Below are 226,090 nucleotides of genomic sequence, written 5' to 3'. Positions count from 1 at the left end.
TTCGGGGATCTCGGGCTGGAATTCGGCCTGAACCTCGGCGTCAACCTCGGGCTCATCAACCGAAGCCTCTTCTTCGTCCAGATCAGACCCTGCGTCAGGTTCGCTCGCCGTTTCCGGTTCAGCAGCATTTTCGTCGGGAACGCTGAACTTGTGGCGCAGGAACGGCATCGCCGCCACAGTATCCGCGCCAGACATGTCCTCTTCGACCAACTCGGCCATCTGGGCCTCTTCGATCTCAGGGTCAGGCTCGGATTCGTCTTCGCTCCAGTTCAGACTGTCGACAGCCCCACCGGCGTTGGCGCTGCCCTCTTCTCCGTCTTGTTCCCACTGACCACCGGTGTCCGAGATCACGGCCTCCAGTTCGGCAATGCGGGCTTCGAGATTTCGCTTGGCGCTGTCGTCAACGTCCAGATCCGCGAGTTCGTGACCTTCGACCAGTTCGGGTTCAGGCAAGTCGGTTTCGGTCGAATCATCTTCGTCGACCAGATCTGCAGTATCGGCCGAAACCATTTCCTCGGGGGCCTCGGTTTCCATCACGCGCAGCGCAGGGGTCAGCACCAACCGATCCGACGCCGCAGGCGTGGACGGTGCAACCACATCCGGGCGTTCGTCCTCTGCCACGAGCCGACGAATAGAGGACAGAACATCCTCGATATCTGCGTTGGTTACAGGATCTGACATGCCAATTTCCACTCAACCTCGGGGATCATTCTACCCCCGAGGGCGTTTTCGCTCAACCGATGGCGAAAAGTTTTATTTCTTTCCCAAACCCTGCAGCACGCGATCCAGCTGACGGCCTTGCTTGCTGAGACCCGCCGGCGCATTTTTCACCTGGTTGTAATAGGCGGCTTCGTCATAGCGCTGCACCTTTAGCTTCAGGTGCTCGGCCGTCAGAAGCCCCATGTTCGACAGCAACGAATAGGCCGCAACATATTCGTTGTTGCGGGCCGAGATCAGGTTGGATTGCGCACTCAGCAATTCCTGTTCCGCGTTCAATACGTCCAAGGTTGTGCGTGCGCCCAGCGTCGCCTCTTCCCGGACGCCACGGAAGGCGACAGTTGCGGCGCGCACCTGGCGATCATAGGCCTCGCGCGCGGATCCGGCCACGCGCAACGTGGAAAAGGCCGTGCCGACCTCGCGTTCAACGGTCTGCGTAGCCACCAGCAATTCGGCGCGCTTGGCGTCGCGATTCGCGATGGCCTGACGCAATAGCGCCGACAGCTTGCCGCCCGAATAGATCGGCGCCGATGCATCCAAAGACAACGAGAACGCACGGGTATGCGCGGGGCTGTCAAAGGTCTCTTCCAGGCTGATTCCACTGTTCAGCGACACGGACGGGCCGAAGGACGCGCGGGTGATTTCGATGGCCAGCTCGGCCGCGGTTACCTCGTGCTGCACCTTCTTGATATCGGGGTGATTGCGCACGGCAATCGCCTTGGCCTCGGAAATGGTCTTGGCGGTGGCGGGCACCAAAGGCGGCGGCGTCAGGCGCCCCGGATTGCGACCAACGGCAGCCTTGAAATACAGCTGCGCGCTGACCAGATCGCCCTGGGCCTGCGCCAATTGACTGCGCGCCGACGCTAGGCGGGCTTCTGCTTGGGCAACGTCGGTGCGTGTCACCTCACCGACTTCGAACCTGTCCTTGGCCGCGCGCAGTTCCTCAGAGATCACCCGCACGTTGTTTTCGCGCAAAGCCACAGTTTCCGAGTTGCTACGAACGCTCATATAGGCGTCGACCGCCTGCAACAGGATGCCTTGCTCGACCCCGATCAGAGCTGCTCGGGTGGCCAGAACCGCCTCTTTCTTGGCTTCGACGGTCATCTTGGTTTTGCCGCCATCCCACAGGATCTGTTCCAGCCCGAGCCCTGTGCTGACGCTGACTTCGTCCCCAATGGAGGTGCGCAACGTTCCAAAGCTGTTGTAACCCCGGTTGCGCGCCCGTGCATATTGCACCTGCCCGGTCCATCCGATGACAGGGCGTAGATCGGCCAGCGCCACCGCAACATCTTCGTCTGCAGCCCGCAAGACCGCGCGATATTGCGTCAGCAGACCCGAGTTGTTGTAGGCCGCAGCCAGCGCATCCGCCAGGCTTTCGGCCGAGGCCGCCACCGGAGCCGACACAGCCATCACCAGGGCCACAGTGCCCGCTGTCATCTGTTTCCGCAGTCTCATGATCCCCATGTATCGCTCCTGCTTTTGGCCAATCGGCCTCTACCCCAAAACGAAAAACCGCGCCCGGTGTGATCGGGCGCGGCCTGAAACTTTACGCTTACAGCGTGAAGGCCCGGTGCCGTTCAAACCCCGGCAACACAGGTGCCGCCGCATTGAAAGCAAAACGCCAGTGCATTTCACCATCAATCTTATATCCTATACGGACGGTGCCCAGTTCTCCGTCGGCGAAAATCGCGGCAATGCGACCGCCCTCTTTCAACTGGTCCAAAATAGCGCCGGGCAGATGCTCGACAGCGCCTTGCAGAATGATCACATCATAGGGACCATGGTCCTGGGCCCCTTCGGCCAACGAGCCGGTCTGCAGGATAACGTTGTCCGCGCCGGCCTCTGACAGGGCAGATTGGGCGTCCCCGGACAGCGCTTCGTCTTCTTCAACGGCGACCACGGCCGCAGCCATATGCGCGATCACGGCCGAGGAATACCCAAGCCCGCATCCCAGATCCATCACCAGGTCGTCGGCTTGCACATCCAACGCATCCAGCATCTTGGCCAGTGTACGGGCCTCGAGTACGACGCGCGCGCCGCCCAGGCTGATGTTGTCGCCCACATAGGCGGCCTCGACTTTGTCCGCAGGCACGAAATCTTCGCGCGGGACTGTCAAAAGGGCTTGGATGATCGGGAACTTGGTCACATCCGAAGGACGAACCTGGGTGTCAACCATCATGGTGCGGCGGTCTGCGTAATTGGTCATGTGCTAAACTCGTTCGTTCAAATTCTTGTCCGCAGTATTGTCACATTCCTCAGCGGGCGGCAACGGCTATGCGCACAAGCACCTGCGGCGTCGTGGCCCTGCGGTGCACCATTGTTCATCCAAGCCCAGAGCGCCGCGACATTTGGCCCGGATCTTGGGCCAATGGAAACCCTGTCAGAATGGCATGCGACGAGTGTTTTTACCTATGCCTCGAGCGCAGGGCCCCAGCGTTGGATCAGCTTGTCGATGATCTCGTCCCGGGCCTTGCGATAGGAATCCAGGCGTGCCTCGCGGCCCTCGCCCTGCCCCGAAGGATCAAAGATCGGCCAATATTCCACATCCAGATGAAACACGCGGGTCAATTGGCAGGCCGTTTCGCGACTGGTCGGTGTCAGCGCCACGATCAGATCAAACGAGGACAGCGTGTCGCCCCATTCCTCCAGCTCGTCAAAGCCCCGGGACCGATGGCGCGACAGCTCGACCCCCAATTCCTGACAAACGGCGATTGCAAATCCGTCGATCTCGAGATCGCCCTTGACCCCAACCGATTGCACATAGGTTCCGGTGCCATAAAACTTTTTCATGATCCCCTCGGCCATGGGCGAGCGAACCGAATTGTGATCACAACAAAACAAAACAGACTGAGGCAGAGCTTCGACCACGACCCTAGCCTCCAAAATGCAATACGCAGATCAGGGTGAACAGTCGGCGGGCCGTATCATTGTCGATCTCTGCCTTGCCCTCCAGCCGTTCGGTCAGAATACGCGCCCCTTCGTTGTGAATGCCACGCCGGGCCATGTCGATGGTCTCGATCTGGCTGGGCGGCAGGTTTTTCACCGCATCGAAATAGCTTTCGCAGATGGCCCAGTAATCTTTGACCACCTGACGGAACGGGGACAGGCTCAGGTGGAATTCCACTGCCTTTTCCTCGGCTTCGGTCAGGATATCAAAAACAAGCCGCTTTTCCTTGATCGACAGACCCACGCGATACGGGCCTTCGGGCACCGCCCGATCATCCCGTTTGGGCAGATCAAACGAGTTCTCCTCAAGCAGATCAAACATCGCCACCTTGCGTTCCTGCTCGATCTCGGGCGTCGGCGGCGGCAAGTTGCGATCGTCAAGTTCGATATGGCTGATATGGGACATCTGGGTCGTCCTTACTCGTTCAAATGGTTCAATCGGGCGCGAACGGACAGGCCGTGCGCCTCCAGGCTTTCTGAAATTGCCAAGGTTTCCGCAGCCGGGCCAATGGCGCGCAGCGCCGCAGGGGTCATTTTGGCCAGGGTTGTGCGCTTGACGAAGTCCATCACGCTCAGACCTGATGAAAAACGCGCCGATCGCGCCGTGGGCAGCACGTGGTTTGGCCCCCCGACATAGTCGCCAATCGCCTCGGGCGTCCAATGCCCCAGGAAAATCGCGCCTGCATGGGTGATCTTCTCGGCCAAAGCATCGGGATCCGCCACGCAGAGCTCCAAATGTTCAGGGGCCACGCGATTGGACAGGGCCGCAGCCTGATCCAGATCGTCGACCAGAACCACCGCCCCATAGTCACGCCAGCTGGCCCCGGCGATCTGGCGCCGTTCCAGCGTCTGCAAGTGACGCTCGATGGCCACCTCAACCGCCTTGGCCATGGCAGGGCTGTCGGTAATCAAAATCGCCTGCGCACTTTCGTCATGTTCGGCCTGGCTCAGCATGTCCAGCGCGATCCAGTCAGGATCATTGTCGCCATCCGCAATCACCAGAATTTCCGAGGGCCCGGCGATCATGTCGATCCCCACCTTGCCGAACACCCGCCGCTTGGCCGCCGCCACAAAGGCATTGCCCGGCCCGGTGATCTTGTCCACGGGCGCGATGCTTTCAGTGCCATACGCCAGCGCCGCCACGGCCTGAGCGCCCCCAATCCGATAGACTTCATCCACCCCGGCCAGACGTGCCGCCAGCAACACCAGCGGATTCGCCACCCCATCCGGCGTGGGCACCACAATGGCCAATCGCTCAACCCCAGCCACCTTGGCCGGAATTGCGTTCATCAATACGGACGACGGATACGAGGCCAACCCGCCCGGCACATACAGCCCCGCCGCCGACACCGGCGTCCAGCGCCAGCCCAGCTCGGCCCCGCTGTCATCCGTCCAATAGGCATCCTCAGGAATCTGACGCTCGTGATAGGCACGGATACGCTCCGCCGCCAATTCCAGCGCCGCACGCTCATGCGCCGGCACCTCGGCCACCAGCGCTTCAATCTCGGCCTCCGAAAACCGCAGGCCCTCCGGCGTCAGCTCCAAGCGATCAAACTTAGCCGTCAGTTCCAAGACCGCCGCATCCCCGCGCGCCCGCACATCGGCAATGATTTCGGCCACGATATGATCCACATCAGGGCTGTCTTCGCGCTTGGCCCCCAACAGGGCTTGAAAAGAAGCTTCGAAATCAGAATCAGCGGCGTTCAGAAATACGGGCATGGTCTCTCCGGGCAGTTCAACCCGACATATCCGCCAATGCCCCTATCCTCAAGCCCGCTTCTTTGCTCGGCCAATACTCTGGGGAGTGAAAAGCCCACTCGAACCGAGTGGGCTTGAGAGGGGCAACGCCCCTCTGAACATACAAAACCTGCGCGGGCGCAGCCCGCTCCACCGGATCAAGGGCGCAGATCAATCGTCCTTGTGCCCCGGTACCGCCCCCGAGGGCGCGCGATACGGGCGGGTGACATCCTTCAGCACCACTTCCAGCGCCTCGACCTCCAGCCGAAGCGCCCCGTCGCCCGCCAGCGTCAGCTCCAGAACACCCGAGGGCGCTTCGCCCTCGCTCCATCCCAGCGACAGCACGGACAGAATTGTATCCGCATCCCCACGCGGCACCCCTTGCGAGGCAACCTTGAGCACGTTTTCAAACGCCAGCACCGATTGCACCCGTTCGGCCCCATGACGCTCGCGGCCTTTGTCTTCCCACCGAAACCGGTTCAGCAGCAAAACAAAGCGGCGTTCCTTGGCCAGCCAGCGCATTTCCGAGGCCGGAAACACCGCATCCTGCACCAAGGCCGAAATCACCTTCAGGTCGTCCCCATCCAGCGCGCCCAGGTTCAGCGGGGCCTCGCGGCCGTCCTCGAAACGTGCGTCTTCGGTCATTGTCCCTGTACCCGCTCTATCTTGGCGCCCACATTGCCCAACTTTTCTTCGACCCGCTCGTAACCGCGATCCAGGTGGTACACACGGTTCACGATGGTCTCGCCCTCAGCGGCCAGCCCAGCCAGAATCAATGACACCGAGGCCCGCAAATCCGTCGCCATCACCGGCGCGCCTTTCAGCCGCTCAACGCCCGTCACGGTGGCCGTGCCACCATGCACGTCAATCACAGCCCCCATACGGGTCAGTTCGGGCGCGTGCATAAAGCGGTTCTCAAAGATCTTCTCTTCCAGAACCGATGTGCCGTCAGCCGTGCACAGCAGCGCCATCATCTGCGCCTGCAAATCGGTGGGAAAGCCGGGGAACGGTTCGGTGGTCACGTCCACAGCCTTCACACGCGCGCCACGGTTCTTGACGACCAAACCCTCGGGCGTTTCTGTCACCCCGATCCCCGCCGCGTCCAGTTTTTCCACGAACGAGCGCACCAGATCCAGGCGCCCGCCCTCCAGCAGCACCTCGCCGCCGCAGATGGCCGGCGCCAGCATATAGGTGCCCAGCTCGATCCGATCGGTGACCACGGGATGCGTCGCGCCGCCCAGACGGTCCACGCCCTGAATGGTGATGGTACTGGTGCCGTCGCCGTCGATCTGGGCGCCCATGCCGCGCAGGCAATCGGCCAGATCGACAATCTCGGGCTCGCGCGCGGCGTTCTTGATCACCGTGGTGCCCTTGGCCAGCGTCGAGGCCATCAGGATGTTTTCCGTCGCCCCGACCGAGGCAAAGGCCAGCTCGATCACCGCGCCCTTCAGCCCGTTCGGGGCCTTGGCGTGCAGGTATCCCTCGCGCAGCTCGATTTCAGCGCCCAGTTTTTCCAGGCCAAAGATGTGCAAGTCCATCGGCCGCGCACCAATCGCACAGCCCCCGGGCAGCGACACTTCGGCATGGCCCGTGCGCGCCAACAGCGGCCCCAGCACCAGATTCGAGGCCCGCATCTTGCGCACGATCTCGTAATCCGCGTGGCTCGAGGTCAGGTCATGGCTGGACATCGCCAGCACCTTGCCCGCCTGCAGGCTGGTTACCTCGGCGCCCAGCGATTGCAGCAACAGGCTCATGGTCTTGATGTCGCTCAGACGCGGCGCGTTGGTCAGCGTCAACGGCTCGTCACTCAGCAACGTCGCGGGCATCAGCGTCAGGCAGGCGTTTTTCGCCCCGGCAATCGGAATGCTGCCGTTCAGCGGGCCATTGCCCGTCACAATAATCGAATCCATCAGTCCTGCCCTTCGTTTTTCTGATCAGCCGCACTGCGCGCACGCGCCTGCGCCTTACGTCGGCCCATATTGGCCTTTAGCGCCGCCTTCAACCTGTCCTCGCGAGAGGTAGGTTTTTTCGGTTGTTTCTTGCCAGGTGTTTTCTGCTCCATGCGCCTGTTCTACATGAGGTAAAAAAAACCGTCCAGATGGGCTTGCGCAGCAATTCATTTAGGGCTAATCAGCGCTCCACGGTCGGACGGGCAACACCGGACGACACGAACGGCGCTGCTGTAGCTCAGAGGTAGAGCACTCCCTTGGTAAGGGAGAGGTCGAGAGTTCAATTCTCTCCAGCAGCACCATATCACATTTTTTGTAAGAATATCTCCGGATACCTTAATGGTAAGGTGGTTCTTGGTGCTCCGCACGCACCGTCCGGCGCACCGCAGCCCTCTGCATCAAGCAAGCGCGACGCGAATCTTCAGCGTATCTGTCATGCTATCGGGCGCTGTACCCTAGACCTGCTGAAACCGGACCTGCGACAGGGGGGGATGTTTCAGATCCCGCTCAGAGATTATCGGGCTCTTTACCGGCCAGGCGTGATCGATCGAGGACCACAGAACGCCCATGTCGCTGGCAGGGGCGTGTTCGCTGTCGGTGACATAATTCATGGTACAGTCATCTGTCAGCGCCAGGAACCCATGTGCAACGCCGCGCGCGGCGAAAACGACGGTGCAGGTGTCCCCGGCCGACATCTCGACCGCACAGACCTTGCCAAACCCGTCGCCGGGCCGCAGGTCGACCAGCACGTCATGCGCCCGGCCCTGACTGATCGAAACGACCTTATCGTGATCATGCGGCGGTGACTGGAAATGCATCCCACGCAGCACGTTGCGGTCAGAAATCGTGGTGAAGGCTTCTTGCGCCTGAAAATCGGGGGCGACCTGACGGATCAGGCTGCTGTTCAGGGTCTTGAAAAACCCGCCGCGCGCGTCGCGAAACATTGGCACGTCAATCGTATAGCACCCTGGCAAGGCAAGCTCGGTCCATTGCATCAGCTTTCCCCTTTGAAAATAGCGGTCAACCCGTCGCGCAGCGCCACTTGCGGCGTCCAGCCGGGCACGGTCGGGATCGAGCGGTTCAGCGCCTTGGGCGCATCCACGGGTGTTGCCGGCTGGAAACTGACCTCCAGTCCGGGGGCGATGTCATCGCGGATCAGTTCGACCAGCTGGCGTACGGGCATTTCGTCGCCCGATTTCACCGCGTAGGTCTGCAGGCCAGCCTGCGCGCGTTCGGCGGTCAGCGTTGCGGCCCGCATGATCGCTCGGCTGACATCATCGGCATGAGTGATATTGATCGGCTGCAACCCGGCCGAAGCCTTGAATGGCAGCCCTTCGACCCAATGGCGCCGTAACGAGGGGATCAGCTTGGGCCGGGTATCACCTGGACCATAGGTGTCAAAGAACACCAGCTCGGTCCCCGCAGCATCATGCTTGGACAGGTAATGCGTCAGCACCTCTAGCGAGGCGGTTTTCAGTGCCGCGTACAGATTGGCCGCCGCGCGCTCACCAGCAGGATCATACTGCCAAGCACTGCTGGCGGTGACCACGGAATGCCCCCCGGCCAGAAAATAGCCGTCATAGACCAGGGTTGAAAACCCAACTGTCCCCGACACCAGCGGGGCTAGATCGGCAGGCCCGTGGCGCGACACGAAATGCGCGGCCAGATGCACCAGAACAGGGTTTTCCAACGGCGCCAAAACCGCTGCGATCCGGGCGCTGTCACCGTCGTGCGGAGTTTCCTGCCCGTCCACCACGACGCAATCGCGGCGGATCTCGGAAAAGGCGAGGCCTTCGCGTATCATATATTGGCGCAGGTGATTGCCCAGAAACCCCGATCCGCCCGTCAACACGATATGGGGCCTGTCGGTCATCCTGCACCGTGCCCCAACAAGGCGACATAGTCATCCAACTGCTGACGGGTCAGCTGCCGCACATTTTCGGGCGCATCGTAATAGGCCTGATACCAGGCAACAGTCCACTCAATGGTCCGGTCGAAGCCCAACCCGGTTTTCCAGCCCAATTGGCTGCGCGCCGCGTCGGAATCGATCGCCAGCGTCTGTGCTTCTTTGAAGGTCTGCGCGGCCGGGTTGATCTGCAGGTCGGTGGCGCCCTGCCACGTCCGGTCGGCAATCGTCACGACTTCGCCTACGGTATGCACGTCGCCCGCGCGCGGGCCAAAGTTCCAAGGACGGGCGTTGGCACGGTCGGTCGCCACGGCCTCCGCACAGATCAGATAGCCGTTCAGCGGCTCCAGCACGTGTTGCCAGGGGCGTGTCGCGTGGGGGCTGCGGATCACCACCGGATCACCGGCCGAAAAACCGCGCATCAGGTCGGGCACCAACCGGTCGGCGCTCCAGTCGCCGCCCCCCACCACGTTACCCGCCCGGACCGACGCCAGGCGCGCCGTGCCGTCCTCTGCAAAAAAGGATGCACGGTACGAGGTGCAGACGATCTCGGTTCCGGCCTTCGAGGCACTATAGGGGTCCTTACCGCCCAGCGGATCGGTTTCTATGAAACTACGCCCGGTGCCCAGGTTCTCATAGCATTTGTCCGAGGACACGACGATCACGGGAATATCCCCGCAGTGCAACCGGACAGCGTTCAGCAGATGCGCCGTGCCCATCACGTTTGTCGCAAAAGTACTCACCGGATCGTCATAGCCTATCGAGACAATCGGCTGGGCAGCCATGTGCAGCACCACGTCGGGGCGCGCGGCTTGGATCGCCTCGGTCAGAACTGCCGCCTCGCGGATGTCGCCGATCTGGTGATGGCTGATCCGGGCGTCCAGACCCAGTTCGTTGAACAGCGAGGGCCGCGTGTCAGGAGCCAGCGAAAACCCGTGCACCTGCGCCCCCAGGGACAGCAGCATTTCGCACATCCACGCCCCCTTGAATCCGGTATGGCCGGTCAGGAAAACGCGGGTACCACGCCAGAAACTAGGATTGGGCAGAGCAGTCATCGGCGCTTACTTCGCCCAGACGGCCCAAGGCGCCTTGTCCTCGGCCCACAGGTCTTCCAGGTGGATCTTGTCGCGCAGCGTGTCCATCGGCTGCCAGAACCCATCGTGGTGATAGGCGACAAGCTGGCCGTCCTGGGCCAGCGACACCAGCGGTTCCTTCTCCAGCACCGTTTCGGGGCCTGCGATCCGGTTGATCACCTCGGGTTTCAGCACGAAGAAACCGGCGTTCACGCGATACTGGTCCGAGGCGATTTTCTCGCGGAAACCGCGCACGCAGTTTTCGCCATCAATCTCCAGCACGCCGAAACGGCCCGGAGGCGTCACGGCCGTGACCGTCGCCTCTTTGCCATGCGCCTTGTGGAATGCGATCAGCTTGGCGATGTCCACATCCCCCACACCGTCGCCATAAGTCAGCAGGAAATCCTCGCCCGGATCCAGATAATCGGCCGCGGCGCGCACGCGCCCGCCCGTCATGCTGTCCGCACCGGTTTCCACGATTGTGATCTTCCAATCCTCGCTGCGCTTGCGGTGCATCACGACAGACCCTTCGCTGAGGTCCACGGTGATGTCCGATTGCTGCAGGCCGTAGTTCACGAAATACTCGCGGATCATCTCGCCCTTGTAGCCAACACAGATGATGAAATCCTTGATCCCGTGGTGCGAGTAGATCTTCATGATGTGCCACAGCATCGGGTAGCCGCCGACCTCGACCAGAGGTTTGGGGCGGACCGAGGTTTCCTCGGCCAGACGGGTGCCCAGACCACCCGCAAGGATCATGGCTTTCATTGCATCAGTTCCTTCATAGTGGTCGCGATCTGCGTGGCGATATAGTCGATATGCTGCTCGGTCAGGCCCGGCCAGACGCCGACCCAGAAGGCATCGTTCATCAGCTTGTCGGTGTTTTCCAGGCTACTGGCGACGCGATAGTCCACGTGTTTGAACGCAGGCTGCTTGATCAGATTGCCCGCAAACAGAAGGCGGGTGCCGACCTTGCGTTCCTCCAGCTTGCGGGTCAGGTCCCGGCGGCTGACGCCGACACCGTCGCGCAGGGTCAGCAGGTAGCCGAACCAAGACGGATCCGAGCCAGGCGTTGCATGCGGCAGATGCATGTATTCTTCCATGCCTGCGGCGCGCAGTTTCTGTTCCAGCAGGGCAAAGTTCTGGCGGCGGCGTTCAACGAACCCACCCAGTTTCTTCAGCTGGCTCAGCCCGATCGAGGCCTGAAAGTCCGAGGACTTCATGTTGTAGCCGACATGCGAGTAGATGTATTTGTGGTCGTACCCCTCAGGCAGTTCGCCCAGTTGCCAGTCAAACCGCTTCCCACAGGTGTCTTCCTTGCCCGGCGCGCAGTAACAATCGCGGCCCCAGTCACGGAAGCTTTCGACAATGCGCATCAGGCGCAGGCTGTCGGTCATGATCGCGCCGCCTTCGCCGGTGGTGATGTGGTGCGCGGGGTAGAAGCTGAGCGTTGCCAGATCGCCGAAGGTGCCTACATTCTGTCCGTTGAACTTGGCACCGAACGCGTCGCAACAATCCTCGATCAGATATAGGTCATGCTGTTTGCAGAATGCGGCAATCGTGGCCACATCGAACGGGTTGCCCAGCGAATGGGCGATCATCACGGCGCGGGTCTTGTCGGACAGCGCGGCCTCAAGCAGACCGACATCCACGTTATGGGTTTCCAGGTCCACGTCGATGAACACCGGGATACAGCCGTTCTGAACAATCGGAGCCACAGTGGTGGGGAAGCCAGCAGCGACGGTGATTACCTCGGACCCCGGTTCAATCCGTTTGCGGCCCAGGCGCGGCGAAGTCAGCGAGGTAAAGGCCAGCAGGTTGGCAGACGAGCCCGACACGGTCATGCGCGACAGTTTCGTGCCAAAAACACGGGGCAGCTCGGCCTCGAAATCGTCCATGAAACGCCCGGCCGTCAGCCACATGTCCAACGAGGCATGAATGACCTGCGCGCAATCCTCGGCATCCAGGACCTTGCCGGTAGGCGGTATGTAGGTTTCCCCCGGCACAAAAGCCTTGGGTTGCAGATGGTCGTCGAAATAGGTCTTTGCCATCTCGACTATTTTTTCGCGCGCGAGCAATTCATCTGCCATTCGACATGTCCTTGATTAATCTTCCAAGCCTTCGTTGCGCCGGGCCTGTCGCTCTATGCGGCGCCGCGACGTCATCTTGCGAAGCTTGTTAAAGTGAGAAAGCGCCGCGGTAAACCGTGCCCAGGACGTAAATGCCCGCGCTATGGCTGAAATACCGTCATCCAGCAACGAAAGCTGATAGTCACTTGCCTCCAGGCAGTTTTCCAGCTCGCGGATCAGGGCGGTTTCCTGTGGGGCGGCGTGTCGGGTGTCCTCCAACCGTTGCTTGTAGGTGTCGATCATGCGTATCACGACCTTGCGCAGTTCTGCCCGTGCGGCCTTGGGGTCCTTCGAGGTGGATTTAGACAGGCTGGCCCCGTAGCGATAGTAGACCAGCGGCTTCTCGACGTAGGCAATTCGGTCCAGCAGGCGCGCCCGGTAGCAGAACACAAGGTCATCAAAGGTCCGCTCGTATCGGATCGGGCCGAACAGGCGCATCAGGTCGGGATGCCAGGCACAGGCCGCCCCGATCGCCAACCCGCGAGAGCGCGCATAGCCCTTCAGATCCAGCCTTGCCAGGGCCTCTTTCTGCGAAAAGATATTCTTGGTTGTCGTGCCATCCTCGAGCATCTTGTAAGCGTCCGAATGCACCAACAGAGGGCGGTCATGACGGAAGGCCTCGTACAGCTCGGCCGTGCGTTCGGGCAGCGACACGTCATCGCCCGGATTGTAGACGATCATTGCGCCCTGACACAGGTCGAACACCTGGTTCACATGACCGATGAAACCTCGGTTTTCGCTGTTGCGGTTCAAGCGGATAGTGTGCGGGCCCTCGTATTCCTGAGCCAGGCGTTGCATCACTTCGAACGTATCGTCATCCGAACAATTGTCCGACAGGATGATTTCCAACGGCGAATAGGTTTGGGCAAATCCCGCTCGGATGGTGGTTTCGATCAGATCCGACTGGTTGAAGCCAAAGATGATCAGGGAAACAAGCTCGTTCTCGCTTGGCTGGGTCTGGTCAACTGACATGGGGGATCCGTCCTGAAAGCTTAGAAAAACGCCGGAAATGAATGCCTCACAGGTAGCGTATCACCCCCATCAAGGCAATCGCCCTTCAGGCCCCAACGAGCATGACCATCCGCGCCGTCGCCAGACCGAACATGCCCAACATTCAAACCGCGCCATTCAGGGGCTGATCATCTGTGAATCCCGGAGGATCTTACCGCTATCTCCATGCACCCCGCATCAGCTTGGCGACAAAAGGAGAGAAATCAAGGTTCGCGCGGGGATTCACATGTCGGTCCAATTGCGGTGTCAAAGGGCCCCGGAGGACCGTCCCGTTTTGAAGATTGCGACTAGACGCCAATATTTTACGTTGCTGGCCGCCGTGTTCATATGCACCATCGGATACGGAGTTTCTTTTCCTCTACTGGCCATATCTCTTGAGCGAATGAATGTGTCTGCAGGCCTTATCGGACTGAACGCAGCGATGCCCGCTCTGGGATGGCTGTTTGCCTCAATCATCCTGCCCCGGTTGCACCAACGGTTCTCCCTGAAGCAAATTCTGATTGGATTCATCCTGACCTCGATGGTCGGCCTGATCGGACTGTGGGGCTTGCAGCACTATAACACCTGGTTGTGGGCCCGCCTGTTGTTTGGTGGTGGTATCGGAATGTTTTTCAGAACAGTCGAATTCTGGATCAACGCGCATGGAGATCACAGCAGCCGCGGGCAGATGCTGGGCGGATACTCAGCCTGTTTCATTCTTGGGATCATGATCGGAAGCATCCTGCAACCCGAATTGGGGAACGAGGGTTTGCTGCCGTTTTCGGTGATCTTTGGGTCCCTGGTTCTGACCTTGATCATGGCGGTTTCGCTCGACCTGACTTTGCCCAAACGGCAAAGGCAAACGTCCCAGAATACGCCCGCACTTGGCCGGGTATTCGCTGTCGCCCCGGTCGCATTGGCAGGGGTGCAGGTCTATGGATTTTTCGAAGATGTTCCCGCCTACCTCTTGTCGGTCTACGCACTTAAGGTTGGTTTCGCCGAAGATGTCGCCGCCTATACGCTTTCGGCTGTGGCCATGGGGATTTTGCTCTTTTCGGTACCATTGGGGTGGTTGTCAGATCGACTGGGGCGAATGACCATTCTGATTGCCGGCTCTTTTGTGGGTTTGTCCGGGGCGGTTCTCATCCCCATCATGGTCAGGAATGCCACGCTTTTCCTCGTGTTTCTTGTCATCTGGGGCGGCGCCATCGGCAGCATCTATTCCGTGAGCCAGGCCAGTATCGGGGACAAGTTCAATGACCAGGACCTCATCTCGACCAATGCCTCGTTCGGTATCATCTATGGCGCAGCCGCGCTGGTCGGCCCGCTGGCAAACGGACTGGCCATGCAGCTATGGGAGCCCAACGGTCTAATGCTGTCCAGCGCGCTGACCTTTGGTTTGTTCCTGTTGGCCATCATACCGCTTCACCGGAAAATGGCGCATGAATGACCACCTTCTGACGCTGGCAGAACGTCTGAGATCTGCCCCGGATTCCAAGATGTTCTGGGATCTTTGCCACAACGAGCTGGAACAGCAGGGTGTCTCCAGCATTCTGTATGGCGTGGTCCCGTTTGCAGAAGAGGCAAAGTTAAAGGGCACGACCGCCGCAGGGTTCTTTAAAACCACGCATTGTCGGGAATGGATCGAAACGATTGGTGAAAACCAGTTGCTCGACGACGAGTTGACCACCGAAATTCTGGTCGAACGGCCAAGCGCGGTCCTTTGGCACGACGAGAGCCAATGGGAAAATGCCACGCAGGGCCAAAAGGAACAAAACCAAATCGAATTGGATCTTGGGCTGAATGTCGGCATTTCCTTCAGCCTCGCCTTTTATGATACGGATGTTGTGGCCTCTGGGATTGGGCTGAACATGCCTGGGATCTCTGCCAAAGGTTTCACGGATTTCTGGCGCGCCACCCAAGATCACATCACCATGGTTTGCACCATGCTGGACAACGGGATGCGTAACCAACACGGCAACCTGATGGTCGGGCTAACTGCGCGTGAAAGAGATATCCTAACCTATCTGGCGATCGGGATGCAGCGTGAAGCCGTGGCCTATCGGCTGAAGATTTCAGCCAAGACGCTGGATCACCATATCCGATCGGCCAAACAAAAGCTGGAGGCAGGAACCACGGCCCACGCTGTCGCCAAGGCTTTGGTGATGGGGGTCATTCGCCCCTGAGATCCGGGCCGGACCACCTCGAGTTGAAATTTTCTGCTTGTTCCTGGGCCGACAACAATAGCGGGCAAGCGCTTTGAACATCCTCTCCGGTCCGAAAATGCGGCCCCGCCAGAACGAGCGAAAGATCACTTGGGGTCAACTGGGGATTATTCCCCAATTGTGGCGTCTGGTGCCCCGGTGTTCATGCTGTTGTGAACCCTGAAGGAGACCAGCATGAAGCTAAGTATTTTCGTTTTCGCCGCGGTGCTTGCCGCATCCGCGGCCAGTGCAGGCCAAATCGGTTCGGGCGACGTCAAATCCGTTAAGGACAATGGAATAATCGCAGGAAACCCCAGCTGGACCATCACCTGCGCCTCGGGTTGGGGCGTGGTCATCCGCAAGAACGGAAAATGGACCGACAGTTCTGGCTACAGCTATTCGGATCGCACCTGGTCTCTTTCGCTCAGAGATTTCGCACGCAAGATGTGCGGCTAGGACTTATCAGCACCAACATAGGGGCGGGCACCATTGGTGCACTGCCCAATGTATCCCCACAACGACCAACCACAGCAACTGCCCAAGGAAAGAAAAATGACCCTTCTTCAAACCGATCGCACCCTTGCCGGAGTTTTCCACAGGTTCATTTTCCCGGTTCTCGCCTTGTTACTTGTGGTTCTCGTTTCTGGCTGTGGTTCCAGCTCGGGATCAGCCTCGCGGCCCATGGGACCCCAAGAGGGCGTTTTCGTTTCGGATTCGATCAAGCTTGAAGGGGGTGTCATGCGCGGCAACAGCCTGGACGTTTGGGTGGGCTCGGGCGCGGACAGAAAGGGAACCGTCGTTCATCAGATTTCCGCGCGCGTTGACCCCTCGAAACTGAAACTGCGCAGGTTCAAGGAAGACAAGACACTCGTGCTGACAGTCGCCAGACGTTTTCTTGTGAAATATGACGTTTCAGGGGATTACATGGTGACCCGTCGTTTGCCCAAATCCGCCTACTGGGATGGGGTCGAAACAATTACGGTGTCCGCAGCCACCAACTGGGAAGGTAGCACACAGGCAGTCGTGCCCGACGTTCTTCTTGGGCGCAGCGCAAATGTTCTTGGTCTCGAGGGCTCTATGGTCGGAAAATCCATCGACAGCACCGTCACGGTTCAGTCCGTCCAGATTGCGAAATAGGCCCTGGCATGAAGTACCCTTTGTTGATTGCCAGTTGCCTGATCTGGTCCGAGTTCAGCGCGGCTTGTGCTGGCTCGCTGGACCTTGGCACTCAGGTTCAGGACGGCGTCCGGGAAGATATGTCAAAGAACCGGCAAAACGTGCGCGAAGGGCTGGCGCCGCTCGGCAGGGCTCTTGCGAATACGAAAAACTATGATGAAAGCCTGTCCTGCCTTTCTGGCGACACGTGCTATGCAATCGTCGAACGTCGCAAACAATACGTTGACCTGATCTGCATAAAGGGCCCCTACAAGGGGTCCGAGGAATGTGTCATGGTCAACAGCAAAGGATATTGGGCCAGCGGCTGTGGGTTAACGGAAACCTTTGCCTATCACTACAAAAGCTTCAAAAGAGCCGCGAACGTGGCCTGTGGACAATAGGCATCTACAGGCCAGCCGCTCGCCGCCGCAAAGTTCGGCGGCAACGCGTCTACAAATCCAGGGGCAACTCATGCCGTCAGCGGCGTGAAACGGCGCGGCAGTCCCCTTAAATTGCTCGGTCCACACCACATCAAGCCATTGATTTTAATTAGTCTTTCGAATTTTGTGCTGACAGATCGTCACCGCCACTGACCGATCAGCTGGAAACCAGCCCAGTAAAAAGGGTGGCTCAGCGCGGGCAGACGTTCGGTCTGAGTGCCCCGAGCCTTCAGCGCCACGCCGGATCTTCGCTGCTCTTGGAGCCAGGTTTCATCGCTCTGAACAAAGAGCTTCTGGGCCTCGCGCAGCGCTCGACTGCGGCTGTGTCCGGCTCGCAGGTTTTCATAGAACGCCGTCATGAAAACCGAGGTTGAACGATCCGCGACTGGCCACAACGTCGCGACAACCGAGCGAACGCCCTCCCACTGCAGGGTGGCGGCCAGGCTTTCCAGCTCGCTGCCCTTGGTCAGCGCGGTTTGGCAGGCGGACAGGACCATCATATGCACGTCGGCCAGGTAAAACTGGCCATTGCGCACTCTGGCTTTCAGGTCCCCGACAGACAGAGTTTGGCCATTGCCCAGCAACATCCGCGAACTGTCCTGGTGCTGGGTCAGATGAAAGTGGGTCGCGACATGCACCACCGATGCGCCCGACCCCATGCCCGTTGACAACGCCTGTTCGTCGAACGCATTGTCCAGCCAAACGCGGCTGCCGGCATCGGCGCCTTCCTGAACGATATTGGCCACCTCTGAACGCACAAAGGGCAAGGGGGAAAACCCGTCGCCCCCCTGCGAGGCACCGAACGCCTCGACCCGCAGGTCCGTCAGCGCTTCGTCATCCAGCAGCAAATCCCGGCTGGCCGAGGTGAACACCACGTACTCGCGCCGCCCCATCAGCCAGGTCTGCCCATCATGCAGCGCCGCGACTGGGACATTGCGCAACACCCCGTCCAGGGACAACAACACGTGCTGGGCCTGCGTGGCATCCAGCGCCTCTTCGACGCCGGACCAGATGGTGTTGTAGAAGGCCTGCGACGGGCCAAACGGGTCAGAGCGCGGATCGGACAGCGCCTTGCGCAACTGGCCAACTGACTGCTCCAGCGCGTTGCGGCCGATACGGATTTCACGGTGCTCGGTTCCTTGCCCGCTGATCACCAGGAAATGCGTCGTGTCCTGCAGACTGACCGAGTAGACCATAGCCACCCCATCCAAACGTTTCAGGCGCCCGCCCAGACGGCGAACCGACCGTGCGCTGATCTCATTGGGAATCTCGGCCTGGCTGTCCTCTCCCAGGCGTTGCACTGTTTGCGACAGGGCGTCCAGGCTGTCAGCCAGATCGCTCTGGGCCTGCTCTAACTGAAGCGCGATATCGTCGGGCTTCGCATCCACGTCATCGGCAGCGGAACCGGCCAATTCCTGACGCAATTGTATGAGCTTACCCAGCGGCAGACCATGGATCTGCTGCATCATCGCGGTCTGCGTTTTCGTCATCGGCATCGGCGCAAAAGCATGCTGGGCCAGCGCTTGATCACGGCCGCTGTAGCGATAGGTTTCCAAGTCCTTCAGCTGATCCAGCGCCCATTGCGCCTGCTCGAAATGACCGTAGCGGATCAGCAGCTCCGCCACCTTTCGGTACTGCTCCGAGATCGACTCGCGAAAGCAACTCTGGAGATCCTGAGGCAGCCCGGCCAGCTTGACCCGCGCAAGCTGCAGCTCGTTTACCGCGGCCTTGGCCAGCGTCAGGCCTGCGGTGTCTTCTCCGTATGAAAACAACAGGTTGCTGCCTTTTTGCAGCCAGCAGGACATTTCCAGATGATACTCTAGCGACCCGCTCAGATGACGCGTTTTGTCGTGCATCGCCCGTGCGAAAGCGATTGACTGATAGACCGAGGCCTTGGCTGCATCCAGCTGCCCCTCCTCGGCCTGAAGCGACGAAAGCTGCAGATATAGCGGGATAATCATCGGCGAAAACCCGGTGTTCCCGGATTTGCGCTGGATACGCCCTTGCAAGCGGTCAATTCGCTGGGTCAGGGACACCGTGGGGCGCAGGTCAACCTGTGTGGTGGCATCTGTAGACGCCATCCTGCGCCGCACCTCATCCAACAGACGCAGCATCTGCCTGGCCCCGTCCGGATCGAACCTCTCAAACCCGTTCAGCAGGTTTTCCATTCCGTCCAACGTCGCGGAATTGACCCGCGCGCCCTTGCGCAGGTTCAGCATCAGGTAAGTCAGGCTTTTGCGCATGGAATAGTCGAAATCGGCCAGTTCCAGCGGCACGTGCGTTGCGATTTGTTCCAACAGGCCCGCAGCGTCGTCAAAGGCTCCCAGAAAGGTCAAAACACTCAGCTGGCCTACGCGCGCCACCTCCGAATGCGGAGCGTTCTGTTCCAGCCAGCGCCACCCCGGCGCAATCGCTTCATCGCCATAGCGCCCGATCGCCGCCAAGGCCGCCGTATGCGCCGCAGCGTTTCGAGGCTCTCCCGCCACCGATTGTTCGAAAACCACAAAGGCCTGATCCATGGACAGGTCTTCGGACAGCCCGACCATCAGCCGCGCGGCGGCCATGTCCAGATCACGCAGCACGATACGCCCTTCGTCCGCGCGAAGCTGGTACTGCGGATGCGCGAGCAGCAGACGGCCCAGCCTGAGCTGCGCAGATTGCAGCTCCCCCGCGCGCCGATACCATTCGGCTGCACGCGCCAAATCCAGCCGTTGCCAGCTGACACGCCCACAATCCACGATCACAAGCGTGCAATCCAGGCGGGCCTCTTCATAGGCCCGTCCCACTTGTTCGAACCCTGCCGCCAGGTCCCGGTCCGGTGCAATCAACACCGCATGCAGGGGATCACCCGTATTGGCAAAGCCAGCCTCCAACCTGTCCGCTGCCTGCTGGGCGGGTCCTCCTTCCTCGGCGCCGCCTCCGTCCATCGCGTCAATCAGCAGCGCCGCGGCCCGGCGCAACGCCTCAGGGGTGCCGTCCTGAATCAGAAATTCGGCCAGGTTCACCTGAGCGTCCGCATCGTCAAGCTGCACCGCAACACCGTACCAGTGACGCGCCTTTTCGGCGTCGAACAGATCGCTGTCGGTGCGGGCATACAGCGCGCCCAGATGCCGCGCGGTCAAACGTTTCTGACTTTCGTTGCCCGCCCCTTCGGCGGCTTTCGACAACCACTCGGCCGCGGCATTCATGTTGAACGCCGACGGAGTGTCCAACATAAAGCTGCGCCCTAAAAGCAGCTGCGCGTTCAAATTTCCGTCGTTTGCCAGTGGCATCAACAGATACCTGGCGCGCTGAATATCTCTGGGGACGTCCGTCCCGTCCAACAAGAGCTCGGCCAGTGAGATAGTCGCATCCCTATGCCCCTGCGCAGCCGCATCGGCCATCAACGAGGCCCCCAGCGCAGGGTCCCAGAACCCCAACGCACCCCAGTTCACCAGCCGCGCCATACGCCACGGGGCCAAGTCATCACCGGCGTCGATCGCCAACTGGTACAGCCTTGCAGCTTCTTCGTAATCGCGAGGCACGCCACGGCCTTTTTCATAGGCGTGGCCTAGAACCTCCAGAGCGCCGGCATCCCCGTCTGTGGCCAAATCGCGAATGCGCTGCAATACCGCTGGAATGCGCGCGTCATTCAGGTCGCGCTCGACCATCCAGTACCACGCCGCCCACAGGCCAGCGCGTTCCCCGGCCAGATCGGCGCGCAGGCTCAGATCGATGGCCTTGTCGAAGTCCTTGTCGACGTACCGACCGCTGAAATGGATCGAGCCCAGAAACCGCAGGGACATCGGCTCTTCTTTTGCCACGCCCGCGTTCAGCGCCGCCACGGCCTGTTCGCCCTCACCCAGCGCGTTCCAGGCATAGTACAGAAGGTAGTTTTCAACCTCGCGCCCCTGCGCGCGGGCCAGTTCGAACAGCTTGATCGCGGCCCTGTCATCCATGGCAACACCCCAGCCATACAGGTGCATCTTGCCCAGCTGGTAGCTGCTGGAGCCATAGCCAAGCGCCGAGCCGCGCGCGAAATACTCGGCCGCGCGCGCAAGATCCTTTTCAACCCCCTGCCCCAAACGGTAGGCCCAACCCACATCATACAATGCGTCGGGATTTCCATGTTCCACGGCCTTCACGTACCAATGGAAAGCCTGATCCTCGGCGTCGCTGTTGTACAGCCGGTCCCCCTGCTGCTCCATGGCGATTCCATTGCCCAGCGCGATCGCCTGATCCAGCCAGGATTGGGACAGCGCCATGTCCCGAAACGGAGCGTCCTCTCGTTCATAGAGCAGGACCAGACGGTACATCGCATAGCTGTTCCCGGCGGCTGCCGAACGCTGCGCATAGTTCAGCGCCTTGGTCAAATCCTGCGGTACGCCCCCCATCCCGTTGTGAAAGACAACCGACAGATAGGCCATCGCATCCGGGTCATCCGTGTCGGCAATCGCCAACAGCAGGCGCGCGGCCTCGTCCTTGTTGCCAGCCTTACGATGGGCCCGCGCCAAAAAGGCCGTGCTGGCGTGATCTGAGGGATTTTCCTGCAAGGCCTGCTGACACACAGCGATAGCAGCCGGGGCGTCCAGCAACTTCCATATCACGCCGCTCTGCGCGTTTTCCATCGGCTGAGCGGCGGCGCGACACTGCCCGGCCGCACCCGCCTGCGCAGAACCCGCGCCGGACACCGCCAGGAATGCGGAAACCAAAACAGGTTTTATCAGCTTAAATTCTGATCCAAACATGCGCTCAGCATACAGGACCGCGCCGATTTTCCGAATGACAAATTCTGTTGTCTCAAGGGGGGAGCCGAGATCCGAGGTGGGCCTGAATGAGGGGCTAGAGACTAGATGCCAACCGACGTGAAGGCTCGGAAAGTAACTTCGGACGACAAGACGCTGGCGGTTGGGGGCGTGAAAGGTTTGTACCTGCGCGCCGGCACCAGCAAAGGCACAGGGAAGGTCTTCTTGCGTTTTGTGTCACCCGCGACAGGCAAGCGTCGGGATATGTGGCTGGGCTCCTACCCTGCATTTGGCCTGGCTGAGGCGCGACGCTTTTCGATGCAGGTCCATCGCCGGATTGCCGATGGCGTCGATCCGATCGAGCAGCGCAACCAAACGGCCAAGGAAGCGGTCCAACCGAGCATCGCTCCGACGTTTCAGGACGCGCGGAACGCACCTACGCAGCGCTCGAGCCTTCGCTGAAGAACGCCAAACACATCGGGCAAAAGCCCGTGGGCATCCTGACCACGGATGATTTCGCACGCCTTTTGGCGCCAATCTGGCTACCGAAAGCTGAAACAGCGGGTCAGGTGCATCGCGTTCCGTTGAGTGAACAGGCAGTCCAACACTTGGAGAAGCGCGCCATGCTGCGCGACGGATCCCTGGTGTTCTCAAACCGCAGCGATACGCCGTTGAGCGATATGACGCTAATCAAGCAGCTGCGTACATGCAAGTTTCCCAGCCACACACCCGGGCGCATCGCTACGGCCCACGGCTTTCGCTCGAGTTTCCGCGACTGGGCTTCGGAAAACGGATACCCGTGCGATTTGGCCGCGCGCGCCCTCGCGCACACTATCCACAACGCCACAGAGGCTGCCAACCACCGAACCGATCAACTGGAGCAACGTGTGGTCTTGATGCAGACTTGGGCGGACTTCGTTGCTCCACCTGATTAGGCATGGGGAAACACCCGCCTTGAACATTCAAATGCTGTGCAGCGTCTGGCACGAATACGACAGGGCCGGCGGAGAGCCGTCATTCGCTGCGCCATGGTCGAACGACAGCAATGCGCGAAGAATCAGCCTTGCGGAGTTTCGATAAAGGCCCAGAGCTGACCCTCTCTGAATTGTCTCGGCCTGTTCTCTCAGTCCGCAGCTGACAACGAGGCATTTCATGATTTGGGGGTACTTATTGTGCCGCCGCGAGTGGTTTGGCCCAGTCTTCCCAGCCAGTACCCGTCGAGATCACCGGCCCGTCCCAGGCAAAGGGAATTTGATGGATTGTGGTGTCGTCGCCATCAATCATCAGCACAAAATAGGCGGGATCCATTGGCGCGCCCTTCAAAAGCTCGGTCTCGGTCAGGTCCGGCAAAGACTGGTTGCCCGTCGAGGGCACACTGGCAAATGGAACCCCTGCAAAACGCCCGTGGATAGGGGCGTGGACGTGACCGAAATGGAGGTAGTCGATGCGCGTGCCATAGGCCCGCAACAGGGTTTCAAACGGCGCGCGGTCTTCGGGCACCAGCGCGATCTTGTCTTCGGCGGGCAGGCCCAGAAGCATCGGGTTATGATGCATGAAAATGCGGGCGCGATCTGCCCCGGCAAGTTCTGCCTCAAGCCACGCGCGGCGGTCGGCACAAAAATGGCCTGCATGGGTCTTGTGGCCGACGCTATCAAGATAGATCATCCGGACGCCCTCCACCGTTTCAGCGTGATTGACAAAGCCGTTCGCATCAATGGGGTGGTCGTTGAACACGCTTAGGAAGGCCCCACGGTCATCGTGGTTTCCGATCATCAGACGCACCGGAACAGAGACATCCGCCAGCGCGGTTTTCAGCGCCTCATAGGCAGCCTTCTCGCCCCAATGAGCAAGATCGCCCGTTATGACGATCCGATCGGCGTCCGGATGGTTTTCGGCCACATCTGCCAGGGCACGGGCAAAGCGGGCATGGGGGTCAAGCCCGCCCATCTCCTCGCCGGGGATGGTCAAGTGAATGTCGGAAATATGGATGATTTTCATGGGATGTCCTGCAAAGGTCAGTTGCCCGCACGGATACGGGCAACCGGGGATCATTTAGCCGTTGGGCAGCAGATCGGCGACTTCTTCGACCAGCTCTTGCTGCAGCTCTTTCATGTCGGTGGCGTCGCCGGTGACGATACGCTCGATGCCGTCATAGATGACCTGAGTGATGGCCAGACCGTTGTCACCCGGATAGGCCAGCCAATCGCGCAGCAGCGGCAGCTGATCCACGGCGGTCTGTTTGTTGGGGTTCTGGTCGTAGAAATCGGCCAGGATCACCTCGTTGGCGGCTTTGTTCGGCGGCATGTAGCCGGTGGTCTTGGCCACTTCGGCCGCGCCTTCACCCGAGGTGATAAACTTCAGCCAAGCCCAGGCAGCTTCTTGCACCTTGGGGTCATCCGAAGTCGAGGTCAGCATCGCAGCGTTGCCACCAGCGGGCAGACCTTTGGGGGTTTCGCCCATGCCCGGGAACGGGCCGGTGACCAGTTCAAAATCACCCTGCGAGCGTTCAACAGCGCCCAGCGCCGAGGTCGACCAGAACATCATGCCGATCTCACCCGCCGAGAACGAGGCCAGCGCGGCTTTCCATTCCAGGTTCTGCATTTCACACTTGGTGAAGATTTCCTGCATCTGCTCCATGGCAGCCAGCGCCTCGGGGCTGTCCAGGGTGACGTTGCCGTTTTCGACGATGGCCTTGTCCTGCGACCACATCAGGGCCTGCATGAACCAGTTGCCAGTGATGTTCCAGCCCCAGAAGATCGGGTTGTCGATGCCATTGGCCTTCATGGTTTCACAGGCGCCGATCACTTCGTCCCAGGTGGTGGGCATTTTGTCGATGCCACCGGCCTTCAGGATGTCCATGTTGTAATACCCAACCGGCAGCGACACCGAAAACGGCAGGCCGTGCACGTTGTCGCCGAAGGTCGACAGGCTCAGCATGGCGTCGTGATAGCCGTCTTTGGCAAAGTCGGCTTCTTTGGCGATGAAGGGTTCCAGCGACTTGGCGATGCCTTTTTCCACCAAGATCTGCTGGCGGTTCAGGCCCTGCATGGTGACGTCAGGCAGGTCGCCCGAGACCGCTTCGCGCAGGATGGTGTTGGTGCCATCTTCATAGGATTCATAGGTTGCGCGGGAGTTCACCTCGATGTTCGGGTGGGCTTCCTTGAAGGCCGGCATCATGGCTTCGTAGGTCACGTCAAACAGGTGGCTATAGGGGTAAGCAAAGTCGATGGTGACGGTTTCTTCGGCCATCACGGCGGTGGCGGTCAGCGCCAAAGCCATTGCGGACAGGGTCGTTTTCATGGAAAGGTCCTCTCGTTCCTGACAAGGAGCGCATGTGTTTGGCGATGCACGCTCCGGGTTTGATCCCTTGCGGGATATCGGGCGGGTGCGGGCCGTCCCGCACCCGAAACTCATTTCATACCGCTTAGGGTGATCCCCTCGATGAAGCGCTTTTGCGCGATCAGAAAGGCGACGATCAGTGGGGTGACGATCACGGTGGCGGTGGCCATCATTGGGCCAAAGAAACTGCCATCCGCGTCGCCTTTGAACTCGCGCAGGCCCAAAGGCGGGGTGAACAGATCGCGGTTGCCCGAGATCACGATGCGCGGCCAGAAATAATCGTTCCAATGGGCCACGACGCTGAAGATTGCAAAGGCCATCAACGCGGGCACGGCGGTGGGCAACATGACGCGCCACACGATCGCTAGTTCTGACATCCCGTCCATGCGCGCAGCATCAATCAGGTCATCCGGCACGGTCACAAAAAACTGGCGCATCAGGAAGATGCCAAAGACCGAGATCGTCCAGGGCACCACCAATGCGGCATAGCTGTTGGTCAGCCCCAGCTTGGCCAGCATGATATAAAGCGGCAGCGCAATGGCGTGGACCGGGATCAGCAGGCAGAACAGCACCAGCCCGAACACCGCTTCGCGTCCCCAGAACTTCAGCTTGGCCAGCGCATAGGCCGCAGGCAGCGCCACCACCACCTGGATCAGAAAGATCGACGCCGTCACGATCACCCCGTTCAGCAGGTAGCGCAGCAAAGGCGCCTCGGTGAAAGCTTTGGAATAGTTGAACACCACCGGGCGCATGGAACAGTCTGCTTCAGCCTCGGCCACCAGGGCCGCGCGAATAGAGGCGTCCGTCTGACCGGGGAAGCGCGGTGCGGCGGCGGCGATGTCATCGCGGCTGGGATCGCGCAGCTTCACGCAGCGTTCATCCACCATCATCTCTTGGCGACCAAAGAACCCGCCTTCGCCGCGGTCAATCTCGCCCGGGCTTTTGAACGAATAGCTGACCATCATATAAAACGGCGCGATGACAACGATCACACCAAGGATCAGGATCAGATGTTTCCACCAGTCGCGGGTCATCCGTAATGCACCTTTCGTTCCACCAGCCAGCGCTGGATCAGGGTCAAAAACATCACGAAAACCAGAAACAGCATGGTAATGGCCGAGCCGATCCCGATGAGGTTTTGCTGCACGCCCTTTTCAAAGATCGCGAACATCATGACGTATGTGGATTTGTTGGGGCCGCCGCCCTGGGGCCAGAAGGCCTCGATCGTATCAAAGACCTGAAAGGCGCGGATGCAGCTGATGGTGACCACAAAGACAGTGGTCGGGCCCAGCGCGGGCCATGTGACCAGTCGGAATCGCTCCCACGCGGATTTCGCGCCGTCCATCTCGGCGGCATGATACAGCTCTCGGTGTACGCTTGTCAGACCCGCCAGATAGAGCACCATGTTGAAGCCAAAGCCCTGCCAGATGCCGATAAAGCTGATCACCCAGATCGCATAGCGTTTGTCGCCCAGCCAAACCGGGAACCGTCCGGCACAGCTTTCGGCCATGAAGGGCCAGAGGCTCTCGATGAACGTGCCGCAGCCCATTTCCAGCGTGCGGTTCACCATGCCAATGGTCGGATGCAGCATGAACTCCCAGGCGATGGCCATGGCCAGCAAGGTCGCCATCACCGGCAGGAAATAGATGGTTTTGTATATCTCGCGAAACCGGCCCAGCGCATTGATCAGCAAAGCTGCGCCCAACCCCAGCCCAACCGAGATTGGCACCACCGTCACCACATAGGTGAAGGTGGCGATGAACATCTTTTCATAGGTCGAACGGGTGAACAGCCGGTCGTAATTCTTGATCCCGACCCAGTCGAACCCGCTGTTGCCCAGCGAATAATTGGTAAAAGACAGCACCCCCGCGATGACAACGGGCACCAGAAGGATCAATACCATCAGCGCCAAGGCAGGGGCCGTCAGGAACCACGCGGCGCGTCGTTCCTGGCTTGCGGCCGAGGCGGCGGGTTTGGGGAGGGTTGTGTCGGCCAGCGCCATCTTACGCCACCTCGACGTGCGACGGCTGATGGTGCCGAACGTCACGCACCCGCAGCCCGTCCGGGCCAAACAGCAGCGCCTGAGCCGCATCAAACGTCAGACCCACAGGTGCACCCAGGGCCAGCGCCTGCCGGTCACGCGGTGCCGCGCGGAACGTCAGGGGGTGACCCAAACCGGCCACGTCGACCTGCACGAACAGCTCGGCACCCAGGTTTTCGCTATGCACAACGTGCCCCTTGATGGGCGCGTCCTCGCCAGTAAGGCGCAACGCCTCGGGGCGCAGACCCATGGACATCACGCCCTTGCCGTGTCCCTGCGCCAACAGATCCAGCTTGCGGTCCAGCAGGCTGATCTCTCCGGTCTCGGCCACTTCGACCGGCAGGATGTTGATCTTGGGCGAACCGATAAACTCGGCCACTTCAATCGTATCAGGATCATCGTAAACTACATCGGGGGCAGCGCATTGCAGGATGCGCCCGCCCATCATCACCGCGATCCTATCGGACATGGTCATCGCCTCGACCTGATCATGGGTGACATAGATGAACGTCGCTTCTAGCCGCCGGTGCAGTTGCGCGATCTCGGCCCGTGTCTGAACGCGCAGCTTGGCATCAAGGTTCGAAAGGGGTTCGTCCAGCAAGAACGCCGCCGGATCGCGCACCAAAGCCCGACCGAGCGCCACGCGCTGGCGTTGCCCGCCCGAAAGCTGCCCAGGCTTGCGGTCCAACAAATGCGCGATCTCCAGCATCTCGGCAGCGTCGGTGATCTGGTTGTCAATCTCAGCGGTCTGATGGCGCATGCCGGGCATGAATCGGCCCAACATGGGCAGACGCTGCAGGGTGCTCAGGCGGCGCATCTTAAGCGGCACAGCGATGTTTTCGGCCACGCTGAGATGCGGGTAAAGCGCATAGGACTGAAACACCATCGACAGGTTGCGATCTGCGGCGCGGCGGCCCGCGACAGGCGCACCACCGATATAAATCTCGCCGCTGCTTTGCTCTTCCAGCCCGGCGATGATCCGCAGCAAAGTGGATTTGCCACAGCCCGAGGGGCCGACGAGGGACAGGAATTCACCATCCGCAATGTCCAAAGACACGCCCTTGAGCACATCCGTTTCGCCAAAGCGTTTGGTGATGTTCTCAATCTTCAGCCCAGCCATCTGATTCCTCCATCTGACACGGCGGGTTTAGTCAAATGAGCCTGCAATTTTGTGACGTCATATTAGCGAGACTAATGCCCCCTATGACTGCGGGTGAAAGGAACACAAATGCGCGCCAACCATCACCGTTTCGTCGCCTTTGCCTATGTGGTGCGCGAGGGCAGTTTTTCGCACGCGGCCACCCGGCTTGGCGTGACGCAATCCGCGGTGACGCAGCACGTCGCCAAGCTTGAAGAACAAGTAGGCTCGCAACTTTTGCTGCGCAGGCGCGATGGCGTGGAACTGACCCGAACCGGACAAGAGCTCTATAATCTGGCGGATCGTCTGGTGACGCTGGACACTGCGATCTCAGAGCGGCTTGAGGGCTTTGCCGCGATGGAGCGCGGGCATATCAAGGTCATCGCCAACGCGCCGCTTCCGGCCCTGCGCGCAATCAGCCAGTTCCGTCAAATCTATCCAGAGGTCGAGATTGATTTTGCGCTCTATGCCTGGACGACGGCTGTGCGCCTGTTGCGGGAACGCCGCGCGGATGTGGGCCTGATCACCGATCCGCCGAAATCGGACGATTGGGAACGCGTGGCCATTCAGCAGGTCCGTTACGTGGCTTATCTGTTGCCGTCCTCGCCTCTTGCAGATCGTCGTGTTCTGACTTTCAAAGACTTGAAGAACGAAACGCTCATCCTGCCGGAAACTGGTTCTCTGACCGAGCGTGTCGTGCGTGAAGCACAGGAAAAACATGGCGCGACGTTTCAACACGCCCTGAAGATGACCACATTCCCCCTGATGTGCGAGGCCGTTCTTCAGGGCGCGGGCATCGCCATCTTTCTTGCCAACAGCGGGCTGATTTCCCGCGGCCTGGTCGAAGTGCCCGTGGCAGAATTGTCCGAGACGCACGAAACTGCGGTCGTCGCCCCCAAAGACCGCTCGCGCCTCAGGTTGGTCAAAGCCTTCATCGAGGTCGCTTCGTCCTCAGATTTTCGATAGCGCGGTGAAATCCGGTCGATGCCGTTGGCATCATCTGGCGATGGGGCCGTGCGACAGCTAGTCAACAAGTCCCGTAGCCGCCAGATAGGCAAAGCCCTTAGGGATGTCGGCCTTTCGACGCAATTCCAGCACCAAATGAGGGGCGCTTTGGCATTCAGCCAAGGCGCGGAACACCTCGGGCCAGTGGATTTCGCCCTCGCCCGGGGCCCAGTGTCGGTCCGCGTGGCCATCCAGATCTTGCAGATGCACGTGCCGCAGCTGGTCGCCCGCGTCGCGCACAAAATAGTCCACGGGCGGCGCGCCGGACATGCGGCGGGCAAGATGGGCGTGGCCTGTGTCAATCGACAGGGCCACCGCCTCTGACCCGAAACTGTCGACCATCATCCGGCGGCTGGCGGGATCAACATCGAGAATATTCTCGATCACCAGGGTGATGCCTTTTTCCTCTGCCGCTTTTACGACGGGCGCCATGACGTCGTGAATACGCGCCAGCTTGGTTTCGTCATATCGCGGCTTATTCAACCGGTTCCACTGGTACCAGCGGGTATAAGGCGAATGCAGAACCATCTGCCGCGCGCCGACACGTTCTGCGGCCTCCAGTGCCTTCAGAAAGCGGGCGGTGATAAGGGGGCGCAGTTCAGGATCTTTGTTGTCCATATCCAGCCCCTCATAGGGGCCATGGATGCCGAGCCGGCCCGTGTGCCCGTCCAGCGCGGCTTTGGCGGCCGCCACGCACGCGTCCAGCTCGTCGGTCAGGGCTTTGAAGCTGCCGAAATCCTGAAGCTCGATATCGCGCTGAGCGTCGAACAACCAATCCCGGTGATCGGCGATTTCATGGGCGTTCAGACAGGCACCGATCTTGAGACGGGTCATACTTGGGTTTCCTTGGATCAGGGATGAAAACATAGGTTGCAATAGCGCCGCAAAGGCACACTGCCATGACAGCAAAGGACCACCAGCCGTCATGGGCCTGGGTCAGCCAGGCGAACACGAATGGCGCCGACGCGTTGAGCGCCATCGAGGCCGCGGAAATCCAGCCCAGCCGAGCGCCAAAGCCTTTGCGGCCGAACAGGGCCAAAGGCAGCGTTCCACGCGCGATGGTCTTGATCCCGTCGCTCATGCCGTACAATGCTGCCGCCAGCATCACGCCCGGCACTGTGAAACCGACGGTCAGCAAGACCGCAAACCCCGCCAGCGACAGGCCCATCGCCAGCGCATAGGTCACCAAAGGGTACATGTTGCGACTGACCAGCATCTCGAAAAACCGGCCAACCGTCTTGAACGGCCCGATCACCGCCCCGGCGATGGCCGCAAGGGCTGCGCTGTGGCCCAGATCCTGCACATTCGTGACCCAAAGGGTCATGACAGCCCCCATCACGTAGCCGGAAAACAGGAAAGAGACGACCATCCAGAACATGCCGGTCTTGCGCGCGTCGCCAGACAGCTCTGGCCAATTTTGGGTGTCGTGTTTGGGTGTGGCATGCGGATTGTGCTCGGGGCCGCGTAGCACCAGAACATGTATCGGCAGGCACACAACCAGATAGGCCACGCCAAGGATGATCCACGTGCTTTGCCAGCCAAAGCCATTAAACAGCGCCAAGGTCAGTGGCCAGAAAATCGTCGAGGCCACGCCGCCAAACAGGGTGATCACCGAAATAGAGCGCTGCGGCGGCACCCCAAGTTCAAGCCGCGCGACCGCCGCGAAGGCCACATTGTAAAGCACGAACATGCCCGCGCCCTCGGCAAGCAGGATGGCCGCAAACAGGCCAACCCGTCCTTCCACGAAGGCAAGACTGATCAGCGCGCCCCCGGCAATCAGCGATCCGCCAGTCATCACCCAGCGGCCACCAAACCGGTCCACCAGCCTGCCAGCCAGCGGTGCGGCCAGCCCGCCAAAGAACAGCCCGGCAGACAGAACCCCGAAGGCCTGCGACAGCGACAAGCCAAGGTCCTCGGCCATCCGGGGCAGCAAGATGGCATAGGCATACATCAAGGTGCCGTAGCCCATGATCTGCGTAATCCCCAACCCGACCGAGGGGATGTAGTCACGCAAGGCTGCGGCCTTGGTCATCCGGCGGGCACGCCGCGAAAGGCACAGCGCCCCGCGACCCAAGTGCCCTGAATTGCGGGGGCCTGCCCCTCGGGCCAATCAACAAGCACAAGATCAGCCCGCTTGCCGACCTCAATCTTTCCTCGGTCATGCAGGTTCATCGACTTTGCTGGGCCCTCGGAAACCAGCGACCAGATGGTGCTGCGATCCGCGCGTTTTTCCTGATCCAGCCGGGCCACGGCGGCCAGCATCGCCGGATAGAAATAGTCCGACGCCAGCACGTCACAAAGCCCCGCCTCGACCATGTCGCCAGCCCCGAGCGAGCCGATGTGGCTGCCGCCGCGCGTGGCGTTTGGGGCACCGAATACGATCAGATCCCCGTTGTCGCGGGCCGATTGCGCGGCTTCCAGCACCATCGGAAATTCCGACACATAGGCGCCGTGCTTGCGAAAGAACTCGCGGGTTTGCGGCTGGGTGTCATCATGGCTGAGCATTGGCGCCCCGGCCTTGCGGCCCATTTCGGCGACGCGCGCGATGGTCGCTGGCACGTCGCTTCGGCGCTCCCAGACCTGCCCCAGCAGTTTGACATAGTCGTCTTCGGCCAACCCGGCCCGATGCGCCTTGGAGGCCGTGCGCTTTTTCATGCGGTCATCATCAAGGGACGCAATCGAGAAATCCGGCGACAGCTCGAACCCGCGATCCTGAATCGGCACGTCATATGCACGCATGGTCATCGAGGTGTGATCGTTAAAGGCAATCGAGGGGGTAAAGGGCGACGAGAGCGCCCATTCGATCACATCCAGCGCCTCAAAGGCGAAGGTTTCCCAGCGCAGCTGCACATGGTTTTCAACCAGCAGTCGCGGGGCAAGATCCAGTATGGCCTGCATCAACGACCGCCCCCGTCCCACGTCGCGCAGGCCTGGCTCCCAGCCCAGCGTGATCGCGTGATAGGCGGTCGCAATACCGTTGGCCGCCAGCTGCCGGTCGGTGTCCAACACGGCGACGTCGAGCGGAAAATAGGTATTGGGCCGCGGCATGACCTGACGCTCGAATGCGTCGCCATGAACGTCGATCAGGGCGGGGGCCAGGATCAGCCCCCGCGCATCGATCACTTCGCCCTGGGCCGGGCCGCCGATCTCGGCGATCTTACCATCGGCGATGGTGACGTTGGTCGTTGCGATCTCGCCGGGCAGATAGACCTGCGCGCCTTCAAAGGTCTGCATTACAGGCGCTCCATCGTCAGATGCCAGTGATACGAGCCGGGCTTTTCATGCTCGCGATCCGAAAGCTCCAGACATTCAAAGCCCGAGAAAAGCGCCAGCAATTCAGCAGCCGAGCAGAAATAATGCGGGTGGATTTTATCCGTGCCCGGCGCGTCAAAAACCCAGGCATTGCGGCTGATCTCGCGGCCCGGGTATTTGGCTTGCTCGTGCGGAAGACGGCGCTTGGACAGCATGGTGCCCAAATAGGTGCCACCGGGTTTCAGAATGCGGCGGATCTCGGAAAGGGTGCGCAACAGGATGTCTTCGTCGCCGTGGTAAATGACATTCCAGCTAAGCACGTGGTCAAAACTGGCGTCCTCGAATGGCAAATCATGCATTCGGCCCAGAACGGTTTCCACGCCCCCGGCCTTGTCGATCTCGGCCAGACCTTCGGGCGCGGCATCCAGCGCGACCGCCTGATGCCCCTGCCCAGCCAGCCAAAGCGCATGGCGCCCCACGCCAGCGCCCAGATCCAGCACCCGCGCGCCGGGTTCAAACCCCGCAGCCCAGTTGATCACATCGGCTTCGGGGGTCAGCCATTTGCTGCCCTCTTGGATGGCGGCCCACTGGTCGTTCCAGTGGTTGTCGGCGGTGTCGGTTTTCAACGTTGTTCTCCGATGATCTTGGTGCGGGCCCAGCCGCTGAGTTGTTCAATTGCGATGACCACAACGGCGATCATCAAGATGACGGTCATGGCGGTTGGGTAATCGAACAGGTCAAACCCAACCTTCAGTTCAATCCCGATCCCGCCTGCGCCAACCAGCCCAAGGATGGTTGACGAGCGCACAGCCTTTTCCAGCGCAAACAGCGAGGTCGAAATAAACGCCGGCATCGCTGCGGGAATGGTGGCACAGGCCACCACGTCCAGCTTGCGCGCGCCCGTGGCGGTCAGGCTTTCGGCCGGGCCTTTGTCGGCGGCTTCCATGTCGTCTGCAAAGAACCGGCCGCAAAAGCCGATTGTGTCTATGGCAATGGCCAGCATCCCTGCAAAAGGGCCCAGCCCCACGGCAACGACAAAGACCAGCGCCCATGCGATGTCGGGTACGGCCCGAATAAAGCCCAGCACATTGCGCACGATCTGGTTGACCCACAGACCGGCCACCAGCCCGCGCGCGGCCAGCAAGGCAATGGGCACCGACAAAATCACGCCAATCACCGCGCCGGCCACGGCAATTTGCAGGGTCTCCACCATTTTCAGCCCCAGACGCGACAGGGTCTTTGGGTCGATGTTCGGCGGAAAGGCGCGGTCCAGAAAATCGGCGAAACGTGGCGGCGCGGTCGTGATCTTTTCGATCGAAAACCCCGCCCCGGCCAGACACCAGACAATCAGCGTCAGCCCAAGCACATAGCCCAAAAAGGCAAAAACACTGGGACGTTCAATCCGCCCAGGTGCGTAAATATCAGTCATAGAGCCCCCGAAGGTCTGCGGCGTTCAAAGAAGCAGCCGTGGCATCCAGTTTCAGATCCCCATCGGCCAACCCCAGCACCCGATCGCCATACCGCAAGGCGTGTTCGATGTTGTGAGAGGTAAACACGACCGTCACACGCTCTTCGCGCGCCAAACGAAAGAACAGCTCCATCACGTCTTCACCCGCAGACGGGTCAAGTGACGCGCAGGGCTCATCCGCGATCAAAATCTCAGGTCGGCCAACAATGGCGCGGGCGATGGCCACACGCTGGGATTGCCCGCCCGACAGACGGTCGGCACGACGCAAAGCGAAATCGGCCAAGCCGACCTTTTTCAGCGCCTGCATTGCGGCCGCGCGCGACTCGGCAGGGGCAAAACTGTGGTTCCAATGGCGCAGGCCCGGGTTGCGTCCCAACAGGCCCTGAACCACGTTCGACAAAACCGAAAGCCGCGACACCAGATTGTGTTTTTGCGACACCAGCCCCATCCGGGCGCGCAACGCACGCAGGGTGGGCCGATCGGCGCCAGTGGCGTCTTCGCCCAGCAAGGTCACCTTGCCCTCGGTGGCGGGAATAAGGCCCATCATGCAGCGCAGCAGGGTCGATTTCCCCGCCCCGTTCGCCCCGACCAGGGCCACCGTTTCCCCCCGGGCCAGACGAAAGCTCAGCCCCGAAAAGATGACATTGTCACCAAAGGTCTTGCCGATCTGATGCGCCTCGATATCAACAGGCGAAACCGGGAGGTACTCCCTCCCGGTTGCCTTTGGCCGCGCGGGCGCGACCTTATGGTCCAACAAATCACTCACCGATGAAATTGTCGAACTGCGGGTAGCCCGCGTTGGTGTACATCGCGCGCACATAGTCGTAGGCGCTGTCTTCGATGGCGACCAGATCCATGCCGATATACTTGTCGTTCTCTTCATGGGCGGTGATGCCAGCGATGACCTGTGCTTTGTTCTCAAGGATCGCAGCCTTGACCATCTGGGCGGTGTCGGCAGGCACATGGGCGCCGACCATGATCATGTCGTTGGGCAGATCCCCCGAACGGGCGATGATTTTGAACGCGCCATAGGGCAGTTCGGTTTCCTTGGCGCGCAGGCCAACCCATTTGCCGGCGTTCATGCCCATGGCATCCACATCGCCCGCTTTCAGAGCTTCGAACGCGATGTTGCGCGAAGTGTGGGTTTTCTGAACGTCATTCACCGGATCAACACCCTGATCGGCCAGAGCCTGCATCGGGCACAGCATGTTCGAGGTCGAGCCGATATCCCCAAAGGCCACTTTCTTGCCTTTCAGGTCGGACGGCACGTTGATGCCGCTGTCTGAACGCACGATGATTGCACAGTGATAGTCAGGGCGACCCAGACCGATCAGCGGGGTTGCTTTGGTCAGCTTGTTGATGACCACATATTCGGCGGGGCCCGTGACGACAAAATCGACGGTTTCGCCGCGCAGGGCTTCGGCCGCTGCGGTGCGCGAGTTCACGGCGTAAAACTCAAAGGTTTCGCCTGTTGCGGTTTCCAGTGCCTCTTTAAAAGGGCCCCATTCCAGCTGAAGGCGCTCCATGCCTTCAACGTCGGTTACAGCCAGCTTCCAGGTTTCAGCCGTGGCGGCAACTGCGGATGCAGCAGCCAGGCCAAGGCCCAGGATCAGAGATTTGAATTTCATGACAGCCTCCAGAATAAATTCGTTCGAATGTTTCGGAGCGGCGATTGGCAAACAGCCAACAGTTTCATGAAAGAAATACGAAGATCGGTAATCGGTTGTCGCTGACATGGCGCTGTCATAAACAGCCGATAGCTGAAAATCATTCGGATGAATTACGATAACTCATAACAAGTGGCGCGACATATGCGCGGAGATGAAGCAAGACATCATGGACGGTGTATTGGAAACGGGCGCAAAGCTCCCGACAGAGCCTCAGCTGGCCACGCTTTATGCGGCGGGTCGGCATTCTGTACGCCGCGCGGTCTCAGAGCTAGCGAAAGAAGGGTTCCTGAGCGTCGAACAGGGTCGCGGGACCTTTGTCCAGCCCCATACCTTGCTGGAGTATTCCATCGGCACCCGCACCCGTCTGCGCAAAAACCTGGGCGCGCAGGGCGTCGATGTGTCGGGCCAGAGCCTGGGCGTCGAACATCTTGCGGCGACCGAGCGCGTTGCCACCAACCTTGGCCTTGAGGTCGGCGCACCCGTGATCGCCAGCCATCGCATCACCATGGCGGATCGCGTGCCTGTGTCGTTCGGAACGATCTATCATGACGCCGCGCGTTTCCCGGATTTCCCGGAACGGCGACAGGCGATGGAGTCAGTCAGCGCGGTCTATGCCTCTTATGGGATTGACGACTACCTGCGTGGCAGCACCCAGATGCATGCCCGCCCCGCGCGCCGGGACGAGGCCCAGACCCTCAACCAACACCCCGACATGACGGTCATCGTCGTGCGCGCCGTCGATACGCTGACCGATGGCACGCCGATCTCTTATAGCCAGGTGATCTGGTCCGCCGCGCGGGTCAAATTCACCATTTCCGACGAATAGGATCCCATCATGCCTGACCCGCTGAGCCTGCCAACTTATCCCCATGACGCGATGCTCAGCATTTTAGCGCGGGCCGATGTGGACAGGTTGAAAACCTTTGCCGAGGGGTTGATCCCGCATCTGGGCGACATTGAGGTGCAGCAAAACCGCACGGGGCTGGTGATGCTGCCGATGCGGGACACGGCGCAGGGCACCCACTTTCATCTGGGCGAAGTGCTGGTCAGCGAGGCCCGGATCGTGGCCGCAGGTCAGGACGGCTATGGCATGCGCCGTGGCCGCGACCTCGAGGCCGCCATGGCCATGGCACTGATCGATGCTGCCGTGGCGGCGGGCATTCATCATGACGCCTGCACGGATTTCATCGCGCATGAACAAACCGCGCAGGCCGAGGCCGATCAGGACAGGCTGCGCCGGATTGAGGCCACGCGCGTCGACATGGAGACCTTCTGATGACAGCCCACCCGACCCCGTCCGCATTTGAGAGCCGCACCAATGCCGCCTACGAGGCACTGATGTGGGCCTTGTCACGTCCCGGCCTGGCGCGTCAACTGCCCGAGGCGGGGTCCGAGGTTATCATCGAAACGCTGCTTGATCGCGAATGTGCAGTCTATTGCGACAGCACCGCCCTGTCCGACGTCGCCCGGCGCACCGGGGCGCAGCTGACCGATCCGGCCCAAGCCGATCATCTGTTCCTGACCCAAGCGCCTGCGCCCGACCTGATTTCGACGATGCGTCAGGGCACAGACATGTACCCCGAAGATGGCGCTACCCTGATCATTCCGGCCCAGTTGGGCGGCGGTGAACGGCTGCGCCTGACCGGCCCGGGGGTAGACGGGCATATCGACATTCTGGTTGGCGGGGTGCCCACGACACTCTGGGCGCAGCGCGCCGCCACCATGCGTTACCCCATGGGGTTTGAGATGTTCCTTCTGGACGGCGATCAGGTTTTGGGCCTGCCGCGGTCCACAATGATTGAGGTGCTGTGATGGCCTATGTAGCGACCCGGGGTGGCGAGCGCGCGATTGAACAATCCCAGCGCCTGTTCCGCGAGGAAATGGGGGCCATAAGCCCCGCGCGCGTGCAGGAAATCCGCACTGCCATGCCCTATCTGATCGACCGCGTCATGGGCGAGGCTTCATTGTATGACGAAGATCTGGCCGCACTGGCGCTGGCGCAAACCGGAGGCGAGCTCTACGAGGCGATCCTGCTTTTGCGCGCCTGGCGTACCACGCAGCCACGCCTGGCCGTGGCCGCGCCGGTAACGCAGGACGGGTTGTTTACCCACCGCCGGATCTCGGCTGCGTTCAAGGATATTCCCGGCGGGCAGGTTTTGGGGCCGACGCTGGATTACGCGCATCGCATACTGGCGACCGAGGTGCTGTCGGGCGAAACGCATCAGCCACCTGCCGTCGAACCGGCGGCGCAAGCGGCGCCTGCGCATCAGCCCTCGGTCGCGGCCTGGCAGGCTGAAAATGAGCTGCTGACAGCCCCCATGCCAGATGCAACCTGCGGCGATGACATCCCCGATGTCACCCGCGAGCCGCTGCTGTTTCCGGCCAAACGCGCGCACACGTTGCAAAGCCTGGCGCGCGCTGAAACCGGCGGCGTTCTGGCCTTGGGTTACGCCGCCCAGCGCGGCTATGGCAAGGCCCACCCAACAGTGAACGAACTACGTCTGGCCGAGGCCGAGGTCAGGGTGACCCACCCGCGTGGAACGACGTTCAGCGCGGGCCGTGTGAAGATCAGCCAGGCCGAGGTGGTCAACAAAAAGGGCGATCAGCTGGATCTTGGCTTTGCGGCCACCATGGGCTGGAACGAGGTCAAAGTAATCGCCGCCGCGACATTGGATCTGAACTCGGGCGATGCGCCCAAGGGGTCTGCGACCGAAGAAGAGTTCTTTTTGTATCACACCGAGGGCGTCGAAAGCTCGGGCTTTTGCATCCACTTCAAGCTGCCCCACTACGTCACCTTCCAATCCAGCCTTGATGCGATGCGCGACGCCAAGGCCAAGAAAGCCGCGCAAGCGCAGACAAAACCGCAGACGGAGCCGGCGGAATGAGCCTCAAATCCCTGACCAAAGACTGGGAGCCGATGTCCTATGGCTTCCTTGACGGATCCGCCAAGCGCGAGATCCGGCGCAAGGCCCTGAAAGCCATCGCCGTACCCGGATGCCAGATGCCCTATGCCAGCCGCGAGGTGCCCATGGCGCGGGGCTGGGGCACCGGCGGGTTGCAGATTTCGTGCACGCTGATCAACCCTCAGACAACGATCAAGGTCATCGACCAGGGCGCCGATGACAGCGTCAACGCGGCGTCTATCCGGCGGTTTCTGGCGCGTGTGTCGGGGGCGCCCACAACCACCGACACGCTGAAGGCCGATCTGATCCAGTCGCGCCACCGCATTCCCGAAGAGGTGCTGCGCGAGGATCAGGTGCTGGTGCTGCAAGTGCCCAACCCAGAACCTTTGCGCCCGGTGCAACCAAACATGTCGATTGCCCGCCAGATGCATGCGGATGCCGATTACGGGCGGATGTGGCTTCAGCTCTATGAGCAAATCGTGCGCTCGGGCCGCGTGATGCAGGGCGCCAGCTATCCCAGCCTGGTGCACGGGCGCTTTGTGATGACGCCTTCGCCCATCCCGCGCTGGGACGTGCCCAAGATGCATATGGCCAAGCACCTGACCATCCTGTCCGCGGGGCGCGAGAAACGCCTGCACGCGGTGCCACCGTTCACGCGGGTCGAACCGCTGGTCTTTGACGATGTGCCCTACTTGGTCGAAGACCACGGCGGCCTGACTTGCACCCGCTCGGGCGCACGCGGCTATTTTATGAATGAAATCCCGCAAGACGATGGCAGCTCGACCTTTGAGGTGTCGGACAGCGAGCTGGGCGTCAAAACCATCCGCAAATCAGACGGTGAAACGGTCGAGATCGGCGCCACCTGGTACAAAAACGGAGAGATGGCCCAATGATGGACGCCCCTCGGATCGTCAAGACCCGCCCGTTGTTGATCGCGCGCAATGTCTCCAAGGCTTATGGCCAAGTGCAGGCGCTGCACGATGTGTCTGCCACCGTTTATCCCGGCGAGGTTCTGGGGATCGTTGGCGAAAGCGGCTCGGGCAAATCTACCTTCCTGCGCAGCCTGAACCTGGAAGAGCAACCCGATACCGGCAGTTACACGCTGGACCTGCCGGATGTGCAGGGCAACCTGTTCGATCTGGACCGCTATGCGCGGCGGATGCTGTGCGCCACCCGCATCGGCATCGTCTATCAAAATCCGCATCTGGGGCTTTTGATGACCCATTCGTCGTCGGGCAACGTCGCAGAACGCTTGTTGGTCGCGGGGGAACGCCAGTTCTCGGGGCTGCGCGAGAAGGCGCAAGATGCGCTGGACGCGTCGGAATTTCCGCTCGAACGCATGGACGCCCCACCGATCGAGCTGTCAGGCGGGATGCAACAACGTGTTCAGCTGGCCAAGGCCATCGCCCTGGAACCCGCGCTTTTGCTGTTGGACGAACCCACCACCGGGTTGGATGTCAGCATTCAGGCGCTGGTGCTGGACACGCTGAAAAAGCTTCAGCAGGAGCGCAAAATCACCATGGTCATCGTCAGCCACGATCTGGGCGTTATTCGCACCCTGTCGGATCGGGTCATGGTGATGCGCCGGGGCGAGGTGGTCGAGGCCGGCCTTGCCGATCAGGTGTTTCAGGATCCGCAACATGCCTATACGCAACAATTGGTGCACGCAAAGCTATGACTGTTCTTGATGTTCGCAGCCTGACCAAGGGCTTTACCATGCACCATCTGGGCACCCGGATGGGGGCGTTTCAGGATATTTCCTTTACCCTGAACGCGGGCGAGTTTTTGCTGCTGAAAGGGCGCAACGGGGCGGGCAAATCGACCCTGCTGCGCACGCTCTATCGCAGCTATCTGGCGCAAAGCGGCGCGGTTTTGTTTCACTCGGACCACGGCGTGATTGATCTGGTGCGCGCCGCCGATGTGGATGTGACCTTTTTGCGCCGCACCGAGATCGGGTTCGTCACCCAGTTCCTGACGGCGCGTCCGCGCGTCAGCGCCGAGGCACTGGTGGCCGAACCCCTGCGCCTGGCGGGGCACAACGCGGATGGCGCCATGGAACAGGCCCGCCATTGGCTGGACACCTTTGGCGTCAAATCCGAGCTCTGGGCCGCTTATCCCACCACCTTTTCCGGGGGCGAGCAGCAAAAGGTCAATCTGGCCCGCGCGCTGATCCTGTCCCAACGCCTGTTGCTGCTGGACGAGCCCACGGCCTCGCTAGACGTCAATGCCCGCGCCGCCCTGGTGAACCGTCTGGCCGAGCTCAAGGCCCAAGGCACCGCGATGATTGGTGTGTTCCACCACCTCGGCGACGTGGCCACGCTGATTGATCGCGAAATTGACCTGACCCCCGATGCGCACCCCCAAGAGGATCGAAACGATGTGGTTGTCTGACTTTACCCTTGTCCTGCCCGACCGCGTTGTTCCCGGCGGATCGGTTCTGATCGAAGGCGGCAAAATCGCTGACATCAAGGACCACGTGGTTCCCGGGGATATTTCGGGCCATGGCAAGCATCTGTTCCCCGGTTTCATCGACATGCATGGCGATATGATCGAGCTGGAACTGGAACCGCGCCCCAATGTGGATTTTCCGATGGAAGTGGCGGTCGGCCACCTTGATGCCCGGCTTGCGGCGGCGGGGGTGACAACGGCCTATGCGGGCGTGTCCTTTTCGCGCAACGCCAAGGATGGCGACCGGCGCTCGTTCGCACATACCAGCAGCATCATCCGCGCGCTGAAAGACAGCCTGCGCGGCTTGCGGGTGGATCACAAAATTCATGCGCGGTTCGACATGACCTATACCGATGCCATCGCCGCGCTGGATGGGTTGCTGCAGGCAGGGGCTGTCGATCTGTGCTCGGTCATGGATCACACGCCGGGTCAGGGCCAGTATCGCAATCTGGAAAAGCTGATCGCCTATCGCCTGCGCAGATCGGACCTGTCCGAGGCCGAGGTGCGCGCCGGGATCGAAACCCGGATCGCGGCGGCGACCTCAAGTGACCAGATATTGGAGAACCTGCAAGAGGTCTCGCGGCTCTGTGCTCAGTATGGTGTGGCGATGGCCAGCCATGATGACGATACGGTCGAAAAAGCCAATCTGATGGCAGATATCGGCGCTGTGATCAGCGAGTTTCCGGTGACGATCGAGGCCGCGCAAATCGCAGCGGATCGCGGGCTGATGATCGCCATGGGCGCGCCGAATGCGATGCGAGGGCAAAGCTATTCGGGGAACCTGTCAGCACGCGATGCCCATGCCGCCGGGCTGCTGCACATCCTGGCGGCGGATTATCACCCCGCGGCGATCTTGCCCGCGGTTCGTATTCTGGCCGAAACCGACCCGGATGGGCTGGCGGGGGCGACCCGGCTGGCCACGGCCAATCCGGCCAAGGCTCTGGGCCTGCATGATCGCGGCGAGATCACCGTTGGCCGCGCCGCCGATCTGTTCATCGCGGATGCGGCTGACCGCGTGGTGGCCACCTTCCGCAACGGTGAAACCATTCATTCCAACGGAACGCTGCAAACCACAGCTGAACGCCTGCGCACCGTCGCCTGAGGTAGTAAAACTGTCATGTCAGGGACTCTCGGATGTTACCTGATTTTCTTAGAAAGAAGCTGTTAAATTCATTCGGATGAATCGGCATGAAACAGCTTCTGACACTTTCAAACGTCACCCGTGCGTTCGGTGAAACCAAAGCGGTCGACAATGTCTCGCTGAATATTGAACCCGGGCAGTTTGTCGGCGTGATCGGCCGTTCGGGAGCGGGAAAATCCACTATGTTGCGCCTTATCAACCGTTTGACCGACCCCACTTCGGGGTCGATTTCGTTTGATGGCGTGGAGGTCACTTCTCTCAAGGGCAAAGCCCTGCGGGAATGGCGTCGCGATTGCGCGATGATCTTTCAGCAGTTCAATCTGGTTGATCGTCTGGACGTACTGACCAATGTTTTGATCGGTCGTCTGGCCGAGCACGGCTTCTTGTCGTCGATGGCGATGCAGTTCTCGGATGAGGAACGCGCCATGGCCATTCAGGCGCTGGACCGTCTGGATCTGGTGCCGCAGGCGCTGCAGCGGGCGGGCACTCTGTCGGGCGGGCAGCAACAGCGCGTGGCCATCGCCAAGGCGCTGGTACAAAAGCCAAAAATCATGCTGGCGGACGAACCGATTGCCTCGCTCGATCCGGCAAACACCACGCTGGTGATGGATGGCCTGAAAACCATCAACACCCAAGACGGCATCACCGTTCTGGTCAACCTGCACACGCTGGACACCGCCCGCGCCTATTGCGACCGGATCATCGCGATGCGTCAGGGCCGGGTGTTCTTTGATGGCACCGCCTCCCAGCTGACCGACGATGTGGTCCGCGACATCTATGGGCTGGAAGGCCTGCGCGCATTCAACGAGGCGGTCACGTCGACCTCGGTGCGCAGACCCGTCCCAGCCGCCTGATCACCCCATTTATCGAAAGCGCAAACAAGGGGATATCCACATGCGTTTCATCACTGCTACCGCTCTTGCGGCCCTGATTGCAGCCCCGGCCATGGCCGACGGTTGGAAAGACGACTACCAGGTTCTGAAGTTCGGCGTTCTATCGAGCGAGAACGAAAAAGACCGCATCGCGCGCTACACCCCGCTGGAGGTCTTCCTAGAAAAAGAGCTGGGCGTCGAAGTTGAGATCTTCACCGCCGGCAACTATGACGGCGTGATCCAGGCGCTGGCCGCTGACCAGATCGAGATCGCACGTCTGGGATCGTCGTCCTACGCCGCGGCCTATACCGCCACCAACGGCGGCGTTGTGCCCACCCTGACCGACATCAAGAAAGACGGCACTACCGGCTATTACTCGATCGTCGTGACCCGCTGCGACAGCGGCATCAAATCGCTGGCAGACGCCAAGGGCAAAGTCCACGCCTTCGCCGACCCCGACTCCACCTCGGGCTATGCTGTTCCTTACTGGAACATGGTCAACAAAGAAGGCTTCAAGCCCGAAGAATTCTTCGGCACCATAACTTTCGGTGGCAGCCACGAAGCCGACGTTCAGGGCGTGTACAACGGCACCTTTGATACTGCCTCGACCTATCAGAACAACGACGTGAACGGCATCTACCAGCGTATGGAGAATAAGGGCATGATCGAGCCCGGTCAGATCTGCAAGATCTGGCAGAGCCCGGAGATCACCACCGGCCCCTGGACCTTCCGCAAGAACCTGCCTGAGCAGATGATCGAAGATGTCACCGCCGCCATCGAGAAATTCCCGCTGGAGGACGATGCGGGCTTTAAAATGTACTCGTCCTACGACCCCGAAGACGACAACAACAAAGTTGGCTTCATGCGCGTCGACGCCGAGCGTTACCAGTGGATCGTAGAAATGCGCCAGTGGATCAAAGAACAGCGTCGCGGTTCCTAAGCGACACAGTTGGAAAAGGGGGCGGGTCATCTGCCCCCTTTTGCCGTGCAAGCGTTCTCTTGACGAGGTTCCCATGACCACCACCGCCGATCCCATGGCGTCGGGCCTGCCCGTGCCCGACCGGATCACCGATTTCGAGGCCGAGTTTGCCCAAAAGCGCCGCATCGCCCGCCGCAACTGGGCGCTGGGGACGGCCCTGTTTCTGATGCTGTTCGCGCTGGCCGCGTGGATGGGGGATTTCTTCAAGGTCACGCAGGTGACGCTGCCCGATGGGTCGCGCGACTGGCGCTGGATCATCCCGGCGGGCATCCCGCGACTGGGGGATTACCTGACCCAAACCTTGCCAACCCTGCGATGGGACAGTTTCTGGGCGGATTTCGGTGAATGGTTCTGGCGCTGGAAAATCTGGCTGCGCCTGTTGCTGGAAACCGTGCTGATCGCCTTTGTCGCAACGATCTTTGGCGTCGTGGGTGGGTTCTTGCTGTCCTTCCCCGCTGCGCGCAATCTGGCGCCCAATACATGGGTTATGTGGATCACCCGCCGCTACCTGGAGATCGCCCGCACCGTGCCCGATCTGGTCTGGGCGCTGATTTTTGTCTTCTGTTTCTCGGTCGGACCCATGGCCGGAGTGCTGGCCATCGGGCTGCATTCGTGCGGCGCGCTGGGCAAGCTTTATTCCGAGGTCAACGAAAACATCGACATGAAACCGCTGGAGGGTGTGAAAGCCGCCGGCGGCACGTGGTTTGACCAAATCCGATACGGCGCAGTGCCGCAGGTGCTGCCGAATATCATCAGCTACACGCTGCTGCGTTTTGAGATCAACGTGCGGTCCTCCTCGATCATTGGCTATGTCGGCGCCGGCGGTCTGGGGCAAGAGTTCCGCACCGCCATGAGCTTTCAGGAATATACCGACCTGTCGGCGCTGTTCGTGATCATCCTTGTCACTGTCATCATCATCGACTTCGGCTCTGAGAAGCTGCGTCACCGGATCATCGGTATGGAGGACCGGACATGAGCCTGACCCAAGACCAAATCGAGGCCGCCCGCGCCCGCGTGCCGCTGGCCTTTCAGGCGCCGTTACAGGTGCGTCTGACGCGCTATGCCCTCTGGGCAGGCTTCGCCCTGCTGATGGGCTACAGCCTGTGGGCGTTTAACTTCAGCCCCGCGCGTATCTGGGCCGGGCTGGGCCGTCTGAGCGATGTGCTGTCGTTCATGTTTCCGCCCTATATCTGGAAAACCTGGGCTGAGTTCTCAGAGATCCTCAAAGGGCTGGGCGAGACCTTGTCGATTGCCTTCATGGGCACGATCCTGGGGGCGATCATCGCCTTCCCCTTATCCTTCCTGGGCGCCAAGAACATCAACCGGCTGAACTTCATGCGCCTGAGCGTGCGCCGGGGCTATGACGTGATCCGGGCCTTTGAAACCCTTATCCTGGCACTGATCTTCATCCGCGCCTTCGGCCTTGGCCCGCTGGCCGGTATTCTGGCCATCGCCGTGTCTGAAATCGGGACCTTCTCCAAGCTGTTTTCCGAAGCGATTGAGAACACCTCGACCAAACCGGTGGAGGGGGTCAAGGCCTCGGGCGGGTCACGGTTGCAGCAAATCCGCTTTGGCATCGCGCCACAGGTCAGCCCGGTGTTCCTGTCGATCCTGCTGTATAACTTCGAATCCAACGTGCGGTCGGGCACCATTCTGGGTATCGTGGGCGCAGGCGGCATCGGCTTTCTGCTGTCTGACCGGATCTCGGCCTATAAATGGGAAGAGGCCTGGTCGATCATCTTTCTGATCATCGCTATGGTCTATGTCATCGACTTCCTGTCCGGCCTGATCCGGGCGCGGATCATCGGCACATGGGATGGCACGAAATGAGCGGGGCCGGCGCCAAAAACCATCTGTCCGAGGCTCCAACCATCCACCCTGAGGCCAGCGTGACAGGGTGCGAGCTGGGCGTCTGGACCGAGGTGGGCAAAGGCACCGTGATGAAGGAGGCCCAGATGGGCGATTATTCCTACATCACGCAAAACTGCCATGTTGTCTGGACCACAATTGGCAAGTTTTGTTCCATCGCCAATGCAACGCGGATCAATCCGGGCAACCACCCCACCTGGCGCGCGGTGCAGCACCACTCGGTTTACCGGGCCGAGGCTTATGGTCTGGGCGAGGATGATAATGACTTCTTTGAATGGCGCAAATCAAACTGGGTCACCATCGGACATGATGTGTGGATCGGACACGGGGTGACCGTGACGGCAGGCGTGACCATCGGCACCGGAGCTGTGATCGGCGCGGGTGCGGTCGTCACACGCGACGTCGATCCGTATACTGTGGTGGGGGGCGTCCCGGCGAAACCCATCAAACAAAGGTTCACCACGGCCCAGGCCGAGGCTTTGCAAGAAATCGCGGTCTGGGACTGGCCGCGCGATAAATACCGGGCCGCCCTGCCAGATATCCGGGCGCTCGACATCGACGCGCTCATCGAAAAATACCAACGTGGCGACTAGGGGCGCTTTGCCTCTGGATCGCTGGGGGCAACAGGCCGCGACACTCGCTCTGGTGGGGCGTCGGCCCGCGTGGTGGCGCGCGCTTTCGTGCTGGGCCTTGGGGCTACAATTCTGATGCTCGCTGTAACGTTGGCTTTTGCGCAGATGCTTGCAAATCCGCTTGGGCAATCGACACAGCAGATCGTCCTGGCCTTCGCCCCCGGCGGTTTGACCGAGATGAGCCTGGTGTCGCTCGCGATGGGCTGCCGAAGTTGCCTATATCGCCATGCTCCATCTGGTTTGGGTGGTGACACTTTTGGCCATAGCTGCGACCATCTTGGCGGCCATCGCGCGCTGGGTAAGGCCAAATCAGGCGATGCGTGTCTTCGTGGGGTCAGACCCGCTCAAGCGGCAAGAAGGGCTCGGGCGGCAGCTCGACCTCGATCTTGTCGCCCGGTTTCACAGTGCCACTCGATCTTACAACGGTCATGATCCCGGACTTTCGGATCAATGTGCCGTCGCTGCCCTTCACCAGGACCGCATCGAGCAGACCCGGCATGAAATTCTCAATCTGGGAACAGGGATTGCGCAACCCCGTCACTTCCAGGCGAACGTCGACACCAATGCGCAGGATCGCATGTCGCGGAAGCGAAAGCAGGTCAATCCCGCGTGTGGTAATGTTTTCACCCAGATCCGCTGCATGCACCGTGAAACCGCGTTCTTTTACTTCCTCAAACAACTCCTCATGAATGAGGTGCACCTGCCGAAGGTTGGGCTGATCCGGGTTCGCGCGCACGCGCGAGCGATGCTGCACCTTGATGCCAAAATGCGCGTCACCCTCAACCCCATGATCCTTGACGATACGGATTTCTGGAACCGGCGTTTTCGAGAAACGGTGAGCATCGTCATGGGCTACGCAAACTACGTCCATCGTATTCTCATGCATTGCGGTCAGTCAGGTCTTGTCAAATTCCCCATCAGGAATGAAGCGCACAGCTTCGATCCGCAAGGCCGCGGCCCAAACTTTCGCAAAAGTGTCGCGAATGATGACCTGAGCCCCTGAATCTCCTCCAGTTTTGTGTAGAGTCCCCCCAACTTAAGGACGGACGAAAAAAGACGCAATTCACTGACGAACAGATCATTCAGATGATCAAGGAACAGGAAGCATGCGAGAAGACGGCTGACGTGTGCAGGCGCCATGGGATCAGCCAAGGCACCTTCTACAAATACAAGAGTAAGTAGGGCGGCATGATGCTTGAAGAGAGCTGAAGCGGGGCAATGTCCCTTTGCGCAGCACCTCAGGTGATGAAAATATCATCGGCCGTCAAGATCGGGGCCCCCTCGAACACGGCCACATCAACCGCAGCTCCCGCACCATCGCCATCCGCGTCATAGCGCAGGGTGGTGCCGTCGAACAGGAACCGATGTGCGGCGGTTTGGGCTTCGGTGCCGAGGTGGAAAGCCGTATCGTCCAGCACGCCAGCGGCCACATTGACCAACGCGCCTTTGATCACGATGCGGTCCTCTTGGGTCGCGAAATCCGTAATCAGATCCGCATGCTGCGCGCCAAGCGTGTCCGTAAAGATAAAATCATCCGCCCCCGCGCCGCCCGTCAGCGTGTCGTTCCCGGTGCGGCCATTGAGGCTGTTGTCCGTCGCGTTTCCCTGCACCAGATTGTCGAGGTTGTTGCCAATGGCCGTCAGCCCGTTCACCGCATGACCGTTCTTGCCGAGGACATCTTGCAGGACAATATCCTCGATCCCAAGCATCAGCTTGAAGCTGTTGTGGGCGAGCACGGTGTCATGGCCGCCTTCCTCGGCGCGCAGGGTTTTCTGGCGAGCGTTCAGACCGACCTCAACAGCGGTGTCGTCCTTGTGGCGCAGGATGTAGGTGTCGTCGCCATGGTTGCCGGTCAGGGTGTCAATGCCGCGCCCGCCGTCGAGGGTGTTGGCGGAGTCGTTACCTTGGATCGTATTGTCCAACGCATTTCCAATTCCCAAAACCGCGCTTCCGGAAAGGGTTAGCCTTTCTACTGCAATGCCAAGCAACGAAAAGTCGATTTCAGACGCAACAGTGTCCCCCCAAACAGAATTTTCCCAGCTCGCCCGCTCAATGATTACATCATCAGGACTATCCACAGCGTAATAATCATCCCCAACGCCCCCAATCATGAAATCCGCACCAGAGCCGCCTAGAAGAAAATCATGACCAAGACCTCCGAAGAGTAAGTCATTCCCTTCGCCTGCAATCAGCACTTCTCCGCTGGTTTGTTTACCTGCGCGAAGGACGTCATCTCCCTCCAAACCTGAGATCTGATTCCTTTGGCCGCTAAAGCCTCTAATCTCGTCGTCCCCGTTTGTACCTGTCCACTCATAGCGGACGGACCCAGAATTGCTTACTATTTTGGTAAATGTCACGGTTCGCATAAATAATATGCCTCCTTTGAGTGCGAAGCTATCGACAGGAATCCTAAGTTTTGTAGAGTGTCGAGTGATCAGCCCCACCTTGGCGGTCCAATTTGATTGTTAGTGCATGACCGGCCTTGGGTCCATCTGGACGATGGTTTCCGGGGCTGGTGGGCGGTAGCCGAGAGCACTGTGGGGTCGTTTGGTGTTGTAGTGTTTTCCCGCTGACCGGCAGTGCATTCCGAAGGAATGTCACGAGAGGGACCATTGTTCGATCAGGATTTGTGCCTCCCTCAGGCTGTAGAAAACTTCGCCGCCAACCTGCCGGAACTTCGTGACAATCTCTTCCGGCTTGTGGCGTTTGATTCCCATCTTTGATCCTCCGTTTCCTAACTATAGGGGCGGACCACTTCAGTTGGGGGAGGATCATTTCGCTTTCACTTTTCACAATACCCGCGGGAAATGCCACCGGGGGTCTGGTTTCCGGCCATCTGATCGGCGCGTGCGGGAAACACCTCAAATTGAAGCGGTGTGTAAGTCATGCGTCTACCCTTCGTTCAAGGTAAAGTCTGGCACGTTCTATGCTGCAGCTACTGGTTTCCATAGCGATCGGCGACCCCGATCACGATTCTGAAGCGGCGTGTCACGATTTAAGACGACTCAAGACATAGGTTTAATAGAAAATTATCGCCCAAAAGCAGCGGGAAAGATTTGTGGGGCCAAATGTGGGGCCAGATTGGGTGCTGGAAATTTTTGTTAATAAATTTCAAACAGATAAACGAACAAGTGGCGGACCTAGAGGGTCCGAATTCGAACACTTTATTCGAAGTGTTGGAGGAGTGGAACACCGTCCTATTGGCTGAACGCCACCTGTTGGAGCAAGCTTTGGCTTCGAGCCATGAGCCGCACATTGCGGAAAGCCAGCTTTGCCTAGATTGCAGCGGTGATCAGCGCTGCGAAAAATCTGTGGATAAGACGCCCGCCGATCCACCTGCTGCCCCCAAGGGAACAGCCAAGGTACGGGGGATGAGCCAATGAGATGGACAGGACAAGAGCCGGTCATTTCATCGGCATTCAACAAAGCAGCAATTCAAAAGCCCCTAAAGAAGCGGAGCCACAAGCCGCGCCGAAGCGGTACACGGCGCAGCGATGTGTCGCCTGTCACTTTGCGTCTCACGGCGGAAGAACGAGAACGGCTGGAAGAACTGGCGGTCGGGATGACGCTCAGCGCCTATATACGGGCCTGCGTGTTTGCCGAGGAAGAGAAACGGCGCAAGCGTCGGCCCAAGGATGCTGTGGCGGACAAAAAGGCTCTGGCCGAATGTCTGTCCCTGCTCGGGCAATCCCGCATGGCCTCTAATCTAAACCAATTGGCTTATCAGGCGAATATTGGCGCTCTGGTCGTTGATGACGACACCAAGGCGCAGATCACCGAGTCGTATGAGGCGATCAAAGAGATGCGCGCCTTGCTGGTTCAAGCGCTGACAGACTGAGAATACCGATGATCTTGGAAGGCAATGCCCGTGGCCACGGGGCCGAACTCGCGCGGCATTTGATGAATGCCCGTGACAATGAGCATGTGACTGTACATGCCATTGATGGCTTCGTGGCTGATGAACTGGCGGGGGCATTCGCGGAAATCGAAGCTCTCGCTCAAGCCACGCAGTGCCAGAAATATCTCTTTTCCCTGTCGTTGAACCCGCCGCCCAACGAGTCTGTGCCGGTGGACGTTTTTGAAACGGCAATCAAAGACATTGCTCAGAAACTCGGCCTCGCCGATCAACCGTGCGCGGTGGTGTTCCATGAAAAAGAAGGCCGCCGCCATGCCCATTGCGTCTGGTCCCGTATCGACGCGGACGAGATGAAAGCGATCAACCTTCCGCATTTCAAGCGCAAGCTGATGGCCGTCTCGCGGGAACTCTACATTGAACACGGCTGGGACATGCCCGCCGGGTTTGAGGATTTCCGCCAGCGTGATCCGTTGAATTATTCGCGCGAAGAGGCCCAGCAAGCCAAACGGCTCGACCGCGACCCCAAAGTAATGAAGGCCCTGTTTCGTGCGTGCTTTGAACGCTCCAACTCGCGGCAAGCCTTTGCGTCTGCGCTTTGGGAACATGGGTTTGCCTTGGCCCGTGGGGAACGCCGTGGGTTTGTCGCTGTCGATCACGACGGCAAGATTTGGTCCCTGTCCCGCTGGTGTGGGGTCAAACCCAACCAGCTTAAGGAACGTCTTGGCGATCCGCACAGCCTGCCGTCGATAGATGAGGCAAAAGCGCTTCTGGCACGGTCCCACGCGCCCGAAACGCCGAAACGGGTCAAGGACAGTGACACCTACCAGACCGCGCTTGCTGAACTTGTTGCCCAGCAACGGCAGGAGCGCGATGCGCTTCACGCCATGCATCAAGAGCGTCAGGCCGAAGAAACGTTGGCCCGCAATGCCCGTGCGCCGCGCGGCATGTCATTGATTTGGGCACGCCTGTCCGGTGCCTATGGGCGTTTGGTGGAAGATTTTGCACAGGAAAAAGCCGCTTGTGACGCAAGGGATCGTGCGGAACGTCAAACGCTGATCGACAAACACCTGAACGACCGCAAAGCGTTTGAGCAAGAGGTGCAGCGCCTGCATGTCGGTGCGGATCGCGCCGAAAGCTATGGCCAAAGCATCAAGATTGATCCGCGCCAAGCGCTCCATTTGCCACCAGAAGATGGTCCGTTTTCCTCGGCACAGATACAGCGCAATCCCGCCCTGATCCTGCACGCGATTTCTGAGAAAGAAGCTGTGTTTGACGCAGACACAATCAAGCGTGGTCTCGCGAAACACATTGACGATCCCCACGCGCTGCGGATTGCGATTGATACTGTGTTGTCTTCGTCAGAATTGGTCCGTGTCGGCGAAGGTGATGCGCAGGGCTTCACCACGCGGGACTATCTCAACGCCGAAACCAAACTATTGGGTGCGTCTCACCGAATGGCGGCCGGAACTGGCTATCAGGTATCCAGTGACTCTTCGTGTGCGGCGATATCCCGGCAGAATGCAGAAATGAAACGCCGCTTTGGCGGTCGTCTCAGTGATGAACAAGTCGATGCCATTCATCACGTTCTCTGCGAACGGCAACTGTCCCAAGTGGTCGGCCTCGCCGGGGCTGGGAAAAGCACGATGCTGGCGACCGCCTATGAGGCGTGGTCTCGCGAAGGTGTCAAAGTCCACGGGGCCGCGTTGTCTGGCAAAGCGGCTGAGGGGTTGCAGACCTCTTCCGGCATTCACAGCCGCACGCTCGCATCGCTGGAACTCAGCTGGGCCAATGGCAACCAACCGGTGAAAAATGGCGACGTGTTGGTCATTGATGAGGCCGGTATGATCGGCACCCGTCAGATGCATCGCATTATGAGCCGTATAGATGAGATTGGTGCGAAGCTGGTCTTGGTGGGCGACCCTGACCAGTTGCAACCCATTGAGGCCGGAACACCGTTCCGCAAACTGGTCGAAGAACACGGCGCGGCGCGCCTCACGGAAATCCATCGACAAAGAGATGATTGGCAGAAACAGGCGTCTCGTGATCTGGCCGAAGGCCGTATCACAGAGGCTGTTCAGAGCTATGAAACCTATGGCACCGTGCGCAATTCGGCGCATCGAGACGCTGCGCTCGGGGCCTTGGTCAACGATTACATGGCAGATGTCAGCGAGAACGGCGTGGATGCCTCTCGATTGGCCTTTGCCCATCGCCGCAAGGATGTACATGCGCTGAACCAAGCCATTCGCGGTGCTATGCAAGGCGCGGGAAAGATCGGGCCAGAGACGATGTATCTGACCGAAACCGGATACCGAGCCTTTGCGAAAGATGACCGGATCGTCTTTACCCAGAACAACCGCGAGATGGGCGTGAAAAACGGCATGCTCGGCGCTGTCACCCGTGCCGATGAAAATGGGCTGTCCGTGCAACTGGACACGGAAGACGGCCAACGCCGCTTGGTCACGATCAACCCGCACCATTATCGCAGCTTTGATCACGGCTATGCCGTGACCGTCCACAAATCCCAAGGCGCGACCGTGGATCGGTCATATGTGCTGGCGTCCAAATCCATGGATCGGTCTCTGGCCTACGTCGCCATGACCCGCCACCGCGACGACATGAAACTCTACCTCAACGCCAAAGACAAACCAGTCTGGGCAGAGGATCAGAGTCCGAACTTGAAACAACAGGAGGTGCAACAAGCCAAAACTCAAGAAACCGCCGACCCACCAGAACCGAAAACACCCACGCAACAGCAAACCCGCAAACGCCCCGGCCCATCGCGGTAATCTCCACTTCAACAAAACAGAAAGATAAAACAATGACTCACGACTATGACGAAATCGACCACGCCTACGAAGCTGAACAAGCTGAGGAACTGGCAACGTTTCTTAGTGATATCAATCCTGACATGGGCGAACCTCTGACAGCCCGAGACCGGGCGGTTTGGCCTGAATACGATGGGGTTATCCTTGACGATCCCGTTGATCTCCACATCCGACTGGAACGCCCGGTCTATGAATGGATGGTCAAGTTTCTGAAAGCAGAGGAAGGCAACAGCTTCTTTTGCACGTTCGAAGAAGCCATCAGCACTATGATCCGCGCGATGGCCTCGGGCGACTCGGGTCTCGACGATCTCAAGTCCATGGTAGCTGCGGCAGATTTTAATGAGAAGATTCGATCAACAAACTAGCTCCATAGCACAACACCCGCAGCTCAAATTACGCGCCTCTTAAATTTACTTCTCACCCACGCCCCCCAGAGCAAAGCGCCGGCAGCTCTGGGGGATATGAGAATGGCAACACTTAAAAGTACGAATTGGTCTTATCGGAAAGGTGACAAAGAGGCGTCGTGGGCAAAAGTGATTTCTACATAATCGTCGTCACTTTCGCTGTTATCCGTTAGGGCAATGGAGGAGATGGTCTGGCCATTCATCAAAGCAGTCGCAAAACGGTTGCCGTTTGGCCAACCGTGATCGCGATTGAACTCCTCCAAGCTCACTTCACCAGCAAGCACTCGATGCAACGCTCTCGCTGAAATCTCGATTTTGCTACCAGACACCTTGTATCCTCCCCATGCGCCAATCCCATAGTCCCTATTCAAACAATTCGCCGCCGCAGATACCGCGTTTGCGGATGGCTTCGGCAGATTTCGCCCAAATTCATTGATAATCTGCTGGATTTCGGTGGCCGCATCAGAACCTGCCCTTCCTGCTTTCAGAAACGCTTCCTTTGCGGCCCAAGACCAATGGTGCAGCATGTGCGACTGCCCAAATGGTTGCAACTCATCATTGACTGTCATCGAAATAACAATGTCGATGCCAGTTTCGCGTCTCAGGAAGTCGTTAACGATTTCGTCGCGTCCAATTTCCGCCCCAAGCCCCCGTTCGCGCATTGCCTCGCAACCGCCGTCGCAGAGGATGAGCAACCGAACAGCACCCTCAGGCGCTCCTCTTAGTTGATTTGCCTTGGCTTTGAGCGCGTTCCAAACTGGGTTTCTGTCGACATGCAAGACGTTGGTAAAACTGGGATGACTGTACGAGGAAAACTGAGATTTTGGCTTGAACGTTACCTCAACTGTATAGTTTCCAGAGTTAAATAGCTTTTTGTGTCCATAGTCCTGTTTCCTCAGTCGCTCTGAGATATAAGGAGTTAGCTCTTCTTTTAGAAACTTTTGCCGTTCCGCACCTTTAGGCAGATCAAGAACAACTTTTCGCTTGTGATAATCGCCTTCGTCATGCGCCTCTACGCGGACATCGAACTGACTGCGATCAGAGCCATGCTTTTTTGCAATCCGATTGACGTCTTCAAGTAGGTGTTCGATTGGGTTGTCTTTCTTTGGCCCCTTATCTGAGACACTCGTAACATCGCCGACCACAAGGGTGTCAGTCTGACGAAGGAGGAACTGAAAGTCTGGCTTGCGCCCGTTTTCGAGCGGTTCTTCATGAGAAAAACTGGGTTGATCCATGAAACACGTTAAGACGACGGTTTCCCACATGGCAGCAAGCCGATCTGGACTTCTCCGGTTCAATCTGGCTACCAAATCTGAGTGCTGCCTGTCCGAAAGAACAACTCTCAGCTTGTCTAAACATTGCTGTATGAAGCGTCTTGAAAAAATGAAAGGCATCGTGGTTCAAACATCAAAACTGTTTGTAGAAGTAAGACTGGCCGGTTTGACCAGCCGGATGGACGTCAAGAGAATGTGGCAAACCATGTAGTTGACAGCACTCTGCACAAAGCTTTTGCTCATTCCGAAATATCCAATCCGAACACACAGACCATAATTTCGGGGCGTTCTGAGACGATTTCAGCAGCTATTTCTTGGAGCCAAGAGACTAGCTGCGCCAAATTCATCTTCTTTCCAGTTTCAGGATGTTGCCAGTGTCTCTTCTCGCGTTGGACAATCAGCAGGCAGCCAGAACGGCAGCGCTCGTGAGAAAGATACTTGCCGACGAGTTGATCTCGTAACGCCTCCTCTAAATTTGCTCCACTCCAACGACCTTTGCTGTCATCCAGCTTTAGTTCAATAGCCAACTCAAGATCGACAGCAGTAGCATTGAGCCGAATATCGGTTCGGTTTTCGTTGACTTTGACCGCTTCCTGATTGACGCGGTACATGCCTCTGCTGTGGTCATTTAACCAACTCGCGATATTTCTCCGGAGTTCCGTTTCTTGTTCGACAAGTCGGAGCGTATTGCGATTGGAAAACTCGCTATGTTGAAGAAAATGCTCGTAATCCGACAGTCGGTTGAGCATCGTTGTATGCAACATTTCGGTATTTTCTGGTGTCAGTGATCCTGACAGGTCAAACTGGACTACGCGTTCGATTGGCATGGCAGTTGGTTCGCTGGCAGATGCGGCCAATTCTGTTCGCATCTCCAAAAGCCTAGATTTCATGTGATCAAATTCGGGTAAGGCCGAAAACCTCGCGAATGCGTGATGTGTTTCCGGGCATTTAATCTCTCCCAACCTGTCGAAAAGGTATCGACGGGCTTTCTCCGCGTAATCGCGGCGTCCAGGGCTGTGCATTCCGTCATGCTTGATATCGGTTGAAGGGTGAGCAACGCGATAAGCGGTTTCCACAAGACTTGAGATCAGTTCTGCTCGTTCGCTCTGCGGTAAGATTGCAAAGTCTGGCTTTGCGCCGGAATAGTCTCGCTCGCCGAAAATTTTACCTAGTAAGGAAAATCCGAACTCGACCTCCGTTGAAGAGCTATACGCGTTCAGAGTTTCGACAACATGTGCACAGCCCGCTTTAGGTGCTAAAACCGCATAGGCTCTCAGCCAAGCAGCTTGGCCAATGCTGAGCGGACTGCTCTCGGCCAATCGTTGTTGCACCAATCGTACAACGTCCTGTCGCTCCTCGGGTTCAGTGCCCCCCACCGCTAAGTCTACGGCTCGCACCAAAGCTTCATTTGCGCCTTCGGTAAACTCTGTCGGAAACAAATCAAACTTGTCGAGCAGCCAATGCGCTACGATGGTTTTCAGAGCTGGAGCATCCAAGTAGTGCAGATCCCCCAAGAGAGGTGCGTTTTCTGTGTCGTCCAAATTGCTAATCTGTCCGCTCAACTCCTCAGTCAGAACGAACGCGACTGGAACGGGATGAGTATAGGCAAGCGCGGGAAGAAAATCTGCAAATCCGTTCAGTTCAACCATCGAAAGTTTGGTTGCGAGTTGGGCTTCTTCGGCGGACAATTGATCTGCCCAACCGTCGGTCGTTGTCTCACTTTTGAGAGCGCTGAGAGCATTTATTGATCGGCTACTGGTTTGGTTCTTCTTTTCTTTTTCACTCCAAGTCTTCGTTTCGTCTGTCCGCCAGAACTCTGAAAGCACAGGCTTCAATTGGCTGATAAGCGTCTCCGAAAACGTGTTGCGAAGGGTCTCTTCTGACCAACCGCCCCAACTGGTAGGGCTCCGCGTCGCCATCGCCATCCAGTTAAAGAAATCATACAGATTGCCTTCCTTGGCTTCTCCGACAAAAGCCGCTGCCGGATCGTCCTCCAATTCCAGTCGCCATTTATCCCATTGTGCGAGGCGGGTGGCTTCTTTGCGTTCACGTTTTTGTTTGCGTTTAGCACTTTCGCGTTGGTATTTTTCGTGCGGCGAGGTTTTGGGCGGGTTAGCGAACTTGTCATATTCGACAACAAGGTCAGGCAGGTCGGCAATCGCACGTCGAATGCGAGAAGCCGTTTTTTCGTCGCGCTTAGCTCTCCAGCAAAGGATCGCGGCATAGAATGCCACCCCCCTTCTTTCTGGCAAGGAATGATCTTCCATAGCCTCGAACAGCCAAGGGTAGTCAGCTTCTGTGATGGTTCCCAGATAGTTTTCGCTGTCGGTGCTGTGGTATCTGCTCCATGCATCTTTTTCGTTGTCGAGTGCGACTGACAACTCAAAAGTCGCCCAGAAAAATCGAGATCGAAGTTCGGGGTCAGTTCTCAACCGCTCAATGATGATTTTTGTGTCAATCGGCATTGAAGTTTGACCCCCTATCGGCATCCAATATTGACCCCCTTGGTGGTGAGCAGGCCCGGCGCTGCGTAGCCCTCACATAGCGCAGCGGCGGCGGGCCTGCGGGGTTTCGGGTTGGCGCTATGCGCGGTTCTTGAAGCGCCAGCTTTCGTTACCGGTTTCGACGATTTCGCAATGGTGGGTGAGCCGGTCGAGCAGTGCGGTGGTCATCTTGGCATCGCCGAAGACGCTGGGCCATTCGCCGAAGGCCAGGTTGGTGGTGACGATGATGGATGTGCGTTCGTAGAGTTTGCTGATCAGGTGGAACAGCAATTGGCCGCCGGTCTGGGCGAAGGGCAGATAGCCGAGCTCGTCCAGGATCAGGAAGTCGAGGCGGGAGATCAGGTCGGCGGTCCGGCCCTGGCGCTCGGCGCGGGCTTCGGCATCGAGCTTGTTCACCAGGTCGACCACGTTGAAGAACCGGCCCCGGCGCCCTGCCCGGATACAGGTCCGGGCGATGCTGACGGCAAGATGGGTTTTGCCGGTGCCTGTGCCGCCGATCAGGACGAGGTTGCGCTGATGGTCGAGGAAGTCGCCGTTGGCCAGGTCGCGGATCAGGGTCTCGTTAACCTCGGCGGCCTCGAAGTCGAACTCCTCCAGTTCCTTGGCGAGCGGCAACTTGGCGATGGTCATTTGGTATTTGACTGACCGGGCCTGCTTCTCCCTGATCTCGGCGGTCAGCAGGTCACCAATGATCTGTTGCGGCTCGTGCTGGCGTTTGACGGCGGTGGTCAGGACCTCGTCATAGGCGGCCCTCATTCCGTAGAGCCTCAGCTTTCCCATCGCGTCGATTACCTCGGATCTTTCCATTCTGTGTTCTCCTCAGGCTGTCATATCGGTTGCAGTCGGCAATGGGCTCGCAGGCCAGCTTCAGCGCATCCGGGGTGGTGATTGTCAGGGGTGGTGGCGGCTCGCGGTGCCGGGCCAGGATGTTCAGCACGACGCCTGCGGAATGGACATTGTGCGACAGGGCTTCGGCGCAGGCCGCCTCGACCGCATCAATCCCGTCGGTCAGCACGGCGCTCAGGATGTCGACCATCTGCCGGTCACCGCCCGGCTGGCGTTCCAGCTTGCGCCACACGCGGCGGATTGGCACCGGCAGCTCCCATTCCCTGAAGGGCGCCCCGTTGCGAAGGGCGCCGGGTTTGCGGGCCAGAACGGGGATGTAATGCAGGGGATCGAAGATGGTTTTGTCCCGCCCGAAGGCCCGCTCATGCTGGCCAACGATTTGCCCATCCTGCCAGCATTCCAGCCGGGCGGCATAGGCCCTGATCTCCACCGGCCGCCCGACCGCCCGGGCATCGACCGAGTAGCGGTTCTTGTCGAACCGCACGAGGCAGGTCTTGGACACCGATGCGGGAACTGCATGGAATCCATCGAAAGGGCCGACGTAAGGCACAAGGCTCGGGCGCTCGTCCTCGAACACCTCCCAGATCGTCTTGTCGCGCAACTCTGGATGTTTGTTCGCCTTGGCATAGGCCAGGCAGCGATCCTCCAGCCAGGCGTTCAACTCGGCATAGGATTTGAACTTCGGACGCGGCACGAAGAAGCGCCGGCGGATCACGCCGACCTGGTTCTCGACTTGGCCTTTCTCCCAGCCCGAGGCCGGGGTACAGGCCACCGGGTCGACCAGGTAATGGCCGCACATCTGCTGGAACCGCCGGTTATAGGCCCGATCCTTGCCAATGAAGATCGCGTCAACGGCGGTCTTCATATTGTCGTAGATGCCCCGCGCACAGGCCCCACCGAAGAAGGCAAACGCCTTGTCGTGGGCGTCGAACACCATCTCCTGTGTCTCTCTGGGATAGGCCCGCACAAACGGCATCCGGCTGTGGCTCAGGCGCACATGCGCAACCTTCACCGTCGTGGTCACGCCGTCAATCAGGACAACCTCATGGCTCCAGTCGAACTGATAGGCTTCGCCCGGGTCGAAGCTCAGCGGCACGTAGGCAGCGGCGGAAGCTTCCCGGGTCGCCTTCGACCAACTCGCCGCATAGCGCCGCACCGCATCATAGCTGCCGTCATAACCCCGGTTGCGCAGCTCTTCGTAAATCCGAACCAGTGTCAGCCGCTGGCGTTTGGGTTGCCGGTCATTCTCAGCCAGCATCTCATCCAGATCGGACCGCCACGGGTCGATCTTGGGGCGGGGCTGCGTGGACCGGTCATAGCTGAACTCGGTTGCCCCGGACCGCACCACCTTCCGCACCGTGTTCCGTGATACCCGCAGCTCCCGGCAGATCTGCTTGATCGACTTCCCCTGGATGAAATGCGCCCGCCTGATCTTCGCAATCGTCTCCACAACCAACATCCCCAAATCGCTCCCTCAATCCTTTGAGGAAGCTTCTGAACAGAAATATCAGGGGGGTCACTTTTGGACGCCGATTACCCCAATACAGGGGTCAATCTTGCATGCCGGTTCACAGATTTTTGTCTCATCCGCAGCGATAATGCTCTGCTTCCGCTCACCAAAGTGGAGTGCGATCATAGCATCCCAAACCCAATCCAACGGCAGTTGGTCTGTGGGAAGAGCCGCTTCGCGGGCGCATCCAGACAATACCGCGTCAGTAAAGTGATCGTACTTTGAATGTGCTTGAAAGGTTTTTGCTCCCTCTAAGCGGTTTTCCCAAATCGAACTAGCTAGTGCGTGAGTCAATTCGCGCACACCCGTCGCGGGCAATTCTGGTTTTTTCAGGGTGCCATAGAGAGAGTAGTTCAGCCCATGAACAGTGTTTGGGGCTTCTTGGGTTCGGCACGCAAGTTCGACAAATGAACTGAGGTCAACGGCATCGGGCGACAGGTAAGGAATAAGAGTGCGAACGATGTCGTCGCCCCAGTCCTTGCCCAGAATGTCCACCCCTAGGCGTTTCCTTTCATCCAGCGTCCCTAGCTCCAGAACAATGCGTGCTGCGTAAACACGGTGTTGGTACTCAGCACCATCATCCAGAGCCACCTCAAAACCGAGATCAACACAATCCGGTATTGGCGTGAAAAGAATAAGTTCAAGCAGTAGCTCAAGGGTATCACTTCCGGTCTTCGCCTGCTCCCAAAGGTTGCGAATTGTGGCCGCTAAGTCGGGGTGCCCCAATCGGGCCACATCCTGTATGCGAACCCCGACACTACGCCAATCGCTGTTGCTATACTTGTCAACAAAGGCACTAAGAAGGTCTTCTCGCATACTGATCGGCATCGAATATGGAAGACCTTGTTGAAACAGAAGCTGGGGCTTTCTTGCTCGAACCTCAACAAACACTTCGTTGTGCCAAAGGGCCAACCATGCGGCAATTGGTTCAATGTATGGCCGGATTATCCTTTCGCCCCAAAGGTCGCTGAAAAGCAGTGGCTTCAATTCTCGCCAAGGCAAACCATTCTTGAGTTTGTTCGAAATGCGCTTGGCGGCTAGAAATTCTGACGTTGATCTATGATGAAAGCGAACGGCGTTCACACCAGACGGGTCAAAAAGTGGTCGACTTAACAGTTCTTGCTGCTCTGACGCAGACCAGTCTGTCAAAACGTCAGTAACGCACAAGGCACCGTCACTCTGTTCAGTACGATCAATTTGCAAGGTCCGTCGCTTGGTGAGAGTTAGGGCCAATGCCAAACGCTCAGCACCATCAAGGGCACGGGCATTAGACAGGCTTGGTCTACCGGGGCGTTCTGGGCGTTCGGCAAGTTTGAGCGAAATGCCCGCACTTTTTTGTTCCTCAAGCGATCCCAATCGCCCTTTCGAACGCATTAGAGCAATGCCATCAATGACGTCCGATGGCGTTTGAAAAAGCGGCCACGTTTCTGTTTTTTCAATTTGTTCCTTGAACCCCTTCGAGGAAACAGGATCAAGCACCTCCGCAAAGTCAGCAACTTGGGTTGGGGTCAGAGGCAAAAGTGCATAAATCGCAAGCGTTTGTGGTGCCGCCTCTGGCTTCTCTGATTGCTGGCTTTGATCCTCACCTTCACCTCTGGTTAAGGTCGAACGAAAAAACTTCTTTGGCGGAGGCGCAATGACTCTCTCGTTTTCGGAAGCTATCGGAAATAGCTCGTTGAAATCTGTCGCGTCTATTTGCTGCCGCCAATCGGCTGGGCGGCACGAGACAATGAGATGCGCGAGATTGCTCTTCCCCTCGATTTTCCGGCCTAAATTTCGCAACGCGTTTCGGAAGCTTCCATCACGAAGTTTTAGCTCATCCACTGCGTCAAGAAAAAACCACGCTTCATCCTCTGATTTTAAACTTAACCACTCATCAAGCGCTCTTTCGTCGGAGGGCGAAATTGCATCCTCTATGGTGCTGTCATGAAGTCTTTCGAGAGGTATGAAGACACTGCAACGACCTTCGGCTCTAAGGTGCGCCGCTTGTTGCTTGAATTCATGGGTCTTACCTGACCGCCCTTCACCAAGGATGATCGCCCGTTTGCACTTTAGGATATCATCCCAGCTGCTCGTCTTGCATGCGTAATATGATCCCAGATATCTCTGGTAGTCGAAATCCCTTAGCTCCTCTTCGCTAGGCTTCGCAAACCGCCGATCAACTGGAACATGTGCCTTTGTCAATTTCTATCCTGTTCTGCTTGTTTTTGTGAAGCGCGGAAAACATGTTCAACGAAGGGTACTTTCTTGAACATATTCAGACTATTGCAGCTTCGCGATGAATTTTAGCGCCTGATGTTGTATAGCGTCAATCCATGCATACGACATTTTGTAGTGACTAAGCCTGAACGAAACTAAAGTGCGTGCTCACTTTCATTGGACCCATGGCATTGGGGCATTTCAACTCGCCCGATAGACCAACCGTTCGTCAGCTACGTCGATTTCAGAATATTCAACCGCCAAGTCACGCGCGATGGCGTCATAGTCGATGTAAAACTGTAGCTGCTCGGGGATGTCGCCAAACAAACCATCTTCAACAAATTGCTCCGCCAACTCGCGCACGCTATCGACGTGATACACGTCAACGCCGTGATGGTCGGGATCGACCTACGGGTCGAAGTCATAACCGCATTCGCCCACGGCTATGATCACGTTGATCTTCTGCCAGTCTTCCCACGCCTCCGCACATTCAAGAAAATCCCGGAAATTGGCTTGGTTGAGGCCGATGGCCTTGGCCAGTTGGCAGTCGATACGCTCACCATCAATGAACTGAATTTCAAACTCTTCGACCTCATCACCGTATGCATTCCGAAGGTTTTGCGCCTTGGCCTCGTACTCTTCGGCTGATTCAAAGTAAAATCCAGTGGCGCTGATGTCATAGGGTTGGGCATGAAGTGCAATCGTCATTTTGGTCTCGCTTTCGTATCTGGTTAAAAGCGACGAAGTCTCAAAATCTCTTCTTCAACCTCGCGCTTGAACCCTTGCCCAGCGGCGAGCGTCCAAACGAAAATCCAATCAAAAATGCCGCCCAACCTTCTCAGGTGGGCGACATGATTTGGACGTCTCGGTCACATTCCGGGGATGGGTCAATTGTCTTCTCGGGAGACCATGCTTGTCATGGCGGAAGATGATTGACGCACAGCGCCAGCGTCGCCGGATGTGATGTAAGCTGATCTTGGGGTTCCCAAGCGTCGTAGACGCTACGCCTGCGTCATACCTGCGTATGTCGCATTGTCGCCGTTCTGCCTTTGCTGTGGGTTGTTGATCTGACCGTATCGACAGCCCCTCTGCTGATGCAACTTGCTCGGCAAATTGCCGTTCCCAAGTCTTTCTCGATGTTGCAGCCCAAGAATGGGTGCATCAGCAAATCTGTTGTCGAATCCTGTCTCCCCACCAACGCCAAGCAAAGGAGACCGCAATATGCCAAAACTTCGAACAGCATTCGTACCAGCCAACCATCGCCGCGATGTCCTTTTGGGGCGTTTGCGCAAGGCACATCGAGATTTGGCGCGAGCTGAAAGCAATCTCGAAGCACGACGCAAAGCGCTGATTGCCATCGAAGAAACCGAACAAGCCCTGTGGCAGGTTTGGTGAAGCCGGGTCTTATCCAAGGCCCGCATCTTACCGGGGGATCAAACGGGGGCAGGATGTCCCCTTTGCGAGCGTTTTGTAATACAAAACACAGCTTGCCTTCGCTCGCCTTCGCTCGTTAGCGCACAACTTGCGTTCGCCTGTGAGCGCAACGCATTTGAAACAAGCTTCGCCCATTTGACATGAGTAGTACAAGCTCCAAAGAAGTCTTTCTCTCCAGCTAATAGAACTAGAGGTCACAGGACAGTGATGCTGAAATGGCGGTCGACAGAACAACACTTTTCAGTTCTTTTTCAGGACACATATAAGCTTTGACTGTATAACAGGCTATAGCACACTTTTAACCTAGCTTGGAGGTATCAAGTTTGAGCGTTTTGATCAGCGAAAGCTTTCGCGTTGGTGAACGAGAATACCACGTTTCAATGTCTGAGGACGAACTGCTATCTCTCCAAGATCAAGTCTATGAAGTCAGGGCGTTTTGTTTGGGTCCAGACGGCGAAAGACAGGCGTCGATCATCGTTAAGATTTCTCTTAATGTAGAACAAAGGACAATCAAAATATCGGCGAATGGCGGGGAACCCGTGACCGTTGGTATAGGTGAACTCCCTGAAATTGAAGCCGAAGATAGCGGTGATGGGCCATTGGACGCGAATGAACCGGATGACAGTGTTTTAATTGAGGAACTACTTGACGCTTTTCCTTCTGATTTGTTGACTTGCTTGGCAAAAGGGGCTGCCACTACCTTACTTGGTCAAATTGTACGTTGTTGGAGACAAACGCCAAACTTGGACAGCATCTTGGAAACAGTTTCTGTTATCAAAGCCTGCATTGCGCAGCATTCTTGGCAAATGGCACGTAAGTTCATTTTCAAGGCTAGCCGCTGTGTATGGCGGTTGGGGATGTAGAAATTTGACAAACAAAACACTGTTGTGGTAGTTTTTCTCTTTTTTTTTAACAAGGAGGTGCAGTATCACACAAGAAGACTTAAAGCGCATAAGTCTGGAGTTTATCAATCAAGCGATGGACATAACAGATGATGAAAATTGGGACGAAAGAATTGCAAATCGTGGTGGCCCATTGGTCGAAGAGTGTTTTTCACTTATCATTGAGTTCGCCCAAGCCAGCCACGAAGACAGATCAAGAAGCACCAACACTTTGGCAGATAAACTCGCTGAATTGTTCATGACGGTTTCTAACGATTTGGTGTCGGCTCGACCGGCAGTCAGAAATGCGTCGAAGGTTGCAAAAGCCTACGAAGAAGCCGGATATCACAGCTTGGCCAGATACTTTCGACTATGATGGGGTTTTGTCTCTTTTAGAGCTCCAACCCATACAAATCCTGTATCTCAGCCTCCTGAATACACAGGTACTCAAGTGTCTGAGCCTGCGTGCTGTGGCCGAACGCTTCCATGAGTAAGGGAATGGGCGTGTCCTTTTGAACCCGTTGATGGTAGCCCCACGTCTTGCGCATGGTATGCGAACCGTAGTTTCCCTTTAGATCGATTTTATTGCACCAGCGTTTGATCAGCTTGTGGACCGCAGAAACCGACAGCGCAGCGCCGGTTTTCTGAGACATGAACAGTGGCGCGCCCGCTACTGGATCAGGATGATGCGCTAGCCACAAGGCAAGACCATCAGCAACCGCGCGGTTGACCGTGATCGCGCGATACTTGCGGTTCTTGGGTTGTTTGAGTTCCAAGCGGTCTCCGGCTTTGACATGGGCCACATGCCCCACCTTGAACGACAGGATTTCACCTGCGCGATAAGCTGTGTTGATCCCGAATGTGAACAGACAGAGATTACGTGGCTGGTCTTCAAGCAGTCGCTTGATCCGAGCAATCGCCTCTAAATCGCGGATCGGTTCGAATTTGATCGACGATCCTTTGCGCGGGCGGTTGGTGTTGCGTGGTGCTGGCATGGCGTAGGCTTTCCTCTCTGCTCGGCTGCTCAGAAGGGAATGTAAGGTTATGTTTTTACGCCTATATTTCTTTCGACTTGCTATGCCAAGATTTTCACAAAACTTGGCATAGCTTGATTTCTGCCGTACCGTCAAGGCTCTTATGACAACGAATCCGATCTGAACCCAACTCAAACTAAGCCGTTCTGCGCCCTACGGCGGAATGCCAAGTTTTGTGAAAAAGTTGCAATGTTTGTCGGGGTTTCAGCTTGCACCAATATTGCCGCTGAGCGGCTTTTTCCTACCTGTTCGCCTGCCCATCGAGTATTATTTTTGGTGCCTAATCCTTTGCTCATATTCTCTCAAAGCACATCCAAATGAATGCTGAACTATCCGATTTCATGACAAATTTGCTGGCGTCTTCCAGCACAGAAAAAGCTGGCCAAACCTTCATAAGGTTCGCGCAGCGTGCGGGTGCATGCGTCGTGCATACGTTTTTTGGCACGGCTCCTGAAAAGCAGAGTGTGTCAACGCTTCCAGCGGCCTACACGCAGGAAGAAGGGCGCGCGGCTCTACGGCAACGCAACCATATAGTTGAACCAGTCAGGGCTGGTGTTCCCCGGAATTTCTGGGGGTTGGATTTTGAACATTTGGCCGTCGCACCAACAGAGGTAGGAACAAGAACCATCCACGCACGGTTTGAAGACTTCCGTCAGAGATCATCCGTTACGTTTTCAATGCCAAATGCCGACAACACATACAGTGGCGCAGGAGTTGGGATTGGTTTTGAAGACTCGGGAAAGCAGCTTCTCACGAGGTTTGAACATAGTGGCGGAATATTCGCCGTCGCTGCTCACGCAGCATATTCGCACATGCTCAGATTTGAAACCAAACCCAATGATCCGTCGCCGTTGTCTCCAAGGCAGGCTGAGATTTTGCAGCTTTTGGCTTCTGGTCATCGTTTGGGTGATATTGCGGACATGCTCACGATCAGCGATTCAGCCGTCAATTTGTATCTTTCCAATCTGCGGGCAAAGCTGGGTGTACGTACCAAAGAACAGGCGCTTGCCATGGCGATCCGCAGTGGCTGGATCGAGCCTTAAACGACACCATTATATAGAATTCTCTATATCGACAGCGCTTTGGCGAGAGGTTCTAGTAGGCTGAAACTGGAGAAAACCACACCGAGTGCCGTCACTTAGTATGCATGTGCCCGCTCTTTATGAACGGCTTTTTCTTTTTTGGGATGACTGGGATTGGGGCATTTTATTGGGGGATTAAATATTGCTTTTGCCACTCTATTTCCGGCTGTTTTATTTGGTCGTAACGCCCGCGTTTTTTGTCTATTGGGGCATCCGCGAAGGGCGGCGCAAGCCAAAACATAGGAACACCTCATTGACGTTGGGCATGTTGCTGGGAGCAACAATCGCAACGGCGATCATCTCCTATGGAACAACCTCTGCTCTGTTTCGTGGTGATATCATCTACTCTGTTCTGTTCTTCTCGACGGCTAATGCGCTGCTCTTTTGGGGCGCGCGCAACCTGTTCAATGCCCATCGAGAATCAATGGCAGATTGGTTTCAAGTGGAAGAAACAGCAAGCGGCTACCAGCTGCGTGTACGCCAAGGAACCGGGCGAAGAGCAAAACGGTTTTTCACACTTCTTGGGCTAACGGTACTTTCGGCTGTTTGTGCTGTAGTGGGGATGAACTCTGGTCTTGGCGCTATGACCTTGCTGGGTGTGTTAGGGTTCCTCGTTTGTGCCTTTGCGACTGCCTTCGGTGTATTTCCCTATGTGTCAAGTTTGACCACCCAATCGGTTGTTACCCTTGAAGCGACCCAGACGGCTTTTGAATTCGGTGAGAACACCGCAAGCTCCATCCCTTTTGCCGAAGTAACAGAGATAGTTGTGCGTTCCGCGAACGACGAGAGTTTTGCAGTATCGCCGAAACGAACTGAAAGAGACATTTTCGTAGGAGGCACTGGCGCGACCGGAACCGCCTTTGCAGCAGCATCTGTCGTTGGTGCGGGAACAAAGGCTGTTGGAGAAATTGCCGGACAGTCAGCGCTGATTGGAATTCATATCGTGCGGAGTGGCAGCGACTTTTCGGTTGAGATTGCCCACGCAGGTTCAAGGAGCGTGGTTGCCGCTTTCCTAAGCAAGGATGAGGCACAGTATCTGGCTCAGTATCTGGCCGATCTTTCGGTCCCTAAGGCAGCCTGAGAGAGCACGTTTTCTGAGGAGGATTCGCATGAGCCGATTGGTTCTTTCAGCTTTGGTTTCCCTTTTGGCTCTTCCGGCTTTCGCTCAATCATGGACGCATAGCGGGGATCGAGCGACAGCACCGCCATCAATCGCGGGGGATGCAACCGGGTCTCCTCGTATTGGTGGCTTTGAAGTCATCTGCCATTTGGGTGACTGGTACATGTTTGTGTTTTCCGCCGCCGCTCCCAACGAAGGTGGCACGGCATCGACGATCACGGTGGACGGAACCGAATATACCGCGCCCATTGATCGGTTTGGCCTTGGCGATGTTGGTTTGGGGCTGAACCAGCCCATCATTGCGGCGATGAAATCTGGCTCTCGCGTTGAAATTGCCTATCCCAGCGGAATCGCGCAATACCGCGCGACATTTTCCCTGCGTGGGTCATCCCGTGCCCTAAGTGCGGTCGAAGCGGCTTGTGCCTATCCGACGCCGCAAAACACGCCGCAGAGGTTTTTTGGCCCTGCTGGTGAAAGCACGTCCGATGCCGTCGCACTTGCGCAGCGATTGCTGGCGGATCGGTTGCAAACCATGCGCCAAGAGGCAAGCAAGCCAGACATAGACGTGATCGGCGCTTGGACGGTCAGGCTAGACGATGGTTGGCAGTTCCTCAAAACAGATGTCGGCCCGTCCAATTTCCATTTTGGAATTTCTCAGTTCGGAACGGTCGTGTTCGCCAGACCTCCGGGTCGGGACTGGCAGCAGATACTCTGGCTGGTGTCAGGTGCCACCGTCAGTTTTGACATTGGACAACGGGTTGATGGATGGCCAAACATCGTTCTTCGCAATGTGCGGGGCGTGAACCAGCCCTATGCGCTCTGGACGTGGAACGGCGGTGAGTATGTGTTCAATAGGACCATTGAAAACTGAGAATTAATCGCCACCAGTTGCAGTGTCTAGGTGCCCGACGAACTCGATGTCTATCGCGTGAATGGTGAGGTCAGCTTTGGGAAGTTCACTCAGATACCGTGTCAGAAACCCGATCTCGGTGCGGCTAAGTGGAATACAGTCCATCAGATTTGCGTAGATGAACTCCGGGAACGCCGTCATGGATTGGATGAGCGTGAAACGGTTTCCGCCATGATCATGGTTTTCAGCCATGACGTCGAGTTCCCCATTTTGAAGGGGCTGGGGCATGTAAATCGCTTTGCCGTCTTTCAAAGGCGCGGCTGGCACCACGGCCCATCCCTGCGAGTTTTGTTGCAATCCGACGAAGTGCTTCGCGCGTCGAGCCATTGGGAATTCGATCCGAAAATCTGCGCCAAGCGGCACAAACTCATCGGGTTCAATGACGGTCGCCAATTTTAGCGTGACCATCAATTTACCAGATATCCTTTTGAGTTTTTCTCGCTCTTCACGTAACGCGCGGCACTTGACGGCGGCTGGGGAGGTCTCTTCCAAATCAACAACTAGCCGCATTCCATCGAATGATGCTTTTCGGTCAATGAACTCAGCCAGACCTCGCTTAAATGTTGTGAAGAATGCGATCTCCATATCGTTGATAGGACCTTCAAGCAAATCGATTACTGCTGCCTCAGACAGGTGAGGTAAGTGCGCGCAAAAAAGACGAATGACTGGCTCACGTCCTTTCTTTGAGATTGTACCTTCCTTTCGACCTGTATGGGGCACCGTCCATGATCGCAACGTGGATTCCTTCACGTCCATTTCATCGGCAATAGCAGCGATGTTCTTGAAACCAGCATGCCGTGCGAGAAGGTCCAATTTCTTCTTAAAATCAGGTGCATAGAGACGGATCACAATAACTTCCTTGCTGCAAAAAACCTAAACTCATCAAAACGCAGTTTTTGCTGGTGACGATTTTTCGCTGTTTTCGCCATGATTCCTCCAGATCGCAACCGCTTTTGGAGTAACAACATGAACCTCTTCAAACACAGTCCATTTTTGTCTGACGAGCATGACGAAGACGGCATGCCTGATATGACGGTCAATCCGCCGAATTGGAAGGATTTGATTGTCCTGCCCATGGACAAAAACTGCCTCGCGCCCTCTGACGAGGCGCTTGGTGTCGCCTTTGATCACTACTGCGATGAATTGGCCGCGCCGTTCCACGCTCGGCAAGCCGAAATGGCCGCGCTCTATGCCGATATTCTCGGCGGGATCGCGGATTTGCAGATCATCGCACCGGACTTGCTCGACAGCGTTTTGTCTCCTGACGAAGAGGAGCTTGTTTGATGGATATCTTTCCTGCTCTCACCCCGCAGCATTTGCAGCACGCGACAAAAGTGCTGTCCCAAGCAAAGGGCAATCTTCAGCAAGATGCGGCGCGCAGACGCGCGGCCATAGCCGAAACCCTGATCTGCTTGATCCTTTTCGGGGCCGTTTTGGCACTGGAAACCGGCATGGCGGCGATGATGTTCTCGCTCTTGCAAGTCGAAGTTCTGGGCCATGTTGTCTCGGGCGCGGCCTTCGGCCTGCTTGTGCCGGTCGTGATCGGTGCGGCGCATGTGCAAAAGCATCGTGACGGTGATTGGCTCACGCAAGCTTGGATGAACCGTTTGGCTAGCGTCGGGATTTTGCTCTTCGTCTTGGGCATTTCCAGCATGGTTGGCTTTTCGGCTTGGCAGGCCGGTCAGGACGCGATGGCTGACTATGCCAGTGGTCCCAGCGGCATGTTGGGTGGTCAAACACTGTTTGATCCCAATGCGACCACCGGGGCGGCAAATGAAAACGGCTTTGGCGCAATACCGAACATCCTGCTCTTTCTGGGCCTGAGCTTTGGCATGGTCATCTCGGTCTATTTTGCAAGCTTCTGCCTGGGCCGGGTTTTGCAAGGTTGGGCAACGATCACCAAACCGCCTTTGGCGGGCAAAGCAGCAGTCGCCAAGATCAATGAGATTCAGGTCCACGTCAAAGAACTGCATCATCTGTTCTGTGCAGAAAAGGCAGCGAAACTTGCCGCACCGAAGAACCTCAAGCAGCGCTTTGCGCGGGAAGCCGGGCAGCTTTGCCAAGAGGTTGCGAGGGCCAAGCTCGTCGCCGCAGATCGCAAGTTTGATCCGCTAAAAGCCGACGGTCCCTTGGCGCATGTCGCCCGCGACAAAGGCGCAGAGACCTTGCCCGCTCGGTTCAGCACGGAACCCGAATTCCTCCAACACATGACCGCGCAAATCGCCGTCACAAGCACTGATCACATCCTGCGCGTCCTGAATGCCAATCCCGATCAAGGAGACAAGAAATGAAAGCCTTTAATCTGAACAAACTGAAATCCGCCGCCGTTGCATTGTGTATGTCTCTGTTCGCTCTTCCAGCCTCTACCCAAGCGGCAGAACGCACAATCATCGGCGTGGATATCTCTGGCTCCAGTACATTCAGCACGGAGCAGCATTCAGCAAATGAAGCTGGCCGCTACGTGACTGACTATGTGCTGGGGCTGGAGACCCTCCCTCATGACTTGATGCTTGTTTCATTGGGGGATGCGGGTCTGGCGCAACGGGCCATTGATGTGCGGGTCACGCTCACCAATCGGAGGGCAACCAGCCCAAGGCGGATGGGGCCGGATTTTGGTGGCTATCTCAGCGCGATCCCCGGCCTGCTGTCCTCGGGCCAATTGCAGGCAGATAACAGCACCTCGCTCGTGTCTTTCTTTCGGTCCTTGGAGCCGGTCTGCGCCTCTGGCGACAGCACCATCATGCTCTTCACCGATGGGATTGAATGGTCGGATGAGGTGCAAGGCAGAGGGTTCCTTGATGGCCGTATCGGCCTGCCTGCGCCAACCCATCCCTTCCTTCAAGGCTGCTCTGTCCAGATGCAAGGGCTTGGGCAATTGCGGGCGGATCAAAACGCCGCCGGACTTGAGGAACGCCTGATCCCGATTTGGCGGGATTGGCTGACCGCAGCGGGCGCAGACGATGTGCGCGTGACCGGCAGCTTCTTCAACTTCTAAGAAGAGGATCAACCGATGGTCTATACCCGCCCAACATTTGGCACCGTGTTCCGCGTCAATTGGCGGTTTCTATGGGCCTATTTCTGGGGCTGGCTGGCAACCGCCTGCTGGTCCTCGGACACCAACCTCGCGCAACATTTTGAGGGTCCAATGCACTGGGCCTTCTATGGCCTCTCTGTCCTATGCGCGCTGATCTGCTGGTCGCTTCTCACCAGCAACATCAGCCGGATTGCGACCAACCTCAAACGGGATCGGGAAGTCGCAAAGTTCAACACATACGGACACGCCCCTCGCAGTGACCGGATGGCCAACCGCAACGATCTCAAAAAAGGAGGTCTGATCAGATGATGTTCTTTAGAAATCTTAGAACCCAGCTTCAGGGCCACGACCCAATGGGACAGCGCCTGATCGGTACAACCTTTGCAGGCGAGCCGCTGTGGGCACCCAAGGGACATTCCTTGCTGCTTGCTGCCAATGGCAGCGGCAAGACCACGAGTGGTTTGATGCCGTCGCTCTTTTCTCTGGTCGCCTCTTCGAACCGGCCTGCGGTTCTGGTGATGGATGGCAAGAATGGTGAAATCGCTGCGCAATGCGTGCCGATGTTGCAAACCTACGGCGTGCCGGTTGCCGTCATTGACGATATGGGCGTGCGGTCAAACCTTGGCGGCCAAATTACGCTCAATCCGCTTGGGGCGCTGATCGGTGCAAGGCCGGATACCTCCGTCTTTGCCTCCGAGAAAATCACCCACGCGCTGACTGCTGATCCGCCCGATGGCGATAGCAAGAACCAATTCTGGCGGGATGGTCCACGCGGCTTGATTGATTTTGCGGCGGAAAGCCTCATCCATCGCACACCGCATCTGGCCACGCCGGGTGGGGTCTGGGCAATGCTGGCCAATCCTGAATTGCTGAAACAGGCTGCTGAACTGGAAGCAAACAGTGCAACCGGACGGCTCAGAACGCTGGGCCAGAATGTGTCCGCGCTTTTCGGCACAGAATACTTTCCCCAGCATCGCGAAGCGGCCTTGAAAGCCCTCAACATTTTTGCGGTGGGGTCCAAGCTTCACGACGCTGGTGCGAATGTGGGGGCCGGTGTGCGCTCAACTCATGCCGGGTTGATCAAACAGCGCGCGGTCATCTTTGTCGTCGGGCCACAGGAATATATGAGCCGGATGAGCGCCTATTTTGCGCTGCATCTGATGGGTTTCTTGGATGCGCTCTACCGTGAGGCTGGGCCGCTTGCCATTCTCAACGACGAGTTCACCAACACACCGCTCAAGAGCTTTGTCGAGGCGCTCACCACCATTCGGGGATTTGGTGGCGAGGCGCACAACATCGCGCAAAGCCGCTCTGAGATCGTGCGCAAATTCGGGGAACGGGAATGCCAGACCATCGAGGACAACGCCATTGTCAAACAATGGTTCGGGTTTTCCAGCTTTGACGAAGCTGAACGGGTTAGCAAGGCCATGGGCCAAGTGGTTTCTATCGAAAGCAGTTTCAATGCTGATTTGATTGATGCCGAAAAGCTCGGCTTGTCCAACAGCTTTGGCCGTCAGGCGCAGATGAGCGCGTCAGAACTGATGGCCATGCGACGGGATGAACAGCTTATCCACGTCAAAGGCGTCGGATTCCTGCGGGCCAGAAAACTCGGGCAGAACCAAATCGCACCCTTCTGCCATGATCTCGCGCCTAACCCGTTGGAAGGCGGCGTGCTGCCGCCTGAACCCATCCTCAAACTGAACATGCAGAAAGGAGGCCAGCTATGAAACGCCCATCCATTTTTGCAGGACCATATCTCGCGATGTGGCTTTGGTTGTTCGTGCCGCTCACACTGCACGGGCTGATGCCGCTCGGGATCATACCCAAGTGGAGCATAAACCTGCATGTGGGTGGCTGGATGGAAGAGGTCACAGGCACGCATAGCATGGGCGAAGCGTTCCGGGTTATGCGTCGGGACCGCACGTACAGCCAATGTCGCTATGTCCGTATCGAAGCGGAGCGCACATCCGTCATCCTCCTCCCTCCCGACGGCCAACACTGCGCCTTTATGCGCCTGACGCGGCCCGGTGTTGGTCATGTCGTTCGCAGTGCTTCGAATGCTGATCTGATCGGATTTGTTTTGGAGCTGAACAGATGAGCCAGACCAACGCACAGAACTTGCAGAACAAACCTAATCAGTGGGGATACGTCCAATGACCGCGCGCTCTTTACTTTTGAAATCACCTTATCTCGACATTTGGATCAGTTTTCTGGCGCTGTCGCTGGCTTACGCGGTGCTGTGGTGGCTTGCAGCCTCAGACCTGTATCTCGGCCTCCTGATCGGCCCTTGGACGGACGTTGAAAAGCCGAATGCGAGCCTTGGAAACGCGGCTCAATTCCTGAACAGGCCACCGCTCTCATCCATCTGCGAATATCTCCGCTTCAATGCTGAAAGCATTGTGTACTTGGAAATCGCGCGCGACGGAGAACACTGCCCAATCCTCCGGTTCTTGTCCGAAGGCGATGGGATTGTCGTCGATGAAAAACGCAGCGCTGACCCCAGCATCATATTCTCAAGAGACTTCCAATGACCCAATCCATAGCGCAGCAATTGGAAAGCGCCTATGCACAGGCGACCTTGCGCGAAACGGCCAAGCGGATTGAAACACCGCAGGACTGGCAGCGCTTTCGGGATATCAAACAACACAGCGCGCAGATGCGGCAGCGGGAACAGGAAAGTTTCCGACAGGAGTATCCTGCAAGGCTTGCCGACGCCCGCGAGGCTGTTCTGAAAGAACGTGCTGCTTGCCACTACACCCATCCAGCACCGCAGTCAGCCACGCGACAGGATCGCTTCAACAAGGATCAAATTGAACGCCAAGCCCATCTGCGTGTGCACTACGCCCATCATCAGGCCTTGGCCAAGATCGATGTGCAGGAAAACCGTGAGGTCAAACAATTGCTAGAGCAACGCCAGTCAGGACTCGCCCCTCAGTTCAAAACCGCAAATCAATCCCAGCAACATCTGATCAAGCGAGAGCGATGATGTCCCGGTCTCACATGCCATGGCATGTAATCTTCTAAAAAGTATGGCGAAATTTGAATTTCAGATTCGCTCTATGGTAGAATTGCATTCGTGGAACAGGCCACAATGTCGAGTATTTCCGAGCAGGAAGGAGTAACCATGTCCCGTCCAACCCCACCAACAGACACCAACAAAAACAAAGACCAACCACCCTCCAATTCGTCGAACAACACGCCGGGGTTGACCTTCGATTGGCGGGACTGGCTGCCCTATTTCGAATATCAGGACATTCCAGAGGCGCAAAAGCGGGAACTGATCGAAACGCTGTGGCAGATCATCGTCGCCTTTGTTGATCTTGGTTTTGATCTGAATCCCCATCAGCAAGCTGAACAAAAAAGCTGTGGACAAAATCTCGATCTCAAAATGCTGCTGGAAGCTGCCGTGTTAAAGTCTGCGGCTGTCCAAGAAGCTAATGACCGCAAACCCAAACAGAAGGAGCCAACACCATGAGTGACAAGAAAAACATCCCCAAGGGCGGCACCAAGGCAGTGATCTACTGCCGGGTGTCCTCCGTCGCCCAGCTAAAGAAGGGCGATGGCCTTGCCAGTCAAGAAACCCGTTGCCGTGAGCACGCGAAATTCCGGGGCTATGAGATTATCGAAGTCTTCCATGACAACATGACTGGCGGCGCAATTGATCGCCCGGCCATGAAAGCGCTGATTGCCTTCTTGCAGAAACGCAAAGACGACACGGTTGTACTTATCGACGATATCAACCGTTTCTCGCGTGATGTGCAGGTGCATTGGCAATTACGTGCCCTGATCGCCGAGGCAGGCGGCAAGCTGGAAAGCCCCTCGCTGGAATTTGGCGACAACTCGGATTCGGTACTGGTCGAAAACCTTCTGGCCTCGGTGTCACAGCACCAGCGGCAAAAGAATGGAGAGCAAACCAAAAACCGCATGCGCGCCCGCGCCATGAATGGATATTGGGTGTTCCACGCGCCCGTGGGCTTCAAATATGAGCGCGTCTCCGGTCATGGCAAACTGCTGGTCCGCGACGAACCAAACGCCTCTTACGTGCAGGAAGCGCTTGAAGGCTTCGCCTCTGGTCGTTTTGAAAGCCAAGGCGAAGTGAAGCGTTTCCTCGAATCCTGCCCGGAGTTCCCCAAGAACGGGCGGGGTGAAGTGCGCTATGAAGAGGTCATTCGTCTGATGCGTCGTCCGCATTATGCGGGCCATATTGAAGTGCCGGAATGGGACGTAACGCTGCGCAAAGGGCAGCACGAGGGGCTTGTCAGCCTTAAGGTTTGGAACGCCATACAAGAGCGCCTGAACGGCTCTGTGCGTGCGCCTGCGCGTTCGGATATCAATGAGGACTTCCCGCTACGTGGCTTCATCTGTTGTGACGATTGCGGCAATCCCCTCACGGCAAACTGGTCCAAAAGCAAGACGGGCAAGAAACATCCTTATTACATGTGCTTCACAAAGGGCTGTGAGAGCTATCGTAAGTCCATTCGACGCGATGTGCTGGAAGGTGAGTTTGTCGAGCTTCTGGAAGGCATGCAGCCCTCTCAGAGCCTTTTGACGACCGCAACGGCGATGTTTGCCAATGCATGGGACCAACGCATTGCGCGTGCTGGTGCCGTGTTCGCCACGCTCAAGCGCGACATTGCAAAGGTCGAAAAGCAAATCGACGGCCTCTTGGACCGAATTGTCGAGGCCAGCACGCCATCGGTGATCTCAGCCTATGAAAAGCGGATTGCGAAAATGGAACGGGAAAAGCTCGTTTTGCAGGAAAAGCTCGAAACCGGGCCAAAACCAAAGGCTACCTTCGACGAATTGTTCGAACTCGCCCAAGCTTTCCTCGCAAACCCTTGTAAAATATGGGGTTATGGGCATCTGGCCCTACGCCGCACAGTGCTGAGATTGGCCTTCACAGAGCGCCTGAACTACAGCCGGAAAACAGGACTTCGAACCCCGGAATTATCCACTCCTTTCAAACTGTTAGGAGGAAATAACATGCAAAGTTGTTTAATGGCGGAAGCGGTGGGATTCGAACCCACGAACGAGTTTCCCCGTTGCTGGTTTTCAAGACCAGTGCCTTCAACCACTCGGCCACGCTTCCGTTTGCTGCCCTGCAAATGTCTCTAGGGCAGTGTTGTGCAGAGGTAATTGGAAGCCCGTCCAAGCTCAAGCCCATTTCCGCGCAAATGCACCCTGCAATTCATTCAAGCGCCAAATTGTGAAAATCCGCCGAGCGTCGCAGCCGGACTTTCCTTGACATCGGCATCCCGCTACACTGCGCGCAACGTACACGGCCAGCTTGGCATCTGAAAGATGCGCCTGCCATGTACACGGGGACAATGGTGGGTGAACCACGAGAGCAGGCAATAGGCAGGGAAACATGATTTCAGGGGTGAAACGCTCGGGGATGCGGGTGGCGCTGGTGCTAGGGGTGATGACCTCTTTGGCGGCCTGCGAAGACGGTAACTTCCAGTTTTTAAATAGCAAACCCGATGGGGACGCCTCCTCGAAAGCGTCGCGTTCCGTGAAATTGATTGAACGCGATGTCGAAGCGCCTGATGTGTTTCAGGTTACCGAAGCCGGGCTTTGGGACGGGCGGCCTTCTTTGGGTGGGGTCTGGGTGGCGCATCCGGACGTGATCGAGCCCGAGCGCGTGATCATTCGCAACACCACCAATGACAAATTCGTTATCGGCGCGTTGTTCCGCCGCGAACGCGAAAATCCGGGGCCGCGTTTGCAGGTGTCTTCGGATGCGGCGGCGGCTTTGGGGGTGTTGGCCGGCAAGCCTGTGCAGCTGAACGTGACCGCTTTGCGTCGTGAACAGATCGAAGAAACGCCGCCTGAGCCTGAACCAAAGGCCGAGCCCAAACCAGAAGCCAAGGCAATACCCGCCCCCGCCGACGGGAAAATCGAAGAAAAACCCCTGGATCCCATCAAATCGGCCGAAAAAGCGATTAAAAAGGCCGAAGCCAAGGCCAAGCCCGCCCCGGCACCCAAGCCCACCAATCCGGGGCTGGAAAAACCTTATGTCCAGATCGGCATTTTCAGCGTCGAGGCAAATGCCAAATCTGCGGCCAAGACGATGAAGTCGGCGGGTCTGAAGGCACAGGTGAAAAAGCAGACCTCGAAGGGAAAAACCTTCTGGCGCGTGATCGTAGGACCGGCCAAAACGGCCGCCGAGCGCACCTCGAACCTGAAAAAGATCAAGGCCAAGGGCTTTGGCGACGCCTACGCCGTCAAGGGCTGACACCGGACAAAGAACAAAGGAGCACGGCATGAAACGCGTTCTGCAGAAACTGGTTGGTCTGGCGCTGGCCCTGGGGCTGCTGGCCAGCCCGGCGGCGGCGTTTGACACCCGCGCGACCTCGGCCTTTGTGATCGACCAGACCACTGGCACGGTGTTGTTGAACAAGGACGCGGATGTGCCCTTGCCCCCGGCCTCGATGTCGAAACTGATGACGCTGTACATGGCGTTCGAGGCCATCCGCGATGGCCGCCTGACCCTGAACGAAACCCTGCCCGTGTCGCAGCACGCGATGAACTATGGCGGGTCCACGATGTTTCTGGACACCACAGATCGTGTCCGGGTCGAGGACCTGATCCGTGGCATCATCGTTCTGTCCGGCAATGACGCCTGCGCCGTGCTGGCCGAGGCCCTAAGTCCAGACGGCACCGAAGCCGGGTTCGCCCGCATGATGACCACCCGCGCGCGCCAGATGGGAATGGAGAATTCGACCTTCACCAACTCGAATGGCTGGCCTCAGGCCGGGCACCGCATGTCGATGCGCGATCTGGCGATTCTGGCCAATCTGCTGATCAGCGATTTCCCGGAATTCTACCCGCTGTTCGCCGAGCGCGAGTTCGCCTTTGACGGCCGCGCGCCGCAGAACAAGACCAACCGCAACCCGTTGCTGGGCCTTGGAATCGGTGCGGACGGGCTGAAAACCGGCCACACCCAAGAGGCCGGCTATGGGCTTGTTGGCTCGGCCAAGCAGGGCAACCGGCGTGTGATTTTCGTGATTTCCGGCCTGCCAAGCGCCAAAGCCCGCGCCGAAGAATCCGAGGCCATCGTGAACTGGGCCTTTCGCCAATTCGTTCAGCGCCCCGTCGCCAAGGCCGGCACGGTAATCGCCCAGGCCGACATTTGGATGGGGGATGAGCCTCGCGTTGGGCTGGTTCCTGCCAAGGACGTTACCGCGCTGTTGCCCGCCCTGAATGCCAAACAGGTCGAGGCCGAGGTGGTGTATAACGGCCCCATCGCAGCCCCCGTGACCAAGGGGCAGGAAATCGCGACGCTGGTTCTGAAACCCGCCGACATGACCCCGGTCGAGGTGCCTCTGGTGGCGGAACGGGACGTGGCCAAGGGGGGCTTTATCTCGCGCGTGGCCACCGTGGCGCAAATCCTGCTGGGCCGTTTGAACGATGGCCCCGAGGGCGCCACTTGACCGGACTATTCATCAGTTTCGAAGGCATCGACGGATCGGGCAAGTCTACGCAGGCCCGATTGCTGGCCGAAACCTTGCAGGCACAAGGCCGCGAGGTGGTGCTGACGCGCGAACCTGGCGGCAGCCCGGGGGCCGAGGAAATTCGTGCGCTGGTTCTGCAAGGCGACCCGGATCGATGGTCCGCCGAAACCGAACTGCTTCTGTTCACCGCCGCTCGCCGCGATCATCTGGAACGCACCATCCACCCCGCCTTGGAGGCAGGCAAAGTGGTGATCTGTGACCGGTTCGCCAACTCGACCCGCATGTACCAGGGCCTCAGCCGCGGGGATTTGCGAACGACCGTGGACACACTCCATGCGCTGATGATCGGGCAAGAACCTGACCTGACCGTGCTGATCGACATGGACCCTGCCGTGGGGCTGTCGCGCGCGCTGTCACGACAAGGCGTCGAAGAACGCTTCGAGTCCTTTGGCGAGGATCTGCAATTGAAGATGCGCGCCGGGTTCCTGGCGTTGTCCCAGGAATTCAAAGACCGGTTTGTGGTGATCGACGGGGACGCCTCGCCCGAGACCGTGGCCGCCCGGGTCTTGTCCGCAATCGAACCGCGCCTGCCATGACCGATATCCCCCAAGCTGATCAGATCGAGGGCGCGCCCCATCCGCGTGAAACGCTCCAGGTGATCGGGCAACAGGCCGCGCAGGATGACTTCCTACAGGCCTATAACGCGGGCCGTTTGCATCACGGTTGGCTGATCACCGGCCCGCGCGGCGTGGGCAAAGCGACCCTGGCCTGGAAGATCGCGCGCTTTTTGCTGGCCACCCCGATGGAAGACGGGAACGATATGTTTGGCGGCCCGCCAGCGCCAGACAGTCTGGATATATCCCCCGATCATCCCGTTGCGCACCGTATGCTGGCCCTGTCCGAACCGGGCCTGTTTCTGTTGCGCCGTGGCGGGGCTGGCTCGACCGACGCGGATCGTGAAAAGAACCTGCATGCTGGCAAATTCGCCTCTGAAATCCGTGTGGACGAAGTGCGCAAGCTGGCGAATTTCTTTCACATGTCCGCCAGCGATGGTGGGCGCCGTGTGGTGATCGTGGACGCGGCGGATGAAATGAATGTGCAGGCCGCCAACGCCTTGCTGAAGATGCTGGAAGAGCCCCCCGCCAACACCACGCTGTTGCTGGTCTGCCACCAGCCAACGCGCATTCTGCCGACGATCCGGTCGCGCTGTCGCGAACTGCGCCTGTCGCCCTTGTCCCCGCCCGACATGGCCTCTGCGCTGCACCAGGCTCAGGTTGAGCTGCCTGAAAACCCGGAGGGCCTGGCCGAGCTGACCGCAGGCTCTGTCGGCGAGGCCATCCGCCTGATCAATCTGGGTGGGATGCAGATGTATCAGGAGTTGGTCGGTCTGTATTCAACCCTGCCGCAACTGGATCGTGCCCGCGCCCTGAAACTGGCCGAAGCCGCCGCAGCGCGCGGCGCCGAGGCCAAGTTGGACCTGCTCTTGGGCCTGAATGACCTGCTGATGGTGCGCCTTGCCCGCGCCGGGGCCCTGGGCCATCCCCCCTTAACCGAGGCCGTCCCGGGCGAGGCCACCCTGCTGACCCGTCTGGCCCCTGATCCGCACAAGGCACAGGCATGGGCGCAGACGGCCCAGCAGATCAGCGCCCGGATGCAGCATGGCCGGGCGGTCAACCTTGACCCCACCGCATTGATCCTAGATACGGTTTTCAAGATACAGCAAACCGCCGCGGGCTGATCTGCGCACCAGGGGCCTTATGACCAACACGATCCAAATCACCGACAGCCACTGCCATCTGGATTTTCCTGACTTCGATGACGAACGTGCTGATGTGATCGCCCGTGCGCTAGAGGCCGGGGTAACCCGCATGGTCACCATCTGCACTCGCCTGAAAAACGAACCACAGGTGCGCGCCATTGCCGAGGCCCACGCGCCCGTATTTTACGCCGCCGGCACCCACCCGATGAGCGCCGCAGACGAGCCCATGGTAACGGTCGAGGAACTGGTCGCGCTGGCCCAGCACCCCAAATTCGTGGGCATCGGCGAAACCGGGCTGGACTACCACTATACCGCCGACAGCGCCGAGCTGCAGAAACAATCCCTGCCCATTCATATCGAGGCCGCCCGCCAAACCGGGCTGCCGCTGATCATCCACTCGCGCGATGCCGATCAGGACATGGCCGATATCCTGTCCGCCGAACACGCCAACGGGGCCTTCAGCTGTGTGATGCACTGCTATACTTCGGGGCCGGACCTGGCGAAATGCGCGCTGGACCTTGGGTTCTACCTGTCGATGTCCGGCATCGCCACCTTCCCCAAAAGCCAAGAGGTCCGCGACATCTTTGCCAGCGCCCCGGTGGATCGCATCCTGGTGGAAACCGACAGCCCCTACCTGGCGCCCAAACCCTTCCGCGGCAAACGCAACGAACCCGGCTATACCGTTCACACAGCACAGGTGGGCGCACAGGTCTTCGGCATGGAGTATGCTGACTTCGCCGCGCAAACCCAGGCTAATTTCGACCGGCTGTTCTGGAAAGCCGCGCAATACGAGGTCGCCGCCTGATGGCCGAGCTGAAGTTCACCATATTGGGTTGCGGCTCGTCCGGCGGGGTCCCCCGCCTTGGCGGGCATTGGGGCGATTGCGATCCCAACAACCCCAAAAACATACGCCGCCGCTGTTCCCTGCTTGTCGAACGCATCACCCCCGAAGGCACCACCGCTGTGCTGATCGACACCACCCCCGACATGCGCCAGCAATTGCTGGACGCCAATATCGGGCGGCTGGACGGCGTGGTCTGGACCCACTCGCATGCCGACCACGTGCACGGCTTGGACGATCTGCGCATGATCGTGTTCAACATGCGCCAGCGCCTGCCTGTTTGGGCCGACGGCGACACGCAAAACAACCTGTTTTCGCGTTTTGGCTATGCGTTCATTCAGCCCGCCGACAGCCCCTACCCCCCGATCCTGGACATGCACACGATCAACGGCACAGTCACGATCCCCGGCCCCGGAGGCGACATCGCCCTGACCCCGTTCAAGGTCAATCACGGCGCCATCGACTCGCTGGGCTTCCGTATCGGCGATCTGGCCTACCTGCCCGACGTCGCCCAAATCTATGACGAGGCCTGGGACACGCTAAAAGACCTGGATTGCTGGATCCTGGACACTTTGCGCCGCACGCCCCACCCAACCCATTCCCATCTGGAACAATCCCTGGAATGGATCGCGCGCATGGCCCCCCGCCGCGCCATCCTCACCAATATGCATATCGACCTCGATTATCAAACGCTCGAGGACGAAACCCCCGACCACATCACCCCGGCATATGATGGCATGACCATCTCCTACCAGATCTAAGCGCCTTTCTTTGCTCTGCAAATACTCATGGCGCTGCCCTCTCGAACTCTCCAAGGCGCGTTGCGATGCATGACCTGCTAAACGTCGTTCTTCCGGTCTTTCTGGTCATCGGGTTCGGCTACGCTGCCACGTGGCGCCGCCTGATCACGGCCGATCAGGTCGACGGGCTCATGATCTTTGCCCAGAACTTCGCGATCCCAAGCCTGCTGTTCCTGGCGATCTCGAATCTGGACCTCGCGCAGAGCTTCGATCTCAAGCTGCTGGCGTCTTTCTATGGGGGCGCCAGCCTGTGTTTCGTGCTGGCCATGTGCGGCGCGCGGTTCCTGTTTGCCCGCCCCTGGGAGGACAGCGTCGCCATCGGATTCGTGGGCTTGTTTTCAAACTCGCTGCTGCTGGGCCTGCCCATCACCGAGCGCGCCTATGGCCCCGACAACCTGGGGGGCAACTACGCGATCATCGCTGTCCACGCGCCGTTTTGTTACATGCTGGGCATCACCGTAATGGAGCTGGTCCGCGCCCGCAGCCGCGCGCCGTTGGCGCTGGCGCGACAGGTCGTCAGGGCCATGTTCCGCAACGCCCTGGTGTTGGGCATTATCCTTGGCTTTTCCGTGAACCTGACCGGCGTAACATTGCCGGGGCCGCTCATATCTGCTTTGGACCTTATGGTGCGGGCCGCGCTGCCCGCCGCTCTGTTCGGCCTGGGAGGGGTGTTATTCCGCTACCGCCCCGAGGGCGATCTGAAGGTGATCACTTTTGTATTGGTCATCGGGCTGATGGTTCACCCTCTCTTGGTAATGGGCCTGGCCAGGGGGCTGGATCTGTCGGTGGTTGGCCAGCGCTCGGCCGTGATGACAGCGGCCATGGCGCCCGGCGTGAACACCTATCTGTTCGCGAACATGTATGGCGTGGGCAAAAGGGTCGCAGCCTCTTCGATTCTGCTGGGCACGATCTTATGTATCCTGACAGCATGGGTATGGCTGCAAATCCTGCCGTAGGGCTGCGCGCTATTTGCACTGGTTCGCGCGGACAGATCGGCTAGGCTATCCCCAGTTGAATAGGGGGCCATCATGACCAAACCCTCCGCGACCCCGGCATTCGCCACCAAGGGCCTGACCAAGACATATGGCGAAGGCGCAGCGGCCGTGCACGCTTTGCGAGGGGTGGATCTGACCATCCCAAGCGGAGAATTTGTGGTGCTGCTGGGCCCCTCGGGCAGTGGCAAATCCACGCTGCTGAATATTCTGGGCGGGCTGGACCGCCCCACCGATGGCAGCGCCCATTTCCAGGATACCGAGCTGACGGCGCTGTCTGATGCCGATTTGACCCGGTATCGGCGCGATCATGTTGGGTTCGTCTTTCAGTTCTACAACCTGATGCCCAGCCTGAACGCCCGCGAAAACGTTGAATTGGTCACCGAAATTTCCAGCGATCCGATGGACGCGGGCAAGGCGCTGGCCTTGGTTGGGCTGGATGAACGCGCGCATCACTTCCCGTCCGAAATGTCGGGCGGGGAACAACAGCGCGTCGCCATCGCCCGCGCCGTGGCCAAGCAGCCAACCGTGTTGTTCTGCGACGAACCCACGGGCGCCTTGGACAGCGCTACGGGCCGCGCGGTGCTGAAGGTGCTGACCGATGTGAACGAAAAGCTGGGCACAACGGTGATCATCGTGACCCATGCGGCCAGCACCGCCGCCCTGGCCGACCGGGTGATTCACTTTGCCGATGGTGGCATTCGCGAGGTCATCACCAACGACACCAAGCTGACAGCGGAAGAAATCGAATGGTAAGCCCGCTGGACAGAAAACTGTTGCGCGATCTGTCCCGGATCAAGGGTCAGGCCGCAGCGATTGGCCTGGTGATCGCCGTCGGCGTGCTGATGCTGGTGATGATGAAGGGGCTGGTGAACACGCTGGATGAAACCCGGCTGGCCTATTACGACCGCTACCGCCTGGCCGAGGTGTTCGCCCCTGTCACCCGCGCGCCGGAACGGATGCTGGACCGCCTGGCCAAAATCCCCGGGGTCGCCGCCGTCGAAGGGCGCGTCAGTGGTGGCGCCTTGATTGATATCGGGGATCGCGAGCTGCCGGTGCGCGCGCAGGCATTGTCTTTGCCCGATACCGGCCGTCCTCGGCTGAATGACGTCTATCTGACGGCCGGGCGGTTGCCCGCCCTTGGCCGTTCAGACGAGATTTTGCTGCTCGAAGGTTTTGCCAAGGCCGGCGATCTGGCCCTGAATGACCAACTGACCGCCACGATGAACGGCACCCGGCGCAGCTTTCGCATCACCGGATTCGCGCAATCGCCTGAGTTCCTGTACTCGACCGCGCCGGGGGAAATGGTCCCGGATGACGCCCGTTTCGCGGTGTTCTGGATGCGGTTTTCGGCGCTTGCCGCCGCCTATGACATGCAGGGCGCCTTCAACGAGGCGATCATGTCGCTGTCACGCGGCACCAATCCACAATCGGTAATCCTGGCTGCGGACGAGATTCTTGCTCCTTACGGTGCCGTCGGGTCCTTTGGGTTGGAGGACCTGATTTCAAACCGCTTTGTGTCCGAGGAAATTCGCGGACTTGGCAGCACCGCCAACGTTGTGCCGCCCATATTTCTGGGCGTGGCGGCGTTCCTCTTGTACATCGTCATCAACCGCATGGTTCAGGCCGAGCGCGAACAGATCGGATTGCTGAAGGCGTTCGGATATTCCTCGGTCGAGGTCAGCCTGCATTACCTGAAACTGGTCCTGGTGATCGCCGTTTTAGGCGCCATTGTCGGCAGTATCGGTGGCATCATCGCGGGCAGTTCTCTGGCCAAGTTCTACCAAATTTACTATAAATTTCCGTTTCTTGTGTTCACCGTCGACCCGCGCAGCTTTGTCACCGGCTTTGCCGTGTCGATCCTGACCGCCTCGGCTGGGAGCCTGTTCGTGCTGAAGGGCGTGTTCCGCCTGACCCCGGCGGTCGCGATGCGCCCCCCTGCCCCGCCGGATTACTCGCGCAGCTTTGATCTGGCGGCACGGTTGAAACATTGGCTGGACCAACCCAGCCGCATGGTTCTGCGCCGCCTGACCCGCTATCCGGGGCGCATGATGGGGGCCGTGATCGGCATCGGCACCGGCTTGGCGCTGTCCGTCAGCTCCCTGTCGCTGATGGAGGGGTTTGACACCACGCTGGACCTGAGTTTCAACGTGATGAACCGCGGCGACATGGCCGTGACCTTTACCATGAAACAAACCGATAAGGCGCTGCTGGAACTGGGGCGGCTTGAAGGGGTGGAGCATGTCGAGCCCTCGCGAGCAGTGCCAGCGGTGTTCCGAAATGGCACCCACAGCTATCGTGGTGCGATCGAGGGACGGCCAGAATTTCCGGTGCTGAATCGGGTGATCGATTCCGATGAGACGCCGATCGCCATGCGTTCCGAAGGGGTGATCCTGTCCAAAGCGCTGGCCGAAATTTTGCATCTGGAGGGCGGGGATATTCTGACCGCCGAGATCCGCGAGGGGCACCGCCCCGTGCTGTATCTGCCGGTGATTGGCGTGGCTGAAACCTTGATGGGCGCGCCAGCCTTTATGGAGCTAAGCGCCCTGACCACCGCGATGAACGAGCCCGGTCAGGTTACCGGGGCCATGCTGACGATTGACGAAGCACAGCTGGAACCACTGACCGACGCGCTGAAAGAGATGCCGATGATCGCGGGTATCTCTTTGAAATCCGACATCCGCGAAGCTCTGGTCGAGATCATGAACCAAGGCCCCGGCGCGGTGCGCTTCATCATGCTGGCGATTGCGGCGATCATCACCTTCGGGATCGTTTACAATTCCGCCCGGATTGCCTTTGCCGAACGGGCGCGCGATCTGGCCAGCCTGCGGGTGATGGGCTTTTCCAAATCCGAAGCCTCGTTCGTGCTGCTGGGGGAACTGGCCGTGGTAACGCTGGCCGCGCTGCCGCTGGGGATCGGGCTGGGCTACGGTTTGACCTATCTCACGGTCAAAGGCTTCTCGACCGATATATACCAGATCCCAGTCAGCTTTAGCGCGCAGGGCTACGGAATGGCGATCAGCGCCGTTCTGGCGTCGGCGGCGGTCTCGGGCTGGCTGGTCAAACGCGAGCTGGACAAAATCGACATGGTCGCAGCACTGAAAACAAGGGACTAGAGGGAAATGGCACAGAAAAAACGCTCTCGTATGGTGGTGACGCTGGTGGTGCTGGCCGTGATCGGTGGGGCCCTGACCTATGCGTTCTGGCCCCGCCCGGTGCTGGTGGACATGGCCCAGGTTGCGCGCGCCCCGATGCAGGTCACGATTGACGAAGAAGGCCGCACCCAGGTCCACGAAGCCTATGTGGTGTCGACCCCCATCGCAGGCCGGTTGATGCGCCTGACCGTTCATGCCGGGGACAAGGTCGCGGCTGACAGTGTGGTTGCGCGGATGCTGCCGACCTCCCCTGCCGCACTGGATGCCCGCACCCGCGAACAGGCCAGCGCCAATGTCAAAGCCGCCGAGGCCGCCCTGCGGGTCGCTGAGGCGGACGTGAACAAAGCCCAGGCCGACCGCGATCTGGCCGAGGCCAATCTGGAACGCACTCGGCGCCTGTTCGACAGCGGTATCGTCAGCAAGGCCGCGCTGGATAATGTTGAACGCGCAGCCCGTGCCGCGAATGCTGCCCTGGATACCGCGCGCGCTGCGATCTCGATCAGGATCGCCGAGCTGAACAATGCCCGCGCCGCACTGATCTCGTTCGAGGACACGGGCGAGGCTGGCGACAATGTCCTGTCGCTGGTCGCCCCTGTGCAGGGATCGGTGTTGCGGATCATGCAGCGCTCGGAAATCACGGTGCCAGCGGGCACGCCCATTCTGGAAATCGGGAATATCGAATTTGATCTCGAGGTCGTCGCTGAACTGCTGTCCACCGATGCGGTGCAAATCGCGCCAGGAGACGCCGTGATCATCGACAACTGGGGCGGCGCGGACGTGCTGATGGGCACCGTTGCACGGATCGAACCCTGGGGCTTCACCAAGGTGTCCGCGCTGGGGGTCGAAGAACAGCGGGTCAAGGTCACCATCGCGTTCAGCAGCCCCTTTGAGGACCGCGCCGCGCTGGGGCATGGCTTTCGGGTAGAAACCCGGATCATCACCTGGACGGACGACGCCGCGCTGACCGTGCCCGCCGGAGCACTGTTTCGCAACGGCACCGAGGGCTGGGCCCTGTTCGTCGTCCGGGACGGCATCGCTCAGCTGACCCCGGTACAGGTCGCGGCCAATAACGGGCTGACGGCCGCCATTGCCGAAGGCGTGGCCGAGGGCGATCCGATCGTGCTGTATCCGCCCGCAGGGTTAGAGGACGGGCAGACCGTGGCCAAGCGCAGCGCCTATCAGTAACGCCCGCGCGGCATAAACCTGCCAAATCATCGTGTACTTGGGGAAATGCGCGTGTACATCGACGCAGGCAGGCCTATCCTGCGCCCGAACGTCCTTTGCACACCGAGACCCCGAATTGCTGATCCGATCCTTCCTGTCCTTTGGCGTGGCCGCGTGGCTGGTCGCCTCTCCGGTCGCCGCGCTGGAGTCGCTGACGATCCGCCTGAGCGGAGATCAAAACGACAGGCTCGAGAGAACCTTGCAGTCGGCCTCGTTGCTGCGACTGGCGCGCGACGAAGGTGTCAGCGACCCCCAAGACCTGTTCTCGACCGCACAGGCTGACTATCAGCGGCTGTTGGAAACGCTCTATGCCGAGGGGTATTATTCCGGGGTCATCTCGATCCGGCTGGACGGGCAAGAGGCCGCGACGATTCCGCCCTTGGACGCCCCCAAATCGGTCGGTGAAATCACCGTCACCATCAACCCGGGCAAACCGTTCCGTTTTGGCACGGCCCAGGTGGCCCCCCTGCCGCCAGATACGTCGTTGTCCGAGGAATTTGCTCGGGGGCAACCCGCGCGCTCGACCGTGGTGTTGCAAGCCGTCGATACCGCCGTGGATGCCTGGCGGCTGGCCGGCTATGCCAAGGCGCAGCCCGCGCACCAGCATTTGTTGGCCGATCATCGCGCACAGCGGCTGGACGCCAAGGTCACCATCGCGCCGGGGCCCAAAGTGACCTTTGGAAATCTGCGCATCACCGGCGAAACCAATGTCAGCCAGCGTCGGATCGCCCGGATCGCGGGCCTGCCAACGGGGCAAACCTTCAGCCCCAAAGAGCTGGACAAGGCCGCCAACCGATTGCGTCGCACCGGGGCGTTTCGCTCGGTCAGCCTGACTGAACCCGAACGCCTTGGTCCGGGCGACACGATGGATATCACCGCGCAGGTGGTCGACGAGAAACCCCGCCGCTATGGGCTGGGCGCTGAGGTGTCGAACTATGAGGGCATCACCCTGTCCGGGTTCTGGATGCATCGTAACATTCTGGGTGGCGCAGAACGGCTGACCCTGGATGCCGAGGCCTCGGGCATCGGCGGCACAACGGGCGGGCTGGATTACAGCCTTGGGGCACGGTTCGAACGCCCCGCCAGTTTCGGCGCCGATACCAAGCTCTATGCCTATCTGGAACTGGAAAGCCTGGACGAAAAAACCTATCGCGCCGATCAGGGGGCGGTCGCCATCGGGGCCACGCGCGGCTTTACCGATCATCTGGAGGGCGATCTGGAGCTGGTGTTCAGCTATGCCGACACGCGCGACGCCTTTGGGGACCGCACCTTTACCCTGTTCAGCACCCCCCTGGCGCTAAGATGGGATCACCGTGACGATCTGCTGAACCCGACAACCGGGCACTATGTCAGCACCAAAATCACGCCGTTTATGGGGCTCGATGGCGAGGCCTCGGGGGCGCAAACCACACTGGACGCGCGCCTGTATCGTGGCCTGGGCGACAACCTGGTCGCGGCGGGGCGGCTGCAGATGGGATCGGTCATGGGGCCTGCGCTTGCCGGCACGGCACCTGATTTTCTGTTCTATTCAGGTGGCGGTGGTACGGTGCGTGGCCAACCCTATCAATCGCTGGATATCGACCTTGGGGGGGGCAGCTCGATTGGTGGGCGCAGCTTTGTCGGCCTGTCCTCAGAGCTGCGGGCCAAGATCACCCCGTCCATCAGCCTGGTCGGGTTCGCCGATGCGGGCTATGTCGGCCGCGAAAGCCTGTATGACGGCAGCGGTTCCTGGCATTCCGGCGCAGGGGTCGGGTTGCGCTATGACACCAGCGTTGGCCCCATCAGGTTGGATATAGCCGGACCGCTGACAGGCAAGACCGGCGACGGAATTCAGATCTATATCGGGATCGGGCAGGCCTTTTGATGAAACGTTTTTTCCTGATCCTGTGCCTGATTTTACCCCTGTCACTGCAGGCCGAAACCGACGATCGCGGTTTCCTTGAGGGCCTTCTGGAGGACAATCTGTCCGGTGCCGGTCGCGACGTACAGATCGAGGGGTTTCGCGGGGCGCTGAGCTCGAACGCGACCATCGACAGCCTGACCATCGCCGATGATGACGGCATCTGGCTAACGCTGAAAGGCGTGACGCTGAACTGGAACCGTGCGGCATTGCTGGGTGGCGAACTGGACGTGACCGAGCTGTCGGCCAAACAGGTTCTGATGCCGCGCAAACCGGCCCCCAGCTCCAGTTTGCCCAGCGCCGAGGCCACGCCGCTGCAAATTCCAGAGCTGCCCATCGCGGTGCGGATCGCGAAATTTTCCGCCCCCCACGTGGTTCTGGGCACCGAGATCCTGGGGCAAGCGGCGCAACTGAATATCACCGGATCCGCCAATTTGGCGGGCGGCTCGGCCTCGGTAAACCTGTCAATTCTGCGCAATGGGGGCGAGTCTGGAAAAATCACGCTGGTTGCGGGCTATGACCGCGAAACGCAGGACATCGCGCTGGATTTGACGCTGCAAGAACCCCAGGGAGGGTTGGCTGCCAACATGCTGGCAATCCCCGATGCGCCCCCCATTTCGCTGAGCATATTGGGGGCCGGGCCGGTCTCGGATTTTCGGGCCGACATCAACCTGCGCTCGTCTGAACAAACGCATCTGACAGGAGAAGTGATCCTGGGGGCCGATGAGAACACAGTCGGGGCCACGCGGTTCTCGGCGCGTTTAGGAGGGGATTTTGCACCGCTGCTGCCCCCCCAGCATCGTGCGTTCTTTGGCACCAATCCGCAGCTTGACCTTCAGGGCAGCCGCGCGGCTGACGGCTCAATAACGCTTGACCGGTTTCAGTTGGCCTCCGCCAGCCTAAAGGCCCTGGGCCAAGCTGCGATCGCAGCGGATGGCACGCCGGAAAAATTGATCCTGAATGCGGATCTTGGCACGGTTGATGGGCCAGCGGTATTACTGCCATTGTCCGGTGCGCCCAGCTATGTCCGGATGGGGCGGTTTGCCCTGACCCTGGACACAAAAACCACCGAGAAATGGACGCTCAGCGCGCAATTGTCGGGCCTGTCGCGAGACGATCTGACCCTTGAAGCGGCCTCGTTTTTGGCCGAGGGCACCTTTGCCGATGGGCGTGTCGCAGGACAGATGCGCGCCGCCCTGAACGATCTGATCCCCAGCGACGCGGCGCAGGCGCAGGCCATCGGTCGGACGCTTGCCGGGCAAATGACCCTGGACTGGTCCAAGGGCGCGCCTGTCTCTCTGTCCGATATTGACCTGATTGGGGACCATTTCAGAGCTTACGGAAACGCAAGAATTGCCCGTCTGAGTGGCGCGGCCGAGCTGGATACCTGGCTTGATTTGACGGCGAAGGTGAACAATCTGCAGCCTTTCTCGGGCCTTGCGGGGCGGGACCTGGCGGGCCAGGCACAGCTGTCAGTTGCGGGGACCATCCAACCGGTTTCGGGTGGGTTTGACCTGAAAGTCGACGGCACCACCCAAAATCTGAGCCTGAACGAACCCCGACTGGATCCCTTTCTGACAGGACAATCCAGCCTGACGCTAAGCACCACGCGCGATGCAAATGGAACGACTTTGTCGTCTGTGCTGATCAGCGAATTCGCCCGGATGGAAAGCAATCTGGCGCTGGCCGAGGAAACCGGAACGGTGGCCGCCAAGCTGACGGTTCCCGACCTCGCGCCGGGCCTGCCCGAACTGCCGGGACCAGCGTCGATAGAGCTTCAGGCGCAACAGCAGGCGCAAATTTGGGATGTCAGCGCAGTTTTGGCGCTTCCGGGGAGGAATACCGGCACAGTGCGGGCCCGGATCGACATTCCAAACACTGAAAGTATTGCGATTGATGCGGGCGTGACGCTGGCGCTTGAACAGCTCAGCCGGTTTTCTGCGCTGGCCGGGCGCACTCTGGCTGGCGAACTGACGGGGCAGATCGACGCGCAGGCACAAGTGTCTGACCAGAGCTTTTCCCTGGATGCGAATGTGACCGGATCTGACCTTCAAACCGGGATCGATGCCGTGGATACCCTGCTGCGCGGGACGGCGACGGCTGGGCTTCAGGCCTCGCGCGATGGCGAGGGCACCCTGAAGGTTCAAAGCCTGCGCCTGCAGTCAGAGCAGGGCGACGTCCGTGTCGCCAGCGCAGGGACCAATCGACTTTCAGTGCGCGCCAAATTGCATGACCTGGGCGTTTTGGCCCCCGAGCTTGGCGGCGCGGCCAGCCTTTCGGGCGAGGCGACACTGACGGAGAAAAACTGGCATCTGGACCTGCAGGGCCAGGGCCCGGGGGGGCTAATCTGTCGGCGCAGGGCTGGATCGCAGGGGATGGTCAGAGCTCGGATCTGCGCCTGTCGGGCACGTCTCCTCTGGCGTTGATCAATTCGTTCATCCGCCCGACAAACCTGTCCGGCACGGCCCGCTATGATCTGACCGTGAAAGGCCAACCAAGCCTGAAGGCCACCAGCGGACAGATTTCCGCCCAAAAGGTCCGGCTGGCCTTGCCAGATCAACGTCTCGCGCTCGAGGATATTGCGGCCGAGGTTACACTGGCCGGTGGCGCGGCCAATGTATCGCTGAGCGCGCGTTCGGCGGCAGGCGGAACTCTTTCGTTGACCGGGCCAGTGCGGCTTTCCAGCCCCTATGCGGCGGATCTGGCGCTACAGTTGTCGCAGGTCGTGCTGACGGACCCCGCATTGTTCGAAACCACGGTCAGCGGCCCGCTGAGCCTGACCGGCGGCCTGGCAAATGGCGCACGGATTTCCGGGCAGCTTGCGCTTGGCCCGACCGAATTGCGGGTTCCAAACCCTTCCGGCTCGGAACAGGCCGATCTGCCCGGCCTGCGCCACGTGAACACGCCCAAAGCGGTGCAGCAGACCCGCAAATATGCGGGTTTGGTTCAATCCGACGCGACCAGCAGCGCCTCAGGCACGGCGATCGCTCTGGATCTGTCCATCCTGGCGCCAGATCGCATATTTGTGCGCGGGCGCGGCCTGGATGCCGAGCTGGGCGGCGTGTTGACCCTGAAAGGAGATACAAACAATGTCTTGCCTCAGGGCCGCTTCGATCTGATCCGGGGCCGTTTGGATATTTTGGGGAAACGTTTTTCTCTGACCGAGGGTTTGGTTCAGTTGCAAGGCGCGTTTGATCCCTTTATCCGCTTTGCCGCCGACACCGAAGCCGGCGGCACCACCGCGACGATCCTGATCGAAGGTCAGGCAAGCGCGCCAGACCTCAGCTTTACCTCCTCTCCCAGCCTGCCGCAGGACGAGGTGCTGGCACTGATCCTGTTTGGCAAAGATCTCAGCACGATTTCACCCCTTCAGGCCGTGCGTCTGGCGGCAGCTGTGCGCACCCTGGCCGGCAAAGGCGGAGAGGGCGTCAACGGCAAAGTGCGACAGGGGTTGGCCCTGGATGATCTGGACGTCACCACCAGCGACACCGGAGCGACCGAGGCACGCGCAGGCAAATACATCAGCGAAAACATCTACTCCGAGGTCACCGCAGACACCGAGGGCAATTCTCAGATCAACTTGAACCTGAACATCAATCGCGCAGTGACAGCGCGCGGACGGCTGGCCTCGGATGGGGAAACCGGGATCGGTGTCTTTATCGAGAAAGACTACTGAGGAGTGTGCAACGTCGAGGGTCTTTGGACCCATTGATCGACATGTCCTCTTTCAGTTCGCAGGCACATACTCCAGTTGGAATGGTCTAGTTTCTGCGGCTGTCCCGAAACTCGGCAATCCGGTCATCGATCCGCATGATGAAACGCGCCAGGACCCCGTCGAGGTTGGGGTAGAGCCCCCGCAACGCAAAGGTGACGCGGACCATCCAAGGGGCGTAGACCCGCGCGCGGCGTTGATGGATCCCGTCGAGGATCTTTGTCGCAACCTGGTCTGCGCTTGGCAGTGGTTTGATCCCAAGCGGGCGACACGGCAGGCTGTCGACAGTCTTGGAGACATACGCGTCCGAGAAGATCCTGTCTGCCATATCGGTCTGCACGAACCCGAAATAGGCCGCCCCTGCCGTTGCCCCTGTGCCGGTCAGCTCCATTCGCAGGACGCGCATCATCATGTCCACGGCCGCCTTAGATGTGGAATAGGCCGTTGCCATCGGAAAAGGGATCAATGCCGCAATGGAAGAGATCGCCAGAACATGCCCTTTGCGCGATATGACCGAGGCCAGCGCAGGTTGCAGGGTGCGATAGACGCCCTGGATGTTGGTGTCGAGAACGACCTCGAAAAGCTCAGGAGGCATATCGACCGTTGGCGCAACCCGTTCGATCCCGGCGTTGGCGATAACGATGTCAATCCCGCCGAAATCGCGGATCGTCTGTTCGGCAATCGCTGTCATCTGCGCCGCATCTCGCACGTCGGCGATATGTACGGCACCGTTGCCGCGGATCTGCTCGGTCAGCCCAGCTTCGAACGCCGGATTGAATTCGACAGCTATGGGCCGTCCCCCCGCCTGAGAATCTCGGTGACCAAGGCGCGTCCAATTCCCTGCCCTGCGCCTGTAACCAGGATGATGGCGTCTTCGATTTTCAGCTTAATTGGCATTGGAATAATACTCCGCATAGCGCGCGCGCAGATCGGCCTTGAGAACCTTGCCGGTCGCGCCCAGGGGCAGTTGATCGGTGAACACGATGTCAGGCACCTGCCAAGAGGGCAGTCGCTTGGCAAAAAGCGCTTTCACATCGGCGGTTTGCGGGTCTGTCGTGGCGTCAGACACGCAGACCACAAGGGGGCGTTCATCCCATTTCGGGTGGGGTACGGCGATGGCCGCGGCTTCGACCACGTCCGGATGGGTGACCGCGGTTTCTTCAAGCTGCACCGAACTGATCCACTCGCCACCCGATTTGATAAGGTCCTTGTCGCGATCCGTGATGGTCATCACCGCGTCGGCATCGAGGGTCGCGATATCGCCGGTGTCGAACCAGTCGTCTTTGGTTGCTGGTTCCTCCTGGCCGAAATAGCGGTCGATCACCCAATGGCCACGGATTTTCAGATGTCCGGCTGACGTACCATCGCGTGGTTGGGCTTCAGCTCCGCCGTTCTCGACCCTCAACTGAACCCCGAAGGGCGCGCGGCCCTGCCGTTTCAGAAGTTGAGTTGCTGCGTCGGCCGAAAGCCCCTTGGCCTCTTTGGCGGTCAACGCGTTGATCGCGCCAAGTGGCGCAGTTTCGGTCATGCCCCAGCCGTGGATCACCTCGACCCCATGTGTCTCGCGAAATGCACGGATCATGTGCTCAGAGGCCGCAGACCCGCCAACAATGGTGCGTGTCATAGTCGAGAAGCCTTTGCCAGTTTTCCGGGCATGGTCCAGCAGCGCCTGCCAGATCGTCGGCACACCAGCAGAAACGGTGGTGCCGGTCTGTTCGAAGAGCTCGTACAAAGCGTCTCCGCCAAGGTTCGACCCTGGAAGCGCAAGGGACGAGCCGGATATCGCGGCGGCGAAGGGGATCGACCAAGCGTTAACGTGGAACATCGGAACGATTGGCGCGACAACGTCATCGCGTGTCAGGGCAAGTGCATCCGGGCCGATGGCCGTCATGGACTCAAGCACCAGCGACCGATGCGAGTAGAGCACCCCTTTGGGCATCCCTGTGGTCCCTGACGTGTAACAAAGTGCTGCCGCGCCATGTTCGTCCAGTTCTGGCCAGTCAACGATTGGCGCTGCGGCCTCGATCAGCAACTCATATCTCTGGTCCGTCCAGCGTGGCTTTTGCGGGGCTTGGGACAGCTGCACCCAATGCCGGACGGTCGGACATAGCGGTTTCAGCGTTTGAACCAGCCCCGCAAAGGTGCCGTCAAAAAAGACGACCTGATCCGCAGCTTGGTTGATCATGTAGCTGAGGTGTTCCAGCGACAGGCGCGGGTTGATCGTGTGCAGGACCGCTCCGATGCCCGTGACCCCGTAATACAGCTCCAGATGGCGATGCGTGTTCCACGCGATCGAGGCGACTCGGTCGCCCTCTGAGACACCCAGTTCAGAGAGAGCGCTGGCCAGCCGTCGCGCTCTTTGCCCCGTCTCGCCCCAGCTCTGAACGTGCAGGCCACCAACCTCGCCCATCTCCTCGGGGGCTTCGCGTGACCAGATCTTTGTGGTCGGATGATTGGCCTCTGCATGGGTCAGGAGCGAGGAAAGTACCAGAGGATGATATTGCATTTGACCGAGCATCTTGGCCCTCTTCTTGAAGTGTGGTGGATAGCGTCCGTCGGTGTTGGTGGTCACATCGGCCACGGCCTTTGCGACCGGTTTGGGGGTCGCCAGGTCTTCGCCCAGCACATCGCGCCGGAGCCAGTTTTCAACGAGGATCGCCGCGTCCTGCCACCGGTCATCAACGGTCAACATGTGCGAGGCGAGCGGCAGCATAATCGGTGGGACGCGGTGAAACCGGGCGGTGGCGTTAACGTTGCCATGGCTGATGATCTGGTCGAACTCTGCCCCGATCACAGTGATTGGCACATCGCGCATGGACCGCTTGCGAACCGGGCTGAACAACATATCGATGAGCGCGCGAAAACTCTCGGATTTCAGGTGCTTAAGAAGGTGATCCTTGTCCGTCCGGCTTTCATCGCGCGAAAACAGCAACCCGCGCGCGGTGTCGGGGTCAGCCACCACTCCATACAGATCAAGGGTGGCCAGCGTTCGCAAAAACGCCAAAGGGCGCTCTTGCAAAATACGCATTAGGGCGTACCACACCCCCCAAGGCGGCACAGACGCCAGAAGCGCCAACCCACGCACGGGGTATTTCGCAGCATATTTCTGCGCCACGAAACCACCCATGGAATGACCAATGACAACCGGGTCGCTCAGATCCCGACCGGCCATGGCGACATCTTCGACATAGGCGCCGATCGAGGCCCATCTTACACGCCCTTCGGACCTGCCATGCCCGCGCAGGGACACCGCACGACAGCGATAGCCCCGTTCGGCAAACCACGGCAGGAAGAAGGTTTCCCAATACCAGCTGGACGACCATGCGCCGTGCACGAACAGCAGGTCCGCCTTCGGGCTGGCGTTGCTCGGCTCAAGGGTCACACAGTCCAGCGCGCCAGCCCGACCTGCCAGGCGCAGATCCGACCGGACGATAGATCGCAATGTCATGGCGCCTATTCCGCCGCGATGCTGACGGGACCCGAAGACCGGCGCTCGGTCATCGGCGCAGGCTTGGACCGCTTAAGATCAGCGTGAAGCCGTTTGCGGAATTCCAGATCGTTGACGGTGATCGTGTGACGGGGCGAGTTGACCTGATGCACGTCCGGGTTCGCCAGTTCGTGATCGATCAGTTTTGACAGGCTCTTTTTGGGCGCCCAAAGGCCAGCAAGGTGCCGCGCAGCCAGTTTGGCCTGAAGCTCGGAGCCCGGCCAAATGCAGCCCAGCGGCTGGAACAGACCGATAAAATACAGGTTCTGAGCCAACTCGGGGATCATTTTCTGATAGAGCCGGACAGGCGCTTTGGACAGGTCGATTACAGATTTATCCAGAAACGGATGGGTGATGTGAAAGCCCGTGCAGGCCACAACCGTATCAAAGTCTTCGCTGGAGCCATCCTTGAAGCGCACGGTTTTGCCGTCGAAACGCTGGATATCGCCTTTGGGGTGGACCTTGCCGTGACGGATGGCGTGGTAGAGGTCGGAATTCAGGGTCGGGTGGGTGGCCATGATCTGATGATCCGGGTCCGGCAAGCCGATGTTGCGGTTCTTGCCCTGAAGCAGATTCAGGATGAACTTGAGACCAGCCAGTTGGATGAATCCCGGGAATCTTCTGAAGCGATAGAAGAACTTGTCCACCGGTTCGCCCATGATGAATTTGGGGATCAGCCAATAGCCCCGCCGCCAGCTGATCGAGGTCTTGGCCGATACGCGGGATGTTTCGACGGCCACGTCACAGGCGGAATTCCCGCCGCCAATGACCAGAACGCGTTTGTCGCGAAACGGCTCGGCGCGTTTGTAGTCGTGCGAATGCAGGTATTCGCCCGTGAATTCACCCGGATAGTCAGGCCAGCGTGGTGTGTGGTGGTGCCCGCTTGCGACGCACAAGGCATCAAAGACAGCGCTTTCAGAGGGCGCTCCTTCGGTGCTCCATGTGACTTTCCAACGCCCATCCGAAAGCTGTTCTGTTTTTTCGACAGTGGTGCGGAAATTGATGTGATCGCGCAGATTAAACTCGGTCGCATAGCCGACAAAATAGCGCAGAAGCTGCTCGTGAGACGGATAATCCGGCGAGTCCTTGGGCAGCGGATAGTCCATGTATTCCGACGTGTATTTCGAGCTGATGATATGCGTGGTTTCAAAGACGCTCGAATGGCCCGTTGCGTCGTTGAAGCGCCAGTTGCCCCCGACGTCTTCGCATTTATCAAAGGCTGTGACCTCGAACCCGAAGTCGAGAAAGTTTTTGATCGTAGGCAGCCCTGCAGGGCCAGCACCGATTACGGCGACAGTTTTTGCGGTCATTAGATTTCCTCCCTGAGAGAGGAAGGTTTCACTTCGTGACACATGTGTCAATAAAAAATACGACACCCATGTCATGAAGTTCGAGGACCCTTGGCCTTCGGGGAATTTCGTTTAGAAAACAAAGCATGAAGCAGCAGCGAATCCCTCACGCAGAAACCCGAAGACAGAATCGCGAGCAAATCCTCACGGCCGGACGCGTGGTTTTCGCGACCATCGGCTATGATGGGGCAACGATCCGCGACATCGTCCGCGAAAGCGGTCTGGCGCAGGGGTCGTTCTATAACTACTTCAAAACAAAGCAGGATGTCTTTGAGCAGGTCGTCGAAGACATCATCACGCCGCTGATTCCCATCCTGCGAGAGGCCCGCGCGAGCGCCGACTCTGCACATGACTTCATGTATGGCGCGTATGATGCCTGCCGGATGCTGCCGCGTCAGAACCCCGAAGCCGCCGCGATCATCGCCCGGAATCAATCGGCGTTCCGCGAGATTTTCTACCTCGGCGATGGACAGAACAAGATCACGACCGATCTGATCGCCGACCTGAAAGCCGGGCAGGATGCTGGGTTTCTGAAACAGACCGACGCGGATTTGATGGCCGAAACCATGGTCGCCCTTGGCATGGATCTGGTCATTCAGGCCGCACAGCACCCGCAAGAAGCCAAACGCCGGGTCGCGTTTTTGACCCAGCTATTCGTAGATTCGATCGGCGTGCGATGATGGCGTACTCTTCCGCGTGCGCCACGTAGCAGAGCAGCAGCAACAGGCGGTTTCGCGGTCTGGCCAGCGAATCTGACCCGCGCACGATAAATGGGGAAAAACCGCCAATGGCACGACAATGGTGCCAAATCGTAAAACAACGTGTCGTCTATTCAAGGGGAAAGTGGCGGACCGAGGAGGATTTAGTATATACAATATATCATTTACAATCAAATACTTAATAGGATATTTCGGAAAAAATGTTGCGGGATTTGTTGCGGGATCAGATGAACCCCTCAGACACTTTTAGTGATAAAGCGGGCGCGCTCGAGCAATTCATCGAAAGTCAAAATATCCACCGTCCGGTTTTCTTGGCGAAACAATTCAAATGTGTCGCGTTTTATTTGCGCTGCTCTAAAGTTCTCCGCTTCATCAAACTCACTTCGCGATCCGATGACCAAGATTGTTTTTGCGTTGCGCGTTCGCGCCTCAAGTTTTTCCGTTCCGGCCCTATTGTAATGATCGCCACTTTGAGCCGAGGCCAACCACTCGGCCTTTTGCTCAAGGACCTGAGAAACAGCGCTGGTAAACTCAGAACTAAACTCCCAGGTTCCAGCCCTGCCGCCTTTGCCTGATTTGAAAATTCGCGTGTTTGGCCGTTTGATTTCCACCAAAACGGAATAGTCAGTGAAGTTTAGCAGAAAATCGACAACGGGTTTGTTCTGGTTGTCCGTTCCACCTCCTCCAACGGTCATTTCACGATCAAATTGACGCATGATCCGATAATCGAGGCCGTAGCCAAATACCCATTGATGCTTATCGAAGAAGTCTTGCCAGTGGGCTTCGGACCAACTCCCAGAAGCGATCTGCGCTTCAAATTCCTCAAGACCTTGACGTCTTCCCAATAGGATATTGATCTCCTCACTTGTGAGGTCGGCTTGCAAAGCACGAACAACTGATTTTCTCTGGTCATTGCTTAGCAACTTGATGCGTTCGACTAACCCACGGTCAGAGGCGTCAATAATCGCTTTCGGACCCGATTGAGTGGAAATGTCCTCAATCTGGAAGTTGTCTTCGTTGGAAAGGTCAATGAACTCAATTTGCCCCAAGAACGACAACAGGCGCTTGAACTCATCTTGCCGGAAAGTAAACTCGTTTTTCTCGTATGCCTGTATCCAATCACCCGCGCGAGTTTGAAAACTCTGCAATGTGATACGACGCACTTGCTTTTCGTCTTGGGTTACTAACGCCGTCACCTGTGTTTTTCGCTTTTCGCCGGTCAGACGTAAACATGCCGCCCCCTCAACTTCACCAAGTTGCAAACTATCGGAGCCCTCGATTACCATTCGCACCTGCCGTAGTCTTTCAGGTGAGCGGTCGCTGAAAGAAAAGACCTTTGAAATGTATGTCTTCAATTCTTTTCTTAGTTCGAAAAATTTTTGTTCATCATCACTCATGTCGGCAGTTTGCGTTGATAACCACTACGGCACAAGATTCTATCCCACGCCGGAGCAAACAAGGTGCATTCAAAAAGAAATGTTGCGGGATTTGTTGCGGGAAATGGAAATGTTGCGGGATTGCCTAGAAAATAGGCGAGACAACATCAATCAACGCATTGATATCGTTGAACATTTTATTTCTCATGGGAATTTCCGCCTTGGGAAGTGGCGGACCGAGGAGGATTCGAACCCCCGACCCCCTGATTCGTAGTCAGGTACTCTATCCAGCTGAGCTATCGGTCCGTGGAGGCGGGGTTTAAGCCTTGCGGCGGGTATTGGCAAGGGCAAAAGTTGCACAAATCGCGAAGTTTTTTCGCGCGTCGCTGGCGCCCGAAAAATCCCCATATTTTATTGGGCTTGGATCAAAGATCGGCCCCGCCACGCGGCAGAATGATGTCAAAGGCTGTGCCCTCGGGGCCGGTATGGGCCAACATCAGCGTCCCGCCATGGCCGCGGATCAGCTCTTGGGCGATGGCCAGCCCCAATCCGGTGCCACCTTTGGACACCCCACCCTGGAACGGCTTGAACAGGTGTTCTTGAGCCTTGGCCGGCAGGCCCGGCCCGGTGTCAGAGACGCGGATCAGCCAGTGGCTTTCTTCCTCTTCCGCATGGATCGAGATCTCACCACCCTCGCCCGATTGGGTGATGGCCTGGCGCGCATTGCGCACAAGGTTGAAGATCACGCGATACAGCTGTTCAGAATCAGCGCGGACCTGCAGCGTGTTCGGCACGTCCTCGGCAAACGAGATATCGTGCTCGCCCACGGACAGGCGCTCGCTGTCGACCACATCGCTGACGAGATCCGCGAGATACAGGCGTGTCAGTTGCGGTGCCGGTTCCTCGGCCTTGCCAAAGGCCAGCGTGGATTCGCACAGATGAACCGCGCGGGTGATCGAATTCACCAGCTTGGGCGCCAGACGTTTCACACCGGGGTCCTCGGACATCTCGATCCGGTCGGTGAACAGCTGGGCGCTGGTCAGGATATTGCGCAAATCGTGGCTGATCTTGGCCACGCTGCTGCCCAGCTGTGCCAGGCGTTCCTTTTGCTTCAGCGCGCCGGTCAGCTCGGTCTGCATGGTGGCCAGCGCGTCTTCGGCCTCGCGCAGCTCTCGCAGGGTGGATTTGGGCGAGATAATGCGCCGCGCGTCCTCGGGGTTCGAGGCATAGGATTGCATATCGCGCACCACGCCCTTGATCGGCCGCACCAGGAACATCCGCACCGCCATGAACAGCAAGACGGCGGTGAAGATCGAGATCACCGCCGACAACAACAAAATCCGCAAGCCATAGTCGATCATCGCCATCCGCAACGGCGCGGTTTCCAGCGTGACCTCGATCAGCAAACCGGCATCGCGCACGGGGCTGCCGATCACCCGGATCACGCGCGGGTCCGGATCGAACAACCGCATCGAGGCATCGCGGATCAGGTCAAACGCCGGGGCCTCGCGCAGATCATAGGTCGCATCAATCGGGCGCGGCAGTGGTGAGGACAATACCAACTGGCGCGCCTCGTCCCGACGCAGCACCACGTTGAACACCTCGGCATTGCGCAGCAGCTCTTCTTCCAGATCGGCGGTGATCATGTCATCGGCCAACAGCGCCAATGACGCGATCTGTGCCCGTTCCAGCCGCGACAGCAGGTAATCCTCGCGGAATTGCGCAATCGACGGGACAAAGATCAGCACTTCGGCCAGCATCACGAAGATGACCGTCAGTATCAGGAATTGGCCCGAAAGCGAGTTCAGCATATCTGCTCCGTTATCGGGTCATGGCAGCCAGCGTTGGACGAACCGCACCACCCGTTTGACCTTCATGTTATCAAACAGTTTAGGAGAGAAATAGGCACCCGCTGCGCGCTTGTTAACCTCGGCAATGGTCGGATAGGGCGCAATCATCGCAGAAATCCCCGCCATCTTGATGCCATTGGCGATGGCCAGCGACCAGGTGGCGATCAATTCGCCCGCCTGATGCCCCACGATCGAGGCCCCAACAGGCCGCCCCTTGACCACCATCACCTTGATCAGGCCCTTGGTCTGGCGAATGGCGATGGCGCGGTCGTTGTGATGGTATTCGAACCGCGCGACCTCCAGCTTATCGCCGTATTGTTCGCGCGCTTGCGCTTCGGTCAGGCCGACTTGCGCCATTTCGGGGTCGGTATAGGTGGCCCAGGGGATATGCGCGGTTTTCACCTTTGCGGGCAGGCCGAACAGGACCTCTCGGATGATCAGGCTCGCGTGATAGCCCGCGACATGGGTGAATTGCAGCCCACCGGCGACGTCCCCGATGGCATAGACCTTCTTGTTCGAGGTCTGCAGGCGGTCATCAACGGTGATCCCGCTGCGTTCGTACTCGATTCCCGCCGCTTCCAGGTTCAGCTTATCGATATTGGGTTTGCGCCCGACGGCCATCAGCAGATGGGTGCCCTTGAAGGTCCCGGCCGAGGTTTCCACGGTGATGTCACCCTCCGAGCCGCTGATCTGCTGCGCCAGCGCGCCTTCGACGATGTCTACGCCTTCCTCGCGCAAGGCCTCCAGCGCGATGGCGGCCAGCTCCGGGTCATCCTTGCCCAGCGCCTTCATGCCCTCGATCACCGTCACCTTACAGCCCAAGCGGATATGCGCCTGCGCCATCTCCATCCCGATGGGGCCACCGCCGATGATCAGCAGATGCTCGGGCTTTTCGCGCAGATCGAACAGGGTTTCATTGGTCTGATAGGGCACGTTGTCCAGCCCGGGGATCGGCGGCACAAACGGGGACGAGCCCGTGGCGATGATCACCCGGCGCGCGGTGATGGTATGCGCGCCCGCCTGAACGGTGCGCGGGCCGGTGAAGCGGCCAAACTCGCGGATGACGCGGACGCCCAGCCCTTCGAAGCGTTCCTGACTGTCGACCGGGGCGATGGTGTCAATCACGGCGGCGACATGATCCTTGGCCTTGGCGTAATCCACCTGCGGCTCGACCGGCGTCACGCCCATGGCCGCGCCAGCCTTCATCGCATGGGCCGCGTGACCCGCCGCCAGCAGCGCCTTAGAGGGCACGCAACCATAGTTCAGGCAGTCCCCGCCCATCTTATGGCCTTCCAACAAGGTCACATCGGCCCCCATTTGCACGGCCCCAGCCGCCACGGACAACCCGCCCGAGCCCGCGCCAATTACCAGCAAATCCGTCTTGATATCCGCCATCAGGCACCTTTCCGGCCACGCAGGGCCTTGATCACGATGGGCAGCGCCGCCAGCGCGCACAGGCCCAGAATTGGAAGCAGTATTTGGGGCTCGAAGATGATGCCCAGGTTGGGGGTCTCGCCACGCTCGAACACCTCGCCCAGTCCGGCACCGACCGAGGTATAGACGACCCCGCCCGGAATGATGCCCAGAAAGGTCGAGATCGCGAACCGGGACAGCGGCACACCAACCAGTGCAGGGACAAGGTTGGCCACAAAGAAGGGCACGGCGGGCACCAGCCGGATCAGGAACAGCATGGACCACTGATTCTCGTCTATGCCATCCTTGATCTTTTTGACCGCACCCTCGCTGCTTTCCATTTTGGCGGCCAGACGTTCGCCCAAACCCCAGCGGGCCGCCAGAAAGATGCCCACGGCGCCAATGGTGGCGGCGGTGATGTTGAAAAGCGCCCCGGGGAAGGTGGCGAACAGAAAGCCGCCCGTCAGCGTCGCGATCGAGGCTCCGGGCAAAGAAAACGCCACGATCAGCACGTAAACGGCCATAAAGACCAACACCGTCGCCACGTAATTCGCATCCCGGAACTCCACCAGGGCCTGACGGTTGTCGCGCAAGGTCTCAAAGCTCAGATAGTCGCGCAGCAGATAGCCCCCGACCAGCGCCACCACCAGAATCACCAGCAACGGCAGCAGGCGCCCCCAGCTTCGGCCTTGTTTTTCCTGTTTGTTTTCCACAATCTTCCCCAATCTCGGTTGCAGCCAAGATGCGGGCAGGACGCGCCAGATGATAGGGTGATCACGCCGGGTTGATCGCTGGTGACGTGTAACGCCGCGTTTTCACGGGTTTTGCCGCGGCTTGAAACATTTGACCCCGAGAAGAGCCATATTTTTGTTGCAAAAGCCCGTCGGGGGATTTGACATAGTCCGGACCTGCCCCTATAGGACGGGCTTCGGATACCACGGGCCGGGCGAATCCGCTTGTCCAGCCCCCAGATGATTTGGAGACGGAGCGATGAAACGCACCTACCAGCCCTCGAACCTGGTTCGCAAGCGCCGCCACGGATTCCGCGCCCGCATGGCCACCAAAGCCGGTCGCAAGATCCTGAACGCACGCCGCGCACGCGGCCGCAAGTCGCTGAGCGCCTAAGCTTAGCCGACCTGACGGACATGACACCGCCGGAGGCCCCTATGGATGGCACTGCCAGCCCTGGGGACATGCCCCCGGCGGTTTCCGTTTGTCTGCAGGTTCTCAAAAACCGCTCGGATTTCCTGCGCGCGTCGAAGGCACGGCGCCAGGGCACCAAGGGTATGATGGTTCAGGCGCGCAAACGACGCGCAGACGAGCCCACGCAGGGAATCCGCGTGGGCTTTACCTGTTCCAAGAAGGTCGGCAACGCCGTGGCCCGCAACCGCGCCAAGCGCCGTTTGCGCGAGGTGGCCCGGATGGTGCTGCCCACCCATGGCCGCGACGGATGGGATTACGTGCTGATCGGGCGCGCGGAAATGACCGCCCAGCGCCCCTTTGCGGACCTGCAGGGCGATCTTATCTATGCGCTGAAAAAGCTGCATCAGGATCGCACATGACTCCGCTTGCCCATATCGCAGCCCTGCCCGTCCGGGCATATCGGCTGATCTTCAGCCCCTGGGTCGGGCACAATTGCCGGTATCAGCCCACCTGCAGCGCCTATGCGCTGGAAGCACTGGAAAAACACGGCGCGATCCGGGGCAGCTGGCTAACGATCCGCCGCATCGGGCGCTGCCATCCTCTGGGCAGCGATGGCTATGACCCGGTCCCCGACCCCAAGCGCAAAGACTAGCGCAACAAACAACTGGCAGGGCCCGTGGCAACGCCAACATACCCGCCGCCACGATAGCGCGCACTGCGCTGGCGCAGGACCGAAGTTTGTGGGTCAGCAGGGTAATTCGCGACGAAATATTCGGTCCAACTCCAGCTTGCCTCGCCGCCATGGGCGCGCAGGAACTGCTTGTCTTGTCCTCTGGATGCCGCCCCACCGTTCGCGAACAAGGTGTTCTGCCAGTTCACCACGACCTCATACAAAGTGGTGCCTTTCCCAGCCTTGTAGTCAAACAGATTGCCGCCGATGTGCCGGATCGCATGCGCCGTCATGACAAGATCACCGATCAATTTATCCTCGATGCGCACACCCCAGTTATCTGGCAGCTTCCCCCGATACGGGGCCCGCAGGGTTTGATCGTCGTAGAATTCTGCCAAGGTGCCATTTGCCTTGAAACTTTTGACCACCTTATCAAAATCGCGCAGCCCCTCGGTAAAGGCGCGTTTGTTGTGGCTGGCGATCCCCCAATAGACATAGGCCGTTGCCGCCGCTGCAACCGTATCCGGCCAGCGATCGCTTTGACGCGCGCCCCATGCGGTAAAATGCGAGGTTTTCCAAAGCGTATCGCCCCATTTCACGACGGCCTCGCGCTGACCGGGCGACCAGCCGCCGCGATGATCGATCACATTCACCGCGATTGCGACGTTCTTCAACAGAACTGACGCCCAATGAGCCGGATTTGATCCTGAGCCGCTCCAATCCTGCTTGGTGTAGGCCCGGGCCTGTGCCAGCACCGTCATCTCTTTGGCGAGGGCCTTGGCCTGCTGCGGGCTGGCGACAGCGCTCGAAATCGCTTTGTTGAACCATTGCAGCGTTTCATTCAGCTTGCGCGTATGGCTGCCGCTATGGCCCGTTCGTGGGATAAGAACCGAACTGGGCGCTGTGCGAATACTTCTGTTCGGGCAAAAGCGTTTGCTTTCAAAATTGAACAGCACCGCTGGTTTTTTGCTTTTGACCAGCGCGTTAAACGCTTTGCCTGCCCCTGATCCGCTCATCGATCCAGCGTTCAACACCTCAGCCATCGCCACGAACGCGAGTACCAAAACAGGCAGCAATCTCATTTTCCAACACCCATGCAAAACACCTATGATTGACATCCTAGCGGACGGCACACGTTTCCCCAAACGCATTCAAACGCCTTGAATTGCCGGGCCTTGCCCAGAATGGTGAATGCCAGTAAAGCACTGTCCATGCTGGACGACCAAGACGACATCCACCCGCTGTTTCACGGCGCGCCGAAATCGGCTGATTTCAAGAAACTGCGCAAGCGGATTGTTCGCTATACCCGCGAGGCGATCGAGCAATACGGCATGATCGAACCGGGCGCTAAATGGCTGGTCTGCCTGTCGGGCGGCAAGGACAGCTATACTCTGCTGGCCGTGCTGCACGAGCTGAAATGGCGCGGCTTGCTGCCGGTTGAACTGCTGGCCTGCAATCTGGATCAGGGTCAGCCCGGTTTCCCCGCGACGGTCCTGCCGGAGTTCCTGGAAAAGATGGGCGTGCCCCATCGGATTGAATACCAGGACACCTATTCGGTGGTGATGGACAAGGTGCCTCAGGGGCGGACCTACTGTGCGCTGTGTTCACGCCTGCGGCGCGGGAACCTTTATAGAATCGCGCGCGAAGAGGGGTGCTCGGCCGTGGTTTTGGGTCATCACCGCGATGACATTCTGGAAACCTTCTTCATGAACCTGTTCCACGGCGGGCGTCTGGCCACGATGCCACCGAAATTGGTCAATGAAGAGGGCGATCTGTTCCTCTATCGCCCGCTGGCCCATGTGGCCGAGGCCGATTGCGAGAAATTCGCCCGCCTGATGAATTATCCGATCATTCCCTGTGATCTGTGCGGGTCTCAGGACGGGCTGCAACGCCAGCAGGTCAAACAAATTCTGGATGGATGGGAGAAGAACGCCCCCGGTCGCCGTCAGGTGATGTTCCGCGCGCTGATGAATGCCCGTCCCTCGCATTTGCTGGACCCGAAACTGTTCGATTTCGCCGGGCTGGAGCTGGGTCAGAACAATTTTCAACAAATCGACGCTGATTTGCCGAAGCTGCGTTAAGGCAGCGTTGAGTATTGGGGCCCTAGCTTTCCTTCGGATCGCAAGGAAAGGGTTCCCATGTCTCATCCCCGGCTGCAGGCCTTGGCACATCTGCGTGTGAAACTTCGTCAGGCACTGACGGGGCCACAAATGCTGGCCTTTCTTCCCGCAACCGTCCTCAGCGCCTATTGGATCGGAGGCGAGGCCTATTTGCTGGCTGTGTCCCTTGGCTTTCCCGTGATCTACGCCGCTGTGGGCGGTTTCGGACAGATGTCTGCCCCGACGCCACCTGAACTTCCTCCGCTCGAGGTCTTGCTGGAACAACATCTGGCCGATGCGCATCAGCAGAACAAATCCTTTGCCTGCTATATGGTGTCACTGGACGACTATGACGAATTGCTGGACCGGTATGGCCGGATTGCGGTGGATCGCGTTCTGGATCGCATTTCCGACCGAATCGGTGCTGTTCTGCGTCACGGCGATATTGTCCTGAAACCCGAGGACGGCGTGATCCCTGTTGTCATGGCTCCCGTCCGTCTGATGGACCTGGAAATGGCGATCCAATTGGCCCGCCGATTGCAAGCGGCCGTTGAAGAACCCGTTTCACTGGAAGCCACCAGCATCTATGTGTCTTGTTCCATCGCCTTCAGCCTAAGCCAGCAGAACACCCATCGCAACGGGTTGAAGATGGCGCAAAATACGCAGGCCGCGCTTGAGGATGCCCGTGCCAACGCCCCGTCTGCGATCCGCGCATGGACCGAAAGCCTGAAATCCGCCCGTCTCAGTCATTCCGACCTGACCGACCAAGCGGTGCACGCCCTGGAAAACGGCCAGATCCAGCCGTGGTTCCAGCCCCAGGTCTCGACGGATACCGGTCATATCACCGGGTTCGAATCCCTGGCACGCTGGGTGCATCCAGAACAAGGGATCGTTCCCCCGGCCAGCTTTTTGCCTGCCCTGGAAAAGGCAGGAATGATGGAACGTCTGGGCGAGGTCATGCTGTGCCGGTCCCTGGCTGCGATAACGGACTGGGACCGCGCTGGCGTGCACATTCCAACGGTCGGTGTCAATTTTGCCGAACAGGAGCTGCGCAATCCGAAGCTGGCGGAAAAAATCAACTGGGAACTGGACCGATTGGAACTTGCCTCGGATCGCCTGACAATCGAGGTTCTGGAAACTGTGGTCGCTGAAACCCCGGATGATATCGTTGCGCAAAACATCAACGAACTGGCGGCTCAGGGCTGTCATATCGACTTGGACGATTTCGGTACCGGTCATGCCTCGATTTCCTCTATCCGACGTTTCGCCGTGCAACGAATCAAGATCGACCGCAGTTTTGTCATGAAGGTCGACAAAGATGCCGAGCAACAGCGCATGGTGACCGCAATCCTCTCGATGGCCGAGCGCCTAGGGCTGGACACATTGGCGGAAGGTGTCGAAACCCCGGCAGAACACGCGTTGCTGGCGCAACTGGGATGCGGTCATGTGCAGGGGTTTGGAATTGCCCGACCGATGCCCTTTGAACAAACACTGGATTGGATTCGCGCCCACGAAGCCCGCGTAAAACAGCCCCCCCTGATCGGGCGCAAACAAATTTGACCCCAGAATACCCGCAGTCATCCTTGTTTTCGAGTGAAACTGCTTGACCTTTTGGGCCGCACTCTGTTGAACCAGCCTGAACTTCGAAACGACAGGCTTTGATCAGATGGACTTCTCAAAACAAGAACCTCATCCTGGCGACGGCGCTCAGCTTTGTTGTCATCCTTGTATGGTTCATCCTTTTCCCGCCCCCCGAGGCCGAACCGACCGATCCCAACGCTCCGGTCGCGACCGCCGACGGGGTCACCACACCGGCGGCCCCGTCTGCGCCAGCGGCGACTCCGGCGGCCCCAGCGCAGGATGCGCTCGAAGCCACCGACAGTGATGCCCCCCGCCTGGCCATCGACACACCGCGCGTCGAAGGCGCGATTTCACTGTTGGGTGGTCGCATTGATCAACTGGCGCTGAAAGATTACCGCGAAGAGAACGAGCCCGGATCAGCCAATGTGACCGTCCTGTCGCCCGTTGGCAGCGAAAACGCCTATTACGCCCTGTTTGGCTGGGCCGCTGGCGCGGGCCTGTCGCCAGAGGCAGTACCTGGGCCCAACACTCTGTGGGCGATCGAAAACGGCACAGTCCTGACCCCCACAACCCCGATCACGCTGGTTTGGGACAATGGCGCAGGCCAGACCTTCCGCCGGACCATCAGTGTTGATCAGGATTATATGTTCAGCGTGAACCAGTCGGTGACGAACGCGGGGTCCAGCACCGTGTCGCTTGCCCCCTATGGGATTCTTGCCCGCCATGGCGAGCCCGCCAATGCCAAGAACTTCTTTATCCTGCACGAGGGCACCGTTGGCATGGCCGATGGAGAGCTGACCGAGACCTCGTATGGCAATCTGGAAGACCTGGATTTCAATGCGCGCGAGGGCACCCGCGCCGAAGTAACGCAAGTAACCGAAAGCGGCTGGATCGGCTTCACCGATCACTATTGGATGTCGACCCTGATCCCCACGGCGGGAACGCCCTTTAAGTCGGTGATCAAATACGACGAGGCGCGCAATATTTTCCAGGCCGAGGCGGTTCAGCCGACGCAAACCCTGGCCCCTGGCCAAACCGTCAGCGCCGATACACAGCTGTTTTCGGGCGCCAAGGAATGGGAAGCGATCCGCAACTATGAAAACGCCGGCGTTGCGAAATTCGTCGACTCGATCGACTGGGGTTGGTTCTTCTTCCTGACCAAGCCGATCTTCCAGGCGCTGCACTTCCTGAACATCTACATCGGCAATATGGGGTGGTCGATTATCGCCCTGACCATCGTGATCAAGGCGGTTGTCTTCCCGCTGGCGTATAAATCCTATGCCTCGATGGCCAAGATGAAAGAGCTTCAGCCCAAGATGGAAGAGCTGAAGAAAAACGCAGGCGAAGACCGTTCCAAGATGCAGCAGGCCATGATGGAGCTGTACAAAAAGGAAAAGGTAAACCCCGCCTCGGGCTGTTTGCCGATCCTGATCCAGATCCCGATCTTCTTCTCGCTGTATAAGGTGATCTTTGTCACGCTGGAACTGCGCCACGCGCCCTGGCTGGGCTGGATTACCGACCTCAGCGCGCCTGACCCCAGCTCGATCCTGAACCTGTTTGGCCTGCTGCCTTACGCAACCCCGGCGCCCGACAGCATTTTCGCCCTTGTCAGCCTTGGCATCCTGCCGATCCTGCTGGGCATCTCGATGTGGCTGCAACAGAAACTGAACCCGGCGCCCACCGATGCGACCCAGGCGATGATTTTTGCCTGGATGCCCTGGGTGTTCATGTTCATGCTCGGCAGCTTTGCCAGCGGTCTGGTCCTGTACTGGATCACCAACAACACGATCACCTTTACACAGCAGTATCTGATCATGCGCAGCCACGGGTACAAACCTGATGTGTTCGGCAATATCAAGAACAGCTTCAAACGGAAGAAATGAGCCGTCTCGCCTATATCGTCCGTCACCCGATCAAGTCGGTCGGGTACGAAGAGATCGAAAGCGCGTCCCTGACCCAGGGGCGCGCTCTTCCCTTTGATCGGCACTGGGCCATCGCACACGAGGCCGCCAGTTTCGGTGCTCAGCCAACCGAGTGGGCCTCCAAGCGCAACTTCGTCCGGGGCGTGGCCGGCCATGGCCTTATGGCTGTGCGCGCAAAGACGGACACCCAAGCCGGGATCGTCACCCTCAGCCATCCGCGCGCCAAGTCCCTGACTGTGGACCCAACAGCGCAATCTCGGCAACTGATCGACTGGGTGCGCCCCTTGTGGCCCGAAAATCGCCCTGCCCCCGCGCATGTGGTGCATTTGCCGGATCAGCCTTTTGGCGATATGCCCGATCCTTTTCTGTCGCTGCTCAGCCTCAGCTCTTTGCGCGCGCTTGGGCACCGCACCGGCCAGGATTTGTCCATCCACCGCTTTCGCGGCAACCTGTGGGCCGACCACTGGCCGCCTTTCCACGAATTCGACCTGATCGGCAAAACGATCCGCATCGGCGGGGCCGAGCTGCGCATCGTCGAACGGATCACCCGTTGCCTGGCCACCACCGTGAACCCGAAAACCGGCCGCTCGGATGTGGATACACTGGCCGCACTGGACAAAGCTTACGACCATCAGGATTTCGGCGTTTACGCCCTGGTCACGAAATCCGGCCCCATCGCCATCAACGACGACATCGAGGTTCTGTGATGCAACTCCCCTTCCCCCTGGCAGAAGAGCCCGACGACATCACCCGCGAAAAAGGCCGCTTGCTGTTCGCCGGCGAAACCGAGTTTCTCAAAGGCGTGGTCGCCATGAACGGCCTGCCCCCCGCTGACCGGATCGAGGTCTGCTTCGCGGGCCGCTCGAATGTCGGAAAATCCAGCCTGATCAACGCCCTGACGGGTCGCAAAGGCCTGGCCCGCGCCTCCAATACCCCCGGCCGCACGCAGGAAATCAACTTCTTCACCGCAGGCGAGGATCACTACCTTGTCGACCTGCCCGGCTACGGTTTTGCCAACGCCCCGGTGGCCGTGGTTGAAAAATGGCAGCGCCTGTTGAAACAATACCTGTCCGGCCGCCAAAACCTGCGCCGCGCGTTCGTTCTGATCGACGCGCGCCACGGCATCAAAAAGGTCGACGAGGAAATCATGTCCTTGCTGGACAGCGCCGCTGTCACCTTTCAATGCGTCCTGACCAAGACCGACAAGGTAAAACTCAAGGACCGGGACCGCGTCCTGGCCCAGGTCCGCGAGCGTCTCTCCAAACACCCGGCTGCCTTCCCCGAGATCGTCCTCACGTCTTCGGAAAAAGGCGACGGCATTCCGACCCTGCGCGCGATCATCGCCACGCTGATCTGACAGGGTCGCCCAAGGCAAAGTTCCCTCCCCAGAAGGGGAGGGTCAGGGTGGGGGTCAAGCATCGTGCCACGCCGCAGGCGTGCCCGTTGGATCACGGCCTCAGACGTGCTGCCCGCCATTCACCTCGATCTCGGTCCCCGAGATATACGAGGACGCATCATTGCACAGGAAATAGATCGTATCGGCGACTTCCTCGGTTTGTCCCAACCGGCGCAGTGGGATTTCCTCGGCCAGTTTATCTGTCCCGGGCGACAGAATTGCGGTTTCGATCTCACCCGGTGCAATCGCGTTCACACGCACGCCCATGGGCCCGAAATCATTGGCCATTTCCCGTGTCAGCGCCTTCAGCGCCGCCTTCGAGGTCGCATAAGCCGCGCCGGCAAACGGGTGCACCCGGTATCCCGCGATCGAGGTCACGTTCACCACGGCCCCTTTGGCCGCAGCCAGCTCCTCGCGCAATCCACGCGCCAGCACGACCGAGGCAAAGAAGTTCACATGAAACACATGCCCCCAGGTCATCAGATCGGTGTCGATCGTATTCAGCCGCTCTCCATTCGGCCCCTTGGGTGAGATCCCCGCATTGTTCACCAGCGCATCCAGGCGCCCATCCAGCCGGTCACGGATCTCTTCGACCTTGTTGATCGTGTCGGTGGGGTCCGCCAGGTCGATCTGCACGTGGTTTTCTTCGCCCCCACCCCAGGGACATTCCTGCGGAAACGGCGCGCGCGAACAGGTGATCACCCGCCAACCGGCACGATTGAACCGCCGGACCGTGGCGTGGCCGATCCCTCGGCTGGCTCCGGTCAACAGCAGCGTTTTCTGACGCTCTGCCATCTGACTACCTCTGACTGATTTGCCTTGACCCTAGCACCATCGCGGGCAAGTTCAACGTAACACTTGGCACGCGGGCGCGAAGCCTGTAACACAGCACGAATTTCGGGACGCAGATGATGAAGAAGCAGAACATGAACCGCGACTGGATCGCCACCGCCCGCACCCTTTCCGAGGCTCTGCCCTATCTCCAACGCTTCACCGGCGCGCAGGTTGTCGTCAAGTTCGGCGGCAACGCCATGGGCGACGATGATGCCATGGCCGAGTTCGCCCGCGACATGGTGCTGATGCGCCAGGTGGGCGTGAACCCGGTGATCGTGCATGGCGGCGGCCCGATGATCAATGACATGCTCAAACGTCTGGGCATCGAAAGCGATTGGGTCCGCGGCAAGCGTGTCACCGACAAGGCCACAGTCGAGGTCGTGGAAATGGTGCTGGCGGGCATGGTCAACAAGCGCATCGTGCAAGCCATCAACGACGAAGGCGGTCGCGCTGTCGGCATCTCGGGCAAGGACGATGACCTGATGGTCTGCGTCGCTGACGACCCCGAACTGGGTTTTGTGGGCCGTCCGGTGCAGATGAAGGTGCAGGTGATCCGCGATCTGTGTGACGCAGGGATCATCCCCGTCATCGCCCCCATCGGCACCGGCGTTAACGACAATGAAACCTTCAACGTGAATGGCGACACGGCCGCTGGCGCCATTGCCGGTGCCTTGCAGGCTGACCGTCTGTTGCTGCTGACCGACGTGCCCGGCGTGAAGGGCGCAAACGGCGAGGTAATGACCCAGATCAGCCCCGAGCAGGTGCGCGAGATGATCGAAGACGGCACCATTGCCGGCGGCATGATCCCCAAGACCGAAACTGCGCTGGACGCGCTGGATCGGGGTGTGCGCGCCGTGGTGATCCTGGACGGGCGGATGCCCAATGCGACCTTGCTAGAGCTGTTCACGGAACACGGTGCGGGCTCGATCATCCGGTCCACCAAACCACGCGTGAAACCGCACACCGAGGACGAATGAGCCCGTCCTATGACGCCATTCAGAATGCCGCCCTTGGGCGGCATTTGTGCATTCGCGGCGGGCTTTACCCCGATGATCTGGAGGGCATCGGCACCTTGATCCTGCTGGGCCCGGACGAGCCCGCCTTCTGGCCCGCTTTCACCCAAAGCGCCGAGTATCTGGACGGCCTGCCCGACCCGATGGACCGCTGGTCGACCCGTGTAATTGACGATCTGGCGACCCAGCTTGGCGCGACGGCCCTGTTTCCCTTTGGTGGACCGCCCTGGCATCCGTTCTTTCGCTGGGCGACAGACAGCGGGCGCACCTGGTCCTCGCCGATCAACTTGCTTGTGCACGAGCAGGCGGGGCTGTTTGCCTCGTTTCGGGGCGCATTGGGATTTGCGCATCGGATAGCGCTGCCTCCGCCCCCGGACAGCGCGCCTTGCACCGATTGCGCAGCCCCCTGCCTGACCGCCTGCCCGGTGAAGGCACTGACGCCCGAGGGGTATGACGTTCCCACCTGCAAAGCGTATTTGCGAACCGAGGACGGGCGCGACTGCATGGAAAACGGCTGTGCGGCGCGGCGCGCTTGCCCGATCAGTCAGACCTATGGCAGGCTGGCGGAACAATCCGCCTTTCATATGAGGGCCTTTCTGTGAGCCTGCGCCTGATCCTGATGCGCCACGCGAAATCCGACTGGGGAGACCCCCTGCAACCCGATCATGCGCGCCCGTTGAACGGTCGTGGGCGCAAATCCGCGCGGGCCATGGGGGATTGGTTGCGCGAGCGGGGCGAACAGCCTGCTCTGACGCTGAGCTCGGATGCGCGGCGCACGCAGGAAACGGTTGAAGGCGCTGGATTTGGCGGCCCGTGCACGTTTACGCGCGACCTGTACCATGCAGGCCCCGATGTGATGCTGCGTGTGCTGCGCAGTGCAGGGACGGCGCCAAGTGTTCTGATGGTCGGGCACAACCCGGGGATTGCGGATTTCGCGGCCAGACTGGTGCAAGATCGCCCCGCTCATCCAAGATTTTATGATTATCCCACCTGCGCGACGCTGATTGCAGAGTTCGATTTGCCCGATTGGGGGGCGCTTGGATTTGGTGTAGGGGCCACGGTCGCGTTCGCCATTCCACGCGAAGTGCTGGGCGGATAGCGCCGGATTTTGAGTATTTTCAGAGCAAAGAAAGAGCGCGCCCCGCAGATCACGAGGCGCGCTGATATTTTGGATCAGTGGCCCAGAATCTGCGACAGGAACAGCTTGGTCCGGTCAGATTTGGGGTTGTTGAAGAACTCTTCGGGTTCGTTCTGTTCCACGATCTGGCCCTGGTCCATGAAGATCACGCGGTTGGCGACCTGACGGGCAAAGCCCATCTCGTGGGTCACGCACAGCATGGTCATGCCTTCCTCGGCCAGCTCGATCATGGTGTCCAGCACCTCTTTGATCATCTCGGGGTCCAGCGCCGAGGTGGGTTCGTCAAAGAGCATGATCCGCGGCTTCATACACAGCGAGCGGGCGATGGCCACACGCTGTTGCTGACCACCCGACAATTGGCCGGGGTATTTATTGGCCTGGTCGGGGATCTTTACCTTTTCCAGGAAATGCATCGCGGTGTCGATCGCCTCTTTGCGGGGCGTTTTACGGACCCAGATCGGGGCCAGCGTGCAGTTTTCCAGGATGGTCAGGTGCGGGAACAGGTTGAAGTGCTGGAAGCACATGCCAACCTCGGAACGGATTTTGTCGATGTTTTTCAGATCCGAGGTGAGCTCGGTTCCGTCCACGACGATGCTGCCGGCCTGGTGTTCTTCCAGGCGGTTGATGCAGCGGATCAGGGTGGATTTCCCCGATCCGGACGGGCCCGCGATGACGATACGCTCGCCCCGGTTCACCGTCAGATTGACATCGCGCAGCACGTGGAAGGTGCCATACCATTTGTTCATGTTGGTGATTTCGATCGCGACCTCATCCGAGACCTGCATCTTGGAGCGGTCGATATCACGTTCAATAGCAAGATCAGACATTTGGTGATCTCCTTAATGATGGTCAGTTCTGAGCTTGCGCTCGAGATACATGGAGTAGCGGGACATGCCGAAGCAGAAGACGAAGAACATCAGCGCGATGAATCCGTAAAGCTCCCATACGACGCCGTTCCAGGCCGCGTCGGCGCGGATGGCATTGCTGAGCCCCAGCGGGTCCAACAGGCCGATCACCGACACCAGGGTGGTGTCTTTGAACAGCCCGATAAAGGTGGACACGATGCCGGGGATCGAGATTTTCAGCGCCTGGGGCATGATGATCAGGCGTTGGGCCTGCCAATAGTTCAGACCAAGGCTGTCAGCGCCTTCGTACTGTCCCTTGGGCAGGGCGGCCAGACCGCCACGGATCACCTCGGCCATGTAGGCAGAGGCAAACAGCGTGGCCATGATGATCACCCGCATGATGATGTCAAAGTTCGTGCCCGGCGGCATGAAGATGTTCAGCAGGGTCGACGCCACGAATAGCAGCGTGATCAGCGGAACGCCCCGGATGAACTCGATAAAGCCCACGCAGATGGATTTCACGATCAACAGGTCCGACTGACGACCCAGCGCCAGCAGGATGCCGATGGGCAGCGAGCAGGCGATGGCGACGACGCCGATGGTGATCGACAACATCATCCCGCCGAAATTCCGGCTTTCGACGGGTTCCAACCCGATGGGGAGGATGCTCCCCAAGGCGCCGGCCACGAGTGAGGCCAGGACCAGCCACCAGATCACCGCTGCCAGAACGCCTGCGATGAAACCGGCCAGGCTGCCTGCGGCGTTGTCCACCAGCTTGTAGACGCCATAGCCAATCGCAAAACCGGCAGCGGCGGCCAGCGGCCCCCAGATCGTTCCACCCCACAAAAGCCAGGGCATGATGAACGGATAAACGGCCGTGAAATAGATCAGCTGCGCCGGGACTTTGTCGGCATACAGCACCGGTGCCAATGCAACACCCAACAGGATGAACGCCAGGATCGGGCGCCAATACAGATCAGCGGGGTAGAAGCCAAAGATCAACTGCACCCAGCGGTCCCGGATCACACCCCAGCAGGCGCCGTGGCCTTCGTGGCCAAGTCCTGCCAGAATTTCGCGGCACTCGCTCAGCGAGGTTGCGCTCCAGGTGGGCGACCAGGCCCAGCCCAGCAGGAAGATGGCGACATACAGGATAAAGATCCCGCCGACCACCGTGATGATCGAGTTCAGCCAGCCCGAGAACAGGTTTTCGCGCGCCCAGCCGATAATACCAACCGATGTGGACGGCGGTTCTTGCTGCGGCAGCATTTCCGTGCGGACGAAAGAAATATCGCTCATATCACCGCTCCACCAATTTGACGCTGTTGTTGTACCAGTTCATCACCACCGAAATGGCCAGACTGATCGCCAGATAGATCAGCATCCCGATCAGAACCGTTTCCAGCTCGCGGCCGGTCTGGTTCATGGTGATGCCCATCAACGTGCCCGTCAGGTCCATATAGCCAACGGCGATGGCCAGCGACGAGTTCTTGGTCAGGTTCAGGTATTGCGAGATCAGCGGCGGGATGATCACCCGCAGCGCTTGCGGCAGGATCACCAGGCTCATGACGCGTTGCGGACGCAGGCCAAGGGCCGCGGCGGCCTCGGTCTGACCTTTCGAGATCGCAAGGATACCCGCACGGACGTTTTCCGCGATAAAGGCCGCCGTGTACAGCGACAGGGCCAACCACAGCGCAATCAACGAGTTGCGCATGTAGATACCGCCCTTGAAGTTAAAGCCCTTCAGCTCGGGATAACCCAGGTGGAACCCCAGCGCGACCAGCACCACAACCAACGGAACCAAAATGGCCGCCAGGCTGAAATACCAGGTGGTCGGACGATCGCCCGTGGCCTCTTGGATGGCATTTGCGCGTTTGTTGATGAAATGACGAACGGTAAAGCCGATAGCCAAGGCGATCAGCACCACGATCAGATCAATCGAGATATCAAAGCGCAGGCTGGATTGCCCAAACAGATGGATGTTGCCCAGGCTGTTGGAAAACAGCGGCTCGGGGACGTAAAAGCCCCGGTTTGTGGCCACGACGGCCCCGGTCTCCACCCCTCGGAACGCCCGTGGCGCTGGCAGGGTCTCGATCAGGATCGCCATACAGAACACGATCCACAGCAGGACCGGCACGTTGCGGAACATCTCGACATAGACGGTCATGATGCGCGCGATCAGCCAGTTCTTCGACAGGCGCAACACGCCAATGATCACGCCCAATACGGTGGCCGTGATGCAACCCATCACCGCCACCAGCAAGGTGTTCAGCAGGCCAACAAAGGCCGCACGGAAATGGGTGTTCTGGTTGTCGTAATCAATCAAACGCTGGTTGATGTCATAGCCCGCGGGCTCGCCCAAGAAGCCAAAGCTGGGCTCTTTGCCCAATTCCAGCAGGTTTTTGGCGGTGTTGTTGAACAACCAGAAGAATAGAAGCAAGAAGCCGATCATCGCCACGACCTGAATGGTCATCGAACGATACCGGGTGTCGTATATCAGCATAGACAGCCGAAACGACTCCTTCGGAGGGTCGGTCAAAGTGGTCATAAGGATTCCCCGTCCTCGGCCTTGTTTTTTGTCCGGGTCCACAGGGGCCCGATGGCCGAATTATTGGATTGGTAAGAGGAGAGAAGGGCGCGGATGATCCCGCGCCCTTCTTTCATTTCAGTATCTTAGCGGAACGGCGGAGCGTACAGCAGACCACCGTCGGTCCATTGTGCGTTCAGGCCGCGCGCCAGGCCAACCGGCGAGCCGGCGCCGATGTTCTTTTCAAACACTTCGCCATAGTTGCCACCAACCATGATGGCCGCTTTGGCCCAACCAGCGTCCAGGCCCAGCATCTCGCCCAGGCTGCCTTCGGTGCCCAGCAGACGGTTGATTTCCGGGTTGTTGGTGCCGGCCGCCATTTCGGCGATGTTCGCCGAGGTGATGCCCAGCTCTTCGGACGCGATCAGCGCGTTCAGAGTCCAGCGCACAACATCGCCCCACTCGTTGTCACCGTGACGGACCAGCGGGCCCAGCGGCTCTTTCGAGATGATTTCAGGCAGAACCACGTGTGCCGAGGGATCTTCGAAGGTGGCACGAGTGGCCGCCAGACCCGACGCATCGGTGGTGTAAACGTCGCAGGCACCGGCCAGGTACTGCTGCTGAATCTCAGCGTTGGTTTCCACCGGAACGGGTTCGTAGCTGATGTTGTTGGTGCGGAAGAAGTCCGCCAGGTTCAGCTCGGTGGTGGTGCCGGTCTGGATACAGACCGTCGCGCCGTCCAGTTCCTTGGCCGAGGACACGCCCAGCTCTTTGGGAACCATGAAGCCTTGGCCGTCATAGTAGTTCACGCCGACGAATTCGAATTTCAGATCTACATCGCGCGAGAACGTCCAGGTGGTGTTCCGGGCCAGCATGTCGATTTCACCCGATGCCAGCGCGGTAAAGCGCGTTTTACCGGTGGTCGGCACGAATTCCACGGCGTCCCCATCGCCCAGAACCGCAGCCGCGACAGCACGGCAAACGCCAACGTCAAAGCCGTCCCATTTACCATTTGCGTCCGGCGCCGCGAAACCTACCAAGCCGGTGGTCACGCCGCAACGCAGTTGACCGCGTGCTTTCACGTCATCCAGAGTCCCAGCTGCTGCAGCACCAGCGGCCAGCCCAGCGACGGTGAGCGCGCCAAAAAATACGGATTTTTTCATTTTTACCTCATCCTGATTTACCGCCTGATATGGTCGGCGGTTAGACTGATCTTGAGTGATCAGACGCACAGCTGAAAAGGCTTTTCCCCTCTCAGTGATGGAAGTTTGGGCAAATTCAGACCAAAAGGTCAAGGGACTGATCAGGAATTTGGCAGGGCCACCTAAGGTTGACGCAGGGACACCCTGCGTTTTCTGATCAAATCAGCTGTGCTGGCAAAGCTCATAGAATCGCTTGGCGCGCAGGAACTCTTCTCGTTTCGCGGCGGCCTGTTCTGCGGCCTCGTCATCGACGCCCCATTGCTCGATCTGCCAGTTCTCATCCAGGCGCGACAGGTCCCAGATTTGCTCGATCGGCAGGTGGTTGTGAATGGCCGCAAAACCCAGAATCAACGACCCGCTGATCCCGACCAGATCGTGGAACGCGGCCAGTTCGAACGGAGTCATCTGCCGCACCAACTCGTGCAGTTTTTCCAGCGCTACCGCGTCCTGGGACACGAACATCACGCCCTGAGCGCTGGTCAGCCGCGCACCCAGTTCTGTCGCGGCCCAGTCCAAAATCGGATCCCAGGCCTGGGCCTGACGTTCGATCAGCTCTTTGGGGCTTTCGGCGCGATAACACAGCAGATCGGTCGCGCCGTACTCGGCCAGCATCGCGGCGACCTCGTCAAATTGAAGCGTCACCTTATCCAGCGCCGCATTGGCACCGCGCATCACCGGCATGGTCAGCGGTTGGACTTCTTCTTCCTGCGCCTCCCATTCAGCCGCGATCGCCTGTGCCATCGTCATTGTCGGCACGACAAGCGGGGTTTTCGCGGGGGTCTTCACACTGCGACCGTCCAGCAATACGGAAAAACCACCCTCGACCTCGGCTGCCTTGGTTTCTTTCCAGAATTGTTTCGCTTTCCACGCGCTCATGGCTTACCCCCAAACTGTCCGGATCGCTCCGGGAAGATCGGCCACGCTATGGACCAGTTTGTCCGCCGCGTCCAGCCGATCCGCCGTATGATAGCCCCAACTGACCCCAATCGCGCGTATACCGGCGGCTTGGGCCATGGCCATGTCGAATTCGGTGTCGCCGATCATCACGGCTTGGTCTGCGGACAGGCCAGTTTCGGCCAGCGCAGCCTCTAGCATCGCCGGATGCGGTTTCGAGGGATGGTGATCCGCCACCTGCTGCGTCAGGAAAAGCCGTTCCATCTGATGCCCCGCCAACAACGCATCCAGCCCCCGCCGGGATTTGCCCGTCGCCACACCCAGCAGAAATTCGGGCACCGCGTTCAATTCATCCAGAACGGCGCGGATACCGGGGTACAGCGGGCTGCTTTGCTGGGTGCCCTGACTGGCGCGCAGCTGCATATAGGCGGATTTATAGTCCTCGACCATGCGCGCATAGGTAGCACCACCCAACCCGGGAACTAGCTGCGGCAGGGCCACGTCCAGCGACAACCCGACGATCGATAGGATCTGCGCGCGGTCAGGCACCGGGTGGCCCTCGGCCTCAAACGCGGCTGTCATCGAGGCGACGATATCCCCCTGACTGTCCACCAGGGTTCCGTCCACATCAAAGATGATCAGCCGCAGATCGGCGCTCATTGCAGGCTCTCGAAAGGATCATCCGCCGCCAGGTCCTCGGTCCAGCCGAAGGTGTCCCAGCTTTGCGCCATGTGATCGGGCAAGGGGGCAGTGAATTCCATGATTTTGCGGCTGACGGGGTGTTCGATCTGCAAACGGCGTGCGTGCAGGTGCAGTTTCTTGCTGATGATCCCGCCCAATTGCGCGCCCCAGCCATCGCCCATGTTTTCCTGACCCGAGCCACCATATTTCCCGTCGCCAATGATCGGATGCCCGATCTCGGCCATATGCGCGCGCAGCTGATGCGTGCGCCCGGTAATAGGCTCCATCGCCACCCACGAGGCCCGCCCGGCCACCCGATACAACGTCGCATACAGCGTATGCGCACGCTTGGCACCTGGCGTGTCATTCATGTCGCGCGGATGCACGCAGAACATTTTCTCGCCCTCACCGCCGCGCCCATGCCCGGGCGCCTTGACCAGACCGTACTTGATCTCGCCCAAATAGGGCGTGGGCACCCCGGCCACCAAGGCCCAGTAGATCTTGCGCGTTTCACGGTGCCGAAACGCCGCCGTCAACGCCGAGGCCGCCGCACGGGTCCGCCCCAACACCAGCACACCGCTGGTGTCCTTGTCCAGTCGATGCACCAGGCGTGGCTTTTCCTCATAGTCAAAGCGCAGCGCCTCGCTCAGCCCATCCACGTGGCGGGTTTGCTTGCTGCCCCCCTGAACGGGCAACCCCGCTGGCTTGTTCAGCACGATGATGTCATCATCCTTATAAAGCACCGCATCCTGCATCATCTTGGCATCCGCCGCCGAAACGCGCGACTGCTGCACGGGCTTGGGCGCGCCCGGATCCGGCAAGGGCGGAATCCGCACCTCTTGGCCGACCTCAATGCGCGTGCTGGCCTTGCACCGCGCACCATCCACGCGCAGTTCACCCTTGCGGCACATCTTTTCGATCCGGCCCTGACCCAGCTGCGGAAACGTCCGCTTCAGCCAGCGATCCAAACGCTGGTCGCCCTCGCCCGGGCCAATCGTGACCATTTGAACCCTGCTCATTGAACGATACTCCGCGCGAAAATCAGCCCCAAAACGATGGCCAGCAACGACAAAAGAACCGAAGCCCCCACATAGATCGCCGCCGTCACCACCTGACCGCGCTCCCACAAGGTGACCGCATCCAGCGAAAAGGCCGAGAAGGTGGTGAACCCGCCCAGCACCCCGGTCATCAGCAAAGGCGCAAACCGATTGGCGCTGTAGTGCCCCAGAACCACCACGACCACACCCATCACGAAACTGCCAACGATATTCACCGTCAACGTCCCCCAAGGGAATCCGGGCCCCATCAGGCGGCTGGCAGCCACGCCCGTCAAATAGCGCCCGCTGGCACCGATCGCGCCCCCAAGGGCCACTTGCAATAGCGTTGTCATCATCGCCACACCTCTGGGCGCGGACCGGCAGAATGTCAAGGATGGCTGCTTTTTCTTGGCCCAAATACCCTCGCCGAAGGCTTCCTAGCCCCGCCGCTCGCGCAGACGGGCGAAATAGTCCAGCCGCTTTTTCAGTTCGCGCTCGAATCCGCGTTCGACAGGCTGGTACAGAACGGGCCGTGCCACGCCTTCGGGGAAATAGTTCTGGCCAGAAAATCCGTCCTCGGCATCGTGGTCATAGGCATAGCCATCGCCATAGCCCTGATCCTTCATCATGCTGGTCGGCGCGTTCAAAATATGTTTGGGCGGCATGGCCGAGCCGGTCTTCTTGGCCATACGCATCGCCGCCTTATACCCTGCATAGGCCGCGTTGGATTTCGGTGCCAGGGCCAGATAGGTCACCGCCTGGGCCAGGGCCAGCTCGCCTTCGGGGCTGCCAAGGCGTTCATAGACCTCCCAGGCGTGCAGGCAGATGGATTGCGCCTGCGGATCGGCCAGACCGATATCTTCGACCGCCATGCGGGTGATGCGCCGCGCCAGATATCTTGGGTCTTCGCCACCTGCCAGCATCCGCGCCAGCCAGTACAGCGCCGCATCCGGATCCGACCCGCGCACGGATTTATGCAGGGCCGAGATCAGGTTGTAATGCTCGTCCCCGCCCTTGTCATACTGCGCGGCGCGACGCATCAGGCGGGTCGCCAGGGCTTGTGCATCCAGTTTGGCATCCACATTCCAGGCCATGATCTGCTCGATCAGGTTCAGCAAGGCCCGCCCATCGCCGTCGGCCATCTCCAACAAGGCCTCGCGCGCCTCGCCTGTCAGGGGCAACGACCGGTCCAGCTCTTTTTCGGCCCGCTGGGCCAGACGTTCCAGATCAGCCAGCGACAGGCGTTCCAGCACCAGCACCTGCGCCCGGCTGAGCACAGCAGCATTCAATTCGAACGAGGGATTTTCCGTGGTCGCCCCCACCAGCAGAATCGTGCCATCCTCCATAAAGGGCAAAAACCCATCCTGCTGAGCCTTGTTGAAGCGGTGAATCTCGTCGACGAACAGCAGCGTCCCCTGCCCGTTTTGACGACGGATACGCGCGGCTTCGAACACTTTCTTCAGCTCGGCCACGCCGGAAAAAATCGCGCTGATCTGGACGAAATGCAGGTCGGTTTCATCCGCCAACAACCGCGCGATGGTGGTTTTGCCCACACCAGGAGGCCCCCACAGGATCAGCGACGACAAGGCCCCCGAGGAGAGCATCACGCCCAGTGGCGCCTCGGGTCCCAGCACCTGTTCCTGTCCGATGACATCGCCCAAAGATTGCGGCCGCAGCCGATCTGCCAGGGGGCGCGGCGCGTTCGCGCCCTGCCCCGCATCTGGCGCGCCTGGAGTGTCGAAAAGGTCAGCCATCGCTCACAATCTGAACCGCAAGCGCAGCCGCTGCAAGCCACGCTTTATCTCAATATCCAGCACACGCATGTTTTCGGTCAGCGCCTGCTTGGCCTGAGCCGCGGTTTCGATTGGTTCGCCGTTGATCTGTTGCAGAATATCGCCAGGGTGCAGACCCACCCGCGCGCCATACGGTCCAGGCGCCTCGACCACCACGCCGCTCGCGGACAATGGCAGGCTGTACTGCGCGACCACGGCCGGGTTGACGTTGGACAGTTGGAGCCCCGGCAGGGCCGCCTCTTGGCCCAGTACCATCGTTTCGCGGGCTGGCGTTTCCGGTGCCAACATCATCGCAACCTGGGAAAATTGCGGATCCGCACCGCGCATATAGCCAATACGTGCGTCCTGCCCCAAACCTGTGACGCTCATCCGAAACAGCATCTCGGCAGGGGTATTCACCGGCTCGCCATCCACGCTGATCACCACATCGCCCTGTTTCAGCCCCGCTTGCAAGAACGGGCTATCGCCATGCAGATCCGAAATCACGACACCGCCCGGACGATCAAGGCCCAGGCTTTGCGCCATATCCGCATCCACGACCTGCCCGCCGATCCCGGCCCAGGGGCGCTGAAACGTGGCATTGCCCGCGCGCGCCTGTGTCACGAATTGCGAGACCAAATTTGAAGGAATCGCAAACCCAATTCCGTTCGACCCGCCCGAGCGCGACAAAATCCGCGTGTTCACCCCAATCAGATGCCCGCTGACGTCGATCAGCGCCCCGCCCGAATTGCCCGGATTGATTGGCGCGTCGGTCTGGATGAAATAGCCCCAGGCGCTGCCCGTCGCGATGCCCGAACGCGCCAGCCCCGACACGATGCCGCTGCTGACGGTTTGGCCCACGCCAAAGGGGTTGCCGATGGCCAGGACCAGCTCGCCAACTTCGATCTCGTCACTGTTGCGCAGCGACAGATGAGGCATATCCGTGGCGTCCTGCAAACGCAGAATCGCCAGGTCCGAGTCCTCGTCCGCAAGCATCACCTGCGCGTCAAATTCGCGCCGGTCGTTCAGAACCACGCGAATTTCGGTTGCCTCGCCAACCACATGGAAATTCGTCACCACGATCCCATCCGCAGACAGGATCACCCCCGAGCCCAACGAGTTCTGAACACGCTGCCGGGGCTGGCCCGACTGACCAAAGAACTGGCGAAAGAACGGGTCGTCCATGAACGGGCTGCGTTGCTCGACCACGCGTTTGGCATAGATGTTCACCACCGCCGGAGCCGCCTGTTTCACCAAAGGCGCAAACCCAAGGCTGATCTCGGCTTGGTTTTGCGGGACACGCGTTTGCGCCAGCGCGGGCAGGCTGGTCAGGACAACAAGGCACGACGTCAACAAAAAGCGGATCATGGGACCTCCTCGATTGCTGCCCATGATATGAGCGGACTGCGGCTCGAGTACAAGTCACGATAGCTCTAGCGACGCAGGCGGTCCTCGACTGTTTTGGGCAGCGTGACCCGTTCAAACAGAACATCCGCCAGTTTGCGCAGGCCGACCCCGGTGCGGATTTCGAATTCTTCATAGCGGAACCGCCGCGACGACACCCCGTGCTTGGCAAAGCCATCCATCAAGGCCTGACGCATGGGTTTCGGCCCACAAAACGATACTGTCAGATCGTCCCCGCTCAGGCCGGTCAGCGCCATGATTTTGTCAGCCGAGGCGCGGCCATCTTGCGAAGAAACGTGCACATTCAAGTTCAGGTTCGCAAGAGCATCGGCACGATCCCGCAGCTCGTCCAGATGGGGGGCCTCGTCTTCGCTGCGCACACAATAGACCAAATCCGCCGTGCCATCGTCGGGCGACATGCTTTGCGCCCACGCCAGAAACGGAGTAACCCCGATTCCCGCAGCGACCCACAGTTGGGGGGCCTTGGATTTGGGGCGTTCGAAATGACCAAAGGGGCCTTCGATCCGCGCCGGGGTGCCAATTTCCAACGCCCGGTGCAAACGTGCCGTATAATCCCCCAGGCGCGCGACGCTCATGCGGATGCTGCCATCGTTGGATGGGGCCGACGAAATGGTGAAGGGATGCGGCTCTGCCCCGGCAAAGCTGACAAAGGCAAACTGGCCAGCGCGGTGGCGCAGCGGGCGTCCATCAGGGACCATCGTCACCGCCAGCGCGCCACCCGTTTGGTCGATCTTGGCAACGGTATAACGGCGCGACGGGCGCACCCCTGCGGGCAACAAACGCCAGCCAAAGGCCAGCGTCCCCAGCAGACAGAAGGCCGCCACGTACAGACCCAGCGGATCGCCATTCTTGAAGGGTTTCAGAATGAACAGATAGTGCAGCGCCCCGGCCAGAAAAAACCCACCCATGATCCGATGCGTCCAGCGCCACAGGTGATAGGGAATAAACGTGGCCACAGTGATCACGACCAGGATCAACAACCCATAGAGGCTAAGCTCGCCCAGGGTTTCGGCCAGCTCTTCGATCATGTTCTGATTGCCAAGCCCGCGCATTTCAGCGTCGACCGTGTCGTGGATCAGCAGGAACACCATGGACAGAATGCCCAGCCATTTATGTACCACATAGGACCGATCCAGCCCGCCAAACAGCCATTCCACCACAGGCAAACGGGTGGCGATCAGCTGAACAATCGCCATACCAATCAACGAGGCGATTCCCATATATTGGCTGAACAAGGCGATCACGTCGCGGCCCTTGGCGATTTCGGGAAACCAGATGAACGGAAACAGCAGCGCAATCGCGCTGAGAATGATACCCCAAGGTCGCATGAATTGATTTCCCCAACAGTCCAGTTCGCGCGCGCAGTTTCCCGAATGCGCCACGTGGGTCAACCGGTTAAATCGGATATCCGGGCCCATAAACAGAAAAGGCCCCGCTCGGGATCGAGCGGGGCCAGAAAGCGGGCGATATGCCCGAAATCTTATTCTTCAGCGTCGGCAGCAGCTTCTTCAGCTTCCAGGCGGGCCTTGTCGGCGGCGCCTTTGGCCGAGACGTCGCGATCGACGAATTCGATGATGGCCATCGGGGCCATGTCACCATAGCGGAAGCCGGCTTTCATGATGCGGATGTAGCCACCCTGACGGTCTTTGTAGCGCGGGCCCAGAACTTCGAACAGCTTGGCAACGTCTTTGTCTTGCTTCAGCTGAGCAGCGGCCTGACGGCGGGCGTGCAGATCGCCGCGTTTGCCCAGGGTGATCAGTTTTTCAACGATCGGGCGCAGTTCTTTGGCCTTGGGCAGGGTGGTTTTGATTTGCTCGTGCTCGATCAGCGAGCCAGCCATGTTTGCGAACAGGGCCTTGCGGTGCTCATGAGTACGGTTCAGGCGGCGGTAACCACGTGCGTGACGCATTTTCTATCTCCTAACTTGCGTTTTGCTTTGTCCGTCCGGCGATGCGTGTCACCGGCTCTCCTTGGGGCGTTGGCCCATATGTTCCCCGCCAGTGCGGGCATTGTTGGGGCGGGCCACTGGCCCACCCCGTAGTCCTTAGAAGCTGTCTTCGAACTTCTTGGCCAGATCTTCGATGTTGTCCGGCGGCCAGTCCTCGACGTCCATGCCCAGGTGCAGACCCATGCCCGACAAGACCTCTTTGATCTCGTTCAGCGACTTGCGGCCGAAGTTCGGGGTGCGCAGCATCTCGGCTTCGGTTTTCTGGATCAGATCGCCGATGTAAACGATGTTGTCGTTCTTCAGGCAGTTTGCCGAACGGACCGACAGTTCCAGCTCGTCCACTTTCTTCAGCAGCAGCGGGTTGAATTCCAGACCATCGTCCTCGTCCTGGCGGCCAGCGGCTTCGGGTTCGTCGAAGTTGACGAAGATCGACAGCTGATCCTGCAGGATGCGCGCAGCGTAAGCCACAGCATCGTCAGGCGAGACCGACCCGTCGGTTTCGATTTTCAGGGTCAGTTTGTCATAGTCCAGAACCTGGCCCTCGCGGGTGGGCTGCACGTCATAGGACACCTTCTTGACCGGCGAATAGATCGCGTCGATCGGGATCAGGCCGATGGGGGCGTCTTCGGGCTTGTTCTTGTCAGCCGAAACGTAGCCTTTGCCGGTGTTGACGGTCAGTTCCATGTACAGGTCCGCGCCGTCATCCAGGTGACAGATCACGTGATCCTTGTTCAGGATTTCGATACCGGCGCTGTCGCTGATGTCACCAGCGGTGACGGCACCAGGTCCTTTGGCCGAAATCGACAGGCGCTTGGGGCCTTCGACTTCCATGCGCAAGGCAACCTGCTTGAGGTTCAGGATGATGTCGGTGACGTCTTCACGCACACCAGCAACGCTGGAAAACTCGTGCAGAACATTGTCGATCTGAACGCTGGTGATGGCCGCGCCTTGCAGCGAGCTCATCAGAACGCGACGCAGCGCGTTGCCCATGGTCAGACCAAAACCGCGCTCCAGAGGCTCGGCGACAACAGTCGCCTTGCGCGACGGGTCGTTGCCAGGCTTTACGTCCAGCTGGGTGGGTTTGATCAGTTCTGCCCAATTCTTGTGGATCATGCGTCCCTCCATTCCTGTCTTGTCCCCATGTCCAAAGGCCAAGACGCCCGAGGTTTCAAAATGACGGAATGGGGCCGTGCGCGTGCACAGCCCCAAAACAATACTGTCGGATTAGACCCGGCGGCGTTTCGGCGGGCGGCAGCCGTTGTGTGCGATCGGGGTCACATCACGGATCGAGGTGATGTTGAAACCGATTGCGGCCAGCGCGCGCAGAGCCGATTCACGGCCCGAACCGGGGCCCTGAACTTCGACTTCTAGGGTTTTCACGCCATGATCCTGGGCTTTCTTACCCGCGTCCTCGGCTGCCATCTGAGCAGCGTAAGGGGTCGACTTGCGCGAACCTTTGAAGCCCATGGTGCCGGCCGACGACCACGAGATCGCGTTGCCCTGCACGTCCGAGATCAGGATCTTGGTGTTGTTGAAGCTGGAGTTCACATGTGCGACGCCAGCTGCGATGTTCTTGGAGGCCTTTTTCTTGCCGCCACGACGGGTATCACGTGCCATTGGTGCTGCCCTCCCTTACTTCTTCTTACCAGCGATGGCCTTTGCGGGGCCTTTGCGGGTACGTGCGTTGGTGTGGGTACGCTGACCGCGTACGGGCAGGCTGCGGCGGTGACGCAGGCCACGATAGCAACCCAGGTCCATCAGACGCTTGATGTTCATCTGCACTTCACGGCGCAGGTCACCTTCGACGGTGTAGTTGGCGTCGATGTGTTCGCGGATGGCCAGAACTTCGGCGTCCGACAGCTCGTTTACACGGCGGGTCGACTCGATGTTCACAGCTTCGCAGATGGCTTTGGCCGATGCAGGGCCGATACCGGTGATGTAGGTGAGGGCGATAGGGACCCGCTTTGCAGTGGGGATGTTTACGCCGGCGATACGTGCCACGTGTCACTTTCCTTTTCGTTGCGGTTCCGTAGTTCCAGAACCTTTTTTCACAACGTAAGCCCGACGATTTTTCCGCCGGGCCTCAGCTGTACCAGGTGATATGATCATCGGTGCATATGACCACCGAGAATCAGTCTTTGAATAAAGATGGTGCTGGGTATGTGGAAAAAAGGGGGCCGTCAAGCCCCCTTCCCTATTCCTGTCCCGATTAGCCCAGGATCTCGGCGATGGCGCCCTGAACTTCGTCGATCGTGCCCAGGCCGTCGATCGAGGTCAGGTTGCCCTTGGCGTGGTAGTACCCGATCAGCGGAGCCGTCTTTTTATAGTACTCCATCAGCCGGAAACGAACGCTTTCTTCGTTGTCATCCGCGCGGGCGGTGCCACCGGCGGCGACAGCTTCGGCAGCGCGGTTGACGATGCGCTTGACCAGCACTTCGTCTTCGACCTGCATCTCGATCACAGCGTCCAGGGTTTCACCCTTTTCGGCCAGCAGCTCGCCCAGGGCGTCGGCCTGGGCCAGGGTGCGGGGGAAGCCATCAAAGATGAAACCGCCCTTTTTGTCGCCTTCCAGTTTTTCACGGATCAGGCCGATCACGATCTCGTCGGTGACCAGGCCACCGCTGTCCATGACCTTGGCAACCAGCTGACCCATTTCCGAGCCGCTTGCCTTAGCTTCGCGCAGCATGTCGCCGGTGCTCAGCTGGATCATGTCACGGTTTTCGACCAGGAAAGCGGCCTGAGTTCCTTTGCCCGCGCCGGGCGGTCCAAGCAGAATAATGTTCATCGACGTGCGGGTCCTTTACGCGTGCGTTTTTTACCTTTGCCGCGAAGCTGCGACTTCTCAATCAGACCTTCGTACTGGTGCGCCAGCAGGTGGCTTTGGACCTGTTGAATAGTGTCCATGGTCACCGAAACGACGATCAGAACCGAGGTGCCGCCAAAATAGAAGGGGATCGCCAATTGGCTACGCAAAATCTCGGGCAAGAGACAAACTGCCGCAAGGTAAGCCGAGCCCAGCACCAAGATACGCACGGCCACGTATTCCAGATATTCGGCCGTTTTCTTGCCGGGGCGGATACCGGGAACAAAGCCGTTCTGGTTCTTCAGGTTGTCGGCAACCTCGTCCGGCTTGAACGACACGTTGAACGTATAGAAGTAGGCAAAGAACACGATCATCGCGACGAAGAACAACAGGTACAGCGGCTGACCGGGGCCAAAATAGGCCAGCAGGGTCGACATGACCGGACCGGTTTGCGAGCCCGAGAACGTGCTGATCGTGGTCGGCAACAGCAGCAGCGAGCTGGCAAAGATCGCGGGGATCACGCCCGACGGGTTGACCTTGATCGGCAGGTGCGAGCTGCCACCGTCATAGACCTTCATACCGACCTGACGGCGCGGATACTGGATATGGATCTTGCGCAGGGCGCGCTCCATGAAGACCACAAAGGCGATCACGGCCACGACCATCACGAACACACCGATGATCACGGCGGGGCTGATGGCGCCCGACCGGCCCTGGCTCAGGAACTGGGCCAGTGCGGCGGGGACCTCTGCGATGATGCCGACGAAGATGATCAAAGAGATACCGTTGCCGATGCCACGGCTGGTGATCTGGTCACCCAGCCACATCATGAACATGGTGCCGCCCACCAGCGTGATCACGCAGGAAACGCGGAAATACAGACCAGGATCGGTCACCAGCTCGCCTGCCTCCAGCGACACGGCCAGACCATAGGCCTGCATCGTTGCCAGCAGCACGGTGCCATAGCGGGTGTACTGGTTGATCTTTTTGCGGCCTGCATCGCCCTCTTTCTTCAGCTGCTCCAGCGAGGGCACCATGGCCGTCAGAAGCTGCACGATGATCGAGGCAGAGATGTAGGGCATGATCCCCAGCGCAAAGATCCCCATCCGTCCCAGCGCACCGCCGGTAAACATCGACAGGATTCCGCCCAGACCAGCGGCCGCGCCTTCCATGAAGTCTTGCAATGCAAGCCCATCAATGCCCGGAACCGGGATAAAGGTCCCGACGCGACACACGATCAGAAGCAGGATGGTGAACAGGATGCGGCTGCGCAGGTCCGACGCCTTGGCCAGCTGTCCCCAGCTGGTGTTCGCGGCCATTTGTTCGACTGCAGATACCATATTCGGTCTCTCTTATGTAGCAACGCCGCCCAGAGCGTTTTCCAGCTCAGGCGGCGTTCTTAGGAAAACTAGGATGTATCTAAGCGGCCAATGCGCCACTCACAACCCGTTATTCAGCGGCAGCCGCAACCTTCAGCGAGCCACCGGCCTTTTCAACGGCTTCGATGGCCGATTTCGAGGCACCGGTCACTTCCAGGTTCACAGCGGTTGCGATCTCGCCTTTGGCCAGAACGCGGATGCCGTCCAGCTTGCGGCGGACCAGACCCGAGGCGATCAGCGCATCTTCGGTGATGGCGGCCGAAGCGTCCAGTTTGCCGGCTTCGATGAACTTGGCGATCAGGCCCAGGTTCACAACGGCGTATTCTTTGCGGTTGGGCTTGTTGAAGCCACGCTTGGGCAGACGTTGGTACAGGGGCATCTGGCCGCCCTCGTAGCCGTTGATGGCCACACCCGAACGCGATTTCTGACCTTTGATACCACGGCCACCCATTTTACCTTTGCCCGAACCCGGGCCACGGCCAACGCGTGTACGTTTTTTGGTTGCGCCTTCGTTGTCGCGCAGTTCATGCAATTTCATGTCGCTTCTCCTTTGCCGGAACTGACCCACGAAGCGGAAGGGGCCAAACACGGCTTTTCTTGATTGATTCTTTTGCGGCCTACAGGCCACCGGGGGCGTATAGACCTGTCGCCTTTGTGAATCAAGCGTTGTGACGTCTCTTGGGAACGACAAAGCGCCCCGGGGGTCCGAGGCGCGTTCACATTGGCGCGAGAGGGCTCAGCGTGTTTGGCGCAGATACTCTTCCCAGCAGGGAACCGGGTTGGTCACGGCCTGGGCCAGCTTGACGAAAGAGGCGCGGATGGTCTTGGCGACCAGAACGGGGGTGTTTTTAACGACGGTCATGATGGGGTCCAATAGGCTTACGTTTCGTTAGGGGCCGAATAAGGCAGCGAACCTGCCCTAGCCAGCGCCAAACGCGAAACCCCGCAATGCACAGAGTGCATAGCAATTAGGCAGAATGAAAACTTCGCCAAAAGAAAACACCCCGCTGCGGCGCAACGGGGTGTTTTGATGTCATTCAGGCGCAAGGCCCAAAGATCGCTTAGTCGCGCTCTTCGATGATTTCGACCAGGTGCGGGATTTTCGCTACCATGCCGCGGATCGAGGGGGTGTCCTCCAGTTCGCGGGTCTTGTGCATCTTGTTCAGGCCCAGACCGATCAGGGTCTGACGCTGGATGGCGGGGCGACGGATCGGCGAGCCGATCTGTTTCACAACGATGGTTTTAGCCATGTCTCGCTCTCCTTACGCTTCTGCTTCGGCGGGGGCCGCTGCTTCGTCCTTGCGCAGGATGTCAGCAACTTTCTTACCGCGACGCGCAGCAACCGAACGGGGGCTGGATTCTTTTTTCAGCCCGTCGATGGTGGCGCGGATCATGTTGTAGGGGTTCTGCGAGCCGATCGACTTGGAAACCACGTCTTTCACGCCCAGCATTTCGAAGACGGCACGCATCGGGCCACCTGCGATGATCCCGGTACCTTCAGGCGCGGTGCGCATGACCACTTTACCGGCGCCGTGACGGCCTTCCATGTCGTGGTGCAGGGTACGGCCCTCTTTCAGAGGCACGCGAACCATCTGGCGCTTGGCTTGCTCGGTGGCTTTGCGAATGGCCTCGGGGACCTCTTTCGCTTTACCTTTACCAAAGCCAACGCGGCCTTTCTGGTCGCCGACAACCACCAGAGCGGCGAAGCCAAAGCGCTTACCACCCTTCACGGTTTTCGAAACACGGTTGATCGCAACCAGGCGATCTGCAAATTCCGGGGTTTCTTCTTCGCGGTTGCGACCGCGGCCCCGGCGGTTTTCACGTTCTGCCATTTTGGACAGTCCTTTCATGGTGGCGCGGCTGCGCCGTTTGTCTCAATCCTGGTGCCCTGCGCGGCATGCGCGCAGAACCCGGATCATCGGGAGGGCGACAGGCGCCCTCCACAAGTTGCTTAGAACTTCAGACCGCCTTCACGCGCGGCGTCGGCCAGTGCCTTCACCTTGCCGTGGAACAGGAAGCCACCACGGTCGAAGTAACATTCTTCGACACCGGCTGCCTTGGCACGTTCTGCGATCAGAGCACCCACTTTGGTGGCTGCTTCGACGTTGTTTTTGCCGACCACGCCCAGATCTTTCTCCATCGAGGAGGCCGATGCCAGGGTGACGCCTTTGACGTCGTCGATCAGCTGAACGCTGATGTTCTTGTTCGAGCGGTGAACCGACAGGCGCAGCTTGCCGACGTTCACTTTCCGCTGTTTGTTCCGAACGCGCAGACGGCGCTTCAGGAACAGGGTCCGTTTGCTGTTTGCCATTTTGCTCGTCCTTACTTCTTCTTGCCTTCCTTGCGGAAGATGTACTCGTCTTTGTACTTGATGCCTTTGCCTTTGTAGGGCTCGGGCTTACGCCATTCGCGGATGTTGGCCGCGACCTGGCCGACGAGTTGTGCGTCATCACCTTCAACGATGATAATGGTGGGCTTCGGTGCGGTGACGGTCACGCCGGCAGGCACTTCGAAGTTCACCTCGTGCGAGTAGCCCAGGTTCAGTTTCAGGACATTGCCCTGCATCTGAGCCCGGTAACCAACACCGTTGATCTCCAGCTCTTTTTTGAAGCCGGTCGTCACACCGGTGACCATGTTGGCCACCATGGTGCGGGACATGCCCCACTGTTGACGCGCACGCTTGGACTTGCCACGCGGGGTGACGACAACCGAGTTGTCCTCAACCGTGATGGTCACGTCGTCCGATGCGGTGAAGCTTTGGGTCGCCTTGGCGCCTTTGACTTCGATGGTCTGGCCGGACACCGACGCGGAAACGCCGCTGGGCAGCTCGACCGGTTTTTTACCAATACGAGACATTGCAGACCTCCTTAGAAGACGGTGCAGAGCACTTCGCCACCAACATTGTTGGAGCGTGCGCTTGCGTCCGACATCACACCTTTCGGAGTGCTGACAATCGACACACCCAGGCCCTGACGGACTGTTGGGATGTCATTGACGCCCATGTAAACGCGGCGACCGGGTTTCGAAACCCGCTTCAGTTCGCGAATGACAGGGGTGCCTTCGTAGTATTTCAGGCTGATTTCAAGGGTCGGGTGACCGTTGACATCAGTGCCCTTTTCGTAGCCGCGGATGTAGCCTTCGTCAGCCAGGACATCCAGAACCCAGGCACGCAGTTTCGACGCAGGGGTCGAAACGACGGACTTGCCTCGCATCTGAGCGTTGCGGATACGGGTGAGCATATCGCCGATAGGATCGTTCATAATATCTCTCCCTTACCAGCTGGATTTCACCAGACCGGGGATCTGGCCATTCGAGCCCAGTTCCCGCAGCATGATACGGCTGACCTTCAGCTTACGATAGTAAGCGTGGGGACGACCGGTCAGCTGACAACGGTTGTGCAGACGGACAGCCGAGCTGTTGCGCGGCAGTTTAGCAAGCTTCAGCGAAGCGCGAAAACGCTCTTCCATCGGCTTGTCTTGATCGTTGATGATCTCTTTGAGACCAGCACGCTTAGCGGCGTATTTAGCCACCAGGCGTTCGCGCTTCTTCTCGCGCTCGACCATGGATTTTTTAGCCATAATTCTCTCTCCCGCGCTTAGCTGTTGAAGGGCATGTTGAAGTGCTTCAACAGTGCCTTAGCTTCCGCGTCGGTATTCGCGGTGGTGGCGATCACGATGTCCATGCCCCAGGCAACGTCGACTTTGTCGAAGTCAATCTCGGGGAAGACGATGTGCTCTTTCAGACCCATGGCATAGTTGCCACGACCATCGAAGGATTTGCCCGACACGCCGCGGAAGTCGCGGATACGAGGCATTGCGATGGTGATCAGACGGTCCAGGAATTCGTACATGCGGTCAGCACGCAGGGTCACTTTCGCGCCCATCGGCATACCTTCACGAACACGGAAACCAGCGATCGAGTTACGAGCGACGGTGGTCAGCGCCTTCTGGCCCGCGATTGCGGTCAGATCTTCGACGGCCGACTTGGCTTTCTTGCTGTCTTTGACAGCTTCTGCGCCACAGCCGATGTTCAGAACGATCTTGTCCAGCTTGGGGATCATCATCTCGTTCTTATAGCCGAACTCTTCTTTCAGAGCGCCGCGGATCGAGTCCTTGTACAGGGTCTTCAGACGCGGGGTATAGGTTGCAGCATCAAGCATCGATCACGTCCCCCGTGGTCTTGGCGAAGCGAACCTTCTTGTCACCTTCCATGCGGAAGCCAACGCGGGTCGGTTTGCCGTTTGCGTCCAGGTAAGCCAGGTTCGACAGTTGGATCGGCAGAGCCTTGGGCAGGCGACCGCCCTGTTCGGTTTGCGACTGGCGGGTGTGGCGGATGGCGATGTTGATGCCGTCCACAACAGCTTTGCCGGCTTTGGGGTCAACCGAGGCGATCACGCCTTCTTTGCCCTTGTCTTTGCCGGCCAGCACGACGACCTTGTCGCCCTTTTTCAGTTTAGCAGCCATCTTACAGCACCTCCGGCGCGAGCGAGATGATCTTCATGAAGTTCTTGGCACGCAGTTCACGAACAACCGGGCCGAAGATACGGGTACCGACGGGTTCGTTGCTGTTGTTCAGGATAACAGCTGCGTTGCGATCAAAACGGATCGCGGTGCCATCTTCACGACGGACTTCTTTGGCGGTGCGTACGACGACGGCCTTACGGACGTCACCCTTTTTTACGCGACCACGCGGGATGGCTTCTTTGACCGACACCACGATGATGTCGCCAACCGAAGCGTATTTACGCTTCGAGCCACCCAGAACCTTGATGCACTGAACTCGGCGAGCGCCAGAGTTATCAGCAACATCCAGATTGGTCTGCATCTGGATCATTTGGTTTCTCCCGACCTATGGGGGGACATGCAGCGTCCATTTCCCCAGGGTTTCGCTAATAAGCGTCGGGATCGTCTAAGGCTAGCTTAGGCGATCACTTCCCAACGCTTGGTCTTCGACTTCGGTGCACATTCCTGGATACGGACGGTGTCACCAACGTTGAATTGGTTGTTCTCATCGTGAGCCCGGTATTTTTTGGACTTACGGATGGTTTTCTTCAGAACGGGGTGCGTAAAGCGGCGCTCGACCTGGACGGTAACGGTTTGTTCGTTGGCGTTCGAGGTCACGGTGCCTTGGAGAATACGTTTGGGCATCTGTCAGGCTCCTTATTCTGCTGCTTCAGCGGCTTTGGCGTTCAACACGGTCAGGACACGAGCAACCTCGCGACGCACGGTTTTGACGCGTGCAGTGTTTTCCAGTTGACCGGTTGCTTGCTGGAAGCGCAGGTTAAACGCTTCTTTCTTCAGGGTGGACAGCTGCTCGCGCAGTTCGTCCAGCGATTTTTCACGCAGTTCAGTGGCGGACATGTCGCCATTTCCTTCTTTCTAACACCAGTGGGCGCCTTATGACGGGTGACCCAGTCTCTGGTGGAATCAAAAACAAACGCGCAAATCCCGGTCACCCGGAATCCGCGAGATGCCGCTCTATAAGGGGGTTGCCCTTTGGGAGCAAGGGAAAACTGGGCTTTTAGACCGCGATCCCTTTACCCTGAGCAATCTGCGCCATTCCGGCCCCTTGAGCCAGCTGGCCAAATACGTCAGACCAGTTTCAATCACTGCCTCAGGAGGCCTCAATGTCCCAGATCGAATCCCTCTTCGTCACCCGCCTGTATCGCGCTGCCCTGTCCGAGTTCGCCCCCAAGATCGACGCGGACGAGCTGGAGGCGTCCTGTTATTCCATCGCCGAGGATGACGAGGCCGGCCAGCAATGGTGCGAGGACAATGGCTATCCCGGCTATACCTCCTATGCCTCGCTGACCGACCTGGGCTGGCGCTTTCCGATCTTCGACGACCTGATCAAATCGCTGGACCAGCACGTCGCCGCCTTTGCCCAAGACCTGGAGTTCGATCTGGACGGGCGCAAACTGGTGCTCGAGGACCTGTGGATCAACATCCTCCCCGAGGGCGGCACCCATTCCTCACACCTGCACCCCCATTCGGTCATCTCCGGCACCACCTATGTGGCCATGCCCGACGGCGCCAGCGCGCTGAAACTGGAAGACCCCCGATCGGGGCGGATGATGGCCGCCCCGGCCCGGCGCAAAGACGCCCGGCGCGACCTGCAACCCTTCATCTACATGGCCCCGAAGGTGGGCGACGTGCTGCTCTGGGAAAGCTGGCTGCGCCACGAGGTGCCCCTGAACCGCTCGGAATACGATCGGGTCTCGGTCAGCTTTAACTATAAGTGGGAATAAGTCGCAGCGGCGCCTCTGCCCTTGCGCCAACACTCTGACTAAACCACCGCAAAGCCCACTTCTTTGCTCTGCAAATACTCAAAAAGAAAACCCCCGCCGATTGCTCGACGGGGGTTTTGATTTTCTAGGCTGGCGCTGGCCAGAAAGCGCTGATGCGCTTTCGACCTTTACCAGTCTTCGCGAACCACGACGCGGGTTTTCACCGGCAGTTTCATCGCGGCCAGGCGCAGGGCTTCACGTGCGATATCTTCGTCGACGCCGTCGATTTCGAACATGATGCGGCCAGGCTTCACTTTGCAGGCCCAGTAATCCACCGAACCCTTACCTTTACCCATACGAACTTCGACGGGCTTCGAGGTCACGGGGACATCGGGGAAGATACGGATCCAGACACGGCCCTGACGTTTCATGTGACGCGTCATGGCACGACGAGCGGCCTCGATCTGACGCGCAGTCACACGCTCGGGCTGGGTGGCTTTCAGACCGAACGAACCGAAGTTCAGGTCAGAACCGCCTTTGGCCAGGCCTTTGATACGGCCCTTCTGCTGCTTGCGGAATTTAGTACGCTTTGGCTGAAGCATTGCTCAGATCTCCTTAGCGGCGGCCGCCAGCGCCACGGGGCGCGGGACCATCCTGGATTTCCTGGGCGCGACGGTCACGAGCCTGAGGATCGTGTTCCATGATCTCGCCTTTGAAGATCCAGGTTTTGATGCCGATGATGCCGTAGGGGGTCATGGCCTCTGCGGCGGCGTAGTCGATGTCAGCACGCAGGGTGTGCAGCGGCACGCGGCCCTCACGGTACCATTCGGTACGCGCGATTTCTGCACCGCCCAGACGGCCAGCAACGTTCACACGGATGCCCAGGGCGCCCATACGCATGGCGTTCTGCACGCCGCGCTTCATGGCACGACGGAAGGACACACGGCGTTCCAGCTGCTGAGCGATCAATTCAGCGACCAGCTGAGCGTCCAGCTCGGGCTTGCGAACTTCGACGATGTTCAGGTGCAGTTCGCTGTCGGTCATGGCCGACAGTTTCTTGCGCAGAACTTCGATGTCAGCACCTTTTTTGCCGATGATGACACCCGGACGTGCGGTGTGGATCGTGACGCGGCACTTTTTGTGCGGACGTTCGATGATCACACGGGCCACGCCGGCCTGCTTGCACTCTTCCTTGATGAACTCGCGGATCTTGATGTCTTCCAGCAGAAGATCACCATAATCTTTCGAGTCCGCGTACCAGCGGCTGTCCCAGGTGCGGTTGACCTGCAGGCGCATGCCGATCGGATTTACTTTCTGACCCATTAGGCTTGCTCCTCAACTTGGCGCACGGTGATCGTGAGTTCCGAGAACGGCTTCATGATTTTGCCAAAACGGCCACGTGCCCGAGGACGACCGCGTTTCATGGTCAGGTTCTTACCAACGTAAGCTTCTGCCACGATCAGTTCGTCCACATCCAGGTTGTGGTTGTTCTCAGCGTTCGCAATGGCGGACTGAAGGCATTTCTTCACGTCCTGAGCAATCCGTTTTTTCGAGAAGGTCAGGTCGGTCAGAGCCTTTTCCACCTTCTTGCCACGGATCATTGCGGCGACCAGGTTCAGTTTCTGCGGGCTGGTGCGAAGCATGCGCACTTTGGCCATTGCTTCGTTATCTGCCACGCGGCGGGGGTTCTTTGCCTTGCCCATGACTTATTTCCGCTTCGCTTTTTTGTCAGCCGCGTGACCATAGTAGGTCCGGGTCGGCGAATACTCACCGAACTTCTGGCCGATCATGTCTTCGGTGACGTTCACAGGAACGTGTTTCTGGCCGTTATACACACCAAAGGTCAGACCCACGAATTGGGGCAGGATGGTGGAACGACGCGACCAGATTTTGATGACTTCGTTGCGACCCGACTCGCGAGCTGCTTCGGCTTTTTTCAGCACGTAAGCATCCACGAAGGGGCCTTTCCAAACAGAACGTGCCATGTCTTAACGGCCCTTCTTCTTGGCGTGACGCGAGCGGATGATCAGCTTCTGCGACGCCTTGTTCTTGTTGCGGGTACGAGCACCCTTGGTCGGTTTACCCCACGGGGTCACAGGGTGACGACCACCCGAGGTCCGGCCTTCACCACCACCATGGGGGTGGTCGATCGGGTTCATGACAACACCACGGACGCTGGGGCGGATGCCTTTGTGACGCATACGGCCAGCTTTACCGAAGTTCTGGTTGCTGTTGTCGGGGTTGGACACGGCACCAACGGTGGCCATGCATTCCTGACGCACCAGGCGCAGTTCGCCCGAGGACAGGCGGATCTGAGCGTAGCCACCGTCACGACCAACAAACTGAGCGTAAGTACCAGCAGCACGGGCGATCTGGCCGCCTTTGCCGGGCTTCATCTCGATGTTGTGGATGATGGTACCGATCGGCATGCCCGAGAACGGCATTGCGTTGCCAGGCTTGATGTCAGCCTTGGCCGAGGCAATCACCGTGTCACCAACAGCCAGACGCTGCGGTGCGATGATGTAGGCCTGTTCGCCGTCTTCGTATTTGATCAGTGCGATGAACGCGGTGCGGTTGGGGTCATATTCGATCCGCTCAACCGTTGCAGCAACGTCGAATTTGTTGCGCTTGAAGTCCACGATACGATAGAGGCGCTTTGCCCCACCGCCTTTGCGGCGCATCGTGATCCGCCCGGTGTTGTTCCGGCCGCCGTTCTTGGTCAAACCCTCAGTAAGAGATTTGACCGGACGTCCTTTCCACAGCTCCGAACGGTCGATCAGAACCAGCCCACGCTGGCCCGGCGTCGTCGGTTTATACGACTTGAGTGCCATGCTTTCTGTCTTCCGTTTTGTGAGGCAGGCCTGCGGCCCACCCGATGTTATAGCCCCCTGCCCGTTTGTTCCCCGGAAGCTTTCGCCAGGAAACGCCCTACTAAGGTGGCCGCTTTGCTAGGGCCCCGAAGGTCCCTTATTCCAAAAATCACCGGCCCCGGAACGAATCCGAGGCCGAAGAGATGCGCGTCTTTAGCAGGGATGGGTATGGGTAGCAAGCTGCTTAAGCAGATGGCCGATAATCAAAGTGGCGCATGCGTCACTGCGTATAGGTTGTAAGCTTCGCAAGTTGCACCAGGCGGGACGGCCAAGCAGCGATATAGTTATGCCCTGGCAATGTCTTCATCCACGCCAGCTTTCGCTCTCCAAATTCCAATATATCCCCAAACCGCCCGGCTTGGGTCAGAATTTCCAACGCTTCCTGCAACGTCGCGTCCAACGCACTCGCGAAACCCTTCTCGGCCAGACCCAACCTCGACAAAACCAATGGGGATAGCGGCACGTCATATGCCGACGCTAGTGGCGCCCGCGGTCCCATACGCCATTCAAAGCTGTGTTCTTTGGCCAAGTCCTTATTATATGCAATCTGACTAGCACCCGGCACCCATTTTTCAGTCAGACCCTTTAGAACTTGATCGGTATTCTTGAATGGCACAGGCGCCCTAAGAGACAATTCAAGAAGATCCCCATCCAACAATGGAGACAAAGCCATGCCATTTTTTTCGGCGCGTTTTGTGAGGCTGTCCCGAAAATGAGCCCGGTTAACGTGAAAGAAGAAAACGCTTTCCATCCTCTGCGCTAGGGTTTCCCCCGGCAGTTGCGAAAGCTCTTCCAAAAAGGCCTGCTCCATCAACGCTTCTGCATCTTTGCTCAGCTTTCCTGAACAAAGGCGTTGAAACATCTCTTTCCCGGTCTCGTTGGAATACGGAAAACTGTAGAACGGCAACTCCGCAAATCGCTTGCCATAAGCGGTCCGGTGCACTTCTCCGCCCGCGCCACCTACTTTCAGGCAATCGGGCAAAAACATATCTAACTTCAGAGACTTGATATCGTTGGTGACACCAAAGTTTTCAACCAGTTCCCTTTCCAACATATTGGCCATGGCTTCGTCCGAGAATTCGGTCTCGACAAAGTCCGTCACAGGCCGAACGCCATACTTCTCGCCAAGAAAATGCGCGCCAAAGCTATCAATCGGCTCTTTCGGGTTTAAAAACCGAGACATGCGTTCCGAGCCAACAGCACAAAGCGCAAGAGAAAACGCACTACGACTATCAACTCCGGCGGTCAGAGACACGGTGATTTCGTCAAAGTACTCGGCCGCCCTGAAGAACTTGTTGGCCATGCTCTCGGCACAACGGGTCAGGCCGTCATTGTATTCCTCGAACGACATCATTGATCGGTTCGCTTGAAAAGTCTCAACCGAAAGTCCCGCTTTCGCATCCAATTTGACAGTTTCGCCAGGACGCAGACAGAACATCCCTTCAAACACAGACCTGCGGGTCAGCGGCTGCTTCCCAAGCGAGGTCTCCGAGAAAAACTGCATGTAAGTTGCACCTTCATCCAAAGACAACTTCTTGCCGATGGCTGAAAAATACTCTGCGAACAGCAACAATCTGTTTGTTACAACTAACGTTCCATCAAATTCGCCGTAGAAAACGAAACCTTGGCCAAAACGGTCCATTGAAACCCGGTAGCCGAAATCCTCTTTTTTCAGGCGCAAATGGCAGCCAACACTGCTGCGCAATGCCGCCGAATCCACGTCGTCGGGCAAGTCCCAAAAATGGCAGCCATCTTCAAGAATTGCCTTACCCCAAAAAAGACCCGTCAGCGGATTAGTGCCTTCGACATTGCAATACGCCAAACAGTTACCGTCCCGGAATTTTTCGAAACCGACGAGGTCAGGGGTTTTCGGATCTTCGTGGCTCGAATTTTGGAGCAGAAGAAAGCTCTCAACCCCTTCAAAAGAAGTTTGCCCATCAAAAAAGCTCAATTTACCGGATCTCCAGAGATCGACACCAAAAGTCACAATAAGAATGTTCAGGTCAAAGTCTAAGATACAGACAATTGCATTATCAATGCAAAAAGCCCCTTGGCTGGCACCAAGGGGCTTCTCAATTTAACGAACGCTTAAAGCTTACAGACCGGTCGATGTGTCGATCGTGTTGCCCTCTTCCAGGGTCACGTAAGCTTTCTTTACGTCTTTACGCTTACCCAGCTGGCCGCGGAAACGCTTCTCGTTGTCTCCAAGGAGCTATGACGATGATGACTCCGAGCCTTTCACACACACGGGTTTTGATTGATCTGAAAAGTGGCGAGCCGTGGAGGACTCGAACCCCCGACCTGAGAATTAGAAGTTCCCTGCTCTAATCCAGCTGAGCTAACGGCCCGCATTCCGACGATGCGCTTAGCCCGCGCATCGGGGAGTTTCAAGAGTCAGTGCGTCCTTAGTGAGTCCACGGACCGCGACGGTTGGTGGCGAAGTTTTCGCCATAGCCACCAGCCCGGATATTGGGCTTGCGGGTTTTGGGTTCGGTCACGGTGACCTCCAGGCCATGCTCTTCGGCGTAGTCCAGCGCGGCCTCTTTGCTAGAGAATTTCATCTTGACCTGCGATTGCGTGTCCGAGCTGGAGGTCCAGCCCATCAGCGGATCCACCTCGCGTGCCGACGCAGGGGCAAATTCCAGGACCCAGTCCTTGGTTTTCGCGGTCCCCGAGGACATTGCGGTTTTGGCCGGTTTGTAGATACGCGCAAGCATGACGTGACTCCTCTATTCACTGGATATATCGGCGAAAAAGGGGGGGACGGCAAGAGCAGACCGTCCGTATCCCATGCAAATTTGCCCAGGAAAGAAGGACGTTGGTCGCCATTTGGCCCGCAGGGAGCGAGGGGTGGGTGAACGCGGACCCCATGGCGACCAAGCCTGCTGCTTGCTGTCTAGAATCATACCTGCCAATTGCATCTATTCGCAAGCGATTCCGGTTACGAAATTACAAAACCAATCCACTTTTTGTTCAAATATTTCAAACTGGATAAACTTTATGACCAATTCATTACGTTAACATGTTATTCCGCATAGCGGACGCGGAGCGCGGCAATATTCCACAGTGTCTCTTGCGGGAATCAATCGCCGGACAGGGGTTGAAGTAGAACAAAAACAGATCAAATCTGGGGCAGATTTCGGAGACACCCATGCCCCACGCCCATTCTGATTCTTCCATGCCGATGATGCACGCTCAGGCGCCGGACGTGAAATCCCGTCCCAAGCTTGAAGGCGGCAAGAAATTCGTCATGCATTCCGAGTTCGATCCCGCGGGCGATCAGCCCACCGCGATTGCTGAGCTGTCCCAGGGTGTGATGGACGGCGAACAGGATCAGGTGCTGCTGGGGGCGACGGGCACCGGCAAGACCTTCACCATGGCCAAGGTGATCGAACAGACCCAGCGCCCGGCCATCATTCTGGCCCCGAACAAAACGCTGGCCGCGCAGCTGTATGGCGAGTTCAAAGGGTTCTTTCCCGACAATTCTGTCGAATACTTCGTCAGCTTCTACGACTACTATCAACCCGAGGCCTATGTCGCGCGCTCGGACACCTATATCGAGAAAGAATCCCAGATCAACGAACAGATCGACCGGATGCGCCACGCGGCCACGCGGGCGTTGCTGGAACGCGATGACGTGATCATCGTGGCCTCGGTCAGCTGTATTTACGGGATCGGCTCGGTCGAAACCTATGGAGCGATGACGCAGGACCTGAAGGCCGGAGACGAATACGACCAGCGCGCCGTGATCGCCGATCTGGTCGCGCAACAGTACCGCCGCAATGATCAGGCCTTCCAGCGCGGCAGCTTTCGTGTGCGCGGCGATGTTCTGGAAATCTGGCCCGCTCACCTGGAGGATCGCGCCTGGCGGTTGTCCTTCTTCGGAGAAGAGCTGGAGACGATCACCGAATTCGACCCTCTGACCGGGCAGAAAACCGATGAATTCGAACAGATCCGGATCTATGCGAACTCGCACTACGTGACGCCGAAACCAACGATGCAGCAGGCGATCCAAAGCATCAAGGTCGAGCTGCGCCAGCGCCTGGACCAGCTGATGAACGAAGGCAAACTGCTCGAGGCCCAACGGCTGGAACAGCGCTGCAACTTTGATCTGGAGATGCTGGAGGCCACCGGCGTCTGCAACGGTATCGAGAATTACAGCCGCTATCTGACGGGGCGAGCGCCAGGCGAACCACCACCCACATTGTTCGAATTCATCCCGGATCATGCCATCGTTTTCGCGGATGAATCCCACGTGTCCGTGCCTCAGATCGGGGGCATGTATAAAGGGGACTATCGACGCAAGTTCACCCTGTCGGAACACGGGTTCCGCCTGCCCTCGTGCATGGACAACCGGCCACTGAAATTCGAGGAATGGGATGCGATGCGCCCACAGTCTGTATTCGTCAGCGCCACCCCCGCCGCGTGGGAAATGGAGCAGACAGGTGGCGTCTTCACCGAACAGGTGATCCGCCCCACGGGCCTGCTGGACCCCGAGGTCGAGATCCGGCCCGTCGAAACCCAGGTGGACGATCTGCTGGACGAAATCCGCCGCGTGACGGCGGATGGTTACCGCGTGCTGGTGACCACGCTGACCAAACGCATGGCCGAGGACCTGACAGAATACCTGCATGAACAGGGCATCAAGGTGCGCTATATGCACAGCGACATCGACACGATCGAGCGCATCGAAATCCTGCGGGACCTGCGGCTGGGGGCGTTCGACGTGCTGATCGGCATCAACCTGCTGCGCGAGGGGCTGGACATCCCCGAATGCGGACTGGTCGCGATTCTGGACGCGGACAAAGAGGGCTTTCTGCGCTCGGAAACCTCGTTGATCCAGACAATTGGCCGGGCCGCGCGAAACGCCGAAGGCCGCGTGATCATGTATGCCGACCGCATCACTGGCTCGATGGAGCGGGCGCTGGCGGAAACCAACCGCCGCCGCGCCAAACAGATCGCCTATAACGAGGAACACGGGATCACGCCCGAAACCGTGAAAAAGAACGTCGAGGATATCCTGGCCGGGCTCTATCAGGGCGACACCGATCAATCCCGCGTCACCGCCAAGATCGACAAGCCGATGCATGGCGCCAATCTGGAGGCTCATCTGGACGGGCTGCGCGGCGAAATGCGCAAGGCCGCCGAGAACCTGGAATTCGAAGAGGCCGCCCGCCTGCGCGATGAAATCAAGCGGCTGGAGGCCGTGGATCTGGCCATCGCGGATGATCCGCTGGCGCGTCAATCCGCCGTCGAAGCCGCGGTCGAGGCCTCGGCCGCCAAGGCAGGCCGCTCCATCGCTGGCCGTCCGGGGCAACGTGGTGGCGTGAAACGGCGCCGGGGGCGCTGACAGATGCGTTGAAAACTGCGGACCGCTTGGGCATACTGCGCCGACAGGTAACGCACTGTTCAGGGGACAACGGAAAATCCGGGCCTTGGGCAACAATCGAGGCAGTAGGACATGACACGCATTCTGGCCGGGCTCTTGGTGGTCTTCGGCACTCTCACCGCTCCGCAGGTCGCGCAGGCTGGTCCGATTGAACGGGCCTGTATCGCGGCGGGGCGCCAGGCGGCCTCGGGGCGATTGTGCCGCTGCATCCAGCATGTCGCCGATCAGACCCTGACGCGCGCTGATCAGCGCTTTGCGGCAAAATTCTTTGGTGACCCGCACAAGGCGCAGGAAATCCGGCAGTCTGAGAACGACCGGCACGAAGCTTTCTGGCTACGTTACAAAGAGTTCGGCATCTCAGCGGCTGCGCTTTGCGACTAAGCGCATCTATTGCCACACCGCGCCGCTTGGGCCATGATCCCCTCTAAGGAGAACGGTCGATGCGTAAATTTCTGGTGATCCTCGATGACAGCCGCGAGTGCCTGAACGCGATGCGCTTTGCCGCCATGCGCGCAGCGAAATCGGGTGGTGGGGTGCAGATCCTGTCGGTGATCCCCCCCGAGGAATTCAATCACTGGATTGGCGTCTCCGACATCATGCGCGAAGAAGCCCGTGAACGGATCACGGTGCATTACGAGGTCTTCGCCAAATGGATGCGGGGCCGGCAGAACATCGATCCGGAACTGGTGATCCGCGAGGGCGAGGCCGTCAGTGAAATCCTGGCCCAGATCAAGGATGACCCGGAAATTGGCGTGCTTGTGCTGGGCGCGGGCACGGATCGCAAAGGGCCCGGCCCCCTGGTCAGCCAGCTTAGCCGCAGCGCAGGCGCTCTGCCGGTCCCAATCACCATCGTGCCCGGCGACCTGTCCAAGGACCGGCTGGAGGCCATCACCTAATTCTCGCGACCCACAAGGAGCCATCATGATCTCTGCCCTGTTTGCCGTCTTCTCTGCACTGATCATCCTTGCAGCCCCGGTGGCCGCGCAAGAACTGGACGAACCGTTCAAACCCGATTGGCTCAGCCAGGAAGAGGCCCGATACCTGCAGACCGGCCTGACGCTAGAGGGATTATATGTCGGTCTGATCGACGGCGATTGGGGGCGCGGTAGCCAGGCTGCGTTGGACAAATTCATGGCCGGACGCACCTCGGGGGCATTGCGGTACCGCGATCTGGCGCCCTTGGTTCAGCGCACGCAGCAGGCAATCCAGACCGATTTCTGGGTCGGCATCAACGATTTTCCCAAACGCGCCACCTTTCTGGCCCCGATGGCGATCCTGCAACAGGACGTCGGATCCGAGCTGTTCACCCTGCACGCGCCGGACAATAGCCTGAAAGTCCGCCTGATCGACAATGACAAGGACAAAACCATCGAGATGCACCAGTGGCTGATCGACAATCACAAGGGCACCAAACAAGAACTGTATCAGAACTATACCGAGCAGCGGCTGGTGACCTCGGGCGTGTTGAAAAGCGGAAAAACGGTCTATCTACGCTCGGAATACGCCAAGTCGAACATCATCGTGACAGTACTGGTTCAATACGAACCCTGGCAGAAAGAACGCGGGGCGCTGATCGCGGCCTCGATCAATTACCAGGGTTGGGGCATTGGTCTGGCGCTGCCCGATTACAGCCCGTTGGCGCGCTTGCTGTCGCAACCCGGTGGCGGCGCCGCGCGCCCGGCAGAACCTGTGACGCCCGTGACCGGAGGCGGGGGCGGAGGCGGAGGCATTTCTCGTTCGGAACCGGGCAAAAGCAATCCCCAGCCCGCGCAACCCGGAGGAGGCGGCGGCATTGCCCGCAGCCAGCCCGGGACAGGCGGATCGGGCGGTGGCACACCCGGGATAGGCTCGGGCGGATCCGGGGGTTCGGGCGGTTCTGGTGGCGGCATCGCGCGCCCCGCGGCCCCCATTGCAGCCAACAGCCTCAGCTTCAGCATCCCGCCGCAGCCGCCCGCAAATCAATAACCCACAACTTAGAATCATTCCAAACCTTGACTCTGTCCTCCCTCGGGCGCATATCCAAGGGAAGCCATAAAAGGTACCGCAGACATGTTTATTCAGACCGAGTTGACCCCGAACCCCGCAACCCTGAAATTCCTGCCCGGACAATCCGTGCTGGAGGCAGGCACCGCTGATTTTCCAACCGCAGATGCCGCCGAAAAATCACCTCTGGCGCAGCGCATCTTTGCTGTTGATGGTGTTTCGGGCGTGTTCTTCGGGACCGATTTCGTCACAGTGACCAAGTCTGATGCTGTCGAATGGGATCACATCAAACCTGCAATTCTGGGCGCCATCATGGAGCATTTCCAGTCCGGTCAGCCGGTAATGGCAGGCGAGGCTGGCTCGACCGGTGGCCATGCGGATCACGAAGGCCCGGACGGTGAAATCGTTGGTCAGATCAAAGAGCTGCTGGATACCCGCGTGCGCCCGGCCGTTGCGCAGGATGGCGGTGACATCACGTTCCACGGTTTTGATCGCGGCGTGGTCTACCTGCATATGCAAGGCGCCTGCGCGGGCTGCCCCTCGTCGACGCTGACGCTGAAAATGGGCATTGAAAACCTGCTGCGCCACTACATCCCCGAAGTGACCGAGGTCCGGCCCGTTGCCGTCTGATCCCCTCATTTTGGCATTCGACACATCGGCCGCGCATTGCGCGGCCGCTTTGCTGTGCGGCGACAGTATTCTGGGATCAAAGACCGAAGAAATGGGACGCGGACAAGCCGAGCGTCTTATCCCCCTTCTGGAAGACTTGCTAACGGAAACCGGGCATACCTGGTCCGACCTGGATGCCATAGGCGTTGGCGTTGGCCCAGGCAATTTCACAGGCATTCGTATCGCTGTTTCAACCGCCCGAGGGCTGGCTTTGGGATTGAATATTCCGGCGATCGGAGTGAATAGCTTTGACGCGGTCGAACACGATTTGGCCGGGGCTGCAATTGCGATAGTTCCCGCCCCACGGGACAGTGCCTATGTCGCGCTGCATGGGGCGGAACCGTACATGGCCAGCAAAGAAGACCTGCAAGACATGTTGCAGGAGGCTCCTTTGGTTTCACCTTCGGCGGACACAATTGCCCAGCAAATCGCGCAGGTCGCGGCAACTCGGTTTGGCGAACCACAGCCAGCCCCGGCCCCGCTATATGTCAAACCCGCGGACGCCGCCCCGGCGCGGGACGCGCCTCCGGTGATTTTGGATGACGCCTGAGCACCTGTCAGACCTGCACACCAGCGCCTTTGCCCGGCAACGCCCTTGGACGGCGGCCGAATTTGCCGCGCTGTTGGACTCGCCGACCGTCTTCTTAGTGCAATGCGATCACGCCTTTGCCCTGGGGCGTGTTATCGTGGACGAAGCCGAGCTGTTGACCCTTGCGACGGCTCCGTCCCATCAACGGCAGGGGCTGGGCGCGCGGATGCTGGCGCAGTTTCACGCCACCGCCCAAAGCCGGGGCGCCACACGCGCATTTCTGGAGGTGGCGGCAGACAATGCCCCGGCAATCGCGCTCTATCTGGGGGTGGGATACGCCCAAGACGGCCTGCGCCCCGGATACTATCACCTGCGCGATGGCCAGACGCAGGACGCTGTGGTCATGTCCCGCGCATTGCCGCAGGGTTAAGCACACCTGAACGCGCCGATGGCGCAATTCCTCTCAGTTTCCTGTTGACCGTTTGGTCAAAGCAAAGTCACATTTCCCCTAGTACAAGAGTGTCTGCAACCGAAAGGGTCCGGTATCCGCGACCCTGACAGCAAACTGTGGGAGAGAACAGATGACCCTGATGAGCAAATTTTGGGGGGCCGCTGCTGCCGTCGCACTAAGCGCCGGAGCCGCGATAGCCGATCCGGCGCTGATCTTTGATCTGGGTGGCAAATTCGACAAGTCGTTTAACGAGGCTGCCTTTAACGGTGCGACCCGATGGGCCGAGGAAACCGGCGGGACCTTCCGCGACATCGAATTGCAGACCGAAGCCCAGCGTGAACAGGCCCTGCGCCGCTTTGCCGAGGCTGGCGCCAATCCGATCATCACCATGGGCTTTGCCATGGCCGACCCGCTTTCCGCCGTTGCCCCTGATTATCCTGACACCAAGTTCGTAGCGGTAGACGTGACCTGGCTGGATGTGCCGAACATCCGCCAGATCGGCTTTGCCGAGCACGAAGGCTCGTACCTTGTTGGCATGTTGGCTGCGATGGCCTCGAAATCCGGGACCGTCGGGTTCGTCGGCGGCATGGATATCCCGCTGATCCGGCACTTTGCCTGTGGCTATGCCCAAGGGGCGCTGGCGGTGAACCCAGACACGAAAATCGTCGCCAACATGACCGGCACGACCCCCGCTGCGTGGAACGATCCGGTAAAGGGGTCGGAACTGACCAAGGCCCAGATTAGCCAGGGTGCTGACGTGATCTATGCCGCTGCGGGTGGCACCGGCGTGGGCGTTCTGCAAACCGCTGCGGACGAGGGCATCCTGTCCATCGGCGTGGACAGCAACCAGAACCACATGCACCCGGGCAAGGTTCTGACCTCGATGCTGAAACGTGTGGATGTCGCCGTGTATGACGCGATGAAAGCCGGTGTTGATCTGGAAACCGGTGTGTTCAACATGGGTCTTGCAGAAGAGGGCGTTGGCTATGCTCTGGATGAACACAACGCCGCGCTGATCAGCGACGACATGCAAGCCGCAGCCGACGGTGCTCGTCAGAAAATCATTGATGGCGAGATCGAAGTTGTCAGCTACTATACCGATGACAGCTGCCCGGTTCTGGACTTCTGAGGTCTTCGAACCAATCGAACCCGGGCCGCGCCAAACTGTTGCGCGGCCCTTTTCATGAACGGGATACCGATGACCGACACTATCGAGACATTTTTCGAGGCATGGGGCGAAACGGACGCGGATTCGCGTGCATCCATGCTGCGCGCCACCCTTTCAGAGACCTTCGAATACCTGGATCCGCGCACTCCGGACCCTGTCACCGATATCGACGCCCTGATCGCCTATGTGGCGATGTACAGTGACTACAGTCCTGGCGCGACGGCCAAGGCGGTGCATCTGTCCCAAACCGGGGTGCATGCGCGGGCCACGGTTGAATTCGCCATGCCGGACGGGAAAGTTCAGCATGGCCAGTATTTTGTGACGCTTGATGCAGGCGGGAAATTGACCCGTCTGATCGGCTTTGTGGGATTGGGAACACCTGAATGAGCGAACCAGCGATCGAGCTGCGCGGCATCTCCAAGGCCTTTGGGCCGGTGCAGGCGAACAAGGACATCTCGATCCGGGTGATGCCGGGCACAATCCACGGCATCATCGGCGAAAATGGTGCGGGCAAGTCCACCTTGATGTCGATCCTCTATGGGTTTTACAAGGCCGACCGCGGCGAGATCTATATCGCCGGTCAGAAAACGCAGATCCCCGACAGCCAGGCCGCCATCGCGGCGGGCATCGGTATGGTCTTTCAGCATTTCAAACTGGTCGAGAATTTCTCGGTTCTGGAAAACGTGGTTCTGGGCGCCGAGGACGGTCGGCTGCTGCGCCCCTCTTTGGCCAAGGCGCGGCGCGCGCTGACCAAACTGGCCAAGGAATACGAACTGGACGTCGATCCCGACGCGATCATCCAGGACATCGGCGTGGGCATGCAGCAACGGGTCGAAATCCTGAAAGCGCTATACCGGCAAGCCGACATTCTGATCCTGGATGAACCCACCGGCGTGCTGACTCCAGCCGAGGCGGATCAGCTGTACCGCATCCTGGACCGGCTGCGCGACGAGGGCAAAACGATCCTTCTGATCACGCACAAACTGCGTGAAATCATGGACATCACCGACACGGTCAGCGTGATGCGGCGCGGCGAGATGACAGCGACCGTGAAGACCTCGGATACCAGCCCCGAAGAACTGGCCGAACTCATGGTCGGACGCAAAGTGTTGCTGCGCGTGGACAAGGCGCCAGCCTCGCCCAAAGAGGTGGTTCTGGATGTTCAGGGATTAAACGTCACCGACAGCAAAGGCGTGCACCGCGTGAAGGATGTGTCGCTGAACGTGCGCGCCGGAGAGATCCTGGGCATTGCGGGCGTGGCAGGAAATGGCCAGTCCGAACTGCTGGAGGTTCTGGGCGGTATGCGTTCTGGCACTGGTCGCATCTCTTTGAATGGAAAAGATATTCCCCTGCATGGCCCCGGCGCAGATGGGCAGGCGCGACGCGCGGCAGGCATCGCGCACGTCCCCGAAGATCGCCAACGCGAGGGGCTGATCATGGATTTTCACGCCTGGGAGAACGTCGCCCTGGGCTATCACAATGACCCGGCCTACAATCGCGGTCTGCTGATGGACAACGCCACCTTGCGCGACGATACCGCCGCCAAAATGAACAAATTCGACGTGCGCCCGCCGGATCCCTGGCTGGCCGCCAAGAACTTCAGCGGGGGCAATCAGCAAAAGATCGTGCTTGCCCGCGAGATCGAGCGCCATCCTTCTTTGTTGCTGGTCGGGCAGCCCACGCGCGGTGTGGATATCGGCGCGATCGAGTTCATTCACAACCAAATCGTTGCTCTGCGCGATCAGGGCGCGGCGATCCTGCTGGTCTCGGTCGAACTGGACGAAATCCTCAGCCTATCTGACCGCATCGCCGTGATGTTTGACGGGCGGGTCATGGGGGAACGCCTGCCCGGCCAGACCGATGCTGGCGAGTTGGGCCTGCTGATGGCCGGTATGAACGGAAAGGCCGCCTGATGGAAAAAATGCCAAAATGGGCGGATGTGGTCCTGATCCCCGCGATCTCTTTGCTGCTGGCGGCGGCGCTGTCGGCGCTGGTTATCCTGGCCATTGGCGAAGATCCGGTGGCCGCAGTCAAAATGATGGTTCAGGGGGCCTTGGGCTCGACCTATGGCTGGGGCTACACGCTGTACTATGCCACGAATTTCATGTTCACCGGGTTGGCGGTGATGGTCGCGTTTCACGCCGGTCTGTTCAATATCGGCGGCGAGGGCCAGGCGATGCTGGGTGGGCTGGGCGTCGCGATCGTGTGCCTTTACGTGCCATGGCCGCATTGGACGGTCGCGATCCTTGCAGCCACCGTCGGGGCGGCCGTTTTTGGCGCTTTTTGGGCGTCGATCCCGGCCTATCTGCAGGCCAAACGCGGCAGCCACATCGTGATCACCACGATCATGTTTAACTTTATCGCCGCGGCGGTGCTGAACTATGCGTTGGTCAACGTGATGCGCCCCCAGGGCGCCATGGATCCGGCCAGCGCGCGCTTTCCCGAGGCGGTGCATCTGCCCACTTTGCATGAATTGCTGCTGCCGCTGGGCATCAAGTTTTCCAAGGCGGGGCCGGCAAATGTCAGCCTGCTGATCGCGCTGATTGCCTGCGTTCTGGTTTGGGTGCTGATCTGGCGCACGTCTCTGGGCAACCAGATCCGCACGTTCGGGAAATCCGAACGCGGGGCGCGCTATGCTGGCATTTCGGCCACGAAAATCACCATCGTGGCCATGCTGATCTCGGGGGCGTTGGCCGGGTTGATGTCGGTGAACGCGACCATGGGCGAAAGCGAGCGCCTGATCCTGAACGCGACCGAGGGCGCCGGGTTCATCGGGATCGCGGTGGCCTTGATGGGACGAAACCATCCCTTCGGAGTGCTGCTGGCGGCCATCTTGTTCGGGTTCCTGTATCAGGGCGGCGCTGAACTGGCGTTATGGACCTCGATCCCGCGCGAGATGATCGTTGTCATCCAGGCGCTGGTCATTCTGTTTACCGGCGCGCTGGACAACATGGTGCGCATACCGCTGGAACGACTGTTCCTGACCTTGCGTCGCAAAGAGGGATAAGGGCCATGGATTATCTGACTCTGTTGCAGGTTCTGGATTCGGGTGTTCGCCTGGCAACTCCGCTGCTTTTGGCCTGTCTGGCCGGGCTTTACAGCGAACGCGCGGGTGTTTTTGACATCGGGCTAGAAGGCAAGATGCTGGCAGCGGCGTTTTTCTCGGCGGCGGTGGCCTATGTCACCGGCAATGTCTGGTTGGGGCTGCTGGCGGGGATCGGCGCGGCCGTGACTTTGGCCATGCTGCATGCTCTGGCCTCGATCACATTCCGCGGAGATCAGCTGATTTCCGGCGTCGCCATCAATTTCCTGGCCGCTGGCATGACCGTAGTGATCGCGCAGGACTGGTTCAAACAGGGAGGGCGCACGCCATCGCTGATGGGCGATGGCCGGTTCGAGCCCATCACCCTGCCCTTTGCGGACTCGCTGCAGGGCATCCCAATTCTGGGCCCGCTTTATTCCGAGCTGATCTCGGGTCATACCTTCCTGGTTTATCTTGCGCTGGCCTGCGTGCCGCTGACCTGGTGGGTGCTGTATCGCACGCGGTTCGGCCTGCGCCTGCGAGCGGTGGGGGAAAACCCGGCAGCGGTGGATACCGCGGGAGTATCGGTCGTTGGCATGCGCTTTGCAGCCGTGGCGATCTGCGGGTTACTATGCGGCATCGCGGGGGCCTATCTGGCAACTGCGCTTCAGGCCGGGTTCGTGCAGAACATGACCGCAGGCCGAGGATACATCGCCCTAGCCGCGCTGATTTTTGCCAAGTGGCGGCCCTGGTATGCACTGATGGCCACGATGCTGTTCGGACTGCTGCAAGCGGTTGCGCTGCGCTATCAGAACATCGAACTGGGGCCTGTAACGATCCCGGTTCAGGTGATGGACGTGATGCCCTATGTGCTGACAGTTGTGATTCTGGCCGGATTCGTGGGCAAGGCCATCCCCCCCCGCGCCGGTGGCGAGCCCTATGTGAAAGAGCGTTAGATCAACACCGATATACCTTAGAACGACACCGATATGGGCGGCTGTATTTTTCCCTTGGATACATAGGTTTTAGCCGCCCGGAACGCTTGCCAAGCGACATCTCGTCGCTGTAGGAAGAGCCATGCAAATTTATCTGCCCATTGCCGAAATCTCGGTGAATGCCTTCCTGCTCTTGGGATTGGGCGGGATTGTGGGCGTGCTGTCAGGCATCTTCGGGGTGGGTGGCGGTTTTCTCATCACCCCGCTGTTGTTCTTTGTCGGTATTCCGCCCGCTGTGGCCGTTGCCACCTCGGCCAACCAAATCGTGGCATCCTCTGTTTCCGGGCTGCTGGCGCATTTGAAACGCAAGAACGTGGACATGCGCATGGGGTGGGTACTGCTGGGCGGAGGCCTGGCCGGATCGGCCGTGGGCGTCGCAGTGTTCAACTATCTCAAGGCGTTGGGTCAGGTCGATCTGTTGGTCCGGCTTTGTTATGTCGTCTTTCTGGGTGTAATCGGCAGCCTGATGCTGGTCGAAAGCCTGCGCGCGATCCAGCGCGCCCGCAAAGCAGGCGGTGTCGTGATCAAGAAACGCAGCCGCAACTGGGTGCACACCGCCCCGCTGAAAATGCGGTTTCGCACCTCGGGTCTGTATATCTCGGTTATTCCGCCTGTTCTGGTTGGCTTTTGCGTTGGGATGCTGGCCGCCGTCATGGGTGTTGGGGGCGGGTTTATCATGGTGCCTGCGATGATCTATATTCTGGGCATGCCAACCAAAGTGGTCGTAGGCACCTCGCTGTTCCAGATCATCTTTGTCGCTGCGTTCACCACCTTGCTGCATGCCATCACCAACCACACGGTCGATCTGCCGCTGGCCCTGTTCCTGCTGGTCGGAGGCGTGTTGGGCGCACAGATCGGAACGCGCATCGGGGTCCGCCTGAAGGCCGAGCAACTCCGCGTTCTGCTGGCCCTGCTGGTCATCACCGTTTGCGCCAAGATCGCGCTGGAACTGCTTCTGGAACCCTCCGAGCTCTATTCGATCGCAGCGAGGACCGGATCATGATGCTGCGCCTGATTGCAATGCTGGTTCTCCTGCCGACGCTGCTGTGGGCCTCGGATGAAGAGGTCGTGCTGGGCCTCAGCCAAGACCGGGTGGCAATCACCGCCCGGTTTGATGGATCGGATATCCTGATATTTGGCGCCGTGAAACGCGAGAGCGCGATCCCGGATACGCCTTTGGATGTGATCATCGCCATTGCTGGCCCCGTCAGCACCGTCACGGTTCGCCGAAAGGATCGCAAATACGGCATCTGGGTCAATGCAGCCGCCGTGAATGTGGGCTGGGTTCCCAGTTTCTATGCGGTGGCGACCAGCGGACCCTTTGATCAGGTTTTGTTGGCCAGCGAGGACCAAAACCGCAATATCTCGATCGAGCGCTCAGTTCAGGCCATTGTGACCCCCGGCATGAAGGAAAACGCCAGCGACTTCACCGAAGCGTTGCTGCGTATTCAGCGCGACGCCGGGGTGTATCAAATGCTCGAAGGCGCGGTGGATGTGGACCAGCAGACGCTGTTTCGCACATCTATCGCCCTGCCGTCGAACCTGACCGAGGGCGACTATAAAACCCGGATTTTCCTGGCGCGCGAGGGCAAGGTGATCTCGTCCTTTGAGACCACGATCGAGGTTCAAAAGGTCGGGCTGGAACGCTTCCTGTTCAACCTGGCCCAGGATCAGGCCACGCTGTACGGGCTGCTTTCATTGGCCCTTGCTGTGATCGCCGGCTGGGGGGCCTCGGCGATTTTTCAGCTGATCCGACAGGGCTAGCCCCGTCCGATATAGGGCATTTTCGTCGCCATGATGGTCATGAACTGCACATTGGCCTCGGGGCCCAGTTCAGCCATTTGCAGCACGGCCTTGGCCACGTCCTGAACGTTCATCGACGGCGGTGGATTGTCGGGGTTTTGGGCAATAATGCCCTCTAGCAGCTCGGTCCTGGCATTGCCGATATCAATCTGCCCACAGGCAATATCAAAGGCGCGCCCGTCCAAACTCAGCGTTTTGGTCAGCCCCGTGATGGCGTGTTTCGTGGTCGTATAGGTGACCGACCCATCGCGCGGCGTATGCGCACTGATCGAGCCATTGTTGATGATGCGCCCTCCCATCGGGCTCTGACGGCGCATCTGACGAAATGCGGCGCGGGCGCACAGAAACATCCCGTCCAGGTTCACGTCCCGCACCTGCCGCCACTCCTCGACGCTCAGCTCGTCAATGGGGACCGCCCGTCCGAACATTCCCGCGTTGTTGAACAGCACATCCAGTCGGCCTGCGGTTTCTGCAAATGCATCAAAGGCCTGATCCACCTGATCCGGGTCCGTCACATCGGCCGCCAGGACCACCGCATTCGGATCGCCATTCGCCACGTCGTTCAGCGCCTCGGCCCGGCGTGCCAACAGGCCCACACGCCATCCTTGGGACAGAAATTTTTGCGCGCAAGCCGCCCCGATTCCAGAACTGGCCCCGGTGATCAGGATAGATTTCTGGGTCATTCGCGAAGCTCCTGTGATTGCAAGACCAAGGGGGCGGCGGGCGCGGCCCGCAGATCATCCACCACCAACGGTCCACTGGGTTTTGCCAACCGGTTGCGCACCACCCAGTACAACCGTTCCTGAGCGCGCGTGATCGCCACATAGGCCAGACGTTTCCACAACGGTTGGCCGGCCTCGACCCGCCCCATCCGAGCCGCCACAAACAGGTCAGGCGCAAACACTTGCACGTTTTCCCATTGGCTCCCCTGGGCCTTATAAATCGTCACCGCCGCCCCATGCAAAAACGCAGCGCCCATACGCGCGGCGAAGGGAATAAATGGCTCTTCTTCGTCGGGTTTTTCGATCTTGATGATCGAGGCCACGTTGACCTGCGGATCTTCGGCGCCCATCACATGCATCCGGGAAAACCCCGGCTTGCGCCCCGGCCCCAGATACACGACCTGAGCGCCCTTGATCAGCCCTCGCGCCTCCAGATCGACACGCTTTTTCCGGTGCTTCAACGGCAGCTCGATCCCGTCGCAAATCAGAGGTTCGCCCTCCAGCAGGGCATCCTCGGGCGCGCCGTAAACTGTGCGAAACGCGTTGATCAGCCGTATGCGCGTCGCATTGCGCCAGACCAGAACCGGGCTGCGCGCCATCAGATCCACCTCGACCCGCTGGGCCAGGACCACACGATCATCCTTGCGCGAGGCCTGTTCGACCAGGCGTTCAAAATCCTCGAACCCCAAATCCGGATCAGACAAAGCATGGGCCAGATCCAGGATCGGATTGTCGGCATCCTGCCGGTGAATGCGCTGCAATTCCTGCTTTGCCACCGACGGCAGCGCGTCGAAAACCATCTGGCCAGACTGACCGACAGGAGCCAGCTGCGCCGGGTCCCCAAACAGGATCAAAGCTGGGAAAATCTCTTTAAGATCTTGAAATTGTTTGTCATCCAGCATCGAGGCTTCGTCGACAAAGCCAATATCCAGCGGGTCATCCCGCCGTTTCCAGCCGGTGATAAAATCGCTGCCACGCAGGCCCGCAGCGGCCAGCGCCCCGGGGATGGATTTGTTCAGCTGGTAAAAGGCATGCGCGCGATCCAGCGCTTCGTCGGTCAAGCCCTCGATCTCGGGGCGCTCTCCATTGCCCGACAGCCACTCTGCGATCTTTTCGTATTCGGGGTCATAGACCGGCGTGTACAGAATGCGGTGGATCGTCGTCGCGGGCACGCCGCGATTGCGCAACACGCTGGCCGCCTTGTTCGTCGGGGCCAGAATAGCAAGGGTCCGACTTTCTTTGCGCCGCTTGGCTTCGTAGTCGCCCGACACAATATCTACGCCCGCAGTTTCCAAAGCCTTGGTTAATTCCGACAACAAAAGAGTTTTGCCCGACCCGGCTTTGCCCAACACCGCCATGACCCGGGTTTTGCCCTCGGTCGGGGGCGTCAGAACCCCGTTGTCCAGATCGACACCAAAGCCGCGCAAGGCTTCGGTGATGTGGTCATAGGCCTCGGCCTGATCATGCGAGAATTGGAGAGCTGGCACCGTCATGGCGCGACCCTACAGCCTGTCCGCAACAGGCACCAGCGTCCAATCGTGAGATCAGCCCGTCATGGCAAACGGTGGCTGCGATCCGGGCTTGAAGGCCTGTTTAAACCAGGATTCTGAAAGAGCCTCGGACAGCCCCGCCTGACGGGCAACCCGCGCCTTGGCCTCGGGCGAGAATTCCCACAAGCCGACACTGATCGCCTCCCGACCCGTTCCCGAGCTGCCCAGCACCGTGGGCGAGGACCCAATCCGCCGATAAATCCGCACCATTCGCGCGTCAAAAACCCCAACAAAATGGCGCAGTCCAAAACGATCCAGGATCTCGCCGCCCCCCAGCATCAGGGCAGCGGCCACCGTGGGCTCGGCCCTGCGGGCCAGGCAAAACCGGGTACATTCCCAGATAAGTGGGCTTTGGATACGCACCCCACCGGTCAGGTCCAGAAAGTGGTCATTCACCATACATCGCCCGGTCGTGGGCAGAAAACGCATGGATCCGCCATGCGTGCCATCCGGCCGCTGCCAGATGACATAGAGTGGGTTCAACTCGTCATACTCGTCACGTTCCTCGCCCTGCTCGTTTACGGTCACGTCCCAACCCAGTCGGGTTTTGAACTGATCGGCGCGATCCCGAAACATGGTGTCGCGCAGCAAGGGAGTTGTCTTCAGGTCTTCTGCATATAAATAGCGCAGCATCGTCCAGCCTCCGAGCGTCGTGAATGCTACGCACGCTAGGGAAGCAAGGTTAACGAATCCCCCCAAGGCATGGACGTTTTAGTTAATAAATTCATAATGTTAGCAAAAGGTTAAACCACGATCAGGCCACGACTGATCGCCCGCGCCACAGCGTGGGTCGTGTTCAAAGCCCCCAGCTTGAACCGGGCGCTTTCGATATAGACGCGCAGGGTGTGCTCGGAGATCGACAGCGCATCAGCAACCTGCGCACGGCTTTGCCCAAGTGCAATCAGGGTCAGGGCATCCACTTCACGGGGTGACAACGCCTGCGCCGGAGCGGGGGTGCGACCTGGTTCAAATTCCAGGGCCTTTTGATTGCAATAATAGGCCATCAGGATCAGCCCGCTGCGATGCATGTCGGTGAAACGGGCCCAAATCTCGTCCTCGCAGGTGTGGTTCACTGTGAACAACGCAAACTGCCCGTTGGGGCCCCGGATCGGCACCGAAAAACCCTGGTTGCCAACCCCATACGCCATCGCATCTGCGCGAAACGCTTTGGCGGCGCGGCTGGTCCAATCCAGATCGTTCCAATCCACGGGATGAAAGCGCTGGAAACAGCCCTGCACGACAGGGTCGATCCTTAGATAGTCTTTTTCCTGATAATGTGCGGCCCAGGCCGGGTCATAGGTGCCGCATCCGTATTGCTCGCCGGCCGAGTTTACCCAGTGATAGACAATGTGATCAACTCGGTAATGGTCGCGCAGATCTTCTAGTGCGGTTTGCAGATCCTCAAGACTGGTAGCGCGCTCCAGCTCTTCCAGTATCTGCTCTAGCCGCGGCTTCATCGCCGTGTATTGCAAGAGTGCCCCCCGTGTCGGCGGATGCCATCTCGACCGCAGCGACCAACCGGGCCTGCGCGAGTTGCTCGGCAAGCAAGGCATGACCATTCGACTGAGCGAAATTTTTCAGGTCCGAGAGAACATCCAAGATCCAGTCGTTCTTCATGGTTAACACTCTGCCGGTTAAGTTAACGAAGGGTTAACACAATCATAGCACGAGCCCATTCCACCGCGAAATTCACGAATTTCAACTCCCCATAAATAGCGAGGCTGCAGAAATAGCAAAACCGCCGGAGGCTTCCCTCCGGCGGCTCACAAAGTCAGATGAAATTGGCTTAGGCTTTGCCAGCTTCCAGCACATCCTCGACGGTGCGCAGACCGGTCTTGGGCGACTGAACCAGCACGGCCATGTTGCCCGGCTTGTGCTCGTTGTTCATCATTTTCATGTGCGCGGCGGGGATTTCATCCCACTCGAACACTTCGGACATGCAGGGGTCCAGACGGCGCTCGCACATCAGGCGGTTGGCGCTGGCGGCCTGTTTCAGGTTCGCGAAGTGCGAACCCTGCAGACGCTTCTGGTGCATCCACATATAGCGCACGTCAAAGGTGGTGTTGAAACCCGAGGTCCCGGCGCAGATCACAACAATACCGCCTTTTTTCACAACCAGGGTCGACACAGGGAAGGTCGCCTCGCCGGGGTGTTCGAACACCATGTCGACACTGACGCCTTTACCGGTGATGTCCCAGATGGCCTTGCCGAACTTGCGCGCTTCTTTCAGCCACGCGTTATATTCAGGCGAGTTCACCGTGGGCAGCTGACCCCAGCATTTGAAGTCTTTCCGGTTGATGACGCCCTTGGCGCCCTGATCCATCACGAACTGGCGCTTGCTCTCGTCTGAGATCACGCCAATCGCGTTAGCACCCGCAGTGTTCGCCAGCTGGATCGCGTAAGACCCCAGACCGCCCGACGCGCCCCAAACCAGAACGTTCTGGCCCGGCTTCAGCTCGTGGGGGTGGTGGCCGAACAGCATGCGGTAGGCAGTGGCCAGAGTCAGGGTGTAGCAGGCGGCCTCTTCCCAGGTCAGATGCTTGGGACGCGGCATCAGCTGCTGCGCCTGCACGCGGGTGAACTGGCTGAACGAACCGTCGCCGGTCTCGTAGCCCCAGATCCGCTGGGTCGGCGAGAACATGGGGTCACCACCGTTACATTCTTCGTCGTCACCGTCGTCCTGGTTACAGTGGATCACGACCTCGTCGCCCACTTTCCAGTTCTTGACCTTGTCACCGACGGCCCAAACGATACCCGAGGCATCCGAACCCGCGATGTGATAGTCTTGGCCATGCACGTCGAAGGGCGAAATCGGAACGCCTTTGCCGGCCCAGACACCGTTATAGTTCACGCCTGCGGCCATCACCAGAACCAGCACTTCGTGGCTGTCGATCTGCCAGGTGTCCACGACCTCTTTTTGGAACGAGGTGTCCGGATCGCCATGACGTTCGCGGCGGATCGCCCACGCGTACATCTTTTTGGGGACGTAACCCAGAGGCGGCATTTCGCCAATTTCATACAGATCTTTTTCCGGTGCGTCGTAGGGTGCAATGCCGGTTTCGGTGTCCAGAGCCATGTCAGCCTCCATCTTGAATCTCTTGCCGCGACGCAGAATCGTCGCTTCCTGAGGATGGAATATCGGTCGCCACGAAATAATGCAACGCCATTTATTATGATTTTGTAATTTTATGACCTTGCGGTCGCAGAAATTTCCGGCCAATTATGCTGCAACAGCGAAAAACATGTAGCTGGGACATAGAATTAGCACTTTGCGTCGCTGCGGCGCGATCCGTCAAAGAATCAAGCGTCTGCGACCTATGTCTCCCCCTGCCATGCCAGCGCAGCGGGCGCGTCGTTGCCCGTTTTCCTGTCAAATCCCGCGCGATCCTTGCGATTTCACCGATTTTTGCCGCTTCGCAGCGACAATCGCGCGTAACATTCCCTAAATGCCGCGTCGCGGCGAATTGACAGAGGCATAAAATTCCAAGTATCAACACTCGAACGCAAGAATATTGCCCAACATGATTCACGAGGCCGCCATGACCGAGATCCAGAAAGACCGCCCCTGGTTGTTCCGCACCTATGCGGGCCATTCGACCGCCAAAGCCTCGAACGCGCTGTACCGGACCAACCTGTCCAAGGGTCAAACCGGCCTGTCCGTCGCCTTCGATCTGCCCACGCAAACCGGCTATGACAGCGATCACGTTCTGGCGCGTGGCGAGGTTGGCAAGGTTGGCGTGCCCGTCTGCCATCTGGGCGACATGCGCGCGCTATTCGATCAGATCCCGCTGGAGCAGATGAACACCTCGATGACGATCAACGCGACCGCGCCCTGGCTGCTGTCGCTGTACATCGCCGTGGCCGAGGAACAGGGCGCTGACGTGTCCAAACTGCAAGGCACCGTGCAAAACGACCTGATCAAGGAATACCTGTCGCGCGGCACTTATATCTGCCCGCCCAAACCATCGCTGAAGATGATCGCGGACGTGGCCGAGTATTGCTATGAAAACGTGCCGAAATGGAACCCGATGAACGTGTGTTCCTATCACCTGCAAGAGGCCGGCGCGACGCCCGAGCAGGAACTGGCCTTTGCGCTGGCCACCGGCATCGCCGTTCTGGACGCTCTGAAACCGCGCGTTCCGGCCGAGGACTTCCCCGCGCTATGTGGCCGGATCTCGTTCTTCGTGAATGCAGGCATCCGCTTTGTCACCGAGATGTGCAAAATGCGCGCCTTCGTGGATCTGTGGGACGAGATCCTGGAAACCCGCTATGGCGTCGAAAACCCGAAATATCGTCGCTTCCGCTATGGTGTGCAGGTGAACTCGCTGGGTCTGACTGAACAGCAGCCGGAAAACAACGTCTACCGCATCCTGATCGAGATGCTGGCCGTGACCCTGTCGAAAAAGGCCCGCGCCCGCGCTGTGCAGCTGCCCGCGTGGAACGAAGCGCTTGGCCTGCCGCGCCCCTGGGATCAGCAGTGGTCGCTGCGGATGCAGCAGATCATGGCCTACGAAACCGACCTGCTGGAATACGAAGACCTGTTCGATGGCAACCCCGCCGTGGATCGCAAGGTCGAAGCCCTGAAAGAAGGTGCGCGTCACGAGCTGGCCAACCTGGATTCGATGGGCGGGGCTGTTGCCTCGATCGAGTACATGAAATCGCGCCTGGTGGAATCGAACGCCGACCGTCTGAACCGGATCGAAAAGAACGAAACCATCGTCGTTGGTGTGAACAAATGGACCGAGGCCGAGGAATCGCCGCTGACTGCCGGGGATGGTGGCATCATGGTCGTCGATCCGGCGGTTGAGGCCGAGCAGATCGACCGCCTGAACGAATGGCGCGCCGATCGTGATCAGGCCGCCGTGGATGCCGCGCTGGCCGCGCTGCGCGAAGCCTCGACTAAGGGCGAAAACGTCATGCCCGCCTCGATCGCGTGCGCCAAGGCCGGTGTCACCACCGGGGAATGGGCCGCCCAGATGCGTGTGGTTCATGGCGAATACCGTGGCCCGACCGGCGTGTCGAAATCGGTGTCCAACAAGACCGAGGGTCTGGACGACATCCGCAACGCTGTCGACGCGGTTTCCGACCGTCTGGGTCGCCGCATGAAGTTCCTGGTGGGCAAACCGGGGTTGGATGGCCACTCGAACGGGGCTGAACAGATCGCCTTCCGTGCGCGCGATTGCGGCATGGATATCACCTATGACGGCATCCGCCTGACCCCCGAAGAACTGGTGAAAACCGCCCGCGAAGAGGACGCCCATGTTGTGGGTCTGTCGATCCTATCGGGCAGCCACATCCCACTGGTCGAGGACATGATGGTGCAAATGCGCGAGGCCGGCCTGGGCCATATCCCCGTGATCGTGGGCGGCATCATCCCCGATGATGACGCTCAGCGTCTGCTGGCGATGGGTGTTGCCAAGGTTTATACCCCCAAGGATTTCGAGCTCAACACGATCATGATGGACATCGTGACCCTGGTCGACCCGCAGCAGGTTGCCGCCGAGTAATCCCGGAAATCAACCAATCTTAAGCCGCCCGTGGTTGCCATGCCGCGGGCGGTTTTGCATTCTGGGCTGGCAACGCAAAGGACCCGCCCATGACCTTGGAAATCCGCCCCCTTCTGGCCTCGGATCAGGCCGACTGGCGCCGTCTGTGGACCGCCTATCTGGACTTCTACGAAAGCGCGATCAGCGAAGAGGTGTATGCCGCGACCTTTGCCCGACAAATCTCGGACGATTACCCCCATCAGGGCGCCTACTTGGCCCTGCTGGACGGTAAAGCCGTGGGGTTGGTTCACTACATCCTGCACGCCCATAACTGGCGGGTCGAGGACGTGGTGTATCTGCAGGACCTCTACGCCGACCCCGAGGTCCGCGGTCAGGGCATCGGACGCGCTTTGATTCAGCAGGTCTATGATTTTGCGGACAAAAACGGCACACCAACCGTGTATTGGATGACCCAAGAGTTCAATTCCACGGCCCGGCAATTGTATGATCGCATCGCCCATGTGACCCCGTTCATCAAGTATCAACGCTAAAGGACAGCCCATGACCATCCATATCGGTGCCAAACCCGGCGAGATCGCTGAAACCGTCCTCATGCCGGGTGATCCCTACCGTGCAAAATGGGTCGCCGAGACCTTTCTGGATGGTCCCAAACTGGTCAACGAGGTACGTGGGATGCTGGGCTATACCGGCACGTGGCAAGGCAACCCGGTGACGATCCATGGCTCGGGGATGGGGATGCCCTCATTGTCGATCTATGCCAACGAGCTGATCCGAGACTACGGCGCCAAGACCCTGATCCGCATCGGGTCATGTGGTGGGATGCAGAGATCGGTGAACCTGCGCGACGTGATCCTGGCGATGACGGCCTCGTCGATCTCGACCCCGTCCGTTGGTATCTTCAAAGAGCTGAACTTTGCCCCCTGCGCCGACTATAGCCTGTTGCGCGCGGCGGCGGATGCGGCGGCGGCCAAGGGAACGCCGACCCATGTGGGCGGGATTTACTCGGCGGATGTGTTTTACGACGAACGCCCGGATCTGAACGAGCAAATGACCCGACACGGCATTCTGGCCGTCGAGATGGAGGCCGCCGAGCTGTACAATCTGGCGGCGCGCTATGGCGTCCGGGCCTTGGCTGTTCTGACGGTTTCGGACAACCTTTTGACCGGCGAGGCCCTGCCCAGCGAAGACCGCGAAAGCTCGTTTGCGGACATGGTAGAGATCGCGCTGAACGCCGCCTTTGCCTAGCGCCCGTGGCTGCGGTCATACCCGTTGATCGGCGGGCTGTGCCAGCCGACCAGCGCGCCTTCAGCCGGGGCGAAGATCTCGATCAGCAGCGGGTGACAGGCGACCGTGTCCGAGCTGTGCTCGGATGAACAATCCCCGCCCGGACAGGCCGACAAGGCCCCCAACAGGTTGATCTCGGCGAAGAATTCCAGGTAATCACCGGGCCGCACCGGGCTGGCCTTCATGAAATACTGGCCCGTATCGCGGGTGAACCCGGTGCACATGAACACATTCAGCACGTCATGCACATGCGGTTCTGCCTGCGCCAGGCTCAGCCCGGTGGCGTCCGCCAAGGCACGCGTCAGGTTGGAGTGACAGCAATGGTGATACTGCCCACCCGCCAGCAGGTTGTTCGTGTACGGGTCGCAGCGCGTGCCGATCACATCATGGACGGACCCGCCGAATTCGTCGATCCTGTACCAACCCAGCGTATCCTCGACAATCGTCGCCATCGGACGCAGCGCGGGAAACGAGGACCACATCCGCTCTCCGGCGGTCAGATGCGTGCCATGCAAGGCGCGGCTTTTGCCCGAGTAGAAACGCTCGGACAGATCATCTGCGTTCCACAGGTTCAGATCGCCGACCTGGGGCCCTTCGACGCTGGAAATCCGAAAAAAGTGGCCCGCCGGAACGCGAAAATGCGCGGCCTCGCGAGGCGCGGCGATTACCTCGTCCACTTTGCGGGCGGTGCGGCGCGCAGTGCGATACAGATCCAGCGGCGGCTCCGGCAGCGAGTCGTTCGGATAGCAAATCACGGGCGCGATCGCGCGCCGCTGAGCAGCGTCGGAGGGTTCGGTCATTCAGGGCCTCTTGGGTTTCACGCCCCTAGTTCGGGCCGCGCCCCCAAGCTGTGACAAGGCCTGACGACAAAGTCAAACCCTGCCTGCAAACGCCCCCTCGTGGCACGAGAGGGCGCCATCAAGCGCACAGGAATGCGGTCGTTTCTTAGGCGGCCGCCGCGTATTCATAGTACTCGACAGGCTCGTCTTCGGCCTTAACCGGGACGTATTCGGCAGGCGAATAGTATTCATAGGCCTGTTCCAAAGCTTCCAAAGCCGCCAATTGTTCGGGGGTTTTCAACGTGTTGGACATTTTCGTACCTTTCGGTGTTTGAACGTCCTCCCTGCATGCGAATGTACGCTTTTTGAAACGCAGGACATCCCCCAAAACAGAAATGCTGCCATGCAGCATTTGCAGATTTACCAAGCGGAAACAAAAAGGGCCGGCGCAAGGCCGACCCTTTGGTTTGATCAATTTGTCCGGATCACACGGTGCGGTTAACCATCATGTGCTTGATCGAGGCAATCGCCTTGGCCGGGTTCAGACCCTTGGGGCAGGTCTTGGCGCAGTTCATGATGGTGTGGCAGCGATACAGCTTGAAGGGATCCTCCAGGTCGTCCAGACGCTCGCCAGTGGCTTCGTCGCGGCTGTCGATGATCCAGCGATAGGCATGCAGCAACGCGGCCGGGCCCAGGTAACGATCCGAGTTCCACCAGTAGCTGGGGCACGAGGTCGAACACGAGGCGCACATCACGCATTCATACAGACCGTCCAGTTTCTTACGGTCCTCGATCGACTGCTTCCACTCTTTCGCGGGGCGGTTGGTCTTGGTTTCCAGCCACGGCATGATCGAGGCATGCTGCGCATAGAAGTGGGTCAGATCGGGGATCAGGTCCTTGACCACCGGCATGTGCGGCAGCGGGTAGATTTTGACGTCGCCTTTGATCTCGTCCATGCCATAGATACAGGCTAGGGTGTTGATCCCGTCGATGTTCATCGCGCAGGACCCACAGATGCCCTCGCGGCACGAGCGGCGGAAGGTCAGGGTGGGGTCGATCTCGTTCTTGATCTTGATCAGCGCGTCCAGGATCATCGGGCCGCACTTGTCCATGTCGACGAAATAGGTGTCGACACGGGGGTTTTCGTTTTCGTCCGGGCTCCAGCGATAGATCTGGAACTTGCGCAGATTGGTCGCGCCCTCGGGCTTCGGCCAGGTCTTGCCGGTCTTGATCTTCGAATTCTTAGGAAGCGTGAATTGAGCCAAAATACTGTCTCCTTGTTGCGCCGCCTGCCACGAAAGGCACCGAGCGGTACTTGGTTCCCGACCGTTGTGACATGGGTCGGAACTTGAGGGCGCCCCCCATCAATTGATGGACAGCGTATTGCGGTTCAGAGGCCCTCATTGCAGGGCCTCCTGTGAAAACGGTGTGCCAGACGCGATTTTGGTCAGCACGTTGGCGTCGCCCGGAAAAAAATCAGACAAGCGCGTCATCAGCAGCGGATCGCACGCAGACACCTGCAGGACGGCTTGATACAGGGGATCGCTCAACATCTGATGCCAGCGCTGATGCGTGTTCAGCTCTGAGGCCGAGCTGGCGTCTTTCTGAAACGACGAGCCCCCGCCATACCGAGCCACATCGCCCAGTGCATTGTCGGTCTGGGGCAGGCCCAAATCTGACAGTTTGCCCGCGCGATAGGCGTCGTCCACACACCAGGAATCATACGAAATGGACTGAATATCCAATTCCATGCTGATGCTGTCCAACATGTCCCGATACAAGTCGACACTGCGCATCAGAACCGCCACTCGCCGTGTGATGCTGTAATCTGTGTTGCCTTCAAGCTTCTTGGAGATCGAGGCAATCCAGTTCAAAAAACTGCGATAGATCACGATGTTCATGGACACCGCGCTTTGGTCGAACGCCCCACCCAGAGGTTTCTTGGCCGTGTTTTGCTTGGGCGACAGATCTTCATAAGAAATCATCAACATGGCGCCATCGCCGAGGCCTTGTGCCTCACGTGCCAGATCCTGCTGCGCATCTTTGATCGAAATCCGGCGTCCGTTCACCTCGGCCGAACCGAATTGAGACAGCGGGTCCTCTCCGCGGCGGCAATTGTTCAGAAACAAGACGCCTTCATCGGGCGCATTGCGCTGCAGCCAATTGGTAATCGCGTGATTTCCCGACCGGCGCATCCCGAACAAGCGCAACACCTTGCCGGGTTTGAACCCCAGACGCGATTCCAAAGTGGCCGCCTGTTTTCGTTTGCGCGGCGCCGGTTTCGGTTTCCCAACGGCCGACCGATCCAGCCAGCTGGTGTCGTTCTCATATCCGAGCTTGATCAGGGCATCCCCAAAGCGGTCGCAATAGGCCTGCGCCACGCGATCCGACATCTTGCCGGGCCATTGCCGCGCCGCACCCGAGCTCACATGTCCGGCCACCGCAGCGTTGCGCTGCGCCGGGTCGGCCATGCCGCCAAACAGGCTGTTGTCCCAGAACGCCTGCACACCGGCCTCCACCTGATCCGGGGACAGTCCAAAACGGGTCAGGGCCGCGCGGAACAACGTGCAATCGGTGTCAGTGATCAGGTCCTCATAACGCCACTCTATGCTGTTGGGATTGTCATAGTCCCAGTCCAGCATCTGCTGCAGCGTCTCGGCGTGCTTATGCTCCATCTCGAACAGGATGCGCTCTTCGGGGTCGGCGATGCTCAGCAGTTTTTGCTGATAGGTCATCCCGCCGAAATCCGCGCGCGGTTCATGCAGCCAGCCCTCTTTCCCGGCGGGTGCCGTTTCGTGGTAGCGCGCGCCAGACAGCAGCACGTCGCGCGGATCCCGAATGATATGCAGGAACAGAACGTCGTCCCGTTCGTTCAGCTCGGCCGGAAAGGCAAAATCCCAGTTGGTTCCCAGAACGCGCCCCCCGGTCGGAAGCCGTTTAACTGCGCGTTTCCACATCGAGAATTTGGGCAGGTCCAGCGCCGCAGACAGGGCCTTGAAGACCTGCTGCATCCAGATGGTGCCGGTTTTATGGTGGGTCCCGACGCACAGGATACGCGGAGCGGTGGGACTGGTCCCCTGCCCTGCCTGATCCATTTTGTGCGTCATCTGGTTCATACCTTGGATACCCTGGGTGAAAGGGACAGCCCCACCGGGGCCATCCCAATCTGGCTTAGAAGGTCCGCGCTTTGGGCGCGATTTTCTTCAGGTTGATGCCGCCTTGGTCTTCGGTGGTCAGCGGATCCTGGATGACCGGGCGATAGCTCAGATCAACCTTAGTGCCAGCCTCGTCGATGCGGCTGACGGTGTGGACACGCCAGTTTTCATCGTCACGCTCGGCAAAGTCCTCGTGCGCGTGGGCGCCGCGGCTTTCCTTGCGGGCTTCGGCGCTGACGATGGTCGACAGGGCCGAAGGCATCAGGTTGGTCAGTTCCAGCGTTTCCATCAGGTCCGAGTTCCAGACCAGCGACTGATCGGTGACTTTGACATCGCCCATTTTCCCGGCGATTTCGGTCATCGCTTCAACGCCTTCGGCCATGGTCTTGGCGGTACGGAACACGGCCGCGTCGCGCTGCATGGTTTTCTGCATTTCCAGACGCAGTTCTGCGGTCGGGATCGCACCGTCGGCATAGCGCAGGCCATCAAAGCGGGCAAAGACCTTCTCGATCTTGTCTTTTGATGCGGTCGGGATCGCGGCGTCGCGGTCGACAACCTGACCGGCGCGGATCGCCGAAGCACGGCCAAACACCACAAGGTCAATCAACGAGTTCGAGCCCAGACGGTTCGCACCGTGCACCGAGGCACAGCCAGCCTCGCCCACGGCCATCAGGCCAGGCACGATCGCGGTCGGGTCTTCCTCGGTCGGGTTCAGCACCTCGCCCCAATAGTTGGTGGGGATACCGCCCATGTTGTAGTGCACGGTCGGCAGAACCGGGATCGGTTCCTTGGTCACGTCAACACCGGCGAAAATCTTGGCGCTTTCCGAGATACCGGGCAGGCGTTCGGCCAGAGCGTCGGCAGGCAGGTGCGACAGGTTCAGGTGGATGTGATCGCCTTCGGCGCCCACACCGCGGCCTTCGCGGATTTCCATGGTCATCGAACGCGAGACATAGTCACGCGGGGCCAGGTCTTTGTACTGGGGCGCGTAACGCTCCATGAAACGCTCGCCTTCCGAGTTGGTCAGGTAACCGCCCTCGCCGCGCGCACCTTCGGTGATCAGGCAGCCCGAACCGTAGATGCCGGTGGGGTGGAACTGAACGAACTCCAGATCCTGCATCGGCAGGCCAGCGCGCATCACCATACCGCCACCGTCGCCGGTGCAGGTGTGGGCCGAGGTGGCCGAGAAATAGGCACGGCCGTAACCGCCGGTGGCCAGAACGACCATCTTGGCGTTGAAGACATGCATAGTGCCGTCGTCCAGCTTCCAGCAGACAACACCCTGACATTCGCCGTCATCGCTCATCAGCAGGTCGATGGCGAAATATTCGATGTAGAATTCAGCGTTGTTCTTCAGCGACTGACCATACAGCGTGTGCAGGATCGCGTGGCCGGTCCGGTCGGCGGCGGCACAGGTCCGCTGCACGGCGGGGCCTTCGCCAAATTCGGTGGTGTGACCACCAAACGGACGCTGGTAGATCTTGCCTTCTTCGGTACGGCTGAAGGGCACACCATAGTGCTCCAGCTCGTAGACGGCCTTAGGGGCTTCACGCGCCAGGTATTCCATCGCGTCCGTGTCACCCAGCCAGTCCGAGCCCTTGACGGTGTCATACATGTGCCATTGCCAGTTATCCGGGCCCATGTTGGACAGCGAGGCCGCGATACCCCCCTGCGCCGCAACAGTATGCGAGCGGGTCGGGAACACTTTGGTCACACAAGCGGTGCGCAGGCCTTGTTCAGCCATACCCAGGGTCGCGCGCAGGCCAGCACCGCCAGCACCGATGACGACCACGTCATATTCGTGGGTTTCGTATTCGTAAGTTGCCATTTCTTCTGCTTCCTTACAGCGCGATCTTGGCCAGGGCGAACAGGCCCACGGCGATCAGGACATAGGACAGGCCGGTCACAAACATGACCGCCATTTTACGGGTGGTCCCTTTTGTGTAGTCTTCGATCATCATCTGGGCGCCCTTGGCAAAATGGCGCATGGCGACAAACAAGGTCAGGCCGGTGATGACGGCGGGGATGGGGCGCGAGAACGTCTCGAGCACCTCGGCATGGCTGCCCCCCAGGGCGCGGCCAAAGACAAACACGAACAGCGGCACCAGGAAGGCCAGGCCAACGGCGCTGACGGTCATGTACCAATGATGTTCGGTTCCGGTATGCGAGGCGCCTTTGCCCTCGGCGCGTTTGCGTGCGGTCAGGTAACGCATTCTGGCCTCCTTACACGATCACGATGGTCAGGACGGTCAGAACGACCGAACCGATGATGCAGGCCCAGCCCAGCTTTTCGGCTGTCGGGATATCCAGCCCCTTGCCAGCGTCGAAATACAGATGACGCAGACCGGCCAGGTAGTGATACCAGACGCCCAGGGCCGACAGGGTAAAGACGATATCGCCGAACCACGAGGTCAACACGCCATTGGCAATGTCATAGTACTCGGCGCTTGTCGCGGCTGCCAGCAACCACCATACAACCAGAAGCGCGGAAACGATCAAAGCGTTCCCGGTGATGCGCGTCAGGATAGAGGTCATCGAAGTCAGCTGCGGGCGATAGATTTGAAGATGCGGCGAAAGCGGGCGCTCGACCTGTTTCACATCGGCCATATCAGATCCTTTCAGGGTTCCCTTGCTTGTTGGGTTTATGGGACTTTTTTTGCCTTTTGTCACCAGTTACGACGCAACGCAGCACGGCAAAATTCACATAAATGTCAGAAAAAATCGCGTATGTGATCACACAAATCCTGTGCGTGATCACAAATTGAATTTAGAGTCTTTTTGTCGGGATTTTTGGCGATTCCTCAGCTATACCGCTAACATTTTCGCCACAAGAGGTGTCAGGGCCACAAAAAATGCAGCCCTGATCAGCATCCATCAGGTTGGCATCAGCGCCCAATAATCCAGATCCAGCAGAACCTCGGGCTTGTATTTGCCATCTTCGCCCTTCAGCTCGAATGGCTCTCCACCACTGGTGGCCACCAGACGCAAGCGGATCGCACCAACACCCGGCGCATCGGTTTCGGCCTTGTCCAGAACCTCGGACCAGGCCTTGACCGTCAGGCCACTGAAGCAGGGGTTCGCATGGGCCCCGCCGTTCAGGCCCACAATCATCTGCGCGTTGGCCAGCCCATTAAAGGACAGCGCCCGCGCCATCGAGATCACGTGGCCGCCATAGATCAGCCGCTGCCCATCAGGGCGGAAGGTCGCGTCGAAATGCACCTTAGCCGTGTTCTGCCACAGGCGCGTGGCGATCATGTGCTCGGCCTCTTCGATGGTCACGCCATCCACGTGGTCGATTTTCTCGCCCACTTCGTAGTCGCCCCAGCGATGCGGTTCGCCCGCCTGAACGAAATCGTAGTTCGAGAAATCCAGCCCCTCGGGGATCACCAGATCCGTGGCCGGGATGACCTTGTTCAGCTCGGGGATGACGGTTTCGGGCGCAGGCGCGTCCAGATCGCGTTTGCGCACCATCACCCAGCGGACGTATTCCAGAACGGCCTCGCCCAGCTGGTTGATCCCGCGCGTACGCACGTAAACCACGCCCGATTTCCCGTTCGAGTTCTGCTTGAGCCCGATCACTTCGGACACCGAGCGCAGCGTGTCCCCGGCGAACACTGGCTTCAGCCAGCGCCCTTCGGCATAGCCCAGGTTGGCAACGGCGTTCAGCGACACATCCGGCACGGTTTTGCCGAACACAACGTGAAAGGCCGCCAGATCGTCCAGCGGGCTTTCGGGCAGGCCACTGTCACGAGCAAACTCGTCCGAGGAGTACAGCGCATGACGCGCCGGATACAGCGCGTGATACAGAGCGCGCTCGCCTTCACCCACGGTGCGCGGTACGGCGTGGCTGATCACGTCGCCGATTTTGTAGTCTTCGAAAAAGCGACCCGAATTGGTTTTCGCCATCAGTGTTCTCCAAGCTTCGTATCTGGGGTGTAGGTGCCCTCGACCTCTTTCACGACGGCCTGACCACAGCGCATGACACCGTTGGCAGCGTCAAAGGCATAGGTCGGTTCCCCGTGCAGTTCCCACCCCTTGTTCAGGGCGGCGGTGACTTTGTGGCAGAAGGCCGAGGTGTCATCCTCGGTCAAAAAGCGGTATAGTTTCATTGTCTTATCCATATGGAACATAGCCAAGGCCCTTGTGAACCAACACAAGGCCGACATAGATCACGATTGTGCCCAGCACCCCGCGGATCTCTTTTTTCATGGGGGCGGGTTCGGGTTTTACCCACTCGGTCTGGCGGTTCAACAGGATGACCTCGACCACCGCCCAGGCCAGCAGCCCGCCAAACAGGATGAAACTGGGCACATCCCCGTTCACCAGCAGATGCGCCACCGCCCACAGCTTGACCCCGGTCAGTTGCGGGTGCCGAACGTATCGCGCCAGCCGGGTTTGCAGCCCCGACACCGCGAACATATAGACCGACAGGATCATCAACAGGTTGTTGATCCCCACCAGCGCCGGGCTGCGCCCCCAAAGGAACGCACCCTCAGCCCCGCGATAGCCGATGACCATCAACACAACAGCTGCAAGCAGCGCCAGGGCAACGGGCCCTTTGCCCTTGTCCCCCATCGCGGCCCGTGCGCCGGGGGCGACCCGTTTGAACAGATGCGCGCCCGACCACAGCAGCACGCCCAGAATGAGCCAGATCATATGCATTCTCCGTATTTATCCTGGGCGACTATAGTGGGTTAACCGGCCAGTTCGGCAATAGCGGCGGCCTTGGCCAAGGTCTTTTTCGCAGTTTCGACGTGCAGGTTTTCCACGATCTTGCCGTCGACAACAGCCACACCCTGCCCTGCGGCCTCGGTTTCCTCGAAGGCGGCGATTTGGCGTTTGGCCAGGTCGATCTCGGCCTCAGACGGAGCAAACGCTTCGTTCGTGACGGGTACCTGCGCGGGGTGGATCAGCGTCTTGCCGTCATAGCCCATGTCCCGGCCCTGATCGCATTCGAATTTCAGGCCTTCGTCATCTTTGAACTGGTTGTACACACCGTCGATAGCAATCACGCCATGCGCGCGAGCGGCCAGCAGGATCATCTGCAACGAGGCCTGCATCGGCAGACGGTCGGCGCGGAAACGGCTGTTCAGCTCTTTCGCTAGATCATTCGTGCCGGCAACGAAACCGGTCAGCTGCGGGTGGGCGGCGATTTCCAGCGCATTCAGGATGCCCAGCGGGGTTTCCATCATCGCCCAGATCGGCTTGCCATTGCCCAGCAGGTCGGCCAGCGCCTGCACGTCCGCGGCCGAGTTCACCTTGGGCAGCAGAAACGCGTCGGCATCGGCATCGCGCAGCGCCTCGACATCACCTTTGCCCCATTCCGAATCCAGACCGTTGATGCGGATGATCTTGGCGCGGTTGCCATAACCACCCTCGGCCAGCGCGGCCTTCAGCGTGTCACGTGCGCCGACTTTGGCGTCGGGGCTGACGGCATCCTCGAGGTCGAAAATGATCGCATCAACAGGCAGCGTGCGGGCTTTTTCCAGGGCGCGATCCTTGGAACCGGGAATATAAAGAACCGAGCGATACGGGCGGGCAGTCATGTCCATGAGTCTTGTCCTCGTAATAATCTTGCGCGGACATGGCCAAATTTCTGCGAAAATTTCAAGAGGAATGTCGCCGCAACGCAGAATTTCTGGGCGTCGCCCCCCGAAAACGCCTGAAAACCTAGACTAAAGCATCCCAAATCAGCTTGATCCCGGTCAGCGTCAGCAGCGCGTAAGTCAGTCCGAAAAACAGCCGCTCGGGCACCATATGGTGCGCCTTAACCCCCAGCCATGCGCCCAGAATTGCAAAAGGCGCCAACATCAGATCGGCCCACAAGGTCTGAGCCGTAAAGATCCCCAAGAAGCTGTAGGGCACAAATTTGGCCACGTTGATCGCCCAGAAAATCAGTACGGTTGACGCCTGATAGGTCGTTTTCCCAAGCCCGCGCGACAACAGATATACTGCAGCGGGCGGCCCGCCGGCATGAGAGACAAAACTGGTGAAGCCAGCCGTCGCCCCAGCCAATGCGCCCCCCCAGGCCGGCATCTCGTTCGCGGGCGGTCGGATCAACCGCAGCTTCAGCCCCATCTGCCAAGCCACAAAGGCCAACGAGATCCCCCCAATCAACAGACGGAACACATCCGCATCGGCGATTTGGTACAGCCAGGCGCCCAGCGCTACGCCCGGCAACGCCCCAATGATCAGCAGCTTGGCATCCGGCCAGGACCACTTTTTCCAATAGGGCCGCAGGGTGGTGACATCGATAAGCATCAGCAGTGGCAGCATAATTCCCAAGGCTTGCCCGGGTTCCAGCACCAGCGCCAGAATCGAGGCCGACGCAAAGGCCGCCCCCGACCCAAATCCCCCCTTGGAAATGCCCGCAAAGGTGACCGCTAAAGCGGCAATGAAAAAAATCTCTAGATCCAGCAGCATGTCGCCGACTCGCATAACTCCCCGTTCACGCACAGCTTTAGCGATAACAATCGTCACATCCCAGTCACAAATACAAAACTGCCGCAGCGCAGCAGGCTTGAATTGAACGCGCGAACAGACTACCCCATGCGCGATTTTCATTCGGACCGGAGATATATTCCATGGCCAGACCCAAGATTGCCCTTATCGGCGCCGGCAACATCGGTGGCACGCTTGCTCACCTTGCAGCACTGAAAGAACTCGGCGACGTCGTTCTGTTCGACATCGCAGAAGGCCTGCCCGAGGGCAAAGCTCTCGACATCGCGGAATCGGGCCCCTCGGAAGGCTTTGACGCATCCATGTCGGGCACCCAGTCCTACGAAGACATCGCGGGCGCAGATGTCTGCATCGTGACCGCCGGTGTGGCGCGTAAGCCGGGCATGTCGCGCGACGACCTGCTGGGCATCAACCTGAAGGTCATGAAATCGGTTGGCGAAGGCATCGCCGCCTACGCCCCTGACGCATTCGTCATCTGCATCACCAACCCGCTGGACGCGATGGTTTGGGCCCTGCAGAAATTCTCGGGTCTGCCCGCGAACAAAGTCTGCGGCATGGCTGGCGTTCTGGACTCGGCTCGCTTCCGTCACTTCCTAGCAGAAGAGTTCAACGTGTCCATGCGCGACGTCACTGCCTTCGTTCTGGGCGGCCACGGCGACACCATGGTGCCGTCGGTGCGTTACTCGACCGTTGCCGGTATCCCCCTGCCCGACCTGATCGAAATGGGCTGGACCACCCAAGAGAAACTGGACGCGATGGTTCAGCGTACCCGTGACGGCGGCGCCGAAATCGTTGGTCTGCTGAAAACCGGTTCGGCTTACTATGCGCCCGCCACCTCGGCGATCGAAATGGCCGAAGCCTACCTGAAAGACCAGAAACGCGTTCTGCCCTGCGCCGCTTACTGCGACGGTGAGATCGGCGTGAAGGACATGTATGTTGGCGTGCCCACCGTGATCGGCGCGGGCGGCATCGAGAAGGTCGTGGACATCAAACTGAACAAAGAAGAGCAAGTGATGTTCGACAAGTCGGTTGACGCGGTCAAAGGCCTGGTCGACGCATGTAAAGAGATCGACCCCTCGCTGGCCTAAGCCATCGAACATTCGAGATTGCGAAAGGGCACCTTCGGGTGCCCTTTTTCTTTAACTACGCGCTATTTCATCCCCCCGTTACGTCCGTGTCGGATTTCCGTCTTGTCCCCGTCGTAGTCCGCGTGCAGACGACATCGGGGACCCCACTCATGACCCACCTGCGCACGGGACTCTGTTCTACACCTTTGGCCTGCATGGTTTTTCTTGCGGGATTTGTCCTGCTGATATCCGGTCGAAACGTCGAACGGCTGGGGGATCATTTCCAGATCGCGCTGCCTCTGGCCGGGTTGGCCTGCGCCTCGATGGAGGGGCGCTCGATGCAGTATCTTGGCCGCTACGTGCTGCTGGAAACCATCGTCAAAGGCTCGAAATTCGGGCTGGGGGACGCGCCCATCAACCAGCGCCCCAATGGCGGCAACAAAGGCTTCCCTTCTGGCCATACTGCCGCGGCATCGTTCGGGGCCACGGCCTTGATTTCGACCTGTCTGAAATCCAGTCACGCCGCGCAGATGGTGGCCGTGGTAGCGGCCGGTTTCGTCGGCACGTCCCGCGTGGATGCCGGCAAGCACACCCCCTGGCAGGTATTGGCGGGCGCTTTGGTCGGTTGGGCAACGCAAATTCTGGCGCTGACGGCATTTGACCGTGCCTTTCGCCGGGCGATGCGTTGGAGCGGCCGCCAACTGCGCGCCGGTCTTGGGGCGTGCCGCAAAGGTCTGCGCTTGGCGCAATTCCATACCCGTCGCTTGCCGGTAACCCGCACCTATCGCAACGTCCTGCGCGCGATGACCGCCTTTCTGGCAGCAATTCTGATCTCGGGGGGCCTCCCCGCTTCGGCCCAGGGATGGAGCATTTCGATCTATACCGGCCCGCAAAGCGCCCCGCATAGCAAGGTCTCGGGGCATGATCCTTTGGGCGTGGGATCGTTTGATTTCACGGCTGGCTGGAAAGGTAAACCCTTCGCCATGCCGCCCCATTACGGGCTGCGGGCAACTTGGTGGCGCAGTGAAACACTCGGCTTCACCGCGGATTTCAATCACACCAAGGTCTATGCAGATTCTGCCACGCTGGGCGCAACCGGAACATCCGGGGGCTTCGATCATCTGGAGTTTTCCGATGGTTTGAACAACCTGACATTCGGAGTGCTGCGCCGTTGGCCGCGTCACTGGAACATGCTGACGCCTTATGCGGGTGCCGGGGTCGGCGTCGCCATTCCTCATGTCGAGGTCCAGACCACGCCCACGGCACCTCGCACCTTTGATTACCAGATCGCGGGACCTTCGGTTTCACTGATGTTTGGCCTCAGCTATGGCCTAAACGACCAATGGGACATTTTTGGGGAATACAAAGGCACCTTCAGCCAGGTCCGCGCAGACCTGATTGGCGGTGGAACTTTGCGCACCGACATCATCACCAATGCACTCAACTTCGGTGTGACCCGGAATTTCTGATCTCTGGGCCATATTCGCCATTGCAATGCAGCAACTTGATGCTGCAGGGCAGCATTTGCGCTGTTAGAGTTAACAAACCGAATCATTTTTCTGCGCCAGCAGCGCGTTTGTGATCACACTCTGAAAAACTGTGATCACAAACCAATGAAAATAGGCAAAATTCGGCTTTTCTTGAAGAAATTGCTTAGGCTCGTCCGCAAGTTGAGGGTATAGATTCCCCCAATCGTAGCAAGACGGGACAGTTTTCATGAACATCCATGAATATCAGGCGAAAGCACTTCTTCGCGAATACGGCGCCCCGGTTTCTGAGGGACGTGCCGTCCTGAAGGCCGAAGACGCCAAAACCGCCGCAGGCGAGCTGGACGGCCCTCTGTGGGTTGTCAAAGCACAGATCCACGCAGGTGGTCGCGGCAAAGGCTCTTTCAAAGAAGCCGAAGCTGGTGAAAAAGGCGGTGTGCGCCTGGCCAAGTCGGTGGAAGAAGCCGCTGAAGAAGCCAAAAAGATGCTGGGCAAGACCCTGGTCACCCACCAGACCGGCCCCGCCGGCAAACAGGTGAACCGCATCTACATCGAAGCGGGCTCGGACATCGAACGCGAACTGTACCTGGCCTTCCTGGTCGATCGTCAGTCCTCGCGCGTGTCGATCGTTGCCTCGACCGAAGGTGGCATGGACATCGAAGAGGTTGCAGAATTGGCCCCCGAAAAAATCCTTTCCTTCGACATCGATCCGGCCACTGGCTACATGCCCTATCACGGCCGTCGCGTTGCCTTCTCGCTGGGTCTGACCGGCGGTCAGGTGAAACAGTGCGTTGCGCTGCTGGCGAACCTGTACCGTGCCTTCATCGAGAAGGACATGGAGATGCTGGAAATCAACCCGCTGATCGTGATGCCCGATGGCAACCTGAAACTGCTGGACGCCAAGCTGGGCTTTGACGGCAACGCTGTTTACCGTCACCCCGACGTCGCCAACCTGCGCGACGAAACCGAAGAAGACCCCAAAGAGCTGGCAGCGTCGAAATACGACCTGAACTACATCGCTCTGGACGGTGAAATCGGCTGCATGGTGAACGGTGCGGGCCTGGCGATGGCCACCATGGACATCATCAAGCTGTACGGCGCTGAACCGGCCAACTTCCTGGACGTTGGCGGCGGCGCCACCAAGGAAAAAGTGACCGAAGCGTTCAAGATCATCACCTCGGACCCGAACGTCAAAGGCATCCTGGTGAACATCTTCGGCGGCATCATGCGCTGTGACGTCATCGCCGAAGGCGTTGTCGCCGCGGTGAAAGAGGTCGGTCTGCAGGTTCCGCTGGTTGTGCGCCTGGAAGGCACCAACGTCGAAGCGGGCAAAGAGATCATCAACACCTCGGGCCTGAACGTGATCGCCGCCGACAACCTGTCGGACGGTGCAGAGAAAATTGTGAAAGCGGTGAAGGGCTAAGACCAATGGCAGTTCTTATTGACGAAAACACCAAAGTCATCTGTCAGGGCTTCACCGGCTCGCAGGGTACTTTCCACTCGGAACAGGCGATCGCCTACGGCACCAAAATGGTTGGCGGCGTGACCCCCGGCAAAGGCGGTTCGGACCATCTGGGTCTGCCCGTGTTCAACTCGGTCCACGAAGCCAAGCACGTGACCGAGGCCAACGCCTCCGTGATCTACGTTCCCCCGCCCTTCGCGGCTGACTCGATCCTCGAAGCGATCGACGCCGAGATGGAGCTGATCGTTTGCATCACCGAAGGCATCCCGGTTCTGGACATGATGAAGGTCAAGCGCGCCCTGATGGACAGCTCGTCGCGTCTGATCGGCCCGAACTGCCCTGGCGTGATCACCCCGGACGCCTGCAAAATCGGCATCATGCCCGGCCACATCCACCAGCGTGGTTCGGTCGGCGTTGTGTCGCGTTCGGGCACCCTGACCTACGAAGCGGTGAAACAGACCTCGGACATCGGTCTGGGTCAGTCGACCGCCGTCGGCATCGGTGGTGACCCCATCAAGGGCACCGAGCACATCGACGTGCTGGACATGTTCCTGGACGACGATGAAACCACCTCGATCATCATGATCGGTGAAATCGGTGGTTCGGCCGAAGAAGAAGCCGCCGAATTCCTGGCAGAACAGCGCAAAAAAGGCCGCTGGAAACCCACCGCTGGCTTCATCGCTGGCCGTACGGCGCCTCCGGGCCGCCGCATGGGTCACGCTGGTGCCATCGTTGCCGGTGGTAAAGGCGACGCGGAATCCAAGATCGAGGCCATGAAATCGGCCGGTATCGTGGTTGCCGACAGCCCCGCCACTCTGGGCGAGGCCGTGCTGAAAGCGATTGAGCTGGGCTAACATGCTGACCCGGCTTGCATATCGCACCGCGACTGCGCCTTTTCCGTTGGGAAGGGCGCTGTCCGCGATCCTGGGCCGGGCCTCACACCAGGTGGCAGCGCTGGCAACGGCGCTGCTGCTGATCTTTCTGCCTGGCGCGGCCGCTGCGCTGGACATGGGCAAGCTCAAGGGCTCGGTCTATGGCACGGGCACCCGCAATCTGATCGTTATTCTGCACGGCGATAGCGGCCCATCGAAGGGCTATGACGCCTACGCCCGCTCGCTGGCGCAGCGCTATGCGTCGGTCACCGCCGTGGCGCTGACCCGCCCCGCCTTTACCGGCCCCACCGGGCGCAGCCCGGGCCAGAACCCCAAGAAAGACCACTTTACCTCGCGCAACAACAAGTTGCTGGCCGAATCCCTGGCCGCCATGAAGGCCGACCTGACCCCCCGGCAGCTGATCGTGGTCGGCCATTCGGGCGGGGCCGGCATGATGGGCACCATCGTGGGCCGCTTTCCCGGCATCGTTGATGTCGCCATCCTGGCCGCCTGTCCCTGCGATGTGCCCAACTGGCGCAAGCACCGCCGCGGCAAAAACAACTGGAAGCAAAGCCAGTCGCCCCATCGCTACGCCAAGAAAATCCCCGCCAACACGCGGGTGATTGCCATCACCGGCACAGATGACGAAAACACCCTGCCCCGCTTCGCCCAGCTTTATGTGAAACTGGCGAATGAGGCCGGGGCCAATGTGGCCCTGCTCAGCCCCAAGGGGGTGACGCACGGGTTCCGCTCGCTCAGACCATACGTCGACAAGCAGGTCGTTAAACTGCTCAAATAACAACAACATAACAACATTCGACGAAAAGATCGGATATGCCATGACTGACCAAAGCCCTAACGACCTCTTCCACGCCTCCAGCTTTATGCAGGGGCATAACGCGGAATATCTGGAGCAACTGCATGCCCGCTGGGCGAACGATCCCAACGCGGTGGATGCCGCCTGGGCCGAGTTCTTCAGTCAGCTGGGTGATAGCGAAATGGACGCCAAGGCCGAGGCCGAGGGCCCCTCTTGGGCACGCCCTGACTGGCCTCCGGTTCCCAATGACGATCTGACTGCCGCGCTGGACGGTCAGTGGCCCGCCGCCCCCGCCGAGGCCAAAAGTGCTGGCAAAAAGATCGCCGCCAAGGCCGCCGAAAAGGGTGTCGAGGTCAGCGACGAAGCGATCAAACGCGCCGTTCTGGATTCTGTCCGCGCGCTGATGATCATCCGCGCCTATCGTATTCGTGGCCACCTGGTCGCAGACATTGATCCGCTGGGGATGCGCGACAAAACTCCGCATCCCGAGCTGGACCCGAAATCCTATGGCTTCACCGAAGCCGACATGGATCGCCCGATCTTCATCGACAACGTGCTGGGGCTGCAGGTCGCGTCGATGCGTCAGATCATCGACATCGTCAAGCGCACCTATGCAGGCACTTTTGCGCTGCAATACATGCATATCTCGGATCCCGAACAAGCTGGCTGGCTGAAGGAACGGATCGAAGGGTTCGACAAGGAAATTAAGTTCACCCGCGAAGGCCGTAAGGCCATCCTGAACAAGCTGGTCGAGGCCGAGGGCTTTGAAAAGTTCCTGCACGTCAAGTACATGGGCACCAAGCGTTTCGGCCTGGATGGTGGCGAAAGCCTGATCCCCGCGATGGAACAAATCATCAAACGCGGTGGCAACCTGGGGGCTCAGGACATCGTCATCGGCATGCCCCACCGCGGTCGTCTGTCGGTGCTGGCCAACGTGATGAGCAAACCCTACCGCGCGATTTTCAACGAATTCCAGGGTGGCTCGTTCAAGCCCGAGGAAGTCGATGGTTCGGGTGACGTTAAATATCACCTGGGCGCCAGCTCGGACCGTGAGTTTGACGGCAACAAGGTTCACCTGTCGCTGACTGCCAACCCCTCGCACCTAGAGGCGGTGAACCCGGTGGTTCTGGGCAAATGCCGCGCCAAGACCGATCAGCTGAACGATCCTGAACACCACTCGGTCATCCCGGTACTGCTGCACGGGGATGCGGCCTTTGCCGGTCAGGGTGTTGTGGCGGAATGTTTCGCCCTGTCGGGTCTGCGTGGCCACAAAACCGGCGGCACGATCCACATCGTTGTGAACAACCAGATCGGGTTTACCACGGCGCCGCACTTCTCGCGCAGCTCGCCCTATCCCACCGACAACGCGCTGGTGGTTGAGGCCCCGATTTTCCACGTGAACGGGGACGACCCCGAGGCCGTGGTTCACGCCGCCAAGGTCGCCACTGAATTCCGCATGAAGTTCCACAAAGACGTGGTTATCGACATGTTCTGCTATCGCCGCTTCGGTCACAACGAAGGCGACGAGCCCATGTTCACCAACCCGATCATGTACAAGAACATCAAGAAGCACAAAACCACGCTTCAGCTGTACACGGATCGCCTGGTCAAGGACGGTCTGATCCCCGAAGGCGAGATCGAGGATATGAAAGCCGCGTTCCAGGCCCATCTGAACGAAGAGTTCGAGGCCGGCAAAGACTATAAGCCCAACAAGGCCGACTGGCTGGACGGGCGCTGGTCGCACCTGGATCGCGACGCCGAGGACAACTATCAGCGGGGTCAAACCGCGATTTCCGAAGACACGCTGAAAGAGGTCGGCACCGCGCTGGCCCGTGTCCCTGACGGGTTCCCAACCCACCGGACCGTCGCCCGCCTGCTGGACGCCAAGGCCAAGATGGTCGAGACCGGCAAGGGCTATGACTGGGCCACGGCCGAGGCGCTGGCCTTTGGCTCGCTGCTGACCGAAGGCTACCCGGTTCGCCTGGCCGGTCAGGACTGTACGCGTGGCACGTTCTCGCAGCGTCACTCGGGCCTGATCAACCAGGAAACCGAAGAGCGCTACTATCCGCTGAACAACATCCGTGAAGGTCAGTCGCGCTATGAAGTGATCGACTCGGCCCTGTCGGAATACGCGGTGCTGGGCTTCGAATATGGCTACTCGCTGGCCGAACCCAACGCGCTGACCATGTGGGAGGCCCAGTTCGGCGATTTCGCCAACGGCGCCCAGATCATGTTTGACCAGTTCATCAGCTCGGGCGAAAGCAAATGGCTGCGGATGTCGGGCCTGACGGTCCTGCTGCCCCACGGCTACGAAGGCCAGGGCCCCGAGCACAGCTCGGCCCGTCTGGAACGTTTCCTGACCATGTGTGGCGGCGATAACTGGATCGTTGCGAACTGTACGACGCCTGCGAACTACTTCCACATTCTGCGCCGTCAGCTGCACCGGACCTTCCGGAAACCGCTGATCCTGATGACGCCGAAATCGCTGCTGCGTCACAAGCTGGCCGTTTCCGACGCCGAGGATTTCCTGACCGGATCGTCCTTCCACCGCGTGCTGTGGGATGACGCCGAAAAGGGCCATTCCGACACCAAGCTGGTGGCCGACGACAAGGTCAAGCGTGTCGTGATGTGTTCGGGCAAGGTCTATTATGACCTGCTGGAAGAACGCGACGCCCGCGGCATCGACGACATCTATCTGATGCGGATCGAACAGTACTATCCGTTCCCCGCCATGACCCTGACCAAGGAACTGGCGCGCTTTAAGAACGCCGAAATGTACTGGTGTCAGGAAGAGCCCAAGAACCAGGGTGCCTGGTCCTTTATCGAACCCAACATCGAATGGGTCCTGACCCGCATCGACGCCAAGCACACCCGCCCGGTTTATGCCGGTCGCGCTGCTGCGGCCTCGCCTGCCACCGGTCTGGCCTCCATGCACAAAGCACAACAACAGGCGCTCGTGGACGAAGCGCTGACCATCGAAGGAAAGTAACCCATGACGACCGAAGTTCGCGTCCCCACCCTTGGCGAATCCGTAACCGAAGCCACGGTCGCCACCTGGTTCAAAAAACCGGGCGAGGCAGTCGCAGCCGATGAAATGCTGTGCGAGCTGGAAACCGATAAAGTCACCGTCGAAGTGCCTGCCCCCGCCGCTGGCGTGCTGGCCGAGATCGTGGCCAACGAAGGTGACACCGTTGGTGTTGATGCCCTGCTGGCCAATATCAGCGAAGGCGGCGAAGCGGCGGCTCCGGCCCCTGCGGCCGCAACCCCAGCGCCTGCCGCTGCCCCCGCTGGCGGTGACAGCGTTGACGTGATGGTCCCTGCCCTGGGCGAATCCGTCACCGAAGCCACCGTTTCGACCTGGTTCAAGGCCGTCGGCGACGCCGTTGCCCAAGACGAAATGCTGTGCGAACTGGAAACCGACAAGGTTTCGGTCGAGGTTCCGGCCCCCGCCGCTGGTGTTCTGGCCGAAATCGTTGCGCCTGAAGGCACCACCGTGGATGCCACCGCCAAACTGGCCGTGATCTCGTCCTCGGGTGCTGCTGTGGCCGCTGCCCCGGCTGCTGCTGCCCCTGCCGCAGCCCCCGCAGCCGCCGCTGGCAAAGACATCAAGGACGGCCCCGCCGCCGAGAAAGCCATGGCCGAGGCTGGCATCAGCCGCGATCAGGTCACCGGCACCGGCAAAGACGGCCGCGCCACCAAAGCTGATGTTGCCGCCGCTGTGGCCTCGGCCGCTGCGCCTGCACCTGCCGCGGCCCCCGCTGCTGCGCCGCGTGCCCCGGTTCCCGCAGATGACGCTGCCCGCGAAGAGCGCGTGAAAATGACCCGTCTGCGCCAGACCATCGCGCGCCGCCTGAAGGATGCTCAGAACACCGCTGCGATCCTGACCACCTATAACGAGGTGGACATGACCGAGACCATGGCCCTGCGCAAAGAGTACAAAGACCTGTTCGAGAAGAAACATGGCGTCCGTCTGGGCTTCATGTCCTTCTTCACCAAGGCCTGCTGCCACGCGCTGAAAGAGGTCCCCGAGGTCAACGCTGAAATCGACGGCACCGACATCGTGTACAAGAACTTTGTCCACATGGGCATCGCTGCGGGCACCCCGCAGGGTCTGGTGGTTCCGGTCATCCGTGACGCCGACAAGATGTCGTTTGCCGAGATCGAAGCCGCCATCGCCGAAAAAGGCAAACGTGCCCGTGACGGCAAACTGTCCATGGCGGAAATGCAAGGCGGCACCTTCACCATCTCGAACGGTGGTGTCTACGGCTCGCTGATGTCCTCGCCGATCCTGAACCCCCCGCAGTCGGGTATTCTGGGCATGCACAAGATCCAGGACCGTCCCATGGTCATCAACGGCGAAATCAAGATCCGCCCGATGATGTACCTGGCCCTGTCTTATGACCACCGCATCGTCGACGGCAAAGGCGCCGTGACCTTCCTGGTGCGCGTCAAAGAAGCGCTGGAAGATCCTCGTCGCCTGCTGATGGATCTGTAAGACCCCTTGGGTGGGCGCCAAAGCCCACCCTTTCCCACACCTCGCTGATATGATCGCGCCGACAGGACTTTGGATCTTGGCAAGATGTTCAAGCAGCGAATTTCATTGCATTTCTTGAGTGGGATCAAAGCATAGACAAAGCATCGGGATCAATCTGGTCTCATCACTGAAAAAGGAGGCGAACAATGGCTACCCATATTCTCTGGCAAGCTGACGTCGCAGATTTCGATGCTTGGCTGACCGTATTCCATCAGGACAAAAAGACCCGTCAGGCGTCGGGGATCGTCGACATGAATGTCTGGCGCGATCCGGATCGCGAAAACCACGCGGTTGCGCTGTTTGCGGTCTCGGATCTGGATAAAGCCCGTGCTTTTCTGGAATCCGAAGAACTGGCGATGCATCGCGAACGCGATGGCGTTGCAAACATCGTTCTGAAAATGCTGATACCGGCCTGATGGCCACACGACAGGGCGCCTTCATCGGCGCCCTGACCCGCAAACCAGCGCCCAATGCGGTGCAACGAATGAAACGAACTGGACCCAAAGAGGTGGCCACATAGTGCTTGTTTCTGGCCCGTATATCCCCTCGCAGAGGCACGCACACGCCGACGGGCAGACCGCCCCTCTTTTTCCCCCGCGCATATATACACCAACACCAAGATCTGACGGAGAACCCCATGGCACAATATGACGTCATCGTAATCGGCGCTGGCCCCGGCGGCTATGTCGCTGCCATCCGCTGCGCCCAGCTGGGCCTGAAAACCGCCTGTGTAGAGGGCCGCGAAACTCTGGGCGGCACCTGCCTGAACGTGGGCTGTATCCCGTCCAAGGCGCTGCTGCATGCCAGCCACCAGCTGCACGAAGCCGAGCACAACTTTGCCACCATGGGCCTGAAGGGCAAATCGCCCTCGGTCGATTGGAAGCAGATGCTGACCTACAAATCCGACGTCATCAAGGGCAACACCCAGGGCATCGAGTTCCTGTTCAAAAAGAACAAGATCGACTGGCTCAAAGGCTGGGGCTCGATCCCCGAGGCCGGCAAGGTCAAAGTCGGTGACGAGGTCCACGAGGCCAAGAACATCATCATCGCCTCGGGCTCCGAAGCCTCGCCGGTGCCCGGCGCAGACGTGACCGTGGATGAAAAAGTCGTCGTGACCTCGACCGGCGCGCTGGAGCTGCCCAAGATCCCCAAGAAAATGGTCGTGATCGGCGCGGGCGTCATCGGGCTGGAGCTGGGCTCGGTCTACAAACGTCTGGGCACCGAGGTAACCGTGGTCGAATTCCTCGACAACATCACCCCCGGCATGGACGGCGAGATCCAGAAGAACTTCTTGAAAATGCTGAAAAAGCAGGGCTTGGATTTTGTTCTGGGTGCGGCCGTTCAAAAGGTCGACGCCACCAAGACCAAGGCCAAGGTCACCTACAAGCTGCGCAAAGACGACAGCGAGCACGTGCTGGACGCTGACGTGGTTCTGTGCGCCACCGGCCGCCGCCCCTTCACCGATGGTTTGGGCCTCGAGGCTCTGGGCGTGGAAATGTCGCCCCGTGGCCAGATCAAGACCAACGCCAAATGGCAGACCAACGTCCCCGGCATCTATGCGATCGGTGATGCGATCGACGGCCCGATGCTGGCCCACAAAGCCGAAGACGAAGGCATGGCCGCCGCTGAATGCATCGCCGGGAAACATGGCCACGTGAACTATGACGTGATCCCCGGTGTGATCTACACCGCCCCCGAGGTCGCCACCGTCGGCAAGACCGAGGAACAGCTGAAAGAAGAAGGCGTCGCCTATAAGGTCGGCAAGTTCCCCTTCATGGGCAACGCCCGCGCCAAGGCCGTGTTCCAGGGCGAAGGCTTCGTCAAAATGCTGGTCGACAAGGCCACGGATCGTATCCTGGGCTGCCACATCATCGGCCCGGGCGCCGGTGATCTGATCCACGAGATCTGCGTCGGCATGGAATTTGGCGCCTCGGCCGAGGACATCGCCCTGACCTGCCACGCGCACCCCACCTTCTCCGAGGCCGTGCGCGAAGCCGCCCTGGCCTGCGGCGACGGCGCAATCCACGCCTAAACACATCTTGGGGCCATCCGTTCCGCGGGTGGCCCTTTTTCCACAGGCACCGCATGCCCCGCCCAGTTTATTTGTTTTTCGTTGTTTTTATTGGGCTTTTTTCGGCCTCGGCGGTCGCGCCCTGCTGGATCACGCCTTTGCCAAAAGCAAAGCCCAGCAAGTCGCAGAGCTCTTCGAACAGATCTGCATCAAGGGCGAACCCGCCCGCGATTACCAAAGCCGTATCCCCGCCCGCATGGTCCGCTCCGACAGTTTCGGCCCCGACGCGCGGATCTGGATCGACCCCGTCACAAAGGTATTTCTGGACCTCAAGGGCACCCAGTGTTCCATGAACCTCAATGGCGACGCGTCATTCATACAGGACGACATGGGCCACGCGCTCTTGTCACACATGACAGAACTGGTCAGCAGACACTTTCCCCAGCTCAAGATCGACCCCAAGGCGACGATGAACCCGGTCGACCTCTTCGTGGCGTGGAGCAATTGGGAAAATGCCAAGCGTTTCACACCCCAACGCGGGGTAGTCAGCCTTTGGATTCACGATCATGGGGAAAAATTCACACATCTTTCCGTGTCCCCTCGCTCAGACGGCACCAGCCTGAACCCCACCACGCCGCTCTAAAAAACACGCCCAAGCCCGCCAGGGCGACAGGCGCGCGCGAGGGCTAGGGCGGGTCCGGGTGGGACGCCCGAGCGCGCGCCTTCCCCCTCAAAACCCGATAAACCGCGCCGTTTCCTCGACCGACCGCCGACGCGAGCGCACCCCATTGGCCGCAAACTCCTCATCCGGCCACCCAAGCGCAACACAGGTCAAAATCACCTCATCCTCGGGAATCCCGGCCACCTCGCGCACCACCGGCGACTGCATAATTCCCTGCCCATTGATTACCGCACCCAACCCGCGGTTCCACGCGGCCAGAACCAACCCATAGGTCACCGCGCCCAGATCAAAATGCGCAATCGTCCCCTGATCCTCGATCATCTTGTCAAAGGTCACGACAATGGACACAGGTGCATCAAACTGCCGGAACCCGCGCATCACCCAATCCTGACGCATCACCTTATTCTCGCGCGCGATCCCCATCGCCGCAAACAGCTGCTTGGCAATCTCCACCTGCCGCTCTCGGTGCACCCCCACATAGGCCCCGTGGTCCGGGATCTCGCGGCTGACCGGCACCCCCGCCAGCATCCGCTCCGAGTTCCCCTGACGCACGCGCTCCAGGGGCTCACCGGTCAACACATGAAAATGCCACGGCTGCGTATTCATTGATGAGGGCGCACGATTGGCCAGCTCAATGATCTCTTCCAGTAACTCGCGCGGCACCGGGTCAGGCTTGTACCCCCGAATACTGCGCCGCCCGTTGATCACGTCGTCCAAATCCATGATGTCCTCCCTCTTCCCAACACAAGCAGGGTCAGGGAAAGCGACGCACCGGTCAATCACACGCTCAAGGGGAAACGCAACGTCATCGCCTACAGCTGATCCGCCGTCGCGCCGCTCATCTCGCGGAATCTTTCAAACATCATGACATATTCAGGTGGGATATCCCTGAACGACAAGACCCCTACAACCTTGTCGCCATCGACAACCGGCAGATGCCGAAACGCATCCCCCAACCGCGCCGCCAAAGTATCCGAGACCGCATCCTCCAACCCCACCGTCACCGGATCAGGCGTCATCACTTCGGCCACCGTGGTTTCGTCCGAGCGCAAACCCGACGCCACCGCCCGAAACACGATGTCCCGTTCAGACAAGATGCCCACCAATACGTCATTCTCCAGAACGACCAACGCCCCTGCCCGATGTTTGGCCATCACACGCGCCGCATCCCGCAACACCGCATCCGGCGCCACGCTATGGACCTCTCGTCCGTCCAGAATCTTTCGTATTGTCGTGCTCATGGGGTCCTCTTCACTTGGTCTGAACATCAGCATTTCGGCAAAAGACGCGCCTGTCGATGACATGGATCAGAAAATCACGCCCCAACCCGAGCCTGCAAAGGCGAGAGAGGCGCGCGAGGGCTCGGGCGGGTCTGGGTGGGACGCCCGAGCGCGCCTCTTCTACCACAGCGTCTTTGGCAATCTCGCGGCCAGTTCAGCGTCATACTCCTGACCACCCACGTCCCCATCCGTGATTTCGGCCAGGATCTGCCCAAGCGACGGCAATCCAGCACTATCATCCCGTGTCCATACCCCAGACCGGATCGTGGCCTTGGCACATTGGGAATAGATCTCGTCAATTCGCACCAAAATGACCGTGGCCGGGTGCTTCCCCCCGTGCTCGAACTTTGCGCGAAATGCGTCATTCGCTGTCAGCTTGGCCCGACCGTTCACCCGAACAACAGTATTGGATCCGGGAACCATGAACATCAGCGAAACACGCCCGTCCAGAACGATATTGCGCAACGAATCCAGACGGTTATTCCCGCGCCAATCCGGCATGGCCAAGGTCTTCTCATCCAGCACCGTCACCACGGGGCCATCATCCCCGCGCGGGCTGCCATCGGTGCCATCCGGCCCAACAGTGGACAGAATGCAGTACCGGCTGGTCTCGATCCATTTGCGATACAACGGAGTCAGAGCGGGCACCACCTTGCGCAAGGCCGGGGCCTTGGGCGATCCGTACAGCGCCTCTAACGCCTCGATACTTTCGATAAAATCACTCATGCGCGTCGGGGTCGAACCCCGCCTCACGCATCAACGCATTCGAGGCCGTTTCGACCTCGGACTCCAGCCGGGCCATATAGTCGTTGCGCCCCAGCCCTTGCTCGATCACGGGCAGGAACTCGACAATCGCCAGTCCCGGTTTGCGATAAATCCCCGATCGCGGCCAGAACACCCCGACATTCGTGGCCACCGGCACACATTCCTGCTTCAGCTGGCCATACAGAACGGCCGTGCCGACCTTATAGGGCGCGTCCACCCCCGGCGCGACCCGTGTGCCCTGGGGATAGATCACCAGCTGCCCGGGCTGCGCCGCGCCGCGCTCGACATCCGAAACCATCTTCTGAATCGCTTGCCCGCGCTTGCCCCGGTTCACAGGCACACAGCCGATACGATAGGCGTATTGGCCGATAACGGGCGTGAACAACAGCTCTCGCTTCATGATGAACTTGGCCGTGGGCAAGGCGTTAAAGATCATCAGGATATCAAAGAACGACTGATGCTTGGCCGCCACCATTACCTCGCCAGTGGGCGGAGTGCCGCGAATCTCGTTGCGCAGACCCAGCATGATATGGGCCAAGCCCATGATGATCCGCGCATAGGTGCGACAGACCCAGCGGGTTCCGTCCCGGCTGACCAGCGCCACAGGAAAGAACAAAATCCCCATGACCCCCATAATGGCATAGACCAAAATCATAAACACGAACGAGCGCAGCCAGCGCCATGCATAAGCCATCAGGGCAACTCCCTTAGTGTTTTCTGGGCCGCAGCGCGCGTGGCCAGAAAGGCAACTATCGCCGCCAAAGGCGGGATCAGCAGCGGCACGAACCAATGCGCCCCCTGAAACCCAAGTCCGGTCAGAAATCCGACATCCTCGGTGGCCGAAGGCAGCAGGAACATCGCCAGCCCACCCAGAACCGTCCCGGCGGCTGACCCGCTGAGACCACGCAGGGTAAAGCGCCGTACAAAGGCCTGCGCGACATAGCGATCCGTCGCCCCGACCTGACGCAACACGGCAATCACGCGGGCATTGGCCGACAGGGCCGCATTCGCCGCCAGTGTGATCATCGCCGCCAGCGCCGCCCCGATCAGCAGGATCGACATCCAGCCCAGCAAGCGCAACCGACTGGCCGCCTGGATCAAAGGTTTGCGCCAGCGGGTGTGATCATCCAGCACGGCCCCCGGCACCTCGGCGGACAGACGCAAGCGCAACCCGGCGGCGTCATATCCGACACTGTCTTCGGTGATCTCGATCAGTTGTGGGATCGGTAGATCGCCCAGGGGCAGGTCTGGCCCGAACCAGGGCTCCAGCAGGGCCCCGTGTTCCTCGGATGTCAGGGCACGCGCCGAAGCGACCCCGGGTGTGGTGTCCAGCACCCGCAAGGCGGCCTGGATCTGCGTTTCAATCTGGTCCGATGGCGCAGAAATCCGCAAGGTCGAGCTGCGCACCAGCTCGCCGCCCCAGCGATCCGCCAACCGCCCCGTGGCCAGGGACAGCGCCAGCGCAAAGACGCACAGAAACGACATAGCCGCTGCGCTGAACAGCGTCAGGTTCGCGGTAAAGCCAGACGGAGGCACGCTGCGATCCGCCTGCGCGTCCCCGACGACAAAGGACATGAACCGGCCCAGCGCGCTCATAGATCCGCCCCCGCCAGTTGCAGCCGTCGGTTGGAAATCCGCAGCACCCGCGCCTGAACGTGATGCTTAGCGGCTCGGATCAGGTTCAGATCATGGGTCGCCACCATGATGGTTTTCCCCATGCGATTCAGTTCGACCAGCAATTGCAGCAGCCGCTGGGACATCTCCCAGTCGATATTCCCTGTCGGCTCGTCTGCCAGGATCACATCAGGCGACATGATCACCGCACGCGCCAGCGCCGCCCGTTGCCGCTCCCCACCAGAGAGTTCGGGCGGCAATGCCTCTGCGCGTGATTGCAGCCCCACCCATTTCATCAGCTCGCGCAGATTGTTGAGCTCTTGCAAGGTGTCATGCCCGGCTACAGTCAGCGGTAGGGCAACGTTTTCCTCGACGCTGAGGTGATCCAGAAACTGACAGTCCTGATGGACCACACCAACCCGCCGACGCACCAGCGCCGTATCATCGCGGCTCATGTTGCGCACATCCGTCCCGAACACCCGCACATCCCCGGCGGTGGGCACCAAAGCGCCATAGCACAGCTTGAGAAAAGTGGTCTTGCCCGCGCCCGAGGGGCCAGTCAGGAAATGGAACGATCCGGGTGTCAGCTTAAGCGAAATTTCACTCAGCAGCTCGCCCCCACCATAACTATAGGCAACATTGTCCAGCTCGATCACGGATCGCATCCCTTGTTCATGCCTTCTTCTGCAACAGTAAGGACACAGTTGCAATGCAGCAGGCACATGATTGCTTTGCACTTTTCCGCCAAAGGCGTACACCGTATAGTGACGCAGGAAGCCACCGCACAAGGTGGCCGATGGTGGGAAATGGTTCCGAGGGAGCAGTATGCGGCTGATCTGCCCGAATTGTGGCGCACAATATGAAGTCCCTGACGGGGTGATCCCGGAACAGGGCCGTGACGTGCAATGTTCAAACTGCGGGAACACCTGGTTTCAGGCGCACCCCGATCATGATGCAAAACTGGCCGAAGAGCTGGGCCAAGACGTCGTGGCCGACACGCCCGAACCGGACCCTATTCCCGAACCTGAACCAGACCCCGCGCCCGAGCCCGAACCTGAACCCGCAGTGCCCAAGGCCCGGCGCGAGCTGGACCCAGCCATTGCCGACCTTCTGCGCGAAGAGGCCGAATTCGAAGCCCGCCAACGCGCCGCCGAGGCCGAGGTGGATATGCAAACTCAGCCCGATCTGGGCCTGGATGCCCCGGCTCCTACTCAGGCCCCAACTCCGGCCACTCCCCGGGCCACTCCCCCGGCCCCTGACGAATCCGCGCGCCGTGCCGAAGAGGCCCGCCAGCGCATGGAAAGCCGCAAAGGCCCCGCACCGGACCCCGAGCCTGAACCAGAGCCCGAAGAAATCGAAGAAGACCTGAGCGAACATGTTGGCTCGCGTCGCGAATTGCTGCCCGATATCGAGGAAATCAATTCCTCGCTGGACGCCGAAGTGCGCAAACCCGCCCAGTCGGATGATCACGCCACCCCGGGAACCGAAGGCATCCCGACGCGTCGAAAATCCAGTGGCTTTGGCGGCGGGTTCCTCTTGGGCGTATTGGTGATCGCGCTGCTGTGGTCTGTGCATGTTTTCTCGGGTCAGATCGCGGCGCAGGTGCCGCAACTGGCCGGGCCGCTGGAAAGCTATTCCAGCACGATCAACAAGGGGCGGGACTGGCTGGATGGCCAGGTGAAAACCCTGCTGGTTAAGTTGGATGAACTGGCCGCTGCGAGCGAAGAATAAGCGCTAGATCGCCTTGAACAGCTTGGTTAAACGAGCGGCCTCGTCCTCCAGCCCGTAGGGCGCGTTTACGATGAACATCCCCAACTCGATCATCCGATGCCCGTCGCGCGCGGGGGGAAATTTCACCTCGTGGCGCAGGGTTTTGGGCAGGTTCAGAGTCTCGAGCGCGGCCAGCATCGGCCCATGTGCCCCCGAGGTCAGGATCGGATACCACAGCGCGATCACGCCCACATTCCATTTGCGATGCAGCTTGGCGATGGCCTTGGGGATGGCGTCGTAATCGGCTTTGACCTCGTAACTGGGATCAATCAGCAAAACGCCCCGGCGCGGATCGGGCGGCGTTAGCGCCTGCGCCATCGCGAACCCGTCCTGTTTCAGAACCCGCGCATTCGTTACGGACATGGCGTATTCCAGGGCCGCGTTTTCCTGAGGATGCAGCTCAGCCAGGGTGATCTTGTCCTGCGGGCGCAGACATTCGGCGGCCAACAGCGGCGATCCGGGATAGGCCCGATCCCCATGCGCCGCCCGCACCCGCGCCAGTGCGGCCAGATAGGGGTGGTCATCCGGCAGCAACCCACGCGACAGGATCAGCTCGATACCGGCCGCGGCCTCGCCGGTTTTGACGGCTTCGGGCGCGTCCAGCTGATACAGCCCCCGTCCCGCATGGGTTTCCATATAGCTGAGCGGTTTATCCTTGCGCGTCATGTAGTCCAGCATGGCACACAGCAAGGCGTGTTTCTGCACGTCCGCCAGGTTTCCCGCGTGATAGATGTGCTGATAGGACAACATGGCCAAGCTCCGCTGTTTCAACCCGCTGATAATCCAGGCAGTTGACCGGATGCAATCACTGCCCGGCTTCTGTGGGGCAACCAGGTGGCAAAATCGCGCTGATTTGACCTGTTTCCGAGGGGATCGGGCCTTTTCCATTCAGCCCCCCACCCCTATAAGGGCATCTGGTCCCACTGGCAGAGTCGGGGCCCTTTTGGGGAATACTCGAGCGCGGGATATCACGCATTATGGCTTTGTTGGAAAAAATGCCTGGCCTGTTTTCGTCGGACATGGCGATTGACCTGGGTACAGCGAACACGCTGGTTTACGTCAAGGGGAAGGGCATTATCCTCAGCGAACCCTCGGTAGTGGCCTATCACGTCAAGGATGGCGTGAAAAAAGTGCTGGCCGTAGGCGAAGACGCCAAGCTGATGCTGGGCCGGACCCCCGGCTCGATCGAGGCGATCCGCCCGATGCGTGACGGTGTCATCGCTGATTTCGACGTCGCCGAGGAAATGATCAAGCATTTCATCCGCAAGGTGCACAAACGCTCGACCTTCTCAAAGCCCAAAATCATCGTCTGCGTCCCCCATGGCGCGACCCCGGTTGAAAAACGTGCGATCCGTCAGTCGGTTCTGTCCGCAGGTGCGCGTCGTGCTGGCCTGATCGCCGAGCCCATCGCGGCCGCCATTGGTGCAGGCATGCCCATCACCGATCCCACCGGCAACATGGTCGTGGATATCGGCGGCGGCACCACCGAAGTGGCCGTTCTGTCGCTGGGCGATATTGTCTATGCGCGCTCGGTCCGCGTGGGCGGGGACCGCATGGACGAGGCGATCATCAACTACCTGCGCCGTCAGCAGAACCTGCTGGTGGGCGAATCCACCGCTGAGCGCATCAAAACCAGCATCGGCACCGCGCGCATGCCCGACGATGGGCGTGGGGCCTCGATGCAGATCCGCGGGCGTGACCTGCTGAACGGTGTGCCCAAGGAAACCGAGATCAGCCAGGCCCAGGTGGCCGAGGCATTGGCCGAGCCTGTGCAGCAAATCTGCGAGGCCGTGATGACCGCGCTGGAGGCAACTCCGCCTGATCTGGCAGCCGATATCGTGGATCGCGGTGTGATGCTGACCGGTGGTGGTGCGCTGTTGGGCGAGCTGGACCTGGCCCTGCGCGAACAAACCGGTCTGGCCGTTTCCATCGCGGATGAAAGCCTGAACTGCGTGGCCCTGGGCACTGGCAAGGCGCTGGAATATGAAAAACAGCTGCGCCACGCGATTGACTACGACAGCTAACATGCCCAACTTTCCCTGAAAGGGGGACGCTTGGCCAAGGACAAGACACAAGGCGACGATTTCATCACCCCTCTGAAGCGGTTGCTGACAGGGGTGGTTGTTCTGTGCCTGATCGGGATCTTTCTGGTTTGGCGGATCGACAGCCCCCGGGTTGAAAGGTTCCGCGCGCAGGTGATTGATACCGTGGTGCCCAGCTTTGACTGGGCCATGGCGCCGGTGACGGGCGCGGTGAATCTGTTGCGCGATTTCCAGTCCTACCAACGCATCGTTGAACAGAACCGCGAATTGCGCCGCGAACTGCAAAAGATGAAAGCCTGGAAAGAGGCCGCCGGACAGCTGGAACAGGAAAACGCCCGTCTGCTGGATCTGAACAAGGTCCGTCTGGATCCACGCCTGACCGTGGTCACAGGCGTGGTGCTGGCTGACAGCGGATCACCCTTCCGGCAATCGGTGCTGCTGAATGTGGGGCAGCGCGACGGGATCATTGACGGCTGGGCCACGATGGATGGCATCGGGCTGGTGGGGCGGATCTCGGGCGTGGGGCAAAACACCAGCCGGGTGATCCTGCTGACGGATGCGTCCTCGCGTATTCCGGCCCAAATCCAGCGCTCGGGTCAGACGGCCATCGTCAGCGGCGACAACACCCTGGCCCCCCTGCTGTCCTTTGTGGAGAACCCCGATGCCGTGCGCCCCGGGGATCGGGTGGTCAGCTCGGGTGATGGCGGTGTTTTCCCCGCCGGGCTGCTGATCGGGCATGTGGCGCTGGACCCCGGAGGGCGGCTGCGCGTGCGTCTGGTTGCCGACTACGAGCGGCTGGAATTCCTGCGCGTGTTGCGCAATCCCGGCACCGAAGTGATCACCGACCCGGGTGCGCTGTTGGCCCCCACTGTGGACGAGGCCGCCTATGACTGAGTCCTCCACAGCCCGGCTTTGGATCATGCGCGCTGGTTATCTGGCCGTGGCCCTGGCCGTCATGTTCTTTCAACTTCTGCCGCTGGAAACCGTGCCACGTCGGTTTACGGGGCCAGACCTGTTGTTGGCTTTCACGCTGGCTTGGGCAGTCCGACGGCCGGATTATGTGCCTGTCCTCAGCGTTGCCGCCGTTGCGTTGTTGTCTGATTTTCTGTTGCAACGACCGCCGGGTTTGTGGGCCGTTCTGTTGGTTCTGGCCAGTGGCGCCGCCAAGCGACGCTCGGCCAGTTTGCGCGATCAGACCTTTGCGGTCGAGTGGCTGAATATCTCGATACTGATTATCGTTTTGATGCTTGTGAACCGGCTGGTCCTGTCGCTTTTGCTGATCCCGCAAGCCCCCTTGGGCCTGACCTCGATCCAGACGCTGATGACCGTCGCGACCTATCCGCTGGTTGCCCTGATCACCGTGTTTGCCTTTGGCGTTCAGCCAGTCCAACCCGGGGATGGCGACACCTTGGGAGGCCGCGCATGAAACGCCCTAACCGGAATACCGCCGAAAGTGCGCGCCGCGTCTCGCGCCGTGCCTTGTTCGTGGGGGGGCTTCAGTTGGGCTTTGTCGGGCTGTTGGGCGCGCGGATGCGGTACTTGCAGGTCGAACAGGCGGATCAGTTCCGCCTGCTGGCCGAGGAAAATCGCGTCAATGACCGTCTGATCCCGCCCGCTCGCGGCGAGGTGTTTGATCGCCATGGGCTGGTCATCGCGCGCAACGAACCCAGCTATCGCCTGACCATCGTGCGCGAAGATGCGGGCGACGTGGACACCGTGATCCGCCGTCTGGCCGCCCTGGTTGAACTGGACGCCGACGATCTGAACCGCGCCATGACTGAGATGGAGCGCTCACCCCCGTTTTTGCCCGTTACCATCGCCGACCGGGTCAGCTGGGACGATATCGCGCGGGTGTCCGTCAATGCCCCCGCGCTGCCTGGCATCACCCCCGAGGTTGGCCTGTCGCGTCTGTACCCTTTGGGGCCGGATTTCGCCAATGTGGTGGGCTATGTGGGGCCGGTTTCCGATTATGACCTCTCCAAGATCGACAACCCGGACCAATTGCTGCGCATCCCGCGCTTTCAGATCGGCAAGGTCGGGCTGGAGGCCAAGATGGAGGACCGCCTGCGTGGCAAAGCCGGCACCAAACGTGTCGAGGTCAACGCCGTGGGCCGCGTTATGCGCGAACTGGACCGCGTCGAAGGCCAGCCGGGCGCCAAGCTGCAGCTGACCATTGATCACGAGTTGCAAAACTATGTGCAGGCCCGATTGGGGAACGAAAGCGCCGCGGCCGTCGTGATTGATACGCAAACCGGGGACCTGCTGGCGATTGCTTCGGCGCCCAGTTTTGACCCAAACCTGTTTGTCCGCGGCATTTCTGTCAGCGATTATAAGGCATTAACAGAAAATAAGTACCGCCCCCTGGCCTCTAAGTCGGTGCAGGGGCTGTATCCGCCCGGGTCGACCTTCAAAATGGTGACGGCCCTGGCCGCGCTCGAGGACGGCGTGATCTCGCCCGAGGAAACCGTCTGGTGCCCAGGCCATGTTGAAATTGCGAACCGGCGCTTCCACTGCTGGAAACGCGCGGGGCATGGCCATGTAGATCTGAAGGATTCCCTGCGCGAAAGCTGTGACGTGTATTACTACGACATCGCCCAGCGCGTCGGGATCGAGAAGATCAGCGCCATGGCTCAGCGTCTGGGCCTGGGTCAGCGATACGACATCCCGATGTCCGCCGTCGCCCGGGGCCGCGCCCCGACGAAGGATTGGAAGCGGTCGAATTACGGTCAGGACTGGGTGATCGGCGACACGGTGAACGCCTCGATCGGGCAGGGCTATGTGCTGGCCTCGCCGCTGCAACTGGCGGTGATGAGCGCGCGCATCGCCACGGGCCGCATGATCACACCGCGCCTGCTGAAATCGGTGGATGGGGTCGAACGGCCCACGGGTGCGGGCGAGTCTCTGGGGCTGAACGAAAACCACCTGCGCCAAATTCGGCGCGCCATGTTCGAGGTATCGAATTCGCGCCGGGGTACGGCCTATGGCAGCCGCATTTTACCTGACGAGCTGCGCATGGCGGGTAAGACCGGCACCAGCCAGGTGCGCAACATCACCGCCGCCGAGCGCGCGCGGGGCGTCACCAAGAACGAGGACCTGCCCTGGGAACGTCGCGACCATGCGCTGTTCGTCAATTTCGCTCCGTTCGACAATCCGCGCTATGCGGTGGCCGTCGTGGTCGAGCACGGCGGGGGCGGCTCTAAGGCGGCAGCGCCCATTGCGCGCGATATCACGCTTCAGGCGCTGTACGGAGAAGACCCGCCGCTGGACGCCTATCCAGCAAAGGATCGCGACCGCATCAAAGCTCTGCAAGACCGCCTGAAGCGCGAGCGGCCTGATTTTGGCTCGGTTGGGCGGGTGCGCACATGAGTTATCTTGAGTACTCGGTCAAATCCGTCCCCTCTGGGCTGCGCAAATTGTTGTTCCTGAACTGGCCCCTGACCCTGTTGCTGATCACTGTGGCCTCGGTCGGGTTCTTGATGCTGTATTCGGTTGCCGGCGGGTCGTTTTCTCCGTGGGTCGAACCGCAGATAAAGCGCTTTGCCCTGGGGCTTGGGGTGATGCTGTTCGTGGCCATGATCCCGATCTGGTTCTGGCGCAACATGGCCGGGGTCGGCTATCTGCTGTCTTTGGCGCTGCTGCTGTTTGTGGAATTCTTCGGCACCGTGGGCATGGGGGCGCAACGTTGGATCGACCTGGGCTTTATGCGGCTGCAACCCTCTGAGCTGACAAAGATCACGCTGGTGATGCTGTTGGCCGCCTATTACGACTGGCTGCCGTCCAAGAAAACCTCGCATCCGTTATGGGTGTTCATCCCTGTGCTGTTTATCATTTTGCCCACGGCGCTGGTGCTGAAACAGCCCGACCTGGGCACCTCGATCCTGCTGGTCACGGCGGGCGGAGCGATGATGTTCTTTGCCGGGGTGCATTGGGGGTATTTCGCGGCCGTGATCGCCGCCGGTGTCGGCCTGGTGGTCGCGGTTTTTCAATCGCGCGGCACCGGGTGGCAATTGCTGAAGGACTATCAGTACAAACGTATCGACATCTTTCTGGACCCCGCCCAAGAGCCATTGGGGGCGGGATATCACATCACGCAATCCAAAATCGCCTTGGGGTCCGGAGGCTGGGCCGGGCGCGGGTATATGCAAGGCACCCAGTCACGCCTGAACTTTTTGCCCGAAAAGCACACCGATTTCATTTTCACCACGCTGGCCGAGGAATTCGGCTTCATCGGTGGCATGTCGTTGCTGGTTCTCTATGCCCTGATCATCGTGTTTTGCGTCGCTGCGGCGATGGCGAACAAGGATCGCTTTGCCTCGTTGATGACGCTGGGGATCGCGATGACCTTTTTCTTGTTCTTTGCCGTGAACATGTCGATGGTCATGGGGCTGGCGCCGGTGGTTGGCGTGCCGCTGCCCATGGTCAGCTATGGCGGATCGGCGATGTTGGTGCTGATGGCGGCTTTCGGGCTGGTTCAAAGCGCGCATGTCCACCGCCCGAGGTAACCCATGATCAACGTCTTATTCGCCGGACATCCCTCGCGCTGGCCGATCTATGATCAGCCCTTGCGACGGGCGTTCGCCAAGGCCGATCTGAAGGTGAACCTGCACACCGAAATCGCGCCCGCACAGGTGGAGTACATCATCTATGCGCCCAATTCGCCCTTGCAGGACTTTACCCCCTATACCCGCTGCAAGGCGGTCCTGAATCTGTGGGCCGGGGTCGAGGCGATTGTGGGCAACAAAACCCTGACCCAGCCCCTGACGCGGATGGTGGATTTCGGGCTGAAACAAGGGATGACGGAATGGGTGGTCGGGCATGTGCTGCGCTATCACCTGGACATCGACTTTTTCCTGGCGCGACAAGACGGCGAGTGGGAGCCCAAGGTCCCACCTCTGGCGCGCGATCGTCGCGTCACGGTTCTGGGGCTGGGCGAGCTGGGGGCAGCCGCGGCCCAAGCTCTGGCCACGCTGGGGTTCAATGTGACAGGCTGGAGCCGTTCAGCCAAGGACATCCCCGGCATCCGTTGTCTGCACGGAGATGATCTGGAAATGGCCCTGACGGGGGCTGAAATCGTGGTTCTGCTACTGCCCCGGACCCCCTCGACAGAAAACATTCTGAACGCCGATACACTGGCCTTGTTGGCACCGGGGGGCGCGATCCTGAACCCCGGGCGCGGGCCTTTGATTGATGATGACGCGCTGATCGCTGCGCTGGACAGCGGACAGGTCGGACATGCCACGCTGGACGTGTTCCGGGTCGAGCCCTTGCCCACAGATCATCCCTATTGGGCGCATCCCAAGGTGACGGTGACGCCGCATATTGCCTCGGAAACCCGGCCCGAAACCGCCTCCGAGGTGATCGCGGAAAACATCCGTCGCGGGCAGGCGGGCGAGCCACTGCTGTACCTGGTGGACCGCGAACAGGGCTATTGATCAGCGCAGGATCGGTGGCTTTTCCGGGTTCGAACCGGGCGCGGCGCGACCAACTTCTTGCGCTTCGGCGGGTTGGGGCAGGTCGAATTTCAGGCCCCATTTGGCCAGCGTCGCCGCCATCGCATCCGACGAGCGCGCAAAACTGACGTCCAGCGCCCCGGCCTCGATGCCCGAAAACACCAGCGCCTCGGACACAGCCTTGGCCAGCGCGCTTTCGGCACCGGGCACCACGTCGATAAAGGTCAAAAGATGCGAGCGCACGCCGTTGTCATAAGTCACACCAACCAGATAGGCGCTGTGGGCCAGCCCGGCGGCGGTGGCCAGCTTGGTATCAAGGCCCGTCAGCAGCGCCTCGGGCAGACCAGCGGGGGTGGTGATTTCCTCGATCTTGGCCTCGGCCTCGGATGGGGCGTTGCCCAGCGTCTGGTCCAACCACGCAATCGCAGGCGGCGGGATCAGGATCGAGGAGGGCGCAACCTCGAGGTTCAGACCCAGCCCCATGCCCTGCTGCGCCAGCAGGTTGGCGATGATCCGGCCAGACAGGGCCGCAAAAGGCGCCACATCCCCGACGAATTCGGCCAAACGTTCCTCGCGGTCGAAGACCAGCACGAAGGATTGGCCGTCCACCTCGAACACCTGAGGCGAAACGTTTTCGTCAACGGGTTCCTCGGTCAGCAGCAGGAACAGCTCGCAATCGGCCAGCCGTTCATAGAACCGCAGGCGAGCGGCGTCATCGCCTTCATCCGCCATCATCTGGCCATGGGCGATATCCAGCGGGGTGTCATGCGGGGTCTGGGTCATCAAGGATCTTTCGGACTTGGGCGCGCAGCTGGGGCAGAAGATCGGCCTCGAACCACGGGTTTTTTCGCAGCCAAGCGGTATTGCGCCAGGACGGGTGAGGCAAGGGAAAAAGCCCGGGCGCATGGTCGCGCCATCCCTGCACACGGGCAGTCACCGACATGCGTCCCGGCAGATGAAAGGCCTGCGCATAGCCGCCCACCAGAACGGTGAGGCGGACATTGCTTAGCGCTTCGATCACCTTGGGGTGCCAGGTCTGCGCGCAGATCGGCGGTGGCGGCAAATCCGATCCACGCGCGTCATAGCCGGGAAAGCAAAACGCCATGGGCACAAAGGCAAACAGGTCGCGGTCATAAAACCTATCGCGATCCACCCCCAGCCAATCGCGCAGCCGATCCCCCGAGGCATCATTGAACGGCAGACCGGTTTCGTGCACCCGCATGCCCGGCGCCTGTCCGGCCACCAGAATCCGCGCGCGGGGATGGAACCAGGCCACGGGACGGGGCGAATGGTGGCTGGCCGTGGCGCTGAACCGCTCGGCGCACAGCCTGCACCCAAGGATATCCTGCGCGATCATGACCATACAGACGTGGTAAGAGCGCTTGCACCATGGCGCAACCCGCGCAAAGATATTTCTTTGCAGGCCTTGGTTTGCTGGGATTTTTTGTCGGTTTTCATTGCCCCAGCGCGCGTGATGACCTACTTGTCGGGGCACAAATAAAAACATGATGGGGAGACGCATGTATCGCGTTTGGAATTTCGTCACCAACTATTCGTTGTTGCTGATCTTTGGTGCTTTGATCGCTCTGGTCTGGGCCAACACGAACCCCGAAAGCTATCACCACTTTGTCGAGTTCAAGATATGGGACCACGCGCCCATCGGCCATTACCATGACGGCCACAGAACGCTGACACTGCATTATCTCGTGAATGACGTGCTGATGGCCTTCTTTTTTGCCATCGCTGCAAAAGAAGTGTGGGAGGCCGTGATCCTTGAAAACGGCTCGTTGCGCGGCAAGAAGGCGGCAACACCGCTGATCGCCACCGCGGGCGGAATGTTCGGCCCCATCGCTGTCTATCTGGGCCTGGCCATGGTCATGGGTTCGGACACTTACGAAGCCGTCAAGAACGGCTGGGCCATCCCCACCGCGACGGACATCGCGTTCTCGTATCTTGTGGGTCGTCTGGTGTTCGGCGCGGGTCACCCGGCGGTGCGTTTCCTGCTGTTGCTGGCCATTGCCGATGACGCGGCTGGCCTGATAATTCTGGCGATTTTCTATCCCTCGGCCGAGCTGGCCCCTGAATGGCTGCTGGCCTCGTTGGGGGCGGCTGTTGCCGTGTTCGTCCTGGCCAACTGGCTGCCGCGCTATCTGGATCGGGGCAATCAAGCGCGCCCGAATTCGACCTGGGTGCGCAAGAAACTCAGCTACTGGCCCTATCTGATCGCGGGCTGCATCAGCTGGTATGGCTTTATGCGCGCGGGCATCCACCCGGCCCTGGGTCTGCTGCCCATCGTGCCGACCATTCCCCATGCGGACCGGGCTTTTGGCTTCTTCAGCGAGGCCGAGCAGTACCTGCATGATCTGCTGAACGATATCGAGCACGCGCTGAAACACCCGGTCGAGGTCGTGCTGTTCTTCTTTGGTTTGCTGAACGCGGGGGTCGAGTTCTCGTCGATCGGTGATCCGACCTGGCTGGTTCTGGCGGGGCTGTTGATCGGCAAACCCTTCGGCGTGCTGCTTATGGGCGTGCTGGGGGCGCATGTCCTAAGGCTGGGCTTGCCACAGGGGATGCGAACGGTGGATCTGTTTGTGATCGGCTGTGTCTCGGCGATCGGGTTTACCGTGTCGCTGTTCGTGGCCACGGTCGCCTTTCCTGCGGGCGAAATCCAGGACGCGGCGAAAATGGGCGCCTTGCTAAGCTTTGGTGCAGCCATCGTTTCGATCATCGCCGGCATTGTCTGTCGCGTTGAAAAGCGGTCGCTATAACCCGCTCATACAGTCACAAATCCGCGAAACCGGTTCCAAAGGGGACCGGTTTCGGCTTTTATGGGCCATAATTTAGTCAAGAAAACATGCATTCTGTTTCATATGATCTGACCGGCGGTTCAAGAACTTGGTTAAACAGGTCGTAAGACTAAGCCGCTAATCAGTAAGGCAGGAGCAGCAAGAGAACCCATCATGTTGGAGTTCGACAACGTCAGTAAGTCCTTCTGGACAGGTACCCAGCGCAAGGTGATCCTTGATCGCGTGTCTTTTCGTGTGGAGATCGGAAAATCCATGGGCATCCTGGCCCCGAACGGCACCGGCAAGACGACTTTGATCAACATGATGGCGGGTCTGGAAAAACCGGATGAAGGCGTGATCCGCCGCGAATGCAATATCAGTTTCCCGCTGGGCTTTATGGGCGGCGTGGTTGGCAAACACTCGGCCGTGGAAAACAGCCGCTATATCGCCCGGCTGTACGGGCTGGACCCCGACTATGTCGAGGCGTTCTGCCGTTGGCTGTGTGGTCTGGGCGAATATTTCGATCAGCCGCTGGGGACTTACAGCTCGGGGATGCGGGCGCGGTTTTCCTTTGCGCTGATGCTGGCGCTGGATTTTGACATTTACCTGATTGACGAGGGCATGCCGTCCTCGACCGATGTCGAATTCAACAAGAAAGCCGGCGATCTGCTAAAGGAACGGTTGCGCACCACGACAGTGATCATCGTATCCCACCAGCCCCGCACGCTGGAACAATTTGCGAGTACCGCGGCCGTTCTGATGAATGGTAAACTGCATATGTTTGACACCTTGGAAGAGGCGAAGAGGCTGTATGACTACGAAACCCAAGGCTAAAAAGTTCCGGATTCGCCGGGGGCAACCCCTGGCGATGGGACATCCCAGCGTCAACGAAGCCGCGCCTGTGCCTCCTGCTCAGGACGAGCCCGAACGGCACCTTTCCCCGGTTCGCCCCCCCAAACCTGCCGCCCCCGAGGCCCCGCCAGCGGATATCGCCTCGCCGCGTCAGACCGCCGCCGAGAACAGTATCGACGCGATCCGCCGCGAAGGTCTGACCGGGCGCCAGCTGCGTATGGCGCGGCGTGTGGCCCAGAAAAACGGGTTGTCGCCCACCTCGGATTTCGACGCGGTGCGCCTGCTGCGCGCCAAGGGGATCGATCCGTTTCAACGCACCAATATGCTGGAGCTTGTCGTCCCGCAGGATCAGGCCCCGGCCACCACCGAGCAGCCCGTGCAACTGCCCCAAACCGTGCCCGTCGAAAAGGCGCAGCTGCCCTCGACCGAGCTGAGCCCGGCGGAACGGCGCGTCCAGGAAATCTCGCAAATCCAGCGCGATATCGCCAAGCGTCGCCGCCGTAAATCGCTGGCGCTGCTGTCACGCCTGTCCTTCTTTGTATTCCTGCCGACCTTTCTGGCGGGTTGGTACTTCTTCGCCGTGGCCACCCCCATGTACGCCACGAAATCCGAGTTCCTGATTCTCGAGGCGGATGCCGTCGGCGGGTCTGCCCTGGGTGGACTGCTGAGCGGCACGCAATTCGCCACCAACCAGGATGCGATCGCGGTACAATCCTATTTGGAATCGCGCGACGCCATGCTGCGGCTGGAAAACGACATCGGCTTTAAGGCGCATTTCAGCCAGGATTGGATCGACCCGATTCAAAAGCTTGAAACAGGTGCCTCGGACGAAGCGGCCTATAGCATTTACAAGAACAACGTGAAGATCGGCTATGACCCGACCGAGGGCGTTATCCGGATGGAGGTCGCCGCCGCTGACCCGCAGGTTAGCGCGGAATTCTCGCAACAGCTGATTTCCTATGCCGAGGAAAGGGTCGACGACCTGTCGCGGCGCAAACGCGAGGACCAGATGAAAGAGGCCCGCGCCAGCCTGGAAGAGGCCAAGCGCGAGCGCCGCGAGGCCCAGGTGCGATTGGTGCAACTGCAAGAGGGCACCCTTCTGGACCCCGAAGGTGAAATCGCCAGCATCCGCGCCCTGATGAACAATGTCGAATTGCAGCTTCAAGAAAAAGAGCTGCAATTGCAGACCCTATTGAACAACCCGCGCCCGTCCAAACCTCGGGTCGATGCGCTGCGCACGGAAATTCGCCTGCTGCAGGCCGAACTGGAAAAGCAAAGCAACCGTCTGACGCAGGCAACGAATGGCGATACCTCGTTGGCCGCGAAGGCCGCGCAGATCCAGATTGCTCAGGCCGATCTGGCCACCGCTGATCTGTTCTTGCAATCGGCCCTGCAAAACGAAAAACAAACCGCGCAAGAGGCCAACAGGCAGGTGCGTTACCTGACGACCAGCGTGCGCCCGGTCCCGCCCGATGATCCGACCTATCCGCGGGCGTTTGAGAACACGCTTCTGGCCTTCCTGATCTTCTCGGGGGCCTATCTGATGGTGTCTTTGACCGCCTCGATCCTGCGCGAACAGGTCTCGACCTGACGCACACCTATTGATATGCCAACGAAATCAGCACGACATTGCAGCGTGCTGATTTTTGCATCGCAAGAATGTTGTATTCCCGCGCTATGCTGGGCATACCAGTGAAAGCTTCAAACTAATTTCAGATTTCAAAAAGTGAGATCAAAGTGACCAAACCAATTTATGACGTCACCCCGAACACCTGGGAATTCCTTAAATCTCCGATGATCAAACCGACCGGGTTTCGCGAATATGACGCCCGCTGGAAATTCCCGGACGAGATCAACCTGCCGGGCATGACCGCCCTGGGTCTGGGGATCGGAACGCAGATGCGCAAACATGGGCTGGAGCCTGTGATTGCCGTTGGCAACGATTACCGCGACTACTCGCTGGCGATCAAAAACGCGCTGGTGATCGGCCTGATGCAGGCCGGCATTCAGGTTAAGGACATCGGTCCCTGCATCACCCCGATGGCCTATTTCAGCCAGTTCCACCTGGATGCGCCTGCCGTGGCCATGGTCACCGCCAGCCACAACCCCAATGGCTGGACCGGTGTCAAAATGGGCTTCCAACGTCCGCTGACCCACGGCCCCGACGAAATGGCCGAACTGAAAGACATCGTGCTGAACGGCAAGGGCGAACCGGCCCCGGGCGGCAACTATGAATTCGTCGATGGCGTTCAAGAGGCCTATATGGACGACCTGGTCGGGGACTTCAAAATGTCCCGCAAGCTCAAGGTCGTCTGCGCCAGCGGCAACGGCACTGCAGCCGCCTTTGGCCCGGCCCTGTTCGAACGTCTGGGCGTCGAGATGGTGGATAGCCACAACCGGCTGGACTACACCTTCCCCAACTACAACCCCAACCCCGAAGCCATGGAAATGCTGCATGACATGGCCGACAGCGTCAAAGCCTCGGGCGCCGATTTCGCGCTGGGTTTTGACGGCGACGGCGACCGCTGCGGCGTTGTGGACGACGAGGGCGAAGAGATTTTCGCCGACAAGGTGGGCGTCATCATGGCGCGTGACCTGGCCAAGCTCTACCCCGGCTCGACCTTCGTGGCGGATGTGAAATCCACCGGTCTGTTTGCCTCGGACCCCGAGCTGCAAAAACACGATATCAAGGCCGACTACTGGAAAACCGGCCACAGCCACATGAAACGTCGCGTTCATGCCCTGGGCGCATTGGCGGGCTTTGAAAAATCCGGCCACTACTTCCTGTCCGGGGACATCGGTCGCGGCTATGACGACGGCATGCGCGTCGCGGTCGAGATCTGTAAACTGATGGACCGCAACCCCGACATGTCTATGTCGGACCTGCGCAAAGCCCTGCCGAAAACCTGGTCGACCCCAACCATGTCGCCCTATGCTGCCGACGAAGAAAAATACGATATCCTCGACCGTATCGTGCAAAAACTTGTTGCCAAGGCCGAGGCAGGCGACACCTTCGCAGGCCAAGCCGTCAAAGAGGTCGTTACCGTCAACGGCGCCCGCGTGATCCTGGAAAACGGCTCCTGGGGGCTGGTGCGCGCGTCCTCAAACACGCCAAACCTGGTGGTGGTCTGCGAAAGCAGCGACAGCGAGGAAGAGATGCGCGCCATCTTCGCCGAGCTGGACGCGGTGATCCAAACCGAACCCGGTGTCGGCGAATACGACCAGAAAATCTGAACAAAAAAGGCCCGGCAAACATCGCCGGGCCTCTTTCTTTGCTCTTCAAATACTCTGGGGGTGAATGGCCGCAGGCCAGAGGGGGCAAAGCCCCCTCCCCTTACGCTGCCAATCCACGCCCCTTCAACAATGCCTCCACCCCCGGCATCCGCCCCCGGAACGCGGTGTACAACGCCTCGGCATCCACAGATCCGCCGGTTGACAGGATATTCGCCTCCAACGCCCGCGCGGTGTCAGCGTCAAATGCGCTGCCCGCCTCTTCAAAGGCAGCAAAGGCATCTGCGTCCATCACCTCGGACCACATATAGCTGTAATAGCCCGAGCTATATCCATCCCCTGCGAAAACATGCGCGAAATGCGGCGTGGCGTGACGCATGGCGATCTGTTTGGGCATACCCAGCCCATCCAGCACCTGCGCCTGCCGCTCCATCACATCCTTTGGTGCGACACCGCGATGGAACGCCAGATCCACCAAGGCCGAGGCAACATATTCGACCGTCGCAAACCCCTGATCGAAATTCGCAGCCCCCAGTACCTTATCCAGCATCTCGGCGGGCATCGGAGCGCCGGTATCAGCATGGGTGGCGAATTCAGCCAGAACCTCGGGCACTTCCAACCAGTGCTCGTACAGCTGACTGGGCAATTCCACAAAATCCCGCGCCACAGACGTCCCCGAAATGCTTTCATAGGTCACGTCCGACAACATCTGATGCAGCGCATGACCGAATTCATGGAACAGCGTGCGCGCATCGTCATAGGACAGCAGCGCCGGATCGCCCTTGGCGAAGTTGCACACGTTGATCACGACCGGCGCCTGCACCTTGGGGAACTTGGCCTGCGCCCGCATCGCCGAACACCACGCGCCTGACCGTTTGGATCCGCGCGCAAAATAGTCGCCGATGAACACAGCCACATGCTTGCCGTTTCGGGTCACCTCCCACGCGCGACAATCGGGGTGGTACAAGGGCACATCCAGCCGCGAAAACTCCAGCCCGAACAGGCGGTTGGCGCAGGCAAAGGACGCCTCGATCATCCGATCCAGTTGCAGGTAGGGCTTCAGCGCAGCTTCGTCCAGATCGTGCTCGGCCTTGCGACGGCGGGCCGCGTAATAGTGCCAGTCCCACGCCTCGAGATCGCCATTGATGCCGTCTGCATGCATCATGTCTTCCAGCACCTTGGCGTCCGCCTCGGCCCGGGCTTTGGCGGGTTCCCACACCGCCAGCAACAATTCCTCAACGCGTTCGGGCGTCTTGGCCATTTCGGTTTCCAGCTTGTACTCGGCAAAACTGTCATAGCCCAACAGCTTGGCCCGTTCTTCACGCAGCGACAGGATTTGCGCAGCGATTTCACGGTTGTCCGTATCGCCCCCATTGGCCCCGCGCGCCACAAAAGCCGCATAAGCCTGTTCGCGCAGATCGCGCCGCGGCGAGAACTGAAGGAAAGGCGTGATGATCGAACGTGACAGCGTCACCACCGGCCCCGAGGTGCCTTTTTCCTGCCCAGCTGCCCGCATCGCGGACACCACGAAATCGGGCAGACCGTCCAGATCGTCCTCGGTCAGTTCCATGAACCAGTCGCGTTCATCCGCCAGCAAGTTCTGCGTAAAGGCGGTGCCCAGGCTGGCCAGTTTGCCCTTGATCTCGGCCATCCGCGCGTCTTCGGCCCCCTCCAACCCCGCGCCCGAGCGCACGAACCCGCGATGGGTCAGCATCAAGACGCGTTGCTGTTCGCCCGTCAGCTCCAGCGTGTCCTTTTGCGCCCACAACGCGGCGATCCGCGCAAACAGAGCCTTGTTCGAGGAAATTGCCGCGAAATGCGCCGCCAGTTTCGGGGAAAACTCGACCTGCAACTTTTCGCGCGCGGGATTGCTATCGGCCCCGGCGACCGTGAAAAACACCGAAAGCACCTTGTCCAGCGCAGCCCCCGCCGCCTCCATTGCTTCGATCGTGTTGGCAAAGCTGGGCGCGTCAGGATTGTCGGCAATGGCGGCAACCTCGGCCTGATGCGCGCTGAGCGCGTCATCAAAGGCCGGAGCGAAATCCGCATCCTGAATTTCGGAAAACGGCGCCAGCGCAAAGGGCGTATTCCAATCGGACAAAAGCGGGTTGGTCATGCAAAATCTCCTTTGAACTCACAGGTAGGCACGCCGAGCCAGCGCGTCCAGATCGGTCAGGCGCTTTCGCCACAAACCGGGCAATCAGCGCGTTTTTTCAGAGCGATTTTCCGGGTTTCGCCCCAGAGCGCGTCATAGATCCGCATCTGACCCCGCAAGGGCGCGCCCGCCCCGGTGATCTGCTTTACGGCTTCGACCGCCATCATGGTGCCGATCACGCCAGGCAAGGGCCCGATCACCCCGGCCTCGGCGCATGAGGGCGCAAGTCCAGGTGCCGGAGCCTCGGGAAACACGCATTGGTAACAGGGCCCATCCTGGGCAGGGTCGAACACGCTGATCTGGCCCTCCCATTGCGACAAAGCCCCGGAAATCAAAGGCTTGCCAGATTTCACCGCAGCCTCATTCACCAAATAGCGTGTGCTGAAATTGTCCGTCCCATCCAAGATCAAGTCATATTCATCGAACAGATCGTGGGCCAGTTCAGGCGTCAAACGACGATGATAGGGCCGCACCTCGACAAAGGGATTTTGCGCTTCCATCACCTTCTGAGCCGAAAACACCTTGGGCATTCCGATCGTCGCATCCGAGTGAATCACCTGCCTTTGCAGGTTGGAATTGTCGACTTCATCGTCATCGATCACGCCAATCACACCCACCCCGGCCGCAGCCAGATACAACAGAACAGGCGAGCCCAGCCCCCCCGCACCAATCACCAGAACCTTCGCCGATTTCAACCGTCGTTGCCCCTTGCCACCGATCTCTCGCAGAACGATGTGGCGGGCATAGCGGTTCAGCTCGACCTCGGAAAACGTGCCCTGCGGCTGGGCCTTGGGCGTTGTGTCAACAGCCCGCGCCCTAAGCAACCGCAACCCGGCGCGATACAACAGAACCAGTCCGGCCAAACCCCCGAAGATCAGCCAAGGCGCAGCCTCGCCCCCAGTCGCCACACGCAAAGGATGCCCCTCCACCAAGACAAGATGCACCAGTACGACCGCGCCCCACAGAACAACCAGCATGATCAGACGCACCCGTATCGGAGCCCCCATCAGCATACCGATCCCCCAAAGAGCCACGGCGACAATCAGGATCAGCGCCATCAGCCCCGCCCGGTCGAGCCAAACCCGCCCTCACCACGCGCCGTCTCAGACAGCCCGTCAGACAGCTGAAACACCGCCTGTATCACCGGCGCCACAATCATCTGCGCAATGCGATCGCCATGCTGAATGTGAAACGACTCGCTCCCGGCATTCATCACGATCACGCCCAATGGCCCCCGATAATCACTGTCGATCGTGCCAGGGCTATTGGGCAGAGTGATCCCGTGCTTCAGCGCCAAACCAGATCGGGGCCGCAGCTGCACCTCATACCCCAACGGTATCTCCAGCCGCAGCCCCGTCGGGATCAAAGCCCGCGCACCGGGCTGCAACTGCACGCCCAAGTCTCGTAAATCCGTGCCAAAATTGGCCCGCAAATCCGCGCCGGCCGCCCCCTCGGTCTCATAGCTGGGCAATGCCAAATCGCGATCCGCTTCTTCGGTCCAGGTTAACGCAACAGTCACCATCCCCGCCACATCCCTTTCTTTGCTCTGAAAATACTCAATCCAACACGTCCGCGATCCGCGACGCCAGTTTTTGCGCGACGGCCTCTTTAGCCATCTTTGGCCAGTCCTCAACACCCGCGTCGCTGATCACATGAACGGTGTTTTGCGCCCCACCGAAAGTGCCTGTTGCAGGGGACACATCATTGGCCACGATCCAGTCGCATCCCTTGCGCTTGCGCTTCGAAATGGCGTTTTCGATCACGTTGTCGGTTTCTGCCGCAAATCCAACCACCAGCCCGGGGCGCCCTTTGGACATTTGGCTCACGGCAGCCAGAATATCGGGGTTCTCGGTGAAGCTTAGCGTCGGTATCTCGCCGTTTTGCTTTTTCATTTTCGAGCTGGCCGCGTCTGTCACCCGCCAATCGGCCACGGCTGCGGCAAAAATCGCGGCATCGGCAGGCAGAGCCGCCTGAACGGCCTCCAGCATCTGAACCGCCGTTTCGATCCGCACCACCTCAACTCCCTCCGGCGGAGCGACATCTGCGGGACCGGTCACAAACACCACCTCGGCCCCCAAGGCGCGCAACGCCCGGGCAATCGCCGTTCCCTGCGCCCCAGACGAGCGGTTCGAGATATAGCGCACCGGGTCGATCGGTTCTTGCGTCGGCCCCGATGTCACGATCACGCGCTTGCCTGTCAGGGGCCCGTCAGACAGAGCAGCCTCGGCGGCGGCCACGATTTCCAGCGGCTCTGCCATGCGGCCGGGGCCGAATTCACCACAGGCCATGTCGCCCTCGTTCGGGCCGATCAGTCCAATTCCGTCCGCTTGCAACGTCGCCAGATTGCGCTGCGTCGCCGGGTGATCCCACATGCGCACATTCATTGCAGGGGCAATCATCACCGGCGTGTCCGTCGCCATCAGCAGGGTCGAGGCCATATCATCCGCGTGCCCCCCGGCCATCTTGGCCATCAGATCCGCTGTGGCTGGCGCGACCACGATCAGATCGGCACTGCGCGACAGCTGGATATGCCCCATCTCGGCCTCGTCCGTCAGGTCGAACAAGTCATCATAGACCTTCTCTCCGGCCACCGCGGACAGGCTAAGGGGGGTCACGAATTCCTTGGCGGCGCGCGTCATCACAGGGGTCACAGCGGCCCCACGCTCGCGCAGGCGCCGGATCAGCTCGGGCGTTTTATAAGCCGCGATTCCCCCCCCAATAATCAACAAGATACGCTTGTTTGCCAGCATCATTGCCCCCTTGGATTGACCCGGCTGACACTAGGGCGCAGCGGCAGGACTGACAAGAGCGCTCACCTGAACGCGGCACAGGGATCAGGGCGATCGACGGGCGCAGCGGCCAGGACCAGATCAAAGGCCGGATCGGCCTGCGCTGTGCCTTCAACCTGGGCCAGCGAAAACTGAGCAACCTCGGGCCGGGCAAAGGCAACATAGCTGGGCGCGCCCCAATCCGCGCGCGCATGGCCGTTCCCTGTGATCACAACAACCGGACCACCAGTTTCATCCAATGCCTCCAGCGCCGCGCGTGCCAGCATCGCATCGCGCAGGCGCTGCAGATCAACCATCCCCGGTAACAACGATTCGGGTAAAGCATCGCAATGCGCAGACATTTGCAGGGCCTCTCGCTCGGCCTGCTGATCGGCTGGCAGGGCCTGGGTCAGACCAAAAACCTCGGCCTCTTCACCAAAGCTCTCAACGATTCCCTGTGTCATCGTAGCACGCGCCTGATCTCGCGGCAGGGCGGCCCCGTATATGGCTGCGGACGTCGCCTGAAAGATGGGGAAATACATGCTCAGATCGGGCCATCCCGATTGCGACCATTCCGTCGCCTGATCAAAGGCCTGCGCCGAATCCAAATCAGTTGGCTGCACCCCAGCGGCGACGTCGGCCGTCAGCATTTCGTAGACCACAGCCGTGGGGCGCAACGCGGCGACATAGCGGGCTTGCGTTTCGTGATGGGCCGGATTGTCGTGGATTTCGCCCAGAAAAACGATCTGGGCCGAGCCCATTTCCGACGGCACGTCCTCCGCCACGGCGGGTGCCGCGCACAATACTGCCAGACTGTAGAACAGGATTCTCATCCCAACAGGTCATGCACCTCTTCGGATTTGTCCTCAAGCTGTTTGCGCATCTTCGCAAATGCGGCGGCCTCCAGCTGGCGCACGCGTTCCTTGGACAGGTTCAGCTCTTGCCCCAGCGATTCCAGCGTCCGCGCCGGGTCGCGCAGCTTGCGTTCGCGAATGATGAACTGTTCGCGCTCGTTCAGCGCGCCCATGGCCTCGATCAGCCAGCCACGCAGGGCTTCGCGGTCGTGTTGTTCTTCGACGATCTGGGCGGATTGTGCGCCGTCATCCTCCAGCGTGTCGATCCATTCGCGGCCTTCGTCCTCGGAGGATTGGGTCGCATTCAACGAGAAATCCGACCCGGACAGGCGCCCCTCCATCATCTCGACATCGCGCAAGGGGACCCCGATTTCTGTCGAGATCATGTGGCGCAACTGGTGGCGATCCAGCGCTTCGCCGCGGGCCATGGCCTCGCGTTCCAGCCGCGCCTGAACCCGGCGCAAATTGAAAAACAGCGATTTCTGCGACGAGGTGGACCCGGTCCGCACCATCGACCAATTGCGCATCACATAGTCCTGGATCGAGGCCTTGATCCACCAAACCGCATAGGTCGAAAACCGCACGCCGCGATCCGGGTCGAACTTGTCGGCCGCCTTCATCAGGCCCACGCCGGCCTCTTGGATGAGGTCGTTCATCGGGGCGCCATAGCGTTTGTATTTTGACGCCATCGAGATCGCCAAGCGCATATAGGCCGTGATCAACCGATGCAGCGCAGCCTCGTCCCGGTCATCGCGCCAGGCATAGGCCAGTTTTTGCTCGGTTTCGGCATCCAGCAGCTCGGCCTTCATCGCAACGCGCGAAAGCGACAGGTCATTGGGATAATCAAGTGCCATTTCTAACCGCCAATCTGTGTGCGCAGCGCACACTCTTTCTAATTAGGGACAGGAGTGTTACGCACGGCAAGGCTGAATGGTTCACAATAAGGTGTATGAAATATGCTTGATAAGCTGACGCTTGTGCTGGGCGGGGCCGGATCAGGCAAATCCCTGTGGGCCGAGACTCTGGTCAAGCGCGGCGCAGAATCTCGAATTTACCTAGCGACAGCAAGGGTTTGGGACGATGAAATGCGTAGCAAGGTGGATCAGCACCGCGCCCAACGTGGCCCCAAATGGACCACGATCGAAGCCCCACTGAATGTTTCAGCGCCCCTGTCACAGGCAAGACCCGACCAGGCCGTTCTGCTGGATTGCGCGACGATGTGGCTGTCCAATCACCTGCTGGATGGGAATGATCTTGCAGCCCAAGAGACCGCGTTTCTGGCCGATTTAGCCGCCTGTCAGGCCCCAGTCGTGGTGGTTTCAAACGAGGTTGGCATGTCCGTGGTGCCCGAGAATGCGCTGGCGCGTCAATTCCGCGAGGCCCAGGGGCGCTTGAACCAAAAACTCGCCGCCCAGGCCGATCTGGTCGTCGCCGTTATGGCCGGATTGCCGCTTGCCTTGAAAGGAACCCTGAAATGAGCCGCTTTTTCTGGGTCCGCCACGGCCCGACCCACGCCAAGGCCATGGTGGGGTGGACCGACCTGCCTGCGGATCTGTCCGATCAGGCGCAGTTGGATCGCCTGCACGCGCATCTGCCCTCCGAGGCGCTGGTGATCTCGTCCGATCTCAGCCGCGCCTCGACCACCGCTGACGCCATTGCCCGGCACCGCACCCGCCTGCCGCATGATCCCGACCTGCGCGAAATCAACTTCGGCGCCTGGGAAATGAAGGGCCCCAATGACGTCGAGGATCAGGACCATCTGCGCGCCTATTGGGAAACCCCAGGCGAGGTTCGCGCCCCCGACGGAGAAAGCTGGAACGATGTGACCACCCGCGTGAACGCGGCCGTGTCGCGCCTGCTGGCCTCCCATCCCGGCCAAGACTTCGTGGCCGTCGCCCATTTCGGTGTGATCCTGACGCAGGTGCAAGTGGCCCTGAATCTGACCGCCTATCAGGCGTTCTCGCATAAGATCGACAACCTGTCGGTAACCGAAATTCGCCTGTCAGATGGGCAGTGGCACGCGGGCGCGATCAATCATCTTCCGTGATACGTGAGCGCAAAACAATTCATTTCAGCCTTGCACGGCTTCTGTCCTAACCTACCGCAAACGCAACAAGAAAGGACGCGGAATGGGGTATGAATTGTTTATCGGTGATCAAAGTTTTTCCAGCTGGTCCCTGCGCGGCTGGTTGTTGTTTGAACAATTCAACATCCCCGTAACCACCAAGCTGGTCGGCCTGTATGACGGCACCATGGCCGAGGATCTGGCAGACCTGGCCCCGGCTCGATTGGTGCCGACCATGCGGATCGATGAAACGATTGTGGTGGGGGAAACACTGGCCATGGCCGAGACCCTGGCCGAGCGCCACCCCGAGGCCGGTATGTGGCCCAGCGATCCCGCCGCGCGGGCCTTGGCACGTTGGCTGACCTCGGAAATGCATGCCGGGTTTTCAGCTTTGCGCAACGAATGCCCGATGCAATTGTTGCACCAATACAAGGGCTTCACGCCCAGTGCGGCGGTGCTGAAGGACCTGGCCCGGATCGAAGAGCTCTTTGCCCTGGCTCGCACGCGGCACGGGAACGCAGGTCCGTGGCTGTTTGGTGAATACTCGATCGCGGATGCGTTCTATGCGCCCGTTGCGGCCCGAATCGCGGGTCATGCGTTGCCGGTCAGCGATTTGGTTCAGGCCTATGTGGACACCACGCTTGCGGATCCGGCGTTCTGTCGCTGGCGCGCAATGGGGCTGACGAAGTCCTATGATCCAGTGCCCTATGCGATGGATCTACCTACGCGTCCCTGGCCTGGGCCAAATGCCTAACGCGCCTTTCGGGTGTTAACCATTCTTCAATCCTCCGGTGCTTAACCTTTGTTAACCAAGGTGGATTGGGGAGTTTCATGGTCGCCAGGGCCTATACCGTCGCGTTCGAGGGCGTCAGCGCCCGCCCGGTCGAGGTGCAATGCGCCGTCACCCCCGGCATGCCCGCGTTTTCAATCGTCGGCTTGCCGGACAAGGCCGTATCCGAAGCGCGCGATCGCGTGCGCACGGCGCTCAGTTCGCTGGCCATTGCGCTGCCGTCAAAACGCATCACGATCAACCTGTCCCCAGCGGACATGCCCAAAGAGGGTAGCCATTTCGACCTGCCCATCGCCTTGTCGCTGTTGGCCGCGCTGGAAATCATCCCAGAGGACGCCATCGAAGGCACCACGGCCTTGGGCGAGCTGTCGCTGGATGGCTCGTTGGTGCCCGTCATCGGCGCGTTACCGGCTGCAATGTCCGCCGCCGAAGAGGATCGCACCTTGCTGTGCCCCAAAGCCTCGGGATCCGAAGCCGCCTGGGTCGGTGCCTGCCAGGTGATCGCCGCGAACGGGCTGGCCGATATCGTGCGCCACTATACCGGCCAATCCCCCCTGCCCCCGGCCCAACCCGGCGAAGTGGTCGAGGACCCGCTGGGCCGCTGCATGCGCGATGTCAAAGGCCAGGAACGCGCCAAACGCGCGCTGGAAATCGCGGCGGCCGGACGTCATCACCTGATGATGGTGGGCGCGCCCGGATCCGGAAAATCGATGCTGGCGGCGCGTTTGCCGGGCATCCTGCCTCCTCTCAGCGCGGCCGAGGCGCTGGAAACCTCGATGATCCATTCGCTGGCCGGGTTGCTGGACGAGGGTGGCATTTCGCGCGCCCGCCCCTTTCGCGAACCCCATCACACGGCCTCGATGGCTGCGATTGTCGGCGGCGGGCGCGGCGCGAAACCCGGCGAGATCAGTCTTGCGCATAACGGCGTTCTGTTCATGGATGAATTCCCTGAATATGCCCGCACTGTTTTGGAAACGCTGCGCCAACCGCTGGAAACCGGAGAAGTGATGGTCGCGCGCGCCAATGCGCATATCAAATACCCCTGCCAATTCATGCTGGTTGCTGCTGCAAACCCTTGTAAATGTGGGTATCTTTCCGACCCGGCGCGTGCTTGTGGGCGGGCACCTGTTTGCGGTCAGGACTATCTTGGCAGGATCAGCGGGCCCCTGATGGATCGCTTTGACCTGCGGGTTGAAGTGCCACCAGTTGCCTATTCCGACCTGGAACTACCCGCCGACGGCGAGATCTCGGCCGATATTTGCGAGCGCGTGACCAGCGCGCGCGCCGTGCAGACGGCCCGCTACTCTGAATTCACCAACATGCGGGCAAATGCAGATATGGAGGGCGAGATCCTCGAGACGTTCGCCACACCAGATGCCGAGGGCACGGCCCTGCTGTTGCGTGTCGCCGACCGGTTCGGACTGTCCGCACGCGGCTATCACCGCATTCTGCGCGTCGCCCGAACGATCGCCGATCTGGATGGCGAGACCCGGATCCTGCGTCATCACATGGCCGAAGCGATTTCGTTCAGAATCAACTGCTGACCGATCCCAAACCCTGGATCAGGCCCGTTTGGCCTCGATCGCTTCCCAGATCAACTTGGCCGTGTTGGTGCCATCGAAGCGTTCCAGTTCCTGAATACCAGTGGGCGAGGTCACGTTTATTTCGGTCAGATAGTCGCCGATCACGTCGATCCCAACGAACACCTGTCCCTTTTCCTTCAGGCGCGGCCCGATGGTGGCGCAGATCTCCAGATCGCGTTCCGTCAGACCGATTTTTTCGGGCCGTCCGCCAACATGCATGTTCGAGCGGGTTTCACCGGCCTGAGGCACCCGGTTGATCGCCCCCACGGGTTCGCCATCGACCAGAATGACCCGCTTGTCGCCAGCGGCGACGGCAGGCAGGTATTTCTGCACGATCAATGGCTCACGAGAGAAACCCGTGAACAATTCATGCAACGAGCTGAGATTTCTATCGCTCTCAGTCAGTCGGAACACACCCGCGCCGCCATTGCCATAAAGCGGTTTAAGGATAACGTCACCATGCTTATCCTTGAAGCTTCGGATCGTCGTCAAATCTCGCGCAATCGTGGTCGGAGGCATCAGCTGCGGAAAATCCAAAATCATCAGCTTTTCCGGGTAGTTGCGCACCCAAAACGGGTCATTCACGACCAGCGTTTCCGGGTGAATCCGCTCCAGCAGATGGGTCGTCGTGATATAGAACATGTCGAAAGGCGGGTCTTGACGCAGCCACACGACATCATATTCGGCCAGGTCGACGACCGTTTCCTGGCCCAAGGTATAGTGGTCTCCTTCAACCATCTGAACGGTCAGCGGCCAGCCACGCGCAGTCACCCGTCCCTCTTCATAGGCGAGCTTATCAGGGGTATAATAAAACAATTCGTGTCCGCGCGCCTGCGCTTCCAACGCGATACGGAAAGTACTGTCTGCGGTGATGTCGATCGGTCCGATCGGATCCATCTGAAAAGCGATTTTCATCTGCGGTTTCCTTGCTTGCTTGCCTTTACATGGCGCAAGGGGCGCAGCGAGGCAATTCAGAAATGCCCAAACGCGTTTTCAAATACCTGTGGGTGCCCCGAACCATCACAACAGGCCAGATCAAATCGAATGTTGGTCAAAGATCCTGTCGGAACATGCTGCAAGTATTCTTCGGCGCTGCGTTGAATGCGGGCGATCTGCCTCGGGCGCAGACTGCGCATGGCCTGATCCATCGTTTTTGAGGCTTTGACTTCGACAAAGACCAAGTCTTCGCCGTCCTGAATGATCAAGTCGACCTCGCCCGCCATGCCCCGCCATCGCCGTTCCATTACCCGGGCTTGGCGCCTTTCATAGTCGCGCGCCACCTGGTCTTCGGCGCTTTGACCAAAAAGATGCGACATCTGTCCACGATGATACCGAGAGTTGCGCAGCGTCATACTAACCTTCCTGGCTTAAACTCAGCGCCAATTGATAAACCTTGCGCCGAGGCAAACCTGTTTTCTGCGCCACTTGGTCCGCCGCATCGCGCACCGACCCATCCTGCAACGCCTTTTTCACCAGTGACGTTAAATCCTCTTCACTAACAGAGGGTGAATGGGCGCGGTCAATCAGGACGACGATTTCGCCCTTCAGGGAACGTTCTTCACAGATCTGGGCCAGCTCGGCCAGAGGCGCGCGGATGACCTCTTCGAATTTCTTGGTTAATTCGCGACACACGGCGGCTTGGCGCTCGGGCCCCAGAACCTCGGCTGCATCGCGCAGCATCTTGGCGATCCGCTTGGGCAATTCGTAGAAAACCAGCGTGCCAGGCACGTCCCGCAGCGCTGTCAGGGCGGATTTCCGCTGTCCTGCGCTATTGGGCAGGAACCCATTGAAGAAGAAGCGATCCGTTGGCAGTCCGCCTACTGTCAAAGCGGTCACCACCGCCGAGGCCCCGGGGGCCGAGACGACCGGATGCCCGGCCTCGCGCGCAGCGCGCGCCAGATCAAAGCCGGGGTCGGCCACCATTGGCGTTCCGGCCTCGGAGGCATAAACCAGCGATTTTCCGTCCTCTAACAGGCCCATCAGGCGTGGGCGCATCTTGTCGCCGTTGTGGTCGTGATAGCTCAGCACCGGACGGTCCCCCAGCGCGATGCCGTGTATCTCCATCAGGCGACGCAAGCTACGCGTGTCCTCAGCCACCAGCACGTCCGCCGAGGCCAGAATGTCCAGTGCGCGCAAAGTGATATCCCGCGCGGTCCCGATAGGTGTGGCAATCAGGTACAAGCCTGGCGGCAGCGTTGCGATTTGCGGATTTAACACTGGACCCCTTCCTTATGGTGTCTATTATTGCGCCCAAAGATACCAGGCGCTGAATGCCAGCCCTCAGGGAGTGAAAACCAGTCTATGTTCGCCGTTTTATCGACCCCCCGCAACCTGATCGCCCGCCTTTTTGCAGTGCTGAGCCTGATTGTTCTGGCCGCATGCGAGCCCGTTTCGATGGGCAGCGGCCAGATGATCAACACCTCGGCCCCGGTTCCTGTGGCGCTGCTGGTGCCGCGCGGCAGCGGCAATGCAGGAGATGACATACTGGCTCAAAGCCTTGAAAACGCAGCCAAACTGGCGATCACGGACCTGGAAGGCGTCAAGATTGATCTGCGGGTATACTCGACCGCCGGGGATCCGGGCACCGCGCAACAGCAAGCCATCAAGGCTGTTGGCGATGGGGCCAAGATCATTCTGGGCCCGGTCTACAGCGCCGAAGCGAACGCCGTTGCCGTGGGCGTGGCCTCGAAGAACGTGAACGTGCTCAGCTTCTCGAACAACTCGACCATCGCGGGTGGCAACCTGTTCATTCTGGGGCCGACCTTTGAAAATACCGCCAAGCGGATGGTGCGGTTCGCCGCCACGCAGGGCAAAGGCAACATCGTGATCGCGCATGACACCAACCTGGCCGGTCAGTTGGGCAAAAACGCGATCCAAACCGCGATTGGCCGCACGGGCGGGGCCTCGATGGCGGCTGCTGTGGGCTATGAGTTCTCGCAGCAAGGCGTTGTCGCCGCCATCCCCGAGGTGGAAAAAGCCGTCAAAAGCGGCGCGGCAAATGCCGTGTTCCTGACGGCCAATACCGATGGTGCGCTGCCGCTGGTCACACAGCTGCTGCTGGAGGCCGGGGTGAACCCGCAAAGCGTCCAGTATATGGGCCTGACCCGTTGGGATGTTCCGCCTCAGACGCTGGAATTGCCCGGTGTTCAGGGGGCCTGGTTTGCGATGCCTGACCCGACGATGACTTAACGGTTCTCGGATCGGTATGCATCGGTTTATGGGGCGCAGCCGCACTCGATCGGTGGGCTGGCCTATGACGGGATCGCCGCGATTGGGGCGCTGGTTCAGGCCGGGCATAAGGATGCCTTGACCGTGTCGGCGCTGACCCAGGGGGCTGGCTTCCAAGGAGTGAACGGTATCCTGCGCCTGCGCGGGGATGGTACCAACGAACGCGGTCTGGCCATTGCCCAGATCCAGAACAAGAAGGTCGTGATCATCGACCCCGCCCCCCGAGCCTTTGGCGGTGGCGGACTCTGATAAAGAAGACGAATGAAAGACATGCCTGATGCGCCGGACAGCCTGATCTGTCCGGCAGAAACCATTTTCGACACCACCAAAGTAAGCGCCCAGATTGCCGAGGCGACGAACGGCCTGTCTGATGCCTCGGACATCCGCGCGGCTGTGGTGCCGATCCTGACTCAAGCGCGCAAAGACGGGATGGAGGCCATCGCCAAGGCCTTTGCCGCCGATCCATTTCGTGCGCGCCCGACCACGCGGGCCTATACTTGGCTGACAGATTGCCTGGTGATCGCATCGCGCGATGTGTCGATCAACCTGATGAATGCCGGCGGAGGCAAAAACGAGCGTATGGCTCTGATCGCTGTCGGGGGCTATGGCCGCGGTGAAATGGCCACCTATTCAGACGTCGACCTGCTGTTCCTGACACCAAAACAGATCACGCCCTGGGCCGAGGCCGTGATCGAGGGGATGCTGTATATCCTGTGGGATTTGCGGCTGAAGGTCGGGCATGCCTCGCGCACGATCCGCGACTGTGTGAAGCTGGGCAAAGAAGATTACACCATCCGCACGGCGTTGCTGGAACATCGCGTCTTGGCGGGGGATGTCGCCTTGGCCAACGAGCTGGACGAGCGCCTGAACGCCGATCTGTTCAAGGGCACCGCTGCCGAATTCATCGAGGCCAAGCTGGCCGAGCGCGATGCCCGCCACAAACGCCAGGGCGGCGAACGCTATGTCGTGGAACCCAATGTCAAAGAGGGCAAAGGCGGCCTGCGCGATCTGCAATCCATGTTCTGGATCGCGAAATATGTGCATGGTGTGCAGAACTCGGCCGAATTGGTCAAACTGGACGTTTTCACCGAGGACGAGTTCCAAAGCTTCAAAACCGCCGAAGATTTCCTGTGGTCGGTCCGCTGTCAGTTGCATCTGATCACCAATCGCGCCACCGATCAGCTGAACTTTGACCTTCAGGTAGAGGTGGCTGAACGTCTGGGCTATGAGGACACGGCCGGGCGGCGCGGGGTCGAGCATTTCATGCAAGACTATTTCCGCTATGCCACCGAAACCGGGGACCTGACCCGCATCTTCCTGACCAAACTAGAAGCCATGCATGTCAAAAACGCCCCGCTGCTGGAACGTATTTTCCGCCGGACTCCGCGCGTGAAGGCGGGCTACAAGGTGGTGCACAACCGCCTGAATGTGGACAATCCAGAAGACTTTCTGTCGGACAAAATCAACCTTTTGCGGGTGTTCGAAGAAGGTCTGCGTACGGGCATGTTGATCCATCCCGACGCGATGCGCCTGGTCAAGGCCAACCTGCATCTGATCGATGACGATCTGCGCAACGACAAAGAAGCGCGCCGCCTGTTTCTGGACCTGCTGCTGAAACACGGGAACCCCGAACGCGCCCTGCGCCGGATGAACGAACTGGGGGTGCTGTCGGCCTTTATTCCCGAATTCGAACCCATCGTGGCGATGATGCAGTTCAACATGTATCACCACTACACGGTCGACGAGCACACGATCCAATGTATCAAGGTGCTCAGCCAGATCGAGCATGACGAGCTGATCGAGGAACTGCCCGTTGCCAGCGGCATCCTGAAACGCGGTGTGAACCGGCGCATCCTGTATATCGCGCTGCTGCTGCACGACATCGGCAAAGGGCGCGACGAGGATCACTCGGTTCTGGGCGCTCAGATCGCTCGCAAGGTGGCCCCGCGTCTGGGCCTGAACAAATCGGAATGCGAAACGGTGGAATGGCTGGTGCGCTATCACCTGCTGATGTCCGACATGGCCCAAAAACGCGACCTGTCCGATCCGCGCACCCTGCGCGACTTTGCCAAGGCCGTGAAAACCCGCAAACGGCTGGACCTGCTGACAGTGCTGACCGTCTGTGACATCCGCGGCGTTGGTCCGGGCACCTGGAACAACTGGAAGGCTATGCTGCTGCGCCAGTTGCACAAGGAAACTTCGCAGGCCTTGGAACACGGGCTCGAGGATCTGAACCGCGAGAACCGGGGCGCCGAGGCTCGCCGTCAGCTGCGCGACGCCATGGACGGGTGGGACCCGGCCGCGCTGCGCCACGAAACCGGCCGCCATTATCCGCCCTATTGGCAGGGTCTGGACACCGCAACACATGTGATCTTTGCCAAGCTGTTGCACGATATCCCGGATGACGAGGTGCGCATCGACCTGCACCTGGATGCCGACCGCGACGCGACCCGCGCCTGTTTCGCAATGATCGACCATCCCGGCATTTTCTCGCGCCTGTCGGGCGCGCTGGCTCTGGTCGGGGCCAATGTGGTGGACGCGCGGACCTATACCACGAACGATGGCTATGCGACTGCGGTCTTCTGGATTCAGGACGCCGATGGCCACCCCTATGAGGAAGCCCGGCTGCAACGCCTGCGCCAGATGATCCAGAAGACCCTGAAGGGCGAGGTCGTGGCCACCGAGGCGATCAAATCCAGGGACAAGATCAAGAAACGCGAGCGCGCCTTCAAGGTGCCCACCTCGATCACCTTCGACAACGAAGGGTCGGAAATCTACACGATTATCGAGGTCGACACCCGCGACCGCCCCGGCATTCTGTTCGATCTGACGCGCACTCTGGCCAACAACAACGTCTATATCGCCAGCGCGGTCATCGCGACCTATGGCGAACAGGTCGTCGATACGTTCTATGTGAAGGATATGTTCGGGCTGAAGTTCCACTCGGCCGCGAAACAGAAATCACTGGAACGTAAACTGCGCGAGGCAATCACCAAAGGGGCCGAAAGGGCCAGCGCAGAATGACCCTGAAACGTCCGCTGCAACCGATGCCCCAGGACATTGCTGTCTTGTTGGATACGCGCCGGTTGCGAGCGGCCTATGACGCGCGCCCTCCGTATCAGCGCAACGACTGGCTGGCGTGGATTGCCCGCGCCAAACGCCCCGAAACCCGGGATCGTCGCATTGCTGCGATGATCGGGGAACTGGAACAGGGCCATGGCTATATGGGCATGGACTGGAGACCCAAGACATGAAACCGATCCGCCTGATCTCGGGGTTTCTGACGGTTGGCATGTGGACCCTGGCCAGCCGTATCCTGGGTTTCGTGCGCGATGCGATCATCCTGGCCTATCTGGGCACCGGCCCCGCCTACGAGGCCTATGTGGT

At 59.5% G+C, this 226,090-nt stretch carries 230 protein-coding genes, 4 tRNA genes and 6 pseudogenes (2 of these 240 cut by a window edge); 115 read left to right on the top strand and 125 right to left on the bottom strand.

Annotated features, from left to right (window positions below):
• From ACXADQ_RS10170 to murA, 8 genes are all read right to left on the bottom strand, one after another.
• Positions 1–681, bottom strand: the 5' portion of a protein-coding gene (locus ACXADQ_RS10170) for a hypothetical protein (RefSeq protein ID WP_475319787.1). It extends 228 nt beyond the left edge of the window; only the first 681 of its 909 coding nucleotides appear in the window; it begins with the start codon at positions 679–681; the stop codon falls past the left edge of the window.
• Positions 682–753: 72 nt separating this feature from the next.
• Positions 754–2,181: a TolC family outer membrane protein gene (locus tag ACXADQ_RS10165; RefSeq protein ID WP_475319783.1), complete on the bottom strand. Its 1,428-nt coding sequence runs from the start codon at positions 2,179–2,181 to the stop codon at positions 754–756.
• A gap of 88 nt (positions 2,182–2,269) precedes the next feature.
• Positions 2,270–2,923, bottom strand: a complete 654-nt coding sequence (locus ACXADQ_RS10160) for a protein-L-isoaspartate O-methyltransferase family protein (RefSeq protein WP_475319780.1) — start codon at positions 2,921–2,923, stop codon at positions 2,270–2,272.
• A gap of 203 nt (positions 2,924–3,126) precedes the next feature.
• The gene (locus ACXADQ_RS10155; RefSeq protein WP_475319777.1) at positions 3,127–3,585 is read right to left on the bottom strand and encodes an arsenate-mycothiol transferase ArsC; all 459 of its coding nucleotides are present in this window, start codon (positions 3,583–3,585) and stop codon (positions 3,127–3,129) included.
• A 4-nt stretch (positions 3,586–3,589) separates the two neighbouring features.
• Positions 3,590–4,069, bottom strand: coding sequence for a UPF0262 family protein (locus tag ACXADQ_RS10150; protein ID WP_475319774.1), 480 nt, complete (start codon positions 4,067–4,069; stop codon positions 3,590–3,592).
• A gap of 11 nt (positions 4,070–4,080) precedes the next feature.
• On the bottom strand, positions 4,081–5,382 hold the full coding sequence (gene hisD / locus ACXADQ_RS10145) for a histidinol dehydrogenase (RefSeq protein ID WP_475319769.1): 1,302 nt from the start codon (positions 5,380–5,382) through the stop codon (positions 4,081–4,083).
• 189 nt (positions 5,383–5,571) lie between these two features.
• Positions 5,572–6,045: a DUF2948 family protein gene (locus ACXADQ_RS10140; RefSeq protein ID WP_475319766.1), complete on the bottom strand. Its 474-nt coding sequence runs from the start codon at positions 6,043–6,045 to the stop codon at positions 5,572–5,574.
• A complete protein-coding gene (murA, locus tag ACXADQ_RS10135) occupies positions 6,042–7,310 on the bottom strand; it encodes a UDP-N-acetylglucosamine 1-carboxyvinyltransferase (RefSeq protein WP_475319764.1) in 1,269 nt (422 codons plus the stop codon). Before murA ends, ACXADQ_RS10140 begins: the two co-directional genes overlap by 4 nt.
• A 266-nt stretch (positions 7,311–7,576) precedes the next feature.
• On the opposite strand from murA, the gene ACXADQ_RS10130 reads away from it, so the two are divergent.
• Positions 7,577–7,651 (top strand) — tRNA-Thr (locus ACXADQ_RS10130).
• A gap of 153 nt (positions 7,652–7,804) precedes the next feature.
• Here the strand turns inward: ACXADQ_RS10130 and ACXADQ_RS10125 are convergent.
• From ACXADQ_RS10125 to ACXADQ_RS10100, 6 genes are read right to left on the bottom strand one after another with little or no spacing between them, the layout of a single operon-like run.
• Positions 7,805–8,344, bottom strand: a complete 540-nt coding sequence (locus tag ACXADQ_RS10125; protein ID WP_475319762.1) for a dTDP-4-dehydrorhamnose 3,5-epimerase family protein — start codon at positions 8,342–8,344, stop codon at positions 7,805–7,807.
• Complete coding sequence (locus ACXADQ_RS10120; RefSeq protein ID WP_475319760.1) at positions 8,344–9,222, bottom strand: NAD-dependent epimerase/dehydratase family protein; 879 nt, start codon at positions 9,220–9,222, stop codon at positions 8,344–8,346. The genes ACXADQ_RS10125 and ACXADQ_RS10120 overlap by 1 nt, the downstream gene beginning before the upstream one ends.
• Positions 9,219–10,310, bottom strand: coding sequence for a CDP-glucose 4,6-dehydratase (gene rfbG / locus ACXADQ_RS10115; protein ID WP_475319758.1), 1,092 nt, complete (start codon positions 10,308–10,310; stop codon positions 9,219–9,221). The genes ACXADQ_RS10120 and rfbG overlap by 4 nt, the downstream gene beginning before the upstream one ends.
• 6 nt (positions 10,311–10,316) lie before the next feature.
• Positions 10,317–11,096 carry a glucose-1-phosphate cytidylyltransferase gene (gene rfbF, locus ACXADQ_RS10110; RefSeq protein ID WP_475319756.1) on the bottom strand — a complete coding sequence of 260 codons (780 nt, stop codon included), beginning with the start codon at positions 11,094–11,096 and terminating at the stop codon, positions 10,317–10,319.
• Complete coding sequence (rfbH, locus tag ACXADQ_RS10105; RefSeq protein WP_475319755.1) at positions 11,093–12,418, bottom strand: lipopolysaccharide biosynthesis protein RfbH; 1,326 nt, start codon at positions 12,416–12,418, stop codon at positions 11,093–11,095. The genes rfbF and rfbH overlap by 4 nt, the downstream gene beginning before the upstream one ends.
• 15 nt (positions 12,419–12,433) lie before the next feature.
• The gene (locus tag ACXADQ_RS10100) at positions 12,434–13,429 is read right to left on the bottom strand and encodes a glycosyltransferase (RefSeq protein WP_475319753.1); all 996 of its coding nucleotides are present in this window, start codon (positions 13,427–13,429) and stop codon (positions 12,434–12,436) included.
• Between the two features lie 37 nt (positions 13,430–13,466).
• Here ACXADQ_RS10100 and ACXADQ_RS10095 point away from each other — a divergent pair, with 37 nt between their 5' ends.
• The 5 genes from ACXADQ_RS10095 (at position 13,467) to ACXADQ_RS10075 (ending at position 17,207) form a co-directional block, all read left to right on the top strand.
• Positions 13,467–14,897: an MFS transporter gene (locus ACXADQ_RS10095; RefSeq protein ID WP_475319751.1), complete on the top strand. Its 1,431-nt coding sequence runs from the start codon at positions 13,467–13,469 to the stop codon at positions 14,895–14,897.
• Positions 14,890–15,633: a response regulator transcription factor gene (locus ACXADQ_RS10090; protein ID WP_475319749.1), complete on the top strand. Its 744-nt coding sequence runs from the start codon at positions 14,890–14,892 to the stop codon at positions 15,631–15,633. The genes ACXADQ_RS10095 and ACXADQ_RS10090 overlap by 8 nt, the downstream gene beginning before the upstream one ends.
• Positions 15,634–15,846: 213 nt before the next feature.
• Positions 15,847–16,107 carry a hypothetical protein gene (locus tag ACXADQ_RS10085; RefSeq protein ID WP_475319747.1) on the top strand — a complete coding sequence of 87 codons (261 nt, stop codon included), beginning with the start codon at positions 15,847–15,849 and terminating at the stop codon, positions 16,105–16,107.
• Positions 16,108–16,203: 96 nt separating this feature from the next.
• Positions 16,204–16,788 carry a hypothetical protein gene (locus ACXADQ_RS10080; protein ID WP_475319745.1) on the top strand — a complete coding sequence of 195 codons (585 nt, stop codon included), beginning with the start codon at positions 16,204–16,206 and terminating at the stop codon, positions 16,786–16,788.
• 8 nt (positions 16,789–16,796) lie between these two features.
• Complete coding sequence (locus ACXADQ_RS10075; protein ID WP_475319744.1) at positions 16,797–17,207, top strand: hypothetical protein; 411 nt, start codon at positions 16,797–16,799, stop codon at positions 17,205–17,207.
• 179 nt (positions 17,208–17,386) lie between these two features.
• Here ACXADQ_RS10075 and ACXADQ_RS10070 read toward each other — a convergent pair whose 3' ends face one another.
• Positions 17,387–21,973 carry a CHAT domain-containing protein gene (locus ACXADQ_RS10070; RefSeq protein ID WP_475319740.1) on the bottom strand — a complete coding sequence of 1,529 codons (4,587 nt, stop codon included), beginning with the start codon at positions 21,971–21,973 and terminating at the stop codon, positions 17,387–17,389.
• Positions 21,974–22,078: 105 nt separating this feature from the next.
• Between ACXADQ_RS10070 and ACXADQ_RS10065 the strand changes: the two genes are divergently transcribed.
• Both ACXADQ_RS10065 and ACXADQ_RS10060 read left to right on the top strand, forming a co-directional pair.
• On the top strand, positions 22,079–22,432 hold the full coding sequence (locus tag ACXADQ_RS10065; RefSeq protein WP_475319738.1) for an Arm DNA-binding domain-containing protein: 354 nt from the start codon (positions 22,079–22,081) through the stop codon (positions 22,430–22,432).
• Between the two features lie 29 nt (positions 22,433–22,461).
• Complete coding sequence (locus ACXADQ_RS10060; RefSeq protein WP_475319735.1) at positions 22,462–22,905, top strand: tyrosine-type recombinase/integrase; 444 nt, start codon at positions 22,462–22,464, stop codon at positions 22,903–22,905.
• A 232-nt stretch (positions 22,906–23,137) separates the two neighbouring features.
• Here ACXADQ_RS10060 and ACXADQ_RS10055 read toward each other — a convergent pair whose 3' ends face one another.
• The 5 genes from ACXADQ_RS10055 to ACXADQ_RS10035 all read right to left on the bottom strand — a co-directional run bounded on the left by ACXADQ_RS10055 (position 23,138) and on the right by ACXADQ_RS10035 (position 28,470).
• On the bottom strand, positions 23,138–23,968 hold the full coding sequence (locus ACXADQ_RS10055; protein WP_475319732.1) for a phosphodiesterase: 831 nt from the start codon (positions 23,966–23,968) through the stop codon (positions 23,138–23,140).
• A gap of 54 nt (positions 23,969–24,022) precedes the next feature.
• Entirely contained in the window at positions 24,023–25,270 is a 1,248-nt protein-coding gene (locus tag ACXADQ_RS10050; protein WP_475319728.1) for an ABC transporter substrate-binding protein, read from the bottom strand.
• 110 nt (positions 25,271–25,380) lie between these two features.
• Positions 25,381–26,343 carry a carbohydrate ABC transporter permease gene (locus ACXADQ_RS10045; protein ID WP_475319723.1) on the bottom strand — a complete coding sequence of 321 codons (963 nt, stop codon included), beginning with the start codon at positions 26,341–26,343 and terminating at the stop codon, positions 25,381–25,383.
• Positions 26,340–27,311 carry a carbohydrate ABC transporter permease gene (locus ACXADQ_RS10040; RefSeq protein WP_475319720.1) on the bottom strand — a complete coding sequence of 324 codons (972 nt, stop codon included), beginning with the start codon at positions 27,309–27,311 and terminating at the stop codon, positions 26,340–26,342. Before ACXADQ_RS10040 ends, ACXADQ_RS10045 begins: the two co-directional genes overlap by 4 nt.
• A gap of 1 nt (position 27,312) precedes the next feature.
• Entirely contained in the window at positions 27,313–28,470 is a 1,158-nt protein-coding gene (locus ACXADQ_RS10035; RefSeq protein WP_475319717.1) for an ABC transporter ATP-binding protein, read from the bottom strand.
• 108 nt (positions 28,471–28,578) lie between these two features.
• Here ACXADQ_RS10035 and ACXADQ_RS10030 point away from each other — a divergent pair, with 108 nt between their 5' ends.
• Positions 28,579–29,454 carry a LysR family transcriptional regulator gene (locus ACXADQ_RS10030; protein WP_475319713.1) on the top strand — a complete coding sequence of 292 codons (876 nt, stop codon included), beginning with the start codon at positions 28,579–28,581 and terminating at the stop codon, positions 29,452–29,454.
• A gap of 57 nt (positions 29,455–29,511) precedes the next feature.
• Here ACXADQ_RS10030 and ACXADQ_RS10025 read toward each other — a convergent pair whose 3' ends face one another.
• Genes ACXADQ_RS10025 through ACXADQ_RS09995 form a run of 7 tightly spaced genes read right to left on the bottom strand, consistent with a single transcriptional unit; the run spans position 29,512 to position 35,841 of the window.
• Positions 29,512–30,327: a sugar phosphate isomerase/epimerase family protein gene (locus ACXADQ_RS10025; RefSeq protein WP_475319711.1), complete on the bottom strand. Its 816-nt coding sequence runs from the start codon at positions 30,325–30,327 to the stop codon at positions 29,512–29,514.
• Entirely contained in the window at positions 30,287–31,525 is a 1,239-nt protein-coding gene (locus ACXADQ_RS10020; protein ID WP_475319709.1) for an MFS transporter, read from the bottom strand. The genes ACXADQ_RS10025 and ACXADQ_RS10020 overlap by 41 nt, the downstream gene beginning before the upstream one ends.
• Complete coding sequence (locus ACXADQ_RS10015) at positions 31,522–32,727, bottom strand: alpha-D-ribose 1-methylphosphonate 5-triphosphate diphosphatase (protein ID WP_475319707.1); 1,206 nt, start codon at positions 32,725–32,727, stop codon at positions 31,522–31,524. Before ACXADQ_RS10015 ends, ACXADQ_RS10020 begins: the two co-directional genes overlap by 4 nt.
• Positions 32,727–33,371 (bottom strand): class I SAM-dependent methyltransferase, encoded by a 645-nt coding sequence (locus ACXADQ_RS10010; protein WP_475319703.1) that lies wholly within the window; start codon positions 33,369–33,371, stop codon positions 32,727–32,729. The genes ACXADQ_RS10015 and ACXADQ_RS10010 overlap by 1 nt, the downstream gene beginning before the upstream one ends.
• Positions 33,368–34,174: a phosphonate ABC transporter, permease protein PhnE gene (phnE, locus tag ACXADQ_RS10005; RefSeq protein WP_475319699.1), complete on the bottom strand. Its 807-nt coding sequence runs from the start codon at positions 34,172–34,174 to the stop codon at positions 33,368–33,370. The genes ACXADQ_RS10010 and phnE (ACXADQ_RS10005) overlap by 4 nt, the downstream gene beginning before the upstream one ends.
• Entirely contained in the window at positions 34,167–34,979 is an 813-nt protein-coding gene (locus ACXADQ_RS10000; RefSeq protein ID WP_475319695.1) for a phosphonate ABC transporter ATP-binding protein, read from the bottom strand. The genes phnE (ACXADQ_RS10005) and ACXADQ_RS10000 overlap by 8 nt, the downstream gene beginning before the upstream one ends.
• A complete protein-coding gene (locus tag ACXADQ_RS09995) occupies positions 34,972–35,841 on the bottom strand; it encodes a phosphate/phosphite/phosphonate ABC transporter substrate-binding protein (protein WP_475319691.1) in 870 nt (289 codons plus the stop codon). Before ACXADQ_RS09995 ends, ACXADQ_RS10000 begins: the two co-directional genes overlap by 8 nt.
• Positions 35,842–35,992: 151 nt before the next feature.
• Here ACXADQ_RS09995 and phnF point away from each other — a divergent pair, with 151 nt between their 5' ends.
• From phnF to ACXADQ_RS09925, 14 genes are all read left to right on the top strand, one after another.
• A complete protein-coding gene (phnF, locus tag ACXADQ_RS09990) occupies positions 35,993–36,709 on the top strand; it encodes a phosphonate metabolism transcriptional regulator PhnF (protein ID WP_475326067.1) in 717 nt (238 codons plus the stop codon).
• Positions 36,710–36,718: 9 nt separating this feature from the next.
• Complete coding sequence (gene phnG, locus ACXADQ_RS09985; RefSeq protein WP_475319687.1) at positions 36,719–37,159, top strand: phosphonate C-P lyase system protein PhnG; 441 nt, start codon at positions 36,719–36,721, stop codon at positions 37,157–37,159.
• The gene (phnH, locus tag ACXADQ_RS09980; protein ID WP_475319683.1) at positions 37,159–37,695 is read left to right on the top strand and encodes a phosphonate C-P lyase system protein PhnH; all 537 of its coding nucleotides are present in this window, start codon (positions 37,159–37,161) and stop codon (positions 37,693–37,695) included. The genes phnG and phnH overlap by 1 nt, the downstream gene beginning before the upstream one ends.
• Positions 37,695–38,768 (top strand): carbon-phosphorus lyase complex subunit PhnI, encoded by a 1,074-nt coding sequence (locus ACXADQ_RS09975; RefSeq protein ID WP_475319680.1) that lies wholly within the window; start codon positions 37,695–37,697, stop codon positions 38,766–38,768. Before phnH ends, ACXADQ_RS09975 begins: the two co-directional genes overlap by 1 nt.
• Positions 38,765–39,679, top strand: a complete 915-nt coding sequence (locus tag ACXADQ_RS09970) for an alpha-D-ribose 1-methylphosphonate 5-phosphate C-P-lyase PhnJ (RefSeq protein ID WP_475319678.1) — start codon at positions 38,765–38,767, stop codon at positions 39,677–39,679. Before ACXADQ_RS09975 ends, ACXADQ_RS09970 begins: the two co-directional genes overlap by 4 nt.
• The gene (locus ACXADQ_RS09965) at positions 39,676–40,464 is read left to right on the top strand and encodes an ATP-binding cassette domain-containing protein (protein WP_475319676.1); all 789 of its coding nucleotides are present in this window, start codon (positions 39,676–39,678) and stop codon (positions 40,462–40,464) included. Before ACXADQ_RS09970 ends, ACXADQ_RS09965 begins: the two co-directional genes overlap by 4 nt.
• Positions 40,461–41,177 (top strand): phosphonate C-P lyase system protein PhnL, encoded by a 717-nt coding sequence (locus ACXADQ_RS09960; protein WP_475319673.1) that lies wholly within the window; start codon positions 40,461–40,463, stop codon positions 41,175–41,177. The genes ACXADQ_RS09965 and ACXADQ_RS09960 overlap by 4 nt, the downstream gene beginning before the upstream one ends.
• Complete coding sequence (locus ACXADQ_RS09955) at positions 41,164–42,336, top strand: alpha-D-ribose 1-methylphosphonate 5-triphosphate diphosphatase (RefSeq protein WP_475319671.1); 1,173 nt, start codon at positions 41,164–41,166, stop codon at positions 42,334–42,336. Before ACXADQ_RS09960 ends, ACXADQ_RS09955 begins: the two co-directional genes overlap by 14 nt.
• An 86-nt stretch (positions 42,337–42,422) precedes the next feature.
• On the top strand, positions 42,423–43,229 hold the full coding sequence (gene phnC, locus ACXADQ_RS09950) for a phosphonate ABC transporter ATP-binding protein (protein ID WP_475319668.1): 807 nt from the start codon (positions 42,423–42,425) through the stop codon (positions 43,227–43,229).
• 40 nt (positions 43,230–43,269) lie between these two features.
• Positions 43,270–44,187: a phosphonate ABC transporter substrate-binding protein gene (phnD, locus tag ACXADQ_RS09945; RefSeq protein ID WP_475319665.1), complete on the top strand. Its 918-nt coding sequence runs from the start codon at positions 43,270–43,272 to the stop codon at positions 44,185–44,187.
• 73 nt (positions 44,188–44,260) lie between these two features.
• Positions 44,261–45,202 (top strand): phosphonate ABC transporter, permease protein PhnE, encoded by a 942-nt coding sequence (gene phnE, locus ACXADQ_RS09940; protein WP_475319663.1) that lies wholly within the window; start codon positions 44,261–44,263, stop codon positions 45,200–45,202.
• Positions 45,199–46,056: a phosphonate ABC transporter, permease protein PhnE gene (gene phnE / locus ACXADQ_RS09935; protein ID WP_475319659.1), complete on the top strand. Its 858-nt coding sequence runs from the start codon at positions 45,199–45,201 to the stop codon at positions 46,054–46,056. The genes phnE (ACXADQ_RS09940) and phnE (ACXADQ_RS09935) overlap by 4 nt, the downstream gene beginning before the upstream one ends.
• Entirely contained in the window at positions 46,053–46,688 is a 636-nt protein-coding gene (locus ACXADQ_RS09930) for a DapH/DapD/GlmU-related protein (RefSeq protein WP_475319656.1), read from the top strand. The genes phnE (ACXADQ_RS09935) and ACXADQ_RS09930 overlap by 4 nt, the downstream gene beginning before the upstream one ends.
• Positions 46,689–46,709: 21 nt before the next feature.
• Positions 46,710–47,159: an AbrB family transcriptional regulator gene (locus tag ACXADQ_RS09925; RefSeq protein ID WP_475326066.1), complete on the top strand. Its 450-nt coding sequence runs from the start codon at positions 46,710–46,712 to the stop codon at positions 47,157–47,159.
• Here ACXADQ_RS09925 and ACXADQ_RS09920 read toward each other — a convergent pair.
• Complete coding sequence (locus ACXADQ_RS09920) at positions 47,062–47,598, bottom strand: MOSC domain-containing protein (RefSeq protein WP_475319653.1); 537 nt, start codon at positions 47,596–47,598, stop codon at positions 47,062–47,064. The genes ACXADQ_RS09925 and ACXADQ_RS09920 overlap by 98 nt on opposite strands.
• Before the next feature lie 128 nt (positions 47,599–47,726).
• Between ACXADQ_RS09920 and ACXADQ_RS09915 the strand changes: the two are divergent.
• A pseudogene (locus ACXADQ_RS09915) lies at positions 47,727–47,906 on the top strand (transposase); the annotation flags it as partial.
• Positions 47,907–47,965: 59 nt separating this feature from the next.
• Here the strand turns inward: ACXADQ_RS09915 and ACXADQ_RS09910 are convergent.
• From ACXADQ_RS09910 to ACXADQ_RS09900, 3 genes and pseudogenes are all read right to left on the bottom strand, one after another.
• On the bottom strand, positions 47,966–48,649 hold the full coding sequence (locus ACXADQ_RS09910; RefSeq protein WP_475326065.1) for a hypothetical protein: 684 nt from the start codon (positions 48,647–48,649) through the stop codon (positions 47,966–47,968).
• 174 nt (positions 48,650–48,823) lie between these two features.
• A pseudogene (locus ACXADQ_RS09905) lies at positions 48,824–49,093 on the bottom strand (hypothetical protein); the annotation flags it as partial.
• A 99-nt stretch (positions 49,094–49,192) separates the two neighbouring features.
• Positions 49,193–49,393 (bottom strand): annotated as a pseudogene (locus tag ACXADQ_RS09900) (integrase core domain-containing protein); the annotation flags it as partial.
• 830 nt (positions 49,394–50,223) lie between these two features.
• Between ACXADQ_RS09900 and ACXADQ_RS09895 the strand changes: the two are divergent.
• Genes ACXADQ_RS09895 through ACXADQ_RS09885 form a run of 3 tightly spaced genes read left to right on the top strand, consistent with a single transcriptional unit; the run spans position 50,224 to position 53,773 of the window.
• Entirely contained in the window at positions 50,224–50,565 is a 342-nt protein-coding gene (locus tag ACXADQ_RS09895; protein WP_475319649.1) for a hypothetical protein, read from the top strand.
• An 8-nt stretch (positions 50,566–50,573) separates the two neighbouring features.
• Entirely contained in the window at positions 50,574–53,369 is a 2,796-nt protein-coding gene (locus ACXADQ_RS09890; protein ID WP_475319646.1) for an AAA family ATPase, read from the top strand.
• A gap of 32 nt (positions 53,370–53,401) precedes the next feature.
• Positions 53,402–53,773: a hypothetical protein gene (locus tag ACXADQ_RS09885; protein WP_475319643.1), complete on the top strand. Its 372-nt coding sequence runs from the start codon at positions 53,402–53,404 to the stop codon at positions 53,771–53,773.
• 131 nt (positions 53,774–53,904) lie between these two features.
• On the opposite strand, the gene ACXADQ_RS09880 is transcribed toward ACXADQ_RS09885, so the two are convergent.
• From ACXADQ_RS09880 to ACXADQ_RS09850, 7 genes are all read right to left on the bottom strand, one after another.
• The gene (locus ACXADQ_RS09880) at positions 53,905–55,077 is read right to left on the bottom strand and encodes a hypothetical protein (RefSeq protein ID WP_475319639.1); all 1,173 of its coding nucleotides are present in this window, start codon (positions 55,075–55,077) and stop codon (positions 53,905–53,907) included.
• A 248-nt stretch (positions 55,078–55,325) separates the two neighbouring features.
• Entirely contained in the window at positions 55,326–57,551 is a 2,226-nt protein-coding gene (locus tag ACXADQ_RS09875) for a hypothetical protein (protein WP_475319636.1), read from the bottom strand.
• A 117-nt stretch (positions 57,552–57,668) separates the two neighbouring features.
• Positions 57,669–58,397: an IS21-like element helper ATPase IstB gene (gene istB / locus ACXADQ_RS09870; protein WP_083783480.1), complete on the bottom strand. Its 729-nt coding sequence runs from the start codon at positions 58,395–58,397 to the stop codon at positions 57,669–57,671.
• Complete coding sequence (istA, locus tag ACXADQ_RS09865; protein WP_008335500.1) at positions 58,330–59,895, bottom strand: IS21 family transposase; 1,566 nt, start codon at positions 59,893–59,895, stop codon at positions 58,330–58,332. Before istA ends, istB begins: the two co-directional genes overlap by 68 nt.
• A gap of 57 nt (positions 59,896–59,952) precedes the next feature.
• On the bottom strand, positions 59,953–62,130 hold the full coding sequence (locus ACXADQ_RS09860) for an NACHT domain-containing protein (RefSeq protein WP_475319633.1): 2,178 nt from the start codon (positions 62,128–62,130) through the stop codon (positions 59,953–59,955).
• 216 nt (positions 62,131–62,346) lie between these two features.
• Entirely contained in the window at positions 62,347–62,526 is a 180-nt protein-coding gene (locus tag ACXADQ_RS09855; RefSeq protein ID WP_475319629.1) for an antirestriction protein ArdA, read from the bottom strand.
• 27 nt (positions 62,527–62,553) lie between these two features.
• The gene (locus ACXADQ_RS09850; RefSeq protein ID WP_475319626.1) at positions 62,554–62,853 is read right to left on the bottom strand and encodes a hypothetical protein; all 300 of its coding nucleotides are present in this window, start codon (positions 62,851–62,853) and stop codon (positions 62,554–62,556) included.
• A gap of 444 nt (positions 62,854–63,297) precedes the next feature.
• Between ACXADQ_RS09850 and ACXADQ_RS09845 the strand changes: the two genes are divergently transcribed.
• From ACXADQ_RS09845 to ACXADQ_RS09835, 3 genes are all read left to right on the top strand, one after another.
• Positions 63,298–63,540 (top strand): hypothetical protein, encoded by a 243-nt coding sequence (locus ACXADQ_RS09845; protein ID WP_475319623.1) that lies wholly within the window; start codon positions 63,298–63,300, stop codon positions 63,538–63,540.
• Positions 63,541–63,902: 362 nt separating this feature from the next.
• Positions 63,903–64,442: a hypothetical protein gene (locus tag ACXADQ_RS09840; RefSeq protein WP_475319620.1), complete on the top strand. Its 540-nt coding sequence runs from the start codon at positions 63,903–63,905 to the stop codon at positions 64,440–64,442.
• A gap of 115 nt (positions 64,443–64,557) precedes the next feature.
• Positions 64,558–64,836: a hypothetical protein gene (locus ACXADQ_RS09835; RefSeq protein WP_475319616.1), complete on the top strand. Its 279-nt coding sequence runs from the start codon at positions 64,558–64,560 to the stop codon at positions 64,834–64,836.
• Positions 64,837–64,852: 16 nt separating this feature from the next.
• Here ACXADQ_RS09835 and ACXADQ_RS09830 read toward each other — a convergent pair whose 3' ends face one another.
• Positions 64,853–65,455, bottom strand: coding sequence for a tyrosine-type recombinase/integrase (locus tag ACXADQ_RS09830; RefSeq protein ID WP_475319613.1), 603 nt, complete (start codon positions 65,453–65,455; stop codon positions 64,853–64,855).
• A gap of 356 nt (positions 65,456–65,811) precedes the next feature.
• Between ACXADQ_RS09830 and ACXADQ_RS09825 the strand changes: the two genes are divergently transcribed.
• From ACXADQ_RS09825 to ACXADQ_RS09815, 3 genes are all read left to right on the top strand, one after another.
• Complete coding sequence (locus ACXADQ_RS09825) at positions 65,812–66,537, top strand: helix-turn-helix transcriptional regulator (RefSeq protein ID WP_475319610.1); 726 nt, start codon at positions 65,812–65,814, stop codon at positions 66,535–66,537.
• 181 nt (positions 66,538–66,718) lie between these two features.
• Positions 66,719–67,657, top strand: coding sequence for a hypothetical protein (locus ACXADQ_RS09820; protein ID WP_475319607.1), 939 nt, complete (start codon positions 66,719–66,721; stop codon positions 67,655–67,657).
• 28 nt (positions 67,658–67,685) lie between these two features.
• Positions 67,686–68,567: a hypothetical protein gene (locus ACXADQ_RS09815; protein ID WP_475319604.1), complete on the top strand. Its 882-nt coding sequence runs from the start codon at positions 67,686–67,688 to the stop codon at positions 68,565–68,567.
• Positions 68,568–68,570: 3 nt separating this feature from the next.
• On the opposite strand, the gene ACXADQ_RS09810 is transcribed toward ACXADQ_RS09815, so the two are convergent.
• Positions 68,571–69,455, bottom strand: a complete 885-nt coding sequence (locus ACXADQ_RS09810; protein ID WP_475319602.1) for a hypothetical protein — start codon at positions 69,453–69,455, stop codon at positions 68,571–68,573.
• 117 nt (positions 69,456–69,572) lie between these two features.
• Between ACXADQ_RS09810 and ACXADQ_RS09805 the strand changes: the two genes are divergently transcribed.
• The 10 genes and pseudogenes from ACXADQ_RS09805 to ACXADQ_RS09760 all read left to right on the top strand — a co-directional run.
• The gene (locus tag ACXADQ_RS09805; RefSeq protein WP_475319600.1) at positions 69,573–69,890 is read left to right on the top strand and encodes a hypothetical protein; all 318 of its coding nucleotides are present in this window, start codon (positions 69,573–69,575) and stop codon (positions 69,888–69,890) included.
• Positions 69,890–70,897, top strand: a complete 1,008-nt coding sequence (locus ACXADQ_RS09800; protein WP_475319597.1) for a hypothetical protein — start codon at positions 69,890–69,892, stop codon at positions 70,895–70,897. Before ACXADQ_RS09805 ends, ACXADQ_RS09800 begins: the two co-directional genes overlap by 1 nt.
• Complete coding sequence (locus ACXADQ_RS09795; RefSeq protein ID WP_475319593.1) at positions 70,894–71,601, top strand: hypothetical protein; 708 nt, start codon at positions 70,894–70,896, stop codon at positions 71,599–71,601. The genes ACXADQ_RS09800 and ACXADQ_RS09795 overlap by 4 nt, the downstream gene beginning before the upstream one ends.
• Before the next feature lie 15 nt (positions 71,602–71,616).
• The gene (locus ACXADQ_RS09790) at positions 71,617–71,949 is read left to right on the top strand and encodes a hypothetical protein (RefSeq protein ID WP_475319591.1); all 333 of its coding nucleotides are present in this window, start codon (positions 71,617–71,619) and stop codon (positions 71,947–71,949) included.
• Between the two features lie 44 nt (positions 71,950–71,993).
• Positions 71,994–73,367 (top strand): type IV secretory system conjugative DNA transfer family protein, encoded by a 1,374-nt coding sequence (locus ACXADQ_RS09785; protein ID WP_475319589.1) that lies wholly within the window; start codon positions 71,994–71,996, stop codon positions 73,365–73,367.
• A complete protein-coding gene (locus ACXADQ_RS09780; protein ID WP_475319587.1) occupies positions 73,364–73,738 on the top strand; it encodes a hypothetical protein in 375 nt (124 codons plus the stop codon). Before ACXADQ_RS09785 ends, ACXADQ_RS09780 begins: the two co-directional genes overlap by 4 nt.
• A 55-nt stretch (positions 73,739–73,793) precedes the next feature.
• The gene (locus ACXADQ_RS09775) at positions 73,794–74,171 is read left to right on the top strand and encodes a hypothetical protein (protein WP_475319585.1); all 378 of its coding nucleotides are present in this window, start codon (positions 73,794–73,796) and stop codon (positions 74,169–74,171) included.
• Entirely contained in the window at positions 74,168–74,626 is a 459-nt protein-coding gene (locus tag ACXADQ_RS09770) for a hypothetical protein (protein ID WP_475319583.1), read from the top strand. Before ACXADQ_RS09775 ends, ACXADQ_RS09770 begins: the two co-directional genes overlap by 4 nt.
• A 138-nt stretch (positions 74,627–74,764) precedes the next feature.
• The gene (locus ACXADQ_RS09765; protein ID WP_475319580.1) at positions 74,765–75,115 is read left to right on the top strand and encodes a hypothetical protein; all 351 of its coding nucleotides are present in this window, start codon (positions 74,765–74,767) and stop codon (positions 75,113–75,115) included.
• Positions 75,112–76,146, top strand: a pseudogene (locus ACXADQ_RS09760) (recombinase family protein); the annotation flags it as partial. The gene ACXADQ_RS09765 and the pseudogene ACXADQ_RS09760, both read left to right, overlap by 4 nt.
• Positions 76,147–76,639: 493 nt before the next feature.
• Here ACXADQ_RS09760 and ACXADQ_RS09755 read toward each other — a convergent pair.
• A tRNA-Ser gene (locus tag ACXADQ_RS09755) sits at positions 76,640–76,729 on the bottom strand.
• Between the two features lie 279 nt (positions 76,730–77,008).
• Here ACXADQ_RS09755 and ACXADQ_RS09750 point away from each other — a divergent pair.
• The 13 genes from ACXADQ_RS09750 to ACXADQ_RS09690 all read left to right on the top strand — a co-directional run bounded on the left by ACXADQ_RS09750 (position 77,009) and on the right by ACXADQ_RS09690 (position 93,441).
• Positions 77,009–77,875, top strand: coding sequence for an SPOR domain-containing protein (locus ACXADQ_RS09750; protein ID WP_475319578.1), 867 nt, complete (start codon positions 77,009–77,011; stop codon positions 77,873–77,875).
• Between the two features lie 28 nt (positions 77,876–77,903).
• Entirely contained in the window at positions 77,904–79,073 is a 1,170-nt protein-coding gene (locus ACXADQ_RS09745) for a D-alanyl-D-alanine carboxypeptidase family protein (RefSeq protein ID WP_475319576.1), read from the top strand.
• Positions 79,070–79,690 carry a dTMP kinase gene (gene tmk / locus ACXADQ_RS09740; protein ID WP_475319573.1) on the top strand — a complete coding sequence of 207 codons (621 nt, stop codon included), beginning with the start codon at positions 79,070–79,072 and terminating at the stop codon, positions 79,688–79,690. Before ACXADQ_RS09745 ends, tmk begins: the two co-directional genes overlap by 4 nt.
• The gene (locus ACXADQ_RS09735; RefSeq protein ID WP_475319570.1) at positions 79,687–80,832 is read left to right on the top strand and encodes a DNA polymerase III subunit delta'; all 1,146 of its coding nucleotides are present in this window, start codon (positions 79,687–79,689) and stop codon (positions 80,830–80,832) included. Before tmk ends, ACXADQ_RS09735 begins: the two co-directional genes overlap by 4 nt.
• Before the next feature lie 19 nt (positions 80,833–80,851).
• Complete coding sequence (locus tag ACXADQ_RS09730; RefSeq protein ID WP_475319567.1) at positions 80,852–81,658, top strand: TatD family hydrolase; 807 nt, start codon at positions 80,852–80,854, stop codon at positions 81,656–81,658.
• Positions 81,658–82,455: an MBL fold metallo-hydrolase gene (locus tag ACXADQ_RS09725; RefSeq protein WP_475319563.1), complete on the top strand. Its 798-nt coding sequence runs from the start codon at positions 81,658–81,660 to the stop codon at positions 82,453–82,455. Before ACXADQ_RS09730 ends, ACXADQ_RS09725 begins: the two co-directional genes overlap by 1 nt.
• 65 nt (positions 82,456–82,520) lie before the next feature.
• Positions 82,521–83,450 (top strand): AEC family transporter, encoded by a 930-nt coding sequence (locus ACXADQ_RS09720; RefSeq protein WP_475319559.1) that lies wholly within the window; start codon positions 82,521–82,523, stop codon positions 83,448–83,450.
• A gap of 72 nt (positions 83,451–83,522) precedes the next feature.
• Complete coding sequence (locus tag ACXADQ_RS09715) at positions 83,523–84,242, top strand: ABC transporter ATP-binding protein (protein ID WP_475319556.1); 720 nt, start codon at positions 83,523–83,525, stop codon at positions 84,240–84,242.
• Positions 84,236–86,602: an ABC transporter permease gene (locus ACXADQ_RS09710; protein WP_475319554.1), complete on the top strand. Its 2,367-nt coding sequence runs from the start codon at positions 84,236–84,238 to the stop codon at positions 86,600–86,602. The genes ACXADQ_RS09715 and ACXADQ_RS09710 overlap by 7 nt, the downstream gene beginning before the upstream one ends.
• Before the next feature lie 6 nt (positions 86,603–86,608).
• Positions 86,609–87,826 (top strand): efflux RND transporter periplasmic adaptor subunit, encoded by a 1,218-nt coding sequence (locus tag ACXADQ_RS09705; RefSeq protein WP_475319550.1) that lies wholly within the window; start codon positions 86,609–86,611, stop codon positions 87,824–87,826.
• Between the two features lie 115 nt (positions 87,827–87,941).
• Positions 87,942–89,729 carry an autotransporter assembly complex protein TamA gene (locus ACXADQ_RS09700; protein WP_475319546.1) on the top strand — a complete coding sequence of 596 codons (1,788 nt, stop codon included), beginning with the start codon at positions 87,942–87,944 and terminating at the stop codon, positions 89,727–89,729.
• Entirely contained in the window at positions 89,729–92,191 is a 2,463-nt protein-coding gene (locus ACXADQ_RS09695) for a translocation/assembly module TamB domain-containing protein (protein ID WP_475319543.1), read from the top strand. The genes ACXADQ_RS09700 and ACXADQ_RS09695 overlap by 1 nt, the downstream gene beginning before the upstream one ends.
• Positions 92,188–93,441 (top strand): translocation/assembly module TamB domain-containing protein, encoded by a 1,254-nt coding sequence (locus ACXADQ_RS09690; RefSeq protein ID WP_475319541.1) that lies wholly within the window; start codon positions 92,188–92,190, stop codon positions 93,439–93,441. The genes ACXADQ_RS09695 and ACXADQ_RS09690 overlap by 4 nt, the downstream gene beginning before the upstream one ends.
• Before the next feature lie 85 nt (positions 93,442–93,526).
• Here ACXADQ_RS09690 and ACXADQ_RS09685 read toward each other — a convergent pair whose 3' ends face one another.
• From ACXADQ_RS09685 to ACXADQ_RS09675, 3 genes are all read right to left on the bottom strand, one after another.
• Positions 93,527–94,219 carry an SDR family NAD(P)-dependent oxidoreductase gene (locus tag ACXADQ_RS09685; RefSeq protein ID WP_475326064.1) on the bottom strand — a complete coding sequence of 231 codons (693 nt, stop codon included), beginning with the start codon at positions 94,217–94,219 and terminating at the stop codon, positions 93,527–93,529.
• Between the two features lie 144 nt (positions 94,220–94,363).
• Positions 94,364–96,925 carry a long-chain-fatty-acid--CoA ligase gene (locus ACXADQ_RS09680; protein ID WP_475319538.1) on the bottom strand — a complete coding sequence of 854 codons (2,562 nt, stop codon included), beginning with the start codon at positions 96,923–96,925 and terminating at the stop codon, positions 94,364–94,366.
• Positions 96,926–96,930: 5 nt separating this feature from the next.
• Complete coding sequence (locus ACXADQ_RS09675; protein WP_475319534.1) at positions 96,931–98,274, bottom strand: flavin-containing monooxygenase; 1,344 nt, start codon at positions 98,272–98,274, stop codon at positions 96,931–96,933.
• A 125-nt stretch (positions 98,275–98,399) separates the two neighbouring features.
• Here ACXADQ_RS09675 and ACXADQ_RS09670 point away from each other — a divergent pair, with 125 nt between their 5' ends.
• The gene (locus ACXADQ_RS09670; RefSeq protein ID WP_475319531.1) at positions 98,400–98,993 is read left to right on the top strand and encodes a TetR/AcrR family transcriptional regulator; all 594 of its coding nucleotides are present in this window, start codon (positions 98,400–98,402) and stop codon (positions 98,991–98,993) included.
• A gap of 275 nt (positions 98,994–99,268) precedes the next feature.
• Here the strand turns inward: ACXADQ_RS09670 and ACXADQ_RS09665 are convergent, their stop codons facing one another.
• From ACXADQ_RS09665 to ACXADQ_RS09645, 5 genes are all read right to left on the bottom strand, one after another.
• Positions 99,269–100,429, bottom strand: a complete 1,161-nt coding sequence (locus ACXADQ_RS09665) for a Shedu immune nuclease family protein (RefSeq protein ID WP_475319528.1) — start codon at positions 100,427–100,429, stop codon at positions 99,269–99,271.
• A 208-nt stretch (positions 100,430–100,637) separates the two neighbouring features.
• A tRNA-Arg gene (locus ACXADQ_RS09660) sits at positions 100,638–100,714 on the bottom strand.
• 119 nt (positions 100,715–100,833) lie between these two features.
• Positions 100,834–102,219, bottom strand: a complete 1,386-nt coding sequence (locus tag ACXADQ_RS09655) for a sensor histidine kinase (RefSeq protein ID WP_475319524.1) — start codon at positions 102,217–102,219, stop codon at positions 100,834–100,836.
• Positions 102,220–102,237: 18 nt separating this feature from the next.
• Positions 102,238–103,653 (bottom strand): dihydrolipoyl dehydrogenase family protein, encoded by a 1,416-nt coding sequence (locus tag ACXADQ_RS09650; RefSeq protein WP_475319521.1) that lies wholly within the window; start codon positions 103,651–103,653, stop codon positions 102,238–102,240.
• Entirely contained in the window at positions 103,653–104,384 is a 732-nt protein-coding gene (locus ACXADQ_RS09645) for a TVP38/TMEM64 family protein (RefSeq protein ID WP_475319517.1), read from the bottom strand. Before ACXADQ_RS09645 ends, ACXADQ_RS09650 begins: the two co-directional genes overlap by 1 nt.
• A gap of 277 nt (positions 104,385–104,661) precedes the next feature.
• Between ACXADQ_RS09645 and rpmH the strand changes: the two genes are divergently transcribed.
• From rpmH to yidD, 3 genes are read left to right on the top strand one after another with little or no spacing between them, the layout of a single operon-like run.
• A complete protein-coding gene (gene rpmH, locus ACXADQ_RS09640) occupies positions 104,662–104,796 on the top strand; it encodes a 50S ribosomal protein L34 (RefSeq protein ID WP_005980833.1) in 135 nt (44 codons plus the stop codon).
• A 20-nt stretch (positions 104,797–104,816) separates the two neighbouring features.
• Positions 104,817–105,233, top strand: coding sequence for a ribonuclease P protein component (rnpA, locus tag ACXADQ_RS09635; RefSeq protein WP_475319514.1), 417 nt, complete (start codon positions 104,817–104,819; stop codon positions 105,231–105,233).
• The gene (yidD, locus tag ACXADQ_RS09630; protein WP_475319512.1) at positions 105,230–105,466 is read left to right on the top strand and encodes a membrane protein insertion efficiency factor YidD; all 237 of its coding nucleotides are present in this window, start codon (positions 105,230–105,232) and stop codon (positions 105,464–105,466) included. Before rnpA ends, yidD begins: the two co-directional genes overlap by 4 nt.
• Here the strand turns inward: yidD and ACXADQ_RS09625 are convergent.
• Entirely contained in the window at positions 105,463–106,566 is a 1,104-nt protein-coding gene (locus ACXADQ_RS09625) for a hypothetical protein (RefSeq protein ID WP_475319510.1), read from the bottom strand. The two genes, yidD and ACXADQ_RS09625, sit on opposite strands and share 4 nt — an antisense overlap.
• 129 nt (positions 106,567–106,695) lie before the next feature.
• Between ACXADQ_RS09625 and ttcA the strand changes: the two genes are divergently transcribed.
• The 5 genes from ttcA (at position 106,696) to yihA (ending at position 112,443) form a co-directional block, all read left to right on the top strand.
• Positions 106,696–107,565, top strand: coding sequence for a tRNA 2-thiocytidine(32) synthetase TtcA (gene ttcA, locus ACXADQ_RS09620; RefSeq protein ID WP_475319507.1), 870 nt, complete (start codon positions 106,696–106,698; stop codon positions 107,563–107,565).
• Between the two features lie 57 nt (positions 107,566–107,622).
• Complete coding sequence (locus tag ACXADQ_RS09615; RefSeq protein ID WP_475319504.1) at positions 107,623–109,143, top strand: putative bifunctional diguanylate cyclase/phosphodiesterase; 1,521 nt, start codon at positions 107,623–107,625, stop codon at positions 109,141–109,143.
• A 98-nt stretch (positions 109,144–109,241) separates the two neighbouring features.
• Positions 109,242–111,047: a membrane protein insertase YidC gene (yidC, locus tag ACXADQ_RS09610; RefSeq protein WP_475319503.1), complete on the top strand. Its 1,806-nt coding sequence runs from the start codon at positions 109,242–109,244 to the stop codon at positions 111,045–111,047.
• Positions 111,044–111,793, top strand: a complete 750-nt coding sequence (locus ACXADQ_RS09605) for an MOSC domain-containing protein (protein ID WP_475319501.1) — start codon at positions 111,044–111,046, stop codon at positions 111,791–111,793. Before yidC ends, ACXADQ_RS09605 begins: the two co-directional genes overlap by 4 nt.
• The gene (gene yihA / locus ACXADQ_RS09600; protein ID WP_475319498.1) at positions 111,793–112,443 is read left to right on the top strand and encodes a ribosome biogenesis GTP-binding protein YihA/YsxC; all 651 of its coding nucleotides are present in this window, start codon (positions 111,793–111,795) and stop codon (positions 112,441–112,443) included. Before ACXADQ_RS09605 ends, yihA begins: the two co-directional genes overlap by 1 nt.
• A gap of 99 nt (positions 112,444–112,542) precedes the next feature.
• On the opposite strand, the gene ACXADQ_RS09595 is transcribed toward yihA, so the two are convergent.
• Positions 112,543–113,277, bottom strand: coding sequence for an SDR family NAD(P)-dependent oxidoreductase (locus tag ACXADQ_RS09595; protein WP_475319494.1), 735 nt, complete (start codon positions 113,275–113,277; stop codon positions 112,543–112,545).
• A 131-nt stretch (positions 113,278–113,408) separates the two neighbouring features.
• On the opposite strand from ACXADQ_RS09595, the gene argB reads away from it, so the two are divergent.
• Genes argB through ACXADQ_RS09580 form a run of 3 tightly spaced genes read left to right on the top strand, consistent with a single transcriptional unit; the run spans position 113,409 to position 115,428 of the window.
• Positions 113,409–114,293 (top strand): acetylglutamate kinase, encoded by an 885-nt coding sequence (gene argB / locus ACXADQ_RS09590; RefSeq protein WP_475326063.1) that lies wholly within the window; start codon positions 113,409–113,411, stop codon positions 114,291–114,293.
• The gene (locus tag ACXADQ_RS09585) at positions 114,290–114,931 is read left to right on the top strand and encodes a ferredoxin (RefSeq protein WP_475319491.1); all 642 of its coding nucleotides are present in this window, start codon (positions 114,290–114,292) and stop codon (positions 114,929–114,931) included. Before argB ends, ACXADQ_RS09585 begins: the two co-directional genes overlap by 4 nt.
• Entirely contained in the window at positions 114,928–115,428 is a 501-nt protein-coding gene (locus ACXADQ_RS09580) for a SixA phosphatase family protein (RefSeq protein WP_475319487.1), read from the top strand. The genes ACXADQ_RS09585 and ACXADQ_RS09580 overlap by 4 nt, the downstream gene beginning before the upstream one ends.
• A 74-nt stretch (positions 115,429–115,502) precedes the next feature.
• Here ACXADQ_RS09580 and ACXADQ_RS09575 read toward each other — a convergent pair whose 3' ends face one another.
• From ACXADQ_RS09575 to rpmC, 30 genes are all read right to left on the bottom strand, one after another.
• Entirely contained in the window at positions 115,503–116,294 is a 792-nt protein-coding gene (locus ACXADQ_RS09575) for an amino acid ABC transporter ATP-binding protein (RefSeq protein WP_475319483.1), read from the bottom strand.
• Between the two features lie 12 nt (positions 116,295–116,306).
• Positions 116,307–117,608: an amino acid ABC transporter permease gene (locus tag ACXADQ_RS09570; RefSeq protein ID WP_475319480.1), complete on the bottom strand. Its 1,302-nt coding sequence runs from the start codon at positions 117,606–117,608 to the stop codon at positions 116,307–116,309.
• Position 117,609: 1 nt separating this feature from the next.
• On the bottom strand, positions 117,610–118,857 hold the full coding sequence (locus ACXADQ_RS09565) for an amino acid ABC transporter permease (RefSeq protein ID WP_475319476.1): 1,248 nt from the start codon (positions 118,855–118,857) through the stop codon (positions 117,610–117,612).
• A 125-nt stretch (positions 118,858–118,982) separates the two neighbouring features.
• The gene (locus ACXADQ_RS09560) at positions 118,983–119,999 is read right to left on the bottom strand and encodes an amino acid ABC transporter substrate-binding protein (RefSeq protein WP_475319473.1); all 1,017 of its coding nucleotides are present in this window, start codon (positions 119,997–119,999) and stop codon (positions 118,983–118,985) included.
• 201 nt (positions 120,000–120,200) lie between these two features.
• On the bottom strand, positions 120,201–120,914 hold the full coding sequence (locus ACXADQ_RS09555) for an ATP12 family chaperone protein (protein WP_475319471.1): 714 nt from the start codon (positions 120,912–120,914) through the stop codon (positions 120,201–120,203).
• Positions 120,915–120,917: 3 nt separating this feature from the next.
• Positions 120,918–121,592: an HAD-IA family hydrolase gene (locus ACXADQ_RS09550; protein WP_475319469.1), complete on the bottom strand. Its 675-nt coding sequence runs from the start codon at positions 121,590–121,592 to the stop codon at positions 120,918–120,920.
• A complete protein-coding gene (locus ACXADQ_RS09545) occupies positions 121,589–122,632 on the bottom strand; it encodes an RluA family pseudouridine synthase (RefSeq protein WP_475319466.1) in 1,044 nt (347 codons plus the stop codon). Before ACXADQ_RS09545 ends, ACXADQ_RS09550 begins: the two co-directional genes overlap by 4 nt.
• Entirely contained in the window at positions 122,629–123,006 is a 378-nt protein-coding gene (gene crcB / locus ACXADQ_RS09540; protein WP_475319464.1) for a fluoride efflux transporter CrcB, read from the bottom strand. Before crcB ends, ACXADQ_RS09545 begins: the two co-directional genes overlap by 4 nt.
• Before the next feature lie 81 nt (positions 123,007–123,087).
• Positions 123,088–124,404 carry a replication-associated recombination protein A gene (locus ACXADQ_RS09535; protein WP_475319461.1) on the bottom strand — a complete coding sequence of 439 codons (1,317 nt, stop codon included), beginning with the start codon at positions 124,402–124,404 and terminating at the stop codon, positions 123,088–123,090.
• A 3-nt stretch (positions 124,405–124,407) separates the two neighbouring features.
• Positions 124,408–125,790 (bottom strand): trypsin-like peptidase domain-containing protein, encoded by a 1,383-nt coding sequence (locus ACXADQ_RS09530; RefSeq protein WP_475319458.1) that lies wholly within the window; start codon positions 125,788–125,790, stop codon positions 124,408–124,410.
• A 65-nt stretch (positions 125,791–125,855) separates the two neighbouring features.
• Positions 125,856–127,175, bottom strand: coding sequence for a ferredoxin reductase family protein (locus tag ACXADQ_RS09525; RefSeq protein ID WP_475319456.1), 1,320 nt, complete (start codon positions 127,173–127,175; stop codon positions 125,856–125,858).
• Between the two features lie 152 nt (positions 127,176–127,327).
• Positions 127,328–127,756 (bottom strand): 50S ribosomal protein L17, encoded by a 429-nt coding sequence (rplQ, locus tag ACXADQ_RS09520; protein WP_475319451.1) that lies wholly within the window; start codon positions 127,754–127,756, stop codon positions 127,328–127,330.
• A 135-nt stretch (positions 127,757–127,891) separates the two neighbouring features.
• Positions 127,892–128,908, bottom strand: a complete 1,017-nt coding sequence (locus ACXADQ_RS09515) for a DNA-directed RNA polymerase subunit alpha (protein ID WP_475319448.1) — start codon at positions 128,906–128,908, stop codon at positions 127,892–127,894.
• 111 nt (positions 128,909–129,019) lie between these two features.
• Positions 129,020–129,412, bottom strand: a complete 393-nt coding sequence (rpsK, locus tag ACXADQ_RS09510; RefSeq protein WP_425094017.1) for a 30S ribosomal protein S11 — start codon at positions 129,410–129,412, stop codon at positions 129,020–129,022.
• Between the two features lie 15 nt (positions 129,413–129,427).
• Positions 129,428–129,796: a 30S ribosomal protein S13 gene (gene rpsM, locus ACXADQ_RS09505; protein ID WP_425094016.1), complete on the bottom strand. Its 369-nt coding sequence runs from the start codon at positions 129,794–129,796 to the stop codon at positions 129,428–129,430.
• Between the two features lie 208 nt (positions 129,797–130,004).
• Entirely contained in the window at positions 130,005–130,580 is a 576-nt protein-coding gene (locus tag ACXADQ_RS09500; protein WP_475319441.1) for an adenylate kinase, read from the bottom strand.
• On the bottom strand, positions 130,577–131,938 hold the full coding sequence (gene secY / locus ACXADQ_RS09495) for a preprotein translocase subunit SecY (protein ID WP_475319438.1): 1,362 nt from the start codon (positions 131,936–131,938) through the stop codon (positions 130,577–130,579). Before secY ends, ACXADQ_RS09500 begins: the two co-directional genes overlap by 4 nt.
• A gap of 109 nt (positions 131,939–132,047) precedes the next feature.
• Positions 132,048–132,515 carry a 50S ribosomal protein L15 gene (rplO, locus tag ACXADQ_RS09490; protein ID WP_475319436.1) on the bottom strand — a complete coding sequence of 156 codons (468 nt, stop codon included), beginning with the start codon at positions 132,513–132,515 and terminating at the stop codon, positions 132,048–132,050.
• A 198-nt stretch (positions 132,516–132,713) separates the two neighbouring features.
• A complete protein-coding gene (locus ACXADQ_RS09485) occupies positions 132,714–132,839 on the bottom strand; it encodes a hypothetical protein (RefSeq protein WP_475319435.1) in 126 nt (41 codons plus the stop codon).
• A gap of 199 nt (positions 132,840–133,038) precedes the next feature.
• Positions 133,039–133,227 carry a 50S ribosomal protein L30 gene (rpmD, locus tag ACXADQ_RS09480; protein WP_475319432.1) on the bottom strand — a complete coding sequence of 63 codons (189 nt, stop codon included), beginning with the start codon at positions 133,225–133,227 and terminating at the stop codon, positions 133,039–133,041.
• 12 nt (positions 133,228–133,239) lie between these two features.
• Complete coding sequence (gene rpsE / locus ACXADQ_RS09475; RefSeq protein ID WP_475319430.1) at positions 133,240–133,809, bottom strand: 30S ribosomal protein S5; 570 nt, start codon at positions 133,807–133,809, stop codon at positions 133,240–133,242.
• 119 nt (positions 133,810–133,928) lie between these two features.
• Positions 133,929–134,288, bottom strand: a complete 360-nt coding sequence (rplR, locus tag ACXADQ_RS09470; protein WP_475319428.1) for a 50S ribosomal protein L18 — start codon at positions 134,286–134,288, stop codon at positions 133,929–133,931.
• Between the two features lie 11 nt (positions 134,289–134,299).
• Positions 134,300–134,833 carry a 50S ribosomal protein L6 gene (gene rplF, locus ACXADQ_RS09465; protein ID WP_475319426.1) on the bottom strand — a complete coding sequence of 178 codons (534 nt, stop codon included), beginning with the start codon at positions 134,831–134,833 and terminating at the stop codon, positions 134,300–134,302.
• A gap of 11 nt (positions 134,834–134,844) precedes the next feature.
• Positions 134,845–135,237, bottom strand: a complete 393-nt coding sequence (gene rpsH / locus ACXADQ_RS09460; RefSeq protein WP_475319423.1) for a 30S ribosomal protein S8 — start codon at positions 135,235–135,237, stop codon at positions 134,845–134,847.
• Between the two features lie 12 nt (positions 135,238–135,249).
• On the bottom strand, positions 135,250–135,555 hold the full coding sequence (rpsN, locus tag ACXADQ_RS09455) for a 30S ribosomal protein S14 (RefSeq protein ID WP_420568434.1): 306 nt from the start codon (positions 135,553–135,555) through the stop codon (positions 135,250–135,252).
• Positions 135,556–135,572: 17 nt separating this feature from the next.
• Complete coding sequence (gene rplE / locus ACXADQ_RS09450) at positions 135,573–136,136, bottom strand: 50S ribosomal protein L5 (RefSeq protein ID WP_475319421.1); 564 nt, start codon at positions 136,134–136,136, stop codon at positions 135,573–135,575.
• Positions 136,129–136,440, bottom strand: coding sequence for a 50S ribosomal protein L24 (rplX, locus tag ACXADQ_RS09445; RefSeq protein ID WP_475319418.1), 312 nt, complete (start codon positions 136,438–136,440; stop codon positions 136,129–136,131). The genes rplE and rplX overlap by 8 nt, the downstream gene beginning before the upstream one ends.
• 1 nt (position 136,441) lies before the next feature.
• The gene (gene rplN, locus ACXADQ_RS09440; protein ID WP_005849814.1) at positions 136,442–136,810 is read right to left on the bottom strand and encodes a 50S ribosomal protein L14; all 369 of its coding nucleotides are present in this window, start codon (positions 136,808–136,810) and stop codon (positions 136,442–136,444) included.
• Between the two features lie 86 nt (positions 136,811–136,896).
• The gene (gene rpsQ / locus ACXADQ_RS09435) at positions 136,897–137,124 is read right to left on the bottom strand and encodes a 30S ribosomal protein S17 (RefSeq protein WP_420568437.1); all 228 of its coding nucleotides are present in this window, start codon (positions 137,122–137,124) and stop codon (positions 136,897–136,899) included.
• Between the two features lie 12 nt (positions 137,125–137,136).
• Positions 137,137–137,337: a 50S ribosomal protein L29 gene (gene rpmC / locus ACXADQ_RS09430; RefSeq protein WP_475319412.1), complete on the bottom strand. Its 201-nt coding sequence runs from the start codon at positions 137,335–137,337 to the stop codon at positions 137,137–137,139.
• Between the two features lie 266 nt (positions 137,338–137,603).
• Between rpmC and ACXADQ_RS09425 the strand changes: the two genes are divergently transcribed.
• Positions 137,604–138,224, top strand: a complete 621-nt coding sequence (locus ACXADQ_RS09425) for a 2OG-Fe(II) oxygenase family protein (protein ID WP_475319408.1) — start codon at positions 137,604–137,606, stop codon at positions 138,222–138,224.
• A 167-nt stretch (positions 138,225–138,391) separates the two neighbouring features.
• Here the strand turns inward: ACXADQ_RS09425 and rplP are convergent, their stop codons facing one another.
• From rplP to ACXADQ_RS09380, 9 genes and pseudogenes are all read right to left on the bottom strand, one after another.
• Positions 138,392–138,805 carry a 50S ribosomal protein L16 gene (gene rplP / locus ACXADQ_RS09420; RefSeq protein ID WP_420568440.1) on the bottom strand — a complete coding sequence of 138 codons (414 nt, stop codon included), beginning with the start codon at positions 138,803–138,805 and terminating at the stop codon, positions 138,392–138,394.
• A 13-nt stretch (positions 138,806–138,818) separates the two neighbouring features.
• Positions 138,819–139,526 (bottom strand): 30S ribosomal protein S3, encoded by a 708-nt coding sequence (rpsC, locus tag ACXADQ_RS09415; RefSeq protein WP_475319403.1) that lies wholly within the window; start codon positions 139,524–139,526, stop codon positions 138,819–138,821.
• Positions 139,526–139,906, bottom strand: coding sequence for a 50S ribosomal protein L22 (gene rplV / locus ACXADQ_RS09410; RefSeq protein ID WP_475319402.1), 381 nt, complete (start codon positions 139,904–139,906; stop codon positions 139,526–139,528). The genes rpsC and rplV overlap by 1 nt, the downstream gene beginning before the upstream one ends.
• 3 nt (positions 139,907–139,909) lie before the next feature.
• Positions 139,910–140,188 carry a 30S ribosomal protein S19 gene (rpsS, locus tag ACXADQ_RS09405; protein WP_009812390.1) on the bottom strand — a complete coding sequence of 93 codons (279 nt, stop codon included), beginning with the start codon at positions 140,186–140,188 and terminating at the stop codon, positions 139,910–139,912.
• 3 nt (positions 140,189–140,191) lie between these two features.
• Positions 140,192–141,034 carry a 50S ribosomal protein L2 gene (gene rplB, locus ACXADQ_RS09400; protein WP_475319396.1) on the bottom strand — a complete coding sequence of 281 codons (843 nt, stop codon included), beginning with the start codon at positions 141,032–141,034 and terminating at the stop codon, positions 140,192–140,194.
• Between the two features lie 259 nt (positions 141,035–141,293).
• Positions 141,294–143,024, bottom strand: a complete 1,731-nt coding sequence (locus ACXADQ_RS09395; protein ID WP_475319392.1) for an asparagine synthetase B family protein — start codon at positions 143,022–143,024, stop codon at positions 141,294–141,296.
• Positions 143,025–143,168: 144 nt separating this feature from the next.
• A pseudogene (locus tag ACXADQ_RS09390) lies at positions 143,169–143,267 on the bottom strand (50S ribosomal protein L23); the annotation flags it as partial.
• Between the two features lie 76 nt (positions 143,268–143,343).
• Positions 143,344–143,421 (bottom strand) — tRNA-Arg (locus ACXADQ_RS09385).
• Between the two features lie 57 nt (positions 143,422–143,478).
• Positions 143,479–143,790, bottom strand: a complete 312-nt coding sequence (locus tag ACXADQ_RS09380) for an ETC complex I subunit (RefSeq protein ID WP_475319388.1) — start codon at positions 143,788–143,790, stop codon at positions 143,479–143,481.
• 434 nt (positions 143,791–144,224) lie between these two features.
• Between ACXADQ_RS09380 and uvrB the strand changes: the two genes are divergently transcribed.
• From uvrB to ACXADQ_RS09310, 14 genes are all read left to right on the top strand, one after another.
• On the top strand, positions 144,225–146,423 hold the full coding sequence (gene uvrB / locus ACXADQ_RS09375; RefSeq protein WP_475319385.1) for an excinuclease ABC subunit UvrB: 2,199 nt from the start codon (positions 144,225–144,227) through the stop codon (positions 146,421–146,423).
• 111 nt (positions 146,424–146,534) lie between these two features.
• A complete protein-coding gene (locus ACXADQ_RS09370) occupies positions 146,535–146,843 on the top strand; it encodes a hypothetical protein (RefSeq protein ID WP_475319381.1) in 309 nt (102 codons plus the stop codon).
• Positions 146,844–146,902: 59 nt separating this feature from the next.
• Positions 146,903–147,358 carry a universal stress protein gene (locus tag ACXADQ_RS09365; RefSeq protein WP_475319379.1) on the top strand — a complete coding sequence of 152 codons (456 nt, stop codon included), beginning with the start codon at positions 146,903–146,905 and terminating at the stop codon, positions 147,356–147,358.
• A 25-nt stretch (positions 147,359–147,383) separates the two neighbouring features.
• On the top strand, positions 147,384–148,427 hold the full coding sequence (locus tag ACXADQ_RS09360; protein WP_475319376.1) for a hypothetical protein: 1,044 nt from the start codon (positions 147,384–147,386) through the stop codon (positions 148,425–148,427).
• 84 nt (positions 148,428–148,511) lie between these two features.
• Positions 148,512–149,075: a NifU family protein gene (locus tag ACXADQ_RS09355; protein WP_475319373.1), complete on the top strand. Its 564-nt coding sequence runs from the start codon at positions 148,512–148,514 to the stop codon at positions 149,073–149,075.
• Positions 149,065–149,664, top strand: coding sequence for a tRNA (adenosine(37)-N6)-threonylcarbamoyltransferase complex dimerization subunit type 1 TsaB (tsaB, locus tag ACXADQ_RS09350; protein ID WP_475319369.1), 600 nt, complete (start codon positions 149,065–149,067; stop codon positions 149,662–149,664). The genes ACXADQ_RS09355 and tsaB overlap by 11 nt, the downstream gene beginning before the upstream one ends.
• A complete protein-coding gene (locus ACXADQ_RS09345) occupies positions 149,654–150,073 on the top strand; it encodes a GNAT family N-acetyltransferase (protein WP_475319365.1) in 420 nt (139 codons plus the stop codon). The genes tsaB and ACXADQ_RS09345 overlap by 11 nt, the downstream gene beginning before the upstream one ends.
• A gap of 151 nt (positions 150,074–150,224) precedes the next feature.
• The gene (locus ACXADQ_RS09340; RefSeq protein ID WP_475319362.1) at positions 150,225–151,223 is read left to right on the top strand and encodes a BMP family lipoprotein; all 999 of its coding nucleotides are present in this window, start codon (positions 150,225–150,227) and stop codon (positions 151,221–151,223) included.
• Between the two features lie 69 nt (positions 151,224–151,292).
• A complete protein-coding gene (locus ACXADQ_RS09335; protein WP_475319359.1) occupies positions 151,293–151,649 on the top strand; it encodes a hypothetical protein in 357 nt (118 codons plus the stop codon).
• Positions 151,646–153,175 carry an ABC transporter ATP-binding protein gene (locus tag ACXADQ_RS09330; protein WP_475319355.1) on the top strand — a complete coding sequence of 510 codons (1,530 nt, stop codon included), beginning with the start codon at positions 151,646–151,648 and terminating at the stop codon, positions 153,173–153,175. The genes ACXADQ_RS09335 and ACXADQ_RS09330 overlap by 4 nt, the downstream gene beginning before the upstream one ends.
• The gene (locus ACXADQ_RS09325; protein WP_475319352.1) at positions 153,175–154,269 is read left to right on the top strand and encodes an ABC transporter permease; all 1,095 of its coding nucleotides are present in this window, start codon (positions 153,175–153,177) and stop codon (positions 154,267–154,269) included. Before ACXADQ_RS09330 ends, ACXADQ_RS09325 begins: the two co-directional genes overlap by 1 nt.
• A gap of 5 nt (positions 154,270–154,274) precedes the next feature.
• Positions 154,275–155,240: an ABC transporter permease gene (locus ACXADQ_RS09320; protein ID WP_475319350.1), complete on the top strand. Its 966-nt coding sequence runs from the start codon at positions 154,275–154,277 to the stop codon at positions 155,238–155,240.
• A 121-nt stretch (positions 155,241–155,361) separates the two neighbouring features.
• The gene (locus tag ACXADQ_RS09315) at positions 155,362–156,282 is read left to right on the top strand and encodes a sulfite exporter TauE/SafE family protein (protein WP_475319347.1); all 921 of its coding nucleotides are present in this window, start codon (positions 155,362–155,364) and stop codon (positions 156,280–156,282) included.
• Positions 156,279–157,043, top strand: coding sequence for a TIGR02186 family protein (locus ACXADQ_RS09310; protein WP_475319344.1), 765 nt, complete (start codon positions 156,279–156,281; stop codon positions 157,041–157,043). The genes ACXADQ_RS09315 and ACXADQ_RS09310 overlap by 4 nt, the downstream gene beginning before the upstream one ends.
• Here ACXADQ_RS09310 and ACXADQ_RS09305 read toward each other — a convergent pair.
• The 5 genes from ACXADQ_RS09305 to ccrA form a co-directional block, all read right to left on the bottom strand.
• Positions 157,040–157,765, bottom strand: a complete 726-nt coding sequence (locus ACXADQ_RS09305; RefSeq protein ID WP_475319341.1) for an SDR family oxidoreductase — start codon at positions 157,763–157,765, stop codon at positions 157,040–157,042. The genes ACXADQ_RS09310 and ACXADQ_RS09305 overlap by 4 nt on opposite strands.
• Positions 157,762–159,297, bottom strand: a complete 1,536-nt coding sequence (locus ACXADQ_RS09300) for an ATP-dependent DNA helicase (protein ID WP_475319340.1) — start codon at positions 159,295–159,297, stop codon at positions 157,762–157,764. Before ACXADQ_RS09300 ends, ACXADQ_RS09305 begins: the two co-directional genes overlap by 4 nt.
• Positions 159,298–159,348: 51 nt before the next feature.
• Positions 159,349–159,987 carry an acyl-homoserine-lactone synthase gene (locus tag ACXADQ_RS09295; protein ID WP_475319338.1) on the bottom strand — a complete coding sequence of 213 codons (639 nt, stop codon included), beginning with the start codon at positions 159,985–159,987 and terminating at the stop codon, positions 159,349–159,351.
• A gap of 110 nt (positions 159,988–160,097) precedes the next feature.
• On the bottom strand, positions 160,098–160,811 hold the full coding sequence (locus ACXADQ_RS09290; protein ID WP_475326062.1) for a helix-turn-helix transcriptional regulator: 714 nt from the start codon (positions 160,809–160,811) through the stop codon (positions 160,098–160,100).
• Between the two features lie 329 nt (positions 160,812–161,140).
• A complete protein-coding gene (gene ccrA, locus ACXADQ_RS09285) occupies positions 161,141–162,430 on the bottom strand; it encodes a crotonyl-CoA carboxylase/reductase (RefSeq protein WP_475319336.1) in 1,290 nt (429 codons plus the stop codon).
• Between the two features lie 463 nt (positions 162,431–162,893).
• Between ccrA and ACXADQ_RS09280 the strand changes: the two genes are divergently transcribed.
• The 3 genes from ACXADQ_RS09280 (at position 162,894) to deoD (ending at position 166,106) form a co-directional block, all read left to right on the top strand.
• Complete coding sequence (locus ACXADQ_RS09280; RefSeq protein WP_475319332.1) at positions 162,894–164,861, top strand: methylmalonyl-CoA mutase family protein; 1,968 nt, start codon at positions 162,894–162,896, stop codon at positions 164,859–164,861.
• 89 nt (positions 164,862–164,950) lie between these two features.
• Positions 164,951–165,391: an N-acetyltransferase family protein gene (locus tag ACXADQ_RS09275; protein WP_475319329.1), complete on the top strand. Its 441-nt coding sequence runs from the start codon at positions 164,951–164,953 to the stop codon at positions 165,389–165,391.
• A 10-nt stretch (positions 165,392–165,401) separates the two neighbouring features.
• On the top strand, positions 165,402–166,106 hold the full coding sequence (gene deoD, locus ACXADQ_RS09270; protein ID WP_475319325.1) for a purine-nucleoside phosphorylase: 705 nt from the start codon (positions 165,402–165,404) through the stop codon (positions 166,104–166,106).
• On the opposite strand, the gene ACXADQ_RS09265 is transcribed toward deoD, so the two are convergent.
• From ACXADQ_RS09265 to ACXADQ_RS09210, 12 genes are all read right to left on the bottom strand, one after another.
• Entirely contained in the window at positions 166,103–166,945 is an 843-nt protein-coding gene (locus ACXADQ_RS09265; RefSeq protein WP_475319323.1) for an urea carboxylase-associated family protein, read from the bottom strand. The two genes, deoD and ACXADQ_RS09265, sit on opposite strands and share 4 nt — an antisense overlap.
• A gap of 145 nt (positions 166,946–167,090) precedes the next feature.
• Positions 167,091–167,237, bottom strand: coding sequence for a hypothetical protein (locus ACXADQ_RS09260; RefSeq protein ID WP_475319320.1), 147 nt, complete (start codon positions 167,235–167,237; stop codon positions 167,091–167,093).
• A 172-nt stretch (positions 167,238–167,409) separates the two neighbouring features.
• Positions 167,410–168,189, bottom strand: coding sequence for a succinate dehydrogenase iron-sulfur subunit (locus ACXADQ_RS09255; RefSeq protein WP_420569495.1), 780 nt, complete (start codon positions 168,187–168,189; stop codon positions 167,410–167,412).
• A 135-nt stretch (positions 168,190–168,324) separates the two neighbouring features.
• Positions 168,325–170,040 carry a hypothetical protein gene (locus ACXADQ_RS09250; protein WP_475319316.1) on the bottom strand — a complete coding sequence of 572 codons (1,716 nt, stop codon included), beginning with the start codon at positions 170,038–170,040 and terminating at the stop codon, positions 168,325–168,327.
• Between the two features lie 55 nt (positions 170,041–170,095).
• Positions 170,096–171,907 (bottom strand): succinate dehydrogenase flavoprotein subunit, encoded by a 1,812-nt coding sequence (gene sdhA, locus ACXADQ_RS09245; RefSeq protein ID WP_475319313.1) that lies wholly within the window; start codon positions 171,905–171,907, stop codon positions 170,096–170,098.
• A gap of 13 nt (positions 171,908–171,920) precedes the next feature.
• The gene (sdhD, locus tag ACXADQ_RS09240) at positions 171,921–172,292 is read right to left on the bottom strand and encodes a succinate dehydrogenase, hydrophobic membrane anchor protein (RefSeq protein ID WP_475319311.1); all 372 of its coding nucleotides are present in this window, start codon (positions 172,290–172,292) and stop codon (positions 171,921–171,923) included.
• Between the two features lie 10 nt (positions 172,293–172,302).
• Entirely contained in the window at positions 172,303–172,686 is a 384-nt protein-coding gene (sdhC, locus tag ACXADQ_RS09235; RefSeq protein ID WP_475319308.1) for a succinate dehydrogenase, cytochrome b556 subunit, read from the bottom strand.
• 267 nt (positions 172,687–172,953) lie between these two features.
• Entirely contained in the window at positions 172,954–173,985 is a 1,032-nt protein-coding gene (locus ACXADQ_RS09230; protein ID WP_475319305.1) for a MaoC family dehydratase, read from the bottom strand.
• Positions 173,985–174,188, bottom strand: coding sequence for a DUF1737 domain-containing protein (locus ACXADQ_RS09225; RefSeq protein ID WP_475319303.1), 204 nt, complete (start codon positions 174,186–174,188; stop codon positions 173,985–173,987). The genes ACXADQ_RS09230 and ACXADQ_RS09225 overlap by 1 nt, the downstream gene beginning before the upstream one ends.
• Positions 174,189–174,192: 4 nt before the next feature.
• The gene (locus ACXADQ_RS09220) at positions 174,193–174,735 is read right to left on the bottom strand and encodes an NnrU family protein (protein WP_475319301.1); all 543 of its coding nucleotides are present in this window, start codon (positions 174,733–174,735) and stop codon (positions 174,193–174,195) included.
• A 38-nt stretch (positions 174,736–174,773) separates the two neighbouring features.
• The gene (locus ACXADQ_RS09215; protein ID WP_475319299.1) at positions 174,774–175,631 is read right to left on the bottom strand and encodes an HpcH/HpaI aldolase/citrate lyase family protein; all 858 of its coding nucleotides are present in this window, start codon (positions 175,629–175,631) and stop codon (positions 174,774–174,776) included.
• 118 nt (positions 175,632–175,749) lie between these two features.
• Complete coding sequence (locus ACXADQ_RS09210) at positions 175,750–176,517, bottom strand: sulfite exporter TauE/SafE family protein (protein ID WP_475319295.1); 768 nt, start codon at positions 176,515–176,517, stop codon at positions 175,750–175,752.
• Between the two features lie 146 nt (positions 176,518–176,663).
• Between ACXADQ_RS09210 and mdh the strand changes: the two genes are divergently transcribed.
• The 10 genes from mdh (at position 176,664) to ACXADQ_RS09160 (ending at position 189,431) form a co-directional block, all read left to right on the top strand.
• Positions 176,664–177,626 (top strand): malate dehydrogenase, encoded by a 963-nt coding sequence (gene mdh / locus ACXADQ_RS09205; RefSeq protein ID WP_475319291.1) that lies wholly within the window; start codon positions 176,664–176,666, stop codon positions 177,624–177,626.
• A gap of 149 nt (positions 177,627–177,775) precedes the next feature.
• Positions 177,776–179,074 carry a phosphatase PAP2 family protein gene (locus ACXADQ_RS09200; RefSeq protein WP_475319288.1) on the top strand — a complete coding sequence of 433 codons (1,299 nt, stop codon included), beginning with the start codon at positions 177,776–177,778 and terminating at the stop codon, positions 179,072–179,074.
• Positions 179,075–179,321: 247 nt separating this feature from the next.
• A complete protein-coding gene (gene sucC / locus ACXADQ_RS09195) occupies positions 179,322–180,515 on the top strand; it encodes an ADP-forming succinate--CoA ligase subunit beta (protein WP_475319284.1) in 1,194 nt (397 codons plus the stop codon).
• Positions 180,516–180,520: 5 nt separating this feature from the next.
• Positions 180,521–181,408 carry a succinate--CoA ligase subunit alpha gene (sucD, locus tag ACXADQ_RS09190; RefSeq protein ID WP_475319280.1) on the top strand — a complete coding sequence of 296 codons (888 nt, stop codon included), beginning with the start codon at positions 180,521–180,523 and terminating at the stop codon, positions 181,406–181,408.
• Positions 181,395–182,225, top strand: a complete 831-nt coding sequence (locus ACXADQ_RS09185; protein WP_475319277.1) for an alpha/beta hydrolase family protein — start codon at positions 181,395–181,397, stop codon at positions 182,223–182,225. The genes sucD and ACXADQ_RS09185 overlap by 14 nt, the downstream gene beginning before the upstream one ends.
• A 40-nt stretch (positions 182,226–182,265) precedes the next feature.
• Entirely contained in the window at positions 182,266–185,232 is a 2,967-nt protein-coding gene (locus ACXADQ_RS09180) for a 2-oxoglutarate dehydrogenase E1 component (protein WP_475319273.1), read from the top strand.
• 3 nt (positions 185,233–185,235) lie between these two features.
• Positions 185,236–186,738 (top strand): 2-oxoglutarate dehydrogenase complex dihydrolipoyllysine-residue succinyltransferase, encoded by a 1,503-nt coding sequence (odhB, locus tag ACXADQ_RS09175; protein ID WP_475319270.1) that lies wholly within the window; start codon positions 185,236–185,238, stop codon positions 186,736–186,738.
• 185 nt (positions 186,739–186,923) lie between these two features.
• Positions 186,924–187,193, top strand: coding sequence for a hypothetical protein (locus ACXADQ_RS09170; RefSeq protein WP_475319268.1), 270 nt, complete (start codon positions 186,924–186,926; stop codon positions 187,191–187,193).
• A gap of 221 nt (positions 187,194–187,414) precedes the next feature.
• Positions 187,415–188,809 carry a dihydrolipoyl dehydrogenase gene (gene lpdA, locus ACXADQ_RS09165; protein WP_475319265.1) on the top strand — a complete coding sequence of 465 codons (1,395 nt, stop codon included), beginning with the start codon at positions 187,415–187,417 and terminating at the stop codon, positions 188,807–188,809.
• A 28-nt stretch (positions 188,810–188,837) separates the two neighbouring features.
• The gene (locus tag ACXADQ_RS09160) at positions 188,838–189,431 is read left to right on the top strand and encodes a hypothetical protein (RefSeq protein WP_475319261.1); all 594 of its coding nucleotides are present in this window, start codon (positions 188,838–188,840) and stop codon (positions 189,429–189,431) included.
• 87 nt (positions 189,432–189,518) lie between these two features.
• On the opposite strand, the gene ACXADQ_RS09155 is transcribed toward ACXADQ_RS09160, so the two are convergent.
• The 6 genes from ACXADQ_RS09155 to ACXADQ_RS09130 all read right to left on the bottom strand — a co-directional run bounded on the left by ACXADQ_RS09155 (position 189,519) and on the right by ACXADQ_RS09130 (position 193,785).
• Positions 189,519–190,193 carry a nitroreductase gene (locus tag ACXADQ_RS09155; RefSeq protein ID WP_475319257.1) on the bottom strand — a complete coding sequence of 225 codons (675 nt, stop codon included), beginning with the start codon at positions 190,191–190,193 and terminating at the stop codon, positions 189,519–189,521.
• An 89-nt stretch (positions 190,194–190,282) separates the two neighbouring features.
• The gene (locus tag ACXADQ_RS09150; protein WP_475319255.1) at positions 190,283–190,711 is read right to left on the bottom strand and encodes a CBS domain-containing protein; all 429 of its coding nucleotides are present in this window, start codon (positions 190,709–190,711) and stop codon (positions 190,283–190,285) included.
• A 159-nt stretch (positions 190,712–190,870) separates the two neighbouring features.
• Complete coding sequence (locus tag ACXADQ_RS09145; protein ID WP_475319253.1) at positions 190,871–191,476, bottom strand: pyridoxamine 5'-phosphate oxidase family protein; 606 nt, start codon at positions 191,474–191,476, stop codon at positions 190,871–190,873.
• Positions 191,469–192,209, bottom strand: a complete 741-nt coding sequence (locus ACXADQ_RS09140) for a lysophospholipid acyltransferase family protein (protein WP_475319251.1) — start codon at positions 192,207–192,209, stop codon at positions 191,469–191,471. The genes ACXADQ_RS09145 and ACXADQ_RS09140 overlap by 8 nt, the downstream gene beginning before the upstream one ends.
• Positions 192,209–193,111, bottom strand: coding sequence for a cell division protein FtsX (locus tag ACXADQ_RS09135; protein ID WP_475319249.1), 903 nt, complete (start codon positions 193,109–193,111; stop codon positions 192,209–192,211). Before ACXADQ_RS09135 ends, ACXADQ_RS09140 begins: the two co-directional genes overlap by 1 nt.
• Positions 193,108–193,785: a cell division ATP-binding protein FtsE gene (locus ACXADQ_RS09130; protein WP_475326061.1), complete on the bottom strand. Its 678-nt coding sequence runs from the start codon at positions 193,783–193,785 to the stop codon at positions 193,108–193,110. Before ACXADQ_RS09130 ends, ACXADQ_RS09135 begins: the two co-directional genes overlap by 4 nt.
• Positions 193,786–193,954: 169 nt before the next feature.
• Between ACXADQ_RS09130 and ACXADQ_RS09125 the strand changes: the two genes are divergently transcribed.
• The gene (locus ACXADQ_RS09125) at positions 193,955–194,860 is read left to right on the top strand and encodes a zinc-ribbon domain-containing protein (RefSeq protein ID WP_475319248.1); all 906 of its coding nucleotides are present in this window, start codon (positions 193,955–193,957) and stop codon (positions 194,858–194,860) included.
• Between the two features lie 3 nt (positions 194,861–194,863).
• Here the strand turns inward: ACXADQ_RS09125 and ACXADQ_RS09120 are convergent, their stop codons facing one another.
• On the bottom strand, positions 194,864–195,649 hold the full coding sequence (locus ACXADQ_RS09120) for a 23S rRNA (adenine(2030)-N(6))-methyltransferase RlmJ (RefSeq protein WP_475319246.1): 786 nt from the start codon (positions 195,647–195,649) through the stop codon (positions 194,864–194,866).
• Positions 195,650–195,876: 227 nt separating this feature from the next.
• Between ACXADQ_RS09120 and ACXADQ_RS09115 the strand changes: the two genes are divergently transcribed.
• Genes ACXADQ_RS09115 through ACXADQ_RS09090 form a run of 6 tightly spaced genes read left to right on the top strand, consistent with a single transcriptional unit; the run spans position 195,877 to position 202,373 of the window.
• A complete protein-coding gene (locus ACXADQ_RS09115) occupies positions 195,877–196,923 on the top strand; it encodes a rod shape-determining protein (RefSeq protein ID WP_475319243.1) in 1,047 nt (348 codons plus the stop codon).
• A 30-nt stretch (positions 196,924–196,953) separates the two neighbouring features.
• Complete coding sequence (mreC, locus tag ACXADQ_RS09110) at positions 196,954–197,835, top strand: rod shape-determining protein MreC (protein WP_475319241.1); 882 nt, start codon at positions 196,954–196,956, stop codon at positions 197,833–197,835.
• The gene (locus tag ACXADQ_RS09105; RefSeq protein ID WP_475319237.1) at positions 197,828–198,367 is read left to right on the top strand and encodes a rod shape-determining protein MreD; all 540 of its coding nucleotides are present in this window, start codon (positions 197,828–197,830) and stop codon (positions 198,365–198,367) included. The genes mreC and ACXADQ_RS09105 overlap by 8 nt, the downstream gene beginning before the upstream one ends.
• Positions 198,364–200,307, top strand: a complete 1,944-nt coding sequence (mrdA, locus tag ACXADQ_RS09100; protein WP_475319235.1) for a penicillin-binding protein 2 — start codon at positions 198,364–198,366, stop codon at positions 200,305–200,307. The genes ACXADQ_RS09105 and mrdA overlap by 4 nt, the downstream gene beginning before the upstream one ends.
• Positions 200,304–201,443 (top strand): rod shape-determining protein RodA, encoded by a 1,140-nt coding sequence (rodA, locus tag ACXADQ_RS09095; RefSeq protein WP_475319233.1) that lies wholly within the window; start codon positions 200,304–200,306, stop codon positions 201,441–201,443. Before mrdA ends, rodA begins: the two co-directional genes overlap by 4 nt.
• Before the next feature lie 3 nt (positions 201,444–201,446).
• On the top strand, positions 201,447–202,373 hold the full coding sequence (locus tag ACXADQ_RS09090; RefSeq protein ID WP_475319230.1) for a 2-hydroxyacid dehydrogenase: 927 nt from the start codon (positions 201,447–201,449) through the stop codon (positions 202,371–202,373).
• On the opposite strand, the gene ACXADQ_RS09085 is transcribed toward ACXADQ_RS09090, so the two are convergent.
• Together ACXADQ_RS09085 and ACXADQ_RS09080 are read right to left on the bottom strand one after the other, a co-directional pair.
• Entirely contained in the window at positions 202,374–203,174 is an 801-nt protein-coding gene (locus ACXADQ_RS09085; RefSeq protein ID WP_475319227.1) for an SseB family protein, read from the bottom strand.
• Positions 203,155–203,754 (bottom strand): uracil-DNA glycosylase family protein, encoded by a 600-nt coding sequence (locus tag ACXADQ_RS09080; protein WP_475319224.1) that lies wholly within the window; start codon positions 203,752–203,754, stop codon positions 203,155–203,157. Before ACXADQ_RS09080 ends, ACXADQ_RS09085 begins: the two co-directional genes overlap by 20 nt.
• A 157-nt stretch (positions 203,755–203,911) precedes the next feature.
• Here ACXADQ_RS09080 and ACXADQ_RS09075 point away from each other — a divergent pair, with 157 nt between their 5' ends.
• From ACXADQ_RS09075 to ACXADQ_RS09060, 4 genes are all read left to right on the top strand, one after another.
• The gene (locus tag ACXADQ_RS09075; protein ID WP_475319222.1) at positions 203,912–205,159 is read left to right on the top strand and encodes a Na+/H+ antiporter NhaA; all 1,248 of its coding nucleotides are present in this window, start codon (positions 203,912–203,914) and stop codon (positions 205,157–205,159) included.
• Positions 205,160–205,351: 192 nt separating this feature from the next.
• Entirely contained in the window at positions 205,352–206,011 is a 660-nt protein-coding gene (locus tag ACXADQ_RS09070; RefSeq protein WP_475319219.1) for an ABC transporter ATP-binding protein, read from the top strand.
• A complete protein-coding gene (locus ACXADQ_RS09065; protein WP_475319217.1) occupies positions 205,989–207,620 on the top strand; it encodes a KpsE/RkpR family capsule polysaccharide export protein in 1,632 nt (543 codons plus the stop codon). Before ACXADQ_RS09070 ends, ACXADQ_RS09065 begins: the two co-directional genes overlap by 23 nt.
• 146 nt (positions 207,621–207,766) lie before the next feature.
• Positions 207,767–209,263 carry a phosphomannomutase/phosphoglucomutase gene (locus ACXADQ_RS09060; RefSeq protein ID WP_475319214.1) on the top strand — a complete coding sequence of 499 codons (1,497 nt, stop codon included), beginning with the start codon at positions 207,767–207,769 and terminating at the stop codon, positions 209,261–209,263.
• 100 nt (positions 209,264–209,363) lie between these two features.
• Here the strand turns inward: ACXADQ_RS09060 and ACXADQ_RS09055 are convergent, their stop codons facing one another.
• The 6 genes from ACXADQ_RS09055 to ACXADQ_RS09030 all read right to left on the bottom strand — a co-directional run bounded on the left by ACXADQ_RS09055 (position 209,364) and on the right by ACXADQ_RS09030 (position 215,891).
• Positions 209,364–211,376: a M3 family metallopeptidase gene (locus tag ACXADQ_RS09055; protein WP_475319212.1), complete on the bottom strand. Its 2,013-nt coding sequence runs from the start codon at positions 211,374–211,376 to the stop codon at positions 209,364–209,366.
• A 56-nt stretch (positions 211,377–211,432) separates the two neighbouring features.
• Positions 211,433–212,473, bottom strand: coding sequence for a HesA/MoeB/ThiF family protein (locus ACXADQ_RS09050; RefSeq protein ID WP_475319210.1), 1,041 nt, complete (start codon positions 212,471–212,473; stop codon positions 211,433–211,435).
• A complete protein-coding gene (dut, locus tag ACXADQ_RS09045; protein ID WP_475319207.1) occupies positions 212,473–212,937 on the bottom strand; it encodes a dUTP diphosphatase in 465 nt (154 codons plus the stop codon). Before dut ends, ACXADQ_RS09050 begins: the two co-directional genes overlap by 1 nt.
• A gap of 34 nt (positions 212,938–212,971) precedes the next feature.
• Positions 212,972–214,165: a bifunctional phosphopantothenoylcysteine decarboxylase/phosphopantothenate--cysteine ligase CoaBC gene (coaBC, locus tag ACXADQ_RS09040; protein ID WP_475319203.1), complete on the bottom strand. Its 1,194-nt coding sequence runs from the start codon at positions 214,163–214,165 to the stop codon at positions 212,972–212,974.
• 62 nt (positions 214,166–214,227) lie between these two features.
• Positions 214,228–215,016, bottom strand: coding sequence for a ChaN family lipoprotein (locus ACXADQ_RS09035; RefSeq protein ID WP_475319200.1), 789 nt, complete (start codon positions 215,014–215,016; stop codon positions 214,228–214,230).
• Complete coding sequence (locus tag ACXADQ_RS09030; protein ID WP_475319198.1) at positions 215,013–215,891, bottom strand: RNA polymerase factor sigma-32; 879 nt, start codon at positions 215,889–215,891, stop codon at positions 215,013–215,015. The genes ACXADQ_RS09035 and ACXADQ_RS09030 overlap by 4 nt, the downstream gene beginning before the upstream one ends.
• A gap of 102 nt (positions 215,892–215,993) precedes the next feature.
• Between ACXADQ_RS09030 and cobU the strand changes: the two genes are divergently transcribed.
• From cobU to ACXADQ_RS09010, 4 genes are all read left to right on the top strand, one after another.
• The gene (gene cobU, locus ACXADQ_RS09025; RefSeq protein ID WP_475319195.1) at positions 215,994–216,515 is read left to right on the top strand and encodes a bifunctional adenosylcobinamide kinase/adenosylcobinamide-phosphate guanylyltransferase; all 522 of its coding nucleotides are present in this window, start codon (positions 215,994–215,996) and stop codon (positions 216,513–216,515) included.
• A complete protein-coding gene (locus tag ACXADQ_RS09020) occupies positions 216,512–217,084 on the top strand; it encodes a histidine phosphatase family protein (protein ID WP_475319192.1) in 573 nt (190 codons plus the stop codon). The genes cobU and ACXADQ_RS09020 overlap by 4 nt, the downstream gene beginning before the upstream one ends.
• A gap of 82 nt (positions 217,085–217,166) precedes the next feature.
• Positions 217,167–217,856, top strand: coding sequence for a glutathione S-transferase (locus ACXADQ_RS09015; RefSeq protein WP_475319189.1), 690 nt, complete (start codon positions 217,167–217,169; stop codon positions 217,854–217,856).
• A gap of 77 nt (positions 217,857–217,933) precedes the next feature.
• The gene (locus ACXADQ_RS09010; RefSeq protein ID WP_475319187.1) at positions 217,934–219,436 is read left to right on the top strand and encodes a YifB family Mg chelatase-like AAA ATPase; all 1,503 of its coding nucleotides are present in this window, start codon (positions 217,934–217,936) and stop codon (positions 219,434–219,436) included.
• 18 nt (positions 219,437–219,454) lie between these two features.
• On the opposite strand, the gene gshB is transcribed toward ACXADQ_RS09010, so the two are convergent.
• From gshB to rsmI, 3 genes are read right to left on the bottom strand one after another with little or no spacing between them, the layout of a single operon-like run.
• Positions 219,455–220,390: a glutathione synthase gene (gshB, locus tag ACXADQ_RS09005; RefSeq protein WP_475319186.1), complete on the bottom strand. Its 936-nt coding sequence runs from the start codon at positions 220,388–220,390 to the stop codon at positions 219,455–219,457.
• Between the two features lie 56 nt (positions 220,391–220,446).
• The gene (locus tag ACXADQ_RS09000) at positions 220,447–220,827 is read right to left on the bottom strand and encodes a YraN family protein (RefSeq protein WP_475319185.1); all 381 of its coding nucleotides are present in this window, start codon (positions 220,825–220,827) and stop codon (positions 220,447–220,449) included.
• A gap of 1 nt (position 220,828) precedes the next feature.
• Complete coding sequence (gene rsmI / locus ACXADQ_RS08995; protein ID WP_475319184.1) at positions 220,829–221,692, bottom strand: 16S rRNA (cytidine(1402)-2'-O)-methyltransferase; 864 nt, start codon at positions 221,690–221,692, stop codon at positions 220,829–220,831.
• A gap of 84 nt (positions 221,693–221,776) precedes the next feature.
• Between rsmI and ACXADQ_RS08990 the strand changes: the two are divergent.
• From ACXADQ_RS08990 to murJ, 4 genes and pseudogenes are all read left to right on the top strand, one after another.
• Positions 221,777–222,952, top strand: a pseudogene (locus tag ACXADQ_RS08990) (penicillin-binding protein activator).
• A 12-nt stretch (positions 222,953–222,964) separates the two neighbouring features.
• Positions 222,965–225,727, top strand: a complete 2,763-nt coding sequence (locus ACXADQ_RS08985) for a [protein-PII] uridylyltransferase (protein ID WP_475319181.1) — start codon at positions 222,965–222,967, stop codon at positions 225,725–225,727.
• Positions 225,724–225,957 (top strand): YdeI/OmpD-associated family protein, encoded by a 234-nt coding sequence (locus ACXADQ_RS08980; RefSeq protein ID WP_475319178.1) that lies wholly within the window; start codon positions 225,724–225,726, stop codon positions 225,955–225,957. Before ACXADQ_RS08985 ends, ACXADQ_RS08980 begins: the two co-directional genes overlap by 4 nt.
• On the top strand, positions 225,954–226,090 hold the 5' portion of the coding sequence (gene murJ, locus ACXADQ_RS08975) for a murein biosynthesis integral membrane protein MurJ (RefSeq protein WP_475319176.1). The gene runs 1,405 nt beyond the window's last position; the window shows 137 of its 1,542 coding nt (coding positions 1–137); it begins with the start codon at positions 225,954–225,956; the stop codon falls past the right edge of the window. The genes ACXADQ_RS08980 and murJ overlap by 4 nt, the downstream gene beginning before the upstream one ends.

The sequence above is a fragment of the Thalassovita sp. ABM4_323 genome (assembly GCF_056158665.1).
The sequence above is the reverse complement of the archived record's forward strand: the minus strand, read 5'-3'. Positions and strand labels throughout refer to the sequence as shown.

Coding starts and splice junctions, on each gene's coding strand:
- ACXADQ_RS10165 (WP_475319783.1), bottom strand. CDS start 2,181: ATGGGGATCATGAGACTGCGGAAACAGATGACAGCGGGCACTGTGGCC.
- ACXADQ_RS10160 (WP_475319780.1), bottom strand. CDS start 2,923: ATGACCAATTACGCAGACCGCCGCACCATGATGGTTGACACCCAGGTT.
- ACXADQ_RS10150 (WP_475319774.1), bottom strand. CDS start 4,069: ATGTCCCATATCAGCCATATCGAACTTGACGATCGCAACTTGCCGCCG.
- hisD (WP_475319769.1), bottom strand. CDS start 5,382: ATGCCCGTATTTCTGAACGCCGCTGATTCTGATTTCGAAGCTTCTTTT.
- ACXADQ_RS10140 (WP_475319766.1), bottom strand. CDS start 6,045: ATGACCGAAGACGCACGTTTCGAGGACGGCCGCGAGGCCCCGCTGAAC.
- murA (WP_475319764.1), bottom strand. CDS start 7,310: ATGGATTCGATTATTGTGACGGGCAATGGCCCGCTGAACGGCAGCATT.
- ACXADQ_RS10125 (WP_475319762.1), bottom strand. CDS start 8,344: ATGCAATGGACCGAGCTTGCCTTGCCAGGGTGCTATACGATTGACGTG.
- ACXADQ_RS10120 (WP_475319760.1), bottom strand. CDS start 9,222: ATGACCGACAGGCCCCATATCGTGTTGACGGGCGGATCGGGGTTTCTG.
- rfbG (WP_475319758.1), bottom strand. CDS start 10,310: ATGACTGCTCTGCCCAATCCTAGTTTCTGGCGTGGTACCCGCGTTTTC.
- rfbF (WP_475319756.1), bottom strand. CDS start 11,096: ATGAAAGCCATGATCCTTGCGGGTGGTCTGGGCACCCGTCTGGCCGAG.
- rfbH (WP_475319755.1), bottom strand. CDS start 12,418: ATGGCAGATGAATTGCTCGCGCGCGAAAAAATAGTCGAGATGGCAAAG.
- ACXADQ_RS10100 (WP_475319753.1), bottom strand. CDS start 13,429: ATGTCAGTTGACCAGACCCAGCCAAGCGAGAACGAGCTTGTTTCCCTG.
- ACXADQ_RS10095 (WP_475319751.1), top strand. CDS start 13,467: ATGAATGCCTCACAGGTAGCGTATCACCCCCATCAAGGCAATCGCCCT.
- ACXADQ_RS10090 (WP_475319749.1), top strand. CDS start 14,890: ATGAATGACCACCTTCTGACGCTGGCAGAACGTCTGAGATCTGCCCCG.
- ACXADQ_RS10085 (WP_475319747.1), top strand. CDS start 15,847: ATGAAGCTAAGTATTTTCGTTTTCGCCGCGGTGCTTGCCGCATCCGCG.
- ACXADQ_RS10080 (WP_475319745.1), top strand. CDS start 16,204: ATGACCCTTCTTCAAACCGATCGCACCCTTGCCGGAGTTTTCCACAGG.
- ACXADQ_RS10075 (WP_475319744.1), top strand. CDS start 16,797: ATGAAGTACCCTTTGTTGATTGCCAGTTGCCTGATCTGGTCCGAGTTC.
- ACXADQ_RS10070 (WP_475319740.1), bottom strand. CDS start 21,973: ATGTTTGGATCAGAATTTAAGCTGATAAAACCTGTTTTGGTTTCCGCA.
- ACXADQ_RS10065 (WP_475319738.1), top strand. CDS start 22,079: ATGCCAACCGACGTGAAGGCTCGGAAAGTAACTTCGGACGACAAGACG.
- ACXADQ_RS10055 (WP_475319732.1), bottom strand. CDS start 23,968: ATGAAAATCATCCATATTTCCGACATTCACTTGACCATCCCCGGCGAG.
- ACXADQ_RS10050 (WP_475319728.1), bottom strand. CDS start 25,270: ATGAAAACGACCCTGTCCGCAATGGCTTTGGCGCTGACCGCCACCGCC.
- ACXADQ_RS10045 (WP_475319723.1), bottom strand. CDS start 26,343: ATGACCCGCGACTGGTGGAAACATCTGATCCTGATCCTTGGTGTGATC.
- ACXADQ_RS10040 (WP_475319720.1), bottom strand. CDS start 27,311: ATGGCGCTGGCCGACACAACCCTCCCCAAACCCGCCGCCTCGGCCGCA.
- ACXADQ_RS10035 (WP_475319717.1), bottom strand. CDS start 28,470: ATGGCTGGGCTGAAGATTGAGAACATCACCAAACGCTTTGGCGAAACG.
- ACXADQ_RS10030 (WP_475319713.1), top strand. CDS start 28,579: ATGCGCGCCAACCATCACCGTTTCGTCGCCTTTGCCTATGTGGTGCGC.
- ACXADQ_RS10025 (WP_475319711.1), bottom strand. CDS start 30,327: ATGACCCGTCTCAAGATCGGTGCCTGTCTGAACGCCCATGAAATCGCC.
- ACXADQ_RS10020 (WP_475319709.1), bottom strand. CDS start 31,525: ATGACCAAGGCCGCAGCCTTGCGTGACTACATCCCCTCGGTCGGGTTG.
- ACXADQ_RS10015 (WP_475319707.1), bottom strand. CDS start 32,727: ATGCAGACCTTTGAAGGCGCGCAGGTCTATCTGCCCGGCGAGATCGCA.
- phnE (WP_475319699.1), bottom strand. CDS start 34,174: ATGACTGATATTTACGCACCTGGGCGGATTGAACGTCCCAGTGTTTTT.
- ACXADQ_RS09995 (WP_475319691.1), bottom strand. CDS start 35,841: ATGAAATTCAAATCTCTGATCCTGGGCCTTGGCCTGGCTGCTGCATCC.
- phnG (WP_475319687.1), top strand. CDS start 36,719: ATGCCTGACCCGCTGAGCCTGCCAACTTATCCCCATGACGCGATGCTC.
- phnH (WP_475319683.1), top strand. CDS start 37,159: ATGACAGCCCACCCGACCCCGTCCGCATTTGAGAGCCGCACCAATGCC.
- ACXADQ_RS09975 (WP_475319680.1), top strand. CDS start 37,695: ATGGCCTATGTAGCGACCCGGGGTGGCGAGCGCGCGATTGAACAATCC.
- ACXADQ_RS09970 (WP_475319678.1), top strand. CDS start 38,765: ATGAGCCTCAAATCCCTGACCAAAGACTGGGAGCCGATGTCCTATGGC.
- ACXADQ_RS09965 (WP_475319676.1), top strand. CDS start 39,676: ATGATGGACGCCCCTCGGATCGTCAAGACCCGCCCGTTGTTGATCGCG.
- ACXADQ_RS09960 (WP_475319673.1), top strand. CDS start 40,461: ATGACTGTTCTTGATGTTCGCAGCCTGACCAAGGGCTTTACCATGCAC.
- ACXADQ_RS09955 (WP_475319671.1), top strand. CDS start 41,164: ATGTGGTTGTCTGACTTTACCCTTGTCCTGCCCGACCGCGTTGTTCCC.
- phnC (WP_475319668.1), top strand. CDS start 42,423: ATGAAACAGCTTCTGACACTTTCAAACGTCACCCGTGCGTTCGGTGAA.
- phnD (WP_475319665.1), top strand. CDS start 43,270: ATGCGTTTCATCACTGCTACCGCTCTTGCGGCCCTGATTGCAGCCCCG.
- phnE (WP_475319663.1), top strand. CDS start 44,261: ATGACCACCACCGCCGATCCCATGGCGTCGGGCCTGCCCGTGCCCGAC.
- phnE (WP_475319659.1), top strand. CDS start 45,199: ATGAGCCTGACCCAAGACCAAATCGAGGCCGCCCGCGCCCGCGTGCCG.
- ACXADQ_RS09930 (WP_475319656.1), top strand. CDS start 46,053: ATGAGCGGGGCCGGCGCCAAAAACCATCTGTCCGAGGCTCCAACCATC.
- ACXADQ_RS09920 (WP_475319653.1), bottom strand. CDS start 47,598: ATGGACGTAGTTTGCGTAGCCCATGACGATGCTCACCGTTTCTCGAAA.
- ACXADQ_RS09890 (WP_475319646.1), top strand. CDS start 50,574: ATGATCTTGGAAGGCAATGCCCGTGGCCACGGGGCCGAACTCGCGCGG.
- ACXADQ_RS09885 (WP_475319643.1), top strand. CDS start 53,402: ATGACTCACGACTATGACGAAATCGACCACGCCTACGAAGCTGAACAA.
- ACXADQ_RS09880 (WP_475319639.1), bottom strand. CDS start 55,077: ATGTGGGAAACCGTCGTCTTAACGTGTTTCATGGATCAACCCAGTTTT.
- ACXADQ_RS09875 (WP_475319636.1), bottom strand. CDS start 57,551: ATGCCGATTGACACAAAAATCATCATTGAGCGGTTGAGAACTGACCCC.
- istB (WP_083783480.1), bottom strand. CDS start 58,397: ATGGAAAGATCCGAGGTAATCGACGCGATGGGAAAGCTGAGGCTCTAC.
- istA (WP_008335500.1), bottom strand. CDS start 59,895: ATGTTGGTTGTGGAGACGATTGCGAAGATCAGGCGGGCGCATTTCATC.
- ACXADQ_RS09850 (WP_475319626.1), bottom strand. CDS start 62,853: ATGACGATTGCACTTCATGCCCAACCCTATGACATCAGCGCCACTGGA.
- ACXADQ_RS09845 (WP_475319623.1), top strand. CDS start 63,298: ATGGGTGCATCAGCAAATCTGTTGTCGAATCCTGTCTCCCCACCAACG.
- ACXADQ_RS09835 (WP_475319616.1), top strand. CDS start 64,558: ATGGACATAACAGATGATGAAAATTGGGACGAAAGAATTGCAAATCGT.
- ACXADQ_RS09830 (WP_475319613.1), bottom strand. CDS start 65,455: ATGCCAGCACCACGCAACACCAACCGCCCGCGCAAAGGATCGTCGATC.
- ACXADQ_RS09825 (WP_475319610.1), top strand. CDS start 65,812: ATGAATGCTGAACTATCCGATTTCATGACAAATTTGCTGGCGTCTTCC.
- ACXADQ_RS09815 (WP_475319604.1), top strand. CDS start 67,686: ATGAGCCGATTGGTTCTTTCAGCTTTGGTTTCCCTTTTGGCTCTTCCG.
- ACXADQ_RS09805 (WP_475319600.1), top strand. CDS start 69,573: ATGAACCTCTTCAAACACAGTCCATTTTTGTCTGACGAGCATGACGAA.
- ACXADQ_RS09800 (WP_475319597.1), top strand. CDS start 69,890: ATGGATATCTTTCCTGCTCTCACCCCGCAGCATTTGCAGCACGCGACA.
- ACXADQ_RS09795 (WP_475319593.1), top strand. CDS start 70,894: ATGAAAGCCTTTAATCTGAACAAACTGAAATCCGCCGCCGTTGCATTG.
- ACXADQ_RS09790 (WP_475319591.1), top strand. CDS start 71,617: ATGGTCTATACCCGCCCAACATTTGGCACCGTGTTCCGCGTCAATTGG.
- ACXADQ_RS09785 (WP_475319589.1), top strand. CDS start 71,994: ATGGGACAGCGCCTGATCGGTACAACCTTTGCAGGCGAGCCGCTGTGG.
- ACXADQ_RS09780 (WP_475319587.1), top strand. CDS start 73,364: ATGAAACGCCCATCCATTTTTGCAGGACCATATCTCGCGATGTGGCTT.
- ACXADQ_RS09775 (WP_475319585.1), top strand. CDS start 73,794: ATGACCGCGCGCTCTTTACTTTTGAAATCACCTTATCTCGACATTTGG.
- ACXADQ_RS09770 (WP_475319583.1), top strand. CDS start 74,168: ATGACCCAATCCATAGCGCAGCAATTGGAAAGCGCCTATGCACAGGCG.
- ACXADQ_RS09765 (WP_475319580.1), top strand. CDS start 74,765: ATGTCCCGTCCAACCCCACCAACAGACACCAACAAAAACAAAGACCAA.
- ACXADQ_RS09750 (WP_475319578.1), top strand. CDS start 77,009: ATGATTTCAGGGGTGAAACGCTCGGGGATGCGGGTGGCGCTGGTGCTA.
- ACXADQ_RS09745 (WP_475319576.1), top strand. CDS start 77,904: ATGAAACGCGTTCTGCAGAAACTGGTTGGTCTGGCGCTGGCCCTGGGG.
- ACXADQ_RS09735 (WP_475319570.1), top strand. CDS start 79,687: ATGACCGATATCCCCCAAGCTGATCAGATCGAGGGCGCGCCCCATCCG.
- ACXADQ_RS09730 (WP_475319567.1), top strand. CDS start 80,852: ATGACCAACACGATCCAAATCACCGACAGCCACTGCCATCTGGATTTT.
- ACXADQ_RS09725 (WP_475319563.1), top strand. CDS start 81,658: ATGGCCGAGCTGAAGTTCACCATATTGGGTTGCGGCTCGTCCGGCGGG.
- ACXADQ_RS09720 (WP_475319559.1), top strand. CDS start 82,521: ATGCATGACCTGCTAAACGTCGTTCTTCCGGTCTTTCTGGTCATCGGG.
- ACXADQ_RS09715 (WP_475319556.1), top strand. CDS start 83,523: ATGACCAAACCCTCCGCGACCCCGGCATTCGCCACCAAGGGCCTGACC.
- ACXADQ_RS09710 (WP_475319554.1), top strand. CDS start 84,236: ATGGTAAGCCCGCTGGACAGAAAACTGTTGCGCGATCTGTCCCGGATC.
- ACXADQ_RS09705 (WP_475319550.1), top strand. CDS start 86,609: ATGGCACAGAAAAAACGCTCTCGTATGGTGGTGACGCTGGTGGTGCTG.
- ACXADQ_RS09695 (WP_475319543.1), top strand. CDS start 89,729: ATGAAACGTTTTTTCCTGATCCTGTGCCTGATTTTACCCCTGTCACTG.
- ACXADQ_RS09680 (WP_475319538.1), bottom strand. CDS start 96,925: ATGACATTGCGATCTATCGTCCGGTCGGATCTGCGCCTGGCAGGTCGG.
- ACXADQ_RS09675 (WP_475319534.1), bottom strand. CDS start 98,274: ATGACCGCAAAAACTGTCGCCGTAATCGGTGCTGGCCCTGCAGGGCTG.
- ACXADQ_RS09670 (WP_475319531.1), top strand. CDS start 98,400: ATGAAGCAGCAGCGAATCCCTCACGCAGAAACCCGAAGACAGAATCGC.
- ACXADQ_RS09665 (WP_475319528.1), bottom strand. CDS start 100,429: ATGAGTGATGATGAACAAAAATTTTTCGAACTAAGAAAAGAATTGAAG.
- ACXADQ_RS09655 (WP_475319524.1), bottom strand. CDS start 102,219: ATGCTGAACTCGCTTTCGGGCCAATTCCTGATACTGACGGTCATCTTC.
- ACXADQ_RS09650 (WP_475319521.1), bottom strand. CDS start 103,653: ATGGCGGATATCAAGACGGATTTGCTGGTAATTGGCGCGGGCTCGGGC.
- rpmH (WP_005980833.1), top strand. CDS start 104,662: ATGAAACGCACCTACCAGCCCTCGAACCTGGTTCGCAAGCGCCGCCAC.
- rnpA (WP_475319514.1), top strand. CDS start 104,817: ATGACACCGCCGGAGGCCCCTATGGATGGCACTGCCAGCCCTGGGGAC.
- yidD (WP_475319512.1), top strand. CDS start 105,230: ATGACTCCGCTTGCCCATATCGCAGCCCTGCCCGTCCGGGCATATCGG.
- ACXADQ_RS09625 (WP_475319510.1), bottom strand. CDS start 106,566: ATGAGATTGCTGCCTGTTTTGGTACTCGCGTTCGTGGCGATGGCTGAG.
- ttcA (WP_475319507.1), top strand. CDS start 106,696: ATGCTGGACGACCAAGACGACATCCACCCGCTGTTTCACGGCGCGCCG.
- ACXADQ_RS09615 (WP_475319504.1), top strand. CDS start 107,623: ATGTCTCATCCCCGGCTGCAGGCCTTGGCACATCTGCGTGTGAAACTT.
- ACXADQ_RS09605 (WP_475319501.1), top strand. CDS start 111,044: ATGAGCCGTCTCGCCTATATCGTCCGTCACCCGATCAAGTCGGTCGGG.
- yihA (WP_475319498.1), top strand. CDS start 111,793: ATGCAACTCCCCTTCCCCCTGGCAGAAGAGCCCGACGACATCACCCGC.
- ACXADQ_RS09595 (WP_475319494.1), bottom strand. CDS start 113,277: ATGGCAGAGCGTCAGAAAACGCTGCTGTTGACCGGAGCCAGCCGAGGG.
- argB (WP_475326063.1), top strand. CDS start 113,409: ATGAACCGCGACTGGATCGCCACCGCCCGCACCCTTTCCGAGGCTCTG.
- ACXADQ_RS09585 (WP_475319491.1), top strand. CDS start 114,290: ATGAGCCCGTCCTATGACGCCATTCAGAATGCCGCCCTTGGGCGGCAT.
- ACXADQ_RS09575 (WP_475319483.1), bottom strand. CDS start 116,294: ATGTCTGATCTTGCTATTGAACGTGATATCGACCGCTCCAAGATGCAG.
- ACXADQ_RS09570 (WP_475319480.1), bottom strand. CDS start 117,608: ATGAGCGATATTTCTTTCGTCCGCACGGAAATGCTGCCGCAGCAAGAA.
- ACXADQ_RS09565 (WP_475319476.1), bottom strand. CDS start 118,857: ATGACCACTTTGACCGACCCTCCGAAGGAGTCGTTTCGGCTGTCTATG.
- ACXADQ_RS09560 (WP_475319473.1), bottom strand. CDS start 119,999: ATGAAAAAATCCGTATTTTTTGGCGCGCTCACCGTCGCTGGGCTGGCC.
- ACXADQ_RS09555 (WP_475319471.1), bottom strand. CDS start 120,914: ATGAGCGCGTGGAAAGCGAAACAATTCTGGAAAGAAACCAAGGCAGCC.
- ACXADQ_RS09550 (WP_475319469.1), bottom strand. CDS start 121,592: ATGAGCGCCGATCTGCGGCTGATCATCTTTGATGTGGACGGAACCCTG.
- ACXADQ_RS09545 (WP_475319466.1), bottom strand. CDS start 122,632: ATGAGCAGGGTTCAAATGGTCACGATTGGCCCGGGCGAGGGCGACCAG.
- crcB (WP_475319464.1), bottom strand. CDS start 123,006: ATGATGACAACGCTATTGCAAGTGGCCCTTGGGGGCGCGATCGGTGCC.
- ACXADQ_RS09535 (WP_475319461.1), bottom strand. CDS start 124,404: ATGGCTGACCTTTTCGACACTCCAGGCGCGCCAGATGCGGGGCAGGGC.
- ACXADQ_RS09530 (WP_475319458.1), bottom strand. CDS start 125,790: ATGATCCGCTTTTTGTTGACGTCGTGCCTTGTTGTCCTGACCAGCCTG.
- ACXADQ_RS09525 (WP_475319456.1), bottom strand. CDS start 127,175: ATGCGACCTTGGGGTATCATTCTCAGCGCGATTGCGCTGCTGTTTCCG.
- rplQ (WP_475319451.1), bottom strand. CDS start 127,756: ATGCGTCACGCACGTGGTTACCGCCGCCTGAACCGTACTCATGAGCAC.
- ACXADQ_RS09515 (WP_475319448.1), bottom strand. CDS start 128,908: ATGATCCACAAGAATTGGGCAGAACTGATCAAACCCACCCAGCTGGAC.
- rpsK (WP_425094017.1), bottom strand. CDS start 129,412: ATGGCACGTGATACCCGTCGTGGCGGCAAGAAAAAGGCCTCCAAGAAC.
- ACXADQ_RS09500 (WP_475319441.1), bottom strand. CDS start 130,580: ATGAACATTATTCTGCTTGGACCGCCCGGCGCGGGCAAAGGAACTCAG.
- secY (WP_475319438.1), bottom strand. CDS start 131,938: ATGGTATCTGCAGTCGAACAAATGGCCGCGAACACCAGCTGGGGACAG.
- rplO (WP_475319436.1), bottom strand. CDS start 132,515: ATGAAATTGCATGAACTGCGCGACAACGAAGGCGCAACCAAAAAACGT.
- ACXADQ_RS09485 (WP_475319435.1), bottom strand. CDS start 132,839: ATGACCGTCGTTAAAAACACCCCCGTTCTGGTCGCCAAGACCATCCGC.
- rpmD (WP_475319432.1), bottom strand. CDS start 133,227: ATGGCTAAAACCATCGTTGTGAAACAGATCGGCTCGCCGATCCGTCGC.
- rpsE (WP_475319430.1), bottom strand. CDS start 133,809: ATGGCAGAACGTGAAAACCGCCGGGGCCGCGGTCGCAACCGCGAAGAA.
- rplR (WP_475319428.1), bottom strand. CDS start 134,288: ATGGCAAACAGCAAACGGACCCTGTTCCTGAAGCGCCGTCTGCGCGTT.
- rplF (WP_475319426.1), bottom strand. CDS start 134,833: ATGTCTCGTATTGGTAAAAAACCGGTCGAGCTGCCCAGCGGCGTTTCC.
- rpsH (WP_475319423.1), bottom strand. CDS start 135,237: ATGAACGATCCTATCGGCGATATGCTCACCCGTATCCGCAACGCTCAG.
- rpsN (WP_420568434.1), bottom strand. CDS start 135,555: ATGGCTAAAAAATCCATGGTCGAGCGCGAGAAGAAGCGCGAACGCCTG.
- rplE (WP_475319421.1), bottom strand. CDS start 136,136: ATGCTTGATGCTGCAACCTATACCCCGCGTCTGAAGACCCTGTACAAG.
- rplX (WP_475319418.1), bottom strand. CDS start 136,440: ATGGCTGCTAAACTGAAAAAGGGCGACAAGGTCGTCGTGCTGGCCGGC.
- rplN (WP_005849814.1), bottom strand. CDS start 136,810: ATGATCCAGATGCAGACCAATCTGGATGTTGCTGATAACTCTGGCGCT.
- rpsQ (WP_420568437.1), bottom strand. CDS start 137,124: ATGCCCAAACGTATTCTCCAAGGCACCGTGACCTCGAACGCCAACGAA.
- rpmC (WP_475319412.1), bottom strand. CDS start 137,337: ATGTCCGCCACTGAACTGCGTGAAAAATCGCTGGACGAACTGCGCGAG.
- ACXADQ_RS09425 (WP_475319408.1), top strand. CDS start 137,604: ATGTCCCAGATCGAATCCCTCTTCGTCACCCGCCTGTATCGCGCTGCC.
- rplP (WP_420568440.1), bottom strand. CDS start 138,805: ATGCTTCAGCCAAAGCGTACTAAATTCCGCAAGCAGCAGAAGGGCCGT.
- rpsC (WP_475319403.1), bottom strand. CDS start 139,526: ATGGGTCAGAAAGTAAATCCGATCGGCATGCGCCTGCAGGTCAACCGC.
- rplV (WP_475319402.1), bottom strand. CDS start 139,906: ATGGGCAAGGCAAAGAACCCCCGCCGCGTGGCAGATAACGAAGCAATG.
- rpsS (WP_009812390.1), bottom strand. CDS start 140,188: ATGGCACGTTCTGTTTGGAAAGGCCCCTTCGTGGATGCTTACGTGCTG.
- rplB (WP_475319396.1), bottom strand. CDS start 141,034: ATGGCACTCAAGTCGTATAAACCGACGACGCCGGGCCAGCGTGGGCTG.
- ACXADQ_RS09380 (WP_475319388.1), bottom strand. CDS start 143,790: ATGCTTGCGCGTATCTACAAACCGGCCAAAACCGCAATGTCCTCGGGG.
- uvrB (WP_475319385.1), top strand. CDS start 144,225: ATGCCCCACGCCCATTCTGATTCTTCCATGCCGATGATGCACGCTCAG.
- ACXADQ_RS09370 (WP_475319381.1), top strand. CDS start 146,535: ATGACACGCATTCTGGCCGGGCTCTTGGTGGTCTTCGGCACTCTCACC.
- ACXADQ_RS09365 (WP_475319379.1), top strand. CDS start 146,903: ATGCGTAAATTTCTGGTGATCCTCGATGACAGCCGCGAGTGCCTGAAC.
- ACXADQ_RS09360 (WP_475319376.1), top strand. CDS start 147,384: ATGATCTCTGCCCTGTTTGCCGTCTTCTCTGCACTGATCATCCTTGCA.
- ACXADQ_RS09355 (WP_475319373.1), top strand. CDS start 148,512: ATGTTTATTCAGACCGAGTTGACCCCGAACCCCGCAACCCTGAAATTC.
- ACXADQ_RS09345 (WP_475319365.1), top strand. CDS start 149,654: ATGACGCCTGAGCACCTGTCAGACCTGCACACCAGCGCCTTTGCCCGG.
- ACXADQ_RS09340 (WP_475319362.1), top strand. CDS start 150,225: ATGACCCTGATGAGCAAATTTTGGGGGGCCGCTGCTGCCGTCGCACTA.
- ACXADQ_RS09335 (WP_475319359.1), top strand. CDS start 151,293: ATGACCGACACTATCGAGACATTTTTCGAGGCATGGGGCGAAACGGAC.
- ACXADQ_RS09330 (WP_475319355.1), top strand. CDS start 151,646: ATGAGCGAACCAGCGATCGAGCTGCGCGGCATCTCCAAGGCCTTTGGG.
- ACXADQ_RS09325 (WP_475319352.1), top strand. CDS start 153,175: ATGGAAAAAATGCCAAAATGGGCGGATGTGGTCCTGATCCCCGCGATC.
- ACXADQ_RS09320 (WP_475319350.1), top strand. CDS start 154,275: ATGGATTATCTGACTCTGTTGCAGGTTCTGGATTCGGGTGTTCGCCTG.
- ACXADQ_RS09315 (WP_475319347.1), top strand. CDS start 155,362: ATGCAAATTTATCTGCCCATTGCCGAAATCTCGGTGAATGCCTTCCTG.
- ACXADQ_RS09310 (WP_475319344.1), top strand. CDS start 156,279: ATGATGCTGCGCCTGATTGCAATGCTGGTTCTCCTGCCGACGCTGCTG.
- ACXADQ_RS09305 (WP_475319341.1), bottom strand. CDS start 157,765: ATGACCCAGAAATCTATCCTGATCACCGGGGCCAGTTCTGGAATCGGG.
- ACXADQ_RS09300 (WP_475319340.1), bottom strand. CDS start 159,297: ATGACGGTGCCAGCTCTCCAATTCTCGCATGATCAGGCCGAGGCCTAT.
- ACXADQ_RS09295 (WP_475319338.1), bottom strand. CDS start 159,987: ATGCTGCGCTATTTATATGCAGAAGACCTGAAGACAACTCCCTTGCTG.
- ACXADQ_RS09290 (WP_475326062.1), bottom strand. CDS start 160,811: ATGAAGCCGCGGCTAGAGCAGATACTGGAAGAGCTGGAGCGCGCTACC.
- ccrA (WP_475319336.1), bottom strand. CDS start 162,430: ATGGCTCTGGACACCGAAACCGGCATTGCACCCTACGACGCACCGGAA.
- ACXADQ_RS09280 (WP_475319332.1), top strand. CDS start 162,894: ATGACCGAGATCCAGAAAGACCGCCCCTGGTTGTTCCGCACCTATGCG.
- ACXADQ_RS09275 (WP_475319329.1), top strand. CDS start 164,951: ATGACCTTGGAAATCCGCCCCCTTCTGGCCTCGGATCAGGCCGACTGG.
- deoD (WP_475319325.1), top strand. CDS start 165,402: ATGACCATCCATATCGGTGCCAAACCCGGCGAGATCGCTGAAACCGTC.
- ACXADQ_RS09265 (WP_475319323.1), bottom strand. CDS start 166,945: ATGACCGAACCCTCCGACGCTGCTCAGCGGCGCGCGATCGCGCCCGTG.
- ACXADQ_RS09260 (WP_475319320.1), bottom strand. CDS start 167,237: ATGTCCAACACGTTGAAAACCCCCGAACAATTGGCGGCTTTGGAAGCT.
- ACXADQ_RS09250 (WP_475319316.1), bottom strand. CDS start 170,040: ATGAACCAGATGACGCACAAAATGGATCAGGCAGGGCAGGGGACCAGT.
- sdhA (WP_475319313.1), bottom strand. CDS start 171,907: ATGGCAACTTACGAATACGAAACCCACGAATATGACGTGGTCGTCATC.
- sdhD (WP_475319311.1), bottom strand. CDS start 172,292: ATGCGTTACCTGACCGCACGCAAACGCGCCGAGGGCAAAGGCGCCTCG.
- sdhC (WP_475319308.1), bottom strand. CDS start 172,686: ATGGCCGATGTGAAACAGGTCGAGCGCCCGCTTTCGCCGCATCTTCAA.
- ACXADQ_RS09230 (WP_475319305.1), bottom strand. CDS start 173,985: ATGGCGAAAACCAATTCGGGTCGCTTTTTCGAAGACTACAAAATCGGC.
- ACXADQ_RS09225 (WP_475319303.1), bottom strand. CDS start 174,188: ATGAAACTATACCGCTTTTTGACCGAGGATGACACCTCGGCCTTCTGC.
- ACXADQ_RS09220 (WP_475319301.1), bottom strand. CDS start 174,735: ATGATCTGGCTCATTCTGGGCGTGCTGCTGTGGTCGGGCGCGCATCTG.
- ACXADQ_RS09215 (WP_475319299.1), bottom strand. CDS start 175,631: ATGGACATGACTGCCCGCCCGTATCGCTCGGTTCTTTATATTCCCGGT.
- ACXADQ_RS09210 (WP_475319295.1), bottom strand. CDS start 176,517: ATGCGAGTCGGCGACATGCTGCTGGATCTAGAGATTTTTTTCATTGCC.
- mdh (WP_475319291.1), top strand. CDS start 176,664: ATGGCCAGACCCAAGATTGCCCTTATCGGCGCCGGCAACATCGGTGGC.
- ACXADQ_RS09200 (WP_475319288.1), top strand. CDS start 177,776: ATGACCCACCTGCGCACGGGACTCTGTTCTACACCTTTGGCCTGCATG.
- sucC (WP_475319284.1), top strand. CDS start 179,322: ATGAACATCCATGAATATCAGGCGAAAGCACTTCTTCGCGAATACGGC.
- sucD (WP_475319280.1), top strand. CDS start 180,521: ATGGCAGTTCTTATTGACGAAAACACCAAAGTCATCTGTCAGGGCTTC.
- ACXADQ_RS09180 (WP_475319273.1), top strand. CDS start 182,266: ATGACTGACCAAAGCCCTAACGACCTCTTCCACGCCTCCAGCTTTATG.
- odhB (WP_475319270.1), top strand. CDS start 185,236: ATGACGACCGAAGTTCGCGTCCCCACCCTTGGCGAATCCGTAACCGAA.
- ACXADQ_RS09170 (WP_475319268.1), top strand. CDS start 186,924: ATGGCTACCCATATTCTCTGGCAAGCTGACGTCGCAGATTTCGATGCT.
- lpdA (WP_475319265.1), top strand. CDS start 187,415: ATGGCACAATATGACGTCATCGTAATCGGCGCTGGCCCCGGCGGCTAT.
- ACXADQ_RS09155 (WP_475319257.1), bottom strand. CDS start 190,193: ATGGATTTGGACGACGTGATCAACGGGCGGCGCAGTATTCGGGGGTAC.
- ACXADQ_RS09150 (WP_475319255.1), bottom strand. CDS start 190,711: ATGAGCACGACAATACGAAAGATTCTGGACGGACGAGAGGTCCATAGC.
- ACXADQ_RS09145 (WP_475319253.1), bottom strand. CDS start 191,476: ATGAGTGATTTTATCGAAAGTATCGAGGCGTTAGAGGCGCTGTACGGA.
- ACXADQ_RS09140 (WP_475319251.1), bottom strand. CDS start 192,209: ATGGCTTATGCATGGCGCTGGCTGCGCTCGTTCGTGTTTATGATTTTG.
- ACXADQ_RS09135 (WP_475319249.1), bottom strand. CDS start 193,111: ATGAGCGCGCTGGGCCGGTTCATGTCCTTTGTCGTCGGGGACGCGCAG.
- ACXADQ_RS09125 (WP_475319248.1), top strand. CDS start 193,955: ATGCGGCTGATCTGCCCGAATTGTGGCGCACAATATGAAGTCCCTGAC.
- ACXADQ_RS09120 (WP_475319246.1), bottom strand. CDS start 195,649: ATGTTGTCCTATCAGCACATCTATCACGCGGGAAACCTGGCGGACGTG.
- ACXADQ_RS09115 (WP_475319243.1), top strand. CDS start 195,877: ATGGCTTTGTTGGAAAAAATGCCTGGCCTGTTTTCGTCGGACATGGCG.
- ACXADQ_RS09105 (WP_475319237.1), top strand. CDS start 197,828: ATGACTGAGTCCTCCACAGCCCGGCTTTGGATCATGCGCGCTGGTTAT.
- mrdA (WP_475319235.1), top strand. CDS start 198,364: ATGAAACGCCCTAACCGGAATACCGCCGAAAGTGCGCGCCGCGTCTCG.
- rodA (WP_475319233.1), top strand. CDS start 200,304: ATGAGTTATCTTGAGTACTCGGTCAAATCCGTCCCCTCTGGGCTGCGC.
- ACXADQ_RS09090 (WP_475319230.1), top strand. CDS start 201,447: ATGATCAACGTCTTATTCGCCGGACATCCCTCGCGCTGGCCGATCTAT.
- ACXADQ_RS09085 (WP_475319227.1), bottom strand. CDS start 203,174: ATGACCCAGACCCCGCATGACACCCCGCTGGATATCGCCCATGGCCAG.
- ACXADQ_RS09080 (WP_475319224.1), bottom strand. CDS start 203,754: ATGGTCATGATCGCGCAGGATATCCTTGGGTGCAGGCTGTGCGCCGAG.
- ACXADQ_RS09075 (WP_475319222.1), top strand. CDS start 203,912: ATGTATCGCGTTTGGAATTTCGTCACCAACTATTCGTTGTTGCTGATC.
- ACXADQ_RS09070 (WP_475319219.1), top strand. CDS start 205,352: ATGTTGGAGTTCGACAACGTCAGTAAGTCCTTCTGGACAGGTACCCAG.
- ACXADQ_RS09065 (WP_475319217.1), top strand. CDS start 205,989: ATGACTACGAAACCCAAGGCTAAAAAGTTCCGGATTCGCCGGGGGCAA.
- ACXADQ_RS09055 (WP_475319212.1), bottom strand. CDS start 211,376: ATGACCAACCCGCTTTTGTCCGATTGGAATACGCCCTTTGCGCTGGCG.
- ACXADQ_RS09050 (WP_475319210.1), bottom strand. CDS start 212,473: ATGGCGCTGATCCTGATTGTCGCCGTGGCTCTTTGGGGGATCGGTATG.
- dut (WP_475319207.1), bottom strand. CDS start 212,937: ATGGTGACTGTTGCGTTAACCTGGACCGAAGAAGCGGATCGCGATTTG.
- coaBC (WP_475319203.1), bottom strand. CDS start 214,165: ATGCTGGCAAACAAGCGTATCTTGTTGATTATTGGGGGGGGAATCGCG.
- ACXADQ_RS09035 (WP_475319200.1), bottom strand. CDS start 215,016: ATGAGAATCCTGTTCTACAGTCTGGCAGTATTGTGCGCGGCACCCGCC.
- ACXADQ_RS09030 (WP_475319198.1), bottom strand. CDS start 215,891: ATGGCACTTGATTATCCCAATGACCTGTCGCTTTCGCGCGTTGCGATG.
- cobU (WP_475319195.1), top strand. CDS start 215,994: ATGCTTGATAAGCTGACGCTTGTGCTGGGCGGGGCCGGATCAGGCAAA.
- ACXADQ_RS09020 (WP_475319192.1), top strand. CDS start 216,512: ATGAGCCGCTTTTTCTGGGTCCGCCACGGCCCGACCCACGCCAAGGCC.
- ACXADQ_RS09015 (WP_475319189.1), top strand. CDS start 217,167: ATGGGGTATGAATTGTTTATCGGTGATCAAAGTTTTTCCAGCTGGTCC.
- ACXADQ_RS09010 (WP_475319187.1), top strand. CDS start 217,934: ATGGTCGCCAGGGCCTATACCGTCGCGTTCGAGGGCGTCAGCGCCCGC.
- gshB (WP_475319186.1), bottom strand. CDS start 220,390: ATGAAAATCGCTTTTCAGATGGATCCGATCGGACCGATCGACATCACC.
- ACXADQ_RS09000 (WP_475319185.1), bottom strand. CDS start 220,827: ATGACGCTGCGCAACTCTCGGTATCATCGTGGACAGATGTCGCATCTT.
- ACXADQ_RS08985 (WP_475319181.1), top strand. CDS start 222,965: ATGAAAGACATGCCTGATGCGCCGGACAGCCTGATCTGTCCGGCAGAA.
- ACXADQ_RS08980 (WP_475319178.1), top strand. CDS start 225,724: ATGACCCTGAAACGTCCGCTGCAACCGATGCCCCAGGACATTGCTGTC.